This window comes from Photorhabdus heterorhabditis, from assembly GCF_018448905.1.
GTDB classification, from domain to species: Bacteria; Pseudomonadota; Gammaproteobacteria; order Enterobacterales; family Enterobacteriaceae; genus Photorhabdus; species Photorhabdus heterorhabditis.
Genome location: NZ_RCWA01000007.1, coordinates 1 through 178,793, shown reverse-complemented (window position 1 = coordinate 178,793; position 178,793 = coordinate 1). Strand labels below are relative to the sequence as shown.

Sequence of the window (178,793 nt, the reverse complement as noted above, 5' to 3'; positions counted from 1 at the left end):
GTTTCTTTAACAACGGCGAGGTGTTCAATCAGAGTCATCATTGAGCTATCTGAAGAGAAATAAGCGTGATTAGATCATGTCATTACTCTACTTTCAATAGGCGTTAAAAAAGTATGCTCGCGCCCTGTTGGTAACCCAACGATCAGCGACTTAACTATCAATTACGTAAGAACCTGATAATACTCCTGAAAGTCTTTATCAAAAAGGAAGAGCTTGTTGGATATTTCAAACCCTGATTACATTAAATTATTATTTTAAATATAAAGTAGGAAGTAGCGTTAGTTCTCCATGTAGAGTTTTAATATATCATGATGATTTTAGCCCAAGAGTGAAGCCTTGGAAAGGTTTGACTGTGATCTACCAGACAGATAGATCACCAGTAGTAGGTTATGGTTACGTAATAGAATAAAACAAAAATGCTGACAAAGATGGCAGTATATTTATATCTTATTAAACTTAATCTGGATTAAAACTCTGTACTTAATGTTAATGAAATAAAAGTATTAGGATATTTTTAGTACTTTGGTGGACTTCTTGAAAATTTCGTAACAGACGATTTACAACAAAATTTGGCTAGGCCAAGAGTAGCTCTAAGAATATCATCTGATAACTAGACAGATTATAAGAACATAAGATGTCACTATAAATTTCCGTAGAAAACTTTTAAATTACTTTCCATATGAGAAACAGTTAGTGTCTTTTGAGTTTTCTTAATAAAAAAGTGCGCTTATACCCTATGGATTTCAAGATGTATCGCGGCGGCAAGGGAGCGAATCCCCGGGAGCATAGATAACTATGTGACCGGGGTGAGTGAGTGCAGCCAACAAAGAAGCAACTTGAAAGATGACGAGTATATAACTTAACTCGGACTTTGCATCCATACGACGTCAGTTGAATGATTTTGAGCACTATGGTGCATCCGTGCACCATAGTGCTACCTAAGTTCATGTCTTGCTGCTTCCGCTAAAAAGTGGCTTCTATCTCGATATTGTGTTGGGCTTTCTTTAACTCGATTATCAATACGCTGAATGAGTGTATCGGGTATATCGGGTAATGAGATATTAATACGCTGCTAATTTCCGGAAAATTCAGATAAATCAACATCAATAACAAACCAACTGTCAATATATTGATATTCTGCGTTTTTTGTATAGACCAGATAGCCAGGGTCTTGGATTTGTTCAACACCGCTACTGTTCGCAACCATAATCTTCGGTACACAACGCAGGAATAACCAAACCATACGCGGTGTTTTCATCTTTCGGAAATTCAACACCTACTGAGAAAAACATAATCACCTCCAAAGTCGGCGGGGATTAAATCCCCGCCATTTTCTTGATATCAGGTAGATCGGGCGAAAGTTAAAGCGTTATCTGGGGTTTTTCGATACCACAGGCTCGGGCATAACGCGCAAGAGTATCTATGCTGGCTTTGTTAATATTGCTTTCCATGCGAGAAACTGTCGGTGGCTTAACTCCCATACGTTCTGCCACTTGAGCGCGTGTAATACCTGCATTATTACGCCATTCAGCTAGCAACGCTTGTAATTTTTCTTTTCGTTCTTCTGCTTCGTATGCTGCCCGGTATTCCGGATCTTTCATCCATTCAGCATGTAATTCGTCATGGGTTTTTAATTTCATGTTTGATTTCCTCCAGTCTGCGCTTAGCTAGCTCGATTTCGCTTTTTGGCGTCTGTTGGGTTTTCTTAATGAAAATGCGAAGCATATAGATCTTGCTACCCACTTCATAAACCCAAATGCCGCGAGCTATGTCACCGCCCATTGTGCGGATCTCGTAAAGCCCATCACCAAGCGGCTTTGTGTTCGGTTCCCGCAGGAGCCGAGGGTTTTCTTCTAATTTTTTAACTAGCCGATCATACTTCACTTTTATAAGTTTCGGTAAGTTATCGGCTTCCTTGACTGCTTCATCATGATAGATAACTCTAAACACTTTTTTTCCTCCCCCTGAAATTAATATTAGCATTTAAGCTAAATTACCTCAAAGGCTAATTTTGTGAAAAAATGTACAGAAACCATCATGAAATGACCTGCAACAAAAACAGAAGCCGATACCTATTGTTCCAATAGCGTTAATCCTATGAAGTTAAAGCCCATGGGTAGAATTTAGCGAATCAGGAAAGAGTCAATAGTTCTATATCATACTTACCAACTCGATTTGGATCTTGAAGATTTGAGCAAATGAGTCATGCAAACCCGCTAATTTATTAGCCAAAACTTGTTCGCAATCTATTCATAGTGAATGCATTTCTTGCTAAATCTTCATTTTGGTTATTTATTGACACGTAAATCGACCCGATTTTTATCGTATCCGGCTTCGTTTAATGCTTTAAAGCGCTGCCCTGGCAAGAATTGCGGTGAGTTAATCGGTTACAGAAAACATTGGTTTAGTGGAAACGATGAATTTGGCTAAGAACGCGTTTCCAAAATCGGGTGGGATTGTAAACGGGAATGTGGATGCGACTGGATATGTAAAATCCGGAGAAGGCAAAGATGTTGTATCTAGTCAAGACATCTGGGCGAAAAGATACATTTATGAGTCCGGCTTACGTGTTTATAGTCCGAATAATAAACCCAGTGCGGGAGATGTGGGGGCATATACAAAAGATGAAGCAGGTAGCTTGATTGTACCTGTCGGCGTCCCAATGCCATACCCCCACCGCTATACGCCCGTCGGTTACCTTACGTGCAACGGCCAAACATTTAATAAATCTTTATATCCGAAGCTAGCGGAAGCTTATCCTGCCGGTAGGGTACCCGACTTAAGAGGCGAGTTTATTCGAGGTTGGGATGATGGTCGGGGCGTTGATCCTGGGCGTGTGTGTGGAACCTGGCAAGGAGATGCTATTAGAAATATTACTGGTGATGTGTCGTTCGGCGGAAATTATGGATTTGACGCAGTAACAGAAGCCACAGGCGTGTTTTTAGGAAAAAATACAATGTCATGGCGATCAAACACTCGCAGATTTGATTCTGAAACAGCTAATACTAATTTAGTGTTTAACGCATCACGTGCTGTACCTACTGCTAACGAAAATAGACCCCGCAATATCGCATTTAACTACATAGTGAGAGCAGCATAATGACAGAACAGAAATACTCTTTAGAACATGAAACAGCCGTATTGGGTAAAGATGGATTAGCCAATCAAGCAGGTTGGATAAAGGTTTATCACACTAATCAGATGACAAGAGAATTCACCAACGCTGATATGGAATATCTCATGCTGGGTGTCAGTGTATCAGCCGGTGCTTATCCCGATGCGCCCGAACTCCCTCAATCCCATGGTGTGGCTGTTCGTCGCAGTGAAGATAAATGCCGTTGGGAAATCGTGCCTGATTACCGCGGAAAAACAGCTTACAACACACAAACTCGTTTGCCGCAAGAAATTACTGAGCTGGGTGAATTACCCGAAAACCTGACGTTCAAACAGCCCGTTACTCACTTTGACCGATGGGATGGCTCGAAATGGGTAACTGACGAAGCAGCAATAAAAGCCAGTGAGATTGAGCAGGCAGAACAATTGCGAGACACATTGAGCAAACAAGCTAATGAAACCATCACGTTGCTCCAATATGCTGTTGATGCTGAATTGGCATCGGAAGAAGAACAGGCACTGTTGCCTGAATGGAAAAAGTATGTGGTCTTACTGAGTCGGGTTGATGTTTCATTAGCCCCTAATATTAAATGGCCTGAGATACCAGAATGATAACAACAAGGGCTGCTTATGCAGCCCGATGACAATAGTAAGACAGTTTAGTACTAATCTGGAATCATCTTGATTTTTCATTGTTTTCTGATAAAAAAGTTTTAAACATAGGGAACTGAAAAAGTGTTAATTAAGCCCTAGTATTTAAGAAATATTCAGTGCAGATTCAATTCTGCTCAAATAATTATCATCATAGAATTTTTCTATCGTATTTTTTATATCAATACTGTTAGGTAGTGGTTTTCCGTTAACAATATCTTGTAATAGATTTACCAATACATCAGGTTTATCAACAGGATATAGAGTTCCATTCATAGAGTTTTGAATAATATCTGATGGACCTGTTTTGCAGTCAGAACTGACACAATAAATGCCATAGGAATTAGCTTCACCAAGTACCATTGGCAAACCTTCATGTATTGATGTAAGTAATAGCGAGGTTACTTCTTTTATATTATTGATAATGTAGTCCCAAGGATTTACTTGCCAGCCATGCCATAAAATTTTTTGTTCTATATTTAAATCAACTGCTAATGATTGTAGAATACTCACATCATTTCCTGATCCCAAGATATGTAATTCCCAGTCTCCTTTAATTTGTGAAAGAGCATGGAACATACTTTGCAAATTTTTCCCCTTGTTTGCAACGATTCTTCCTACATAGATAAATCTCGATATATTTTTAGGACGAGTAATAGTTATTGGTGTTCTTGATATTGGGTTAAAAATCGTATGTATTTTATTATGAGGAACTCCCATATTAATCAGGTAATTGGTATTACCAGTACTAATAGACAAGTGGTAATCTGCTTTCAGTGTAAATATTGCTTTATACGCGGAATATAGGGAAAGGTGGACCCAAGAGAATATAGGTATTTTTGTGAATGAAATTTTCCTAGCTAAGTTGGATATGTAACAACCTCGTGTAGAAATGGCGATAATCAAATCAGGATTCTCTTGCTTAATGTACCTTGAAAATTGAAACGCAAAATGAATTCGGCGAAGTGTTGGATTCCTGATTTCCGAAAAGATACGTTTAAACTTTATTCCTTTTAGCCAATCGTCATTAGAGGCATTCTTATTTTCTTTGAAAAAGATAAAACTAATATCTACATCTGCATTGTTTTTGGAGAGTAAAGATACACACTTCTGACAAACAGTCTCTGTGCCACCAAAACCACTAAGCTCATAACCTACGATAATTATTTTTTTCATGATGATTTTACCTCCATAAAGAATGAATCATAAATGAGAGCTATACCAAGAATGACAAGAAGAACTCTATAAATTTTATCCGCCTTGTTTAGCAATAGAAAAATAAAGAATACAGCGAGTACATACCCTATTTTTAAACAATAACCCAAAGCTATGTGAGCTAAAAGGCAAAAGATAAAGAGTGCGGCAACTGGTAACAGTTTGGATTAGGTGATTTTTCATAGTTTTCATATTTATATATCAACAATATATCATGTAGTAGTAGAAAGTAGTTTAACTCTCAAAAAAACAAGAAAAACTGAGATTCCATTTTTTCATTCAGCCAAATTTTCTATCGATACTATACTGATTATTTTTCGTCATGTGAATAAGAATAATCTGGTATCTTTATAAACCAGAATACTTCTATCAATATAAAAGAGCTTCAATACACTGTTCTATTAGTTGCTGAAAATCAGGAGAGGATGAGTTAATAAACGTCTTGTTTACTATACCATGTACTATTATCGTGTTTTTTCGTAATTAATACTTAAGTTACTAAGAGAAATTTAGAACTTTCCTGTTTACATTACCCTGCTTTACTGAGATATTAGGTGGTTATAAATACTGTAACAAAAGGATACACCATATAGTACTAATAAGGAACTTGACCAGATCTCAATTTTTTGTTTTTAGAAAACGAAACTAATTTCTACTACTGTTATGACTTCCTATTGATAACAACAAATGAGAAAAATCCATATAATCTATGCACTTACCACATCCCTCGATTTCTTATTGCTAAGTAAGATTACATTTATGGAGTTCTTATTTTATTTCTCCTATAGGGATGATGTATTGCTCTCTGAACTTCAATTCTATCTTAATATCCTTCATATCGGGAATTATCCCGACATAAATCAACGTTAGGTGTAATCTAATGAAAAATATTTCACGCTCTACTTTAAACGATATCATTGAATGGGATATTAGCAGCTGGTCTAAGTGCTTGTGCTTTTGGCTTTTAAAAGGAAATATTGACTTAGAAAATTCTAAGGTTTTAGAAATCGGCAGCCGGAATGGTGGGTTGTCATTATGGGCCGGACTAAATGGCGCGAAAGTAATTTGCTCAGATCTCGGTGGCCCAAATAAAAAAGCCTACCAAAAACACAAAAACCATAATATTAGTAACTTCATTACATATAAAGATATAAATGCGCTAGACATACCATATGAAAATGAATTAGATATTGTGATTTCTAAATCAGTTATCGGCGGTATAGGGCGTAATAATAATGCTGAAAATCAAAAAATTGCCATATCAGAAATCTACAAATCCTTAAGAAAAGGAGGCGAATATTGGTTTACTGAAAATCTATCAGCTTCTCCTGCACATAAGATATTAAGATCTAAGTTTATCCAATGGGGAGATGAATGGAGATATGTAACAATAGACGATATGAATGAGTTTTTGCATCAATTCTCAAGTGTTGAATATATCACTACAGGATTTATTTCCTGTTTTGGAAGAACAGAAAAACAAAGAAAAATATTAAATTTTTTTGACCGATTTCTATTTTCAAAAATAGTTCCTAAAAAATGGAACTACATTATAATTGGCGTAGCCAAAAAATAGAATTCTTTACATATAAGCTCATAGTATGGAATGAGGGGAAACGCCCCTCATTTATTAGCATCCAGTACATGCTGAGTAGTTTATGATGAAAAAAGGGGATTATGTACAATTGCAAATGATAATATTGATTTACAGTTGTAGTATTATCCCCTGAGAAGGAAAGAATAAAGTTTTTCACCCTTTGAAATTCTATTTATTCCTTAAATTCAGTATTGTAATTTCGTTATAGGAACTACACCTTTATCAGTTGGATATTCCGCATTTTAAGGTACAGTTCATGTATGATCCGGAGTTTATTTCGGCTGCTCCGGCCATTCAATATTGGGAGCTTGGGAAATATCAACCCGGCTCAACATCACTCTGTATTTCTTCCATGTCTGTAGAGCTACTTTTTCAGCTTCAGTGGCCATGTCTAAGTCAACGGTGTCTTGCAGCAATGCAACCGTTTCATTCGCATTCTGACTCAATGCCGAACGTTGCTGTTCTGCCTGTTCAATTTGACTGGCTTTTTGGGCTTTAGTATCTGTTACCCATTTTTCTCCATCCCAGGTATCAAAATCAGTGACCGGCTGCTTGAATGTCAATGTTTCTGGCAATTCACCCAGCTCAGTGATTTCACATTTTTGACGGTTTTGTGTGTCATAAGCCATTTTTCCACGGTAGTCAGGCACGATTTCCCAATAATGTTTATCTTCACTGCGACGAACAGCCACATCATGGGATTGAGGGAGTTCGGGCGCATCTGGATAGGCGCCTGCTGATACACTGACACCCAGCATGAGATATTCCATATCAGCATTGGTAAATTCTCTTGTCATCTGATTAGTGTGATAAACCTTTATCCAACCTGCTTGAGTGGCTAATCCATTCTTACCTAATATTGCTGTTTCCGGTTCTAAAGAATATTTTTGTTCTGTCATTATGCTGCTCTCACTATGTAGTTAAATGCGATATTGCGGGGTCTATTTTCGTTAGCTGTTGGGACGACACGTGATGCGTCAAATGTAAATGATAAAGAACCACCTCCTGCGCCCTGCGCACGCCCACCCGGTCGATATGTGTAACTGAATGCACCAGATGCGCTACCACCGCTTTCTGTTGTTGGATTACCAAAATTGCCGGTAATATTACGAATTGAGTCCCCCTGCCATGACCCGCATACACGCCCTAGATCAACACCGCGCCCATCATCCCAACCACGGATAAATTCACCGCGCAAATCAGGTACTCTACCGACAGGATAAACCTCTGCTAATTTTGGGTATAAGGATTTATTAAACGTTTGACCATTGCACGTAAGGTAATCCGATGGAGGATTTGGTTTCGGCCATGGAATGGGGGAGCCGACAGGGTGAGTAGTGACAATACCGCCGTTTACACTCCCGTTGTTATTTAAAAAATATGCATGAAGATTTCCGTTGGGATCAATGTATAACTGACCCACATCGCCACCTACTGTACCAATATTAAGTCCTTTAACCCAGCCAGCGTTCTTAGACCCGCCCCAGACCCCAACATAACCACGTGTCGGGATACTGTTGACAAAAATAAATCCAGAAAACGCTCCCACATCCCCGGCACTTAAACTGACATCCCCACTCAACGCCTTCCCATTAATTTTCCGACTACTCGGCACCGCATTATTAGCTTTTTGCTCAATAGGTGTAATATCGTCCATATAAACACATTCACCGCCATGCTTTGCGCCATTATTGTTTGAAAATTGCGCAAATAGTCTCCCGCTAGAATCAACCCAGATCTGTCCGTAGTCGCTATCACCAACGCTAACTCCTTTTGCATAATTGACAGATGCTCCACCACGGAACGGGCCGTTATATCCCAGTGTTGGTATTTCATCAATTGATCTCAGTCTAGGAAAAGCCCCAACATCCCCGGCACTTAAACTGACATCCCCATTCAACGCCTTGCCATTAATTTTCCGGCTACTCGGCACAGCACTTTTCGCCAGATTCACCGTTTCCACTAAACCAAGGTTTTACAGAATCTATAAACTAGCAATAACTTATGTCGAAGCAGTGTGCTAAAGCATTAAATGGAAATAAAAATGGTAAAAATCGGCTGCATCCATGTATTAATAAATGACCAAAATGACGATTATCGGAGATAGTATCGTGAGTGGTCTAATTGTGAACAATTGTTGGTCGTAAAACAACCCGTTTCTGTTAATAGTCAAAATAGTTCACATATGTTAGTAAGGTACATATCTTCCTCAATCATGATAGAAATAGATTGATTATGAACTAAATCAGTTGTTGTATTTTTCTACCTTGCGTATTTTAATCGTGGAAATTTTTTATAACTAAATAAATTGGAGAGTTATCTGGAATCTTATATAGAATTTGGTAACTATACCCTTCATCTTTCAAGCCGCTGCTTTTTTGGCTGCGTTCACTTACCCCAGCCACAAAGTTCTCTATGCTCCCGGGGATTCCGCTCCCTTGCCGCCGTGATGCAAACTGAAATCTATTGGGTATATAGGATATTAAGCATTCATCTTATTAGAACTATTTTATTTGCTATTGAGCAAGTGTTGTTGAGCGTTATTGATATCATAAGTATAATTCATATTTTTATATGCTGAGTTTTTTTGTAAAAAATTAATTTTATGAGATGTATTTGAATGTAACCTGATGAAATGTTGATAAATATGTCTTGGGCGGATTGATTGTTCTGTAAATAATAACAAGTAGGTTTTGTTTAACTTTAAAGTAATGTAATTAATTAAATAAGAGTGCTATGTATATTTGTTGTTTTAATATTGTTGAAGGTGATGCTAATTACATTAAATTTGAAAAAAACCAAGAGGTTTTAATTGATTTTATATTTATCAGTGAATATAAAAAAGGCCAGCAAATGCTGGCCAATTTTGAAAGATTTATTTCTTATCGCTAAAGTCATTAAAGGATATTGGGCCTTTGTTACCCGCTTGATCTAAGCCATATACACAAAAACGTATTGGGGCATCTTTCTTCATAAGTGAGATCGGTATTCTTCTATAAATAGAGTAACCTGTGTAATCATCACATTTTGTAGATTTCACTGGCCCTGATTTTATACGTAAATCAACAATTTCCCACGGACTAAAAATAGGGTTAACAACCCATCGGTCATCTGCTTCAAAAATTAATCTTATCTCTGGTTTTGTTGATGGAGGAGTATTGTCAATTTCACGTAATTTTATTGATGCATTAGATGTACTCTGCCAGAGTTTATTTGCAGAATGTTGCCCAATAACACACATGGTATAAATCCCTTCATTGGAAGGAACGGCAAGTTTTTCCAGCGGTTGGGTAGTGACTGAAATAGGTTTGCTGTATCCTTTAGGATCTGAACAATCAACATTACTCGCAAGCCCTCCCTTATAGCGAATCTTATCAAACCCCTTTTCCTCAAGACGTAAATTCCAAGTGGTAGGTTTGTTGTCAACTGTGCCCTTCGTAATTAGTGGACCGTTAGCGTTAATAGTGATCCCTTTTCCATCATCAAATTTACTTAAATCCAGTTTTCCATCAGGGGTAAATGCATGTGCAATTTTATCAATAGGAATATAGTAACTGGCGCCAGTACGAGAGAAACTGTGATCGATAATAAATTCACACGGACGATTAAGACCGCAACCCGAGTAACTTCGGTCAACGGTGGTATTTAATACACCAATTATCTTGGATTGATCTTTCAATATAACCGGTGAACCAGAAGTGCCTCCCGCAACCCCGGCGCAATTAACAGAAACAGCCGGAGACCAAGCCCAGATACCTTCATATACAAGCGAGGCTTTTCCAGTAATGTCGCAAGCTGAATAGCGTAGATAACGTTTATCACCATCTACACCATTGACCGGAATGTGAGCCAGTTCAATGGGATGACTTGCTACTGCTTCATAATCTTTGTGTAACGTCACCGGCAGTATTCCGCGATTTGCCAACTCACCATAAGTTGCTTTAAGTCTGAAAACTGCAAGGTCACCGCCTTTCATTGTTGCGTATAAAACTCTATCAACATCAACAGGTTGGTGTTTATTAATTAAGTCAATAAAGTAATTTGGTGTGTATGTCCAACCAGGGCCTACAGGTTGGTCAATCACTACTTCATTAGTATCTAATGAAGAATCAAAACAATGGCCTGCGGAAAGAATAAGTGCTTGTTGATTGGCATCAGGGGTTTCTGAACCGGCAATAAGTGTTGCGGTACACAGGCCGCGACCGCTTAGTTTACCCACATGCTTAAATCGTTCAGCGCCCGGGTCCGTAGATTTTAATAGCGGAGCTTCGTTGCTGGTATTGTCTTGCAGATCAGCAATGTGCTCGTTGTTATTTTCGGGAAGCGCTTGTGCGGAACAACTTGCTGACACAATCCCTGTAATAAGTGTAGCTAAAAAGATTTTTCTCATGTTTTTACCTCATGTTGTTTACATTTTTGATCTTTCCATGTAATGGAAACAGACATTCAATGAAGAAAAAATTATCGCTAAGTATTTTTTAAAGCTTTAATAAATCCTCTATATGAGTATTTAATGTTTACTAATTTATGAATTAATAGACAGTTTTTTTAGCGCATAAAATCATTCTATTGGATGCCTGTTATCCATAGCCAATAATAAATAACATAAAAATCAGTTGAACCGTTTTATATACTGCAATAGAGCTGTAACGATCAATATACCTGTTATCTTTCAAGTTACCTCTTTGTTGGCTGAACTTACTCACCCCAGTCACAGAGTTCTCTATGACATAGTTATCTATGTTATCTATGCTCCCGGGGATTCGCTCCCTTGCCGTCGCGATGCATCTTGAAATCTATTGGGTATATAAGGGTTTTTCTGATATTACAAATGATGGGTTGGTTAAATAGAATTTAAACTCTGGAGGAATGTAAATTTATTAATCGTTACTTAAATTTCCATCCAGAGCATTTATTGAGGAATAATAAAAGTGTTAGTGGAATAATTCTAGTTCTGCTACGGTTAGTTTTAGTTCAGTTTGAAGGGTTTTTAAATAGTCAGTCGCAATGGTGGCTAAAATCCGATAAAAATCATTTTCTAGTTTGGTTGCTTGAACGAGTTTCAAGTAACGGTATACCCATAGTAGCAGGTGCTGTTCCGGTAATGTACGCGCCTCGGGTTTATGTCCTTGTTCCAAAATATAAACTAAAGCAAGTGGCATGAGGCCGGGTTGATCTTCTGGGGAATGAGTAGATTGATTTGTTCTGACTGTGGGCATAATAAAAACAGGCACCAAGCATACGCAGAATCGTGGTATCTAATAATATCGGCAGTTCTTATTGTGATTGGGTTTATACAGTGATGTAAAAAGCAATTTTACGATAAACAGCATCATAAGCTGATGTGATATGGATAGATAGTTGATTATGATCAACGTTTAATCTGGTACTGTGTTGCTACTATCTTTGTTAGCAGGTTAGCGATGATTTTTACTATAAAACGCATAAATTTATCGCCGAAAATAATCATTGTCATCATTTTTTTGATGTGAAAAATATATATTTAATTTGCATTTTAATTAAATAAAGTTAATAAGGTTATTATGATAAAAGTGAATATATCATTAGTTATCTAATAATTTAATAACTTAAAGAGTAGGCCACGTTAAAAATAAATAAGCCGCCGTCGGGTTAATATCGCACCTAATGGTGTGTGGGAAGGAGGTGAAAATCCTCCGCAGCCCCCGCTGCTGTGATGCTGACGACTCTGCTAATGCCACTGGTCGGAACGACTGGGAAGGAAGCGGAGAAGGATGATGCTAAGCCAGAAGACCGACCTGATAGGCAAGAGACATTAACTCCTTCGGTGGGAAGCGGGTTGTCATCCAAGTGGTGTGCGCAAGGCTGGCACGTCTTATCGACGCTCATTTTCCGATCGATATGTCGGGAATTTTTTATGCAATGGTCAGGCAGGAAAGCATTTGTTATCGCGGGTACTGGCAGTGGTTGTGGTAAAACTACCGTTACCCTCGGCATTTTACGCGCGCTGATGCTGCGAGGGTTGGCGGTTCAGCCGTTTAAAGTAGGGCCAGATTATCTGGATAGTGGCTGGCATAGCACCGTATGCGGTGTGGCATCCCATAATCTTGATGCGTTTATGCTGCCAACAGCGACTCTCAATGGTCTTTATAATCAGCATATGCGCTATGCTGATGTGGCGGTCATTGAAGGTGTGATGGGGCTGTATGATGGTTACGGTATTGACCCTAATTATTGCAGTAGTGCTGCAATGGCTAAGCAGTTGGGATGCCCGGTGATTTTGTTGGTAGATGGTAAGGCCGTATCCACTTCTGTAGCTGCAACTGTTTTAGGGTTCTGTCGTTTCGATCCTTCTCTGACGATCGCAGGAGTCATTGTTAATCGCGTCAATTCTGAAAATCATTTCGAACTGATCCGTTATGCCATTGAACATTATTGTGGTGTTCCGGTGCTGGGGCGTTTGCCGGTGATGAAGGATGTATCGTTGCCATCCCGTCATCTTGGCCTTATTCCTGCGCAGGAGCAGGTTGCTGATGATGCTCGTTGGCAGCGGTTGGCTCAACAGGTTGAAACCTATATCAACCTTGATCGTCTGTTAGCGCTTTGTGACTGTCCTATTTTACCGGAAGGTGAGGCCCCTCCATTACCTGATCCCGCGTTGGCTGATGGTTTGACGCTGGCATTAGCGGATGATGAAGCTTTTAACTTTTATTACCCAGACAATCTGGAAATGCTGGAGCAGGCTGGTGTACAGATTCACCGTTTTAGTCCACTGCATGATCGCCGTTTGCCTGATTGCCAGATGATTTATCTTGGTGGCGGCTACCCTGAAATATATGCCGCTGAACTGGCCGCCAATAGTGCTATGCGGGAGGTTTTACAGGATGCTCATCACCGGCAGGTTCCGCTTTATGCTGAATGTGGTGGTCTGATGTACCTTGGTGAGTCATTGACCGACGGAGAAGGGAAACGCCACCAGATGACGGGCATTCTGCCAGGAGAGAGTCGGATGGGAACGCGGCTAATGCGCTTTGGTTACTGTCAGGCTCAAGCTCGTTGTGACACTTTACTGGCCAAAAAAGGCGAAATTTTGCGAGGGCATGAGTTTCACTATTCCGATTTTATCAGTTCGGTACCTTCGGTTTTTGACTGTACTAAATGGCGTGACGACATGGTGATACAGCAATGGGCCGGGGGATATCAGGTACAGCAAACTCTGGCCAGTTATCTTCATATCCATTTTGCTCAGCGTCCCGGTCTGCTGGATCGCTGGTTGGCACTTGCCAGGAGGCTGTTATGACCCTTGCTGCTTGGTTTGCTGCTTTCCTGCTCGATAGTTGGTTAGGTGATCCACCGCATTGGCCCCATCCCGTGCGGTGGATTGGCAAGCTGATCTCACTGGTACAACGGGCTATCCGGCACTGTTGTCACAGTGAACGTGCATTGAAGGTCGGTGGAGCGGGGTTGTGGATAGTGGTTGTCGGGCTGACTTGGCTGGTGAGTTGGGGATGCTTGTGGTTGATGAATTACATTCATCCTTGGATCGGTTGGTTGGCCGAAATATGGATGATTTACACTCTACTGGCTGGTCGTTGTCTGAGTGATGCGGCTATGGCGGTACATCGTGTCTTGCAGCGTGGTTCATTGGATGAAAGTCGCCAACAATTGTCGTGGATTGTTGGGCGGGATACGTCTCAATTGGATGTACCACAAATTACGCGTGCGGCGGTAGAGACGGTGGCGGAAAACAGCGTTGACGGTGTTATTGCCCCACTGTTTTTCCTGATGATTGGCGGAGCGCCGTTGGCAATGGCTTATAAAGCGGTCAATACCCTTGATTCTATGGTGGGATACAAAACGCCGGAATACCGCGCTATCGGGTATGTCTCCGCCCGTATGGATGATCTGGCGAACTGGCTGCCGGCGCGGTTGAGCTGGTTGTTACTGAGTGTAGCAGCTTGGTTTATTCAGGTTGATTTTCGTCAGGCGCTGCGTATTGGTTGGCGCGATCGTTATCAGCATGCCAGTCCTAACTGTGCCTGGCCGGAAGCGACGGTTGCTGGCGCGTTAGGTATCCGCCTTGGTGGTCCGAATTATTACTTTGGTGAACGGGTAGATAAACCTTGGATTGGTGATGAACGCCGTAAAATCGCGCTGACGGATATCCCGCTCAGTATCCATTTGATGATGGTAGCTTCGCAACTGGCTTTACTGTTGTTTGCTCTGTTGCGCTTACTGTTGGTCGGAATAGCTTAGAAAAGGGCAATGTTATGAATTACCTCCAGAAACCTCAGCAAATTGAACAGAATAGCTTCGCAATCATTGGCGACATTATTGCCCGTGAGCATCCTGATTATCGTTTTGTTGATGAGATGCAAGAAGCGGTAATTAAACGGGTGATCCACACTACTGCGGATTTTGATTGGCTGGATATTTTGTGGTTCTCGCCAGATGTGCTGACCCACATGACTGAAGCATTGCGTCGAGGATGCATTTTGTATACCGATACCACGATGGCTCAGTCCGGTATTAACAAAACGTTGTTACATCAGATGGGGTGTGAGAGTCGTTGTTATATCAGTGACCCGCGTGTAGTGGCGATAGCGAAAGCGCGGGGTATCACCCGCTCTATGGCAGCGGTGGATGTCGCACTGGATGAGGAAGGCGACAAAATATTCGTGTTCGGTAATGCGCCAACCGCGTTGTTCCGCTTGCTGGAAAGGCAGGCTTCACCCTTAGCGGTGGTTGGGGTACCCGTCGGATTTGTTGGCGCTGCGGAATCGAAAGCTGCGCTGATGCAAAGTGAATTGCCCTGTATTGCAGCCGCAGGCCGTAAAGGAGGTAGCAACGTCGCAGCGGCAATTATCAATGCCATTTTATACCGATTGCGGGAGGCGCCATGAGCGACACCATGCAATTGGATAGCATCTGGCATAACGGTAAACAGTATCGCAAAGGTTATACCACCGGTTCCTGTGCCACTGCCGCCGCTAAGGTTGCCGCATTGATGGTACTGCGCCAGCAAGTGATTGACCATGTTTCTATTGTTACGCCTTCTGGTGTGACACTGCGTCTTAATGTCGAACAACCCCTGATTGAGGGTCAGCAGGCTACTGCGGCTATTCGTAAAGATGGGGGTGATGATGTGGATGCGACCCACGGTATGTTGATTTTTGCCCGTGTCACCCTGTGCGACCACGGAGAGATCAATTTGCGTGGTGGCGAAGGTGTTGGCACGGTCACTCGCAAAGGTGTTGGGCTGCCAATAGGTAGTGCGGCCATTAACCGTACACCGCGCCAGACCATTGAAGCAGCCGTTCGGGAAGCGATTGGTCCTACGCGGGGGGCGGAAGTCGAAATTTTCGCACCGGAAGGTGAAGAGCGGGCAAAAAAAACTTACAACGGGCGATTAGGGATACTGGGTGGTATTTCCATCATTGGTACCACCGGTATCGTCACACCTATGTCGGAAGAGAGTTGGAAACGCTCATTAGCGCTAGAGCTGGAAATGAAACGTGCGGCGGGCGCTGAAAAGGTCATTCTGGTTCCTGGTAATCACGGTGAGCGTTTTGTACGTGAACAACTGGGGCTTGATGGTCAGCTGGTGGTAACCATGAGTAACTTCGTTGGTTACATGTTGCAGGAAGCAGTACGGCTTGGGTTCCGCCATATCATGTTAGTAGGACATCCCGGCAAGTTGGTGAAAGTAGCAGCCGGCATTTTTCATACCCACAGTCATATTGCTGATGGTCGCATGGAAACCTTAATTGCGTATCTGGCGCTGCTGGGCGCACCGCAGGCACTGCTGTTGGAGGTTAATCGTTGTGATACCACAGAAGCGGCTATGGAACTGATCGCAGAACAGGGTCTGCAAGCAGTTTATAACCGCATTGCTGAACGTATTTGCGAACGGATGAGTGAGATGTTGCGTTTTGCCGTTAACCCACCGCGTTGTGATGCCATTATGTTCTCCTTTGATAATCAGATATTAGGTACTAGCCGTCCATTGCATGACATTTTGGAGGAGATGAGATGATCACCGCAGTCGGTATTGGTCCCGGTGATACTGCGTATCTGTTACCGCAGGCACAACGTTATATCACTGAGGCGGAGGTATTGGTGGGTGGCAGGCGACATCTGGAGATATTTAGCGGCATAACTCATGAAACTCGCGTATTGGATGCGGATCTTGCCAGCTTAATTGTCTGGCTACAGAACAACAGCACTCGTCATATTGTGGTATTAGCGTCTGGTGATCCGCTGTTGTATGGCATCGGCAAACTATTATCTGAATATTTTACCGCAGATGATCTGCGCATTATTCCGGGTATCAGTTCAATTCAGTATCTATGTGCCAAAGCCGCGTTGGATATGAACGATATCTATCTGACCAGCGGTCATGGGCGTACCCCAGATTTTGATTGGCTTCTGCAACACGACAAAGTAGGGATGGTAACTGATGGGCGCGTAGGCCCGTGGGCAATTGCGCAGGCCATTATTCAACGTGGTCTGAATCGTACATTGATTATTGGTGAGAACCTCTCTTTGTCCAATGAGCGTATTCACCGCCTGCGGCCTGAAGCGGTGGCGACTAACTATGACATGAATGTGGTGGTGATCCTAAATGAGAGATGATGAATTTTTACGCGGCCAAAAAGTGCCGATGACTAAAGAGCCGGTACGTGCATTAGCACTGGAGCGGCTGGAGTTGATTAATGTCAAACAGTTGATTGATGTGGGGGCAGGTACAGGCAGTGTGGCGCTGGAGGCGGCTTTGCGATTTCCGGCGCTGACTGTCACTGCCATTGAGCGTAACCCGGCGGCATTAGCTTTGATAGGCGAGAATCGTCAGCGGTTGGGTTGTCATAATGTAGAAATCATTGCCGGAGAAGCGCCATTGGCATTGGAGGTCATGGCAGATGCGGTATTTATTGGTGGTAGTGGTGGACAATTGACGGCACTGATCGACTGGGCGCTGGATCACATGTACCCCGGTGGCCGTTTGGTACTGACTTTTATTTTACTGAATAATCTGAATGATGCATTGGCGCATTTGCGGACATGTCAAATCAGTAACTTGGAATGCATACAGCTACAGGCATCTACTCTGGCATCACTTGGCAGCGGTCACTATTTCAAACCGAATAATCCGGCTTATCTTATTTCCTGTTACAAGGAGGGGGGCTATGTCTGAGCATTTTGATCCCCGGAAAGTCTGGTTTGTGGGGGCCGGACCGGGTGACAAGGAATTGATCACCTTGAAAGGCTACCGTTTGTTGCAACAAGCGCAGGTGGTGATTTATGCCGGTTCGCTGATTAATACCGAACTGTTGGATTATTGTCCACCAGAGGCTGAATGCCATGACAGCGCCGGTCTGACACTGGAACAGATTGTTACATTGATGGTTGATGGCGTCCATGCAGGTAAATTGGTGGTTCGACTGCAAACTGGCGATCTCTCGTTGTATGGTTCTATTCGCGAGCAAGGAGAAGCTTTAACCGATGCGGGCATGGGTTTTGTCTCGGTGCCGGGCGTCAGTGCTTTTCTTGGCGCAGCAGCGCAGTTAGGAGTGGAATACACGGTACCGGAAGTGTCGCAAAGCCTGATCATTACCCGGATTGAGGGGCGTACACCGGTGCCACCGCTCGAACAGTTAGAATCCTTCGCTGCTCATCAAACTTCAATGGCTATCTACCTTTCTGTACAGAAGATGGAACATGTGGCTGCGCGTCTTCAGGCCGGTGGTTACCCTGTCACAACGCCGGTTGCGGTGATATACAAAGCAACTTGGGCTGAAAGCTGTACTGTGCGCGGCACATTAGCAGATATCGCCGAAAAAGTACGCGAAGCAGGTATTCGTAAAACGGCTTTGATTTTGGTAGGGGCTTTCTTGGGAGAGGAATACCACAATTCCAGGCTCTACGATGCGGGGTTTAGCCATGAATATCGCCGGGCATGAGTCGATAGCTGTGTTCTGTTTGACGCCGGGCGGGGTCAGACTGGTACGTCGGTTGAAAACGCATCTCCCTCTGACCTGTTTTACCAGCGAAAAGTTGCTGGAACCGGGGTTTATCCCTTTCAATGGCAGTTTTGGCGATACCTTACGCGAGGCATTTAAAAGCTATTCGGCGCTGGTGGTCGTGGCGGCTCTTGGGATCACGGTACGTATGATTGCGCCGCTGATAAACGACAAAATGCATGATCCCGCCGTGGTGGTGATTGATGAACAAGGTCAGCATGTCATTAGCCTGTTATCCGGTCATGTGGGTGGGGCAAATGCATTGACTTACTCTCTGGCGGAACTACTGGGGGCCGATCCGGTAATTACGACTGCCACGGATGTTAACGGGATGGCGGCACTGGATACCCTTGCCACTCAATTAGATGCCGATATGCAGGATTTTCGCCACGTGGTGAAGGTGATAAACCAAATGCTGGTCAGTGGTCAGAAAGTGGGATTGTGGTGGGATGAACTACTGCTTAGTGAATGCGAGCACTGTGATACCCGAGGTTTTGTCCCGGTAGCCTGTTTGGATATGTTGCCGGAATTGGATGCATTGGTGTGTGTCACATTGCGGGATTTGCTACCAGAATTGCCTTTGCCAGCCTACAAATTAGTGCCGAAACGTGTTGTGGCTGGGATTGGTTGTCGCCGGGATACACCGTTGCAAACACTGGTTGAGCTATTGCGGAAGCATATGTCAGAAAATCATTTTGACCTGATGGCCCTTCGCGCCATCGGTAGTGTGGTCATTAAAAAGGATGAACCAGCGCTGAATCAGCTTGCACAGCGTTGGCGTGTACCGTTTGAGTTATTCAGTGTTAATGAGCTAAGTCGCCATGAACAGCGTTTTCCCGCTTCCGATTTTGTGCGCCAGACGGTGGGAGTTGGCAGTGTTTCACAACCTGTCGCTTGGTTGATGAGTGAAGGAAAACTGGTTGGTCGGACCCTGCGTGAGCAGGGCGTCACTATCACTTTGGGGGTATCACAATCATGTTAACCGTAATTGGTATTGGACCAGGCAATGAATCCATGATGACACAGGAAGCCATTGCCGCGATCCGTGAAGCTGAAATTGTTGTTGGCTATAAAACCTACACCCATTTGGTCAAACATCTGACGATGGATAAAGAAGTGATTAAAACCGGTATGTGTAAGGAGATTGAGCGCTGTCAGACAGCAATTGATCTGGCTTTGTCCGGTCGCAAGGTGGCCTTAATCAGCAGTGGGGATGCGGGGATCTATGGTATGGCTGGTTTAGTGCTGGAGTTAGTTTGCCAGCAACAATGTGATCTTGAAGTTAAGTTAGTCGCGGGGATCACCGCCAGTATTGCCGCCGCATCGTTGTTAGGCGCGCCGTTGATGCATGATTTTTGTCATATCAGTTTAAGTGATCTGCTAACGCCGTGGCCGATGATTGAGAAACGTATTATTGCTGCCGCGCAAGCTGATTTTGTTATTTGTTTTTATAACCCACGCAGCCGTGGCCGTGAAGGGCATCTCGCCAAAGCATTTGAACTTATGCGTCCATGGAAAGCAGCCCAGACCCCAGTGGGGGTAGTGAAGGCTGCCGCACGTAAAAAACAAGATAAATGGATCACCACGTTTAGCGAGATGGATTTTTCACCCGTGGATATGACCAGTCTGGTCATCGTTGGCAATCAAACGACTTATTGCCGTGATGGACTGATGATCACACCACGAGGATATGAATTATGAATCCTCCGGCAGTCCATGTTTTTGGTGGTACCAGTGACGCCCGACTACTCTGTCGGGCATTAGACGCGGCAGGCGTGCGTTACCGTCTTTCGGTTGCTACTGATGCAGGGAGACAACTGGCGGGAGAAATTCGGGGGGATGTGGTGGTGGGGCGAATGGATACTGAGGCAATGATGCATTACTTTGATCAGCATAAAGTACGTTGGGTGATTGATGCTTCTCATCCTTATGCGGAAGCGCTCAGTCAAAACGTGATTACCGCCTGTCGTCGCTTGTCGTTGAAGCTCACCCGTTATCAACGCCCTAGTGAGATTGATTTACTCAATCACCCGTTGTTGCACAAAGCCGATAGTGTGGAAGCGGCTTGTGACATTGCCCGGACACTAGGGCAGCGAATTTTGCTAACCACCGGCAGCAAGCAACTGGCGCTATATCAGCGTTTACTACCGGAAAAAACCTTGTTGGTACGGGTACTGCCAACGGCGGAGGTACTGGTTCAGTGTGAGGCTTTGGGGCTAGGTGTTGATCATATTATTGCCTTGCGCGGCCCGTTTACCGCTGAATTCAATCATGCACTGTATGAATTTTGCCATCCCGATGTGGTGATCACCAAAGAATCCGGTGCAGAAGGGGGATATCAGCAGAAAGTGGCTCCTTGTCTGGCACTTAATATCCCCTGCATTGTGGTATGCCGTCCAGCTTCGTCTTTACAGCATGATGAAGGAGAGCGGGTTAGCTCATTGGATGAATTTGTCCAGCACCTGATTCACTGGCAAGAACAACGAGGGCAATAAAACGAGGGTAATAAAATGAAAAAAGCACTGCTAATTATCAGTTTTGGAACTAGCTATCAGCAAACCCGGCAGAAGAATATTGAGGCTTGTGAACAACAACTGGCGGCTGCTTACAATGATCGTGATTTGTATCGTGCGTTCACCTCTGAAATGATCATTCGTAAATTGCAAAAGCGTGATGGTTTACAGGTAGATAACCCACGTCAGGCGCTGGAGCGTTTAGTCAATGAAGGTTATCAGGATGTGGCTATTCAGTCCCTGCATGTTATCAACGGTGACGAATATGAAAAGATTGTCAGCGAAGTGCGTACCTTTAATGGTCATTTTCAACGTTTAGTTGTTGGTACACCGTTACTTAACAGCTTTGCTGATTATCAACAACTGCTTGTTGCCCTGAAAAATCAAATCCCCCCGCTGGCGGCGGATGAGCGTGTAGTGTTTATGGGGCATGGTGCAACCCATCATGCTTTTTCTGCCTATGCGTGTCTTGATCACCTGATGAGTTCACATAATTTCCCGGCATTAGTTGGTGCGGTGGAAAGCTACCCGGAAATCGATAATATCATCATCCGCTTGCGGCGGCAGGCGGTGCGTAAAGTACATTTGATGCCATTAATGCTGGTGGCTGGCGACCATGCGATTAACGATATGGCATCAGACGAGCCGGATTCATGGCGTTCTCAATTGGAAGCGGTTGGGATCAAAACCCAATCTTGGTTACAGGGATTAGGTGAAAATCCGTTGATTCGCCAGATGTTCGTTCAACACCTGGCCGATGCGTTACAGGTAGATCAACAGGAGGTGGTGTGATGGAAGGAAAACTTTATGCTATGGGCGTTGGCCCTGGTGCCAGTGATTTGATTACTGTTCGGGCTGCCCGGATACTTTCCCGCCTTGATGTGCTTTATGCACCTGCCGGGCGTAAAGGGGGTGACAGTTTGGCGCTTTCCATTGTGCGTGAATACCTCTCATCACACACTGAAATTCGCACTTGTCATTTCCCGATGAGCAGTAATGACGAAGAAAAACAAGTTGTATGGGATGAAGTGGCGCAACAACTGAAAGATGAAGTGATGAAAGGGCGGCAGGTGGGGTTTATCACGCTTGGTGATGCCATGCTGTTCAGTACCTGGGTCTTTTTATTGGCACGCATTGGTCGGCAAGAGTGGTTGGAAATTATCCCAGGTATCACCTCTTTTGCGGCGATTGCAGCGCGTACTGTATTACCGCTGGCAATGGAACAGCAATCAATGGCAGTCATGTCCTGTACTGCGCCGGAAGCCGAGTTGGAACAGGCACTGCAAAACCATGATTGTGTGGTGCTGATGAAAGTTTATGGCCGTTTTGCCATGGTGTGTACGTTGTTGGCTCGTCTGAATTTGTTTGAACATGCCCTGTTGATGGCAGATGCCTCATTGCCAGGTGAACAGTGCTGGCGCCGCTTGGATCAAGTGGCGATTGATCAGAAATTACCTTATTTCTCCACCATCTTAGTGAACAAACAGTGGCGTACTGGGGAGTAAATAATAAGAGAGGTCGCATTATGGGTTTATCTTTAATGTTGCAGGGTACGGCATCTGATGTTGGGAAGAGCGTATTAGTTGCGGGATTATGTCGTATCTTTGTTCAAGATGGTTACCGCTGTGCACCGTTCAAATCACAGAACATGGCGCTGAATTCTGGTATCACTATTAACGGTGAAGAAATGGGAAGGGCGCAGATTTTTCAGGCAGAAGCGGCGGGTATCGAGCCTGATGTACGGATGAACCCGGTATTGCTTAAACCGACCAGCGACCGCAAGGCTCAGGTTGTGCTAATGGGAAAAGTCGCCTGTAGCATGAATGCGGTGGAGTATCACCAATATAAACCCCATTTGCAGCAACAAATCAGAGAAGTTTTTCATAGTCTGGCTCGTGAATATGACGTGATTGTGCTGGAAGGGGCTGGCAGTCCGGCGGAGATCAATTTGCGCGATCGAGACATTGTCAACATGGGAATGGCGGAAATGGTGGATGCGCCTGTGCTATTGGTCGCGGATATCGATCGAGGTGGGGTATTTGCTGCCATCTACGGTACGCTGGCACTGTTGCGCCCAGAGGAAAAAGTGCGGGTAAAAGGGGTAATCATCAACAAATTTCGTGGTGATATTAGCTTACTCCAGCCGGGTCTTGAACAGATTGAAGCCTTAACCGGAGTACCGGTGTTAGGGGTGATGCCTTGGTTGGATATCGATCTGGAAGATGAAGACGGTGTAGCGCTGCAAACCGGCAAATATGCGGATGCCGCAGAAAAGGAGTTGGATATTGCGGTGATTCGTTTACCTCATATTGCCAATTTTACTGATTTTAATGCACTGGCGGTGCAACCGGATGTTCGCTTGCGTTATGTGACTCAATCATCGGCGTTGCAGTTGTCGGATCTGATCATTTTGCCCGGTAGCAAAAACACATTGGGAGATTTGCAATGGTTGCGGCAGAACGGGTTAGCGGATGCTTTGCTGACAGCGCATCAAGCAGGTATCCCTGTTATCGGTATTTGTGGTGGTTATCAAATGTTAGGGAGGTGGATTATCGATGGCGTGGAATCGGGTATTGAACGGATGGATGGCCTTGGATTGCTGGATATGGAAACCCGGTTTGATCATGAAAAAGTGACAACCAGAGTAAACGGTCGTTGTTGGTCTGGGTTATCGGGTTTGCTGTCAGATTGCATTGAGCAGCCTATCCGAGGTTATGAGATTCATATGGGCAGCTCGTTACTGGGGACAGATGCGACACCATTTGCCTGTATTACTGATCGTAACGGCCATTCAGGCAATTGGTTTGATGGTGCCGTTAATCGAGATAGCAGTGTGATGGGAAGTTATATTCATGGCTTGTTTGATAGTGCTAACTTTACCCGTGCTCTGCTTAATGCTTTACGTCAACGTAAAGGGCTGATGGCTTATCAAGGTGATACATTGGATTACGCTCACTACAAACAAACACAGTTTGATCGTTTGGCGAAAGCTATGCGTAAGCACTTGGATATAGAACGGATTTATCAGTGTATGAAAACCCATCAACAAGGTTCGGCGCCGTGATTCTGATTACCGGCGGCGCTCGCAGTGGTAAAAGTTTGCTGGCGGAGAAATTGGCTGCACAAGCGAGTAAGCAAGTATTTTATATTGCGACTTCTGTGGTGACAGACAGTGAAATGGCTGAGCGAATACGTTTGCACCGCGAAAACCGGCCTTCCCATTGGCGCACATGGGAAGGCTATCACGATCTTGGCGCAGTCATCATGACACAAACCCAGCCGGGGGAAACTGTCATTCTTGAATGTATTACCACACTGATTACCAACTTATTATTTGATCTAGCAGGAGAAACACCACCGGAACACATGGATTTTGCGGTATTAGAGATAGGGATTCAGCAGCAAATTAGTGATCTATTAGCGGCTTGTGCCTGCATGACGTCTCCGATATATCTGGTGACTAACGAATTGGGCATGGGCATTGTGCCGGAGAACCGTTTGGCCCGTCATTTCTGCGACATAGCTGGAAGAGTTAACCAGCGGCTGGCGGCGGCGGCCAGTGAGGTATTTCTGACGGTATCGGGGATTGAGGTAAAAATTAAGTGAATCTGCGTCTTTTTCTCGCCACCTTACAGTTTATGACGCGTATCCCAGTACCGTCGCGTTGGACGCAAGGATTGGAAATGGATCAATACGTGCGTGGTATTGTGAGTTTCCCATTGGTTGGATTGATTGTCGGTCTGCTTGCTGCTGCTCTTTTTACCCTGCTTGCACCTTGGTGTGGTACGCCATTGGCGGCATTAGGTTACGTATTAGCCTTGGCATTGCTCACGGGGGCATTTCATCTTGATGGTTTAGCGGATACCTGTGATGGCGTGTTTTCAGCTCGTAAGCGGGAAAGAATGCTGGAAATCATGCGTGATAGCTGTTTAGGAACCAATGGTGGATTGGCGTTGATCTTCCTTATTTTGGCGAAAGTGCTGGTGGTAAGCGAATTAGCATTGCGTGATGCGCCTATGTTAATGACCTTGGCGGCTGCATCAGTGGCAGGTAGGAGCGCAATTGTACTGTTAATGTATCGTCAACGTTGTGCCCGTGAAGGAGCTGGATTGGGAAATCTTTATATTGGCCGGGTTAATGGGAATCAGACATTGTTGACGCTGTTAGTTGGCGTGGTGTTGATTGCCCTGTTGACGCAATGGTCTGGTGTGTTGGCATGGGCAATCACGCTATTGGTTATTGGGTTGCTGGCGGTGTATCTGCACCGCCGTTTAGGCGGTCAGACCGGTGATACCCTTGGCGCGTCTGTAGAAGTTGGGGAGTTGGTGTTTTTACTGGCGTTACTGTGAGTAACTTTCTAACAGAATGCCCAACTCCCTATTCTAGTGCCAGGCATTAGCTAGCCGAGAGAATTACAGTAATAGGCGTGTAATGCTTACGGGCGGAAATCTGACGACTTTCCCAGCGATCATGAGCCGCCTGAAGATTAATCCAAAAGTCCTCGTCCGTTTCAAATAAACCAGCCAATTGTGTCGCTTCTTCAACAGACAGGCGGCGGGAATGATTTACGATCTGACTGATAACCTTACGAGAAATACCCATAGCATTCGCCAATTGTTGCTGTGTTATTCCTAAAGGTTTTAAAAACTCTTCAGTTAACATCTCGCCTACAGTGGTAGGTTCTGCTGTTCTGGTATCCATAAAGCCTCCTTAGTATTTATGCGGGTCAAGGTAAAGATCATAAGCATGGCCATCACGCCAGCGAAAAATGAGCCTCCATTGAATAGATACGCGAATGCTAGACCATCCATCCAAGTTTCCTGAAAGGCGCTCATAGTTATTACTGCGTGGAGAAAACAGAGATTTCTCTGTAGTAGAAGCTTCCAGAAGAGAAAGCTTTCTACGTAAAGGATTAATGATAGTAGCGGGTATGTCTCCCCCTCGAATGCTGTCAAAATAGAACCGTGCCAATGAGCCTGTTTCTCCGTCCTTAAAACTACCAATCATTGGCCTTTCCTCTAGCTTGTTCTCGATAAAAAGAATTGTACCCAAAATAGAGGCATAGTGAAACCAAAAAGGAACGACATATCCCTAAAGAGCACATGATACGCAGGATTTAAAAAAACAAAATAGTATTTCTACACGGGTAAGTAGTGACATTAGTTCATGTCATTTGTGCTGATGAGGTTGTAGAACAAGATCTATATATTCCCCATCTTCATGCGAGAAACCATCAAAGATGGGAATTTTGAAAGATGAAGGGTATATATGTCTCTGAATCAGCTGTTCTTAAACATATCTCAGATTGAGTAACGATAATGAGACTATTTTTGGTTCGGCATGGTCAGACGGCAGCGAATTTGAACGGTGTTTTCTGTGGTATGACGGATATAGCGTTGACTAAAACGGGGATAAATCAGGCCCGGCAAGTTGCTCACTATTTATCGGCAGTAAAATTTTCGCAAGCGACAAGCAGCGCGCTATGGCGGGCGCGTCATACTGCGGAGATTATTCTGGCAGATAGCTCATTATCAGCTAGCATTGATGAGCAACTTAATGAAATGGATTTTGGTGAGTGGGAAATGCGCCATCACCGTAATTTGCAGCATGAAGATGCAGAAGCGTGGGCTGCCTGGTTAGCAGACTGGCAACAGGCATCTCCTACCGGCGGTGAAACTTTTTCGTCGTTTGCCGCACGTATAGAAAATGTGGTGCAACGACTGCTGACACAAGAAAGTCAGGCTAATCAGCTATTAGTTGCCCATCAGGGAGTACTGAGCCTGCTATTGGCACGTTTGTTAACGATGCCGCCTTCTGCCATGTGGCATTTTCATTTTGAACAGGGAACATACAGTGTAGTGGAAATCCATCGTGGATTTGCCACTCTGCGTACATTTAACAACCAGTCTGGTTGGCAACCTGAGATGCGGGAATAACACCATGCAAACATTTTCATCGATCCTGAATGCTATTATGCCGCTGGATAATATTGCTATGGCGCGCACGGCTACCCGATTGGATGGGCTGGTTAAACCAACGGGCAGTTTCGGACGTCTGGAACATTTGGCAATTCAACTTGCGGGCATGCGGGGATTATCGGGCCATCATATTGATCGTAAGCAGATCATTGTGATGGTTGCGGATCATGGGGTGTATGACGAAGGAGTGACGATATCTCCCAAGCCGGTAACCGCTATTCATGCGCAGAATATGATGAAAGGGATCACGGGTGTTTGCGTGTTGGCAGCAAATGCGGGCGCAGAGGTGAAAGTGGTCGATGTGGGCATTGACAGTGATCCGCTGCCGGGACTGGTGAATATGAAGATGGGGCGTGGCAGTGGCAATATTGCTCATGGACCGGCCATGAGCTGCCAGCAAGCCGAAGATCTGTTGTTGGCAGCGGCACGCCTGACGCTGGAACAGGTTGCGACTGGCGTGAAACTGTTTGGTGTGGGTGAATTGGGTATGGCAAACACCACACCGGCGGCGGCTGTAGTCAGCGTTTTTACGGACAGCGATCCACAACAGATCGTAGGAATGGGAGCTAATTTCCCCAGAGAACGCTTGCATCACAAAGTGGCGGTTGTGCGACAGGCGATTGGCGTCAATCGACCTGATGCTAGCAACAGTATTGATGTATTGGCAAAGGTCGGTGGTTATGATTTGGTGGGTATGGCCGGCGTGATACTTGGCGCGGCCTCTGCTGGACTGCCGGTGATTCTGGATGGTTTTCCTTCTTACGCGGCGGCGCTGGCCGCTTGTCGTATTGCTCCTGATGTGCGCCATTACCTGATTCCTTCGCATTTATCGTCAGAGAAAGGTTCAATTATTGCGTTGCAGCACTTGCAATTAGAGCCTTATTTGCATTTGGGAATGCGTTTGGGGGAGGGGAGTGGCGCTGCGTTGGCTATGCATTTGGTGGATGCGGCTTGTGCTATGTATAACAATATGGGACTGCTGGCTGAAAGTAATATTGTGTTGCCGTTTTAATTGTCAGGAGTTTCGCGTGAAAGTCCAGTTCGTTCGGAGACCAGTGACATATCGCCACATGCTTCAACAACATGGCGAAGTGCTAATAAAAAGCCAGTTTCTCCGCCCTCTTCATCAAGTTCTTCAAAAGCAGTGTGAAGGTATATTTCAGCGAACTTAGGGTCTTTACGGAGCATTTCAATGACTGCTTCATCGTGACTGAGTGATCTACTCATGGTTTCCTCTGTTGGTAATCTCGCCAAGACTCAATTGCTTTCTACTCTGTTCACTCGGGTTGTGATGCGGGCTTTAGCTTGAATATCAAAGAATAATTACTTATCCCAATAATACTTTATTGTTAAATAGCCATTTTTATATGAGTTCATTGTTCTTGGGTGATAATTTTAAGAATTCAAGTAAATATATATCGTAATATTTTCTAGCCAATGGTTTCATTATACGTAGCTATCTTTGGTTAAGAAATATCTCAATATTGATTTAAGTTAAATATCTCAAGGTATTAAATTATGCTTATAACCCTAAATGGTTGAATTGATTTTTATTGTCATGAAATTTATCACGTTTTTTGCGAATAAAATCAATATCTGATTATATTTGTCATTAATGTAATATATATTTATGTTTTTGAATATTGACTAATTTAATGGTTTTTTTATGGCGAATATATACCCAATAGATTTCAAGATGCATCGCGACGGCCAGGGAGCGAATCCCCGGGAGCATAGATAACTATGTGACTGGGGTGAGTGAGTGCAGCCAACAAAGAGGCAACTTGAAAGATAACAGGTATAATCTATTTAGAAATTAAGGGTGATAAACAAGGGTTAATATCACAAGGATGTTCAACGGTTGATTCTATTGGTAACACATGTCAGATTGGTCATGAAGATCATATCTTTGTTTATGAATTGACATCGAACATAACCAGAAGTCAGAATGTTAATCATCAGCCGGTTGAAATAAGAAAGCCAATAGATAAATCATCTCCTCTTTTGGGTGCAGCGATAACCAATAAAGAATCGCTACAATGTATTTTTTATTTTTACAGAACATCAAGTAAAGGTGGTTTAGAACTTTATTATAAGATAAAACTCACTGGCGCATATATATGTGGATTGAATGGTTTTTATCCAAATTCATCTACGCATAATGAGTGTCAGCCTCAGGAAAGTTTATCTTTAATGTATCAGTCAATCACGTGGGAACATGTTATGTCTGGCACAAGTGCATATAGCATATGGGAAGATAACGTTTATTGAGGTTTTTATGAAAGGGATATCTCATCTCTCTTATGATTTAAATAATTACGCTTCGTTGTTGAAGCGTAAAGCACATTTGGCTGCTACCTTTTTTATAGAGGATAGCCAATTAAGAATGTCATATTTAAAAGAAATTGATGATTTTGTTAATATAAAAACACGTGAATTTAAAAACACATTTGATGTAAATGAAAAAAAGAGATTGGTTTATGAAGTAAAAGATGAATATGAAATAACGGAAAAAGAATATCAGGTTTTAAGACGTAAGGATTATACCAAATATATTATAACCGATATATTTGAAGATCAGGGCGTGGTTAAATATGCAAAAATAGGGGGTGGCGTTGTTGCTGGTAGTGTTCAAACAGCTGCTGGGGCTGCAGTTTTCAATTCAGGGAGACTAGTAAGATCTAAAAGGGTTCAATCAATGGGAGTTGTTTTGTTGGCGCATGGGCTTAATAATACCTATGAGTCTATAAGTCCCATTCTTTATGGAAATCAAAAAATAGGTAGGGTGAGAAGAGGCTATCGATATATTTCTCATGCTTTAGGTTATGATGATGGTGTGGGTGATATTGCTTATAGTTCTGTTGATTTATTGTCAAGTACATACGGAACGTATGGAATGCTCAAGCTTAAACCGAAGAATGCAAGTGGTTTGCCTGTCAAGCCAGGCTCTGGAAAATTGTTCAGGTATATTAATGAGGATTTTACCAGGAAATGGCAATTAACATCAAAGCCTATGTTAACCGTTCAGGTATCTGGTAGTTTATATAAAGTCAAACTTTTGGCAGATGAAATAAGACATAAATTTCATGATGATTGAAGTTTATTTTTAATTTTAAAACGAATATAGAATATTGTTAATTTCAATCCTGTCACAGGATTACAACTAACAGAGAGACTGTAATAAATTAAAAAAGAAATAAAGAAAAATAAATAAATAGATGACATTAATAGAATGCTTTGTATTTTTTCATCGAAAAACATACTTGATATCATCAATAAACAAACTGAAGTCAACAATATTAACGGTGCAGCGACTTCTGCAGCTATAAACAGTAGGTAATGACAAAAACAATCTGTTTTGCTTTGATATTTATCATAAATGTGTGGATCATCTTTATGCAGGACAAGAAAGCTTCTCTTTATCTTAAGCAATTCTTTTAAGGTGAATCCACTATTTAATATTAATTTTCTTAAGTCAGTTAGGTTCATTTGTTTAAACTCGATTTTATTTGGTTTTATAATTGGTTATTTTAATCCTATTTTATTAATGAGCGCAAGAGTTAAATTTACTTTTTATTTTAAAACGAATATAGAAAATTAACAATTTTGAGCCTGTGATTAAATTACAGCGAACGGAAAGGCTGTAATAAATAAAAGATGAGATTAAAATAAATAAATAAATCGAAAACATTAATGGAATTCCATATGCTTTCTCACTGAAAAACATACCTGAAATTATAAATAAAAAAATCGGAGTGAAAAATAATAATGGCATAGCGACTTCTTCAGCTATAAGTAACAGATAATGACAAAAGCAATCTGTTTTACTTTGGTATTTATCATAAACATCAGGGTCATCTTTATATAGCATAATAAAGTTTCTCTTCATCTTAAGTAATTCTTTTAAGGTGAAGCCACTATTTAATATTGATTTTCTTAAGTCAGTTAGGTTCATTTATTTAGGTTCGATTTCATTTTATAATTAGTTATTTTTATCATGTTTTATTGATGAACTCAAGGGTTAAATTTACTTTTTATTTTAAAACGAATATAGAATATTGCTAATTTTAATCCTGTGATAGGATTGCATTTAACAGAGAAGCTATAATAAATTAAGGAAAAAATTGTAAAGAATAGGTAGATAGATGTCATTAATGGAATTCCATATGCCATATCACTGAAAAACATACCTGTTATCATAAATAAGCAAATTGGAGTCAAATATATCAATGGTATAGCTATGTATTCAGCTATAAGTAATAGATAATGACAAAAACAATCTGTTTTACTTTGGTATTTATCATAAACATCAGGGTCATCTTTATATAGCATAATAAATTTTCTCTTTATCTTAAGCAATTCTTTTAAAGTGAATCCACTATTTAATATTAATTTTCTTAAGTCAGTTAGGTTCATTTATTTAGACTCGATTTTATTGGGTTTTATAATTGGTTGTTTTTATCCTGTTTTATTAATGAACTCAAGGGTTAAATTTACTTTTTATTTTAAAGCGAATGTGGAAAATTAACAGTTTTGAGCCTGTGATTAAATTACAGCCAACAGAGAGACTATAGTAAATAAAAGCAGAAATGGCAAAAAATAAGTAAATTGAAAACATTAATGGAATTCCATATGCTTTCCCACTGAAATACATACCTGATATTATAAATAAACAAATTGGAGTGGAAAATGTTAACGGCAAAGAAACTTCTTCGGCTATAAATATCAGATAATGACAAAAACAATCTGTTTTGCTTTGATATTTATCATAAATATATGGGTCATCTTTATGCAGGACAAGAAAGCTTCTCTTTATCTTAAGCAATTCTTTTAAAGTGAATCCACTATTTAATATTAATTTTCTTAAGTCAGTTAGGTTCATTTATTTAAACTCGATTTTATTTGGTTTTATAATTAGTTATTTTAATCCTATTTTATTGATGAACTAAAGGGTTAAATTTACTTTTTATTTTAAAGCGTATATAGAGTATTGCTAATTTTAATCCTGTGATGAAATTACAGTAAACAGAATAGCTGAAATAAAATAAAGCGAATGTTGTTGTTGATAAGTAAACAAAGGTCATCAATGGAATTCCATATACCATATCACTGAAAAACATTCCTGATATTATAAATAAATGAATTAATGTTGAATATATTAATGGCGTGGCTACTTCTTCACCCATAAGTAACAGGTAATGACAAAAGCAATCTGTTTTACTTTGGTACTTATCATAAACATCAGGATCATCTTTATATAGCATAATAAATTTTCTCTTTATCTTAAGCAATTCTTTTAAAGTGAATCCACTATTTAATATTAATTTTCTTAAGCCAGTTAAATTCATTTTTTTAAACTCGTTTTTATAACTGCTTTAAATTTTCTTTTATTTTTAGGCGAAGATAGAAAATGACTAATTTTATGCATGTGAAAAAATTATAACGATAGCGGTGATAAAAAGATTTATAGCATATGCATATTATTGTTGAAATGATATAAAGAATTGATACTAATGATAAATAGAATATTGAATTCTCGTCATAGAGGAAAATCTCCATTATTATGCAGCCTACATACATGAGAGAAAAAAATAACACGGGATCACCGGCATCTTCAGCAAGCACTATTATAACGTTGTAAATATTATCGCTTTTTGTGTAATACTTTATTACATATCTTCTTTCATCATCGTCAAGATTTTTAAAAGTCCTTTGCATCATAAGAAGTTCTTTAAATGTGAATCCACTACTGAGGGTTAATTTTCTTAATTTTTCCAAATCCATTTATTTAACCTATAATATTTTGTCGATATAATGACTTATTATAACATAACTATTGTTTTGTTATACCTAATAAATGCTGATTTTAACCCTGTATTTCGTAGATTAGCTGGATTTCCATATTAACATTTTTGTGAAAAATATTGATTACAATATAAAAATAAATAATTTCTTGATAAGAACACACAAAATATTGTATTTTTTCGGTTAAAAATTTATATTTTATTACTTTCTATACATTAAATTGTACCAGTCGTATCTATAATTTTTTACCGGCAGCCGCCGCATATTTATTTAGTCTGGTATATAAAGGGCCTTGTTGATGTTAGAACAAGCCGCGCCTGGCGTGAAATTGTTTGGTGTGGGTGAATGAGATATGGCGAATATCACACCAGTGGCGGCTGTGGTCAGCGCTTTATTGTGCTGCTGTTGTAAAGGGAAGATAATCCATAGGGTATAGCTGCCATTCCATCAACGACTAAGAGCAATGCCGGAAGCTTGCTGTTCCAGCATATTTTTCGCTAAATCGACAATAATTGCCGCGGCTTCGATGGGAGGTGTGCCACCTCGGTGAATATTAGAGATACAGGTACGATCAGCCTCAACGGTTTTTTCTACTGTCGGTTGGTAAACTGCATAGCAGGAGAGGCTTTCTGATTGCCCTAATCCGGGGCGTTCTCCAATCAGTAAGACAACCACTTTAGCTTTTAGTAACTCGCCAATTTGATCTTCTATTTTGACGCGACCATAGCGTACAAAAAACGGGGTGCCGATGCATATTCCTGCCTGTTCCAACCCTTTTAACAGTGGTGGCACAAGATCTTCGTAGTTGGTGGTAATGGCATCAGTAGAAAGGCCATCAGAGATTACAACTTGTACATCGGGGCCAGTTTTGCACTGTGTCAGCAAGGTTTCTACCGCATTCGCACTGAGTTTTCTTCCCAAATCCGGGCGAGTTAAATAGAGGTTTTTGTCGCTAACTTGAGATTGCACTTCCAGCAATCCGCGTTTTTCTATCCATTCAACCGGGACTTCTTTTAACACGGTATCTTTAGAACGGGAGTGATCAGCTTGAAAACGCAGTAATGCCTGTGTACGTGGCCGCGGACCGCTGCGGCCGGTACCGACTCTCGCCACCGTGCTGCGGCGTAATTCCTGTAAGACTTCCATGCGGTTCGGGTTTTGGACACCGATCCACTGTTTGGCTTCTAAGGAGCCTAAATCCGGCGTACAGCTCTCAGTTTCGTCGGTGATCTCAGGAGGTGCATGGGGGTTTTGGTCAGATACCATATTGTTTGCATCCTTTTTAATTTGTTCTTGGTTCATGGTCATTTATCTCAGTAAAGAATCAGAAAAAGAACGATGCATCACCCGCACGTGATGTTAAACGGCCATTTGCCATTAATCCCATGTGCTCCAGCCAACGTTCAAATTCTGGAGATGGGCGCAGATTGAGTAAATGACGAATGGTGGCGGTATCGTGGAAAGCGGAAGTCTGGTAGTTGAGCATGATGTCATCACCAAGTGGCATTCCCATGATGAAGTTACATCCTGCGGTTGCTAATAGGATCATTAGGTTTTCATTCTGGTTTTGATCGGAATCGGCGTGATTGGTATAGCAGCAATCACATCCCATTGAAACGCCGCTGAGTTTTCCCATAAAGTGATCTTCCAGTCCGGCGCGGATGATCTGGCGGTCATTGTAGAGATATTCCGGCCCAATGAAACCGACAACGGTATTCACCAGGAATGGATCATAGTGGCACGCTAAGCCGTAGTTTCGTGCTTCCAACGTGACCTGATCAGCGCCAAAGTGAGCGCCGGCAGAGAGGGCTGAACCTTGTCCGGTTTCAAGATACAGGCAGTTGCTGCCGGCAAGACGGCAATATTCCGCGCCAATAGCACGTGCTTCATCCAACATTTCCAGCTCTACCCCAAACTCTTTCAGCCCTTTTTCACTGCCACAAATACTTTGGAAGATTAAACCACCCGGAGCGCCACGCTTAATCGCTTCTATTTGCGTGGTGACATGGGCTAAGACACAGCCTTGTGTTGGGATAGCGAACTTGTCGATTACCTCGTAGAGGGTGTCTAGCACGCGAGTCAGGTTTTCTACGTCATCTGTTACCGGGTTAACGCCGATAACCGCATCACCCACGCCGAAGGATAATCCTTCGTAAATTTGAGCGCGGATACTTTGTACATCGTCACGGGTATCGTTAGGTTGAAGACGAGCACTGAATGTTCCCGGCATCCCAATGGTGGTATTGGCTTTTTTGATCACCGGCATTTTTTTCGCGCCATAGATCAGGTCAGCATTAGAGCTGATTTTTGCCACCGCCGCGACGACTTCAGAACTAATCCCTTTGCGAAGAAAGGCAATATCATCCACGCTGGTTTCATCGTTCAGTATGTATTCACGCAGTTCGCCAATGCGCCAGTTTTTGATGCGGGCATAGGCGATTTCGTTAATGTCGTCCTGAATAATGCGGGTAACGGAATCCTCTTCATAGGGAATAACTGGGTTCATACGGATATCCGCTATCGTCATTTCCGAGAGGACGTGTTTAGCGGCTACGCGTTGTTGAGAATTTTCGGCAGCCACCCCGGCCAATATATCCCCTGAACGCAGTTCGTTGGCCATTGCCAGCACCTGTTTAATATCTTTAAACTGATATGTTTTACCAAAAAGCTGTGTTTTTAGTTTCATATTTACGCTCTCTCAGGAAGGAAAAGCCAATGATTTGATGGTGACGGGAACGACGGTGCCACCAAATAGTGGAATGCCAATGTCGATATAATCTCCGGTGCGAGTAATAACTTCGTCTATAACCGCCAATTGCCGTCCTCCCATCAAGGGATGTAGCAGCATACCCAGTGCCTTGCCGAAATCTTGGCTGGCAACGATCAGCAGCGGATGAGAAGAGGAATAGCGGGCGGAAAAATCTTGTAAAGCCGCGATACAGGTCTGTACGGCGGCGTAATTTACCGGCAAGGTATCGGGCAGAGCCAATGCATACAGATCTTGTTCGGCATTGAGATCCATGTGTGTCAGCGCGTGTAACCAGTCTTCTACCAGTGATTCAGTGGTTTCTGCTTCAGGATGGACGACGGGAATGTTACACAGGGGTAGTGATAGCGTATCAAGCCAGATAGTGCTACCGGATAGTGATAATGTATGAGCGCCAGCGCCAATCACGGTGGCGCGCACAGTTTGTTTTGGTACTTGCAATGGCAGTTTGGCGAAATCATTATCACGATGAATCGCCTGCGCCAATAGCGGCCCCAGATCATGAAAACGGAATGGATCATTGTCTGATGCTTCACGATAACATTCACCTACGCCACCGGAGAGAGTGACAGCATAGAGCTTACCGCAATCTGGTAGTGGTTCTGTCATCAGTAATTGTTTTGCCAATGGTGTGAGATGCCCAACGGCGACCTCCCACAGCAACTGTGACATTCGTTCAGTAATCTGTTGCAATTGCGTGGCTGTCAGATGTTGAACATCTGTGTTTTCACCAAACAGTGAATGAACAATCCGTGTTCCGGGCGGATGTGCTCGTAAAACCTTTCCTTGTGGGTCGGTTTCTAATAAGCGGCCACCGACATTTAAACAAGCAGAGGCAACCAATCGGCCAGCATCGAATAAAGCGTAGTTCGCTGTGCCGCCGCCAATGTCAATGTTGAGCACTTTAACCATTTTCTGTTGTGACAATGCCTGAGCACCAGAACCAAAACCGGCAATCACTGATTCCAGATGCGGCCCTGCGGTTGCTACAACAAAATCTCCCAGTTTCTGTGCCAGTGCCATGATCGCAGGGCGAGCATTGCATGTTTTAGCGGTTTCACCAGTAATGATCACGGCACCGGAGTCGATATTTTCTGGATCGATCCCTGCTGCTTGATACTGTTCCTGAATCAAACCGAGTAGTTCGTTTTCGCGCAGTTGCCCGGCAAAGTCTACGGGCGTAAATAACACTGGGCTTTGCCAGATGATCTCGCGGCGAACAAATTCATAACGTGGTACTTGGGATACCGTTGCACGGTTCACCAGCAACAGACGCGAAAAAATCACCTGTGTGGTGGTGGTACCGATGTCAATACCGACACTGAATAATTCTTTGGCTTCCATAGCTACGCCCTCTGTCTGTAATAAGGCGTATGTTGGCATCTTTTTTTATAAATCAGTATTAAATGCCAGCGATTTGGTCAAAAAGACAACTGCAATCACAAAAACATTAGGTATTATAATGAAAACGATGTAGGTACAAGCTGCGGGGACAGGTTATCAGGAGAAACAAACAGATAAGGTTAGAATGTGCCAGACATATTCTCATTAACAAAAGTGAAGAATTATTGATCTCACACCATATCGTATTGCGGGCTATCGGTAATATATCTTCCAACAGACTTTCGTTACGGGGTAAGAAAAATGATCAATAGCGGAAAAGTTTGGTTGGTAGGTGCGGGGCCGGGTGATGCAGCGCTGATTACTGTCAGAGGATTGCATTGTATCCGTCAGGCTGATGCGCTGGTGTATGATCGGTTAGTCAGCACAGATCTGTTATCGGAAGCACCTGATGGTTGTAAAATGATTAACGTCGGTAAAACACCGAATTATCACCCAGTGCCGCAACAGCAAATTAATCAAATCCTGGTGGAGTGTGCACAACAAGGGTTAAACGTCGTCCGGTTGAAAGGGGGCGATCCTTATGTGTTTGGCCGTGGTGGTGAGGAGGCCGAAGCGTTAGCACTGGCGAAAATCCCTTTTGAAGTTGTACCGGGTATCAGCTCATCAATTGGTGGTCTGGCTTGTGCGGGAATTCCGGTTACCCATCGTGATTATGCTTCGGGTTTTCACGTTATTACGGGTCACCTGCGTCAGGGAAATGAGCCGCAAGATTGGGCGACGCTGGCAAAGCTAGAAGGTACGTTAGTGATTCTGATGGGGATGACTCAACTGGCAAGCATTTGTGAACAACTTATTGCCGGTGGTAAAGCGCCGACAACCCCGGCTGCGGTTGTGATGTATGCCAGCCATCAGCAACAGCAGGTTGCCAGCGCAACGTTAATGACTCTGGCGCAGCAAGTGGCGGCCCAAGGATTGACTGCTCCGGCATTGATTGTTATCGGTGATGTGGTGCGTCTACGGGAAACATTGGCTTTTAGCCGGGATCGTTTGTTATTGGCTTCAGTCCCATCACTGATGGCGCTCTGATTTTCTATTTAACATCTGGATAGGGTATTTGATGAACGAACATGGCGGTAATGTGTTGGAGATGGCGCTGAAAATTGGTGTTACAGCAGAAGAGATAACGGATTTCAGCGCTAATATTAACCCGTTGGGCATGCCGGAATCCCTGAAAACAGCCATTATCGACCAATTACAGCGCGCAGAGCATTATCCTGATACAGAATATCGCCGGTTACATGCAGCGTTGGCACAGGCTCATCATTGCGCTATCGAAAACCTGATCGCAGGTAACGGTGCTACCGAATTAATTTACGCTGTGGTGAATTATCTTAAGCCGCGTCGGGCCATGTTATTAATACCGGGATTTGCTGAATACCGGAGAGCCTTACAGCGGGTTGATTGCCAGATTAATGATTATGTGATGAGTGAAGCTGATGGTTATCAGCCTGATGAGTGTTTGCTGGTGGAATTGGATCGTTGTCGCCCTGATTGTCTGTTTCTTGCTACACCCAATAATCCAACCGGTTTGATGCCAGATACTGCGTTATTGCAGGCGGTATTTGAACGTTGCCGTCAACATAATATTGCGCTGATTGTCGATGAGGCATTTATCGATTTTCTCCCGGATACTGCCGGATTTATTCCTCAGATAGCTGATTTTCCCCGTCTCTATATTCTGCGTTCATTAACCAAGTTTTTTGCCATCCCAGGGCTACGCCTTGGTTATCTGGTTAGTAGTGATGTGAGGGGTATCCGAGAAATGAAACATTGGCGGGAGCCGTGGACCATTAATGCTTTTGCGGCATTGGCCGGTGAAATCATTCTCAATGATAACGCTTACATTCAGGCAACACACTGTTGGCTAGCTCAGCAGCAACGTTGGCTCTATCAAGCACTGGCCGCGTTACCGGAATTGTGCGTTTGGCCTCCCGCAGCGAATTACATTTTCCTGCGCTGTTTGCGCCCGGAAATCGATCTACAGCAAGCATTATTGAAACACCGAATACTCATCCGTCATTGCGCTAACTATCCGGGTTTGAGTGCAGCTCATTACCGGGTCGCCATAAAGAGCGAGCATGATAATCATCGTCTGATATCGGCGTTACATCAGGTATTGGGTTATGGCTAAAGCTCGCTGCCCTGCATCGTGCGGTGAACTGATCCAAGGATGGATTCTGGGTGGTGAAAAGTTAATCTCCTGTCCGGTGAATTGGTTCAGTGAGGTTTCCATTACAGAGGGGGTACCGGAAAAACGTGAGCGTCCTCGTATGCGCCAAATGATGAAAGCGGTATTGGCGTATTTTGACTTGCCGGTGGAGATGGCGCGAGGTTTACGCATCTCCTTGACTTCTACGATTCCGGTAGCAAAAGGGTTGGCAAGTAGTACCGCTGATATTGCCGCTACGGCTTTGGCGACGGCTCGTTATCTGGGGAAAACCCTTGATGAAACGACACTGGCTGGTTTTTGTGTCCAGTTGGAGCCTACTGATAGTACGCTGTTCAGCCAGCTTACTTTGTTTGATCATCAAACGGGCGCCACTCAAATTTCATGTCACTGGCAGCCACCTGTCGATATTCTGTTATTAGAAAGCCCGGAAACATTGATCACAGCTGATTATCACCGTTTAGATCGTCATCTAACATTACTGGAGAATGCCGCAGCGCTAGAGCATGCCTGGAAACTATTCGGTGAGGCCGTTGCTACACGGGATTGCTGGCGACTGGGGGAAGCCACAACGCTCAGTGCACAAGCTAGCCAAAAGCTGTTGGTAAAACCGGCATTTGATAGTTTGCTGGCACTGGTAGAACTGAGTGGTATTTACGGGCTGAATGTTGCTCATAGTGGCAGTGTTGTCGGGTTATTGTGTGATCGCCATCATCATGATGTTGAATACTTATGCTGGTGGTTGAAGCGCCGGGGCATCACCCGTTTTTATCCGCGTCAGCATATGTTGAGTATGATACCCGGTGGTGTGCGTTAACTATAGGAGGAGGGATCATGTTGGATTATTTGCCGATATTTTGTCAGATCCGGGATAAAACCTGTCTGCTGGTTGGCGGCGGTAAGGTGGCCGAGCGTAAAGCGCGTCTGTTATTAGACGCTGGCGCCCATCTACGGGTTAACGCACGGGAATTCACCTCACAATTCCATATCTGGGATGCAGCTGGTCAGGTAACACTGATTTGCGGTGAGTTCGAACCTCATTGGCTTGATCTCTGCTGGTTGGTTATTGCTGCGACCAATGATACCGCCGTTAATCGTTATATTAGTGATTGTGCGACGTCACGGCGCATTTTCTGTAATGTGGTGGATGAGCCACATCGGGCCAGTTTTATTACACCGTCAGTCATTGATCGTTCTCCACTGGTGATTGCTATCTCCTCTGGTGGCAGTGCACCGGTATTGGTCAGGTTATTGCGTGAAAAACTAGAACAACTGCTACCGATACATCTTGGGCATTTGGCTGCTTACGGTGGAGCACTCCGACAACGGGTAAAACAGCATTTTGATAATCTGGCAGCTCGTCGTTATTTTTGGGAGCGGTTTTTTACTAGTGAACCATTAATGCAATCGTTGATCCGTCAAGATCGTCAACAAGTTGATCGTGTGGTAGAAACATTGCTTTCTGAATCATCTCCAGCCAATACAAACAAAACAGATAATTGTTCTTTAGCGGACTAACATGTTGGAGTCATATAAATGAGTGAGGAGCGATATAAACAGAGAAAACAGCGGCAGAAAGAGAGATTTATGGCTCAGGTTGCAGCCGCTCAGGAAAGTAGAGGGATTGTGATCGTCTATACCGGTAATGGCGAAGGGAGAACAACCGCAGCGATAGGGACGATTACGCGAGCATTAGGTCATGGATTAAAGGCGGGGGTTGTCCAGTTTATTAAGGAAGCATGGTCAGCGGGTGAGCGTGCTTTGTTGCAGCTGTATGGAGTTGAATTTCAGCTAATATCGGTGGACTTGGCTGGAGAAGCGCAAAATCGTACCAAGGATATTGCTGCTACTGGGGTCTGGCAGCATGCGTTGCGTATGATGCATGATCCTACATTATCATTGGTGGTGCTTGGTGAACTGACTTATATGATAAGTAATGGTTATTTATCACCGGATGAAGTTATCAAGGCATTAAACCAACGGCCAATTAATCAGACGGTGATCATTACCGGACGAGATTGCCATCTTGCATTGATTGAACTGGCTGATACTGTCAGTGAAATGCGTCCCGTAAAATAAGTTTTTACCGAGGTATAAACGAGATTTGGATTGTTGCATGTTGCAAGGATAACGGTTCGTAAACTATTTGAAAGATAACAGGTATATTTAATCTATAAATTAAGAGGTTTAATATGTCTATTGAAAATACCGATATAGCTGAACAAACAACGGGCAAAGATTCAGTTGTACTTGGACATGCAGAAGCACCGGCAGTACATTCTATTGCAATAGGTGCATCACCCCGAAATTCTAAAACAATCAGTGAAGCGGCCATTGCTATTGGGCAAAATCAACTGGCGGGTAAACAGGGTGATGCAAAGGTAGTTTGGCCAATTGCGATTGGTGCTGATTCCGTATCCAGTGGCTTGGCTTCTATCGCTTTAGGGCAAAAGGTGACTGCGAGTGCAACTCAGGCCGTGGCGATTGGCCAACACTCTTCTGCAACAGAACAAGGCAGCGTTGCATTAGGTGCAGATGCTATTGCTAATAAACCGAATGTTGTTTCTGTAGGAAAAACGGGCCACGAGCGTAAGATTATACATGTTGCTGCTGGGGATATTTCAAATCACAGTACTGAGGCGGTAAATGGTCAGCAATTATATGCTGAATCGACAAGGATTGATATATTATTGGATGCAAAGAATAAAGAACTGGCAGAAAAGATTGAATCGCTGGAAAGTGATATAGCCAATCTTACTCTGTTGGTTCAGAATAGTATAGATGATGTTGCATTATTGAAGAAACGACTTCTTGATGCATTGAGTTATTAATACCCGCTGGTTGTTATTTCATATATTCTTGGCTATTAGGCTGAGAATATATGATATACCTGTTATCTTTCAAGTTGCCTCTTTGTTGGCTGCACTCACTCACCCCGGTCACATAGTTATCTATGCTCCCGGGGATTCGCTCCCTTGCCGTCGCGATGCATCTTGAAATCTATTGGGTATAAGTAATTTATTGGATATCCATTTTTTTATTTCCTGGGGTGTTTTGCCTTTGGCAGGAAAGATACCGACTATAGCAACTGAACACCTTTCTGAAAAATTGCAATTATTAATTGAATCCAACATCCTTAATAATTTATTCTATAAAAATGGAGTATTGATAATCAGTATACTAACTGCATTTACTTGGGTAAATTATATAAATAGTTGTATTGTTAACAATGAAATATATGAAAATAACATAGTGTCGGTTGGTTTATATTAACATTATTGATAAGTCATTGTATTTAATGAAGCTGCGTGATACATTAAATAACTCCATGAAATATATTTCACAGCCTCATAATTTTAATTTATTTACAAATTGAGTTTTACGTATAATACTTTATTTTAACGATGAGTGGATTTAATTTAAGCTCGCGTGAAAAGTGGGGGTTATAATGTGTTTTTAAAGTTAAATCAATTTGATTTAATATTTCATGATGACAAGTATGAAGATGAATTATTATATACCCAATAGATTTCAATTTGCAGCTCGGCGGCAAGTTAAAACAGCCAACAAAGCAGCAACTTGAAGGATGAAGGGTATGGTAATTTAATTTCTGAATTAAGAGGTATATATGTCTACAAAGAATATAAATATAACTGTAACTGATCAAGTTGGTAAAGATTCAGTTATCCTTGGGAATGCAGAAGCACCAGCAATAAATGCTATAGCAGTTGGTGCTTCACCATTAGCTTCTAAGTCAATTAGTGAGGCCGCTATTGCTATTGGGCAAAATCAACTGGCAGGTCGGAAGGAGGATGAGAATAAAGTCGATAAAGTTATATGGCCAATTGCGATTGGTGCTGATTCTGTATCCAATGGTACCGCTTCTATTACTCTGGGGCAAAAGGTTCTTGCCAGTGGGTCTCAGGCAGTAGCAATTAGTCAAAACGCCTCTGCAACAGGAAATTCGAGTGTTGCATTGGGAGCAGACTCTGTATCCAGTGGTTCTGCTGCTGTTGCTCTGGGGCAAAAAGCGATTGCCAGGGGGAATCAGGCAATTGCGATTAGTCAAAACTCTTCTGCGACAGGAAGTGCGAGCGTTGCATTAGGAGAAGGCTCTGTATCCAGCGGCACGTCTTCTATTGCTGTGGGACAAAAGGTTAGTGTTAGTGGGTCTCAGGCAATTGTGATTGGTCAAAACTCTTCTGTAACAGGAAGTAGGAGCATTATATTAGGATCAGACTCTAAATCCGCATCTTCATCTTCTATTGCCGTGGGGCAAAAGGTTAATGTTAGTGCGTCTCAGGGAATTGCGATTGGTCAAAACGCCTCTGTAACAGCAAGTGGAAGTATTGCACTCGGTGCGAATTCTGTTGCCAGCAAATCGAATGTTGTTTCTGTAGGAAAACCGGGTAATCAACGTAAGATTGTGAATGTTGCTGCCGGGGATATTTCAAGGAACAGTGCGGAGGCGGTGAATGGTCAGCAATTATATGCTGAATTGGCAAGAATGAGTGCATTGGATATAAAAAATAAGCAGCTGGAAATGGATATTAAAAAGTTGAAGAGTACTATAGATAATCTTACCCGTTCTATTACTAATCTTACTCTGTTGTGCCAGAAAAATGCGGATGAAGTTGCCTTGTTGAAGAAATGAATTCTTAACGCATTGGATTATTAATAACAAATGGATTCGACTAAATGAATATATTCTATGGATTTCAAGATGCATCGTGACGGCAAAGGAGCGAACCCCCGGGAGCATAGTGAACTATGTGACCGGGGTGAGTGCAGCTAACAAGGAGGCAACTTGAAGAGAGGTGATTAGTGGCAGTATTTCATCACTGCCAGTAAACCGATCAAATAATCACCTCGAAAGACTTGGGATGACAAAATACCCAATGAATTATTTAAAGGAATACGAACCTGTTTACTCTCAATCTAATGATACTGCACTTAACTATGTGACTTAAGAGTGATGGATTGCTGATAATTTTATTTAAAGAAATTTATCAATGATTGTATTCAGCATTGTTAGCATGGGATGATTTTTTAAGGGAGTTAGAGGATATTTTAGCAATATAAAAGCCAGCTTAGAAACTGGCTTTTCACGTATCGGTTAAAAAGAAGGCTTACAGAAAGCGAGGCGTTGACAGGTAGATAACAACGCTATGAACACTTGATATGAAAGATGTAACAGATTTCATGATGAACTCTCTTTATAGGTAAAATGTGATTTGTTTCACGAAAATCTAAATTGTGGCTGTGATTTTAATCAGAAAAACTTCATAGTCAAGCAGTTTTTAAAAAATATTTTAAACATTAAAATATTTTTGTATAAGTATCTTGTATGACGAAGTGAGCGATCTTGTGCATAGGGATGTTGAGTGATCTTGCTGACGATTGTCTTTAGGGTTGTATATTAGTTGATCAATCAACCAATCAATCGTTACATGAAGAAACGATAGTTAAACAGTTGGAGTCAGGCGACTTATTGGTTTTATACATACCCTATGGATTTCAAGATACATCGAGACGGCAAGAGGGCGAATCCCCGGGAGCATATACCCAATAGATTTCAAGTTGCAGTGCAGCGGCAAGTGAATGCAGCCAACAAAGCAGCAACTTGAAAGATAACGGGTATAAAAATGATAATAAAAGCCGGAACCGGTTCTGGCTTAACTTCAAACCTAATATCGATATTTTCTCCATGTTTTTAGCAAAATATCTATTTTAATATTAATATTCGATCTGAAAATCATAGAAATACCTCTACAATTTAATGAGACTATTCTTATTTCATTAGATAGATGAATTAAAATGGAATAAGATTTATGATTGTTATTTTATACCACTTATTTAATTGAACAAGAGGATGTTATAAGAAAATTATAGGGCATAGGCAGAAATATAAATGGAAATAGAAAAAGAGTTATTTTTAGGTATTGAATTATTTATTGCTGCTAATTATATAAAAACAGTTAACGTTCTGAGTTAGAATAAAATTCTATTATTATTATTTTTGAACTAGGCTGTAATATACCCAATAGATTTCAAGTTGCAGTGCGGCGGCAAATGAACGCATCCAACAAAGTAGCAGCTTGAAGGATGAAGGGTATAAAGGTATTTTCCTCATTTCTGATGTTAATTGTCTGAAACAACCAAAGTAAAAAAAAGTTATATGGTCTTGACATATTATTGATAAAGCGCTGTCTAAATAGGTAGCGTTTTTTGAATATTGAAAAATTTAGTCTGTAATTTTAAATATAAAAATAAGTAATGACAAAGTGAAATAATTTTAGATGTTGAATATGAATGGCCTGAGTATATTTCTAGTTGAAATTTGTTGGATTTTTTCTTACTGCTAATTATACAAAAATAATTATTCTTCTGAGTTAGAAGGACATTTTATTATTATTTTTATGAATTAAACTATGGTTGTCCTAAATTATTAATAATTGCCTTTAAACAATGATTTAATATATTTATACCCAATAGATTTCAAATTGCAGCGCGGCGGCAAGAGAACGCATCCCCAGGAGCATAGATAACTATGTGACTGGGGTAAGTGAACGCAGCCAACAAAGCAGCAACTTGAAGGATGAAGGGTATGATGTAAATCATTCTATTTAAACTAAGGGGTGTATATGAGTGCCAAGAATAATTTTAAGGCTTTTTCTATTAGTAATGATGCTAATGTAGTGAGTCAAGATAAATATGAGAAAGACCAGAGCTTGCAGACTGGGTTTCCACCAGATAATATTCCTATTAATCTATTAAACAAAGTATTACGTCAATCATCAACAATATCATCTGTAATAGCTAATTTTATCGCAACACAATCTGGCGATAATGTTCTGGATGATGGTGATATAGCGAAACTTACCGAGCAATTAAATAAAGCTTTAAAACAAAAAATCACAACAGAAGTTCCCAATGCGTCATTAACACAAAAAGGGGTTGTTCAGCTTACGGATGTGTTGGGTAATAGTACCACAGTAGCTGTTACACAAAAGTTGGTTCAGGAAATAGTAAATTCATTACTTGAAAATATTAATGCCAAAATACCTAATACCCGAAAAATTAATGGGAAAGCACTGTCTGAGGATATCACTATTACTTCCCAGGATATTTTGGGTGGGCTGGCGATTAGTTTAGGTGATAAGGCGGATTTAAGTAGCTATAAAACACCAGGAATTTATCACCAAGAGTATGATGCCCATGCCAAAAGTGGCCTTAATTACCCTGAACCGCTCGCGGGTTCTCTTGTTGTGTTGAAAGCGGCTGGGATCGTTCAACGTTATTTTGTTTATAACAGTAGTCGGGTATATACACGTAGCCAGTTTCATGATAATCCATGGACCCCTTGGGCTAGAGAATATAACACTCTGAATAAACCTTCGGCAGAGGAGATTGGCGCATATACAAAAATAGAATCTGATTCTCGATATATTGCCGGAATCCGTAAGGTAAATGGAAAATCTTTATCTACGGATATCACTATTTCTTCTCAGGACATTTTGAGTGGGCAGGCGATTGGTTTAGGTGATAATGTGAATCTGGATTACTACAAAACACCAGGGATTTATTATCAGGAATATAATGCTCATGCTAAAAATGGCGTCAATTATCCTGAACCACTTGCCGGTTCGCTTATTGTATTGAAAGCGGCTGGGGTTATTCAACGTTATTTTGTTTATAACAGCAGTCGGATATATACACGTAGCCAATTCCATGATAATCCATGGACCCCTTGGGCTCAAGAATATAACTCGTTGAATAAACCTGCTGACAAAGTTGTTGGGAAGGATACGGAAATAGAATCTGATAATACTTATGTTCCGACTAAAGAGGAATTAATACAGCAAGCAGAACATGAGAAATTCCAGTCACTGGCTAAAGTTAATAATCTTGTCGGGCCACTACAAGATGCTGTCGATTTAGGTATTGCCACCGAAGAAGAAAAAACAGATCTGTTGGCATGGAAGCAATATAGGGTGATGTTGAGCAGAATTGATGTTTCATTAGCACCCAATATTGAATGGCCGGAGCAGCCGAAATAATGAAAATAGGATACTGAAAGAGATTCAATCTATAACCTGAAATAGAAAAATTATATACCCAATAGATTTCAAATTGCAGTGCGGCGGCAAGTGAACGTATCCTCAGGAGCATAGATAACGATGTGACTGGGGTAAGTGAAAGCAGCCAATAAAGCAGCAACTTGAAAGATAACAGGTATAGTAAGAAATGAAAGAGGGGGATAATAACTTTTTAATATTAAATTACCTATTGTAACCAATTATACAAAAGTGGTTAATATCCTAAATTATAATAATATTTGATTGATTGTTTTTAAATTAGACGTCTGATCAAGACGTCTAATTGACCCGAATGGAGATAAGTCATTCGTATAATAATTTAATATACCCAATAGATTTCAGATTGCAGCGCGGCGGCAAGTGAACGCATCCAACAAAGCAGCAGCTTGAAAGATGAAGGGTATATATTATTTATGAAATAACTAAAGTTAATATGAATACAGCTGGTAAGGATATTAATGGTTGGTGAAAATGTGGGGATACAGGAGTGGTTTATCAGTGGGGAACCGTGAACTGGACAGGACATAATACACCCGTTAATTTTCCTATTCAGTTTCCTAATGTTTGTGTAAATGTTTTATTAACCTTAAGTAATAAAACTGATATAAAATCATCATATAATATTGTTGCGAACAAACTATCTGTAACAGAATTTAATTATTGGGCATACCCGATTGAAATCTCTGCGTTTTGGTTTGCAATAGGATATTGATATATTTTTATAGTGAAAGTGTTAGTGATTTATATTGTTAAATTGAATTTGGGAATCTGGATATTTTAGATTGAAGTTTGAGTTCTGTACTCAACGAAACTTAGACCTTTGAATTTATTTTTAGTCCGATGGTGATATGTCATAGTTAATTTATTCATCCAATGCTACTTTTTGATAATAATATATTGAGATATTTATAAATAAAATTATTTTGATTTTAATAATTATATAAAAGCAATTGGCATTCTAACTCATGAGAATGTTTTATTATTATTTTTATGAACTAGGCTATGACTAACGTGAATTGTTATGGGTTATATTAATAATGGTTTGATGTGTTTTTTGTCAATAAATAATATTATTTAATTTGAGGGTTTTATATGAGTGTAAAAAATGATTTTAAAGCTTTTTCTATTCAGAGTGGTGCTAATGTGGTGAGTCAAAATTTATATGAAAGCAGTCCAGAATTGCAGACTGGATTAGCACCAAATAGTACTATTCATGTTCATTTGTTAAATAAGACATTGCGTCAATCATCAACCATATCATCGGTTTTAGCTGATTTTATTGCAGAACAATCTGGTGAAGATGTTTTGGATGATGGTAATGTAGCGAAACTCACGGCACAATTAAAAAAGGCTTTGGAAAATGTTAGTGCTAAACGTTCAGGTGATATCTATTTATCTGCACATCCAGCATCAGATTTAGCTAAAGGAGAATATATTGCAAATGGTGCTGCTTATGCGATTGATTCAATTGTTGGTCGGGCATTGAATAATTTATCCAATGCATATAAGGCAGCATGGGGAATCAAGTTGCGTGATGGTAAAATTAACCTTCCTAATCTGTTTGTTGATGGACGAGGAGTATTTGTGCGTGCTGGTTTGCAGCCAGGTGTGATACAGGGAGATGCGATTAGAAATATTACAGGTGATGTGGGGTGGTGGACGCATGGGCTTTTTACTCGTACCAGTGGCGCATTTTATGGTGTTACGAGTACCGCAACAGTAGTTGCTGCGGGAACAAATGCTAATAGTAATCATGGATATTCAGCATACGCCGCTTTTGATGCATCAAAGGTAGTGCCAACGGCAAACGAAAATCGCCCGTTAAATGTCAGTATGATACCTGTCATTTATTTAGGTGTATAAGATAATGATAAATTATTATTTTGAGGGTATATTTGGCTGGTGGCTATTTATTGGTTAGCCTGATGCCAATTCAGGTAATAATCTCTTGATGAATACCTTAAGAATATAGCCAGAATTTAAATAAAGATTTTGGCTATATATGAATGATATGGAAAGTGATAAAGAAAAATCTCAGTTAATAGACTTGGGAAAATATAGAGTATTACTGAATTTTTCGATTACAATCTGTCGGGTTGTTTATTATTGATAGTTATATAAAAATAGTTGCTTATTTTGGTTGCAAAAATATTTTATTATCATTTTTTTGAACTAGCCTATGACAGGGTTGAATTATTTAATAGGTTATTTTCATAGTAGTTTAATGTGTTTTTTGTAAATAAATAATATTATTTAACGTGAGGATTGTATATGAGTGTAAAGAATGATTTTAAAGCTTTTTCTATTAATAATAATTCAAATGCATTGAGTCAATATTATTATGAAAGTAGATCAGAGTTGCAGGATGGATTTGATTCAGGCAAACAGCCTGATATTCATGTATTAAATAAGGCATTGCGTCAATCGTCGGTTATATCATCCGCTGTAGCCGATTTTATTGCGACAGAATCAGGCAGTGATGTTTTGGATGATGGTGATGTAACCAAAATAACCACACAATTAAAAAGCGTGATAGATCGAAAAATTGCAAAGTGCTGTAATCTTAATGTGAATACTGCTAATAAGGTTGCAAATGGTTGGTGGAAGTGTGGTGATACAGGGATAATTATTCAGTGGGGACAGGCAAACGGCTCTATGAATATAAGTGATTATAGAAATTTCACAATTCCATTTCCTAATGCTTGTTTCCAGATTGTGGCAACATATGCTGATTTTTATAATTTTGGATCTGGGGTTGCTGCTGTACCTGTTTCTGCAAGTCAGTTTATTGTAACGTGCAGAAATTCTACAAATGCGTTAACGAATAATTATGTGAGATATTTTGCGATCGGATATTAATTACTGCAGCGTGAAAATAAACGCATTTTACTTTATAGAATAGGAATGAAATTATATTGTTTCTGGTTAATTAATAAACTGGTTATTTATATATTGAAAGATCCGATGCGTAATCTTCAATGGGAAAATTTTGGTAAAAAATGAAATAGGATAGGGAATGGAAGTATTTTAATATTGAATTTTCTATTTTAGTCAATTATGTAAAAATAGTTAACATTCTAATTCATAAGAATGTTTCATTGTTATTTTTCTGAACAAGACTATGACTGGTGTGAATTACTATGGGTTATTTGCACAATAGTTTAATATGTTTTTTTAAAATATTATTTAACTTGAGGATTGTATATGAGTATTAAGAATGATTTTAAAGCTTTTGCTATTAAGATTGGTGCTAATGTAGTTGATCAAAATATATATGAAAATAGTCCAGAATTGCAGGATGGATTTTATGAATTAAAACGGTCTGATCTTCATGTGTTAAATAAAGCATTGCGTCAATCGTCAACCATATCATCTGTTGTAGCTGACTTTATTGCGACAGAATCGGGCAGTGATGTTTTGGATGATGGTAATGTAACGAAAATCACTGCACAATTAAATAAAGCATTAGAACAAAAAATCAAAGTAGAATCTGATAATCGATTTGTTCGGTTAAATACGAATACAAAAACATCTGGTTGTATCTTATCTAAGGCAGCAAATTTAGGTGATGACCCATCCCTGCGCGATTTGTCATTGTCGGGTTTCTTACGTCCAAATGGGTGGGCGGACTTAGGTGGTTTAGCTATTCATGTCGCTCACCCTAGTGCAGGGATTCCACACTCAAGAGGAATTTCTTTTGAATACGGCAGTACATCTGGAGGTCAAGAAGGGTTTGGAATACATACATACGCATTTGACAAAAATGGTAAATTTAAAGGAAAAAAAAGAATTTTAATTGAAGATGTAAACAGCGCATTCGATGCTAATGGATTTCTCAAGAGAGTCTCACCGATAGTCAAACTCTACTCTGATGGTGAGTTTTCAACTAATGAAGAATCTGAAGGCGCAAAAGTCACTAAAGAGGGAACGGGTGTATATCGCATTTCAAATATTTCAGGCTGTAATGCTGATGATGTATGGGGAGAGCATGGTGGTATTTCAGCACCAAAAGATAAAAATGGGTTAGAGTTGATTTTTATCGATAACCGTATTCAACCTGATGGTTCTATTATTATCGAAACTTTTCACAGACAACATTCTCATTTACCAGCACGTTTTCAGAATTGGCGACTTAAATGTATCGATGATAACGATGAACGTGTTTTTTATAAAGATGGAGAATCTTGCGATATTCCAGAGAATTGCCGCTTAGATATTCGTGTCCAAATGCCGGAAGATTCGTCTTGGAATTTAAAACAGAACAGGTTGCAGGAAGAGATAGAAGGAATAAGAGAAAAATAGTTTCAAGTATATATCCAATAGATTTCAAGATGGATCGTGATGGCAAGGGAGCGAACCCCCGGGAGCATAGATAACTCTGTGACCGGTGTGAGTGCAGTCAACAAAGAGGCAACTTGAAAGATAACAGGTATATTTTCAGTTCAAAAATGTTGAACTGCTTATTATCGCCAATTATATGGAAATAATTGGCTTTATAAGGAGTAAGAACAACGAATTATTATTTTTATGAACTAGACTATGACCAATGTGAATTATTATGGGTTATTTGCATAATAATTAATGTTTTTTTTGTAAATAAGTGATATTACTTAACGTGAGGATTGTATATGAGTGTCAAGAATGATTTTAAAGCTTTTGCTATTAAGAATGGCGCTAATGTAGTAAGTCAGAGTTTATATGAAAGTAGTTCAGAGTTGCAGACTGGATTAGCACCAGGCCATGATATTGATATTCATTTGTTAAATAAGACATTGCGTCAAGCGTCAACTATATCATCTGTTGTAGCCGATTTTATTGCGACAGAATCGGGCAGTGATGTTTTGGATGATGGAAATATAGCTAAACTCATGGCTCAATTAAACAAAGCGTTAGAACAAAAAATTGCAACAGACATTCCCAGTGCTTCATTAACACAAAAAGGGGCTGTCCAGCTTACAAATGTGATTGGCAATAGTGACACATTAGCGGTGACACAAAAACTTGCTCAGGAAATAGTAAATTCACTGCGTGAATATACAGATAATCGGATTAAAACAGCCAATGAAGTTCCTGTTGGTTCTCCTATTCCGTGGCCATTACTCCATCCACCTATTGGCTATTTTACTTGTAACGGTTCAGCTTTTAATAGATTACAGTATCCGAGGTTGGCGGAAGCTTATCCTGACGGTAGATTACCTGATTTAAGAGGGGAATTTATCCGGGGCTGGGATGATGGTAGAGGGATAGATCCCGGTCGAGTGTGCGGGTCATGGCAGCAAGCAGGGATACAAGATCACACTCATTACAAAGTAGCTTCAAAATATGCAGTGGAAGACATTGTGTTAGCTGGAGGCTCCACTTCGTGGGTTACAACCGTGAACGGTCAATATTTACGTTTTCTTGATCAAGACGCTAAAACGGGCGGAGTAGTGGAAACTACTGCAAACGAAACCCGCCCCCGCAACATCGCATTTAATTACATAGTAAGAGCAGCATAATGACAGAATAGAAATATTCTTTAAGCCCGAAGTAAAGTAAAAGCCGGGTTAATTAACTTATAAAAAACCAACCATAATCGGTTGGTTTTTCTAACTGAATTGTTGTCTTTGAAGCATGAATAACTAAAGTAGGAGAATAATTATTCCTATTTATTTTCCTTGTCTCATTTTTTAATTTTGGCGGTTTATATGTAAATTTCTCATAAATAGAGAGGAAGAATAAAAGGAAAATGGTTTCAATATGTTAAATATGTATTTATGAATATATATTATATTCCAAGGTGTTGAATTTCCTATTGCTGATAATTATACAAAAATAGTTAACATTATAAGCAATAAGAACACTGCATTATTATTTTTATGAACTATACTCTGATTGAAATGAATTGAGTTGGAATTTTTTTACAATAATTCAAATACATTGATTGCGAAATGGTATTATTTAATTTAAGGAAAACACATGAATCCCCAAAATGATTTTAAAGCTTTTTCTATTAGTGATAATGCAAATATAGTAAGTCAAGAAGAATATGAAGAAGATCAAAGTTTGCAGACTGGATTTACACCGGAGAATATTTCTACTCATGTATTAAATAAGGTATTACGACAATCGTCAACAATATCATCAGTTGTAGCTGATTTTATCGCAACACGATCGGGCAATGATGTTCTTGATGATGGGAATATATCCAAAATTACGGCTCAATTAAATAAAGCGTTAGAACAAAAAATTGCAGCAGACATTCCCAATGCTTCATTAACACAAAAAGGTGTTGTCCAGCTTACAGATGCGATTGGCGATAGTAACACATTGGCAGTGACACAAAAGCTTGTTCAAGAAATAGTAAATTCATTACGTAAATATACCCTCGAAGAGATAGATAATCGGATTAAAACGGTCAGTGAAGTTCCTGTCGGTTCTCCTATTCCGTGGCCATTACCTTATCCACCTACAGATCATCTCGTCTGTAACGAGGCATTTTTTAATAAATTACAGTATCCAAAGTTAGCTGAGGCTTATCCTGACGGTAAATTGCCTGATCTAAGGGGTGAATTTATTCGAGGCTGGGACAGTGGTCGAAATGTTGATCCATTTCGTCCAATATTGTCATGGCAGGAGGGGGCTTATTTAGTACAGAATGTTGATCGGGCGAATAATTTTATTATTACCTTCTCACGCAATGAGCTATCAAAATTGCACTGGGATATTCCCCAAAATAAAAATATTTCGGTAAAATCGGTATATTCTGGAACTCAGAAAGATTGGTCAGCGGATTACAGTTTCATAGGGGTGTCAAGACCACGAAATATCGCATTTAATTACATAGTGAGGGCAGCATAATGGGCATATCTTTACTTGAAGAGATTCCGGTAGGAATACCTCTTCCCTGGCCGACTGACGTACCACCAAATGGATGGGTGAAATGTAATGGAGCGATCTTTGATAAATTTTTATATCCAAAATTAGCGGTAGCATATCCATCTGGTGTATTACCCGATTTGCGGGGTGAGTTTATTCGTGGCTGGGATGATGGGCGTGGGGTGGACGGATATCTACTTTCCAATCAACTGGCAGATATCGCTCCGCATAGTCATAGGATTGGCCGGATGTGGTCCAACTCAAATGCTGGAGCTGAAGGTTTAGGTACATACACCAAGCCGTATTCTCAATAGTGTTTACCAAGGAGTTAACTACGGAATTGATTCTCGCGGATTAGGTATTGCTATCGGAATGGGATCTGGTGGCTTCGGTTATATGGATAATGCGGTTGCTGCTTCAACAGGAATAGAAACACGTCCGCGAAACGTAGCACTTAATTATATTGTGAGGATTGCTTGATGAATAAGGCTGTATTGGATCAAGTTCCTGGCATCGAATGGCCGGAAGTGTCGAAGTGATGAAAATGGCCTGTTTATTCAGGCCATTCAGACAGTGATTTTGTTGATGCTGTAATTACAGAACTAAAATATTACTCTGAGATATAAAATATTTCAGTAAGTAATACAATAGCAGAGTGATTTCGGATGTTAAATATAAATAGATTTAGCGTGGTGTCTTTGGTTAAGAAATATTGGTTTTTTACTCTTTTAATTACACAAAAATAATCATATTTCTGAGTTATAAGGATGTTTTATTATTGTTTTATTGAAATACACTGAATTGTGATAAGTCGTCTATAAAATAATATCATTTAATTTAAGGATTATATATGAGCCAGAAGAATGATTTTAAAGCTTTTTCTATTAGTAATAATGCGAATGTCGTGAGTCAGAGATTATATGAAGAAAGTAAGGATTTACTGACTGGGTTTCCACCAAATGATGTTTCCACTCATATGTTAAATAAGGCATTGCGGCAATCATCAACTATATCATCGGTTTTAGCTGATTTTATTGCGGAACAATCTGGTGAGGATGTTTTGGATGATGGTAATGTAGCGAAACTTACTACACAATTAAATAAAGCATTAGAACGAAAAACCACAACAAGAGTTCCTGATGCTTCATTAACACAGAAAGGTGTTGTTCAGCTTACCAATGTGATTGGCAATAGCGACACATTGGCGGTTACACAAAAGCTTGTTCAGGAAATAATAAATTCATTGCGTGAAGATATTAATAATAGTAGAGCCAATGATCTACCCGTAGGTACTCCTATTCCTTGGCCGACAGCCATACCACCTAGCGGGTGGTTGCAGTGTAATGGTGCGACCTTTGATAAATCGAAATTTCCGGAGTTAGCCAAGGCTTATCCCAGTGGTAGATTACCTGATTTACGTGGTGAATTTATCCGTGGATGGGATGATGGGCGTGGTATTGATCAAAACCGTTCATTATTGAAATGGCAAGAAGGGTCTTATTTATTACAGGAAGGCGGTCAAGGTGATTATGTTCTTAATTTCTCACTTAATAATCTAGGGGTATTACAGTGGGATGCCCCTCAAAATAAAACTCTTTCATTAAGAGCCAGGGTTGCTAGGCCAATTTCTACTTGGAATGATATGAAAGCTTCTTATATAGGGGTATCAAGACCCCGAAATGTTGCGTTTAACTACATAGTGAGAGCAATATAATGACAGAACAGAAATACTCTTTAGAACATGAAGCCGCGGTGTTGGGATAGAGTAAATATCGGGTACGGGTATTATTCATTTATGTAGATATCTCACGGGCTCCCGATATTGAATACCTTGGGGCGCTTGGATAATAAAATCAGCTTTATTCTAATTAATTAGATAGTTTTATATTTTTAGGTGGGGGGAAATGATTTATTAATGGCGGTAAATTCCTGGTTTTAAATCGGGATTTTACCAGCGCTAAACCCCAGATATAAAAAACCAACTCTAAGTAGTTGGTTTTTTCCATAGGAATTTGGTCGGCATGAGAGGGGTTTAATTTACGACCTCCGACATTATACTACGTTGGCGATTTTTCCCGAAGACAGGGTAACTATGGGGATTTCATCTGGAAATAACGGATATGCGTATTTGCGATTAGAAAATAATGGCAGAATATTACGGTATGTATATCAAGGGTCTAACGCCAAGGTATCTAAGGTATGGGTTATTTAAATGAGTAATGGCCTGAACAAACAGGCCATATTTAATTTTTAATGTTTTTTTCTAGCCATCTACTTCATTTTTTATAATCTGATGAGCTTTAGAAATGAAATTATGATTACTATGGTGTTTTTTAATATAGTCAATAGCTTGTTTCGCAATTTCTTGTCTTTTGATATCATCTTGCATTAATTCACGGATTGCTGAGACAAATAAATCTACTTTATCAAAACCATCTCCTAAAACATCACCTACATGAATTCCAAATTTAGATGTTAAATCATCAGGATTTCGGTTACTAACAAGTAAAGTTCCGAATGATAATGCTTCAAGGAAAGAAACGGGTAAGGCTTCGTGAATTGAAGTGTTAACTAAGATTTTTGCATCACGTAAAATTGCATCCTTTTGTTCCCCCTCAATATGGCCAGTAAAGTGGAGGTTCTCAATATTTTTATAGCCTGCTATTATTTCGTGATTTTTATCGTCGTCTCTGTATACTCTTCCTAAAACATAAAAATCATATTCAGGCATTTTCTTTGCGATTTCACAGAATAACCAGCCACGTTTTACAGACGCAATTCGTCCTAAGAAGATAATCATATCCTTTTTTCGGTGTGTGGTTACGTCGAATGTTTCGTCAATATCAATAGGGTTTGGAACATACTCAATCTTAACGTTCGGATCTAATTTATATAAATCTTTAGCTTTATCATTCAGGCAATACGCTTGTGATATGAATTTCACTCTGCCTTTCTGGTACCAATCATGAACTAGATCATAAATCTTTTGGTCGTAATATGATGTTTCAGGAAAGAGTTTTACAGTAAAAATCTCATCCCATTCATACATTGGACGGGGATCTTGAATCCATAATATTAGTTTTTTACCTTTATTGGGTTCATTTTCTATAACATGGCTATAGGTTAACTCAACACTAAAGTAAATATCGTAGTTTTTATTTTTTAACCACTGGCGTGCAAACCATTTTCTACGTGGTAGTCGATAAAGAGGAACATTGTCTACAATATATTTCTCTGCAAAAAAATGGCTTTTACCCTTACCTAGTAGTACTTCGAATTCAAACTCCTTGTTTGGTAAGTATTTTGCAATATAATGGCGTGCTAAATAACCATATCCTCCGAACCGAGTATCCGCAGCGCCAAAGAATTCGTCAACAATCAATCCTACTTTAATTTTACTTTTGCTATTCATACTCATTAAAAATTCCTCTATAATTTTTTACTTATCCTAGTAAGATATAGCGTCTTCCAAAATGACTTACAACAATAAGTATACCATTCGATTTCATGTATGCAGCCCAAAATGAAGCTTCTTTCTACTTTCTACCTCTCGATCCCATTAATGGAATCAACAAATTCTTTCTGCTTCAAGTTGGTGTAAAGTGAGGGCTGTATTTAAGAAGAAAGACAATTAAGAGAATGAAGATAAAAAAATAAATTATTCTAATGGATTTCAAATAGACATTACCGAGAAAATCAGCAAGAAAAAAGAAGCTTCACACCTCTTTGACCAACAATAAAACCTATCCCAAAGTTAGCGTGCTTTTACCATTTGTCGTCGGCCATTTTTCCCTCAGCAAATTCCACCCATAAAAAAACCAACCGTAACAGGTTGGTTTTTCCAGGGAAATTTGGTCGGCATGATAGGATTTGAACCTACGACCCCCGACACCCCATGACGGTGCGCTACCAAGCTGCGCTACATGCCGATAATTCGTATTATAGTACTGATTTTTTGCCTAAAAGCAAGTACTGAATTTTGTGACCGATTGATTTTTAAGCATTTAATTAGCTATGAAATGTTTAACCTCTGTTAGTATCTGTAACAGCTGTGCCAGATTGGGTTTAGCATCTTTGACTTCGTTGCCTTCGAGGTCATATAGGTAATAGCCCCCGTTCTTATCCAGAAATAAAGTATTTTCACTGGTTGTAATAATTAGAGAACCATTATCACCAGTAATAATCCATGGATTGTTACGTTGTGCTGCAAACAGGTCTTCACCTTGAGAATAATCATTAGGAGAATTGCTAACATGCAACAAGCGTTGCATTAATGTTGTCATGATGTCCTGATGGCTAGTCAGTTTATCGATTGTCTGTGGTGGCGTTTCGGGCCAATGAATAAGCAGGGGAACATGCATTTGCACACGATTGAATCTATCATTATTTATCCACTTAGGTGGCTGGGTAGCTGCGATTTCGCTATGGTCAGCGGTAATGATAATTACCGTGTTATTCAGAGCGTTTTTGTTTTTCAGTGTCTCTAATACGGTGTTAATTTGGTTATCCAGTGCTGATTTGTCAGCTGGCTCGGCAGCTTTATCTAATCCATTTATCTTCAGTAAAGAAAACCATGGGGTACTGGTATTGGGTAAATTCAGCCATTGTTGCCATTGTTCTACTGTAAGTTGGTTGCTTTGGTTGACCGCAGTGGGTAATGAATAGTCGGAAAGCAATGCCTGACGATAAAGCGGAGTTTTAAACCCTTCCGAGGAGAATAACCCAAATTGGTATCCTTGATGAGTCAGTGCATTGAATAGTGCTGATGATTTACGCCCAGCAAGTATTCCATCTAGGTAGCCGGAAGAAATGCCATAAAATAACCCGAATAAGGCTGTATCATTTTGAATACCAGTACTGAAATGCTGATTGAACTGGATGCCGGTTTCTCTGAAATGGGAAAGAGCGGGCATATTCTTTGTAATATTTTTATTATCCAGCCCGTCAACAACGAGTATCAATAGGTTGTATCCGCTTCCCTGATCCTGATAAGTCAGATTATTAAGTGGGTATTCAACGGACAAAGCAGCAGGATCACCCTGTTGCATAAGGCGATACTGAAATTCTTTCTGATCTAGCAGGCCATGTTTCTCAAGAAATTTACGCGCTGTCATTGGATAAGAGAGCGGTAGGTTAGAACGCTGCATGGTTATCGGGCGGTAAAAATTAGCGTCAGACCAGATATACATCAGATGGGAAGCCAAAAAGGCAGATATGAAAACCGCTGCTAATGGCTTACTGACCCGTTGCCGATTCAGGCTACGTAGTTTCTGCCAACTCCAAGTGCCAAATAACATCTGTACCAGAAAAATGACTGGAATACAGATAAACATCAGTTGCCATTCCCGTGCCAGTTCCCCCTGATCAGGATTGATCACCAGATCCCAAACTAAAGGTGTAAGGTGAAGGTGGAAACGGTCGTATACGGCGCTGTCGAAGATCAACAGCGTTAGCCCGGCTGTGGCGAAAATAGCCGAAAGGAATCTTAGCAGGCGCTGTGACATGACAATAAATGTCAGCGGAAACAGAATTAACAGGTAAGCGGCGAAAACAATAAAACTAAAGTGTCCAAGCCAACTGACCAAAGCATAGACTCGGCCGAACAGTGAGCCCGGCCAGTCGGAAATAAACAAGTAACGGCTGCCTAATCCAAGGCTGAGCAGGATATTAAACAGGGCAAACCAATGCCCCCAGCTAATCATCTGGGAAACTTTTTCACGATAACGCTGACGGCTAGTCACCATATTTTGTTTACGTTTTGGTCTTTAGTTAAAAAATTAATGGGCTTTATCTTCGTTGACTGAAGATTTAAGCGCGTGTGCAAACGAGTCAGCTATATGTCTGCGCTGTGCAGGAGACACACTCGTATTGATTAAATTTGTTACCATATTGCCCAGTACCATTAGAGAAAGGTCTGTCGGCGTATGGTTTCTTTCCAGAACACTGACTAATTCTGTTAATAAACGTTCAACGTGTTCGTCACTGTAACGGGATGATTGTGGCATAAATTTAAACTTCCTGAACTAACAAAGCACACTATCTTACCGTATAGGTGAGTGATTTTCTGCTCTTTTATAGCAAATTAATTCATGGTTAATATTATGTTGCAATAATTAGGGGGTTTTTGGCAATTTTCTGGTATTTGTCGGTGAATAGTAGTGAAGAGTGCATGGTAAACGCGATTTTTTCCCGGTTTTTTTATTGCAGCAGTTTGTTATCAGTGTTTGAATACGCCGTTAAAAGCGAATGAAGTAAGCAGCGAAAGGAGTGGAAAAAATGAGTCTGCAAATAGACCAGATTGCTTTGCATCAATTAATCAAGCGTGATGAACAGACGCTTGATGTCGTGCTGCGTGATTCTCTGCTCGCCACCGATCAAGTGGTGGAAGATATGATGGCTGAATTACACCGTGTATACAGCGCAAAAAGCAAAGCTTATGGCTTATTTAATGAAGAGAGTGAATTAGCAGAAGCTCTCAGACATCAGCGTAAGGGTGATGAAGATTTTCTTGGATTCAGTCGTGCCGCAACAGCACGTTTGAGGGATGAACTGGCTAAATATCCGTTTGCTGAGGGTGGGACGGTCCTATTCTGTCAGTATCGCTATTTGGCGGTAGAGTATTTATTGATTGCTGTGCTTAATAGCTGTAATAGTATGTCTGTTAACGATAATCTGGATTTGAATACCACTCATTATCTAGATATTCCTCATGCTGATATTGTTGCTCGTGTAGATTTAACTGAGTGGGAAACTAATCCTGAATCAAGTCGTTATTTAACTTTCTTGAAGGGGCGGGTAGGGCGTAAAGTTTCAGATTTTTTTATGGACTTTCTCGCTGCCAGTGAAGGTATGAATGCTAAGGTACAGAATAAAGGCTTATTACAGGCAGTTGATGATTATTGTGAGTCGGGGCAGCTTGATAAAAATGAGCGGCAGGCATACCGCCAACAGGTATACAGTTATTGCAATGAACAATTGCAGACGGGAGAAGAAATTGAGATCAAGGAATTGTCTCAGGAATTGCCAACGTTTGGAGAACAGAGTTTCCAGCAATTTTCTCAGGAACAGGGATATGAACTGGAAGAGAGTTTCCCGGCAGATCGTAGTACATTGCGTCAGTTAACTAAATTTGCCGGCAGTGGTGGCGGATTGACGATTAATTTTGATGCGATGTTATTTGGTGAAAGAATTTTTTGGGACCCGGTGACGGATACTTTAACAATTAGAGGGACCCCACCCAATTTACGTGACCAATTACAGCGTCGTAGTGGGGGGCACTGATACCATAAATAAATAACGCCGCAAATGCGGCGTTATTTACTCGGCGTCCCGAAAAGCTCGACTGTGGCTAATTAAGCACGCAGGAAGTCAATGTGCGCCAGTTTTGGCTTAAACGGATGGCGCTGTACAGCCTGCACTTTAACTTTAGTTTCTTTACCATCAATAACCAGAGTCAGAATTTCGCTATAAAATTCTGCTTTGCGTTCCATATTGATAACTTGGTCGTGATCCAGTTCAATAGAAACAGGCTCCTGGTTGCCACCGTATACGATAGCTGGGAACTTGTTGGCTCTGCGCAGGCGGCGGCTCGCACCCTTACCCTGTTCTTTACGTACTTCTGCATTAATAGTAAACATTATTTTTTCTCTTTCTCACATAAGAGGAAAATAAATCCTGCTACAGGCGACCCAGCAGCAGGTTCGAGATTTGGCTTAACGTAGCGTTAAACGGGCGGCATTCTAGCGAAAAATGGCAGTTACAGCAAATGGAATACGTCCATTTGCACATATTAATACAATTCATCTGCTCGTCGGAAACGTCCTTGATAGTCAAAGATCTTTTCACGGATCTGCCAGAATTGGCCTTTTTTACGGGCAATAACGAAGTCTGGGTGGCGTAATAAAGGTTGTTTCTGAACAACTTCTGAGGCGGTTGTCCAGTTAAAAGGGACAGCCGGAGCACGCTGATGCTGGCGGAGAAATTGGTGCTGAAAGGCTAGTCGTTGGGCAGAGGTTGTAAGCCGAAAACGCTCGGAAACATCGGCACCATCTTCATCGTAATAGATGATTTTCAGCCATTCTCCTTTGCTGTCAGTTCCAGGGATGAGTTGCATACCACCACAACGTAGTACCAGCCCATCTTTGAGTTTTAATGCTGTTTTCAGCATATCATCGGGATCGACCAGCACTTTTTGGCAATTATAACAACGCCGTGCCGCAATATCATTTTCGGCGCCACAATGGGGACACAGTTTAAAGCGAAAACGGAAGTTGCATTGGTGGCGTTTGCCATGTTGATCCGCTTCCCAGCCTTGACAGCGACGTCCAAAATGCTCAATAACTTCACCGTCGGAGGAGCACTTTCCCCAGAACATATTGGCAAAGTTGCAGATAGGGCAGAATACTTGAACTGGCTGGCTTTGTTTATTTGGTTTATGGTTACCGACTTCCGGTGTGTAGAGATCGTGGGGATTTCCTGCGTAATCAAGAATAAGGCAATCTTTTTTACCTGGAAATAACCTCAGACCACGGCCAATAATCTGTTGATACAGGCTGACAGATTCAGTAGGGCGCAGGATTGCGATTAAATCGACATGAGGTGCATCAAACCCGGTGGTTAATACGGCAACGTTAACCATGTAACGCAATTGTTGAGTTTTAAAGGCTTCGATAAACAGATCGCGATCGGCGGTTAATGTATCGGCACTGACTAAGGCAGCTTGGCCGGAAGGGAGTAATTGAAGAATCTCTTTGGCATGTTCGACAGTTGCAGCAAAAAGCATGATTCCTTTACGGTCAACTGAATATTCAATAATTTGTCTGATAATATGAGGTGTGATGCGTTTTTGTCGTTTAATTTCGCGATTTAAATCAGTTTCATTAAAAATACCTTGCTGACTGGAACGGACCTGGCTGAAATCATATTGTATAACAGGCATATCCAGCCGCTGTGGAGGTACTAGAAAACCATGTTTAATCATATAACGCAGGGGCAATTCGTATATGCAATCACGGAAAAAACTATTTTCATCACCACGGATCATACCATGATAGTGATATTGATATATCCAACCAATAGCCAGTCTGTAAGGTGTCGCAGTTAATCCAAGAATACGTAGTTGTGGATTATTTTGCCGAAGGTGATGAATAATTTGCTGGTACTGGCTGTTTTCATCGTCACTGATACGATGGCATTCATCGATTATCAGTAAGGAGAATTGATTATCGAAATGTTCAAGATTACGGGCGACAGATTGCACGCTGCCAAATACGACTTTTCCTGAACTTTGTTTCTGTTGTAATCCGGCGGAAAAAATATCTGCTTGTAACCCATAAGCGCAATATTTGCTGTGGTTCTGTGCAACCAGCTCTTTCACATGAGCCAGTACTAATACTTTCCCTCGGGCTAATTTTGCCAGTTCAGCAATAACCAGGCTTTTACCAGCTCCGGTTGGTAGTACTATGACAGCGGGTTCATGATGGTGCCGGAAATGATTAATAGTGGCATTCACGGCTTCTTGCTGATAGGGACGTAAAGTAAATGTCATATTTGCTCTGTAACAGAAAAACACTCGCAAAAGGGTAACATTTTTCCGATGAGTTTACTGTGAGTAGAAGTGAGGTAAGATAATTCTCTAATTGATTGAAATTATAATCAGTTATACCTGTTGTCTTTCAAGTTGCCTCTTGGTTGGCGGCACTCACTCACCCCGGTCACAGAGTTATCTATGCTCCCGGGGATTCGCCCCCTTGCCGTCGCGATCCATCTTGAAATCCATTGGGTATATAACAAATAGATAATTGTTGTTTATAGTAAACATAGTTATGATTAGCATGAAAAGCTTTTACGTTCACCTCACATCTTCTTTTTTGGTGGCTCTGCGTTGTAGTGCCAAGATAGTAGGGCCATATTCATTTTTGAATTAATTTAATATAGGTGTCTTCATCCATGCGATTGGATAAATTTTTGTCACAACAGCTTGGTATCAGCCGGAATGACGTGGGACGTGAGTTGCGCGCGGGGCGTATTACCGTTGATGATGAGATTATAAAAACCGGAGCTTATAAAATAACGCCAGAACAACAAATCATGTTTGATGGCTCGTTACTAGAACAGCAGCAAGGGCCGCGTTATTTTATGTTGAATAAACCATCAGGGTATATTTGCTCCACGGATGATCCTGTGAACCCGACGGTCCTCTATTTTATTGATGAGCCGGCAGCCCATAAATTACACACTGCTGGCCGGTTGGATATGGATACCACAGGTTTGGTCTTGTTGACTGATGATGGTCAATGGTCTCATCGTATCACTTCCCCCAAACACCATTGTGAAAAAACCTATCTAGTAACACTTGAATATCCAGTTGCAGAAGGGACGGCAGGTAAGTTTCTTACTGGTGTTCAACTTAATGGTGAAAAAACGCTGACAAAACCCGCTCAACTGGAAGTTCTGGCGTCTCAATTGGTACGTTTGACGATCAGTGAAGGACGTTACCATCAGGTAAAACGTATGTTTGCAGCCGTAGGGAACCGGGTGATAGAACTCCATCGTGAACGAATCGGTGAAATTATCTTAGATTCCGCCCTAGAACCTGGGGAATACCGACCGTTAACTGAGCAAGAAATTGCCAGTATTACGGTTCCTAAAGCTTAGTTTTAGTTAATCATTTTAAATTATTGGAGTCATACGCGTGCAACAACAACGCTCATCCTATTTGGGGTTGATTTTGATCCTTGGGCTGCTTTCTATGTTAATGCCTCTTGCTATTGACATGTACTTACCCAGTTTTCCGACCGTTGCCAGGGATTTCGGTGTGGATAGTGGGCAGGTTCAAATGACATTGAGTAGTTATATTCTCGGTTTTGCTATCGGTCAGATAGCATATGGTCCGATGGCTGACAGTTTGGGGCGTAAACCGGTCATTCTGGGTGGGGTTATTGTGTTTGCTCTGGCTTCAGCCGCGTGCGCAATGGCTCAAAATATCGATGATTTTATTTATCTGCGCTTTTTACATGGGTTTTCCGCTGCTGCTGCGAGTGTTGTCATTAATGCTTTGATGCGGGATGTGTTCACGAAAGATGAATTCTCACGTAGCATGTCTTTTGTGGTATTGGTGATGACTATTGCGCCATTAATTGCCCCGATTCTTGGGGGAATGATGATGATTTGGTTCACATGGCATGCTATTTTCTGGAGCATTGCGGTGACTTCTGTTATTGCTGCATTTCTTGTTGCTTTCTTTATAAAAGAGACTTTGCCGAAAGAAAAAAGACAAAAGTTTCATCTTCGCACAACCATAAGTCAGTTTATTATGTTATTCCGCCAGAGTCGTGTGTTTTGCTACATGCTTGCCAGTGGTTTTTCGTTTGCGGGAATGTTTTCTTTTCTCAGTGCAGGGCCATTTGTTTATATTGAGTTAAATGGCGTATCGCCGCAGAACTTTGGTTATTACTTTGCGCTGAATATTGTATTTCTGTTTGTGATGACGATGATAAATAGTCGTTATGTTCGGCGCTTTGGTGCGCTGAAAATGATGTATTTTGGCTTAAGTATACAGTTGATGATGGGGATTTGGCTATTATTGTCTACTGCGCTGAATTTGGGCTTCATGTCTCTGGTAATGGGTGTTGCAGCTTATGTTGGTGGGATTTCTATGATTACATCCAATGCAATGGCGGTGATTTTAGATGATTATCCGCATATGGCAGGAACAGTATCTTCATTGGCGGGTACTATCCGTTTTGGTATTAGTGCCTTAATTGGTTCACTGATTGCTCTGGTACCTGCGTGTAACGCTTGGCCAATGGTTGGTTCTATGGCTTTATGTGTTATTTCAGCTACGTTACTTATTACATATGCAAGAAAATGTTGTAAATAAAAATATAAGGCTGCTTTATGTGCAGCCTTTTCCTTACTGCAAGTTACAGGTACTTTTGACTGTGTTATTTGGCTATGATCTTATGTGAGATTATTGCGGAATAATTTTATTCCAATATGTACATTTGTCTCCACTTATATATTCTTGATTGATGACATGGGGTTTTATTCGATTTTTCGTTAAATTTCCAGTTATATCAATAGGTTGTTCATATTGTGTTATTCGAAAATTTGACATTAGATAATGAGATTGTGTTAGCTGTGTGATATTAAAAGCATTTTTTGCATTACTAAAATTATCATTAAAAAAGATAATGTTATTAGGAGAATTATTGGGCTGGTTCCTTAATACTTGGGGATATTTTGGAATTGAGTGACTGGCTTTCTTATGATTAAACCTGTTCTTATACTTGTTTTTGTTGATTGGGCTAAAGGTTTAATCTCTCAATGTAAGGAAATTCCGAACTATCAGTTTGTGATAATGAGTAAATGTCAACACATTGATAACGATTGTGACTTTTGTGTTGCATTTTTGTTAAATTGAAAATATTGAAGCATGTTATCATCAGGTTGTGATTGGATTTTCCTTATAGAACACATTGTTATCTATTTATTTTTATAGTTCTTGTTCGATTTTTATGTTAACGCATTGAGTTGAAAAAATAAAATATGTAAATAATTATTAAATATGAAGTTGTTTTTTTGCATAAAAATAAGTTGAGTTTTCTTCAAAAAAAGTATAAATATATGCAAAATGCGAGACTGATCGCACTTTTTCTAAGGTGAAGTTTGAATTTAATGTAATAATATAAACACAAATTTAACTTTTTGTTTACCTTTCGGGGGAGTTATTCGGTTTTGGCGAGTAGAACACCTGAAGATAGTCGCTAACTTTAACTTTAATATATTTATGTTCTTTCAGGTAGGAATGATTCGTGAATAATATTCAGCTTTCGGTGGTACATCGACTACCGCAAAGTTACAAATGGTCACCCGGCTTTGTGGGTATCAAAGTTGAACCACTCCCGGTTGATGAAGTGAATGTAAAAAGTAGCCTGATGGGGTTGAAACTACTCAGCCACGAAGATGCGGCTGCGTGGAATGTTATGCAAAAATTACAGCAATCACTTGCTGATATGCAAATTGAAAGCACAGTGATTGAATGGGAAGGTCAGGCATGCTTGTTTGTTGATAGTGAAGACGAAAGTGCAGTTATGTGCCGTTTGAAGACTCTTGGTGCGGCGATTGCCGAAAAAATGACGGCGCTTTATCCATTCTGACTGTAAAAAGAAGAGAGGCGCTTCCTTTAGTGGAGGCGCTTTTGTATGGCAAGGGAAAAATTGTTTTTAACCGTTAGGCATACTGATGACCCGGCGACCATCATAATAACGCTTACTCCAGTATGCGCTGCTTAATCTAGAAACAATTACACCATTACTGGTAGAGGCATGAACAAATTGGTCATTGCCAACATAGATGCCAATATGCCTTGTACGCGCGCCAGTCTTAAACAGGACCAAATCACCAGGACGTAATTTTGAGCGGTCGATTTTTTTACCAATGTTTTGCTGTTCAGAAGTTGAACGTGGCAACTCCATACCAAACTGGTCACGGAAAGTACGTTGAACAAAGGCAGAGCAATCTATACCGCGTTTAGTATTGCCACCAAGCCGATAGGCAACACCTTTCCAGCCATTGTATTGACTAAGAATTTTAGATTTTATATCCAGATTGCGAACCAATGCCTCGAATTCATCCTGAGACGCTTGCAGTAAGAAACCGTTCTTACCATTTACTGCATGCGTGTCAGTTTGTGCATTGCGAAACTTTGAAGAATCTGGTGAGCTGCACGCGGATAAAGTTATTGCCACGAACAGCGCGGGTATCAGCCGCTTAATGTATCTCAGTGCCGGTTGAGATTTGACCATTATTTTTGTTTTCCCTTGCTATCCTTACCTTAATTGGTCGCTATTATTGAAAAATATCAAACGCTTCGAAGCCTGGTGTTAGAAAAAACAATAAGTAAACAATGCGCTTAGTGTAAAAACGCGCTGGATGCCACGTTTTATAACGATATTCACAATAAATGTCATTCAAACCGAGATTACAGAAACAATCAGGAAAAGGCGAGTATTTAGTAGCATAATTTACAAAAAATTAGATTACTGAGTACGAGAGAATAGGAATGTTGTTATTTTATGTTATTTATGTGGATCTTGTGAGCGATTGGGAAGGTCGAATACCTTCCCAATATTATTCAGTAAAAAGGAGCTTAATGAGAAAGGTTTTAAACCGGGCGGCCAATTTGTGGTAGATGTTTATCCAGCCAGTCAACCATTATGTCACTCAATGGTGTTAATAATAACCAACTTGTTCCAATCAGGACCAGAGATAAAGAACCGACTGCAATATCAGTAAACCAATGAGCTCCCGCCATAATACGGGGTAGCGCAAATATGACTACGATCAGTAATGCAATGGAGAACGCTTTACCTGAGATATAGCGCAGAATAAAACAGCTAAAGATCAGTAGCATTAATCCATGATCGCCTGGAAAACTATTGCCAGATGCATCTTTTGTCACTAGCTTGGTCATTTCGCTAATACGATTGATATGATCAAATGTTAATGTTGGGCTTGGGCGAATGACAGGGAGTTGATGACCGATTTGATTAAGCGTAATTGCGCTTATTAGCATAGCTAAGCCAATCATGAATAACCTGCGCTTTCCGTGGTAATTCTGCTTACGGAATGCACTGTAATAAAGCAATCCCATACAGAAAAGCGAGATTACATCAAACGCTCTGATATTCACAAATGCTACAAATTCTGTGAATTTTGAACCAGGAATTAATTTTTCGTTAAAGAAGTAAAAGATTGCGGAATCAATGTTGAACCAAAAACCATGGTGTTCTGGCAAATACCAGGAGAGAAATAAAGCGATCCCCAACAGGTTCAGTGTAAATATGGCAAACGGGTGACTGCGTGTCATGGGATACCTATTTGTTAAAAGTAAAATTCAGTGATAACTAAGCTCACAATATGTAGGTTAATATAACAAATATTGGGTAATAATGTCATGAATCTAGTTCTTATCTTAAGTTAGTCTGATGATTTTTTTATCTATTTTTGTGCTTTTTTCTTTCTGTTTACCATTTTCACTTACTTGTTTTGATAAGTTTTCCAGTCCAATTCTATAGGTTCTTATCGAGTTGTATCAGATGATATTTTAAATTATATATTTTTAATTTATTGAAAATTAGTCCTGAAAATTCACATATCGAAAGATATAAATATTTTAATCAGCGTTAAAAGCTAAAAATCATAAATAAACACCGAAAATAGCCGTTACCAATGACATGGCCTCATAAATTTTTCCGATTTCCAGATTGATTTTGCTTTTGGAAATAGAAGCAAATAATGCTGTCTTAATGGCGAGGGTTTTATGCCTATGTTCCGGGTTATGATTGGTTGTTTTTTTCTGATGATTCCTGGCCTTGTCAGTAGTGGGTCAGATGTAATATCAAGCTCAGGGGTTATTCGCTTCTCAGGTGCAATTGTTGAATCACCGTGTCGTTTTGATTGGCATGATAACTGGGCTGATACCACTTGTTGGCGGAAGGGGCATAAAATTACTCAGCGACGAAAACTTGATCTCCAACGTGATGCTTATTTTTATTTACCCCACCAAATTGGTATAACCGAAATTAAGTGGGTAAAAGGAAAAGAAAAAGTTGGAGTTGTTACAATTTTCTATAATTGATGTTATGAAAAATTTTAAATGTTATTTCTTCAATATTTAATTGAAGAAGAGTGGAGATTTTATCTGTCATTGTGCAAATGAATTAGTGACAAATTTATATTGTATATTATTTGAGAATTGAAATTATGCTCAAATGCTTAGAGAAAACAGGCAACTGATTTAATTGATGAAATGGCAAAAGTAAGTTACCCTGTTTTATATAGGGTAACTCAGAATTAGCTAATGTCGTTAATCGCAACGTCCCATATAGCGACGTTCTGCAATATGAATACGTATTTTTTCTCCACTACTGATATATTCAGGTACTTGCACGGTGAGCCCGGTACTCATTTTAGCCGGTTTTGTCCGCGCACTTGCTGAAGCGCCTTTAATTCCAGGAGCCGTTTCTTCAATAATCATATCGACAGTTTGGGGAAGTTCAAGGGCAATAACTTGTCCTTCTATTGTCAGAACTTGCATGCCGGGCAGACCACCTTCAGGAATAAATAACAACTCTTCTTCGATTTGTTCCTTTTTAAAATGGTAAGGTGTGAAATCTTCATCATCCATGAAAACATATTCATCGCCATCAATATAGGAAAAATTAACGCTACGACGAGTTAGGCTGATTGTATCAAGGATATCATCGCCCTTGAAACGTTCTTCCACTTTTTGACCGGTGCGGATATCCGTAAATCGCATTTTATATAATGTACTGGCCCCCCGGGCGCTTGGTGCTTGAATATCAATATCTTTGACCAGCAGTAATTTACTATTATAACTGACGGCACTACCGCGTTTAATTTCGTTGGCTTTAGCCATATGTAACCTTCCATAAAACTGCGAGAGAATAATCGGCGACAAAATTACTCGTAGTCAAGGCATTAGGCAAGTGGGGGATTAAAAAACCCCAGTGTTTTTTACATTGGGGTTTGTAGTAAGAATGATTTATACCCTTCATCCTTCAAGTTGCTGCTTTGTTGGCTGCACTCACTTACCCCGGTTACACCGTTATCTATGCTCCTGGGGATGCGTTCTCTTGCCGTCGCGATCCATCTTGAAATCCATTGGGTATATATATCAACGATACACAGGTAATAAATCAAGAGAGGCCAAAATATGAGCTATAGCATTTATCAAACCAAACAAAATGACGAACCCAATCAGGAAGTTCCCTCCTGGTGCTCGGTAACTGGCTACAGGGAAACGTTGGCGACTGGCTCGTGCCATAAGGGCCGGAATAATAACTGCCCAGATGGTTGCGGCCAATCCGGCAAAACCAATAGCATAGAGAAAACCATTCGGGAATGGCAAAGCTAAGGCTGTAGGTGGAACAAATGTGACTAATGCAGATTTTAACCGGCCAGTGTTGTTATCTTTGAAGTTGAAGAGATCGGCCATGTAATCAAATAACCCTAAAGAGACACCAAGAAATGAACTAGCCAAGGCCATATAAGAAAATGCAGTAAGAAACTGGGTGACTGTTGTGCTGTTTATTGTATGATCCATTTGTTTCAGTAAATCGCCGATATTCCCACCATCAGCAATAATCTGTTTGAATGTTTCTCGGGGAATATTTCCTTGAATGACATATTGCCACAGGATATAAATAACTAACGCAATTAACGCACCAAATAACAGACTGCGAATAACGGCTTTGATATCTTTATTATAATATTTTACTAAACTTGGGATGTTACCGTGATATCCGAATGAGATAAGTAAGTAGGGCAGAGCAGCTAAAGCGTAAGGCATATATCTTTCTGCCGTATCGTTTGGTATGGCATTGCCTTGATTGAATAGGATTACAGATTTAACTTCTGTAAACATACCACCAATGGACATAAAAAAGGTAATAACCATACCACCGATTAAAATTGTGCTCAGACGATCGACAGCTTTAGTTGATAACCAGACAATAAACGCGACGATAAAGGCAAAAATCAAGCCCGCATTCGCCTGTGATATTGGAACAATATTTTTAAAATTGAGGGCAATGATTGAGCCGCCTGCTGAAATGTAGGCGTAGGTCAGTGTATAGAGAACGAATGTAATAGAGATACCGTTTATTGTATTCCATTTTTTGCCGAGTAAGTCTTTAGCAATAGTATGAAAACTCGCCCCTGGTGGGTAGTTCAGGTTGGCTTCCAGAATCATTAAGCTGGAAAAATACATACACGTCCATGTGTAAACCAGTAGAATAATTGAGCCAGTAAACCAAACACCGGAAGTCACCACGGGAATGGAGAACATCCCGGCCCCAACCGTGGTTCCGGCAATTATCATGGTACCACCGAGTATGGAAGGGCGCTTTAAACTCTGAGCTGTCTCAATGGACATATTAACTCCTGCTGGGTATAGTGTCTTTGTACTAGCTTAAAGATACATTTTTGAGTATAGAGTGTAAATAGACGTCATAAAGTATTATTTGAAATTAAACTAATAATATAGGTTAGTTCATTCAATAAGGTAAAATTTATTCTCTTGCCACATTTTTATTGCATTCCAGCTGGCTTCAAAATGAGGTTCAGGAAGATTATCAGGATCGCACCACATAAGTTGTTCGCATTTTTCTGGTTCCATTAATTTTGGTTCTCCACCTGGGTGTTTCGCGAGCAAACACACTGAAATAGTATGTTTCCCTTCTTGTTGATAAGTCTGAAGATTATTACAAATGCCGTAGACTTTTGGTGATTGTATTGTTAGACCTGTTTCTTCTTTAATTTCACGGATTGCACATTGTTCAAAAGTTTCTCCGGCATCAATATGACCACCAAAGATTGACCAGTATGGAGCATGCTTACTGTTGCGTTTTCCAAGTAGTACTTGACCATGCTCATTTACAATAACAACGCCAACACCCACAATTACGGACATTTAATATATTCCTTCATTTAAGTTTCAATAAGTTAAGATCTCTTTTTAAGAAAAAAGAGTTTAGATATTATTCTGACTTGCAAATCAGTTTAAGACAATGAGAAAGAAAATATGGAATTTAACTGAAACGATTCAATTTTAGTGGTATAAAGTGATATATACCGAATAGATTTCAATATGCATCGGGACGGCCAGGGAGCAAATCCCCGGGAGCATAGATAACTATGTCATAGATAACACTGTGACCGGGGTGAGAGAGTGCAGCCAACCAAGAGGCAACTTGAAAGATAACAGGTATAAATAGAACTGAAAATTCAATAGTCATAATAATTATCTACTAAAGGAGACACTGGGCAAAATGAGCCGTAGAGTTGCCACTATTACCTTAAACCCTGCTTATGATTTGGTTGGATTGTGCTCGGAAATTGCCAAAGGGACTATTAATCGTGTGCAAACAGTCGGATTACATGCTGCTGGTAAAGGCAATAATGTTGCTAAGGTTTTGCGTGATTTGGGTATTGACGTTACTGTCAGTGGTTTTCTGGGTAAGGAAAATCAGGAAGGATTTCAGCAATTTTTCAGTGAAAACGGTATGACGAATCGTTTCCATTTAGTACCGGGTAGAACACGAATTAATGTCAAATTGACAGAAAGAAATAGTGAAGTGACGGATTTCAATTTCTCTGGTTTTTGTGTCAGCGAAGGAGAATGGTTTGAATTTTTTAATGATTCACTTTCATGGCTTGGACAATTTGATATGGTTGTTGTGAGTGGTAGCTTACCTACGGGGGTTTCTGCTGAGTCTTTTACAGACTGGATGGCTCGTTTATGTCAGATTTGTCCTTGCATTATTTTTGACAGCAGCCGTGAGGCATTGGTGGCGGGATTACAAGCCACTCCTTGGTTAGTTAAACCGAATCTTTATGAGCTTGAGATATGGGCTGGCCGCCAGTTGCCTGATTTGTCTGATGTTATCATTGCTGCACATCAACTCAGGGATCAGGGAATTGCTCATGTGGTTATATCCTTGGGGGAGCAGGGCGCATTGTGGGTTAATGCATTTGGAGCATGGCTGGCAAAACCACCGCATTGTAAAGTTGTCAGCACTGTTGGCGCGGGTGATTCAATGGTCGGTGGTCTGGTTTATGGTTTGCTGATGCGGGAATCCAGTGAGCACACATTGCGATTGGCGACGGCTGTATCTGCGCTGGCCGTCAGCCAGCCTAATGTGGGGATAAGCAATCGCCTTGAATTAGCCGCAATGATGGCTAGAATTGAGCTGACATCAGTTAAATGATGTTTAATTTAATGAATAGTTAATTTTGTTGTGATTTCAACCAGGCAATTTCTTGCAGCCAAATATCTGGGTTAATCGTTTCAAGGATCAGAGGAATTTTCGTAAAACGGGCATCTTTCATAATGTAACTGAAAGGTGTTTTACCAATATTACCTTCTCCAAGGCTATGATGTCGGTCAACACGGCTGGCAAATTCACTTTTGGCATCATTTAAATGCATTCCACGCAGATACTGAAAGCCAACAATTTTTTCAAATTCCTGAAAAGTCTGTTTACAAGCATGCTCTGTACGTAAATCGTAGCCAGCGGCAAAGGCGTGACAAGTATCAATACAGACACCAACTCTGCTTTTGTCTTCAACTCCGTCAATAATTGCGGCCAGATGTTCAAATTTGAAACCTAGGTTTGTCCCTTGACCTGCTGTATTTTCGATAACTGCAGTAACTCTTTGGGTTTTATTGAGAGCGATATTGATAGATTCTGCAATTCGCGCCAGACACTTATCCACATCTATTTTATTAAGATGACTGCCTGGGTGAAAATTCAGTAGATCAATACCTAGTTGTTCACAACGTTGCATTTCATCAATGAACGCTAGCCGGGATTTCCCCAATGCATCAGTTTCTGGGTGGCCCAGATTAATCAGATAACTATCGTGAGGAAGAATTTGCTGGCTGCCATACCCATAGCGTTCACAATTTTCTTTAAATTTATCGATGATATCAGTGGTCAACGGTGATGCATTCCATTGTCGCTGATTTTTTGTGAACAGAGCAAAGGCGGTAGCTTTTAATTCGTGTGCTCGAATAACGGCCTGATCGACTCCACCTGCCGCGCTGACATGTGCCCCAACAAATTTCATATTCTTCTCCTTCCTAATTATCCTATTATGACATTGTTCAGGTGGTCAATGAACCTTAAGAACAGATAAAGTTATATGTTGATAGGTTCCTCTGAACGAATATTCTGATTAGCCAAGCATATGTTGGATGCCTAGATTTATCAGAAATCCACCGCCCATCAGCCATACAAACAAAATCAGAGCTAACAAGATAGGTTTAAATCCAGCTTGACGGATAGCACTGACATGAGTAGTTAAACCTAATGCAACCATGGCCATAGCGAGCATAATTGTATCGATGTTGATCAAATAATTAACTATTACTGTAGGTAATAAATTAAAAGAGTTAAAACCGGCTATTGCAATAAAGATCACAGCAAACCAAGGGATGGTAATTCGGGTTCTTTCTTGACTGTTTTTGCTATTTTTAGTAGGGGCACTGTTGATATAACTGGATAATAACAACAGAAATGGCGCCAACATCATAACTCTAATCATCTTACTGATAACGGCGGCATTCTCTGTTTGATCGCTAATAGCGTGTCCAACAGCAACAACCTGAGCAACTTCATGAATGGTGGAGCCAGTAAAGATACCGAAGGCTTCCTGCGTGAATGAGAACCATTGATAATGTTCGTTGAGTTGATAAAACCATGGATAAATGAAAATAGCGATAGTGCCAAAGATGACAACGGTTGATACAGCAACAGCAACTTTACTGGCGGGAGCATTTACCACAGGCTCTGTTGCCATAATAGCCGCTGCACCGCAGATACTGCTACCGGCACCAATTAATATTGAGGTTTGTTGGTCTAATCCAAAGAGTGATCTGCCTAGCCAGATTGTAATAAAGAAAGTTGAAGACAACATAATTGCGTCAGTTAAAAGACCAGTAGCACCTACGTCAGCAATTTGCTGAAATGTCAGACGGAATCCATAAAGAATAATGCCTGCTCGTAGGAGATAATGTTTGGAAAAATGAATACCTTCATCACAATAAGGTTTAAGTAAAGGATAAACGGTGTTACCGATAATAATTCCTGCCAGAATCGCCAGTGTCAGTGCTCCCAGCCCCATATTAATAAACCATGGAATATTTCCAGCATAGATTGAAATTGCGGTAAGTATTGCCGCCACTATTAGCCCAGGTATTAATTTCATTCCGGGAATAGATTTTTGTTTACTAAGTTCTTCAGCTTGAATGTTAGACATAGATATTGTTCACTTTGCTTATATATTTTAAACATAAGTATATAGCAGACAGTCTTATCATTAAAATTGATAAAATTTTTATATATAATCTAAAAAACTGGTAATTAAGAGAGGATTTTTGTTAAGTTGTTTATTTCTGTATAAAATTAAAACAATCTATTTGGCTGATATTATATTTTGTGAGGCAATATGCATATTACACTGAGACAATTGGAAGTTTTCACTGAGGTATTGAAAAGCGGTTCAACGACACAAGCCTCTCTGCAATTATCGCTTTCTCAATCTGCGGTGAGTGCTTCACTAACGGATCTGGAAAGCCAGCTTGGCGTGCAGCTTTTTGACAGGGTAGGAAAACGACTGGTAACTAATGAGCACGGGCGTTTACTTTATCCCAAGGCTTTGGCATTACTGGAACAGGCAGGGGAAATTCAGCAGTTATTTAAACAAGAGCTGGGTGCATTACGTATTGCTGCCAGTAGTACCATTGGTAATTATATGTTGCCGGAAATGCTGGCAAATTATCGTCGGGATTTTCCTGATACACCCTTGGAGTTAAACATCAGTAATACTCAGGATGTCATCAATTCTGTGCTGGAATTCCGAGTTGACCTTGGTCTGATAGAGGGTTCTTGTCACAGCCCTGAATTGATAACTCAACTCTGGATGGAGGATGAGTTGGTTATTTTCTCTGCTCCTGAAAACCCGTTAGCTAAACAGGTGCTGAAATTGGATGATTTAGCTAACGCATCGTGGATATTAAGAGAAAGGGGATCGGGTACCAGAGAGGTATTGGATCATCTGTTATTTGCCCGTTTACCTGGGTTCAAGATTTTGATGGAATTGGGGAATTCTGAAGCGATAAAACATGCTGTTAAATTTGGCATGGGAATTAGTTGTTTATCCAGACGAGTCGTTGCAGAACAATTGGAAAATCGCACTTTGCTAGAATTGAAGGTGCCAGAATTGAAGCTTTTTAGGATGTTGTACCTGATTTGTCATCGGCAAAAGCATATGTCTAATGCACTGCAAAAACTGCTGAGTTATTGCCAGTGAATTTTATTTTTTATTTAAACGTTAGTTAAGAATTAGTTATATTACTTATAATTTTTTCTGAATTATGAAGGTATCTTATAATTGTGCTTCCTTGCTATTTTGATAGCGAGGATTTGCTACAATCCGCCATCAGGTTTATTCTCAGATAACAGGAACATAATGTCTCAACAACAAAGTATTCCCCGGAAGCCAATAGCGCAACATTTACGCCGTGAATTAAAAGCGCGGCATTTGGCAATGATTGCTATTGGTGGATCAATAGGCACGGGGCTATTCGTGGCTTCAGGTGTGACGGTTTCACAGGTCGGGCCAGGTGGAGCATTACTTTCCTATGCGTTGATTGGCCTGATGATCTACTTCCTGATGACCAGTCTGGGAGAGCTGGCTGCTTATATGCCTGTTTCTGGTTCTTTTTCAACTTATGGCTCCAAATATGTTGAAGAAGGATTTGGTTTCGCCCTTGGTTGGAATTATTGGTACAACTGGGCGGTGGCTATCGCGGTGGATTTGGTGGCTGCTCAGTTGGTTATGGGTTATTGGTTGCCGGATGTGCCAGGTTGGGTTTGGAGTGCGTTGTTTCTTACATTGGTTTTTTTACTGAATTTTATTTCAGTGAAAGGTTTTGGTGAAGCTGAATACTGGTTTTCTTTGATTAAAGTTACCACGATTATTGTCTTTATTGTGGTCGGAATATTGATGATAACCGGTATTATGAAAGGTACAGAAGGTGCTGGATGGCATAATTGGACTATTGGTGATGCCCCTTTTGCCGGTGGTTTCTCTGCTATGATTGGTGTAGCAATGATAGTTGGATTTTCTTTCCAGGGAGTCGAACTTATTGGCATTACGGCGGGTGAGTCCAAAGATCCCGCGAAGAATGTTCCTCGTGCAGTACGTAAAGTATTCTGGCGTATTCTGTTGTTCTATATTTTTGCTATTCTGATTATTAGCCTGATCATTCCTTATACTGATCCAAATTTGCTACGTAATGATGTCGGGGATATTAGCGTTAGTCCGTTTACGTTGGTATTTGAAAATGCCGGTTTATTATCAGCGGCGGCTGTGATGAATGCCGTTATTTTAACGGCGGTATTATCTGCGGGTAATTCAGGAATGTATGCATCTACTCGTATGCTGTTCACATTGGCAAAAGAGGGCAAAGCGCCAAAGATTTTTGGTAAATTATCTCAAGGTGGTGTGCCGCGCAATGCTTTGTATGCAACAACGGTTGTTGCTGCTTTGTGTTTCCTCAGTTCAATGTACGGTAATCAGACAGTGTATCTGTGGTTGTTGAATACCTCTGGGATGACTGGTTTTATTGCATGGTTAGGGATTGCTATCAGTCATTATCGTTTCCGCCGTGGTTATGTAGCTCAGGGATTGGATCTAAATAAGTTACCTTATCGTTCAGGGTTTTTCCCGGTTGGCCCGATCTTTGCGTTTATTCTCTGTCTGACCATTACATTAGGACAGAATTATCAGGCGTTTCTGCAAGACAAAGTTGACTGGTATGGTGTAACCGCAACTTATGTTGGTATTCCATTATTCCTATTGATTTGGTTTGGTTATAAATTAGCAAAGAAAACCCGTTTTATTAAATATAGCGAGATGGAATTTCCTGATATCCCCAATAAATGAATTTGATCACGTTGAATAATAATTAACAGGCTGGTAGGGTCTTTGGAAAGACGTAAACCGGCCTGATTTTGCAGTATTTCAATGCGATTCATGATCAATTTATTATTATCTTAACGTTTTGTTCTATTATGGTTAAATAGCTATTGACAGGAAACCAGCAGAAAACGCTCATTTTTGTAACTAAATAGACGTTTTTTTATTTTTCATGCAGTTGGTCGTATAACTTAGTCATGTTATTTCCAAAATCTCTGTAAATCACATTGATAATTATTCTCGTTTGCTTTATTGTTAGCGCCATTATTATTAATATGAAAGAGGCTAACAAAGTGAAATTTGTATCTCGATCTATTGCAAAGAGTATCAATATCAGCCTGTTGGCGGGTTCGGCAGTAATGGCAAGCTTCGCATCATGGGCTGAAACGGTTACTGATGTAGTTGGCCGTACTGTTGACGTTCCTGAGAATGTAAACCGTATTTTGTTGGGTGAAGGTCGTTTGTTCCACGCTGTCGCTTTACTTGAAGGGGATAAACCACTGGCTCGTATCGCGGGTTGGCAAGGTGATTTTCGCAAACTGGACCCACAATCCTATGCCATCTATAAAGCTAAATTCCCTGAGATTGACAAAGTTCCTTTGATTGGTGATACCAGTGCTGACAGTGTTAGTTCTGAAAAAGTATTAACTCTCAATCCAGATATTGCTATTTTTGGCTTGTCTGGTCATGGTCCGGGTAAGAACAGTGAATTGGTTGCTCAGCTTGAAAAAGCAGGCGTTCCAGTTGTGTTTGTTGACTTCCGCACCGATCCACTAAAAAATACGCTGCCAAGCATTCGTATGCTGGGTAAAGTATTGCACCGTGAAAAAGAAGCAACAGAATATGCTGATTTCTACGAGAAGAATATAAAACTAGTAACGGAAATCACCAATAAGATCCCGGAAGAGAAAAAGCCAGCTGTATTTATTGACCTAAGAGCGGGTGCTTTTGAAGACTGCTGTGCTACTGCCGGTAATGGTAATATGGGTAATTTTATCGATCTGGCGGGTGGTAAAAACATTGCTAAAGATGTGCTACCAGGTGCACTTGGTAATATGAATCTCGAAAAGATTATTGCAACTGATCCTTATATTTACATTGCCAGTGGTGCAAAAGCGTCAGACAGTAATGAACCTGGTGTAAAACTGGGCGCGCAAGCTACACCTGAGCTGGCAAGAGCTAGCCTGAAAAAAATAACTGATCGCAAAGGTATCAGCTCTTTGACTGCGGTTAAAGAGGGTAGAGACTATGCTATTTGGCATAATTATTATAATTCTCCATATAACGTAATAGTCGCGCAGGTATTTGCTAAGTGGTTCTATCCTGAACAATTTGCAGATTTAGATCCACAAAAAACACTGAATGAATTACACAGTAAATTCCTGGCAGTTGAACCATTAGGTGTTTATTGGATCAGTGAGAAGTAATCAGTAAGACAGGTAACAGAAATAATGAGTGTCACTACCGAGCCTATGCCAACGGTGAAACAACAATCAAATAACAGCGGTGTAAAAGCCCATTACCAATATATTTTACGCCGCCGTATCGTGATGATGGTGTCCATCTTCTTGGTTATCGGTGCTTCCGTGGTATTAGATTTTACTATAGGGCCATCAGGTTTATCTTTGCAGTCTCTCTGGCAGACTTTAGTATCACCAGATAGTGTAGATGCGGGTACACGGGTGATTGTTTGGGATATTCGTTTGCCATACGCTCTGATGGCGGTAGTGATTGGCCTGTCTCTTGGGCTGGCTGGCGCTGAAATGCAGACGATTCTGAATAACCCATTGGCAAGCCCTTTCACGTTAGGGGTTTCTCAGGCGGCTGCATTTGGTGCTGCGTTGGCTATCGTGTCAGGTATTGGTATTCCGGGCGTGCCTGACCAGTGGTTTATCTCTGCGAATGCCTTTATTTTTGCTTTGCTGGCAGCGTTGGTGCTGGATGGCGTTACTCGTTGGACACGGGCTGCCACTTCTTCTGGCGTGGTGTTGTTTGGTATTGCGATATACTTTACTTTTGACGCATTGGTTTCCATGATGCAGTTTATCGCAACTGAAGATACCCTTCAGGGGCTGGTACTCTGGACAATGGGTAGCCTTGCCAGAGCAACCTGGATAAAACTGGGTGTTATGTTGCTGGTATTTGCAGTTATTTTTCCGATTTCAATGATGAATGTTTGGAAATTGACAGCGTTGCGTTTGGGTGAAGATCGGGCCATCAGTTTTGGTATTGATGTTCGTCGCCTGCGCTTGGGTACATTATTGCGTATCAGTATTCTTTCCGCCTTAGCAGTTGCATTTGTCGGACCAATTGCCTTTATCGGTTTGATTGCGCCCCATATTGCTCGTATGATATTTGGTGAAGATCACCGCTTCTATTTGCCTGCCAGTGCATTAATTGGTGCATTAGTACTGTCTTTGACGTCGATTGTCTCGAAGAACTTGATCCCAGGTGTCATTATTCCGGTTGGGATTGTTACTGCATTGGTTGGGGTTCCATTCTTCCTTAGTATAATTTTGCGTTACAGGGGGAATGTATGAAGCAAGGGTTAACTATCAGCAATTTTTCTGCTGGCTATCCGAAAAATCCGGTAATTGAAAATCTAAATGTCGCGCCATTGCCTCGCGGGAAAATTACAGTACTGTTGGGACCAAATGGCAGCGGTAAATCAACACTCCTGCGTTCGCTGGCTGGCTTAAATCGCGCCAGTGGGCAGCTCTGGCTTGATGGTCAGGATTTGATGAAAATGAATTTTGCGAAGAGGGCGGAAAATGTGGTTTATTTGCCACAAAGTTTACCTGCTGGCGTTCATTTACATGTGTTGGAATCGATTATTGTTGCTCAACGTGCATCCGGTGGACATCATTCTGAAACCAGTGAAGAAGAAGTGATGTCTTTATTAGGTCAGCTGGGGATTGAACATCTGGCATTATGTTATTTAGATCAATTATCTGGTGGTCAAAAACAGTTAGTCGGATTGGCACAATCGCTAATTCGTAAGCCGACATTATTATTATTAGATGAACCACTTAGTGCATTGGATTTAAATTATCAATATCACGTAATGGAATTGGTTGCACAAGAAACACGCCACCGTAATATTATTACTGTAGTGGTCGTGCATGATATTAATATTGCTTTGCGTCATGGTAATTATACATTAATGTTGCAAAAAGGTAATTTAATTGCCGAAGGAATTCCTGAACAGGTTATTACGCCGGATAGCTTAGCACAGGTTTATGGTGTTAGAGGCAGGATTGAACACTGTTCTCAGGGTGTTCCACAGGTATTAATTGATGGGTTGGTTTCTCGGTTAGAACCTATTCTATAACCTATAGATTTCAAGATGCATCGAGACGGCAAGGGAGAGAATCCCCGGGAGCATAGATAACACTGTGACCGGGGTGAGAGAGTGCAGCCAACAAAGAGGCAACTTGAAAGATAACAGGTATATAACCTTGTTACAGGATTAAATCATGGACATGGATAGTGCATAGAAACGAGAGCGTACATGGTAATAAGTAAGGAATAGGTTTTTCCGCTCGTAATAAAGTACGTTTAAAGGCTGTCGTTTTTGTCTGAATAATACCCATGTCCACTCTTTATTATTACAAAGAGTGGGTGATAAAATAATTGAATAATATAGATTATTTGAATTAATAGAGAATATTGGCTTATATTTTATAGTAATAATATGTAAGAAAGTCGAATAAAACAAAATAATAAAACCATACAGGGATGAGTGTTTTATCCCTGCTATTTGGGCATATGTTAATTATCCATTTTATAAATTAATAAAACATAATTATACCCAATAGATTTTAAGATGCATCGCGACGGCAAGGGAGCGAATCCCCGGGAGCATAGATAACTATGTGACCGGGGTGAGTGAGTGCAGCCAACAAAGAAGCAACTTGAAAGATGCGGGTATATATTTCTTGGAGAATTGGGAATGAGTGTTTTTAATAAAAGAAAAATCGCGTTAGGGGTTATTGCTGCAATTTCATCTGGCTCTGTTTTTGCGGCCAGTGACAATAATGACACCATTGTTGTGACTACAGCATCAGGCTTCCAACAGAAGATTGAAGATGCACCAGCGTCTATTTCTGTGGTGAGCCGTGAACAATTAGAAACCAAGGCTTATCGTGATGTGACTGATGCCCTGAAAGATGTGCCAGGGGTCGTTGTAACGGGAGGTGGTAGCAGCAGTGATATCAGTATTCGTGGTATGGCGCCTAAATACACCATGATTCTGATTGATGGTAAGCGTATTGATACCCGTAATACCCGCCCAAACAGTGACGGCTCTGGTATTGAGCAGGGGTGGTTGCCACCTCTGGCGGCGATCGAGCGGATCGAAGTGGTGCGTGGGCCGATGTCTTCTCTTTATGGTTCTGATGCAATGGGTGGGGTTATCAATGTCATCACTCGTAAGGCGCAAAAAGAGTGGAAAACTAGCTTGCGCGCTGATACTACTTTGACTGAGCGTAAAAATTCGGGTAACAGTTATCAGAGTAGCATTTATACAGCAGGCCCGATAATTGATGGCCTATTGGGATTAAAAGTGCATGGCCTGTATTCTCACCGTAACGAAGATAAATTCATTGGCGGCTTTAAAGAGCAAGAAATGCGTAACGGTTCAGTCATTTTTTCTCTGACACCTGATGATAAAAATACTTTTGATTTCGAAGCGGGTCGTTATGAGCAGGATCGCAATACTACTAGAGGTAAATCGTCTCGTGGTGACTCAGAGAACAGCGATTATAATCGTAACAATTACTCTATCTTGCATAATGGTATTTATGATTTCGGTACCATGACTTCATACATCCAACATGATGATTCACGTAATCCAGGGCGTGACATGAAGTACCAAGATACAGTATTTAACAACCAAACTGTTTTCCGTTTCGATGATCATACTCTGAGTATGGGGGGGCAATATCGCCATGAAAACTTACATGGTGGTGACAATCTATTAGCGTCCGCTAATGGTATGGATAAATTGACTCGCTGGAGTTGGGCTCTATTTGCTGAAGATGAATGGCAAATGACCAATGATTTTGCCCTGACTAGTGGTATCCGTATGGATAAGGACGAGAATTTTGGGAGTCATTGGACACCTCGTCTGTATGGAGTATGGCATGCCGATGAACAATGGACGATTAAAGGTGGTGTATCTACTGGTTACCGTTCTCCTGATTTACGTCATTCCACATCAGATTGGGGGCAAGTTACAGGAGGAAGCCCTAAAACTATTAATGGATTTAGAGAAAAGCCAGGAATTATTGTTGGCGACCCAGACTTAAAACCAGAAAAGAGTTTTGGCCAAGAGATCGGTGTTATTTGGAATAATCAAGAAAACCTTGATGTCGGTTTGACAATATTTAATACAGAATTTAAAGATAAGATCACTGAAATTAGTCGCTGCGCTGATCCAAGTGGTGGGAAAGATAAAAAGTGTAAAATTGATGATAATGTTTATAAATTTATTAATGACCGCATTAACGTAGATAAAGCCAATATACGCGGTGTAGAAGCGACTATAAACTGGGATATCGTTGAAAACTGGTCATTGTCTGCGAACTATACTTATACAGAGTCAGAACAGAAAAGTGGGAAAAACAAAGGAAAACCTTTGAATAAAATGCCTAAACACATGGCGAATGCGACTCTGAACTGGCAAACTTTACCGGAAATGCAAACCTGGACCCGGATAAACTTCCGTGGCAAAACCTCAGATTATTTAGGGCGTGGTGATAGTATGACGGAAGGAGCTCCGTCCTACGCCTTTGTGGATATCGGAGCCAGCTATAATTTAACCAAGGAATTGCGCGTGTTAGGTGGAGTGTACAACGTATTTGATAAACGCGTTACTCAAGAAAATTATGAAGTGCAACTGGATGGCCGTCGCTATAACATCGGTCTTACTTACGACTTCTGATAAATAATTCTTATTAAATGTGTGTTAACCCCCTTGCCTGTTTTTGGCAGGGGGTTTTGTTTTTTGCTTAACCCTAAAAACTGGATAGTAATTCGTTTTGTGTTGTGCTAAAACTTGGCACATGTCAAAAGAATGTATATGACATGGTTAAATTCCATAGCGTAATCAATATGTGTGGTAAAAAATAATGAACTTTTAGTGCGGCGAGTATTGCTATTTTAGGTCTTCAAGTGCAGAATTCGCCCACTGGAAAATAACTGATGCGTTTATATGTGTCGGTTATTTTTTTTGCTTTGACTTATTTTTTACTATACCCAATAGATTTCAATTTGCAGCGCGGCGGCAAGTGAACGCAGCCAACAAAGCAGTAGCTTGAAAGATGAAGGGTATATACCAAGAGGCCGGACTCTGAGCCGGATAGATAATTGGCCCACGTGCAACCAGAACGAGAATCGGTTGCCGTAATGAGGAACGCTAATATGGAGCAATTATTCTCTATCGCACTTGTGCCAATCGGCGCATGCTGCTGCATCGATGACTATGGAGCATTGCGCTCTATGTACAATCCAGCCTCTAACTCCACTGTCTATTCTGCCTATAGGCAGAAGCGAAGTCTTCCCAGTAACTGTCGATTAAGTAGTGATAAAACACGAATCGGAGTTATGGGAGGTTTCGCTCATGTCGCATAATACTGCAATCTCAATTGGCACCAACCAAACTGGTGCGAACAATCGTGTTCAACTCAGAAAAACACTGACCTTAGTTCAGGTGGTGATGATGGGCCTTGCTTATCTGCAACCTATGACTATCTTTGATACTTTTGGCATTGTTTCTGGTTTGACTGACGGTCATGTAGCAACATCTTATGCTATTGCTTTGATCGCAATTCTGTTTACTGCCTTAAGCTATGGGAAATTAGTAAAACGCTTCCCATCTGCTGGGTCTGCATATACTTATGCACAAAAATCCATAAGCCCACATGTTGGTTTTATGGTAGGTTGGTCGTCGCTACTGGACTATCTGTTCATGCCGATGATTAACATCTTGTTGGCGAAAATTTATCTTCAGGCCATCTTTCCTGGTGTAGAGCCATGGATATTCGTTGTGGGTTTGGCATTATTGATGACAGCCTTTAACCTGCGTGGTATCAACGTTGTTGCTAATCTCAACACCGGCATTGTTATTGTTCAGGTTGCAATAATGGTGGTATTTGTGGGTTTGTTGATCCACGGCGTATACAATGGGGAAGGTACAGGAACTTTATGGAGTGTAAGACCTTTTGCCTCTGAAGATGCCCATTTAATCCCGATGATTACTGGGGCAACGATTTTGTGTTTTTCATTCCTTGGGTTTGATGGCATTAGTTCGTTGTCCGAAGAGACGCCGAATGCAGGCAAAGTGATCCCGAAAGCGATCTTCCTGACAGCATTAATCGGTGGCGTTATCTTTATTATAGTTTCTTATTTCTTACAGCTCTATTTTCCTGATATCTCCCGGTTCAAGAACCCGGATGAATCTCAGCCAGAAATTATGCTGTATGTAGCGGGTACTTTATTCCAGTCCATTATTCTGGTGTTCTCTTGTGTCACTGTTTTGGCCTCTGGTATGGCATCCCACGCAGGTGTTTCGCGTTTGCTCTATGTCATGGGGCGCGATGGCGTATTTCCTGAGAAAATATTTGGCTATGTTCATCCAAAATGGCGGACTCCGGCAATCAACGTATTGTTGGTAGGTATCGTAGCACTGTCTGCTATTACCTTTGATTTGGTGACTGCAACAGCTCTGATTAACTTTGGGGCGCTGATAGCGTTCACCTTTGTAAATTTATCGGTTATCTCTCAGTTCTATATCCGTGAACGTCGTAACCGTACATTGAAAGATACAATCAACTTCTTGGTATTGCCTGTGGTTGGTGCCTGCACTGTTGGGGTGTTGTGGATGAACCTGGAACAAAGCTCTATGGAGTTGGGTTTAACTTGGGGAGCAATTGGTCTGGTTTATATGGTATTCCTGACCCGTCGTTTCCGTCAGCCGATGCCTCAGTGTTCTGAAATGATTTGATATCCGGTTTGAAAAAGAAAACGGTACCAATGGTGCCGTTTTTTTTCATATTTCCAGTTTGTCGTAATAATGCAGAAGAAGGATCTTAGGAAAGAAAACAGCGAGGTAGCTTGCAGATAAGAAAAATTCCGGCGGTAAATAAAGAAAAACAATCTATGCTCTGAGAGGTAATTTACTATTAAGGAAGCGTCTATGAATGATGCACAGACCTCTCAAAATCAGCAATTCATTACTATACTGACTAATATTGTTGGTAAATCTCATATTCTGACTGCCCCCCACAAAACTGAACGCTACCGTAAAGGTTTTCGCTCGGGCCAAGGTGATGCTTTGGCCGTAATATTTCCCGGTTCATTGGTAGAACAGTGGCGCGTGTTTAAAGCCTGTGTTGAAGCAGATAAGATCATCTTGATGCAGGCGGCTAATACCGGTGTGACCGAAGGTTCTACTCCGAGTGGTAATGATTATGACCGTGACATAGTGATCATCAGCACGTTGCGCATGAATAAGATCCAAATCCTGAGACAGTATAACCAGGTAGTCGCACTGCCGGGCAGTACCTTGTGGCAACTTGAACGTGCGTTAAAACCGTTGGGACGTGAACCTCATTCGGTCATCGGTTCTTCCTGCATTGGGGCTTCTGTAATTGGTGGTATCTGTAATAATTCAGGTGGCTCTCTGGTTCATCGTGGTCCAGCCTACACTGAAATGGCCTTATATGGGCGAGTGAACAAGAACGGTAAGCCAGAATTGATTAATCATCTGGGTATCTACTTGGGAGAAACACCGGAAGAGATCCTCTCTTGTCTGGAAGAACAGCGTTATAGTGACCAGGATATAGAACAAGGTCAGCATAAAGCATCTGATTATGAGTATGCCCAACGTGTGCGTGACGTAGATGCCGATACACCATCTCGTTTCAACTCTGATGAACGTCGTTTGTTCGAAGCGTCGGGTTGTGCAGGTAAGTTGGTCGTATTTGCTGTCCGGCTCGATACTTTTCCAGCCGAATCTTTGTCTCAGGTATTTTATATCGGTACCAACCACACTGACGTGTTGACAGAATTACGTCGCCATATATTAGCCAATTTCCGTAATTTGCCGGTGGCGGGTGAATATATGCATCGGGATATTTTCGATATCGCAGAAATTTACGGTAAAGATGCTTTTATCATGATTGATAAGCTTGGTACGGATAAAATGCCGACCTATTTTACGTTGAAAGGGCGAATGGACGCTATTTTCAATAAGGTTCCATTTTTACCTTCCCATCTTATTGATCGCATGATGCAAGAGTTGAGTCGTTTATTTCCGTCGCATTTACCTAACCGTTTGAAAGAGTATCGAAATCGCTTTGAGCACCATTTGATATTAAAGATGTCGGGTGATGGGGTTGAGGAAGCTAGAAATTGGCTAAAGAGTTATTTCAGCCAAGCAGAGGGGGCATTCTTTGCCTGTACGACGGAGGAAGGAGTTAAAGCATTCCTGCATCGTTTTTCCGCTGCCGGCGCAGCGATCCGTTATCAAGCCGTACATAGTAACCAAGTGGAAAATATCCTTTCGCTTGATATTGCTTTGCGTCGGAATGATCGAAAATGGTTTGAGCAGTTACCGCCAGAGGTTGATGATGTATTAGTGCATAAACTTTATTGCGGGCATTTTATGTGCCATGTATTCCATCATGATTACATTGTAAAAAAGGGTGTGGATATACATGCACTAAAAGAAAGAATGATAGAACTCCTTGATCAGCGTGGTGCAGAATATCCCGCAGAACACAATGTGGGCCATCAATATCAAGCTAAGCCTCAGCTGAAGAATTTCTATCGGATGACTGATCCTACTAATACTCTCAATCCAGGAGTTGGGAAAACGTCTAAGCTGAAAAATTGGGGGGAAGAATCTTAATGCCAGTATTCTCAACATCATGGCAGTACTAAGAAGATGTGAGTCTGTAAGCATTACCCCATTTAGGAAGAAGGCGAGCATATATGACTCGCCGTTCTATGATTATTCAGCCAGTTTCACTGCATATTCCATCAGAGCCTTAAGTTGACGGCATTTTTCTTCATTGCTTTGGTATTCAATAAAAAGTTGCTCAATGATAAAGATATATTCACTAAGTTTATCTTGGGTTAATGCATCTTGACGATGGCGTAGCCAGCTCTGTTGTTCATCATCAGTCAGAGTAGAAGGGTAATTTCTGGCACGATAGCGGAATAATAGCGTTTTAATGCGCGGGTCCTGGAAAGTCAGGTCTAAAGCAGATAAATTCTGCGGTTGTGTTTCACGGATAATATTCATTGCTGCTTTATCTGCATCACTAAAGAAACCGTCATACAGCTTAGCGTCAACATTATCTGATTCAGGGAAAGATTCAGCCTGAACAAACAGTTCGACAACTTTTTCTCTGATTTGTGGATTATTGCGTAGAATCGCCAGATTTTTCTCACAATGATCACGATCTAACCCAAGACGTTCAGCGTCTTCTGTTCGTAAAGTATTATCAGGTGCGATTATCGGGCACTTATTAACATGGACCAGCTTAACAGGGACTGGTAGCTGATCTGGCTGCAATTCATCATGGCGGGTATACAGACGTTCACGTAAAGCATCTGCATCCAGTTCCAGCAATGGTGAAATATCTCCAGTCAGATCACACATGATAACGGCATTTCGGTTTATCGGATGCCATGCAAGAGGTGCTACCAGACTGGTATTGCTACGGGCAGCGCCAAACATCCCGGAGACATGAACTAGCGGTTTCATTTGTGGGATATCAATGAGATTGCTGATTTTCTGTTTATTTCTTAGCTGAAAGAAATAATTGAACATCCGTGGTTGTGCTGCTTTAAGCAGTTTTGCCATTGCAATTGTAGCGTAAACATCGGACATAGCATCGTGAGCATGCGAATGCTCAATACCATTTGCCTTGGTCAGATGCTCCAGTTTAAAGCTGGGCAGACCATCGTCATTTTTGGGCCAGATAATACCTTCGGGGCGCAGGGCATAACAGGCACGCAATACATCAAGTAAATCCCAACGGGAATTACCTTTTTGCCAGCTATAAGCGTATGGATCATAAAAATTGCGGTAAAAAATATTCCGGCTGACTTCATCATCAAACCGGATATTGTTATAACCGAGGATACAACTATTAGGCACACTGAATACATTATGAATTTGTCGGGCAAATTCCGCTTCGTTGACACCTTTTTCCAATGCAATCTGAGGCGTAATTCCTGTAATCATGACCGCTTCTGGTTGAGGGAGATAATCATCAGTAGGTGAACAGTAAATCACTAACGGCTCTTCAATAATATTGAAATCCATATCAGTGCGGACACCGGCAAACTGAGCTGGTCTGTCTAATGCGGGATGTTTACCGAAAGTTTCATAGTCATGAATGTAGAAAGTGGGTTGTTCGCTGCTGTTTTTCACTGTTGTTCAATGTCCAATTATGTTAATTAATTATTTGTTTTTTCTGCTTTTTAAATGGATAAATGATCTTTTGTCTGAAAATGTGGATAATCTTTGCTTACTATCTTAGAGAATCCATGCGATTGCAATATTGTATACCTATTTTCTCGCTTTCTGCACCACGATTGGAATGCTATTGGGTATTGATGATATCTGTGATTAAGACTCAATTTAAGGTTAGAGAAGCATTAGAATTATTTCTTGGTTAGAAGGCAACATGGAGTTGTGTGTATCAGAGACCTGTAAGTGTATGATTAAGTTTGGGGTTTATTTAATGAGATATTTAATGAGATATTTAATGAACTCTCCGCAGGACTGGATAAATGATGATGACGAAAATAAGTATATTGATGAGAATCGTAATGCATATAACTCAAGGGATAATTGGTGCGGTGTGTGTATTTTCAGTTATGGGATGAGTTTATTTTACCTTGATGTCAACATTAGAAAATCGGTATCAGTATGCGATAGTTGCAGGTACAGGTATATGCTTGGCATTTTCTGTTTTTTTTTACTATATAACAGAAAAAATAAAAGAAAAATGCCAATTGTTTCAGTAAGTGTTAATAAAGATATATACCCAATAGATTTCAAGTTGCATGGCGGCGGCAAGTGAACGCAGCCAACAAAGCAGCAGCTTGAAAGATGAAGGGTATAAATATTGGGAGGGATTATTACCTACTATATTATATCAGGTCATCTCTTTTACCAACTAATTACAAATGGATTCATCAGTAAATCAACCATTAAACAGAATAAACCGGATATGCAGTACCTTGGTAATTTCCAAGGTACTAAAACAGAAGGATATAACTTCCTGTTATATCTGGTTTTTTAAGGGTAATTAATTTCTTGAAAATGTTCATTAATACGCTCAAGATATTGATCTTTTAAACCAGTTTCATATTGGATTCTTTCAAGTAAATTCACTCTGTTGACACTATAGAATGGCCTAATAGGAATCCCATTTCTGGGATGGGTTATTTTTATAATTGGAATTTTTGTTCTACGGGCGTAGCCATAAGAGATTTCGTAACCATCTAAATCAAAGGGGATTTTTTTCATCACTTGGCCTAATCTAATCTTCGTCATGTTTTTCGTCAATTTTAATACTATTTCAGTAATAAGGAGTTTTTTATTTTATTATTAAGATGAATATCACAAATATAGTTATTTTTGAAAGGGGTTTAACTAATAAACTAATAAACTAATAAACTAATAAACTAATAAACTAATAAACTAATAAACTAATAAACTAATAAACTAATAAACTAATAAACTAATAAACTAATAAACTAATAAACTAATAAACTAATAAACTAATATTTATTTCTGGTTGATATAATTTTTATCTGAATTGTTTTTTTAATGGCTCTGTTATATAACGTTTCAAAATATGATTACATATATACCCAATAGATTTCAAATTGCAGCGCGGCGGCAAGTGAACGCAGCCAACAAAGCAGTAACTTGAAAGATGAAGGGTATAAAATTTTTCTTCCAATAGATTTATAATTTCGGTTTTAAACAGTTGTAGCGATCATCGTATTTTGGTCCTGTCGTGGTAAGGGAAGGGGGAAAAAAGCTTCGGTTTTTATCAGTGACAGATTGACTGTTTGTTATTCATTTGTATCAGGCAGTTTTTTTTAAACAATCAATGTGATGAAATTTTCAGCAAAAAGCCAGGAGCTAACAAGCTTCTGGAACCACTTAAAATCAATAAAGAATAGAAACTGGCTTGTCTATTAATGGCTTTAACCTGTATTGTGTAATCAGATTATAATCTGTATGTCTAGGTTGAATATAAGGTAGGAAAATGGACAACGTAAATAAGCCGTCATTTCAGAATGTGTTGGAGTTTGTGCGTATGTTTCGTCGTAAGAATAAGTTACAGCGCGAAATCGCAGACAATGAAAAGAAAATACGTGACAATCAGAAACGTGTTTTATTGCTTGATAACCTTAGTGAATACATCAAGCCGGGTATGTCAATTGAGGATATCCAGAACATTATTATGAATATGCGTAGTGACTATGAAGACCGTATAGATGATTACATCATTAAAAATGCGGATCTCTCCAAAGAGCGCCGTGAATTGTCCAAAAAGCTTAAGACAATAGGTGAGCTTAAGTAAATATCATTATACCCTTCATCTTTCAAGCTGCTGCTTTATTGGCTGCGCTCACTTGCCGCTGTCCTGCAACTTGAAATCTATTGGGTATAGATAACCACGCATTAATGCGTGGTTATTTTTATCGATTATGCAGTAGCCCAATCAGGCTTAAGTTCTGGATCAACCAAGGCATAAATCTGCTGATATGAAGATTCTTCTTCTGCTATTACTGCCAATTCATGTGCAACATCTTTGCGACTGACCACACCATGAATATCATTTTGATATCGCTGGCAATGGCCTGTTCCTGGTTTATCTGTTAATCCACCTGGGCGAATAATTGTATAATTTAGAGAACTGGTCTGAAGGTAGCTTTCTGCCATTGATTTACGTCTGACAGACTGACCAAATAATGATTTGGCTCTGGGTGACAGGGTTTTCCAGCTTTCACCACAACCTATTGATGTGACGAGTAACATACGTATTATTCCTGCTTTTTCAATAGCATCAATGATAGTCATATTACCCAGGAGATCTGAATCAACTCCACCAATAGTAGAAAATACAATTGCTTTTGAGCCTGCATTTTGCACCGCTTTTTCAACACTTTCTGCATCACAGGCATCGCCTTGTATCACTCTGACACCTAAGTTACTAAGCTCGCAAGCCTGTTGAGAATTGCGGATAAGTGCAATTACGGGGCGTTTTTGTTGCAATGCGATAGCGACTAAATGGCGTCCAATCCCATTACCTGCACCAAAAATAAGCCATGGTTTCATGAAGAGTGTTCTCCAGATTGAAAAGTAATTCATCAATAGGGTGATAACCGTTTAATTTAAACCTTATTGTAGATGGAATGAAATTGATGATAAGTATTTTGTGAGGAAAGTGGCAAAAAAATGGCTCCCGGAAAAAGAGCCATTTTGTTAAATTTTGCTAATGTTAAATAATGTTGTTATTCAAAAAATTGTGGCTTAGCCATCGGAGAAGTAGCTGAGTTAGTCGCTGAATGGCCTCCTGCTCCCCCTTTCCCTTCGAAATGGGAAAAAGGTCGTTGCCATTCACTGATAATAACAAGTTGTTCAATCATCTCTGGGGCTGGTGCTTTGGTCATTGGCGCGTAAGCGTAATGACTTTTAACTATAGCAACAGGTTGTTTAATTGTTTCAGCTTCACACTCTTTAACAACGGCCACTTCCGAAATTTCTTTAGGAACGACAATTTCTTTTATCTGAGGGTATTGTTCGAGTTCAGTAGTCACCGGTGTTATTGCAACAGGTTCAATAACTGATAGTTCTTGTTGTAATGATTTATTTTGCTGCAAGACAGCATCATTTTTTTCTGCAATGGCTGCTTCTGGTTTGATTTCATCCTGATAATCTTCTGGTACCTCTACTCTAGGTAAGTCAGTGATGATTTGTTTAGGTTCTGTCGTAACTATCATTGCAGGTGCTGTTTCTGTCACTATTATTGGCAGGGCCTCATGCGGTTGCTTAACGACTTGTTGTTCAGCTACAGAGGTTTCTTCAGGAGTTTCGCTGGAAATAGGAACCACCGGGTAGCGAACCCAAACTTTCCCAGAAGCCATTTCTGGTGATGCAACAGCCATAGATAATGGTACCGGTGATTGAGGCAGATTTCTCTCATCACGGTAACGGCGGCGGCGCTGACCACTCACACGGAGATGGCGAGGAGAGCGACGAGAGCGACGCGGCATAACATTGTCTTGTTGCTCTTTATTTTCCGTCGGTTGCTGTGGTTGAGCTGTTTCAGCCCGTATTTCAATTGGTGCTGGTAATTGTTCTTCCGTGATTACAGGCGCGGATAGGGAAGTGATGACAGCTGTAGTTTCTTTCACTTCATCTGTAATACGGATTTTTTGCTCAAGCTGACGGCGCTGACGGCGAGGAATAACCGGTAAGCATTCTTCAACCTCATTCTCATTTTCAGCAACTTCTGGTTTATTCGTTTCAAGCTGTTGCTGACGTTTTTCTTCCTGACGACGGCGTTGACGTTCTGCTCGTTGCTCACGACGTTGCTGTTGCTGAGTTTCATGAGCAGCGATATCTATGGTGTTGTTATCCTGAATGCTATTTTTCTGCTGAGTATTACGATTTTTCCGTTGTTCATCCCGATCACGGTTATTACGTTGCTCATCACGCAGGTTACTATCATCACGATCTTTACGTGAATGCTGACGGCGCTGGTTGCGTCGCTCGGAAGGGCGGCGGTTATCATGACCAGATGATTTGTTGTCTTTTCTCTGGACTGTTTTTTCTTCTTCTGCGCTGAACATTTTTTTCAAGGCAGTTAAGAAACGCTTTAAGAGACTAGGTTGTTCTATTTTAGTCTGAGCAGGACGGTTAGGCTTTTTCTCTTTTGCTTTATTTGATGGTTGTTGTGCCGGTGCATCGGTTGGCAAGGCAAAAGCAGAGATAGCTGGTTGCTCAGGACGTTTACGTTCAGGCTGGATATCTTCTTGCGGATTTACTGCGCCAGTTTCATGCAACTGAGGCAACAGATAACTTAAGGTAGAAACTTCTTCACCTTTACGCACGCGCAGAACAGAGAAGTGTGGGGTTTGCATTTGATCGTTAGGAACGATCACTACGCCAACATCTCCCTGACGGCGTTCGATTGCACTGACCGCCTGGCGTTTTTCGTTTAACAGGTATGACGCAATTTGTACCGGCACAATAGCATGTACTTGATGCGTGTTCTCTTTCAGTGCTTCTTCTTCAATCAGACGTAAGATGGACAATGATAGAGATTCGTTATCACGAATAGTGCCGGTGCCGCTACAACGCGGACAAACGTGATGACTGGATTCACCCAGAGATGGACTCAAACGCTGACGAGACATCTCTAGCAAGCCAAAGCGGGAAATACGACCAATTTGAATACGGGCACGATCCTGACGGACAGCATCACGTAGACGGTTTTCTACTTCGCGTTGATGGCGTACTGGTGTCATATCGATAAAGTCGATAACAATCAGGCCACCGAGGTCACGCAGGCGTAACTGACGAGCAATTTCATCGGCTGCTTCAAGGTTAGTGTTAAAAGCTGTCTCTTCAATATCGCCCCCGCGTGTTGCACGGGAAGAGTTAATATCAATCGCTGTTAATGCTTCTGTGGTATCGATAACTACAGCGCCACCTGATGGCAGGCGAACTTCACGTTGAAACGCAGATTCAATCTGTGATTCAATCTGATAATGGCTAAACAGAGGAACTTCACCACTGTACAGCTTAATTTTGCTGGTGAAATCCGGGCGGCCAAGTGCGGTGATATGTTGACGTGCCAGATCGAGAATCTTAGGATTGTCGATTAATATTTCACCAATGTCTGGTCGCAGATAGTCACGGAAAGCACGGACAATAACATTGCTTTCTTGATGGATTAAGAACGGAGCAGAGCGGCTTTCGGCGGCTTTTTTGATGGCTTCCCAGTGCTTGAGACGGAATGATAAATCCCACTGTAGTGCTTCTGCGGATTTACCGACGCCTGCGGTGCGGACAATCAGTCCCATTCCTTCTGGCACTTCTAAAGATGCCAAGGCTTCTTTCAGTTCTGTACGATCATCACCTTCGATACGGCGGGAAATACCGCCAGCGCGGGGATTGTTTGGCATCAATACCAGATAACTACCCGCCAAACTGATAAAAGTGGTTAATGCTGCGCCTTTGTTACCACGCTCTTCTTTATCGACTTGAACAATAACTTCCTGGCCTTCCCTCAAAACATCTTTGATATTAGGGCGACCGTGGGGATGGTAGTTATTAGGAAAGTATTCGCGGGCTATTTCTTTGATAGGAAGGAAACCATGCCTTTCAGCACCATAATCAACAAAAGCGGCTTCCAGGCTAGGTTCAATTCGGGTGATTTTACCTTTGTAGATATTTGCTTTTTTTTGCTCATGTCCTGGGCTTTCGATATCCAAATCATAAAGGCGTTGCCCGTCAACCAGAGCAACACGCAACTCTTCTTGTTGAGTTGCGTTGATTAGCATTCTTTTCATTGTAACTTACTCATTATTTTTACATTAGTTATAGAGCTACGGGCAAATATAGATGAGCTACTAGTAACCGATGGTCTCGTGTCTTTTACAAATCCGCCAACCTCCCGGTTGTCGTTTGTATAGAGACGCATATTTTCGGTGAGCCTGAATTTTCACTTAAAAAACAGCGCTCTTTCCCAGGAATAATCTGCAAATATAAATGAAGCGGATTTGGTCCAATCCCAGTAAGCTGCTACCCGTAGCCCGCTAATTATTTGATTCCCCAGTACGTCTTACGCCATTGCTGCGCTTTTGTGCAATCAAATAAAGAACAAACATTTAACTTCGCCATTCAGAATTAAAAAAACTGACGGTACCTGCGCATTATTCCATTGCTGTTGGGGTGATAGCAAGGTGACTTTATGCCTTTAAGAGCTTTTTCTGATGAAATATGAATAAATAGTTAATATTTGGTCTTTGTCTTAAACAGGGAAAGGTCACTGGCGGAAAGTATGTGTGATTTTTACTCATATTTAAAAATGAGTAGCACTCCGCTTGAGTGATAATTAGAATCGCTGTCATGAAAACGAATAATCAAATTGTACAATTTGTCACTATAGATGACGATGAGGCTGGACAACGCGTTGATAACTTTTTATTAGCGCGTTTGAAGGGTGTTCCTAAAAGCATGATTTACCGGATTGTGCGTAAAGGAGAAGTTCGGGTAAACAAAGGCAGGGTAAAACCCGAGTATAAATTGTCTGCGGGAGATGTGGTTAGAATTCCACCTGTTCGGGTCGCAGAACGGCAAGAGGTATCGGTTTCAGCTAAACTGCATAAAGTCGCGGCACTGGATGACTGTATCTTATATGAAGATGACTATATTCTGGTGATTAATAAGCCTTCAGGTACCGCTGTGCATGGAGGCAGTGGTTTAAGTTTTGGCGTTATTGAAGGGTTGCGGGTTCTACGTCCAGAGGCAAAATTCCTTGAACTAGTGCACCGTTTGGATCGTGATACGTCTGGAATTTTATTAATTGCGAAAAAACGCTCAGCTCTACGGGCCTTGCATGAGCAATTACGGCTCAAACAGATGCAGAAAGATTATTTGGCTTTGGTACGGGGACAATGGCAATCACATTGCAAGGCTGTCCAAGCACCATTGTTGAAAAATATCTTGCAAAGTGGTGAACGGATTGTGAAGGTGAATGGCGAAGGTAAGCCTTCTGAAACACGCTTTAAAGTAGAAGAACGCTTTACCAATGCAACGCTAATGAGAGCCAGCCCAGTAACGGGCCGGACTCATCAAATTCGTGTTCATGCTCAATATGCCGGTCATCCGATTGCTTTTGATGATCGTTATGGCGATAAGGCTTTTGATTCGCAGCTATCAGATACGGGCCTTAATCGTTTATTTTTACATGCTAGTGCGTTGAAATTTACTCATCCATCGACAGGGGAGACATTACGTCTTGAAGCACCGATGGATGGACAATTACACGATTGCATAAAAATGTTGCGTCAAGATACTGTACGTAATTAACGTGTAGCCGTCAGTGGGTTTATCCCCTGACGGATTAATAATTCCGTCAATGTAATTAATGGTAAGCCGATCAGCGTATTCGGATCTTTCCCTTCAAGCCGTTCAAATAAAGTGACTCCTAATCCTTCGCTTTTAAAGCTTCCAGCACAATTAAGCGGTTCTTCTGCTTTCAAATAAGCCCAGATTTCATCATGAGTTAGCTCTCTGAAATGAACATTGAATAATTCACAACGGGTATCTATTTCCCCTGTTTTACTATTAAAGAGAGAAATACCGGTATAAAAGGTGACGCAATGACCACTCGCTTGCTGTAATTGTTTAAAGGCATTTTCGAAACTATGTGGTTTGCCAGTAATCTTGTCGTTAATAACACAAACTTGATCAGAACCAATAATTAAATGTTGAGAATATTTTGCTTGTAATGACTGTGCCTTAGCTTGTGCCAGACGCATAACGAGTTGTTCAGCGTTTTCATTAATTTGAGGTGTTTCATTAGCCTCTGGAGCCGCGCATATAAAGGTCAGACGGAGTTTTTCCATTAACATGCGGCGATAAACTGATGTGGAAGCTAAAATGATTTGTGTCATAATTTTTCCAAAATACATGGCGAAATAATTGTAGGCATTTTAAACTAAGCAATGCTTAATAAGCGAATATTTGGCGGAAAGGTGCAGATGTGTGGCCTTTTTCTTTGACTATATCTCATTACAAAGATAATATGCGCGCCTTATGCAAAAGGTAAAATTACCCCTGACCATTGATGCGCTTCGCGCAGCTCAGAAACGATTAGACTACACAGGTAGTTATTCACCTGAGCAAGTTTTGCGTATCGCGGAATCTGTGGTTAGCGTGGACAAAGATGTAGACAGCGTTTTATCGTTTCAGATAGATAATCAACGTCTGGCAGCTGTACGGGGGCATTCCGATGTGGATGTCACGCTTCAGTGTCAGCGTTGTGGCGGTAATTTCAGTCATCACGTTCACATAACATATTGTTTTAGCCCGGTCGTCAATGATGAACAGGCTGAAGCATTACCGGAAGAGTATGAGCCAATTGGCGTTGACGAATTTGGCGAAATAGATTTGCTGGCGATGATTGAAGATGAAATAATTCTTTCTCTGCCGGTGGTTCCGGTACATGATTCTGAACACTGTGAAGTGTCCGACGCGGACATGGTATTTGGTGAATTACCTCCAGAGGCTGAAAAACCAAACCCATTTGCCGTATTAGCCAGCTTAAAGAAAAGTACTTAAGGAGTAAGGTCAATGGCCGTACAACAGAATAAACCAACTCGTTCTAAACGTGGTATGCGTCGTTCTCATGATGCACTGACTGCACCATTATTATCTGTAGACAAAACTTCTGGTGAAACTCACCTGCGTCACCATGTGACTGCTGATGGTTACTACCGTGGCCGCAAGGTCATCAACAAATAATCTCCGCTAGTCATTAGCAAGTTGATACCTTGACTAATCTGACTTTAGCGTTAGATGCCATGAGCGGGGACTTTGGTCCTCGCGTTACAGTGCCTGCTGCATTGCAGGCACTGGCATCTAATCCTAAACTTAAATTATTGTTGGTCGGACTCCCCGATATCATTTCTCCTTTGCTTGTAAATATCGATGCTGAACTGCTCAGTCGCTTACAAGTGGTACCTGCTGAACAGGTTGTGGCTAATGATGCTAAACCGTCGCAGGCAATTCGAGCCAGCCGCGGAACATCAATGCGAGTTGCACTGGATTTAGTCAAATCTGGTGAAGCGAGGGCGTGTGTCAGTGCAGGAAATACCGGAGTATTGATGGGGTTGTCCAAATTGATGCTAAAATCTATTGATGGCATAGAAAGACCTGCTTTGATGACAGTATTGCCAAACTTGGAACAGCAAAAAACTGTGGTACTGGATCTGGGTGCCAATGTTAATTGCAATAGCCGTATGTTGGTGCAATTCGCCATTATGGGTTCAGTGATGGCAGAGGAAGTCGTCGGTATGGTTAATCCTCGGGTAGCATTACTAAATATTGGTACAGAAGAGAGTAAAGGGCTTGATAATATCCGCGAAGCCGCCACTATTTTAAAAAACATTCCAACAATGAATTACATTGGTTACCTAGAAGGCGATCAATTGTTAACAGGCAAAACGGATGTGTTGGTGTGTGACGGCTTCGCAGGTAACGTAACGTTGAAAACGATGGAAGGGGCGATCAGAGTTATTTTGTCCCTGCTTAAATCATCGGATGGGCAAAAGAGACGATTCTCCTGGTTGTTGAAAATAGTCAAGAAGTGGTTGCAAAAACGGATGACAAAACGCTTCGGTCACCTGAACCCTGACCAATACAATGGCGCATGTCTGTTAGGATTATATGGAATAGTAATCAAAAGCCATGGGGCGGCTAATGAACATGCGTTTAAAGCCGCAATCGAACAGGCTGTTCAGGCCGTTGAAAGGCAGGTTCCTGATAGAATTGCTGCACGCCTGGAAACAGCATTACCCAAGAGTGACTGAACATACATGTATACAAAAATTTTAGGTACAGGTAGTTATTTGCCTGCGCAAGTGCGCACTAATGCTGATTTAGAAAAAATGGTGGATACCTCTGACGAATGGATTGTTACCCGTACAGGTGTCCGTGAACGCCGTATTGCTACTGATGATGAAACTGTTGCAATTATGGGTTTTAGGGCTGCGGAAAAAGCGATTGAAATGTCTGGCATTGATAAAAATCAGATTGATTTAATCATTGTGGCGACGGCTTCATCCAGTCATGCTTTCCCAAGTTCTGCGTGCCAAATTCAGCACATGTTGGGTACCCAAAATTCAGCTGCTTTTGATATTTCTGCGGCTTGTTCTGGTTTTGCTTATGCACTGAGTATTGCTGATAAGTTCATTAAAACCGGTGCTGCAAAACATGCGTTGGTTATCGGCTCTGATTCTATTACCAGAACGCTTAATCCAGAAGATCGCGGAACCCTTATCCTGTTTGGTGATGGAGCGGGTGCGATGGTAGTCGGTGCTTCTGATGAGCCAGGGATTCTTTCAACTCACCTTCATGCAAACGGTAGCTATGGTGAATTGTTAGTGTTGCCTTATCAGGATCGCCAGGATCGGAAAGAACCAGCGTATGCCAGTATGATTGGTAATGAAGTATTTAAAATTGCAGTCCGTGAGTTGGCTAATTTGGTTGATGAGACATTAGAAGCTAATAATTTATCGCATAGTGCGCTGGATTGGCTGGTACCTCATCAGGCCAATTTGCGTATTATCGTAGCGACAGCTAAAAAGTTACATATGACTATGGATAAAGTGGTGGTGACGTTGGATCGTCATGGTAATACTTCCGCGGCATCGGTACCTACTGCATTTGATGAAGCGGTGCGTGATGGCCGGATTAAACGTGGTCAGTTAATTTTGCTTGAAGCTTTTGGTGGTGGTCTTACCTGGGGCTCAGCACTGATACGTTTTTAATTTGACAGGAAAATGAACATGTCTGAATTTGCAATGGTATTTCCTGGCCAAGGTTCTCAATCCCTTGGTATGTTGGCCGATTTGGCCGCAGAGTTCCCGGTTGTGGAACACACTTTTGCTGAAGCAGCTGGTGTGCTGGGATATGATCTTTGGGCACTGGTTCAACAGGGTCCGGCAGAAGGACTGAATAAAACATGGCAAACCCAACCCGCGTTACTGGCAGCTTCAGTTGCTATTTGGCGGGTTTGGCAGGAAAAAGGTGGAAAAGCACCAGCACTAATGGCAGGACATAGCCTGGGTGAATATTCTGCACTGGTTTGCGCAGGTGTCATTGATTTCAAACAAGCGATTAAACTTGTTGAACTGCGTGGCAAATTGATGCAAGAAGCTGTACCTGAAGGCACTGGTGCAATGTATGCAATTATTGGCTTGGATAATGAGTCTATTGACAGAGCCTGTAAAGAAGCAGCTCAGGGGCAAATTGTTTCCCCTGTTAACTTTAACTCACCTGGTCAGGTTGTTATTGCGGGTGAGAAAGAGGCTGTAGAACGTGCTGGCGTTGCATGCAAAGTTGCAGGCGCAAAACGTGCACTGCCTTTGGCAGTTAGTGCGCCGTCCCATTGTGCACTGATGAAACCAGCCGCAGATAAGTTGGCAGTTGTTTTGGACGGAATTGAATTCAGTCATCCTCAGTTCCCAGTGGTAAACAATGTTGATGTGAAAATAGAACAATCTGCTGAAGCTATCCGTGATGCACTGGTACGACAACTCTATAATCCTGTTCGTTGGACAGAAACAGTTGAATTTATTGCTGGACAGAGTGTCGGACAGCTATTAGAAATAGGGCCAGGTAAGGTTTTGACAGGTTTAACTAAAAGAATTGTCGATACTTTAAGCGCAGCAGCGGTTAATGACACAATTTCATTAGCAACCGCATTGGAAAATAATTGAGGATAACATGAGATTAGATGGAAAAATTGCACTGGTAACAGGCGCCAGCCGTGGAATCGGACGTGCAGTTGCTGAGTTATTCACTGAACGTGGAGCCTGTGTTATTGGTACAGCAACGAGTGAAAAAGGTGCTGAGGTCATCAGTGCTTACCTTGGTGAAAAAGGTAAGGGGTTTGTACTGAATGTTACTGATCTGGAATCTATTGAACAGGTTATGTCTACCATTCGTACAGAGTTTGGTGAAATTGACATATTAGTCAATAATGCAGGTATTACTTGTGATAACTTGGTGATGCGCATAAGAGATGATGAGTGGCAAAATGTTATTGACACTAATCTTTCTTCCGTTTTCCGCATGTCAAAAGCGGCAATGCGTCCTATGATAAAAAAACGTTACGGTCGTATCATTTCTATCGGTTCTGTTGTTGGGGCAGTCGGTAACCCTGGTCAAGCGAGTTATGCGGCGGCGAAAGCCGGGCTTATTGGTTTCAGTAAAACATTGGCTCGTGAAGTTGCTTCCCGTGGTATCACGGTCAACGTTGTCGCGCCAGGGTTTATCGAAACTGATATGCTCAGAGCATTACCAGATGAGCAGCTGGAAAGTTTTTCGAAGGACATACCAGTTAAGCGGTTTGGGGATGTGAAAGAAGTTGCCAGTGCTGTGGCTTTCTTAGCTTCTGATGAAGCGGCCTACATCACAGGTGAAACAATACATGTTAATGGCGGCATGTATATGAGCTAAAAAATGAGCGAACCAGTTGCATTTTTTGTGTTAAATAACGCAAAATAGAGCAAGATTGTGGTTCGACCAGCCGGGATTTGGTTGCATCTTTTCCTGTATTTTATAAACTACGAAAACCATCGCGAAAGCGAATTTTGATAGGAAATTTAATAGCATGAGCACTATTGAAGAACGCGTTAAAAAAATCATCGTTGAACAACTTGGTGTTAAAGAGGAAGAAGTTGTTAATTCAGCTTCTTTTGTTGATGACTTGGGCGCTGATTCTCTTGACACAGTTGAACTGGTAATGGCTCTGGAAGAAGAGTTTGATATTGAGATTCCAGACGAAGAAGCAGAAAAAATCACGACAGTTCAGGCAGCTATTGATTACGTCCAGAACGAAAGCAAATAAGTGAACACACCTAGGCGGTCACTCGACCGCCTATGTTTCTGTCCTAAATTCTATTTCCCTCCCTGGAGGATAAGCGTGTCTAAGCGTCGAGTAGTGGTGACCGGACTAGGCATGTTATCTCCTGTCGGTATTACAGCTGAATCTTCTTGGAAAGCTGTTTGTGCCGGACAGAGTGGTATCAGCCTGATTGATCATTTTGACACCAGTCACCATGCAACTAAATTTGCTGGCCTGGTTAAAGATTTTAATCATGAAGATTTTAATATTTCGCGCAAAGATGCACGAAAGATGGATGATTTCATTCAATATGGTATTGCAGCAGGTGTGCAAGCCATTGAAGATTCTGGAATCGAAGTAACAGAAGCCAATGCTAGTCGTTTTGGTGCTGCTATTGGTTCTGGTATTGGTGGTTTGGGTCTTATTGAGGAAAATCATGGAGCATTGGTGGCTAATGGTCCCCGTAAGATCAGTCCATTCTTTGTACCTTCCACAATTGTAAATATGGTGGCAGGTCATCTGAGTATTATTTACGGTTTACGTGGTCCAAGTATTTCTATCGCTACAGCGTGTACGTCAGGTGTGCATAATATCGGTCATGCAGCTCGTATTATTGCTTACAATGATGCTGATATCATGTTGGCAGGGGGTGCAGAAAAAGCTAGCACCCCTCTGGGTGTTGGTGGATTTGGTGCTGCCCGTGCTTTGTCTACCCGTAATGATGCTCCTCAGAGTGCAAGCCGCCCGTGGGATAAAGGCCGTGATGGTTTTGTTCTGGGGGATGGTGCAGGTATCCTGGTACTGGAAGAGTACGAGCATGCGAAGAAACGCGGCGCGAAAATTTATGCGGAAATCGTTGGGTTTGGCATGAGTAGTGATGCCTACCATATGACATCACCACCAGAAAATGGTGCTGGTGCTGCGTTGGCGATGGAAAATGCGCTAAAAGATGCTGGCATCACCACTGAACAAGTGGGATATATCAATGCACATGGCACTTCAACGCCTGCCGGTGACTTAGCGGAAGCCCATGCAGTTGAAGCAGTATTTGGTGAAGGTACTGATGTTTTAGTCAGTTCAACCAAATCAATGACGGGTCATTTACTGGGTGCAGCTGGTGCTGTGGAATCTATTTTCACAATTTTGGCACTGCGTGATCAGATTGTTCCGCCAACTATCAACCTGGAAAACCAGGATGAGAATTGCCGTCTGGATTTTGTTCCTAACAAATCCCGTAAGGTAGAAGGTATGGAATATGCACTGTGTAACTCTTTCGGCTTTGGTGGTACGAACGGTTCACTGATTTTCCGTAAGATCTATACCCAATAGATTTCAAGATGGATCGCGACGGCAAGGGAGCGAATCCCCGGGAGCATAGAGAACTATGTCATAGAGAACTCTGTGACCGGGGTGAGTGAGTGCGGCCAACAAAGAGGCAACTTGAAAGATAACAGGTATAAACTTTATTAACAAGCAAAGCTTGATATTACAAATACATGCTACTGAGAGCCACCTTTTCAGTATGATTTTGTAAATAGTTTAAGGCGCCAGAATAAAAAGCTCCAATAGTTGATCGTTATTGGAGCTTTTTTATGACAATTTCTGCGAGCATTTTTGCACTCATATCAGCTATATACTATGATACCGCTTCTTGATAAGTTGGTTGAAATGCCTTTTTGAGTAATTAAGAACAAAATCATATGCATTGGATTAATGGAGAGCTGTGTGACTACTTACCTGTGAATGATCGTTCAATTCAATTCGGTGATGGTTGTTTCACAACAGTAAGAATAGAGCAAGGACAAGCCGCTTTTTTGCCATTGCATATTAAAAGATTACAAAAAGGTGTTGAAAAGTTATCTCTTCCGCAACTTAATTGGCAACAGCTTGAAAGCCATATAAAGCAGATCGCTTCCACTTCTGAACAAGGCGTACTCAAGATTATCCTCTCCCGTGGAACTGGGGGACGTGGTTACAGCGTTCAAGGACTTACACAACCAAATCAGATCTTGTCTCTCAGTCCTTACCCCGAACACTATCTGAGGCTGCGTGAAAAAGGTCTTTCTTTAGTACTTAGTCCAATACCTATAGGGATAAACCCCTATCTTGCTGGAATTAAACATCTTAACCGATTGGAACAAGTATTGATTAAATCATTTATCGAAAAATTAAATGCCGATGAAGCTTTGGTACTTGATACAAATGGTTTATTGGTCGAGTGTTGTACTGCAAACATTTTCTGGCGCAAAGGGAAGGATGTGTATACTCCTGACTTGCAGAGCTGTGGCGTTGAAGGCGTGATGCGGGAAAGAATAATGCAGTTACTATCAGAAAGTGACTATTACCTTTCCTGTATAAACCATTACCCTGAGACATTGGCTTGTGCAGACGAGGTGATAGTCTGTAATTCGTTAATGCCGGTGATACCTGTCAACGAAATTCAGGTACATGAAAATCGGCCTGCATGGAAATATCAGTCAAGGGAGCTGTATGAATATTTGCTTCCTGAATGTTTGAAGTTGTAATTCATTCTGTGTTTAAGTGATTAATCGATGAAACGGAAAAAACGCCTTTTTACCCTATTGGTTCTGATTGTCATTGTGGTAGTGATATTGTTCTATGCGGGCTATAAAAAAGTTGAAAAATTTGCAGATCAAACACTGGCAATTAAACAAGATCTGATATTTACACTGCCAGCCGGCATTGGTCGCAATAGTTTGGAAACATTACTGGTTCAGGATGGTCTGATTGAAGACAGCCATATTTTCCCTTGGTTATTAAGGCTGGAGCCAAAACTTGCCGAGTTTAAAGCGGGCACTTACCAGTTGACACGAGAAATGACTTTGCGAGAAATGTTGCAATTATTCTCCAGTGGTAAAGAGGCACAATTCACGGTCCGTTTTGTTGAAGGCAGCCGTTTGTCTGATTGGTGGAAAATACTACAACAATCTGAGTATATTAAGCATGAATTGGATGATAAAAATGCTCAGGAATTAGCTAAGATTATGGGTATCAAGGACACAGATACCTTAGAAGGATGGCTCTATCCTGATACTTATCTCTACACGGCGGGTACAAGCGATATAGCGTTACTGAAACGGGCATACCGACAGATGAAAATGACGCTTGAAGAGGAATGGAAAGAACGAGCTAAAGATCTACCTTATAAAAATGCTTATGAAATGTTGATCATGGCGTCGATCATTGAGAAAGAGACAAGTGTTGAAGCGGAGCGGACAAAAGTGGCTTCTGTATTTATTAATCGCTTGCGAATAAATATGCGGCTACAAACTGATCCGACGGTGATCTACGGTTTAGGTGAAAAATATAGAGGCACTATTTTTCGCAAAGATTTAACCACATTGACACCATACAATACTTATATGATTAATGGCTTGCCACCAACACCCATTGCCATGCCCGGTCTGGCTTCAATAAAAGCCGCTGCGCATCCGGCAAAAACCGAATTTCTCTATTTTGTGGCGGATGGTAAAGGTGGTCATACTTTTACGACCAATCTGGCTGCACATAACAGGGCGGTGAATATTTACCGTCAGGGACTAAGACAAGGCAAATGAACAGCAAATTTATTGTTATTGAAGGGCTGGAAGGTGCCGGAAAAACCTCAGCGATGAAAACGGTCGTTGAAATATTGAAGCAGCATGGTATTCAGGATTTAGTGTTCACCCGTGAACCGGGAGGAACACCGTTGGCAGAAAGATTGCGTGAGTTGATTAAGCAAGGTATTGAAGGTGAACTTCTGACTGATAAAGCAGAGGTGTTGATGCTATATGCAGCCAGGGTTCAGTTGGTTGAAAATGTAATTAAACCTGCTTTAGCTCGTGGTTCATGGGTTGTCGGTGATCGTCATGATCTCTCTTCTCAGGCTTATCAAGGAGGAGGGCGTGGTATTGATAAAAACTTGATGACTTCGCTGCGTGATGCTGTCCTTGGTAGTTTTCGCCCTGATCTGACTATTTATCTTGACCTTCCTCCTAAAGTTGGTTTGTTACGTGCCTGTCAGCGTGGGGAATTAGACAGAATTGAAAAGGAATCGATGGATTTCTTTGATCGCACTCGTAGTTGTTATTTGGAATTTGCGGCACAGGATAAGAGTATTGTGACAGTTGATGCTTCCCAACCAATAGAGCGGGTACAAGCGGATATTTGCCAAGTACTTGAGCAATGGTTGAAACAGCAGGAAAATTGCTGATGAACTGGTATCCATGGCTTAATCAGGCATATCGTCAGTTGGTAGAATCTCATCAACAAGGACGTGGTCATCATGCTTTATTGCTTCATGCTAATGCAGGATCAGGGGCTGATGTATTGATATACGGATTAAGCCGCTGGTTGATGTGTCAGAATAAACAGGAAATGAAAAGCTGTGGAGAGTGCCATAGTTGCCGTCTGATGATGGCAGAAACCCACCCAGATTGGCATATTTTGTCACCGGAAAAGGGTAAAACCAGTATCGGTGTTGAGGTGATACGCCAGGTTACGGAAACGCTCTATCGCCGTTCCCAGCAAGGTGGGGTAAAAATTGTTTGGTTACCTTCAGCGGAAGGTTTGACAGACGCGGCGGCTAATGCATTATTGAAGACACTGGAAGAACCGCCGGAATATACCTATTTTTTGTTGGAATGCCAGCAGCCAGTCAGCCTTCTGGCAACTTTACGTAGCCGTTGTTTTTATTATTTTTTACCTGTACCCAAGGTGGAGAGCAGTCTTTATTGGTTACAAAAACAGTTACCCTCAATTTCTTCGAACGATGCAATGACGGCTTTGAAACTGTCTCAAGGCGCTCCTGTTGCGGCAGAGCAATTACTGCAACCGGAGCAATGGCAGGTGCGGAGGCAGTTTTGTCAGGCTATTGAACAGGCGTTGGATAAACGTGATGCTTTGTCACTTTTACCCCAATTAAATCACGAAAATGCGCCGCAACGTCTTCATTGGCTCATCAGCTTGTTACTTGATGCGGTCAAGTGGCAGCAGCAGTCCCCAAATTATTGCATCAATCAGGATCAACAAACGCTGATTTATCAATTGAGTTCCATGCATACTACAATTGTTTTACTACAAAGCGTTAATGACTGGACATATTGTCGTCATCAGCTACTTTCAGTAGTGGGCGTAAATTGGGAGCTGTTACTGACAGAGCAATTGCTTAATTGGGAAAAACAGTTTAATTCATAACCCTGAAATTTTTTTGTATACGAGTTTAATATGTTGTTAGTTGATTCACATTGTCATCTCGATTGCCTTGATTATGAAAAGCTACATAAAAATGTAGATGACGTTGTCGCAAAAGCGGCAGATCGGGAGGTAAAATTTATGCTGGCAGTAGCGACGACGCTACCCGGTTTCCGGCAAATGAAAACTTTAATTGGTGAGCGGGAAAATATCGTTTTTTCCTGTGGTATTCATCCACTTAATTTAGATGAAGGCTATGATTTTGATGAGTTGGCACATTTAGCTGCCGGCAATGAAGTTGTTGCTCTGGGTGAAACTGGGCTGGATTACTATTATCAACAGGATAACGCTGAACTACAGCGAACTTCATTTCGTGAACATATCCGTATTGGCCGCAGACTTAATAAGCCTGTTATCGTTCATACCCGCAGTGCTCGTGATGATACCTTGAGGGTATTGCGTGAAGAGCAGGCACAAGAATGTGGTGGTGTTTTACATTGTTTTACCGAAGATAAAGATACCGCCAGAGAATTACTGGATTTAGGCTTCTATATTTCATTCTCTGGTATTGTGACTTTCCGTAATGCAGAGCAAATTCGTGAAGCGGCAAGATATGTACCGTTGGATCGTATTCTGATTGAAACTGATTCCCCTTATCTTGCACCCGTGCCACATCGTGGCAAAGAAAATCAGCCTGCATACGTGCGTGATGTAGCGGAATATATGGCTGTACTCAAAGGCGTAAGTATTGAAGAAATGGCTAAAGTTACCACGCAGAATTTCTGTGATCTATTTCATGTTGAAGTATACAAAAACTGATTTATTAGCTTGAATTTGTGGTTTATAAGCATTCATATCTCTCTGTATTATTTGGATAAAAGGAAAATGTGATGGCAGAAGAAACTATTTTCAGTAAAATTATTCGTCGTGAAATACCTTCTGATATTATTTATCAGGACGACTTGGTAACGGCATTCCGTGATATTTCTCCGCAGGCACCGATTCATATTCTAATTGTTCCAAACGTTTTGATCCCAACGGTAAACGATGTGAAACCAGAGCATGAATTAGCGTTGGGGCGAATAATGACGGTTGCTGCAAAAATTGCTGAACAAGAAGGTATTGCGGAAGATGGATATCGTTTGATTATGAACTGTAACCGTCATGCAGGGCAGGAAGTATATCATATCCACATGCATCTGGTTGGTGGTTGCCATTTAGGGCCACTACTGGAGAAGTAAACGTGAAGCATCCCCAGGAGCATAGATAACGATGTGACTGGGGTAAGAGAAAGCAGCCAACAAAGAGGCAACTTGAAAGGTGACGGATATAGGCAGATATTCGGAGAGAATACGGGTTTCAGGATCACTCCGGGTATCTTGATTTTTTAAATAAATGCTCCGACTTTGTTACTGGGTTGAACTGATAGTCAATTGCTAGTGTCACAGCAGGAACTTATCTATTTTTTAAAACTCTGTAATTGGAATAGGTTGATGAAAAGAATTATTTTTGTAGCATTATCGGTCATGTTGTTGGCTGGTTGTCCATCCTTGCCACCACAGCAGCCTGAGCCTCCAGCTCCGGTTATACCTGTGCCGCCACCAGAACCGATATCACCACCTGATAAGGTTCCAGAGCCACCTAAAATGCGTATAACTGACTGGGAAGGTAGTGTGCAGCCATTAGTAGAACAAATGGTTAAGACTCATGGGTTGGGAAACGGGAAGTTACTGTTAATTGATACGGTAAAGAATAATACCAATGGGGTGTTGCAAGCCATGCAAGCAACAGATGCTTTGCGTCAAGTCATTAGTAGCAAAAATGTTTTTGAATTAGTTTCCCAAAATCAGGTGCAGAGTGCTCGTCAATCTTTGGGTTTAACTGAAGAAGATAGCTTGGGATTGCGCAGCAAAGCGATTGGCTTGGCTCGCTACTTGAATGCGGATTATGTTCTCTATTCTATCGTTTCAGGTAACACTGATAAACGTGACATCGTCATGCAACTGATGTCGGTACAGACTGGTGAGATTCTCTGGTCAGGGTTCAGTGACGTTAAGTAATTATGATCGTTTGTTGGAGGCAGTGTGTAGACAATGGCCTCATACAATAGCAAGTGATTGGAAGATAAGACCGCTAAGCGGTCTGACACATGAAAGCTATTACGTGACTCATGGTGAATATCATGTTGTCGGTCGCAGGCAGTGGCAGCAAGGGAGTCAGCTCGGTGTTAATCGTCAGCGTGAGCATGCTATTCTGCTCCATCTCAGCCAGACAGAAATTGCTCCGCAAGTGATTGCCATGGATCGCCACTGGTTGTTATTAGAATGGTTGCCTGGCCATGTTATTGGACAAGATGAGTTTTCTCAGCCTGATTTTTTGCAAAAATTGGCGGCACTATTGGTCACTTTGCATCATCAGCCGCTGTTCGGTTATCCGCTTCAACTACGGCATCAGTTAGAAAGCCAGTGGTTGCAAATCGATAAAGCTCGTCTTACTCCGGGCTGGTTGCGGCTACATAAATATTTTATCTCCTCTCCAACGCCTTCAATACTGAAACTGTCACCGGTTCATATGGATGTTCATTGCGGTAATTTAATCAATACGCATCAGGGATTGAAACTCATTGACTGGGAATATGCAGCGGATACAGATATTGGGTTTGCATTAGCGACATTGTTTCGGACTAATCATTGGGATAAACCGCAGCAACAGATGTTTTTGAACTATTATTGTGGTCAACCATCAGGATATCTGGATCGAACGTTATTGGAGCGTCAGATTAAACGTTGGCAACCTTGGGTTGATTATATGATTTTAATGTGGTTTGAAGTGCGTTGGAAACAGAGCCGTGATAGACAATTTTTAGAATTAGCACAACAGTTGCGTCTCTCTTTTGGTCTGGCGTTTTAATCTCTTACGCTGCATCGATTGCAGTACATTTACAAGTGAGGAATGTTATGGGTCCGGTAATGTTAGATGTTGTCAGTTATGAACTGGATAGTGAAGAAAAGGAAATTTTACAACATCCATTAGTGGGCGGTTTAATTCTGTTTACCCGCAATTTTCATGATGTTGAGCAATTACGTGAATTAGTACGCCAGATTCGTAAGGCTTCCCGTCATCGTCTTGTCATTGCTGTTGATCAGGAAGGTGGCAGAGTTCAGCGTTTCCGTGAAGGTTTCACCCGTTTACCTGCGGCCCAGTCTTTTGCTGAATTGAGTGATAATTTTGATGGTATGAAATTGGCGCAAGAAGCAGGGTGGCTAATGGCATCCGAAATGATTGCAATGGATATCGACATCAGTTTTGCTCCCGTTCTGGACTTGGGCCATCAATGTGTGGCTATTGGTGAACGTTCATTCCATGAAAACCCTGAACAGGCCATGATGATGGCAGAACACTTTATTAAAGGTATGCATTCTGCTGGCATGAAATCGACGGGTAAACACTTTCCGGGACATGGTGCTGTTTGTGCCGATTCCCATAAAGAAACGCCTCACGATGATCGTCCTCTGGAACTCATTTGCCGTCATGACATGTCTATTTTTCGTGATTTTATCCAGCGTAACTTGTTGGATGCGATGATGCCGGCTCATGTGATCTATTCTCAGGTAGATAAATATCCTGCCAGCGGATCATCATATTGGTTGAAATCAGTGCTGCGCCAGCAATTGGGCTTTAATGGCGTGATATTTTCGGATGACCTTTCTATGGAAGGTGCGGCGATTATGGGCAGTTACGTTGAGCGCGGACAGGCTGCATTGAATGCTGGATGTGACATGATCCTGGTGTGTAATAATCGTGAGGGGGCGGTCAGTGTGATTGATAATCTACCTCTGACCAAAGCAGAGAAAGTATCAGAATTGTATCATCGGGGCGGTCAATTCAGTCTGAATGAGTTAAAGGATTCAAAACGCTGGCAGCAGGCTAGTAAAGCGTTAATTGCTTTACATGATAAATGGCAAGATTGTGTGAGGTAGTGATAAAAATATTTCAAAGCTTCATTTGTTTATCAAAATGAGACAGTTGCTAATCCCAGGGTAGGGTAGAGAGTCTCTATCCTGGAAGTTCATTCCTATAATTTCCTCAATGTCAGGTTTTTTAGGAATTTCTTCTAAATCGTATTTTACTTTTTATGTAAATAGGAAAATGAGACAAATGAGGGATGAACCGAACCAGCTGAAAATAAATTGACAATTTCTGTGATTGATGTTTATTTATTCAAAAGAATTTAATGTCACTCAATTTTGGTATGACCAACTAACCAGTCGTGATATTCTGTAACTATCACATCAGTTATTTATATAAAAATAAATGTTATTTAAGGGCATTACTTTAATGTCCTTAAATAACATTTTGTTTACATTTTAGTGGAGTAGTCATGACAACACCAAAGAAGAGAATTGTGATCATTGGTGGAGGTGCTGGTGGTTTGGAACTGGCAACCAGTCTGGGGCATAAGCTGGGACGCAAAAAGAAAGCAGAAATTGTGCTGGTGGATCGTAACCAAAGCCATTTGTGGAAGCCGCTATTACATGAAGTTGCGACAGGATCATTGGACGATGGTGTTGATGCATTGAGTTATCTGGCTCATGCCCGTAACCACTGTTTCAATTTCCAATTAGGGACTTTGACCGATATTCACCGTGATACCAAAAAGATTTCTTTGGCTGAGATCCGAGGTGAATATAACGAGATACTGGTTCCTGAGCGTGAATTGAGTTATGACATTCTGGTTATGGCCTTGGGCAGTAAATCTAATGATTTTGGTACGCAGGGTGTGAAAGATAACTGTATCTTCCTGGATAACCCACAACAAGCTCATCGTTTTCATAATGAAATGCTGAATCTGTTTCTTAAGTATTCTGCCAGCGGTAATCAGCAAGATAAAGTTAATATTGCGATTGTTGGTGGTGGTGCGACAGGCGTTGAGCTGTCGGCGGAATTACATAATGCAGTAAAACAGCTTAATAGTTATGGTTTTGAGGGGCTTAATTCAGAAGCGCTAAACGTTACGTTAGTAGAGGCTGGAGAGCGTATTTTGCCGGCATTGCCAGTACGTATTTCTGCTGCGGCACATCAAGAGCTGACAAAACTTGGCGTTCACGTATTAACTAAAACCATGGTGACCAGTGCTGATGAGTATGGGTTGAATACCAAAGAGGGTGAGCTGATTAAAGCTGATCTAATGGTGTGGGCTGCTGGCATCAAGGCACCGGATTTTATGAAAGATATTGCTGGTCTTGAAACTAACCGGATTAATCAACTGGTGGTGAAGCCGACGTTGCAAACGACATTTGATGACCATATTTTTGCAATTGGCGATTGTGCATCATGCTCGAAGAAAGAGGGTGGTTTTGTTCCACCAAGAGCACAGGCGGCTCACCAAATGGCCAGCCGTTGTCATAGCAATATTATTGCGTTGCTGAATGACAAGCCGTTAAAAGAGTATGTTTATAAAGATCATGGTTCTTTGGTTTCATTATCTAAATTCAGTACGGTTGGTAGTCTAATGGGCAATCTGATGCGTGGCTCAATGATGATAGAAGGGCGTGTGGCGCGTGCAGTCTATATTTCTTTATACCGTATGCATCAGGTAGCTTTACATGGTTATGTTAAAACTGGCTTGATGATGTTAGTGGGTGGAATTAACCGTGTAATTCGTCCACGATTAAAATTGCATTAATTATTTATACCCAATAGATTTCAAGTTGCAGTGCGGCGGCAAGTGAACGCAGCCAACAAAGAGGCAACTTGAAAGATAACAGGTATAGTTGATAAGGCTACCTGCGATAGCTGGTAGCCTTTATAGGGCATGACTTTTTTACTTGAAATAATCTACTTAATTAAGAAAATAGACGATCCATTAGTTTGAAAGCATTTTCGACATTCGGACGCGAGCCGATTCCCTGTGGTTCTCCTATTGTAAAACCACTGTTTTTAACCAATGTCGCTATTTGAGAGCAATTAAGATATTTATGATATTTTAATTTTGCATAAGACTGAATGAGTGCTAGTGCGCCTGAAACTAAAGGTGTTGCACTGGATGTCCCATTATAACTACGAGTGTAGTTTCTATTATTTCCGGGTAGGCGTTGTAAGTTTGAATATCCAGTGGTTGTGACATTTTCACCCCAGGAATTTAAACTGGTATAGAGATTATGATTGGAAAAGCCTAACCTGTGTCCATTAATTGATGTACAGGCACCGATCATAATACCACCATGATCTCCATAATTAGGGAAAGTGAAGTCATAGGCTAAATTAATACCACTATTACCAGAAGCAAAAATAATGATTGCCCCTGCGTCGGCACAACTTTTTATTTTTTGCCAATTAGATGCTAGATAGGTAAAAGGATAATATCTATTATTGGCTACAATTTGAATATTTAAACTAATAATATCTCCTGGTAAAAAGCTATATATAATTCTATCAAAATCATCGACGTCATAAAAACGGAATTGACATTCGTGAGCAATACCAGTTACACCGAATTTATTATCCTTTGCGGAAATACAGCCGGTGGCGGCTGTGCCGTGATTACAATCTTGTGTTTCTGGGCGACTATTGATAACTGTAATATTACCAACTAGATCTTCATGGTTTCTGTAAACACCAAAATCAAGGTGGTGTACAGTGATACCTTGACCTTTATAACCTTTATTCCAGGCATTTCGGATATTCATACCATTGTGCTCATTTAAATATCCCTGTAGATATGAAAAATCAGGTGTAGTGATATCAATAGTGAATTCGGAGGGGATCTTTTGTGCTAAAAGCAAAGGAGGTGGGGGCATATTTTTCAGCTCAGGAATGAGAGAGCAAAACTCGACATAATCCAGTTTCTCCAGCTCATTGGCTAACTTGACTAAATCAGAATGACTAATATCTGCGTTTATCTTGTAAAGATAAGTTAATTTACTAAATTCTGGAGTTTTCCATATTTTTTTATCAAAATCTTCTTTATCAAAAACCGGCCTTATGTCTATTTTATGCTTAAATGAATTAAAAATAGGTAATAAATCCGTTCTTTCGGCTTCAAATCTTTTTAATCCATCGGCAGAAAACATGATCTCAAGATGGTACTTCAAATTATCATTTAGAATATGGTTGTTTCCTTTTAGAGAGACAATTCTATCTTTAGATGAAATTTGTTTCGGAGGGATATGGTTGATATTAATATCATTACTTACATTTTTATTTATTTCATCTATTTCTTTATCTATATCAAATAGCAGGTCTGATTCTTTTATTTCTATGTTTTCTGGTGTAAGGTTTTTAATAGTTTTACCATCTTTCATGATAGTAGTTTCTATTATATAATTTGCGGGTTTAAGTGAAGTAAAACAGGCGAGTTGATTATCTTCACTGTAACATTCATATATCTCTTTTTTGGTTAAGTTGGTTAATATATATTTTATTACTGTATGTTTATCCATTTCACCATGACATTTAAGATATAGATTTCCGTCAAATTTTGCAGATTTAAAATACTCAAGAGATATGGACATGGTTATTTTCCTCTTTAGTGTTAATTGCCTCCTTAGTATAACTATAGTTGGTTATTTAAAATTATTATTATTTCTCAGTCCATAGAGAGTGATCGGACCATCTATATTGATTATTGCTGAGTGTGATTTATAAATAAATTTATAATCTATCAGGAAATAAATTTATTATTTCCTGAGATCTGATTGAAAAGGTCAGGTTCTAATATATTCCATTAATAACGCAGGGTAACCTGTATTTTTATCTATTATTTTTTCTTTTTCTGAGAAACCACAGTTAAGATAGAAATGGATGGAGTTTATATTTTGGCAATAAACCTCTAATTCCAGCTTATCCCGTAGATTTTTTGCATAGTTGATAAGTTGTTTACCGATACCTTTTCCTTGCTCTGATGGTGCAACAAAGATCGCAGCAATATTATTTTCATATAGGCTGAAAAAACCTATTACAGAACCTTGATTTTCATATACATAATTTTCTGATAATGGAATATAAATATCACGCATATCATCTACTTTGCTTTTCCAGAAATCAGCATCAATAAATTTGTGGGAAATCAATGATGCTGATAGCCAGATGTGCAGAATAGAATCCATATCCTGTGTGTTAAAAGGGCGGATCATTCTTGACTCCCGGTAGATTGATTTTGGCTGGTATTATATTGCAAAAACAAAAGGCCAGCGTACTACAATGGGAGTTGGGAGTCAAAGTAATAATCTTTCCAGTTCTTCGTCCGTATAAAAATATTATGATCTTAACGCTTGATTATTAAAGACCGGATCAGATTGAATGTGGATTCTCTGTAAATGCCGTTCTGATTTGGAAGTAAATCCTTCACGTCCATGCAGTAGAGAGAAATTATCCACAATCACGAGATCACCTTTTTGCCAGGCATGAGCATATAAGTGACGCTTGTCGTACAGTATATTTATAAAATCTTGCTGGAATTTATCTACCTGATCGGAGTTGATATTATGGTATTCAATAGCATGTTTATTAAGGAATTTTTCACCATCTACTGCTGGCTCGTTATATCTGATAACGAATCCGTTTCCGTCTGGATGCTCTTCTAATAGAGGGGAATGAACTTCTCCACCATAATGAGTGACTTTATTAATACGATAAGTAACAGATATATTTTTCCATTGTTCTAATTGCTGTTGGGTAGCATTAGCAATAACACGACGGGTATTGACAAAGGTTGTCCTGCCTCCTTGGTCACTTTCAGGTGCATGGGCACAATGGAACATAATAAATTCGGGAATTGTCGGTTTATACATACCATCCCAGTGAAGTGGCATATAGGTGTTATCAAAGACATGGTCGGTAGCATCTTGGTGTTCACGGACATCTAAGATGGCACCAAATGGCCACATCATTATTTCTCCCCAACTACGGGCATATTCTTCGTATTTTTCGCGATCGGATAAGTTAGATTTGAAACCACGCAATATAAGCAGATTATGTTTTTTAGTCAGTTCTCTTAGTTGTTCTATTGGTAGAGAATCAATATGTTGATCGGAATATTGCGGTGTGATTTTTAGACCAAAAGGTATGATCTCTTCTGTCTGAAATTTATTTAATTCTGTCATTATCTTTTTCCTTTAAATTACATAATGGCTGGGTTTTCCATGAATATTGACTAATTTTCCGCCCATCATCTGAACTTCTTTGTGTTTCATAAGTATAAATTGCCCATTTACATTGGCTGCGACACCATGCCAAGGGGTTAACCAGTCATCCCGGGTTGGCATCATATGAATACCGAATTTAATACTGTCTGCTGGTTGAGGATGAATAGACAGACGTATAGATTTTGGGAAATGAGTATCTAATAAACTTCCCCATGCCCAGCTTCGTTGAATAACACCGATAGCTCTTTGTTTGGCATCTTTTTGCAAGGCATTGTTTGATCCGGTATAACCAGGTAATAAGCTGTCTTCATATAAAAAGCGGGTGACTGCACGATACAGTTGCAATCCATCATTATTTTGTAACAATTCATCTTTGATGGATTCTTCAGAGCGGGCGTAATGTTTTACTAGCATATCTCTCTGTAAGTTAAAATTATCGCTATGCTCGCAGAGTTCCTTATCATCGTTGAGATTAAATGTACCTAAATTGATAGCACCCATTTCATGGAGTAATTGTTTAATATCTTCATGATATTGGCTGATAACGTCGTCTTTGACACGAATTAGATCACCGAAAACATGTCCGTCAGAACAAATGATAATACGTGCACCAGGAGGATAATAAAGCTGGATACGTTGGCATAGAGAATTAAGAAAACTCAAAGACAAGCGTTCTGCCATATCGGGAGCGGTACCAAGTACTTTATTTTTGTTTGGCGATTTGGTTGGGAATGCGGGTAAAATAAATTCTATAGGCTTTTTATTTTTGATAAAATATTCAATTCTAGGTAATTGTACACCTTTAATGATTTCTTCTTCCAGAGCTAAATCTCTTTCTGAATCGGTTAGGTGTCGGCGATATTGCAACAACTCATGCAGAATTTGCATCGAAATACTTTTAGAGGAAATTTTATCGGAAGTGATATTATTATTAGTGACACTTTGCATAATGACTATTTCTCATATTTGTTATAAATGTCTATTATTTTTTCTTAACAGATAAATAACGGTTTAACTAATTGGTATAGACGAAGTGTAAGATAATGCAATTAAAAGATAATATAATATTTAGGAATATATAATAATTTATTTTCTAATAAACAATATGTTTGAATATGATTTTTATAATTACTCAATATATTTGATTGATTGTTACAATAAGGCACAGTTTCACAATATTATTAGCCTATTAGATAACTGGTACGATCACTATAATAGAATGGTAACTTAAGCTAAATTTAGGTGCGTGGAATGAAATGATTGAACGGTCTTATATCGGTGTTCTAGTAAAATTGCGCTTAAATAATGAGGCTAAGAGGCATCTTTTTTCTAGTTATTATCTTGGGTTATATAATATTACTTATACATAAGTAAAAAAAATAATTATAACAGGATAGAGTTAATATAAATTAAAATGGCCCATTGTTAAATAGGATTGATAATATGGGTTGTTATTACGAGCATGACTATATCTGATTGGTATTTCATGGGAATTAATCTTTTTCTTAATCTAATCAAGGTGATAATTCTGCCTAAGTATGAATATTGCATATAATTTTAATCTCAAAAGATACTGATGGATAAGTTACATCACAATTATCCAATATTCCATAGATCAATATTGGTTTCACTTATTTTACAGAGTTACATGGAACAAATGGGTAGTTTAAGTTTTGCAAAGCGAATTGCCGCACTTCCCCCACAGACTGATAATCAATCATGACGGGGGAAGTGAAAAATGACTTAGGAGTTGACCTGATGCTGTTCAAAAGCATTCAGTAACTGTTGGATAAATTCCAGACGTGATGTCCTTTCGTTCAAGTCCGTAATGAATTTCAGTTTTACAGGGCCATCCAGTCGGTAAATTTCAGGCTGTTTTTGTAATAGACTAATCAGATAAGTTGGATCAACTTTATTTTTTTCACTAAACTCGATGAATCCGCCTTTCTCATGGGCTTCTATTCGCTTAATACCTAATTTCTGAGCTGACAGGCGAGTTGTGGCTGATTGTAATAAGTGGCGTCCTGCATCAGGTAATGTGCCAAATCGGTCTATCAATTCAACTTTTAATTCTGCTAATTCCGATTCGTCTCTGGCACTGGCAATCCGTTTGTAGAAAGACAAGCGCATATTAACATCAGGAATATAATCATCAGGTAACAAGACAGGCATGCGTAATTCAACATCAGTCTGGCTATTTGTTAAGTCTTCAAGTGAAGGTTCACGACCCGCTTTTAGTGCATCGACAGCGCTTTCCAATAGCTCCATATAGAGTGTGAAGCCAATAGTTGTCATCTGGCCGCTTTGTTCTTCACCAAGTAGTTCTCCGGCTCCACGGATTTCAAGGTCATGAGTGGCTAGTGCAAAACCTGCACCTAAATCCTCAAGCGAAGCGATTGCTTCCAGACGTTTATGGGCATCGACTGTCATTGCTTTCGGATGTGGAGTCAGAAGATAAGCATAAGCCTGATGATGAGAACGTCCAACACGTCCACGCAGTTGATGCAATTGAGCAAGGCCGAAATGGTCAGCACGTTCAATAATGATGGTATTGGCACTTGGAATATCAATGCCAGTCTCAATAATCGTAGTACAGATCAGAACATTAAATCGTTGATGATGGAAATCGGTCATTACCCGTTCTAAATCTCGTTCACGCATCTGACCATGGCCAATGGCGATCCGTGCTTCTGGTACCAACTCTTCAAGACGTAGTTTGGTTTTCTCAATATTCTCAACATCATTGTAAAGATAGTAAACTTGACCACCGCGCAAGATTTCACGCAGTATTGCCTCTCGAACGACCAGGCTGTCATATTCACGGACGAATGTTTTGACTGCCAGACGGCGGGCGGGAGGTGTTGAAATGATTGAGAGATCCCGCATGCTACTCATTGCCATATTGAGCGTCCGCGGAATGGGGGTTGCGGTAAGCGTCAAAATGTCGACGTCCGCACGCATGGCTTTAATCTGCTCTTTGTGACGTACACCAAACCGGTGCTCCTCATCGACAATTAACAAACCAAGATCTTTCCAGCGCAGGTTACTTTGCAGTAATTTATGAGTACCGATGATAATGTCTACTTTACCAGCGGCTGCCATTTCAACCACTTGCTGTTGCTCTTTTGCGCTGCGAAAGCGGGATATCATCTCAATACGTATAGGCCAATTAGCAAAACGGTCACGGAAATTGTCAAAATGTTGCTGGGCCAGAAGCGTTGTCGGAACCAGTACAGCCACTTGTTTATCATTATGGACGGCCAGAAATGCGGAGCGCATAGCAACTTCAGTTTTACCAAATCCCACATCACCGCAAATTAGGCGATCCATTGCTATTGGCTGACGCATATCATTTAGAACGGCGTTGATAGCCTGTTCTTGATCTGGCGTAGTTTCAAATGGGAAGCTTTGGCAGAATAATTGGTATTGTTCCTGATCATGCTTAAATGCAAATCCTGGTTTTACGGCACGGTGAGCATAAATATCGAGCAGTTCGGCGGCGACATCACGTACTTTTTCAGCCGCTTTCAGGCGGGCCTTGCTCCATGTCTCTCCACCCAATTTATGTAATGGGGCGTTTTCATCTGCACCACCTGCGTAGCGACTAATCAGATGCAGTGAAGACACAGGGACATAGAGTTTGTCATCACCAGCATAGCTCAATATCAAGTATTCTGCTTTAATGCTACCTGCTTCGAGAGTGGTTAATCCCTGATAACGGCCAACACCATGTTCCAGATGGACGACTGGCTGGCTGGGGCGTAATTCTGCAAGGTTACGGATCAGGGTATCGGTATTAATAGTACGGCGAGTATCCTGATGGCGGCGGACAACACGCTCCCCAAGCATGTCACTTTCACAGATCAGAGTAAGTTCATTCTTGTTATCAATAAAACCATGTTCAGCTGCACCAATCATTAAAAAGTGACCCGGTTCCTGAGCTTCATCCAGTTTGCTGATTTTAATTGGTTTAATCTTTATCCGTGACAACAATTCTTGCAATGTTTCTTTGCGGCCTTCGCTCTCAACGGAGAAAATAACACGGCCACTGAATTGCTCAAGGAAACGGCGAAGTTTATCCAGCGGTGCTTTATTTTGTGCGACAATAGATAGATCAGGTAGTCGTTGATAATCAAGATTTGTATGGCTGGCTTTTTTACTAAGTTCTTCCGTTTTGAGTTGAATACGAGGCCAATTTTTCAGTTCAGAGAACAGCTTATCAGCTGGAAGCCAAAGTTCTTCCGGTGGTAAAAGCGGTCGCATTGGATCAATTTTACGATTCACAAAACGCTGTTGAACATCTTGCCAGAAGCGCTCAGCAGAGCTGTTGACTTCTTGGCTGATAATAATCAAGGTATTATCTGGTAGATAATCAAACAACGAGGGCAAGGGTTGTTTGAAAAACAGCGGTTGCCAATATTCTATCCCGGCTGGTAACGTGCCTTTACTAACTTGCTGATAAATGTGCTCACTATCACGACGGACTTCGAAACGTTCCCGCCACTGGCTGCGAAACAGTTCAATAGTTTCTTTATCTGTTGGAAATTCATGAGCAGGTAATAAGTTGATTTGCTTGACCTCAGTTAGCGTGCGCTGACTGTCAACATCAAAAATTCGCAGGCTATCAATGTCATCATCGAAAAAATCGATACGATAAGGATGCTCGCTTCCCATTGGAAAAAGGTCAAGCAATGCGCCTCGGGTGGCAAATTCACCATGTTCGAGAACCTGTTCAACGCTGCGATAGCCCGCCTGTTCCAGTTCAGCGCGGAGTTTATTCCGTGAGAGCTTTTGTCCTTTATGCATAACCAATGCATGCCCGTGAAGATATTCATGTGGGCAAACCCGCTGCATTAAGGTGTTTACCGGCAGGATTAAAACACCCTTGGTTACCGTTGGCAGACGATAAAGTGTAGACAGGCGGTTGGAAATAATTTCCTGATGAGGAGAAAAACTGTCATAGGGCAGTGTTTCCCAGTCAGAAAGTATATTGATAGGACAGTCGGTAAACTGATGGACTTCATCATGCAGACGTAAAGCGTTTTGCATATCCTTGGTTATCAGTACGACAGGACCTTGATGGCGTTCGACAATTTCAGCACACTCTACAGCATAGGCTGCGCCAGTGAGCCGACCTAACTGGCGGCTATCACCGCAGCGTTCAGGAAGTTCATAACGGTATTTTGAGGACATAAGCGTTAATGTGTTCTCTATGATTCAGCCCATTCCCAACAGATTTTTTGACCTATAATGGTCTTAAAATAAACACGCTGGCAGGTTGAGAAAAAATAAAAAAAACCACAGATTTGGGCGTTGGTGGTTCCATAAAGTATAGCTACCCTTTATTATCCCCGAACACTTTGCTTTGGCAACAGGGGCGTAACAGATTTCATGTTTCAGTCTGTCTCATTATTTATAGGTTTGCGGTATATGCGTGGCCGTGCGGCTGACAAATTTGGTCGGTTTGTTTCATGGCTGTCAACAATCGGTATTACTCTTGGTGTCGCCGCATTAATCACTGTATTGTCAGTGATGAATGGTTTTGAGCGTTCATTGGAAACCAGTATTCTTGGCTTGATGCCGCAGGCTGTTGTGACGTCGGCAAGTGGTTCTCTAGATCCCGTACAACATCCTGCTAGTGAACTTTCGAACCTAGAGCAAGTCAACAGGATTACACCATTGGTTATGGGCGACGTTGTATTGCAAAGCGCCCGTAATGTCGGTGTGGGTGTGATGTTGGGTATTACTTCAGATGAGTATGAACCACTGACTGAATACTTGGTTAACACTGCTCGCTATCAACTTGAACCCGGCAGTTATCATGCTATTTTGGGCGAAAAGTTGGCGGTGGAGCTTGGAGTAAAACGCGGAGATCGAGTTCGCCTGATGGTGCCAGGTGCAAGCCAATTGACACCAATGGGGCGTATTCCGAGTCAACGTTTGTTTATGATTGTGGGTACTTTTGCTTCTAACAGTGAAGTAGATGGCACACAGATTCTGGTGAATCAACAAGATGCTGCCCGTTTGATGCGTTACCCGCAGGATAATATTACTGGCTGGCGTCTCTATCTCAAAGAACCGTTGGCGGTGGATCGCTTGAGCTTGCAAACCATGCCTGAAGGGTTGTTATGGAAAGATTGGCGTGAACGTAAAGGTGAATTTTTCCAGGCTGTAAGGATGGAAAAAAACATGATGGGTTTATTGTTGAGTCTGATTATTGCTGTGGCTGCATTCAATATCATTACTTCTCTTGGTTTACTGGTGATGGAAAAACAGGGTGAAGTGGCGATTTTGCAAACCCAGGGACTGACACGCCGTCAGGTCATGGCGATTTTTATGATCCAAGGAGCGGGTGCCGGGATTATCGGTACATTATTGGGAACTGGGCTTGGTGTTCTGCTTTCGAGCCAGCTTAATAACTTAATGCCACTTATTGGCCTGTTGACTTCAGGTGTTGAGTTACCTGTTGCTATTGAGCCATTGCAAGTCGCTACAATTGCAATTTCAGCGATAGTTATTGCCCTATTATCTACGTTATATCCTTCCTGGCGTGCCGCTGCCACCCAACCTGCTGAGGCTTTGCGTTATGAATAATCAACCATTATTGCTGTGTAATAATCTGTGTAAAAAATATCAAGAAGGGCAAGTACTGACCGAAGTACTGAAAAATGTCACTTTTGCTATCAATCAGGGCGAAATGATGGCGATTGTAGGAAGTTCGGGGTCAGGTAAGAGTACGCTATTGCATTTGCTTGGTGGATTGGATACACCGACTTCCGGTGACGTTTTGTTTAAAGGGGAGTCTCTGAATAAAATGTCTTCCAGAGCCAGAGCAGAATTGCGCAATCATGAATTAGGCTTTATTTATCAGTTTCACCACCTGTTGCCAGATTTTAACGCGATAGAAAATGTGGCTATGCCGCTGCTGATTGGCGGTAAAAATCGGAATCAAGCACAGAAGAAAGCGTTGGAAATGTTGGCGGCGGTTGGTCTGGAGAAGCGTGCTCATCACCGCCAATCAGAATTATCGGGTGGTGAACGTCAGCGTGTGGCGATTGCCAGAGCATTAGTTAATGAACCTTCTTTAGTTTTGGCTGATGAACCCACTGGCAACCTTGATTTACGTAATGCAGATAGTATTTTTGAGTTACTGGGTAAACTTAACTGGCAGCAGGGAACCGGGTTTTTGGTGGTTACCCATGATTTGAAACTTGCCAGCAAATTGGATCGTCAGGTAGAGATGCGTGACGGCTATTTGCAAGATGAATTGACCCTGACGAGGGCATTGTAATGGCAAATTTGCCTCTTTCTCTAGTTACTGCTCTTCGATTCAGCCGGGGGCGCCGTCGTGGTGGAATGGTATCCCTGATTTCGGTGATCTCTACTTTGGGGATTATGCTTGGTGTCGCGGTCTTGATTATTGGCTTGAGTGCCATGAACGGTTTTGAGCGGGAATTGAGGAACAGGATACTTTCCGTTGTTCCTCATGGTGAAATCTATGCGGTTAATCAGCCTCTTGAACGGTGGCAATCTGCATTAGGACGGGTGAAAAACACAGCTGGTGTGGTTGCGGCTTCACCTTATATTACTTTCACTGGATTGATGGAAAAAGGCGCTAGTCTACATGCCGTTCAGGTAAGAGGTGTTGATTTAGTCACAGAGGCTCAGGTTAGTTCATTACCAACGTTTGTGCAGGATAATGCATGGCAACACTTTCAGGCGGGTCATCAGCAGGTCATTTTGGGGCAAGGGGTTGCTAATGCTTTGAAGGTTAAACAGGGTGATTGGCTGACTGTTATGATCCCAAACAACGATCCAGAGATGAAACTGTTGCAACCAAAGCGGATTCGTTTACAGGTCAGCGGGATTTTTCAACTGAGTGGCTTACTTGATCATAGTCTGGCTTTGATTCCCTTGGCTGATGCACAGCAATATCTGGATTATGACCAAGGGATCACTGGAATTGCTATTAAAGTTGATGATGTGTTTGCTGCCAATCAGCGAGTAAGGGTGGCTGGAGAAGCATCACAGGAATATGTCTATATCAGCAGTTGGATAAGAAATTACGGCTATATGTATCAGGATATTCAGATGGTACGCAGCATTATGTATCTGGCTATGATTCTGGTGATTGGTGTGGCGTGTTTCAATATCGTTTCTACCTTGGTTATGGCGGTAAAAGATAAAAGCAGGGATATTGCTATCTTACGAACACTGGGAGCAAAAGATGGACAAATCAGAGCGGTTTTTCTCTGGTATGGATTACTGACGGGGATGACAGGCAGTATCGCAGGTGCTGTAGTCGGAATATTAGCATCACTTAATCTGACTTCACTTATCCATGGGCTGGAAAAGCTGATCGGCCATCAATTCCTTTCCGGTGATGTTTACTTCATCGATTTCTTACCATCAGAGTTACATAGCATGGATGTTTTGTTCGTTTTAGCGACTGCGCTGATTTTGAGTTTGCTGGCAAGTTGGTATCCGGCAAGACGGGCAAGCAGGCTTGATCCGGCACAGATTTTAAGTGGGAGATAATAAACCTATTATTGGCATCAGCTGAACAAAAGCGCTATGGTGTAAAGGAAACAGAAACTTAAGCATTATTGAGAAATCTTAAAGGAAATCAGTATGCGTGTTCGTAGTCGGCTTTGTCGGTTTCGTAAGGTTAAGCGTTTGAGGCATCAGCGATTTCGTAGCCGAATTTTCTATAGGGATAATCGATTGGCATTTGATATGAAAAAACCTTATGTAGTGGTATTGACTGGTGCGGGTATTTCAGCTGAATCGGGCATTCGGACTTTCCGTTCTTCTGATGGGTTGTGGGAAGAACATCGGGTGGAAGATGTTGCTACACCTGAAGGTTTTCAGAAAGATCCAGACTTGGTACAGGCGTTTTATAATGCCCGGCGGCGTCAACTACAACAACCGGACATAAAGCCGAACACAGCGCATTATGCTTTAGCCGCGCTGGAGCACGAACTGGGTGACCATTTTCTGTTGATTACTCAGAATATTGATAATCTTCATGAACGGGCAGGTAGTTGTCGTACGGTACATATGCATGGTGAGTTACTTAAGATCCGTTGCTGCCAATCTGGGCAAGTGTTTGAATGGACAGGTGCATTGGCTACAGATGAGCGTTGTCATTGCTGTCAGTTCCCATCACCGTTGCGTCCACATATTGTTTGGTTTGGTGAAATGCCTTTGGGTATGGAAGAGATCTATTCTGCACTGGCTCAGGCAGATATTTTCATTGCGATCGGCACCTCCGGGCATGTTTATCCTGCGGCTGGATTTGTGCATGAAGCTAAACTATCAGGCGCACATACGGTGGAATTGAATCTGGAACCAAGTCAGGTAGAAAGCCTATTTGATGAAAAGCACTATGGACCAGCCAGTAAAATAGTGGATGAGTATGTCCAAAGGTTAATTGATAAGATAAAAGAATTTAAAGCTGATTTGACGCAATAATTATTGTGTTTCTCTTCCTCATAATGGACAGCTAAAGTCCCGGGGGGAAGAGAACAATGGACAGATTATTAGAGCGTTTTTTTAAATACATTTCTTTTGATACTCAGTCAAAACTGTCAGCGAAAACCATTCCTAGCAGTAATGGTCAGCTTAAACTTGCCAAGGCATTGAAGCAGGAGCTAATAGAGCTGGGTTTCTCTAATGTGGTACAAAGTGAACATGGCTGTGTAATGGCAACATTACCGGCTAATACACCGTGGCCTGTACCGGTTATCGGCTTTATTGCCCATCTTGATACTTCGCCAGATTTTTCTGGAAAAAATGTGAACCCACAAATGTTAGAAAATTATCGGGGGGGTGACATCGCTTTAGGATGCGGTGATGAAGTGTTATCGCCAGTTATGTTTCCTGTATTGCATAGTATGTTAGGAAAAACGCTGATTACCACAGATGGTAGAACACTGCTTGGTGCCGATGATAAAGCGGGTATTGCAGAGATCATTACGGCCATGGTTCGCCTGAAGAATAGCAATATTTTACATGGTGATATTCGAATAGCGTTTACACCTGACGAAGAGATAGGTAAGGGAGCACGTTATTTTGATATTGATTCATTTGATGCTGAGTGGGCGTATACCGTTGATGGTGGTGGTGTGGGTGAATTAGCATTTGAAAATTTTAATGCGGCGGTAGTAACAGTCAAGATTGTTGGCAATAATATTCATTCTGGTAATGCCAAAGGGGTCATGATTAATGCTTTGTCGCTGGCAATCTGCATTCATCAGGAATTGCCATCAGGAGAAACGCCGGAACATACGGATGGATATGAAGGCTTTTATCATCTGCAACGAATTAAAGGTACGGTAGAGCGTGCTGAAATGCATTATATCATTCGTGATTTTGATCGAAATAATTTCGAAGAACGTAAAAAAAAGATGATCAAAGTTGCTGAAAAAGCAGGTAAGGGGTTACATCCTGATTGTTATATCGAACTGACTATCGATGACAATTATTACAATATGCACGATGAAGTTATCAAATATCCACATGTTATTGAGATTGCAAAACAGGCAATGCTGGATTGTGATATTGAACCCATCATTAAGCCTATTCGTGGTGGTACTAATGGAGCACAATTGTCATTTCGTGGTTTGCCTTGTCCGAATATATTTATGGGGGGATATAATTATCATGGTAAACATGAATTTGTTTCGCTGGAAGGAATGGAACAAGCTGTAAGTGTCGTTATGCGTATTGCTGAATTGACCGCTCTGTTGTCTAAAAAAATTGGGAAAAATTCAGGAGTTTTGCAGCATTAGCTAATTTGCCCCAGTATGAATAGACAAAAAAGAAACATGGAAATAATTAATTAAATTTAATATTCATCGGGTTGATATAGAGATAATTAATGCAACCTTTAGGAATTGCCTCTTAATCAGGAGGTTTGATTAAGAGGCAGTGAATTAATAATTGGGTTAGATGTTAAACAGAATTAATGGACTTTTGAACGATTCCGTTTAAATTTACCTCTTGTAGTGATGTATCAATCATTAAAGTACCAGTAACCACTGTTTATTAATGCCGTGAGCAGGCTGATAAAACGAACATCATCTATCGCTTCACCAAGCATTTCGGCATTAATTTCATAGTGGTGGCAAAGAATGTCAGCAGCATTAAGATGAGGTGTATCTATTAATTCTCCGTTAACAAAGCATTGATCACCGATTCTTATAACCCGTAATCCATTAAGACGATGGAGATTTTCGCCTTGTTTCATTAATTCATAAATTTCATCACTTTCATAAGGTGGTTCTGGTGGGGCAATATCAAGCTCATGCCGTGACTGAGAGATAAATTCACCAAACCATTGTTGGAAAGTTTCGGGTTGTGTCAATAATTCACTCATCATTGAGTGTAGTGCGGATAGCTCATCTTTTTGCACCAATGCCGGATTGTCGCGTAAAGTCAGATTGGGATCACTGTAGCGATAGCCACCTAAATCATTAGCCAGTAGGTAATCAGCAAAACTACTGAATAGCTCACGGGTATTGGGTGCACGAAAACCAACTGAATAATTCAATGAATCTTCAGTGGCGTAGCCTTCATGTGGAAATCCGGGTGGAATATAGAGAATATCACCTGGCTCCATCTCTTCATCGATGATGGCATCAAATGAATCGACTTGTAGCAGATCAGGATGAGGGCAGTGTTGCTTCATTGGCACTTTCTCCCCAATGCGCCAGCGACGGCGTCCCATTCCCTGGATGATAAATACATCGTATTGGTCAAGATGTGGGCCAACACCCCCGCCAGGAACGGAGAAAGAGACCATCAGATCGTCCATGCGCCAGTCAGATAGCGCACGGAATGGTTGCATTAATGCAGAGGAGGGATGATGCCAGTGGTTAACTGCCTGTACCAGTAATGACCAATCTTTTTCACCTAAATGATCGTAACTTTCGAATGGACCATGGGAAACATCCCAACGGCCATTTTTCTGACTGACCAAGCGGCAATCAACTTCATTTTCCATAGCCAAGCCGGCCAGTTCATCGGGAGTAAGGGGATCAATGAATTGACGAAAACCTTGTTTAATCAGCAGAGGTCGTTTTTGCCAATGATTTTGTAAAAACGCCTGCCAGTCCAGATTCAACTGATAGTCCATAGTGACATCCTGAGTTGAGGTGAGTTTTAGGATATTATAACGAAATAGTTAAATTGAGTATCAGACTACACAGGCATATTTGGTTAATCGTCATCATTAACTTGCTGGCAACGGAATATAACGCAAATTCTGGCGCCGCCAAGCGGACTGTCACTGATACTGATATCTCCTTTATATTGCTCAATGATTTCAGAAGCAATGGATAATCCAAGCCCCTGACCCGGTTGTAAGGTATCGACACGTTGACCCCGCTGGAAAATCATTTCCCGTTTATTAATATGGACACCAGGTCCATCGTCATCAACAATGATCATTACCGAATTATGATCCATAGTTGCGGAGATCTCGACAAATTCAAGGCAATACTTACAGGCATTTTCCAGGACATTGCCCATGACTTCCATAAAGTCATTTTTTTCACCAAGCCAGGTGATTTCCGGCGATACATCTAACGTGAGACTGACGCCTTTGCGTTGATAGACTTTTGTTAAAGCGCTGCACAAACTATCCAGTAAAGCTGGAACAGAAGAAACTTCCCGCATAATGATGCTATGATCACCGCGCATACTGGCCCGGTGCAAATAGTAACCTATCTGCTGAGAAATACGGCCTATTTGTTCAAGCATGATAGGTTCTGCCTGTTCAATGGTCATCTGCTTACTGCTGCGTAAAGAACGGAGAGTTGATTGTAAAACAGCTAGCGGTGTTTTCAGGCTGTGTGTCAGATCGGCCAGTGTTGTGCGGTATTTTGTATAGCGGTTGCGTTCATTATTGAGCAGAACATTAAGGTTACGAACTAATCCCCGTAGCTCAGTCGGTGGATTCTCATCCAATTTTTCTCGCTCACCTTTTTCTAATGAGCCGACCTGATGAATAAGCGATTTGATTGGCCGTAAACTCCAGTGAGCAGCCAGCCAGATTAATGGAATAACCAGAATAAGGTTGGCAATCAATACATAGCCGAACCATTCCCACACCAGAACTGTTTTCTGTAAGTCCTGTGGAATGGTATCAATCACTACGATAGTCAATTCTGGCAGATGTGTTGTCGAATGATATCTATTAACGGAAACGGAATGGGTTAGCTCGTTATCTTCATTTTCGTTGAGAGTATTAAGTTTGCCTAATTGCCCCTGCATATTGGTCGAGTCTTTTAACAAGTCTCGGCTGCTTTTCAGGTCAGTATCCAGTTCATATAAACCATCTTCCTTCAACCATTCACTCGGGATAGATCTTTCTACTTTTGGGATATGGCGTTGACGCCAAAGGATAGTGCCTTTGTTGTTATAAATCAGAACTAATGACGGGTTATTTAGTGTGAAATTGGGTGGTACTGAAATATCCAGCTTATTGTTGTTCCACTGAGCAAGGCTGAAAAACAAGTTACTCTGACTACGTAATAGTGTATAAGCGGTTTTGTCAAAACTGACCAGGTAACCGACAATAGCAACAATACCATAAGACATTGTCAGAGCCAGAATGACTGCGGCAGTCGCCATTAGAAACCGGGTACGGAGTGAAAAAGGTTGCTTTTTACGTTTAAGCACTTTTTTGCACATTAAAATTTTATACATCAAAGCGATAGCCTTGGCTGCGAACAGTCACGATAGCTTCATAAGGCCAAATATCTTGTATTTTCTTTCTTAACCGTCCGATTAAAACATCAATGGAATGGCCTTCGCGCAGTTCAGCATCGGAATATAATTGACGCATTAATGACTCTTTAGTGACAATTTTGTCGCTATTGCACATCAATATTTCAACAATTTTATATTCAAAAGCCGTCAGTTTGACACTTTCACCATAAATTGTTAATTCTTTGCGTGACAGATCAATTCTGAACGGGGGAAATTCAATAATTTGGGAAACCAGCCCATTATTACGGCGCAGGAGTGCCTGCATACGGGCAATGATTTCCTCAAGATGAAATGGCTTGGTGACATAGTCATCCGCCCCTGCATCAAGAACGGTGACTTTTTCCTGCCAGCTTTCACGAGCGGTCAGAACAAGAATAGGAAGTTTCTCATCTTTCTGGCGCCAGCGACGGATCAGACTCAAACCGTCTTCTCCGGGCAAACCAAGGTCAACGATAGCGATATCGGGTTCGCTCTCTGCCAGATAGTAATCAGCTTCTTTAGCATTTGCGGCAGCATCAACCAGATGACCCGTGTCACGAAGTTGTACCGTTAAATGGTGGCGTAATAACATATTGTCTTCAACAATCAATATCCGCATGGAATATTCCTTCTAAACTCCAGCAAGCAGTATATGATAACAGGTCATTAAGACTGTTATATACCTGTTATCTTTCAAGTTGCCTCTTTGTTGGCTGCACTCACTCACCCCGGTCACAGAGTTATCTCTGCTCCCGGGGATACGCTCCCTTGCCGTCTCGATGCATCTTGAAATCTATTGGGTATTATAGACAAAATTGCTCGCAAAAAATTCAATACAATAGACTTCACCAAACATGTTAGATACATGGATATGTAACAGCAAGACGTCAAGTGGAAATATAGAATATAACTTTAATGTGTGTTTGGGATTGGTTTATATAAGAGTAGTAACAGACGGATGTTTTATCCGTCTGTGGAATATCGATTACTTCAATTCATCAACCAGAGTAATTGCACGGCCAATATAATTTGCCGGTGTCATTGCTTTCAGGCGTGTTTTCTCTTCTTCGGGTAAATCTAGTCCATCGATAAAGGTCTTCATCCCTTCAGCATTGACACGTTTACCGCGGGTGAGTTCTTTGAGTTTCTCATAAGGCTTTTCGATACCATAGCGACGCATAACTGTCTGGATGGGTTCAGCAAGTACTTCCCAATTCTGATCCAACTCATCTAGCAGGTGTTGTTTATTGACTTCCAGCTTATTTAAACCTTTCATCGTCGATTGATAAGCAATCAGAGCGTATCCCAGACCAACACCAAGGTTACGCAAGACGGTTGAATCTGTCAGATCACGCTGCCAGCGGGAAACGGGTAATTTACTGGACAGATGACCCAATACCGCATTTGCCAGCCCCAGATTACCTTCGGAGTTTTCAAAATCAATTGGGTTGACTTTGTGTGGCATAGTGGAAGAACCGATTTCGCCGGCAACTGTTTTCTGTTTGAAATGGTTAAGCGCGATGTAACCCCAAGTGTCACGGTTGAAATCGATTAGAATTGTGTTGAAACGAGCGATAGAATCGAACAATTCAGCAATATAATCATGAGGTTCGATTTGAGTCGTGTATGGATTCCATTTGATGCCAAGTGAAGTCACAAAAGTTTCACTGAACTGATGCCAGTCAACCTGTGGGTAAGCGGCTATATGGGCATTATAGTTACCTACTGCACCATTGATTTTGCCTAATATTTCGATTTGTTCCAGTTGGCGATACTGGCGTTCCATTCGGTGAGCGACGTTTGCAAACTCTTTACCTACAGTGGAAGGAGTAGCCGGTTGGCCGTGAGTACGAGATAACAGAGGTAAGTCTCGATATTCACCCGCCATTTTTTTGATGGTATCAATTATCTGACGCCATTGCGGTAAAAGTACCTCTTCACGGGCTGTTTGCAGCATCAGCGCATAAGACAGGTTGTTGATATCCTCAGAAGTACAAGCAAAGTGAATAAATTCGGAAACTTTATGTAGTGCAGGAATATGTGCAATTTTTTCTTTCAGAAAATATTCCACTGCTTTGACATCGTGGTTAGTGGTGCGTTCGATAGTTTTGATACGCATTGCATCCTGTTCATTGAAATTTTCGATAATTCCATCCAGGTAAGCGTTTGCGTCTGCATCAAAAGCAGGGACTTCTTTAATTTCAGCACATTCTGCCAGTTCTTGCAGCCAACGTACTTCAACCTGCACGCGGAATTTCAATAAGCCAAACTCACTAAAAATGGCACGTAATACGCTGACTTTGTTGCCGTAACGGCCGTCAATTGGAGAAATAGCAGTCAGTGAGGATAATTCCATTGGTAGCAACTCCTGGGTTTTATTTAACAATGAGCAAGAATATCTTTCGCCTGTTGTACCAGGCGTTGACGAGAAAACATTAATTGCAGGCGACCGCCGCCGACCTGCTGCCATAAGACGGCGCAACGGACTCCAGATAGCAGAATAGCCCGGACTTTCGCCTGTACAAGTGGATTACGTAGAACATCAGGGGAACCCGTCACTTGGATACGTGGGCCAAGTGGGCTGACGACATCGACGTAAATACCCGCCAATGCGTTGAACATACCTTCTGACATTGGCTCAAAATATGCCTGCTGACGTTCTAACAGATTAATACGGTTACCAAGTGCATCGGAAGCTTCCTGATGTTTATTCAGACGGCGTTCCAGTGCCATAAGACTTAACATATAGCGGGTAAGATCGGCGGAAACACTATTATTACCGCCATCAAATATCCCCAGCATTGCGTCCAGCCCGATCCGCAGATTGTGTTCATGATTGCCAAATACATCTAAAACAGATGCTGGGTTAGTGTTTAGGATGCTATTCACCATAGTTGCAACAGCATCGGTATCACACTGGTTTTCATGGGCAAGTTGTTGCACCAGACGACTTGACTGGCAAATTCCTGCCAGCGCTAGTGTAATATTGTAATAATTCTTTGCCACAATTACTCCTGCAAACGTTGTTCAATCACGCCACCGCCAAGACAGATTTCACCCTGATAAAAGACCGCTGATTGGCCGGGTGTAACTGCGGCGACGGGGTTAGCAAAGCGTACTTCTATTTTATCTTCGTTTATTGGTGTGACAGTACAAGGAATATCCTGCTGACGATAGCGTGTTTTGACCACACAATGGATTTCTTCAGTCAATGGTTGTCTGTCTACCCAATGAAGCTGTTGGGCAATAAGGCCGGTAGACATCAGGCGAGGATGTTCATGCCCCTGAGCTACGATCAGCATGTTATTCTGAATATCTTTATCTATTACGTACCACGGCTCTTCGTTGCCGTCCTTTGTACCACCGATTCCCAAACCTTTACGTTGACCGAGTGTATGGTACATCAGCCCTTGATGTTCACCGAGGGTTTCACCATCCACAGTAACAATCGGGCCAGGTTTGGCGGGTAAGTAACGGCCGAGGAAATCACGGAATTTGCGTTCACCAATAAAGCAGATACCTGTGGAATCTTTTTTCTTTGCTGTCACCAAACCGATTTGTTCAGCAATACGGCGAACTTCCGGTTTTTCTAATTCACCGACAGGAAACAGACTTTGGGCAATTTGCTGGTGGCTCAAGGTATATAAGAAGTAACTCTGATCTTTATTATTGTCGAGTCCACGTAGTAACTGGCTTTTTCCGTTAATATCCTTGCGACGAACATAATGACCTGTAGCGATGTAATCTGCCCCTAAATCTTCAGCGGCGAATTCCAGAAATGCTTTAAATTTAATTTCTTTGTTGCACAGAATATCTGGATTAGGGGTTCTGCCCGCTTTATATTCAGAAAGGAAATGCTCGAAAACATTATCCCAATATTCGGCAGCAAAATTGACGGTATGAAGTTCAATGCCCAGTTTGTCACAAACAGATTGGGCATCAGCCAGATCAGTCGCGGCTGAACAGTATTCTTCATTATCGTCCTCTTCCCAATTCTTCATGAACAAGCCAGACACTTGATAACCTTGCTGTTGTAATAAGTATGCGGAAACGGAGGAATCTACACCGCCGGACATGCCGACAATGACTTTTTTCTGGCTGTTATCTGACATGGGAATCTCACTGGAGAAAAAAACAAGCGCCGTACTTTAACACGTTGCAAGCGAGGGTGCATCAAGCGCATGACTGTTTTACTGCTAATTGAACGACGCGGCATAATTATCCAGTATCGTAAGAGGGTGTTTTTTGTTTTGCAGATAACAGCGGATACTTTCGGCAACAAGTGGAGAACGAAGACAGGTGCTGTTTAGTATTTGTTCTGCCGTAACCCAGTGGCAACAGTCAATATCACTGTCCTGTGGATTGGTGGCTATTTGTTGTTCCATTTCAACCAGAAATAGAAAACGGATAAATGGTGTGTTGTCTGGTGCAACCCACTGATGAATTTTCAGCAACGCTTGTGGCGTAGCCCGGATACCGGCTTCTTCCCATAATTCACGTTCTGCCGCCTGTAATAGTGTTTCATCGGCTTCAAGATGACCAGCCGGTTGATTCCATAATGCTTTGCCATTAATTGTCTCTTCAACTACCAGGAATTTATTTTGAGCATGGACAATGCAGGCAACTGTGACATGAGGGCTAAACAAAATTGATCTCCTTCCATTCACCGGGTTTCATTTCGCCTAATTGTAAGGTTCCCATACTAAAACGGATCAATCGAAGTGTAGGAAAACCAACATGAGCTGTCATTCTGCGCACTTGACGGTTTCGGCCTTCATAAAGTGTGATTTTTAACCAGCTTACCGGAATGCTTTTACGTTCACGAATTGGCGGATGACGAACCCAGAGCCAGGTTGGTTCACGAACTAACTCAGCACCTGCGGGCAGAGTTAGCCCATCTTTTAGAATGATGCCCTTACGCAGTTTATCGAGTGATTCTTCATCTGGAATCCCTTCAACTTGAACATAATAAACTTTGGCAGTTTTTTCCCCCGGTTGGGTCAGTTGTGCTTGAAGTTTACCGTCATTAGTTAAAATTAATAATCCTTCACTGTCACGATCCAGACGTCCGGCGGCATAAACATCAGGAAACGGGATAAAGTCTTTCAGCGTGGTTCTGCCCATTTCATCAGTGAACTGGGGTAAAACGTCGTAAGGTTTGTTAAATATCAGCACTCGGCGAGGTCCTGTTAGTTTTTTGACAGAATTTGATATTTTTCTTTGGCTGAATCGGTTAAGTTTGTGTTTTTTAACAGAGAAATTTGTCATCATAGGCCACTGAGCAAATAAGGGAGGGATATTATACATTAGTCTGCTATTGATTGGCGTTTGCAGAATATTCAAGTAGTATTGACACGTCCCTTACAAAAAATTAACAAGGTATTACGCTTACTTGAAAGGAGAGGTTAATGGAAAGCAAAGTAGTTATTCCGGCGGAAGGTAAAAAAATAACAGTCGACGCTAAAGGTAAACTGGTTGTTCCGAATAACCCAATCATTCCTTATATCGAAGGGGATGGGATTGGTGTTGATGTTACCCCTGCAATGCTGAAAGTTGTCGATGCAGCGGTTCAGAAAGCCTATCAGGGTGAGCGTAAAATTTCTTGGATGGAAATCTACACAGGTGAAAAATCTACTCATGTGTACGGCAAAGATGTTTGGTTACCGGATGAAACTCTGGATCTGATCCGTGAATACCGCGTTGCCATCAAAGGCCCTCTGACGACGCCGGTTGGTGGTGGTATCCGCTCCTTGAATGTGGCATTGCGTCAACAATTAGATCTGTATGTTTGTCTTCGCCCGGTTCGTTACTACCAGGGAACGCCAAGTCCGGTTAAACAACCTGAGTTGACGGATATGGTGATCTTCCGTGAAAACGCTGAAGATATTTACGCAGGTATCGAATGGAAAGCGGGTTCTGCCGAAGCGGATAAAGTAATTAAATTCCTTCAAGATGAAATGGGGGTGAGTAAAATCCGCTTCCCACAACAGTGTGGTATTGGTGTGAAACCATGCTCTGAAGAAGGTACTAAACGTTTGGTTCGTGCTGCTATTGAATACGCGATTGATAATGACCGTGAATCTGTGACTCTGGTTCATAAAGGCAACATTATGAAATTCACCGAAGGCGCTTTTAAAGACTGGGGTTATCAGTTAGCTCGTGAAGAGTTCGGTGGTGAATTGCTTGATGGCGGCCCTTGGGTGAAAATTAGCAACCCGAAAAATGGTAAAGAGATCATTGTCAAAGATGTGATCGCAGATGCTTTCCTGCAACAGATTCTGCTGCGCCCTGCTGAATATGACGTTATCGCTTGTATGAACCTAAATGGTGACTATATTTCTGATGCGCTGGCTGCTCAGGTAGGTGGTATTGGTATCGCTCCGGGCGCAAACATTGGTGATGAATGCGCTTTGTTTGAAGCCACTCATGGTACTGCGCCTAAATATGCTGGTCAGGATAAAGTGAACCCAGGTTCAGTTATTCTTTCCGCTGAAATGATGTTACGCCATATGGGTTGGATAGAAGCCGCTGATCTGATTGTTAAAGGTATGGAAGGCGCGATTGCTGCGAAGACCGTGACTTATGATTTTGAGCGCCTGATGGAAGGGGCTAAACTGTTGAAATGTAGCGAATTTGGTGACGCTATTATCCAGCATATGTAATCTGAAATCGTCAGACACCTCCACGGTAGTTAATCCTTCTGTGGAGGATGAATGTTTCAAATTTTGCAACTCACATATGGCGGGGTGTATACTAAGGTTAATATTTGTTCTGTCCAATATGGAGGGTAAGATGAGTGATTCAAATGATAAAAAAATAGAATTTAGTACAAGTGATGTTCTGAACGCTCTTTTGCATCGTGGGCAGAATATGCAACATCTTGCGACTCAGGAAAGTGTTGATAATTTGCGCCGTGAGAGTGAGTTTTCCTTTGCGTCACTGAGATCTGATATTGACCAGCGGTTCGAGTCTGTTAACAAACAATTTGAGATTATTAACCGACGATTCGAATCTATTGATAAACGATTCGAGTCTGTTGATAAACGTTTTGACAAACTTGAAGGTAAATTTGACCGTCTTCAATGGTCTATTGTTGCTGCGGCGTTAGCGCTGCTTTTCAAAGAGTATATTTTTAAGGCGGCAACTTTGATCCAGTAACTTGCAAAATTTCGTAAGTTGCGGTTAGTCATTTTCTCACCTATTGTTTTTTTCTCTTCTTTATAACCTTTGTTACGGTATGTTCCAGTTTATGCTGGAACGGTACTGTCGCTGTGTGTATGACGTCATATGGACTGGAAAAAACTGCTGACCTAAATTTCATAGATGCCTCGTTTACTGATTAACGGGCTGTCTAGAGCAATCTTGGTGGTAGAACTCTATTTACTTTAATAGTTTTTTGTGAATTATTTCCAATTGGGTATAGTCATTTTTATTTCAGATTTTCCGATGAGCAATAGACGGGGATCAGAGGTTATAACTAAATAATTAATTTAATGGCTTGTAAAAATCTTTTTTGTGAGCGTGACTAGGTCAAAACCGCTAACGGGAGTGTGTTCTCCCGCTGTTTTTATAACTGTAAATATAATACTTATTGTATAATATTTGAAATTTTATTATTTGGTCATATTTTCCTTATTAAGGATTTTTTCATATTCCTCCCAAACGACAGATAATGGTGAACTTAAACAGCAAATGGATATTGAACCTCCCGATGGAGGGTGATATTCATATTTAGATCTCCCACGATAGACTCTTATAGGTAAATTGTTATCAGTGGGATTCTTCCTTTTTCTTCTTAACATCATTCATAACCTCAACGTATATTGTTTAAATTATGTATTCAGAATAAAAGTGAGATATTTAAGCAATATTAACTTCATAGACATATTTTTTTTGTAAAAGATAACAAATGAAAATATTAGCAGTAGATAATAAAAGATCCAGTCTTATGTTGCATATAAGAGAAGTTTTTTCATATTTTTTCATAAAAATAATTTCAATTGTAAATTATTTTTATTGAAATTAATTTATTTTGTTACAAAATGGTGAATGAGATATTGATTGTAGTTATGTATAATTGAGTTAAGTGTGTGTTTTCATAGGTTAAGAAGCCTGCAATTAATTGTGTAAATATTAGTTTGGGAAAATTTTGATGTTTAAAGGTAAAGCAATTGTTGCAGCAGATGGCAGCTATGATTTTGATGAGGTTATCTTGGTATGGTGAGCTGTTGAACTTCGTGCCTGTATTTATAAAGTACAATTATACCCGTTATCTTTCAAGTTGCCTCTTTGTTGGCTGCACTCACTCACCCCGGTTACAGAGTTCTCTATGCCCCCGGGGATTCGCTCCCTTGCCGTCGCGATGCATCTCGAAATCCGTTGGGTATATGTTAGTGACTCAGCTTTGGGAAAGCTCTAGGTAATGATATTATCGTAATGGTTTTAGTTTGTAATATATCTGGTTTCATTCGACTTCTGTTGTTCATTAGACGAATTCTTGACAAACTTGATAAAGTATTCAGTCTATCTGGTAGGAAATCAAATTTTTACTTATACCCTTCATCTTTCAAGCTGCTGTTTTGTTGGCTGCGTTCACTTGCCGCCGCGATGCAATTTGAAATCTATTGGGTATATACAACCGGAAAATTGTCAGATAAATGTTATTTATTTCTAAGGGCCAGCTAGAAAACAGCGAGTATTCTTTATAAGAAAGATCTTGTTATGTCAATTCTATTGTAATTTGACTTTAATATGTTAGTGGGAATATTGGATAATAATCTTACAGGAAATACCATAGGGGAGATATTGGATATATTTAGAGGTGCTCAGAAAATAGCAAAACAAGCGAGTGTGTATTAATTATAGTCAGATAAAGAGGCGTATTCATTGTGCATTTTTTAATATTAACATTTACTTAACACAAATATTTTAAAAAAAGATAATTTATCCTTGTGCTTTTTAGGTCGATGGATGAAAGATTGATACACATTTACCCTTTTATTAGTTTTTTGAATGTTATGTTATTCATGAGATGATATTTCCTGCGTTAACATTATGGCATTGACATTTCGTTGTAATCTGATAGGGAGTGATGAGTTATATTTTTGATTTTTTAGTGTCTTATATGATGAATCTCATTATGTGAAATTTTTTATAATTAATTACGATTTTTTTCTTAAAGCTGATAATCTGCTCACAAAATTAATCACTATATCTTATTTCTGAATTTTTTTTCTTGATATTGATTGCTTGTTGATTTAATTAAAAGCGATTCATTGGTACAACTCCTTGTTATTGTATGGAGCGAGCAATCAGTTTCATATATGTAGCTTATTGACAACCATCGACAAGAGGCATCACTAATGACTAATGAATGTATAGACGTTACTGACGGACAATAGTGGATTGAATAACGTAATCTATTAACTGGCGGCTAAGAGCAGTACATCAAACATTCATTTAATCTGATGGATAATGTAAAAAGGTCAGTAAACATTACACATCAATTTCAAACTTGTGTTACACTCATAGCGTTTTTCTGACCAGTATCTCTGTGTTCTTTTCACACAGCATTGTGTTACTTGTTAATTATAAAGGCATATTAAGCGCAATGAATTCTGTCGGATACGATTTTATGGTCAGACTGGGTTTGCTAATTATAAGGGGAAAAATATCTTGACGGAACTGATTAACTTTTTTAACAACATCCTTTGGGGCTCCGTGTTGATTTATCTTCTTCTTGGGGCTGGTGCTTACTTCACTATACGTTCAGGCTTTATACAGATCCGCCATTTTGGGCATATGTTTTCAGTATTGAAAAATAGTAAAAAATCTGACAGTGCAGGTATTTCGTCATTTCAGGCTCTATGTACCAGTTTAGCTGCACGAGTGGGTACCGGTAACCTTACTGGTGTGGCGATCGCTTTAACAGCTGGTGGGCCTGGCGCCATTTTTTGGATGTGGGTTGTTGCTCTGATTGGGATGGCGACCTCTTTTATCGAGAGCACACTTGCTCAGCTGTACAAGACAAAAGACGATAAGGGGAATTACCGCGGTGGCCCAGCCTATTATATGGAAAAAGGGCTTGGGGTACGCTGGTTGGGCATTCTGTTCTCCATATTTCTTATTATTGCTTTTGGTCTGGTATTTAATGCTGTTCAGGCAAACTCAATTGTTCAGGCTGCGGTTTTTGCCTTTGATTTTAGCCCATTATATGTCGGTATTGGACTGGTTATCTTGAGCGGGATCATTATTTTTGGTGGTTTGCGTTCGATTGCCAGAGTTGCGGAGTTGGTTGTCCCTTTTATGGCGACGGCTTATCTGATCTTGGCGTTTTGGGTCGTCGGTCATAACTTTGAACGCATGCCAGAAGTTTTTGCATTGATCTTCAAATGTGCGTTTGGCTTACAGGAAGCTGTTGCAGGAACCGTTGGTTATGGTGTTGCGCAGGCGATGACGCAGGGTGTTCAACGTGGGTTGTTTTCAAATGAAGCCGGAATGGGGTCAGCGCCTAATGCGGCAGCATCAGCTTCTCCGTATCCTCCTCATCCAGCATCCCAAGGGTATGTACAAATGCTGGGCGTTTTTATGGATACTATCGTTATCTGTAGTGCTACCGCTGTCATCATCCTTTCATCGGGTGTGCTGGATGGCAATATTTCAGGAATAAGTGGAATAGAGCTGACTCAGCGGGCATTATCTTCAGCAGTAGGCGATTGGGGGTCTGAATTTATCGCTTTAGCTATCTTCTTTTTCGCTTTCACATCAATCATTGCGAATTATGCTTATGCGGAAAGTAATATTGTCTTCCTTGAACGTAATCACACAGCGGGCTTGATAATCCTCCGTTTAGCGGCATTAGGTATGGTAATGTTTGGTGCGTTGGCTGAAGTGCCTTTGGTTTGGAAAATGGCTGATTTATCTATGGCATTGATGGCAATTACTAATCTGACCGCTATTTTGCTGCTTTCCGGTGTCGCATTTAAACTTGCAAGAGACTATAACCAGCAGAGACGTGCTGGGAAGTTACCGATGTTCGATATCAATCAGTATCCTGAAATTCAGCAAAAGGTTGAAGTTGGTATTTGGGAAGAAACTGCAAATCGTGCCCGTTTGGCTCAAATGGCTGACCATAAGTGAAAGACCAGAACAAAAGGTAGTTAATGGTATTTAATGATGTAGAAGCGATTACCTTTCGCGTTTAACTTTTCATTTGTGTGCCTTATTCCCATTTGCCTATGGGAATAAGGCATTTTCCTTAATGTGCCACATCAAGAACAAAATCCATTGTTTATAAAAAAAACATATAAAACATAAATTTTATTTTGTATTAATTTGATTTCTTTGTGTTATTATCTTGTTTTCAATTAAGTAGGTGGAACAGGGAAATTATGAAGAAGCTCATATTAGTTGGCTTATTTATGTTATTAGCCGGGTGTTCTAGCCAGCGTCATCTGGAAGATAGGGGAACTTATAAAGTTGATAGTTCTTTTCCTTCACAAAGTCAGAATGACAGAGTAATGTTTTTAGTGTTTCACTATACTGCCGTCAATGATGAAGATTCTTTACGTATATTAACTCAGGGTGGAGTTAGTGCTCATTATTTGATTCCGTCATTACCGGATTATGTGAAAGGGAAACCCGTCATTTTGCAGCTGGTTCCTGAAGATAAAAGGGCATGGCATGCGGGTGTGAGTGAATGGAATGGCCGAAAGGGTTTGAATGACACCTCTATTGGGATTGAAATTGTCAATAAAGGATTCACGGAAAGATTGCTTGAGAAGGAATGGTATCCATTCAATGAGCAACAGCTCGATCTATTAATGCGTTTGGCAAAGGATATTATCCAGCGTTATGACATTGAACCGAAAAATGTCATCGGTCACAGTGATATTGCTCCGCTGAGAAAGTATGATCCAGGTAAACTTTTCCCTTGGAAGAGGTTGGCCGAACAAGGTATTGGTGCATGGCCTGATGATACAACCGTTGAAAAATACATGGCCGGTAGAAAATGGAATGCAAAAGCTTCTGTTGAGTTAATACAGAAGACATTAGAAAAATATGGCTATACCATTCCACAAACGGGTGTACTTGATGAAGATACCCGTAAAACAATCAGTGCATTCCAGATGCATTTTAGGCCAGATGACATCAGTGGTAATCCTGATGCGCAAACTGAGTCAATAGCTTTGGCGTTGGTTGAGAAGTATAAAAGATAGTTTTTGATATCAGAGTAAGATCATGTCACAGAAGTAACTTTATAAAAGTGGCTTTTGTGGCATGGTTTTTCTGATAATCAGTATTATAAATTTTCATGGCTTATTCTTCGAACTCATCTTCACTTTGTTTCAATCTATTATCACTGTTTACCCCAACAATTCTTAATCGAGAATTATCAGCTCCCGCTGTATTAAATCCAGATCTCTTTCGTTATTTTTAATAGTTAATTATTTCAACAAGGGTGAAAATAAGCAGTTATAAAAATAGGATATTGTTAAATGGTCAGATATTCAGTAGTAATAAGATGATAAGCTTTCTTTATCTAAGTAATAGTCGCTTATTTTATAACGACTATTACCAATAGGTAAAATTAAATAAAATTCATGATATATGGGATCAAGATTACCTTTTATCACTGTTTTTTCTTGCAGGGAGAGTAAACGCAAGAATGATTCCGACAAGGCTGATAAGTGGTGAATACATGATTATTCTGTCAGAAAGATAGTTTGGTAAGACACTGCATAGATAAATAAAAATAGATATTGGCCAGCCATATAACCCCGTACTATTAAACCTGAAAGCTGTTTTTATGATCAAATAATAAACAGTGGCAAAGGAGCACATTGCCCATAAGCCAATAGAAATCATGTACAACCATACTGATAATTCATATTGCATATAGGAGGCATAATTGTTTTCTGCCAGATAACCAGAGAAAAAAATCAGCGCTCCGAGAATAACCGCCGCTGTGATAAAGCTGATAATATAATCCATTCTACTCAGTTTTTGCCTGAAATAGTTTTTTATTGCATCAAACAGAGAATCATCCATAAAGAATAGTCAGGTAAATAAATATTAAATAGATAATAACTGATTTGATGATGGTATGAACAGAAAAATATAAATCCCAAATTGGATAGAAATATCCTAAAGATAATCATACGATTGAATATGTGATAATAAGGTGATGATTGTTAAATTATATGATATATCCGTTATCTTTCAAGTTGCCTCTTTGTTGGCTACACTCGTTCACCACGGTCACATAGTTCGCTATGCTCCCGGGGATTCGCTCCCTTGCCGTCGCGATGCATCTTGAAATCCATAGGGCATAGTTTGTAAACTTTATGATCTTAGTAGTGCTTAAGTTATTCTTATTTTTTGAGGATTCAGCAAATGATTATTCGCTTATCTAAAGTTCTGACTGTCTGTGCAATTGCCTTGTTTGCTACATTGGTCGCTTTTGGCAACATTACGGATTATGGTACTAATTTCGCATTTGTACAGCATGTATTCATGATGGATACTGTTTTCCCTGATACTGCCATTACTTATCGAGCAATCAATTCACCTGTATTACATCATATTGGTTATATTGGAATTATTTTTTTAGAAACGCTTACCGCAGTGCTGTGTTGGATCGGTGGTATTCTCTTACTGGCGAATTTAAAATCTAATGCTGCTGTTTTTAATAAGAAGAAAGCTATTGCGATAGCTGGCCTGACTTTGGGTTTTCTGACCTGGCAGGTGGCATTTATGTCAATTGGAGGTGAATGGTTTGGAATGTGGATGTCTAAACAATGGAATGGTGTATCCAGTGCTTTCCGGTTCTTTGTCACTATCATTCTGGTATTGATTTATTTGGTTCAACGTGACAGAGAATTAGGTGAAGAATAACTGCCTATTGAGATAGATTAAGTGTGAGGATGAGTGTGAAGACAGGGATTGAACAATACAAAGCTACGGTATATGGCGTACTGGCGATTGTGCTGTGGAGCACAATCGTTGGTTTGATAAGAAATGTTAGTGAAAGTTTTGGGCCTGTAGGCGGTGCCGCTCTTATTTATACTGTTGGTTCAATCTTTTTGATTCTGCTAATAGGCTTGCCAAAAATCAGCACCTTTCCTAAAGCCTATTTATGGTTTGGAAGTCTGCTGTTTGTCAGCTATGAAATTTGTTTATCACTCGCATTAGGTTTTGCTGATAATCGTGTCCAGGCAATTGAATTAGGTATGGTTAACTACCTGTGGCCAGGTTTGACTGTCTTATTGTCAGTCATTGTTAATAAGCAGAAAGTGAACTGGTGGTTATATCCCGGCTTATTGTTGTCTGTTCTAGGGATTGGTTGGGTGATGAGTGGTGACAATGGTTGGTCATTTAGTCAAATGATGGAGAATATACAGAGCAATCCATTAAGTTATGGATTGGCTTTTGCTGGGGCAATTATTTGGGCGATGTATTGTAACATTACAAAAATAATGTCAGCGGGTAAAAATGGCATGTCATTGTTTTTTATCCTAACGGCTTTAGCGCTATGGGTTCAATACTTTTTCACCTCTCCCCCTGAAATGGTGATAACTCTTCGTAGTGTCAGTATCTTATTGTTTGCTGGAATTGTTATTGGTGTGGCGAATGCTGCCTGGACAGTGGCAATCATAAGGGGGCATGTTGCATTATTGGCTACGTTATCTTATTTTACGCCAATTATATCTACTGCTTTTTCATCGTTGTTACTTAGCATTACACTCTCTTTTTCATTTTGGCAAGGTGTGCTGATGGTCACAATAGGGTCAATTGCCTGCTGGTTAGCGACCAGAAAGAGGTAATACTTGCTATATCCTTCATCTTTCAAGTTGCTGCTTTGTTGGCTGCGTTCACTTACCTCAGTCACATCGTTATCTATGCTCCTGGGGATGTGTTCACTTGCCGCCGCGCTGCAAATTGAAATCTATTGGGTATAGTTGCAATATTATGTTGTTTGCAAGAAGAAGTATTAGAGGCGGTAATGAGGTAGGGAATTCTTGATGAAGCCCCTACCTCATATATTTCTGAAAATCTAATCTGCTTATTATTCAGTCAGAGAATGCATTCAGACTTCGGGATCTTATTGCTTTGCCCAATAAACAGAGTAAAAATGAAACAAGCATGGTAACAAATTAAAATAAACCACTTTATAGGAACTTATTTATAGCTATTGCTACTCCATCTTGTTCATTTGTTGCGGTAATAAATTGAGCGATATCTTTAACACTTTGTTCGGCATTCCCCATTGCAACACCAATACCGGCGAATTCGATCATAGCCAAGTCATTATTGTGATCACCGATACACATAATTTTATCTCTGGTGATACTCAGATGATCAGCGATGGCTTTGATAGCAGTGCCTTTGTTGACTTCTTTACTGAGAATTTCTAGAAAATAGGGACTGCTCTGCATCAACGTATAGTGTTCATAAGCGTCTACTGGAATGAAATTGATCGCATCACTGAGGATATTTGGATGATCTATCATCATTAATTTAGTGAAACGCATCTCGTTGTCCATTTCATTAATAGGACAATAAATTAGAGGCGTGTCGGTGAGGAACGCTTCTCTGACGGTATATGGACTGATATCACGGTTGGCAGTATATATTTTATTAAATTCTAAAGCATGAAGATGAACGCCAATTTCACGGGAGAGTGATTCAAAAAACAGATAGTCTTCAAAATCCAATAAATTTTCTAGCAAATGTTCACCATCATTTGCCTGATGGACAACACTACCATTGTTACTGATGCAGTAACTGCTAGTTTCGTTCAGCGCTAATTCCTGTAAGTATCGCTGGATGCCAGTAAAAGGCCGACCAGAAGCCAGAACAATATGAATTCCTTGTTTTCTGGCATAATGAATAGCTTGCTTGACTGGGGGAGTGATCTGATGACTTTCGTTCAGTAAAGTGCCATCAAGATCAATGGCGATCAATTTTATTGACATTTTTCTCTCCTGAAAGCCTGATTAGGTACTGTTGCTTTGTTGTGTAATTGCCCGCTTAAAAGGCGTTTCCTTTCCTGATGATAGTGTCATGAACAGCTATTGGCAAAATGAAGAGGTAGTTTTACCTCAAGCTCAATATCTGGGTTCTGCCGGAAATCATAAGGTGTTATGCCATATTCTTTGCGGAACATGTAAGTAAAATGAGACTGTGAACCAAAGCCAAAATCCAGGGCGATATCGAAAATAGACAAAGAGCTGTTTCTTAGAAGGTGAACAGCACCCGCCAGACGTCGTTGGCGGATATATTTGCCAAGAGAAATTCCAGTAATTTCCTTGAATATTTTCTGCATATGCCAAAGCGAATAGCCAGAGTAAGCTGCCAGTTCCTCCAGATGGATTACCCGGCCAAGGTGATTCTCAATCCATTTGCTGAGAGCGTATACAAGTGCTAAGTGATTATCCTGTGGCATTAACAATTTCGTTCTGGTTGAAAGTGAAAAGAAGTATACACAACTTTTTTTAAATATGACAAAGCGTTGGCATCGTGGTTGAGATTGTAACTAAATGTGACAATTGATTTTTTTGTTTTAGTGAATAGAATCCCTAATTCAGTACTTGTTTAATTCGTTTCGGCGCATTTACTGACAGAGGGTACGGTATCAGTGTGATTTCTCCACAACAGAAGCACCGGATGGATATTTTTCTTATTTTCATTACTGTAAAATATAATTTCTTGAATTTATTCTTTATGTATTGAGTGCTGACTAAGCTTAAGGAAATAGAATTGGACATAAAAAAAACCATTGCAATCTTAGTATTACTTGGAATATGTCTGTTCTTGTACCTGTTGGCTTTGGATCGTTACTGTGATCAGGGTGAAAAGTTTGATTCAGGTATCTGTTTTGTGACCCGATATCTTCCTTTCTGATTAGTTGTTGATACTCATCAGTCATTCTCCCTTGCTGTATCTGTGCTAACATATATGTTCAGTATCCACCTTTTAAGGCTAGTATTTTATCTGCTTTGAGCAAAGCAGATATACCCAATAGATTTCAAGATGTATCGCGACGGCAAGGGAGCGAATCCCGGGAGCATATACCCAATAGATTTCAAGTTGCAGCGCGGCGGCAAGTGAATGCATCCCTAGGAGCATAGATAACTATGTGACTGGGGTAAGTGAACGCAGCCAACAAAGCAGCAGCTTGAAAGATGAAGGGTATAGATAACTCTGTGACCGGGGTGAGTGAGTGCAGCCAACAAAGAGGCAACTTGAAAGATAACAGGTATATACCCAATAGATTTCAAGATGCATCGCGACGGCAAGGGAGCGAATCCCCGGGAGCATAGATAACTCTGTGACCGGGGTGAGTGAGTGCAGCCAACAAAGAGGCAACTTGAAAGATAACAGGTATAAATGGGAATCGGTTGTTTCCCCACTCATAACAAAATAAAAGTTGCAGCAAGAGGACAAGATGGCAGGACAATCGCAGCAATCAACACTTAAACGCGGTTTAAAAAACCGACATATTCAGCTTATTGCCTTAGGGGGAGCTGTCGGGACTGGGTTGTTTCTCGGTATTGCACAAACCATAAAAATGGCAGGTCCCTCCGTACTTTTAGGATACTCGGTTGCAGGTTTTATCGCATTTTTGATTATGCGTCAGCTGGGAGAGATGGTTGTTGAAGAACCAGTAGCTGGATCGTTTAGTCATTTTGCATATAAATATTGGGGAGAGTTTCCCGGTTTCTTATCGGGATGGAATTACTGGGTAATGTTTACTCTGGTCGGAATGGCAGAATTAACGGCTGTGGGAATGTATATTCATTACTGGTGGCCTGATATTCCGACCTGGGTATCTGCGATGGTATTCTTTGTTTTAATCAATAGCGTAAATTTAATTAATGTTCGATTATATGGTGAAACAGAATTTTGGTTTGCAATTATTAAAGTTGCTGCAATTATCTGTATGATTATTTTTGGCGCTTATCTATTAGTCAGTGGTAATGGAGGTCCACAGGCCAGTATCACTAATCTTTGGCAATATGGTGGTTTTATGCCTAATGGGGCTTCTGGTCTTATTATGGCAATGGCTGTGCTTATGTTCTCTTTTGGTGGACTGGAATTGGTTGGTGTTACAGCTGCTGAAGCAGAGAACCCACGAATCAGCATTCCTAAAGCAACTAACCAGGTGGTATATAGGATACTGATTTTCTATATCGGTTCTCTGACTGTTCTACTGTCGCTTTATCCGTGGAACTATGTTGTTGAAGGTGAAAGTCCATTTGTGATGATTTTTCATAATCTGGATAGTTTCTGGGTGGCGAATATTCTGAATATTGTTGTTCTGACTGCTGCATTGTCTGTTTATAACAGCGGCGTATATTGTAACAGCCGTATGCTGTATGGTTTAGCAAAGCAAGGTAATGCCCCTAAGATTTTAACGAAAATTAATAGGAATGGAGTTCCGATCAGGGCTATCGTGATATCTGCGTTAGTAACCTCAATTGGTGTATTAATTAACTATGTGATGCCAGGTAAAGCCCTTGAATTGCTAATGGCATTGGTGGTAACAACGCTGGTTATTAACTGGGTCATGATTTGTATGGCTCATTTAAAATTTCGGGCACAGAAAGTTAAAGAGGGTGTAGAACCATCGTTTAAAGCATTCTGGTATCCATTCAGTAATTATTTGTGTTTAGTTTTCCTTGCCTTTATTCTTGTCATTATTTTGATGACAGAAAGTATCCGTATTTCAGTCATTCTGATGCCATTCTGGATTAGTGTTTTATGGATTGGATTCCTGATATCTCGTTCCCATCGGGATAGATTGAAAACAATGAACCAAGGATAATGTAATACCCGGATTGTCACTATCAAACACCAGACTGATATAATAGTCTGGTGTTTTGACGTTACCATTGCCAGCGTAACCAGGCGAAGAATACGTTGCCATTATTATATGTGCCCGGAATGTATGTTCCCTGAAATGATAGTCGATCATATTCGACAGAGAACAGGGGTAATGGGAGTGGAATAGGGACATAGTAATAATCGTGACGAGCTGTAACACTCAGAGTAAAACCAACACCCAGTCGGAACCCATCTAAATCACCCGGTATCCACATTTTCTGAAATCCATAGCCAATAATGGGCTCCAGGCGGTTATGAGAATCCATAAAAGCCATTGCGTAGAGGGAATGCCAATCATTGTCTCTGTCATAGCGGTATTTACCATAACCGAAACCCCAGGGGCGTTCATTATATTTATCGGTCTTCTCTTTATCGTAGGTATATCTGTTATGCCAGGTAATTACTGGAAGATAAAATTCATTGTTGGGCGCATCCCAGGTGAGGGCAACATTATTGTTGAATGTTGCCCACAAGCTATCTGGGTGATTGCTATAACCAGTTGATGTGTTGGCTGTAGTCATCGTTGATGATTTACTGGCGGTATCTGCTGTAGTTGCAAGCACTGTCCCGGATGAGCCTAAAAGGGTTACTGATAGGGTATAAGCTGTGGTCAAATCAAACTTCATTATTTATTGCTCCAATCCCCCCGACGACATAAATTGGGGATTCCTTCGAGTTATATAAAATATGACAAACATCTAAATTCAGGAATTCTACTCTTGCTATTCTTAATAAAAGTTAAACGAAAAATAAATATTAAGATGTTCTATGTATTAAATGGCTATATTTGATACTCATATTTTAGCCGATGGATATTGGAGATGTGTTGATTTTTTTTCACTCAAAAGGGGGAGGTTAGCGTAGATAGACATAGCATAGAGATAAAAATTCTCATAATAAGATCGGCAAAATAAATTAAAATTATTTATGTTATCTGCGGTTTTGTTGAGTGGATAAACTGTAATCTAATTAGGATAACCTTGGATTTTCAAATTTTTGCAGTTATGTTAAACAATAATTGTTGTTAAGAATTTTAAATATGTGCGTTAGCTCCATAGCTGATAAAAAATGGCTTGCCATCATATTAAGAATATGTGATAAATCGTTCGGGTAAACGAGGTACGGTTCTGTTATATAGTTCTGTTATATGGTTCTGTTAATAACAGTAACTCGCTCTGGTTTTTATGTTGCGCCAAAATGGCGAATTAGAATTAAGTGATCCAAAGGAAATTCTTAAAATGGCAAAAATCACTGGTACTGTAAAGTGGTTCAACGAATCTAAAGGTTTTGGTTTTATTACTCCAGCTGATGGTAGCAAAGATGTGTTTGTACATTTTAGCGCTATTCAGAGCGATGGTTTTAAGACCCTGGCGGAAGGTCAAAAGGTTGAGTTTGAAATTCAAGATGGCCAGAAAGGTCCTTCTGCGGCAAATGTCACCACAGCATAACTTCTTTTCGTCGATCGTTTTTGATTGACAGAGTAAATTTTGTTGTTTGATTTATTGTTTATTGGCAACAATGACATACTGATATCACCCTGTTAGTTATCTGATAGGGTGTTTTTGTTTTGACTCGTGGCGCTTTTAACTGAGCTGAGATGAACCCGTAACACCTGATCTGGATAATGCCAGTGTAGGGAAGTCATGGTGCCTTCTTCCTGATACCTGCTTTATCTTTTGCTGGTTGGAAGGAGTAATTATATTGAGAATCAATACGCTGACAATTGCTGGCACTGATCCTAGTTGTGGTGCTGGTATTCAGGCTGATCTGAAAACTTTCTCCGCACTTGGGGCCTATGGCACAACAGTAATGACAGCTCTTGTTGCACAAAATACTTGTGGCGTGCAGTCTGTCTACAACATAGATCCCGCTTTCGTTGCTGCACAACTGGAATCTGTGCTGTCAGATATCAGAATCGATAGCGCCAAAATAGGCATGTTATCTAATGCGGCTAATGTTGCAGTGGTTGCAGATGCAATAAGTCGTTACTCAATCCCTTATATTGTACTGGATACGGTAATGGTTGCGAAAAGTGGAGATCCGCTTCTGGCACCGGAGGCGGTTTCTTCTGTTGTTGAGCAATTATTACCGAAGGTTTCGTTGATTACGCCAAACTTGCCAGAGGCTGCAACTATGCTGAAATGTTCAGTTGCAAAAACTGAAACAGAGATGCAAAAGCAAGGGCGTGCATTGTTATCGTTGGGATGTGAAGCGGTTCTACTTAAAGGCGGTCACCTTATAGACTGTGAAAGTCCTGACTGGTTATTTACGGGTAATGGAGAATGGCGTTTCACTGCTCCTAGAATCAACACACGTCACACTCATGGTACAGGGTGTACTCTCTCCGCTGCATTAGCTGCTTTGCGCCCACGTTATTCAGACTGGCAGACGACGCTTCCTGTAGCGAAATCTTATCTCCAGGCTGCGTTAGAGCGTGCAGATTCCCTTGAAGTAGGAAAGGGAATTGGGCCGGTACATCATTTTCATCAGTGGTGGTGAGAGTAGCTGCTGAATGATGGTTTGGTAAGAAGGTGATAACGAGTAAGACGTCTGGCTTAGAATTTATAGCACCTTGATCATCTTGTTCATTATCACCATCATCGACGACAAGCTGTATTAAGCTATTGTGACTTGATTATCCAGATAAACATCTTGGACGGCATTAATCAGTTCAATGCCATCTTTCATAGATTTTTTGAAAGCCTTACGACCGAGGATTAATCCCATACCGCCCGCGCGTTTGTTGATTACTGCGGTACGAACTGAATCACTTAGATCATTATCACCAGATGCTCCACCTGAATTAATAAGGCCAGCACGACCCATGTAGCAGTTAGCTATCTGATAGCGGACCAGATCGATTGGATGATCGGTAGTCAAATTGGCATAAACACGTTTATCTGTATGACCAAAACCAATAGCAGTATATCCCCCGTTATTTTCAGCCATCTTCTGTTTAACGATATCAGCGCCGATAGTCGCTGCCAGGTGGTTAGCTTGGCCGGTTAAATCTGCACTAGCGTGATAATCTACCCCTTCTTTTTTGAAAGCAGAATTACGCAGGTAGGCCCACAGGACGGTTACCATTCCTAGTTCATGTGCCCGTTCAAAAGCTGCTGAAATTTCCTCAATTTGACGTCGTGATTCGACAGAGCCAAAGTAAATCGTTGCACCAACAGCTACGGCACCCATCTCAAACGCCTGTTCAACACTGGCATATAAAGTCTGATCATATTGAGCAGGATAACTCAATGTTTCATTGTGGTTCAGTTTAACCAAAAACGGGATCTTATGGGCATAACGGCGGGAAACTGAGGATAACACTCCATAAGTAGAGGCCACACAGTTACAACCTGCTTCAATAGCCAATTCAACAATATTCTTCGGATCAAAATAGAGTGGATTAGCGGCAAAAGAAGCGGCAGCAGAATGTTCTACGCCTTGATCCACGGGTAAAATAGATAAATAGCCAGTGCCTGCGAGACGACCATGATTCAACAGTGTTTGCATGGAACGCAAAACCGTATTTGGCCGGTTATTGTCGATCATTACTCGGTCAACAAAATCGGAGCCTGGCAGATAAAGATTTTCACTCGGAATGGTACTACAACGATGTTGCAATAAACTGTCTGCATCTTTGCCTAACAACTTAGCGATATCAGTCATGATTTACTCCAGCTCTTGAAAGATGTTATTGATTGTCATTTATCCTTTTGAAAATAACAAGTTGTATTCAAGGAGAAGGGGGAGTGGATCGCTTCAGGTGGGGGGTTGTGGTGAAATATATTACCTAAAAAGGTAAGAGAGATATTACTATGTTTTCAATCGATATTTAGCGGTTGAAACCTAAAGTATTCACGCATTGGATTATTTGCTTTTGAAAATTTATATGATATTAATTTATCTATTAATGGGTTTTTAAATTTATCATGATTAATTCAACTATGTGATTACTTTTGTATTAGGTGAAAATTACTATGTTTGTGATTCTTATCGCAAGAAATAATTTATAGATATAAAAACATAGTAAATTTGGAAAAATAATGCGATAAAAGATAGGAGGTTTTTTCCTTTAAGTTAATTCTTTTTTATTGATTTTTTTTCGAGATGATAACAATGTATATACCCTATGGATTTCAAGATGCATCGCGGCGGCAAGGGAGCGAATCCCCGGGAGCATAGAGAACTATGTGATCGGGTGTGAGAGAGTGCAGCCAACAAAGAAGCAACTTGAAAGATGACGGGTATATTCTATGAGATTGAGATGTTTAGTGTGGTTAATACAATGGCAATCATTAGGTATGACTACACTTAAGATATTTTCTGCCTGATAAATTGCATAAAGGTGCAATAATTTGGTTTTTCTCATGTATTATTAATTGATTGAAATTTAATATGATATTTCATGAATTATAAAAGGAAGGAATTATTTTGCACAGATTAATTATTTATTAGCTTAATCTTATTAAATAAACACCTCAGTTTTCTTGAGGATAATGTGATTTGGTGATTTTTAATATCAATATTCGATATCCAAAAGGAGTCTAACATGAAAAAATTTTCGGACTATAGGTATTTTCCATCTATAAGAACCAGACAGTCTGAGTTAGAGGGTGTTAGTAATATCGGTGAGTCAACAAAAAGTAAGTTTTTACCGGTTGTGTCTCTGACAAAGCTTAAAGGTAGACAGGATGCTGATTCAGCTATTGATAAATGGTTTGATTCTTTTAATAATGAATCAATTATAGAAATATCAAATGATCCAGTTTTGAAATGTATCGATTCAGATTCATTGTATTTATCTGATAAACATTGTAGTAATTGGATTGATTTTTTAAAAAATCAGAAAGGAAAATATAATAAAATTATTCCCGCAGCGATTTTCCATAAGGATTTGGGGCAACGGGATTATGTCAAGCAGCTTGAGAAGTTAGAATCTTATTTTGGTAGGTTTGTAGTTAAAATTAATCCGTTAAAGTCGCATGAGTTACTGGCTGCGACAATGGCAGCATCAGTAGTTGATGATATAAGTAATGTATTATTTATATTGGATGTTGGGCAAATAGATAGCTCTCGTCAAGATCTATGTTTAGATGCAACTATTAGAGGAATTAATATGCTTAGGAATATTGATCCTAGAATAGAAATCGTTAGTTCTGGTACCAGTTTTCCACGTACATTTGCTGAATATGGTAAAGAAAGTGGAGCTATTAGCATGTTGGAGTGGCAAAACTATCTTGCAGTAGGCGGTGAAAAAATTGCTTTATATGGTGATGCAGCAAGTATTCATGGAGAATTTTATCCAGGAAGTTATGCGAAGTTCGTTGCGCGAATAGATTATCCTACACCAGGAGTTTGGCGTTTTGAGCGTCGATCTGGTAGTGATCAGAGAGATGAACTATATCAATTAGCAGCAAAAGATATTGTTACAGATGAGGGATGGGATGATTCATTGGAGGTTTGGGGTACAGAAATTATTAAATCTGTTAGTGAAGGTAATGTGAATCGCTTTAAGTCGCCATCTAAATGGATTTCGGTACGAGTAAATTTACATATAGAAAGAATGATTAGGTTTATAGAAAATGGTGTATTGTCTCATATCAATGATGATGATACTGATGAATATAATTCTGTTGAATAGTAATATATTGCTATGATTTTTTGCAATTGCCTCTTTAAGAGGCAATTTTCTTTCTTGGAATAATATAGATAGGAGTATGAGATTTAATACCTATAAGTGATAAATTTTTCGATATATCTATAGCATGGGAATTTATGGGTTTTTGATAAACTGAAATATCAATATGTTTAAGTTCTTCATCTTTGTTAACTTTATTAAGATTCCTTTTGATTTTATTATTGCTCAATAATGAAATATTTTCAGCAGAAGTTGAACTAGAATTCTTATTGTTTATGAAATTTTCAAAAGAAATTTTATATTTTATCTTTAAATAATTTATTGTGAAATTTCTTTTCTTCTCAATTGAGATGTTTTTTGTTAAATTATATATATTCTCTCTCATCTCAGAGGGATGACATGTATAACCATTTTTTCTGACAAATTTGACGATTTCTTTTTTTTCGACAAAGGAAAAAATAAACCTATCTTCAGAAATTTTGCATGTACGTCCGCGTCTCTTTTTTATAAAAGTGTTAGTTACTCCACTATTGTTTTTCTTGATTTCTAATATTTCAATATCCATGGGTAGAATTGATAAGGCTTTTTCAGTAAACTTTGGTGCACAAACTAATGTCACTTTATCAAAGTAGAGTCTGTATGTGGATATTTGTCCTTCAAGTCTGGCTAGACTGTCAGAGTCGCTTTTAATTTCATATGCATGGAGTTTACCATTTGCAACCGCGAGATCAACGCGTCTACTGAAGTTTGCAATAGGGAGTTCATTGATTAATACTGCATTATCATTTATTTCGTCTCGTTTTATTAACCAATCAATAAGAGCAGCCTTTATACTATCTTCTTTTTTTATAGATAAACTTGCCATTTTATAGTCCAATGATATTGTAATAAGCTCTATTGATTATATGCGATTTATAATGAAATGCAATATATATTGATTTTATTTTAATGAATTCTGTAGGGTTAGTTGTTATTTTTTTAATATTGATATAAATATATCTGATATTTTTTCTTATATAAATCAAGTTTCTGTTTTATTAATCTATCTATTATTTGGTGTCATTATATATGATAAATAATCGTCTGGGATATCAATGCTTTTAATGCTATATGATTCTGTAGGAGACAGTTTATATAGTTATTTGTTCTTTTTTAAAAATAGCCATAATGGCAAATAGTTATTGTTCTAAATTTTTAACTGTAATCTGTATTTTTCAATAAATTAATTGATTGATAAATGCATAAATGTAGTTTGATTTTGTCACAGATAGAAAATTTCTCGCCATTTTTTTATTGCAAATGTTGATATTAGATTTTATTTTTTTGCCAAAAATAATTTCCTTGTCACATTGCTTCCTTGTTGGCTATTTTGCAAATAGCATTCCATAAAATCATGTCCTGCGGTACTACTCATTGGTGTTTTATTAATTGATTATAACCATTTTTCCCTGTTCAAATTATGGATATATAAGACAGTAAAAATTCTGTGTCAAACTAATCGGGATAGGGTAATGATAGTCAGCTAGCTAATTCATGGACTCTCGTTGTCTGTAAATCAGAACCATGACGAGGGAGTTGATACCCAGAATGGTCAGGTAAATGTTGAACTAATAGTTTTAACAATAAGTAAATTGTAATTATCCTATTTCGTAATTTTCACCCGATCAATTTTATCAAATCGCATAATATTTAGCCTAAATATGATGGATTTTCTGAATTATTGAATAGTGAAAAATTTTAATTACATTTCTTTAGATGGTGTTATATTTCAGTAACTATAAATATTTTCTTATTAATGTATAAGGTATAAGAAACATATTAATACAAAGATTTATTAATTTAATAGTTAAACTAATCTATTTAATTAATCATGTAAATGAACTCTGCAACTTGTTGATTTTATTATTCCGGGGGAAAAAGAAAAGGCCAGCTCAAGGGAGATTGAGCCGGCCAAGGAGGTGGTTCCTAGTCTTACTGTAATACTTTTTTAGTTTTTTATTTTTCGTCAACAATACTACGGTAAATAAAATAGTATTGATGTGATCTGTTTCTAAAAAAAGAAATATACCATCATAAGGAGGGTATATTGATGATTATTTGTCTGAATCTCGGCTCATGTGAAGAGATTGAGAATTAATACCATTTAGATTACGGATTAATAAGGCGTAATTAATATCAATTTGTTTAGGAATTGGTAAATAGACAATATACCCATCACCAGGGGCAACTTCCATTGACTGACCTTTTTTACCCTGCATTGCTTCCAGTGTGAACTGGATATTGCCTGATGGCGTCATTAATTCGAGGCGATCTCCGACCATGAATTTATTTTTGACTGCAACCTCAGCTAATCCGTTGACTCGCTCACCGGTAAATTCACCGACAAATTGCTGTGTATCGGATATCGAATAGCCGTATTCATAAGTTTGATAGGCATCATGGGTATGACGGCGTAAGAATCCTTCGGTATATCCGCGGTGAGCAAGCCCTTCCAGGGTGGTTAGCAAGATTGGATCAAAAGGTTTTCCTGCAACAGCATCATCAATAGCTCTGCGGTAAACTTGTGCTGTGCGGGCGCAGTAATAGAAAGATTTTGTGCGTCCTTCGATTTTTAGCGAGTGAACGCCCATTTTAGTTAATCGTTCAACGTGTTCAATTGCGCGTAAATCCTTAGAATTCATGATGTAAGTACCATGTTCATCCTCAAAAGCAGACATATATTCGCCTGGACGCTTCATCTCTTCGAACGTAAATACTTTATCTGTTGGTGCACCTTTTCCCAATGTTGGCTCGATATTTTTTGCCGGTATAGGCTCATGTATATGCACAATATTACCGATATCGTCTTCTTTGCCTTCTTGAATGTTGTATTCCCAGCGGCAGGCATTAGTACATGTTCCCTGATTTGGATCACGCTTATTAATATAACCGGATAGCAGGCAGCGACCGGAATAGGCCATGCACAGTGCACCATGTACGAACACTTCCAGCTCCATATCAGGAACATGTTGGCGAATCTCGTTAATTTCATCCAGAGAAAGTTCACGGGAAAGAATGACTCTGGTTAGTCCCATTTGTTGCCAGAATTTTACTGTTGCCCAATTGACCGCATTAGCTTGAACGGAAAGGTGGATTTCTATTTCTGGGAAAGCTTCACGAACCATCATAATGAGTCCGGGATCGGACATAATCAAAGCATCAGGTCCCATTTCTACGACGGGTTTCAGATCACGGATAAAGGTTTTCAGTTTGGCATTGTGCGGAGCAATATTGACTACAACGTAAAAGCGTTTGCCAAGCTCATGCGCTTCCTTAATGCCCTGTGCCAGATTTTCGTGATTAAATTCATTATTACGAACACGCAGGCTATAACGTGGTTGGCCGGCATATACGGCATCTGCGCCATAGGCAAAGGCATAACGCATATTTTTCAATGAGCCGGCAGGGGAAAGTAATTCTGGAATAAACATGTTTAAAAAATTCTCGGTCTGAATTCAGGTCAGTTTTCACTACAAAAAGTGAGGATAAGACCACGGATTCTAACGCTTAATCTGTTGGGGATACAAATTTATTAGGTAAATAGATTGAGATGGATTTTTATACTGAAGTTTTAAAATAAAAAATATTGTGTACTATGTCACCAATCGAAACTATATCAATGAGTACAAATAAATGTCAGATTTCATTGGAGGTCAGATTAACGCTGGATTTTCTATCGAAGGTTTTTATGAAGATCAGCAACCCAATCCTCGCTTTGTCGTCGATCATTTTATGCTGACATTCCTGGCAATTAAAGCAATTAAAAGATGAAGATGCACCTTATCAGTTGAATAGTAATTTCAACTGATAAGGTGCAGTTTATTATAAAAAAATATTACTCTGACTTTGTTAGATCACGAACATTCACACTGGAGCCGTTTTTAACCGCCGACTGAATGCCTTTTTTGGCAGCAGTTTCATCATCGTACAACTCGCTGAATCCGATAACTTGATAGTTTCTCGCTTTCAGCACGAAATAAGACTTACCAGCTTTGTTTTCCCTGATTTCGAAGTTCTTTTCTTCAGGGGAATTCGCCTGAATAGAACGAATCCCTTTATTCGCTGCTGCCTTTGTAGTGTACATTTCACTGGTGAGGATAACTTCACCGTTCGATGTTTTTAAGTTGAAATAATACTGCTTGTTTTTTGTCCTTTTGAGATCATAGTGACCTATAGCCATAGATAATTCCTCCAATTAAAGATGAGTATTTTTAATATAGCTGAATTTCTGACCGGTGAGAGGTTGAGAGAAACTTAATTCAATTAAAATGTGACAGTTATAACAAACGGCATATATCGGCCTCCCAGCGGTAACCAAGCCCATAAATGGAACGGATGAATGTTTTACTGCTGTCTAATTGTTCCAATTTACGGCGTAAGTTTTTAATATGGCTATCAATAGTGCGGTCCGTAACGATGCGGTGATCGTCATACAAATTATTCAGTAATTGATCGCGGGAAAACACCCGTCTAGGATGGATTGCCATTGTTTTTAGTAACCGGAATTCAACGGGAGTTAGATCCAGTATTTTGTCGCGGTAACTTGCCTGAAAGCAGGCTTCATCAATTTGTAGGTCACTTTGTTTGACAATATCCTGTGGTCGGTAACAGCGTCGGAGAATAGTTTTCACTCGTGCAACAATTTCACGTGGGCTATAAGGTTTACAGATATAATCATCTGCCCCGATTTCCAGCCCCAGTAATCGGTCAATTTCTTCGGTTTTAGCGGTGACCATAATAATAGGTACATCAGAAAAACGGCGGATTTCACGACAGACAGATAAACCATCACAACCTGGAAGCATCAGATCCAGCAAAATAATATCTGGATTGTGTTGCTGTACGTGAGGAACGACTTCATTACCACGCAGTAGCCACTGAGTCTTGTAATCAGCCGCGTTTAGATAATCAACCAGTAATTGACCGAGTTTTGGCTCATCTTCAACAATTAAAACAGTATAATGTTCAAATTCTGCATTCATGGCATTTCGCAGTCAGGGGATTTAATTAGCGGTAATTCTACGCTAATTCTCAAGCCACCTAAAGGTGAGGGTTCAGCACGTATCGTACCATTATGCGCTTCAACGATGTTATAGCCAATAGCCAACCCAAGCCCTGACCCACCACTGGCACGGTTTCGAGAAGATTCACTGCGGTAGAATCGTTCAAAGACTCGCTGACATTGTTCTGGTAACAGCCCTGGCTCGCTGTCCTGCCAGCTCAGTATAAAGTGGTTATCATCAGAGTTACCTTCAATAATCAGTTTTCCATTGTTAGCGGTATAGCGAAGGCTGTTTTCCAGTAAATTATGAAATAGTTGAGTTAATCTGCCTGGGTCAGCAAACATCATGACAATTTCAGGCAGCTTAACATCCATCTGAATTTGCTTATCAATGAAACGGCCTCGGTAAGATGCTATAGCAGCTTGAAGTAACCCACTGATATTGATAAATTCTTTCCGATATGCCAGTGCTCCGCGATCTGATAGAGATAGTTGATGCAAATCGTTAACTAGTTTGGTCAATGTGGTGATCTCTGCTAATAACGAATTGAGTGTTTCAGGTGTTGCTTTACGAACACCGTCCTGTAAAGCTTCTAATTCACCTCGCAATATAGAAAGAGGTGTGCGAAGTTCATGGGAAATATCTGCCATATAATCACGGCGCATTTGTTCATTTTTTTCCAGCGTACTGGCAAGTTGGTTAAAATTGTGGGCAAGCTGACCGATTTCATCTCTACTTGATGGTGTAACTCGGACACTAAAATCGCCTGCTGCTAGTTTATACGTCCCTTCAACCAAGCGTTTAACGGGTTTTAGCATGCCGCGGGACAACAAGAATGTCGCTATGATTGCCAGTAAGGTAGATAAGCCCGCAATTATCCAACTTGTCAGTTGTTGCTGGTGATCAAAACTGATATCAGCCTGGCGGGTGATTTTGTCAGATGTACTGACAATGACCCAACCGACTATCTGATTATTATAGTTAATTGGTTCGCGATAGGTATCGGATGGAATTTCACCTTCGTGACCGACCAGTAGTTTCATATCACTATCCACGACCCAAAACTGAGTTCGCCAGCCGCGGGGCGGTGGACCCTGGCGGCTTTCACTGGTTTGTTCAATAGAACGGATGATTTGAAAAATGATCCGATTATTCTTCTTTAAGAATTTCCAGCTACCATATTGTTGATATTGTTCAGCTAGTGCTTCAGCTAGCATAGAAGTGCGTAACTGGATGTTTTGTTTTATATAACCAATAAAACCATGCTGAAAACTGCTTCTGATACCCCAGTGCATGGTAATAAGTACCAGCATACAAGTGGCAAAGATAGCCATAAATAGTTTGCCACTGATACCGAGTTTCATGATTGCCCCGCAATTTGTTTGGTGGTGCGTCGTTGTTGCCATTTCTCTCTTAATCGATCAAAACAGAGATAGACCACCGGTGTGGTATATAATGTTAAAAGTTGGCTCATGACCAGACCACCAACAATGGTAATTCCTAATGGTTGGCGCAACTCCGCGCCATCACCATTACTCAAAACCAATGGCAGGGTACCAAACAAGGCGGCAAGTGTAGTCATCAGAATTGGGCGGAAACGTAACAGGCTAGCCTGGAATATCGCATCACGGGCACAGATATTGCCTTTACGTTGGGCTTCAATGGCAAAATCCACCATAATAATGGCATTTTTTTTCACGATACCAATCAACAACATGATGCCTATTAAGGCTATCAGGCTGAATGGAGTGTTAAATAGTTCCAATGCCAACAAAGCACCAATACCGGCAGAAGGCAAAGTAGAGAGAATGGTCAGTGGGTGGATATAACTTTCATACAATATTCCTAACACCAGATAAACGGTGATAATTGCAGCCAGAATCAGGAATAACTGTGATTTCACTGCTTCTTGAAAAATTTGAGCCGTGCCTGCAAAAGTGCTGCGAACAGTTGGAGGCACACCAAGTTCAGTGATGGTCCTTTCAATAGCATTGATAGCATCGGAGAGGGTATAACCTTTTGGTACGTTAAAGGAAATGGTAGAGGCAGCAGAAAGCCCCTGATGATTCACACTTAGCGGCGCATTAGCGGGCTGCCAGTGAGCAAAATAGGAAAGTGGAATTGCCTCTCCTTTATTGTTAATCATAAACATTTTTTCCAATGCGCTGACATCTTGTGTATATTCCGGTGCAACTTCCATTACAACTTTATACTGATTAAGTGGCTGATAAATAGTAGATATTTGTCGCTGGCCAAACGCGTTATTCAGTAAACTATTTGCTTCACTGACATTAATTCCCAGCCGTGACATGGTATCGCGGTCATAAGTTATTGCCATTTCAGCTCCCTTATCTTCTTTATCTGAATTCACATCGGCCAGTTGAGGCAATTGCCCTAATGCCTTACGGATAACGGGTTCCCATTTGCGTAGATCATTGAGGTCATCTGCCAGTAATGTAAACTGGTAGCTTGCATTACTTTGGCGACCACCCGCTCTGATGTCTTGTACTGGAATTAAAAACAGGTTTGCCCCCGGCTCATTAGCAAGTTTGGTTCTCAGGCGTGAAATAACTTGTTCAGCGTTGTCTGAGCGCTCTTTTAGCGGCTTCAAAGAGATAAACATAAAACCGCTGTTTACCTGCCAGCCGCCGGTAAAACCGGTAACGCTATCTACCGCAGGATCGGCATTAATTATCTGCATAAAATTTTTCATTTTTTCACGCATAGACTGGAAAGAGATACTTTGATCTGCCCGGACGAATCCTAACAACCGGCCAGTATCTTGTTCTGGGAAAAAAGTTTTTGGAATATTGATATAGAGCCAGACGTTTAGGGCAATAGTGCCAGCCAGAATTAACAGCACCCAGCGGCTATGATTAAGAACCCATATTAGGGAGCGGCCATAACCTTGCTGAATTTTCAGCAGAACTTTGCCAAACCCGCGAATTTTTTCCTGTGCTTTGGTGCGTTGGGGTTTCAGCAAATGAGCACACATCATTGGGGTCAATGTTAAAGAGACCAACAACGAGATACCGATTGCTGTCGTTAGCGTAATAGCAAATTCACGGAATAGCCGACCAACCAACCCATCCATTAGCAGAAGAGGGATAAAGACTGCGACCAGCGAAATACTCATGGAAAGGACGGTAAAGCCCACTTCTTGAACACCTCGCAGCGCCGCTTGCATAGGTTTAATGCCAGCTTCAAGGTGGCGGGAAATATTTTCCAATACCACAATAGCATCATCTACGACGAATCCTGTTGCAATCGTCAGTGCCATCAGGGAAAGGTTGTTAAGACTAAAACCGCACAAATACATGGCGGTAAAAGTTCCAATGAGTGAAACAGGTACGGCAATCGCTGGGATCAATGTTGCCCGGCCAGAACGTAGGAACAGGAATACCACCAGAATCACCAGTCCGATAGCAATTACCAACGCACGCTCCACCTCTGCTAATGAAGCACGAATAGTTGGTGTGCGATCCTGAGCAACTTTAAGTTGAATAGAGGCGGGGATGGATTCACGTAATGCAGGTAATTGTTCACGGATACGGTTTACCGTGGCGATAATATTTGCGCCAGCTTCACGGCGAATGATAAGCAAAATAGCCGGTTCACCGCCAGACATACCGGCTGCTCTGACATTCTGAACCGAGTCTTTTATATTCGCTACATCTTGTAGCCGCACTGGTGAGCCGTTTTTGTAGTGAACGATTATCGGTCGATAACTTTCAGCGGTTTTCAGCTCATCGTTGGTTTGGATCTGCCAGCGTTGCTGATCTGAATCCACATATCCTTGTGGGAGGCGAACATTTGCGTTGCTGATAGCTTTACGTATGGTATCTAGAGAAACCCCTTGATTAAACAGAGCGTTAGGATTCAATTCAATTCTCACTGCGGGTAGAGAACTTCCTCCAACAGAAACTTCACTGACTCCTTCGACTTGTGCAATTTTCTGGGCGAGTTGAGTAGACGCTAAATCGTAAAGTTGCCCCTGATTATAGGTATCAGAAGTCAGTGTTAGGATCATAATGGGGGCATCGGACGGATTGGCTTTGTGGTAACGTGGTCTACTGTGCATACCGGAAGGTAACATATTTTGAGCGGCATTCAAGGCTGCTTGTACATCCCGGGCGGCGCTATTAATATCGCGGCTCAAATCAAATTCAAGCGTAATATTTGTACTGCCAAGTGAACTACTGGACGTCATCTCATTGACACCGGCAATTCGTCCCAATGCCCGTTCCAGCGGAGTAGCAATAGATGATGCCATTGTTTCCGGTGATGCTCCTGGCAATGAGGCATAAACGGTGATTACCGGGAAATCCACTTGCGGCAAAGGGGAAACCGGCAACAGGGTAAATCCTAATAACCCGCATAGGGTTATAGCTAAACTGAGCAGCGTTGTGGCAACAGGGCGCTGGATAAATAAAGCAAAAAACTTCACCGTAGCTCCTGATTATTAATAGATGAATTATCCTGCTCGCTAGGTTTGCGATTACGACGATAGTGCGCCAGTCTGTCAAACAGTAAATAGACGACCGGAGTTGTAAACAGCGTCAGGATCTGGCTCATAATCAGTCCGCCAACCATACAAATTCCCAATGGTCGGCGTAATTCGGCGCCTACACCGGCGCTGAGCATCAATGGTAAAGCACCAAACAATGCGGCCATGGTGGTCATCAGAATTGGACGGAAACGCAACAAACAAGCCTGATAAATCGCTTCATAAGGGGATAACCCCTGTTCGCGTTCTGCCGCCAGAGCAAAATCGATCATCATGATAGCGTTTTTCTTCACAATACCTATCAGCAGGATAATGCCGATGATTGCAATAACATCCAGTTCTTGACCTGTCATCATCAGTGCTAGCAGTGCACCCACTCCCGCTGTTGGCAGCGTGGAGAGAATTGTTACCGGATGAATAAAACTTTCGTACAGTATTCCCAGCACAATATACATGGCGATAACAGCGGCAGCGATCAGCCATAATGTATTGCCGAGTGCGCTTTCAAATGCCAGCGTTGTTCCCTGGAATTTAATGGTTATATCTTTGGGCATTTCAATTAATTGCGCTGCATTGCGAACAGCATTGACTGACTGCTCAAGAGAAGCATTTCCCGATACGTTGAAAGAAAATGTTGCTGCGGGGAATTGTGCCAGGTGGTTAATTGCTAACGGGCCAAATCTTTGTTCAACAGTAGCGATAGCGCTGAGTGGTACGGTATTACCATCAATTCCGTTGAGACGGATGTTATCAAATGCGGCCAGTCCCGGGGTCGATTTCACATCATGTTCTAGTACGACTCGATACTGATTGGCCTGAGTATAAATTGTTGAAATCAGTCGCTGACCAAATGCATTGTAGAGGGTGTTATCGATAGCCGCCATTGAGATACCTAACCGACTAGCAATGTCTCTGTCTACTTTAACATAGGCGATCAGCCCTTGTGCTTGCCAGTCACTGTTGATATCAACCAGCTCTGATCTCTGTTTCAGTTCAGTCAATAACTTCGGTACCCATATACTCAATTCATCTAGGGAAGTTGCTTGCAATGTGAATTGATATTGGTTACGTGTAACCTGAGTATCAATCGTCAGATCTTGCATGGGTTGCAGATAGAGTTTTACGTCTGGTATGGACGCAATTTTTTCCTGTAAACGAGGAATAATTTCAGCGATTCTGTCGTTACGTTGGTTGAGTGGTTTCAGCGTAATTTGTAGCCGCCCATTATTTAGCGTTGGGTTACTACCGTCAACGCCAACAAATGTAGTGACATTTTCTATTGCGGGATCTTGCAACAATAAGGACGAAACCTGTCTCTGTTTATCTGCCATTGCCGCAAAAGATACTGATGGCGGTGCTTCTAATGTTCCCTGAATCAGCCCGTTATCTTGCAATGGGAAAAAACCTTTTGGAATAATGACATAGAGCATGGCGGTTAGTGCCAGTGTGCTTAGGGCGATACCAAGTGTGATCCACGGGTGGTTTAGTGCTTTTTTCAGCCATACTGTATAACCAGTAATTATCCGTTCGAAAAAGTGTTCACTGGCCTGTTCAAAGCGATTGTGCTTTACCTGTGATTCCGATTTGAGCATTCTGGCGCACATCATGGGTGTTAATGTTAGTGAGACAATGGCAGAAATCAGAATTGCAATGGCTAGAGTAATGGCAAACTCACGGAAAAGGCGGCCAACGATGTCGCCCATGAAAAATAACGGGATCAACACGGCGATTAGAGAGAAAGTTAGAGAGATAATGGTGAAACCGATTTCACCGGCACCTTTCAATGCTGCGGCCATCGGTTTCTCGCCTTGTTCTATATAGCGGGAGATATTCTCGATCACCACAATGGCGTCATCCACCACAAACCCGGTGGCAATGGTGAGGGCCATGAGTGTCAGGTTATTAATGGAGAAGCCGCAGAAATACATTACTGCGAATGTGCCGACCAGTGAAAGGGGAACTGCGATACTTGGAATAAGTGTTGCGATGCCGTTACGTAAAAACAGATAAATCACCATAACAACTAGCACAATTGACAGTAGCAGCTCAAACTGAACATCTTTTACTGAAGCACGAATAGTTGTCGTGCGGTCAGTCAGAATTTTTATATCGACAGATTTTGGCAAACTGCTAATGAGCTCCGGTAACATCTGACGAATGTTATCTGTAGTTTCAATTACGTTGACACCCGGCTGGCGCTGAACATTAATCACAATTGCCGGTTTACCATTTGCCCATGCGCCTAGCTTGATATTTTCAGCCCCTTGCTCAATAGTTGCTACATCTCGTAATCGTACGGGTGCACCATTTTTATAGGCAACGATCAGTTTGCGATAATCATCAACGGATTTCATCTGATCATTGGCTGAAAGCGTGACAGAACGGGTTGGTCCGTCAAGACTACCTTTGGCTGAGTTAACATTGGCACTGTTGATGGCGGTACGGATAGTTTCGCTATCTAATCCCTGAGCAGCGACAGCTTGAGCATTCAGTTTCACTCTGACTGCTGGGCGCTGCCCGCCGGCAAGTGTTACCAATCCAACACCATTTACCTGTGAAATTTTTTGTGCGACGCGGGTTTCCACCATATCCTGAATCTGAGTCATCGGCATGGCATCGGAGGTTATTGCCAGCGTTAAAATTGGTGGATCAGCGGGGTTAACCTTGTTGTAAATAGGTGGATAGGGTAGGTCATTGGGTAATAAGTTGCTGGCAGCGTTAATGGCAGCCTGTACTTCTTGTTCGGCTACATCCAATGGCAATGTCAGTTGAAATTGTAATGTGATAACTGAAGCACCACCGGAGCTTTGGGATGCCATTTGTTTAAGGCCGGACATCTGTCCGAGTTGGCGTTCCAATGGCGCTGTTACCGCAGAGGTCATCACATCAGGGCTTGCGCCAGGGTAGAGTGTGACTACTTGAATTGTGGGATAGTCCACTTCCGGTAAAGCGGACACGGGCAACATGCGATAGCCGATAATTCCTGCCAGTAGGATTGCCACCATAAACAACGTGGTAGCGACGGGACGCAGGATAAACTGGCGGGATGGCCCGCCCCTCGGTATCTGGGCGTTTACCTGCATCAGGAGTTCTCCGCCTTGTTATTATGTGGTTGGATTTTAATTTTATTTACCATCGGAGTAACGATATCTACCTTATCGCCGTCTGTCAGGCGGTCGATACCATCAGTAACCACTTTGTCACCTTCTGTCAGGCCAGAGCTGATAACAACGCGTTGGGCATCCTGTAATTTGACCGTGACCAAATGCTTGCTAACTTTGTTATCTTTATCCAGTATCCAAACAAAATTCCCTTCATGACCCATTTGCAGCGCGGCATTTGGGATCACAACTACGTTTTCCAATGTATCGACTTTGATATGAATATTAACGAACTGATTAGGGAATAGAATTTCATCCTGATTAGAAAAACGGGCTTTGAGCTTAATCGTGCCGGTAGCGGTATCGATTTGATTATCGATACTTAACAGTTTTCCTTCGGCAAGTTGTTGTTGATTACTGCGATCCCATGCGCGGACAACAACGTCATGATTCCTTTTTTGAGCTTGTAAAACCGTGTTGATATCGTTTTCCGGTAGTGAAAAGAGCGCATCGACTGGATCAGTTTGTGTAATAACCACAATAGGGGAATTGTTGCCACTGGAGATAAAATTTCCCACATCGATCTGTTTCAGACCTACTCGACCAGAAATTGGTGCAGTAATACGGCTGTAAGCGAGCTGAAGTTTTGCATTATCAATGATCGCTTGATCAACTTTCAGGCTGGCTTCATGTTGATGGACAAGTGCACGTTGATTATCCATTTCTTGTTGGGAAATTAGTCTGGTGTTTGCCAGCTTCTGATAGCGATTCAGATCTTGACGAGCATTAACCAGTACGGCTTGATCTTTGGCAAGCTGGCCTTCAGCTTGTGCTAATTGAACCTGAAAAGGACGTGGATCAATTTCGGCCAGTAAGTCACCTTGTTTAATTTGTTGACCTTCTTGAAAGTGTAGTGCCATAAGCTGACCTTCTACCCGGCTGGTCACGGTGACTGTATTCGCAGCTTGAATAGTGCCTAGTCCGGTCAGATAACGGGGCACTGCCTGTTTTTTTGCCGTGGCAGCTTGAACTGGGGGTAAAGGAGAACGTCTTGAGACAGAAGATTGAGCAGACACACTGGATTGCGCATTTTTCTTCTGAGGAGTAGAAGATGTTTTAAATTGATGCCAGACAAATATAGCAATAGCAACTGTAACGGTGGCTAATATTGCACGGAAAAGGCGGCGTTTATTATTTTTATTCATTTATTCGACATTCTCTCAAAACTCAAGGTATCACTTGATTTATGTACGGCTGCATTATCGATTTAATCATATGTTATTAGTTTAGCCAGTGAGGATAGACTAAAAAATGGAGGAAATGTGGAAATTATGTCAAGGAAGTGCTTTTTAAGGTAAATTAAGGTGTTTTTTGTCATTTTTTTCGAGGCGGCTCCAAAAATTGTGTAACTGATGATTGGGTCGCTTTAATTTTTTCGCAATTATTAGAACATATATTTATTTTTTGATGAAGATTCAGGCCAATTATAAAACACCGGTGAAGTAGAAAGGATAGAAATAGCTATATCCTTTTTGTCTAATAACTAAGTATAGTTTGGAAGAGATAAATCTAATGAACAACTTTAATTGTTTATGTTAATAGGTTGTTTTTTTGTCATTTTATTTATTGATGATGCATTGTGAAATAGATCACATATTTGCTATATATCTCTGTGCATCTTGCTTCTTTATTGTAGAAAAAGGTCATGTGACTTTTTTTAGAGCAGCTTATAACCTAATGTAAGGGACATTATAAAGAGGAGGATATTATGAGACATTTAATTATTGATACAGATACTGCTTCCGATGATGCAGTTGCCTTGTTGATGGCGTTACGGGAGCCTTCAATTTTTATTGAAGATATCACTATTGTTGCGGGGAATTGTACGGTCTCTCAGTGTAAGAAAAATGCGTTAGTCAGTATTGAAAAAGCGGGGATGTATATTCCTCCGGTATATGAAGGAATGAGTAAACCATTATTTAGAGAGCACTATACCCTTCATCCTTGAAGTTGCGGCTTTGTTGGCTGCGTTCACTTGCCGCCGCTATACTTCATATCACATTCATGGGAAAGATGGTATGGGTGATATGAATTTACCATAATCTCCATGAATAGCAGAAGATAAACATGCGGTTTGCGGTCTGTTTATTTTTCTGATGATGATCCAATGCCACAATAGACGAATAAATAAAGCACCCGAACAAAATTAAAAAACTGATAAGTAAAATTAGTTTGGTAATTTGAGATCGTTTCTTTTTCTTCATAGATTTAGGCTGCTATGCTGATTCTTCTTCTATTTCCAGTTGCCAACCAGTAACATTATGCCAGTAGTCCTGCTCTTTTTCTAAATCAATCTGCATCAGGGTATTTTCTGATAAATAATTGTGAGGTAGATAGAGTGTCCAATGATTATCATCAGTTACCAGTCTGAGTGATTTAGGTATTGTTGTGGATTGGCGCTGATTGTTAAGTAAAGTAGCCAGGCGCAGGATTTGAATTAATGGCAAATATTGTTTTTTCTTGAATAAATTGAATTTTGGTAAATCATCCAGTTTTATTGTTTTGCGATGATAGCGAACCAGTGTCGCCAGTAGTAATTGTTGTTCCTGATTAAAACCTGGCAAATTAGTATGTTGGAGAATGTAGGCAGAATGTCGCTGTAATCCGCTTAAGTTAATATTTAGCCCAACTTCATGTAACATTGCCGCCCAATGTAAGATAGCCTCAAGTTGAGGTTGCACTAGTTTTGAATTCTGGATTGCCCACTGTTTGTAAAGCACTTCTGTCGTATCAAGTACACGCTTTGCCTGTTCTCTGTCGATATTATAGTGTTCAGCCAGGCTTTTTGCGGTTCTCCGGCGAATATCTTGATGGCGAAAGCGACCTTCCATTTCATATAAAACACCTTCGCGCAGAGCGCCATCTGATAACTGTAATTCTTTTATATGTAGGGCATCGAATACACCACATAAGATAGCCAGACCGGGAACAAAAACTTGTTTACGATCATCAGATAATTCGGGCAGACTGAGGGTCTTAAGCTTTTTGAATTTAAGAACTTCTTTGACTAGCATCTCTAGTCGTTCTGGTGTGATTAATCCGTCTTTTTCTCCCATTGCAACCAGTACTTCATAAACCGCTTTAATTGTCCCGGATGCGCCAAGCGCCGAATTCCAGCCTGTAATACGGTACTGCCATGAGAGGTTTTCCAGTTTTTGAGCTGCTTCAAGCCGTGCTCTGCGGAATCTTTCTGCACTGATTTCTTCATCCGGAAAAAATTGGTGAGCGAAATTAATACATCCCATTCGGCGACTTTCTACCAATAAGGGGTCAAAGTTTTCACCGATCACTAATTCTGTGGAACCACCACCAATATCAATCACCAGTTTTCTATCTTGTTCTGGTTGAGTATGCTCCACTCCCATATAGATCAAACGGGCTTCTTCATGGCCGGAAATAATTTCAATCGGGTAGGGGATAACTTCTTTTGCCCGTTTGATAAACTCTTTTGCGTTACTGGCTTCACGTAAGCTGTGGGTCCCTACCAGACAAACGTTGTCAGCCGGAAAACCTTGTAACCGTTCAGCAAACAGGGCAAGGCAAGCCAGGCCGCGTTCTATTGCTTCTTCACTTAATTCATTTTTATGGTTAAGGCCGTAAGCTAGGTAGACACGCTGTTTTAAGCGGCCAAGAATCTGCAAGGCACCGTTAACAATTCGTGCAATGACCATATGGAAACTGTTTGAACCTAAATCGATTGCTGCAATTTCCATTGGTCTTGGCGTGGACTTATCGTGTGTTAGCGGCATAAATTAAGCTCTTGGTCCAGGTTGTTCGAGGGATTTTATATAGTCATAAATAGCCATCTGTGCGCGGATCTTCCGTTTATTGCCTCGTGGCACATAACTGTTGCTCAATTCTTTATCGACATAACGGGCTTTCACCGTATCATTAAATTGCAATTCGAGAATATCCAATACGCGTTGTTTCAATTGGGGATCGAGCACGCAGACAGCAACTTCAATCCTGTAGTCGATATTACGGGTCATCCAGTCGGCAGAGGAGAGAAAGACTTTTTCATCTCCGTTATTGGTAAATACGTAAACTCGATCATGTTCAAGGAAACGGTCAACAATGCTGGTAATCTGAATGTTTTCGCTAAATCCCAGCTGGTTTGGTACTAGCGAACACATACCGCGTATCAGCAGGCGTATTTTTACACCGGCTTCAGAAGCGTCGTACAGACGGTCTACCAGCTCTTTATCAACAAGATTATTGATTTTTAATGTGATACCCGCAGGTTTATCTGCTTTGGCATTTTCTATTTCTTGTGAAATAAGTTGGTTGAGCATTGCACGAGAATTCTGTGGTGAAACCATCAGGTTTTCAAATTTAACCGGACGATAGGGGTTTTCAATAAAGTTGAATACTCGGCGTACTTCGTTGGTGATTTTCGGATTTGCTGTCAGCAGGGAATAGTCTGTATAAAGACGGGCTGTTTTTTCATTAAAGTTACCGGTACCGATATGGGCATAACGAATAATTTCTTCGCCTTCGATACGGGAAATAAAAAATAGTTTTGCGTGAATTTTTAATCCTAGTGCGGAGAAGATAACATGTACTCCCGCTTCAGTCAGCCGTTTGGCCCAGTGAATATTGGCCTCTTCATCAAACCGTGCTTGTAATTCAACAACAACAGTGACCTTTTTACCGTTATGAGCAGCATGAATCATTGAATCAATAATGCGAGAATCTTTTGCAACCCGATAAATATTGATTTTGATGGAAAGTACACTCGGATCGAAAGAAGCTTGGCGCAATAATTCTAATACATGTTCAAAGGTATGATAGGGATAATAGAGTAGAACATCCTGTTCACGGATAGCATCAAAACCATTGCGGAAATAATCAAACCAGATGTGACGTAATCTCGGCAGTGGTTTATTCAGTAAGTTTTTATTCCCCTCATTGGGAAATTTAATAAAATCTTTAAAATTGTGATAGCGCCCACCCGCGATTACAGAGTCATCATTCGATAGACCAAGTTTGTTACGCAGTAATTCCACCATTTCATCTGGCATTTCTCGCTGATAAACGAACCTTACCGGTTCCGCAGTCAGTCGTTGTTTCAATGTGGATGACATCAATTCAAGCAAGCTAGACTCCATTTCTGTTGCCAAATCATATTCAGAATCGCGAGTCATTTTCATTGAATAGGCGTTGAGTGAATCATAATCGAAGAATCCTTTGAAAATTTCATCAAGACAGTAACGTAGGATATTGTCTAATAAAATCATTGACTTGCGTCGTCTTGGCATTTCGGGAGGCAAATTAACAAAACGGGGAACTTTATCTGATGGTAGTTCCAGCAATGCATATTGAGTATTTTGACCATGTATAATTTCGATCGCCAGATAGGTGTAATCATCTTTTAGGAATTCAACCAGATTAGTTTCCGGGTTAATCAAGATGGGCGTGATATGTGGTCGCAAATGTTGACGGAAATATTGCCTCAACCAGATTTGCTGGTTAGGTGAAATCTGCCGTTCATTGATCAGGAAGATTTGATTGCGGGCCATTTCCAGCAATAATTCGTTATAGAGCACATCGAATTCTTGATCGGTTTTGGCCACTTTGGTTTGAATTTTTTTCAGTACGTGCCGGGCGCTGGTAGCTGATCCACGTTCTTCATTAATCAGGATTCGTCGTTTCACATCAGCAAACCGGACTTTGTAGAATTCATCCAGATTATTAGAGTAAATACCCAGGAACCGCATCCTTTCAATTAATGGATTGCTCTTATCCGCCGCTTCCTGAAGCACACGTTCGTTGAATGATAACCAACTAAGTTCTTTCTCGGTATAGAGCCTGTCTTGGGACATCGTTACTCCGGTGTTCAGGTAAAAGTATTGAGATTTACTAGCTTGCCAGTTGCTAAAATCTTGCGTCTAACCGCTGGTTTAGGCTTTTTCACCTGCCTTAGATGCAAAATATTGATGTTGGAAAATACACATGCGAATCGCTGTGCGGTAACGGCCATTAATAAAGAATTCATCTATTAATTCGCCTTCAATACAGAAACCCAGCTTATTATAGATATAAATGGCCTTGGAATTTTCTTTATCAACAATTAGGTAGAGTTTGTATAGATTAAGCACAGAAAATGCGTATTCCATTGCTAATTTTGCCGCTTTAGTCGCATGCCCTTGGCCCTGATAAGCTGGCGCGATAATTATCTGAAATTCTGACCGACGATGGATATAGTCGATTTCGACTAACTCAACCAACCCAACTTTAGAATCAGAACTCTCGATAATAAACCGGCGTTCGCTTTGGTCGTGAATATGTTTGTCATAGAGATCGCACAGTTCAACAAAAGCTTCATAAGGTTCTTCGAACCAGTAACGCATCACGCTGGCGTTGTTATCTAATTGATGGACGAAAGGCAAATCTTCCCGTTCAAGTGGACGTAACCTAACAGGTGGAGTATGAGAGCCACCAGACATTTGACACCTCGGTGTTTTTAATAAAAGGGTATTGTTAATATAGTTCGCAGTGCTGGGTATCTTACCACAGCACTGTAATTAGCGGTTAATAAATAGATTATTCTGCGGCGTAACCTTGTGCGGGAAGAGAATTTCCATCCAGATACGCTTTGCCATTGATCATACTCAGGCGTCCTTCGACAAACCAGTTGATGACTAATGGATAGATATTGTGCTCCTGAGTCTGAACCCGTTTAATAACGTCCTCTTCTTGGTCATCTGCAAAAACAGGAACCTTGGCTTGCAGGATCACTGGACCGCCATCCAGCTCTTCTGTCACAAAATGGACCGAAGTCCCGTGCTCGGTATCACCATTTTCTATCGCTTTATGGTGAGTATGCAGGCCGGGGTATTTTGGCAACAAGGAAGGATGGATATTCAGTAGGCGACCAAGATAGTGTTGAACGAATTCAGGTGTCAAAATGCGCATATAACCCGCGAGAACGACTAAATCTGGCTGATACTGATCAATGGCGTGTTTCAATGCTTCATCATAAGCTTGACGATCTGCATAGTTTTTGGGGCTGACAACATGAGCTGGGATATTGGCTTGTTTAGCTCGCAACAAGCCGTAAGCGTCTGCTTTATTACTGAATACGGCACAAATCCGCCCACTGATTTTATTCAGTTGACAGGCATCAATCACCGCCTGAAGATTGCTGCCGTTGCCAGAGATTAATACAACGATGTTTTTCATTTAATAACAACCTGTTGTTCACCTTCTTTCAGTGTAGCAATGGTGCCGATTTGCCAGGCTTTTTCACCAGCCGCATTGAGTAATTCAACTGCATGTTCTGCTGCTGTTTGTGGTAATGCAATCACCATTCCGACACCACAGTTGAATGTACGATACATTTCATGACGACTGACATTACCGGTCTGTTGCAGCCAGTCAAATATTGCCGGCCATTGCCAGCTGGATTCATTAATCTGTGCCTGGGTATTTTCAGGCAGGACACGTGGAATATTTTCCCAGAAACCGCCACCCGTTAGGTGAGCAATAGCGTGAACGTCAACTTTTTCAATCAAGGATAAAACGGATTTAACATAAATTTTTGTTGGGGCAAGTAGGTGATCTGCCAGCGGTTTGCCTTCAAGCTCCGTTACTTCTGGATTTGTATTGCTGACTGACAGAATTTTGCGTACCAGAGAATAACCGTTTGAGTGTGGGCCACTGGCGGCCAAGGCGATCAGGGTATCACCCGCCTGAACTTTGCTGCCGTTAATGATTTCTGATTTTTCAACGACACCAACACAGAAGCCAGCAACATCATAATCTTCACCATGATACATCCCAGGCATCTCTGCGGTTTCACCGCCCACCAGAGCGCAGCCTGATAATTTACAACCTTCTGCGATACCGGTGATAACACTGGATGCTGTATCAACATCCAGTTTCCCAGTTGCATAATAATCAAGGAAAAATAGAGGTTCTGCGCCCTGGACAACCAGGTCATTAACGCACATTGCAACTAAATCAATGCCGATAGTGTCATGGCGTTTGAGATCCATTGCCAGACGCAATTTAGTACCAACACCGTCGGTACCGGAAACTAGAATGGGTTCGCGGTATTTTTGTGGTAATGCACATAAAGCACCAAACCCCCCTAAACCCCCCATGACTTCTGGACGACGGGTCTGTTTTACAACACCTTTAATACGGTCTACCAAGGCATTACCAGCGTCAATATCTACACCGGCATCTTTATAGCTAAGAGAGGTTTTGTTGGTCACTGCGAAGTCCCCAAGGCGGTTGTATTTGATAAATTAAGATAGAGCATTAGTCATTCTATCAGTCTAAGCAAACGTTTGCGAGACCCTTGTTGAGGATCTCATTATCAGAGAAAAAAGTAACAAAGGGTTTGTGCTTGATTAAAATCAATAGATTGATAGTGGTGTTATGGGTAAAAGAAGGTATAATCCCGCGGTTTTTTTGTCTGCCGGTGACATGACATACAGTAGGAGAAGTCCATGAAGATCGTTGAGGTGAAACACCCCCTTGTTAAACATAAACTCGGCCTGATGCGAGCGAATGATATCAGCACCAAACGCTTTCGTGAACTGGCCGCAGAAGTTGGAAGCCTTTTGACTTATGAAGCAACTGCTGATTTAGAAACGGAGAAAGTCACTATTGATGGCTGGTGTGGCCCGGTAGCAGTTGAACAGATTAAAGGTAAAAAAATAACAGTTGTGCCTATTCTGCGTGCAGGGCTGGGGATGATGGATGGGGTATTAGAGAATGTCCCGAGCGCTCGGATCAGTGTCGTAGGTGTTTACCGCAATGAAGAAACGTTAGAGCCTGTCCCTTATTTTCAAAAACTTGCTTCCAATATTGATGAACGCATGGCTTTGGTGGTTGACCCAATGTTGGCAACCGGTGGCTCCATGATTGCAACTATCGATTTACTGAAAAAAGCAGGTTGCCAGTCAATTAAAGTTTTGGTTCTGGTTGCAGCACCTGAAGGTATTGCAGCGCTAGAAAAAGCCCACCCAGATGTAGAACTGTATACCGCTTCTGTTGATGAGAGACTCAATGAACAGGGATACATTGTCCCCGGCCTGGGAGATGCCGGCGATAAAATATTTGGTACGAAATAAATAAGTTAGATAGCCGACTTTTGAGTCGGCTTTTTTTTGGCTCGTGACGCATTAAGAGGATAAATAAATGACCCGTCGCACTATTGGGGTAGATGAACGGCCTCCATTTTTACAAACCATTCCGCTGAGTTTCCAACATCTTTTTGCTATGTTTGGTGCAACGGTATTGGTGCCGATTCTGTTTAAAGTCAACCCGGCGACGATTTTGCTATTTAACGGTATCGGCACATTATTGTATCTGATTATCTGTAAGGGAAAAATTCCGGCGTATTTGGGATCAAGTTTCGCCTTTATTTCGCCGGTTTTATTGTTGTTACCACTGGGATATGAATTGGCTCTGGGGGGCTTTATTGTCTGCGGGGTGTTGTTTTGTTTGGTTTCGCTGATTGTGAAGGTAGCAGGGCGGGGTTGGATCAATGTGCTGTTTCCACCTGCGGCAATGGGTGCCATTGTTGCCGTTATCGGTTTGGAGCTTGCGGGTGTTGCGGCTGAGATGGCAGGTCTGCATCCGGCGGAAGGTGCTGACATTAATACAACAACGTTGACAATCTCTTTGGTCACATTGGCTGTCACTATTCTTGGTTCAGTTATGTTCCGTGGATTTCTGGCTATCATTCCAATTCTGATTGGCGTATTGGTCGGTTATGCGCTGGCATTCTTGATGGGTGAAGTTGATCTGACACCGGTACGTGAAGCGCCGTGGTTTGCGTTGCCTACTTTCTACACACCACGTTTTGAATGGTTTGCTATTATGACGATTTTGCCGGCGGCACTGGTTGTTATAGCAGAACATGTTGGTCATTTAGCGAAAAACGCCGTAAACCCTTGCCCAGTGCGAGGGTGTCGCAAAAGTTATCCCTTATCAGTTAATATCTTGGTTCCCATTCCAAATTCAGAACTTCTATTATGACCACATTCCTACGACAACTGATGCCTTCCGTTCACACCGGGCGT

Annotated in this window: 150 protein-coding genes, 1 tRNA gene, 5 pseudogenes and 2 riboswitches; of the genes and pseudogenes, 91 read left to right on the top strand and 65 right to left on the bottom strand. The window is 40.9% G+C overall.

The genetic code is table 11. The features are described 5' to 3' along the window. Positions 1-934 precede the first annotated feature (934 nt). The 3 genes and pseudogenes from EAE89_RS06815 to EAE89_RS06805 all read right to left on the bottom strand — a co-directional run bounded on the left by EAE89_RS06815 (position 935) and on the right by EAE89_RS06805 (position 1,950). A pseudogene (locus EAE89_RS06815) lies at positions 935-1,292 on the bottom strand (type II toxin-antitoxin system HicB family antitoxin). A gap of 69 nt (positions 1,293-1,361) precedes the next feature. Next, a complete protein-coding gene (locus tag EAE89_RS06810; RefSeq protein ID WP_188093414.1) occupies positions 1,362-1,640 on the bottom strand; it encodes a helix-turn-helix domain-containing protein in 279 nt (92 codons plus the stop codon). Continuing rightward, complete coding sequence (locus EAE89_RS06805) at positions 1,621-1,950, bottom strand: type II toxin-antitoxin system RelE/ParE family toxin (protein ID WP_149617547.1); 330 nt, start codon at positions 1,948-1,950, stop codon at positions 1,621-1,623. Before EAE89_RS06805 ends, EAE89_RS06810 begins: the two co-directional genes overlap by 20 nt. 472 nt (positions 1,951-2,422) lie before the next feature. On the opposite strand from EAE89_RS06805, the gene EAE89_RS06800 reads away from it, so the two are divergent. Both EAE89_RS06800 and EAE89_RS06795 read left to right on the top strand, forming a co-directional pair. Continuing rightward, complete coding sequence (locus EAE89_RS06800; RefSeq protein WP_244866234.1) at positions 2,423-3,100, top strand: phage tail protein; 678 nt, start codon at positions 2,423-2,425, stop codon at positions 3,098-3,100. Further along, positions 3,100-3,726, top strand: a complete 627-nt coding sequence (locus EAE89_RS06795; protein ID WP_214085587.1) for a tail fiber assembly protein — start codon at positions 3,100-3,102, stop codon at positions 3,724-3,726. Before EAE89_RS06800 ends, EAE89_RS06795 begins: the two co-directional genes overlap by 1 nt. A gap of 144 nt (positions 3,727-3,870) precedes the next feature. Here the strand turns inward: EAE89_RS06795 and EAE89_RS06790 are convergent, their stop codons facing one another. Then, positions 3,871-4,941 carry a glycosyltransferase gene (locus EAE89_RS06790; RefSeq protein WP_149617607.1) on the bottom strand — a complete coding sequence of 357 codons (1,071 nt, stop codon included), beginning with the start codon at positions 4,939-4,941 and terminating at the stop codon, positions 3,871-3,873. Positions 4,942-5,860: 919 nt separating this feature from the next. Between EAE89_RS06790 and EAE89_RS06785 the strand changes: the two genes are divergently transcribed. Beyond that, complete coding sequence (locus tag EAE89_RS06785; RefSeq protein WP_214085586.1) at positions 5,861-6,556, top strand: methyltransferase domain-containing protein; 696 nt, start codon at positions 5,861-5,863, stop codon at positions 6,554-6,556. A gap of 293 nt (positions 6,557-6,849) precedes the next feature. Here EAE89_RS06785 and EAE89_RS06780 read toward each other — a convergent pair whose 3' ends face one another. The 4 genes from EAE89_RS06780 to EAE89_RS06765 form a co-directional block, all read right to left on the bottom strand. Next, positions 6,850-7,476: a tail fiber assembly protein gene (locus EAE89_RS06780; RefSeq protein WP_214085585.1), complete on the bottom strand. Its 627-nt coding sequence runs from the start codon at positions 7,474-7,476 to the stop codon at positions 6,850-6,852. Then, positions 7,476-8,531: a phage tail protein gene (locus EAE89_RS06775; RefSeq protein WP_339423056.1), complete on the bottom strand. Its 1,056-nt coding sequence runs from the start codon at positions 8,529-8,531 to the stop codon at positions 7,476-7,478. The genes EAE89_RS06780 and EAE89_RS06775 overlap by 1 nt, the downstream gene beginning before the upstream one ends. A 921-nt stretch (positions 8,532-9,452) precedes the next feature. Further along, positions 9,453-10,967 carry a trypsin-like serine peptidase gene (locus EAE89_RS06770; RefSeq protein ID WP_054480309.1) on the bottom strand — a complete coding sequence of 505 codons (1,515 nt, stop codon included), beginning with the start codon at positions 10,965-10,967 and terminating at the stop codon, positions 9,453-9,455. Positions 10,968-11,511: 544 nt separating this feature from the next. Continuing rightward, entirely contained in the window at positions 11,512-11,796 is a 285-nt protein-coding gene (locus tag EAE89_RS06765; RefSeq protein WP_214085584.1) for a molecular chaperone TorD family protein, read from the bottom strand. 392 nt (positions 11,797-12,188) lie between these two features. Further along, positions 12,189-12,372, top strand: a riboswitch (cobalamin riboswitch). A 101-nt stretch (positions 12,373-12,473) separates the two neighbouring features. On the opposite strand from EAE89_RS06765, the gene EAE89_RS06760 reads away from it, so the two are divergent. Genes EAE89_RS06760 through cobS form a run of 15 tightly spaced genes read left to right on the top strand, consistent with a single transcriptional unit; the run spans position 12,474 to position 25,438 of the window. Next, on the top strand, positions 12,474-13,856 hold the full coding sequence (locus EAE89_RS06760) for a cobyrinic acid a,c-diamide synthase CobB (protein ID WP_214085583.1): 1,383 nt from the start codon (positions 12,474-12,476) through the stop codon (positions 13,854-13,856). Further along, complete coding sequence (gene cbiB, locus EAE89_RS06755; protein WP_054480310.1) at positions 13,853-14,812, top strand: adenosylcobinamide-phosphate synthase CbiB; 960 nt, start codon at positions 13,853-13,855, stop codon at positions 14,810-14,812. Before EAE89_RS06760 ends, cbiB begins: the two co-directional genes overlap by 4 nt. A gap of 14 nt (positions 14,813-14,826) precedes the next feature. Further along, positions 14,827-15,459, top strand: a complete 633-nt coding sequence (locus EAE89_RS06750) for a cobalt-precorrin-8 methylmutase (RefSeq protein ID WP_214085582.1) — start codon at positions 14,827-14,829, stop codon at positions 15,457-15,459. Next, the gene (gene cbiD, locus EAE89_RS06745; protein ID WP_054480312.1) at positions 15,456-16,592 is read left to right on the top strand and encodes a cobalt-precorrin-5B (C(1))-methyltransferase CbiD; all 1,137 of its coding nucleotides are present in this window, start codon (positions 15,456-15,458) and stop codon (positions 16,590-16,592) included. The genes EAE89_RS06750 and cbiD overlap by 4 nt, the downstream gene beginning before the upstream one ends. Then, positions 16,589-17,191, top strand: a complete 603-nt coding sequence (locus EAE89_RS06740) for a cobalt-precorrin-7 (C(5))-methyltransferase (protein ID WP_054480313.1) — start codon at positions 16,589-16,591, stop codon at positions 17,189-17,191. The genes cbiD and EAE89_RS06740 overlap by 4 nt, the downstream gene beginning before the upstream one ends. After that, entirely contained in the window at positions 17,181-17,750 is a 570-nt protein-coding gene (locus EAE89_RS06735) for a decarboxylating cobalt-precorrin-6B (C(15))-methyltransferase (RefSeq protein WP_214085581.1), read from the top strand. Before EAE89_RS06740 ends, EAE89_RS06735 begins: the two co-directional genes overlap by 11 nt. After that, positions 17,743-18,516, top strand: coding sequence for a cobalt-precorrin-4 methyltransferase (locus tag EAE89_RS06730; RefSeq protein WP_054480315.1), 774 nt, complete (start codon positions 17,743-17,745; stop codon positions 18,514-18,516). Before EAE89_RS06735 ends, EAE89_RS06730 begins: the two co-directional genes overlap by 8 nt. Then, positions 18,497-19,558: a cobalt-precorrin 5A hydrolase gene (gene cbiG, locus EAE89_RS06725; RefSeq protein WP_054480316.1), complete on the top strand. Its 1,062-nt coding sequence runs from the start codon at positions 18,497-18,499 to the stop codon at positions 19,556-19,558. The genes EAE89_RS06730 and cbiG overlap by 20 nt, the downstream gene beginning before the upstream one ends. Continuing rightward, positions 19,552-20,277, top strand: a complete 726-nt coding sequence (locus tag EAE89_RS06720) for a precorrin-3B C(17)-methyltransferase (RefSeq protein ID WP_054480317.1) — start codon at positions 19,552-19,554, stop codon at positions 20,275-20,277. The genes cbiG and EAE89_RS06720 overlap by 7 nt, the downstream gene beginning before the upstream one ends. Next, the gene (locus EAE89_RS06715) at positions 20,274-21,071 is read left to right on the top strand and encodes a cobalt-precorrin-6A reductase (RefSeq protein ID WP_054480318.1); all 798 of its coding nucleotides are present in this window, start codon (positions 20,274-20,276) and stop codon (positions 21,069-21,071) included. Before EAE89_RS06720 ends, EAE89_RS06715 begins: the two co-directional genes overlap by 4 nt. A gap of 15 nt (positions 21,072-21,086) precedes the next feature. Continuing rightward, positions 21,087-21,881: a sirohydrochlorin cobaltochelatase gene (gene cbiK, locus EAE89_RS06710; RefSeq protein ID WP_214085580.1), complete on the top strand. Its 795-nt coding sequence runs from the start codon at positions 21,087-21,089 to the stop codon at positions 21,879-21,881. Beyond that, positions 21,881-22,594 (top strand): cobalt-factor II C(20)-methyltransferase, encoded by a 714-nt coding sequence (locus tag EAE89_RS06705; RefSeq protein WP_149617477.1) that lies wholly within the window; start codon positions 21,881-21,883, stop codon positions 22,592-22,594. Before cbiK ends, EAE89_RS06705 begins: the two co-directional genes overlap by 1 nt. 20 nt (positions 22,595-22,614) lie before the next feature. Beyond that, positions 22,615-24,153 (top strand): cobyric acid synthase, encoded by a 1,539-nt coding sequence (locus EAE89_RS06700; RefSeq protein WP_214085579.1) that lies wholly within the window; start codon positions 22,615-22,617, stop codon positions 24,151-24,153. Further along, entirely contained in the window at positions 24,150-24,695 is a 546-nt protein-coding gene (gene cobU, locus EAE89_RS06695; RefSeq protein ID WP_214085578.1) for a bifunctional adenosylcobinamide kinase/adenosylcobinamide-phosphate guanylyltransferase, read from the top strand. The genes EAE89_RS06700 and cobU overlap by 4 nt, the downstream gene beginning before the upstream one ends. Further along, positions 24,692-25,438 carry an adenosylcobinamide-GDP ribazoletransferase gene (gene cobS, locus EAE89_RS06690; RefSeq protein ID WP_214085577.1) on the top strand — a complete coding sequence of 249 codons (747 nt, stop codon included), beginning with the start codon at positions 24,692-24,694 and terminating at the stop codon, positions 25,436-25,438. Before cobU ends, cobS begins: the two co-directional genes overlap by 4 nt. Positions 25,439-25,484: 46 nt before the next feature. Here cobS and EAE89_RS06685 read toward each other — a convergent pair whose 3' ends face one another. Both EAE89_RS06685 and EAE89_RS06680 read right to left on the bottom strand, forming a co-directional pair. Next, positions 25,485-25,790, bottom strand: a complete 306-nt coding sequence (locus EAE89_RS06685; RefSeq protein ID WP_149617481.1) for a HigA family addiction module antitoxin — start codon at positions 25,788-25,790, stop codon at positions 25,485-25,487. Between the two features lie 9 nt (positions 25,791-25,799). After that, on the bottom strand, positions 25,800-26,096 hold the full coding sequence (locus EAE89_RS06680; protein WP_072161912.1) for a type II toxin-antitoxin system RelE/ParE family toxin: 297 nt from the start codon (positions 26,094-26,096) through the stop codon (positions 25,800-25,802). 311 nt (positions 26,097-26,407) lie between these two features. On the opposite strand from EAE89_RS06680, the gene EAE89_RS06675 reads away from it, so the two are divergent. Then, positions 26,408-27,025 carry an adenosylcobalamin/alpha-ribazole phosphatase gene (locus EAE89_RS06675; protein ID WP_054480325.1) on the top strand — a complete coding sequence of 206 codons (618 nt, stop codon included), beginning with the start codon at positions 26,408-26,410 and terminating at the stop codon, positions 27,023-27,025. 4 nt (positions 27,026-27,029) lie between these two features. After that, positions 27,030-28,079, top strand: coding sequence for a nicotinate-nucleotide--dimethylbenzimidazole phosphoribosyltransferase (gene cobT / locus EAE89_RS06670; protein WP_054480326.1), 1,050 nt, complete (start codon positions 27,030-27,032; stop codon positions 28,077-28,079). Here the strand turns inward: cobT and EAE89_RS06665 are convergent. Then, positions 28,076-28,294 (bottom strand): helix-turn-helix domain-containing transcriptional regulator, encoded by a 219-nt coding sequence (locus EAE89_RS06665; RefSeq protein WP_214085576.1) that lies wholly within the window; start codon positions 28,292-28,294, stop codon positions 28,076-28,078. The genes cobT and EAE89_RS06665 overlap by 4 nt on opposite strands. Before the next feature lie 564 nt (positions 28,295-28,858). Between EAE89_RS06665 and EAE89_RS06660 the strand changes: the two genes are divergently transcribed. Then, positions 28,859-29,338, top strand: a complete 480-nt coding sequence (locus EAE89_RS06660) for an Hcp family type VI secretion system effector (protein WP_065823101.1) — start codon at positions 28,859-28,861, stop codon at positions 29,336-29,338. 7 nt (positions 29,339-29,345) lie between these two features. Next, the gene (locus EAE89_RS06655; RefSeq protein ID WP_214085575.1) at positions 29,346-30,164 is read left to right on the top strand and encodes a DUF4225 domain-containing protein; all 819 of its coding nucleotides are present in this window, start codon (positions 29,346-29,348) and stop codon (positions 30,162-30,164) included. A 447-nt stretch (positions 30,165-30,611) separates the two neighbouring features. On the opposite strand, the gene EAE89_RS06650 is transcribed toward EAE89_RS06655, so the two are convergent. From EAE89_RS06650 to eutA, 6 genes are all read right to left on the bottom strand, one after another. After that, on the bottom strand, positions 30,612-30,938 hold the full coding sequence (locus EAE89_RS06650) for a hypothetical protein (protein WP_422615506.1): 327 nt from the start codon (positions 30,936-30,938) through the stop codon (positions 30,612-30,614). Between the two features lie 609 nt (positions 30,939-31,547). Further along, a complete protein-coding gene (locus tag EAE89_RS06645; RefSeq protein WP_214085573.1) occupies positions 31,548-31,949 on the bottom strand; it encodes a hypothetical protein in 402 nt (133 codons plus the stop codon). A gap of 52 nt (positions 31,950-32,001) precedes the next feature. Further along, entirely contained in the window at positions 32,002-32,415 is a 414-nt protein-coding gene (locus EAE89_RS06640) for a hypothetical protein (protein ID WP_214085572.1), read from the bottom strand. Between the two features lie 904 nt (positions 32,416-33,319). Further along, entirely contained in the window at positions 33,320-34,138 is an 819-nt protein-coding gene (eutC, locus tag EAE89_RS06635; RefSeq protein WP_244866246.1) for an ethanolamine ammonia-lyase subunit EutC, read from the bottom strand. A gap of 58 nt (positions 34,139-34,196) precedes the next feature. Further along, on the bottom strand, positions 34,197-35,558 hold the full coding sequence (locus tag EAE89_RS06630) for an ethanolamine ammonia-lyase subunit EutB (RefSeq protein ID WP_214085571.1): 1,362 nt from the start codon (positions 35,556-35,558) through the stop codon (positions 34,197-34,199). A 12-nt stretch (positions 35,559-35,570) separates the two neighbouring features. Continuing rightward, complete coding sequence (eutA, locus tag EAE89_RS06625; protein ID WP_054481155.1) at positions 35,571-36,983, bottom strand: ethanolamine ammonia-lyase reactivating factor EutA; 1,413 nt, start codon at positions 36,981-36,983, stop codon at positions 35,571-35,573. Between the two features lie 303 nt (positions 36,984-37,286). On the opposite strand from eutA, the gene cobA reads away from it, so the two are divergent. The 16 genes and pseudogenes from cobA to EAE89_RS06550 all read left to right on the top strand — a co-directional run bounded on the left by cobA (position 37,287) and on the right by EAE89_RS06550 (position 55,881). Then, positions 37,287-38,069, top strand: a complete 783-nt coding sequence (cobA, locus tag EAE89_RS06620) for a uroporphyrinogen-III C-methyltransferase (protein WP_054481167.1) — start codon at positions 37,287-37,289, stop codon at positions 38,067-38,069. A 31-nt stretch (positions 38,070-38,100) separates the two neighbouring features. Further along, on the top strand, positions 38,101-39,174 hold the full coding sequence (gene cobD / locus EAE89_RS06615) for a threonine-phosphate decarboxylase CobD (protein ID WP_054481157.1): 1,074 nt from the start codon (positions 38,101-38,103) through the stop codon (positions 39,172-39,174). Then, on the top strand, positions 39,167-40,027 hold the full coding sequence (locus EAE89_RS06610; protein WP_149617072.1) for a GHMP family kinase ATP-binding protein: 861 nt from the start codon (positions 39,167-39,169) through the stop codon (positions 40,025-40,027). The genes cobD and EAE89_RS06610 overlap by 8 nt, the downstream gene beginning before the upstream one ends. Positions 40,028-40,047: 20 nt before the next feature. Beyond that, positions 40,048-40,677 (top strand): annotated as a pseudogene (locus EAE89_RS06605) (NAD(P)-dependent oxidoreductase); the annotation flags it as partial. A 69-nt stretch (positions 40,678-40,746) separates the two neighbouring features. Beyond that, positions 40,747-41,289: a cob(I)yrinic acid a,c-diamide adenosyltransferase gene (cobO, locus tag EAE89_RS06600; protein ID WP_054481163.1), complete on the top strand. Its 543-nt coding sequence runs from the start codon at positions 40,747-40,749 to the stop codon at positions 41,287-41,289. Positions 41,290-41,402: 113 nt separating this feature from the next. Continuing rightward, positions 41,403-42,041 (top strand): hypothetical protein, encoded by a 639-nt coding sequence (locus tag EAE89_RS06595; protein ID WP_214085570.1) that lies wholly within the window; start codon positions 41,403-41,405, stop codon positions 42,039-42,041. A gap of 797 nt (positions 42,042-42,838) precedes the next feature. Further along, positions 42,839-43,864 (top strand): hypothetical protein, encoded by a 1,026-nt coding sequence (locus tag EAE89_RS23505; protein ID WP_072161949.1) that lies wholly within the window; start codon positions 42,839-42,841, stop codon positions 43,862-43,864. A 1,990-nt stretch (positions 43,865-45,854) separates the two neighbouring features. Continuing rightward, complete coding sequence (locus tag EAE89_RS06585) at positions 45,855-47,270, top strand: tail fiber assembly protein (protein ID WP_214085569.1); 1,416 nt, start codon at positions 45,855-45,857, stop codon at positions 47,268-47,270. Positions 47,271-47,790: 520 nt separating this feature from the next. After that, positions 47,791-48,021, top strand: a pseudogene (locus EAE89_RS24345) (gp53-like domain-containing protein); the annotation flags it as partial. Positions 48,022-48,401: 380 nt separating this feature from the next. Beyond that, positions 48,402-49,172, top strand: coding sequence for a hypothetical protein (locus EAE89_RS06580; protein WP_054480300.1), 771 nt, complete (start codon positions 48,402-48,404; stop codon positions 49,170-49,172). Between the two features lie 408 nt (positions 49,173-49,580). Further along, on the top strand, positions 49,581-50,168 hold the full coding sequence (locus EAE89_RS06575) for a gp53-like domain-containing protein (RefSeq protein ID WP_054480299.1): 588 nt from the start codon (positions 49,581-49,583) through the stop codon (positions 50,166-50,168). A gap of 345 nt (positions 50,169-50,513) precedes the next feature. Then, positions 50,514-51,611 carry a phage tail fiber protein gene (locus tag EAE89_RS06570; RefSeq protein WP_072161908.1) on the top strand — a complete coding sequence of 366 codons (1,098 nt, stop codon included), beginning with the start codon at positions 50,514-50,516 and terminating at the stop codon, positions 51,609-51,611. A gap of 326 nt (positions 51,612-51,937) precedes the next feature. Beyond that, positions 51,938-52,807: a phage tail protein gene (locus EAE89_RS06565; RefSeq protein WP_214085568.1), complete on the top strand. Its 870-nt coding sequence runs from the start codon at positions 51,938-51,940 to the stop codon at positions 52,805-52,807. 460 nt (positions 52,808-53,267) lie between these two features. Further along, entirely contained in the window at positions 53,268-54,149 is an 882-nt protein-coding gene (locus EAE89_RS06560; protein ID WP_214085567.1) for a tail fiber protein, read from the top strand. A gap of 20 nt (positions 54,150-54,169) precedes the next feature. Further along, positions 54,170-54,362 (top strand): annotated as a pseudogene (locus EAE89_RS24340) (phage tail protein); the annotation flags it as partial. A 655-nt stretch (positions 54,363-55,017) separates the two neighbouring features. Next, positions 55,018-55,881: a tail fiber protein gene (locus EAE89_RS06550; protein WP_149617081.1), complete on the top strand. Its 864-nt coding sequence runs from the start codon at positions 55,018-55,020 to the stop codon at positions 55,879-55,881. Positions 55,882-56,430: 549 nt separating this feature from the next. Here EAE89_RS06550 and EAE89_RS06545 read toward each other — a convergent pair. From EAE89_RS06545 to EAE89_RS06530, 4 genes are all read right to left on the bottom strand, one after another. Further along, a complete protein-coding gene (locus EAE89_RS06545; protein WP_214085566.1) occupies positions 56,431-57,585 on the bottom strand; it encodes a glycosyltransferase family 4 protein in 1,155 nt (384 codons plus the stop codon). A 434-nt stretch (positions 57,586-58,019) separates the two neighbouring features. Continuing rightward, positions 58,020-58,096: transfer RNA gene (locus EAE89_RS06540), tRNA-Pro, on the bottom strand. 75 nt (positions 58,097-58,171) lie between these two features. After that, the gene (yejM, locus tag EAE89_RS06535; protein ID WP_214085565.1) at positions 58,172-59,911 is read right to left on the bottom strand and encodes an LPS biosynthesis-modulating metalloenzyme YejM; all 1,740 of its coding nucleotides are present in this window, start codon (positions 59,909-59,911) and stop codon (positions 58,172-58,174) included. A 33-nt stretch (positions 59,912-59,944) separates the two neighbouring features. Further along, on the bottom strand, positions 59,945-60,172 hold the full coding sequence (locus EAE89_RS06530) for a YejL family protein (RefSeq protein ID WP_054480295.1): 228 nt from the start codon (positions 60,170-60,172) through the stop codon (positions 59,945-59,947). A gap of 271 nt (positions 60,173-60,443) precedes the next feature. Between EAE89_RS06530 and yejK the strand changes: the two genes are divergently transcribed. Then, positions 60,444-61,448, top strand: coding sequence for a nucleoid-associated protein YejK (gene yejK, locus EAE89_RS06525; RefSeq protein ID WP_054480294.1), 1,005 nt, complete (start codon positions 60,444-60,446; stop codon positions 61,446-61,448). Between the two features lie 71 nt (positions 61,449-61,519). On the opposite strand, the gene rplY is transcribed toward yejK, so the two are convergent. Both rplY and radD read right to left on the bottom strand, forming a co-directional pair. Then, complete coding sequence (gene rplY / locus EAE89_RS06520; protein ID WP_054480293.1) at positions 61,520-61,804, bottom strand: 50S ribosomal protein L25; 285 nt, start codon at positions 61,802-61,804, stop codon at positions 61,520-61,522. A 152-nt stretch (positions 61,805-61,956) separates the two neighbouring features. After that, positions 61,957-63,714, bottom strand: coding sequence for a DNA repair helicase RadD (gene radD / locus EAE89_RS06515; protein ID WP_214085564.1), 1,758 nt, complete (start codon positions 63,712-63,714; stop codon positions 61,957-61,959). 401 nt (positions 63,715-64,115) lie between these two features. Here radD and rsuA point away from each other — a divergent pair, with 401 nt between their 5' ends. From rsuA to EAE89_RS06500, 3 genes are all read left to right on the top strand, one after another. Beyond that, the gene (gene rsuA / locus EAE89_RS06510) at positions 64,116-64,823 is read left to right on the top strand and encodes a 16S rRNA pseudouridine(516) synthase RsuA (protein WP_149617084.1); all 708 of its coding nucleotides are present in this window, start codon (positions 64,116-64,118) and stop codon (positions 64,821-64,823) included. A 37-nt stretch (positions 64,824-64,860) separates the two neighbouring features. Further along, a complete protein-coding gene (locus EAE89_RS06505; RefSeq protein WP_149617085.1) occupies positions 64,861-66,048 on the top strand; it encodes a Bcr/CflA family multidrug efflux MFS transporter in 1,188 nt (395 codons plus the stop codon). A gap of 934 nt (positions 66,049-66,982) precedes the next feature. After that, positions 66,983-67,327 (top strand): YejG family protein, encoded by a 345-nt coding sequence (locus EAE89_RS06500; protein ID WP_054480289.1) that lies wholly within the window; start codon positions 66,983-66,985, stop codon positions 67,325-67,327. 66 nt (positions 67,328-67,393) lie between these two features. On the opposite strand, the gene mepS is transcribed toward EAE89_RS06500, so the two are convergent. From mepS to EAE89_RS06475, 5 genes are all read right to left on the bottom strand, one after another. Continuing rightward, positions 67,394-67,975, bottom strand: coding sequence for a bifunctional murein DD-endopeptidase/murein LD-carboxypeptidase (mepS, locus tag EAE89_RS06495; RefSeq protein ID WP_054480288.1), 582 nt, complete (start codon positions 67,973-67,975; stop codon positions 67,394-67,396). A gap of 359 nt (positions 67,976-68,334) precedes the next feature. Then, on the bottom strand, positions 68,335-69,039 hold the full coding sequence (locus EAE89_RS06490) for a phosphatase PAP2 family protein (RefSeq protein ID WP_149617086.1): 705 nt from the start codon (positions 69,037-69,039) through the stop codon (positions 68,335-68,337). Positions 69,040-70,038: 999 nt separating this feature from the next. Continuing rightward, positions 70,039-70,611, bottom strand: coding sequence for an elongation factor P-like protein YeiP (gene yeiP / locus EAE89_RS06485; protein ID WP_054480285.1), 573 nt, complete (start codon positions 70,609-70,611; stop codon positions 70,039-70,041). A gap of 258 nt (positions 70,612-70,869) precedes the next feature. Continuing rightward, a complete protein-coding gene (mtr, locus tag EAE89_RS06480; protein WP_054480284.1) occupies positions 70,870-72,129 on the bottom strand; it encodes a tryptophan permease in 1,260 nt (419 codons plus the stop codon). A gap of 117 nt (positions 72,130-72,246) precedes the next feature. Continuing rightward, the gene (locus EAE89_RS06475; RefSeq protein WP_054480283.1) at positions 72,247-72,666 is read right to left on the bottom strand and encodes a nucleotide triphosphate diphosphatase NUDT15; all 420 of its coding nucleotides are present in this window, start codon (positions 72,664-72,666) and stop codon (positions 72,247-72,249) included. Between the two features lie 358 nt (positions 72,667-73,024). Between EAE89_RS06475 and fruK the strand changes: the two genes are divergently transcribed. Further along, complete coding sequence (fruK, locus tag EAE89_RS06470; RefSeq protein ID WP_214085563.1) at positions 73,025-73,963, top strand: 1-phosphofructokinase; 939 nt, start codon at positions 73,025-73,027, stop codon at positions 73,961-73,963. 19 nt (positions 73,964-73,982) lie between these two features. Here fruK and nfo read toward each other — a convergent pair whose 3' ends face one another. Together nfo and EAE89_RS06460 are read right to left on the bottom strand one after the other, a co-directional pair. Next, positions 73,983-74,825 (bottom strand): deoxyribonuclease IV, encoded by an 843-nt coding sequence (gene nfo, locus EAE89_RS06465; RefSeq protein WP_214085562.1) that lies wholly within the window; start codon positions 74,823-74,825, stop codon positions 73,983-73,985. Between the two features lie 108 nt (positions 74,826-74,933). Next, positions 74,934-76,016, bottom strand: a complete 1,083-nt coding sequence (locus tag EAE89_RS06460; protein WP_054480280.1) for a YeiH family protein — start codon at positions 76,014-76,016, stop codon at positions 74,934-74,936. Positions 76,017-76,205: 189 nt separating this feature from the next. On the opposite strand from EAE89_RS06460, the gene yieE reads away from it, so the two are divergent. The 8 genes from yieE to dld all read left to right on the top strand — a co-directional run bounded on the left by yieE (position 76,206) and on the right by dld (position 88,653). After that, on the top strand, positions 76,206-77,069 hold the full coding sequence (gene yieE / locus EAE89_RS06455; RefSeq protein ID WP_054480279.1) for a DNA-binding transcriptional regulator YeiE: 864 nt from the start codon (positions 76,206-76,208) through the stop codon (positions 77,067-77,069). A 159-nt stretch (positions 77,070-77,228) separates the two neighbouring features. Then, on the top strand, positions 77,229-78,707 hold the full coding sequence (locus EAE89_RS06450; protein ID WP_054481098.1) for an amino acid permease: 1,479 nt from the start codon (positions 77,229-77,231) through the stop codon (positions 78,705-78,707). Positions 78,708-79,033: 326 nt separating this feature from the next. After that, on the top strand, positions 79,034-80,167 hold the full coding sequence (locus tag EAE89_RS06445; RefSeq protein WP_054481099.1) for an ABC transporter substrate-binding protein: 1,134 nt from the start codon (positions 79,034-79,036) through the stop codon (positions 80,165-80,167). Between the two features lie 24 nt (positions 80,168-80,191). Further along, complete coding sequence (locus EAE89_RS06440) at positions 80,192-81,280, top strand: FecCD family ABC transporter permease (protein ID WP_054481100.1); 1,089 nt, start codon at positions 80,192-80,194, stop codon at positions 81,278-81,280. After that, entirely contained in the window at positions 81,277-82,071 is a 795-nt protein-coding gene (locus tag EAE89_RS06435; RefSeq protein ID WP_054481101.1) for an ABC transporter ATP-binding protein, read from the top strand. Before EAE89_RS06440 ends, EAE89_RS06435 begins: the two co-directional genes overlap by 4 nt. Before the next feature lie 621 nt (positions 82,072-82,692). Then, complete coding sequence (locus EAE89_RS06430; protein WP_214085561.1) at positions 82,693-84,684, top strand: ligand-gated channel protein; 1,992 nt, start codon at positions 82,693-82,695, stop codon at positions 84,682-84,684. A 678-nt stretch (positions 84,685-85,362) separates the two neighbouring features. Next, positions 85,363-86,745 (top strand): APC family permease, encoded by a 1,383-nt coding sequence (locus EAE89_RS06425; RefSeq protein WP_054481105.1) that lies wholly within the window; start codon positions 85,363-85,365, stop codon positions 86,743-86,745. A 192-nt stretch (positions 86,746-86,937) separates the two neighbouring features. Next, on the top strand, positions 86,938-88,653 hold the full coding sequence (gene dld, locus EAE89_RS06420; protein WP_054481107.1) for a D-lactate dehydrogenase: 1,716 nt from the start codon (positions 86,938-86,940) through the stop codon (positions 88,651-88,653). A 102-nt stretch (positions 88,654-88,755) separates the two neighbouring features. On the opposite strand, the gene sbcB is transcribed toward dld, so the two are convergent. Then, the gene (gene sbcB, locus EAE89_RS06415; protein ID WP_214085560.1) at positions 88,756-90,186 is read right to left on the bottom strand and encodes an exodeoxyribonuclease I; all 1,431 of its coding nucleotides are present in this window, start codon (positions 90,184-90,186) and stop codon (positions 88,756-88,758) included. Between the two features lie 873 nt (positions 90,187-91,059). Next, complete coding sequence (locus EAE89_RS06410) at positions 91,060-91,317, bottom strand: hypothetical protein (protein WP_149617092.1); 258 nt, start codon at positions 91,315-91,317, stop codon at positions 91,060-91,062. Between the two features lie 724 nt (positions 91,318-92,041). On the opposite strand from EAE89_RS06410, the gene tmaR reads away from it, so the two are divergent. After that, positions 92,042-92,359: a PTS system regulator TmaR gene (gene tmaR / locus EAE89_RS06405; RefSeq protein WP_054480667.1), complete on the top strand. Its 318-nt coding sequence runs from the start codon at positions 92,042-92,044 to the stop codon at positions 92,357-92,359. Positions 92,360-92,484: 125 nt separating this feature from the next. Here the strand turns inward: tmaR and EAE89_RS06400 are convergent, their stop codons facing one another. Together EAE89_RS06400 and rne are read right to left on the bottom strand one after the other, a co-directional pair. Next, a complete protein-coding gene (locus EAE89_RS06400; protein WP_054480669.1) occupies positions 92,485-93,117 on the bottom strand; it encodes an SDR family oxidoreductase in 633 nt (210 codons plus the stop codon). A 176-nt stretch (positions 93,118-93,293) separates the two neighbouring features. Continuing rightward, positions 93,294-96,359 carry a ribonuclease E gene (rne, locus tag EAE89_RS06395; protein ID WP_054480671.1) on the bottom strand — a complete coding sequence of 1,022 codons (3,066 nt, stop codon included), beginning with the start codon at positions 96,357-96,359 and terminating at the stop codon, positions 93,294-93,296. A gap of 559 nt (positions 96,360-96,918) precedes the next feature. Between rne and rluC the strand changes: the two genes are divergently transcribed. Continuing rightward, positions 96,919-97,881: a 23S rRNA pseudouridine(955/2504/2580) synthase RluC gene (rluC, locus tag EAE89_RS06390; protein WP_054480673.1), complete on the top strand. Its 963-nt coding sequence runs from the start codon at positions 96,919-96,921 to the stop codon at positions 97,879-97,881. Here the strand turns inward: rluC and EAE89_RS06385 are convergent. Continuing rightward, entirely contained in the window at positions 97,878-98,468 is a 591-nt protein-coding gene (locus EAE89_RS06385) for a Maf family protein (protein ID WP_054480675.1), read from the bottom strand. The genes rluC and EAE89_RS06385 overlap by 4 nt on opposite strands. 142 nt (positions 98,469-98,610) lie before the next feature. On the opposite strand from EAE89_RS06385, the gene yceD reads away from it, so the two are divergent. From yceD to EAE89_RS06295, 18 genes are all read left to right on the top strand, one after another. Further along, positions 98,611-99,135 carry a 23S rRNA accumulation protein YceD gene (gene yceD / locus EAE89_RS06380; RefSeq protein ID WP_054480676.1) on the top strand — a complete coding sequence of 175 codons (525 nt, stop codon included), beginning with the start codon at positions 98,611-98,613 and terminating at the stop codon, positions 99,133-99,135. A 12-nt stretch (positions 99,136-99,147) separates the two neighbouring features. After that, positions 99,148-99,318, top strand: coding sequence for a 50S ribosomal protein L32 (gene rpmF / locus EAE89_RS06375; protein WP_011147057.1), 171 nt, complete (start codon positions 99,148-99,150; stop codon positions 99,316-99,318). A 29-nt stretch (positions 99,319-99,347) separates the two neighbouring features. After that, on the top strand, positions 99,348-100,385 hold the full coding sequence (plsX, locus tag EAE89_RS06370; RefSeq protein ID WP_072161927.1) for a phosphate acyltransferase PlsX: 1,038 nt from the start codon (positions 99,348-99,350) through the stop codon (positions 100,383-100,385). A 6-nt stretch (positions 100,386-100,391) separates the two neighbouring features. Further along, entirely contained in the window at positions 100,392-101,345 is a 954-nt protein-coding gene (locus tag EAE89_RS06365) for a beta-ketoacyl-ACP synthase III (protein ID WP_054480678.1), read from the top strand. Between the two features lie 18 nt (positions 101,346-101,363). After that, the gene (gene fabD / locus EAE89_RS06360; protein WP_214085559.1) at positions 101,364-102,296 is read left to right on the top strand and encodes an ACP S-malonyltransferase; all 933 of its coding nucleotides are present in this window, start codon (positions 101,364-101,366) and stop codon (positions 102,294-102,296) included. Positions 102,297-102,303: 7 nt separating this feature from the next. Next, positions 102,304-103,038, top strand: coding sequence for a 3-oxoacyl-ACP reductase FabG (gene fabG, locus EAE89_RS06355; protein ID WP_214085558.1), 735 nt, complete (start codon positions 102,304-102,306; stop codon positions 103,036-103,038). Positions 103,039-103,192: 154 nt separating this feature from the next. Then, positions 103,193-103,429 (top strand): acyl carrier protein, encoded by a 237-nt coding sequence (acpP, locus tag EAE89_RS06350; protein ID WP_015833846.1) that lies wholly within the window; start codon positions 103,193-103,195, stop codon positions 103,427-103,429. 75 nt (positions 103,430-103,504) lie between these two features. Then, positions 103,505-104,755, top strand: coding sequence for a beta-ketoacyl-ACP synthase II (fabF, locus tag EAE89_RS06345; RefSeq protein ID WP_054480684.1), 1,251 nt, complete (start codon positions 103,505-103,507; stop codon positions 104,753-104,755). A gap of 371 nt (positions 104,756-105,126) precedes the next feature. Next, positions 105,127-105,951 carry an aminodeoxychorismate lyase gene (gene pabC, locus EAE89_RS06340; RefSeq protein WP_054480686.1) on the top strand — a complete coding sequence of 275 codons (825 nt, stop codon included), beginning with the start codon at positions 105,127-105,129 and terminating at the stop codon, positions 105,949-105,951. A 27-nt stretch (positions 105,952-105,978) separates the two neighbouring features. Further along, entirely contained in the window at positions 105,979-107,004 is a 1,026-nt protein-coding gene (gene mltG, locus EAE89_RS06335; RefSeq protein WP_054480688.1) for an endolytic transglycosylase MltG, read from the top strand. Beyond that, positions 107,001-107,639 carry a dTMP kinase gene (gene tmk / locus EAE89_RS06330; protein WP_054480689.1) on the top strand — a complete coding sequence of 213 codons (639 nt, stop codon included), beginning with the start codon at positions 107,001-107,003 and terminating at the stop codon, positions 107,637-107,639. Before mltG ends, tmk begins: the two co-directional genes overlap by 4 nt. Further along, a complete protein-coding gene (holB, locus tag EAE89_RS06325) occupies positions 107,639-108,622 on the top strand; it encodes a DNA polymerase III subunit delta' (protein WP_054480691.1) in 984 nt (327 codons plus the stop codon). Before tmk ends, holB begins: the two co-directional genes overlap by 1 nt. Positions 108,623-108,652: 30 nt before the next feature. Next, on the top strand, positions 108,653-109,438 hold the full coding sequence (locus tag EAE89_RS06320) for a metal-dependent hydrolase (protein ID WP_054480693.1): 786 nt from the start codon (positions 108,653-108,655) through the stop codon (positions 109,436-109,438). Positions 109,439-109,509: 71 nt separating this feature from the next. Then, complete coding sequence (gene hinT / locus EAE89_RS06315) at positions 109,510-109,860, top strand: purine nucleoside phosphoramidase (protein ID WP_214085557.1); 351 nt, start codon at positions 109,510-109,512, stop codon at positions 109,858-109,860. A 252-nt stretch (positions 109,861-110,112) separates the two neighbouring features. Beyond that, positions 110,113-110,679 (top strand): penicillin-binding protein activator LpoB, encoded by a 567-nt coding sequence (lpoB, locus tag EAE89_RS06310; RefSeq protein ID WP_054480697.1) that lies wholly within the window; start codon positions 110,113-110,115, stop codon positions 110,677-110,679. Beyond that, positions 110,642-111,529 (top strand): thiamine kinase, encoded by an 888-nt coding sequence (gene thiK / locus EAE89_RS06305; RefSeq protein WP_262499946.1) that lies wholly within the window; start codon positions 110,642-110,644, stop codon positions 111,527-111,529. The genes lpoB and thiK overlap by 38 nt, the downstream gene beginning before the upstream one ends. Positions 111,530-111,576: 47 nt before the next feature. Then, complete coding sequence (gene nagZ / locus EAE89_RS06300) at positions 111,577-112,599, top strand: beta-N-acetylhexosaminidase (protein WP_054480702.1); 1,023 nt, start codon at positions 111,577-111,579, stop codon at positions 112,597-112,599. A 401-nt stretch (positions 112,600-113,000) separates the two neighbouring features. Continuing rightward, positions 113,001-114,305 (top strand): NAD(P)/FAD-dependent oxidoreductase, encoded by a 1,305-nt coding sequence (locus EAE89_RS06295; protein ID WP_054478218.1) that lies wholly within the window; start codon positions 113,001-113,003, stop codon positions 114,303-114,305. Positions 114,306-114,465: 160 nt separating this feature from the next. Here EAE89_RS06295 and EAE89_RS06290 read toward each other — a convergent pair whose 3' ends face one another. From EAE89_RS06290 to mfd, 5 genes are all read right to left on the bottom strand, one after another. Further along, positions 114,466-116,133: a S8 family peptidase gene (locus EAE89_RS06290; protein WP_214085556.1), complete on the bottom strand. Its 1,668-nt coding sequence runs from the start codon at positions 116,131-116,133 to the stop codon at positions 114,466-114,468. Positions 116,134-116,325: 192 nt separating this feature from the next. Further along, the gene (locus EAE89_RS06285) at positions 116,326-116,754 is read right to left on the bottom strand and encodes an N-acetyltransferase (protein ID WP_054478220.1); all 429 of its coding nucleotides are present in this window, start codon (positions 116,752-116,754) and stop codon (positions 116,326-116,328) included. 123 nt (positions 116,755-116,877) lie between these two features. Then, positions 116,878-117,723 (bottom strand): TauD/TfdA family dioxygenase, encoded by an 846-nt coding sequence (locus EAE89_RS06280; protein ID WP_149616783.1) that lies wholly within the window; start codon positions 117,721-117,723, stop codon positions 116,878-116,880. A 12-nt stretch (positions 117,724-117,735) separates the two neighbouring features. Beyond that, a complete protein-coding gene (gene pvcA, locus EAE89_RS06275; RefSeq protein WP_054478225.1) occupies positions 117,736-118,713 on the bottom strand; it encodes an L-tyrosine isonitrile synthase in 978 nt (325 codons plus the stop codon). Between the two features lie 795 nt (positions 118,714-119,508). Next, entirely contained in the window at positions 119,509-122,958 is a 3,450-nt protein-coding gene (mfd, locus tag EAE89_RS06270; protein WP_214085555.1) for a transcription-repair coupling factor, read from the bottom strand. 198 nt (positions 122,959-123,156) lie between these two features. Here mfd and lolC point away from each other — a divergent pair, with 198 nt between their 5' ends. The 5 genes from lolC to pepT all read left to right on the top strand — a co-directional run bounded on the left by lolC (position 123,157) and on the right by pepT (position 128,558). Beyond that, positions 123,157-124,359 carry a lipoprotein-releasing ABC transporter permease subunit LolC gene (lolC, locus tag EAE89_RS06265; RefSeq protein ID WP_054478229.1) on the top strand — a complete coding sequence of 401 codons (1,203 nt, stop codon included), beginning with the start codon at positions 123,157-123,159 and terminating at the stop codon, positions 124,357-124,359. Then, positions 124,352-125,056 (top strand): lipoprotein-releasing ABC transporter ATP-binding protein LolD, encoded by a 705-nt coding sequence (lolD, locus tag EAE89_RS06260; protein ID WP_054478231.1) that lies wholly within the window; start codon positions 124,352-124,354, stop codon positions 125,054-125,056. Before lolC ends, lolD begins: the two co-directional genes overlap by 8 nt. After that, complete coding sequence (gene lolE / locus EAE89_RS06255) at positions 125,056-126,303, top strand: lipoprotein-releasing ABC transporter permease subunit LolE (protein ID WP_149616780.1); 1,248 nt, start codon at positions 125,056-125,058, stop codon at positions 126,301-126,303. The genes lolD and lolE overlap by 1 nt, the downstream gene beginning before the upstream one ends. 93 nt (positions 126,304-126,396) lie before the next feature. After that, the gene (gene cobB, locus EAE89_RS06250; protein WP_054478237.1) at positions 126,397-127,239 is read left to right on the top strand and encodes a Sir2 family NAD+-dependent deacetylase; all 843 of its coding nucleotides are present in this window, start codon (positions 126,397-126,399) and stop codon (positions 127,237-127,239) included. Positions 127,240-127,295: 56 nt separating this feature from the next. Then, positions 127,296-128,558 carry a peptidase T gene (pepT, locus tag EAE89_RS06245; RefSeq protein ID WP_054478238.1) on the top strand — a complete coding sequence of 421 codons (1,263 nt, stop codon included), beginning with the start codon at positions 127,296-127,298 and terminating at the stop codon, positions 128,556-128,558. 224 nt (positions 128,559-128,782) lie between these two features. Here pepT and EAE89_RS06240 read toward each other — a convergent pair whose 3' ends face one another. The 8 genes from EAE89_RS06240 to rluE form a co-directional block, all read right to left on the bottom strand. After that, the gene (locus tag EAE89_RS06240; protein ID WP_149616779.1) at positions 128,783-129,904 is read right to left on the bottom strand and encodes a ribosomal protein uL16 3-hydroxylase; all 1,122 of its coding nucleotides are present in this window, start codon (positions 129,902-129,904) and stop codon (positions 128,783-128,785) included. Between the two features lie 83 nt (positions 129,905-129,987). Continuing rightward, complete coding sequence (gene phoQ / locus EAE89_RS06235; protein WP_083451909.1) at positions 129,988-131,451, bottom strand: two-component system sensor histidine kinase PhoQ; 1,464 nt, start codon at positions 131,449-131,451, stop codon at positions 129,988-129,990. Positions 131,452-131,470: 19 nt separating this feature from the next. Then, positions 131,471-132,139 carry a two-component system response regulator PhoP gene (gene phoP, locus EAE89_RS06230; RefSeq protein ID WP_054478241.1) on the bottom strand — a complete coding sequence of 223 codons (669 nt, stop codon included), beginning with the start codon at positions 132,137-132,139 and terminating at the stop codon, positions 131,471-131,473. A 366-nt stretch (positions 132,140-132,505) separates the two neighbouring features. Then, positions 132,506-133,876: an adenylosuccinate lyase gene (gene purB / locus EAE89_RS06225; RefSeq protein WP_054478243.1), complete on the bottom strand. Its 1,371-nt coding sequence runs from the start codon at positions 133,874-133,876 to the stop codon at positions 132,506-132,508. A 23-nt stretch (positions 133,877-133,899) separates the two neighbouring features. Continuing rightward, positions 133,900-134,526, bottom strand: coding sequence for a high frequency lysogenization protein HflD (hflD, locus tag EAE89_RS06220; protein WP_054478245.1), 627 nt, complete (start codon positions 134,524-134,526; stop codon positions 133,900-133,902). Positions 134,527-134,528: 2 nt separating this feature from the next. Continuing rightward, a complete protein-coding gene (mnmA, locus tag EAE89_RS06215) occupies positions 134,529-135,632 on the bottom strand; it encodes a tRNA 2-thiouridine(34) synthase MnmA (RefSeq protein WP_054478246.1) in 1,104 nt (367 codons plus the stop codon). Positions 135,633-135,716: 84 nt separating this feature from the next. Beyond that, on the bottom strand, positions 135,717-136,166 hold the full coding sequence (locus EAE89_RS06210; RefSeq protein WP_054478252.1) for an NUDIX hydrolase: 450 nt from the start codon (positions 136,164-136,166) through the stop codon (positions 135,717-135,719). Beyond that, positions 136,159-136,788, bottom strand: coding sequence for a 23S rRNA pseudouridine(2457) synthase RluE (gene rluE / locus EAE89_RS06205; RefSeq protein ID WP_054478311.1), 630 nt, complete (start codon positions 136,786-136,788; stop codon positions 136,159-136,161). The genes EAE89_RS06210 and rluE overlap by 8 nt, the downstream gene beginning before the upstream one ends. 140 nt (positions 136,789-136,928) lie before the next feature. Between rluE and icd the strand changes: the two genes are divergently transcribed. From icd to yddG, 6 genes are all read left to right on the top strand, one after another. Then, positions 136,929-138,182 (top strand): NADP-dependent isocitrate dehydrogenase, encoded by a 1,254-nt coding sequence (gene icd, locus EAE89_RS06200; RefSeq protein WP_214085554.1) that lies wholly within the window; start codon positions 136,929-136,931, stop codon positions 138,180-138,182. Positions 138,183-138,312: 130 nt separating this feature from the next. Next, positions 138,313-138,678, top strand: coding sequence for a hypothetical protein (locus tag EAE89_RS06195; protein WP_149616777.1), 366 nt, complete (start codon positions 138,313-138,315; stop codon positions 138,676-138,678). 2,517 nt (positions 138,679-141,195) lie between these two features. Continuing rightward, positions 141,196-142,659: an alanine/glycine:cation symporter family protein gene (locus EAE89_RS06190; protein ID WP_054478257.1), complete on the top strand. Its 1,464-nt coding sequence runs from the start codon at positions 141,196-141,198 to the stop codon at positions 142,657-142,659. A 251-nt stretch (positions 142,660-142,910) separates the two neighbouring features. Continuing rightward, positions 142,911-143,738 (top strand): N-acetylmuramoyl-L-alanine amidase, encoded by an 828-nt coding sequence (locus EAE89_RS06185; RefSeq protein ID WP_054478262.1) that lies wholly within the window; start codon positions 142,911-142,913, stop codon positions 143,736-143,738. A 1,177-nt stretch (positions 143,739-144,915) separates the two neighbouring features. Beyond that, positions 144,916-145,416 (top strand): DUF2165 family protein, encoded by a 501-nt coding sequence (locus tag EAE89_RS06180; protein WP_054478264.1) that lies wholly within the window; start codon positions 144,916-144,918, stop codon positions 145,414-145,416. A gap of 29 nt (positions 145,417-145,445) precedes the next feature. Continuing rightward, positions 145,446-146,345, top strand: coding sequence for an aromatic amino acid DMT transporter YddG (gene yddG, locus EAE89_RS06175; RefSeq protein ID WP_054478265.1), 900 nt, complete (start codon positions 145,446-145,448; stop codon positions 146,343-146,345). A gap of 345 nt (positions 146,346-146,690) precedes the next feature. Here yddG and yidA read toward each other — a convergent pair whose 3' ends face one another. Together yidA and EAE89_RS06165 are read right to left on the bottom strand one after the other, a co-directional pair. Next, on the bottom strand, positions 146,691-147,497 hold the full coding sequence (gene yidA / locus EAE89_RS06170; RefSeq protein WP_214085553.1) for a sugar-phosphatase: 807 nt from the start codon (positions 147,495-147,497) through the stop codon (positions 146,691-146,693). Positions 147,498-147,583: 86 nt separating this feature from the next. Next, entirely contained in the window at positions 147,584-147,967 is a 384-nt protein-coding gene (locus tag EAE89_RS06165; RefSeq protein WP_054478268.1) for a helix-turn-helix domain-containing protein, read from the bottom strand. A gap of 287 nt (positions 147,968-148,254) precedes the next feature. On the opposite strand from EAE89_RS06165, the gene mgrB reads away from it, so the two are divergent. Continuing rightward, positions 148,255-148,425: a PhoP/PhoQ regulatory lipoprotein MgrB gene (mgrB, locus tag EAE89_RS24155; protein ID WP_015833892.1), complete on the top strand. Its 171-nt coding sequence runs from the start codon at positions 148,255-148,257 to the stop codon at positions 148,423-148,425. Between the two features lie 544 nt (positions 148,426-148,969). Beyond that, the gene (locus tag EAE89_RS06155; protein ID WP_054478273.1) at positions 148,970-150,349 is read left to right on the top strand and encodes an amino acid permease; all 1,380 of its coding nucleotides are present in this window, start codon (positions 148,970-148,972) and stop codon (positions 150,347-150,349) included. Between the two features lie 61 nt (positions 150,350-150,410). Here EAE89_RS06155 and pagP read toward each other — a convergent pair whose 3' ends face one another. Next, positions 150,411-151,034 (bottom strand): lipid IV(A) palmitoyltransferase PagP, encoded by a 624-nt coding sequence (pagP, locus tag EAE89_RS06150; RefSeq protein ID WP_188093354.1) that lies wholly within the window; start codon positions 151,032-151,034, stop codon positions 150,411-150,413. Between the two features lie 612 nt (positions 151,035-151,646). Between pagP and cspE the strand changes: the two genes are divergently transcribed. Both cspE and thiD read left to right on the top strand, forming a co-directional pair. After that, complete coding sequence (cspE, locus tag EAE89_RS06145) at positions 151,647-151,856, top strand: transcription antiterminator/RNA stability regulator CspE (protein WP_015833897.1); 210 nt, start codon at positions 151,647-151,649, stop codon at positions 151,854-151,856. Between the two features lie 115 nt (positions 151,857-151,971). Continuing rightward, positions 151,972-152,064, top strand: a riboswitch (TPP riboswitch). A gap of 45 nt (positions 152,065-152,109) precedes the next feature. Continuing rightward, positions 152,110-152,907: a bifunctional hydroxymethylpyrimidine kinase/phosphomethylpyrimidine kinase gene (thiD, locus tag EAE89_RS06140; protein WP_054478275.1), complete on the top strand. Its 798-nt coding sequence runs from the start codon at positions 152,110-152,112 to the stop codon at positions 152,905-152,907. 117 nt (positions 152,908-153,024) lie between these two features. On the opposite strand, the gene fbaB is transcribed toward thiD, so the two are convergent. Then, entirely contained in the window at positions 153,025-154,074 is a 1,050-nt protein-coding gene (fbaB, locus tag EAE89_RS06135; protein WP_054478277.1) for a class I fructose-bisphosphate aldolase, read from the bottom strand. An 883-nt stretch (positions 154,075-154,957) separates the two neighbouring features. Here fbaB and EAE89_RS06130 point away from each other — a divergent pair. Beyond that, on the top strand, positions 154,958-156,049 hold the full coding sequence (locus EAE89_RS06130) for a beta family protein (protein ID WP_214085552.1): 1,092 nt from the start codon (positions 154,958-154,960) through the stop codon (positions 156,047-156,049). 34 nt (positions 156,050-156,083) lie between these two features. Here EAE89_RS06130 and EAE89_RS06125 read toward each other — a convergent pair whose 3' ends face one another. Together EAE89_RS06125 and trhP are read right to left on the bottom strand one after the other, a co-directional pair. Beyond that, positions 156,084-156,911 (bottom strand): sce7726 family protein, encoded by an 828-nt coding sequence (locus EAE89_RS06125; RefSeq protein WP_214085551.1) that lies wholly within the window; start codon positions 156,909-156,911, stop codon positions 156,084-156,086. Between the two features lie 1,228 nt (positions 156,912-158,139). Beyond that, positions 158,140-159,516, bottom strand: a complete 1,377-nt coding sequence (trhP, locus tag EAE89_RS06120; RefSeq protein ID WP_214085550.1) for a prephenate-dependent tRNA uridine(34) hydroxylase TrhP — start codon at positions 159,514-159,516, stop codon at positions 158,140-158,142. Positions 159,517-159,718: 202 nt separating this feature from the next. Here trhP and EAE89_RS06115 point away from each other — a divergent pair, with 202 nt between their 5' ends. Next, a complete protein-coding gene (locus tag EAE89_RS06115; RefSeq protein WP_338049377.1) occupies positions 159,719-159,856 on the top strand; it encodes a hypothetical protein in 138 nt (45 codons plus the stop codon). 64 nt (positions 159,857-159,920) lie between these two features. On the opposite strand, the gene EAE89_RS06110 is transcribed toward EAE89_RS06115, so the two are convergent. From EAE89_RS06110 to EAE89_RS06085, 6 genes are all read right to left on the bottom strand, one after another. Next, positions 159,921-160,265: a YegP family protein gene (locus tag EAE89_RS06110; protein ID WP_054478284.1), complete on the bottom strand. Its 345-nt coding sequence runs from the start codon at positions 160,263-160,265 to the stop codon at positions 159,921-159,923. Positions 160,266-160,362: 97 nt separating this feature from the next. Next, complete coding sequence (baeR, locus tag EAE89_RS06105; protein WP_054478286.1) at positions 160,363-161,067, bottom strand: envelope stress response regulator BaeR; 705 nt, start codon at positions 161,065-161,067, stop codon at positions 160,363-160,365. Further along, complete coding sequence (gene baeS, locus EAE89_RS06100; protein ID WP_054478288.1) at positions 161,064-162,452, bottom strand: envelope stress sensor histidine kinase BaeS; 1,389 nt, start codon at positions 162,450-162,452, stop codon at positions 161,064-161,066. The genes baeR and baeS overlap by 4 nt, the downstream gene beginning before the upstream one ends. Then, on the bottom strand, positions 162,449-165,535 hold the full coding sequence (mdtC, locus tag EAE89_RS06095) for a multidrug efflux RND transporter permease subunit MdtC (protein ID WP_054478289.1): 3,087 nt from the start codon (positions 165,533-165,535) through the stop codon (positions 162,449-162,451). Before mdtC ends, baeS begins: the two co-directional genes overlap by 4 nt. Beyond that, positions 165,532-168,678: an MdtB/MuxB family multidrug efflux RND transporter permease subunit gene (locus EAE89_RS06090; protein ID WP_054478291.1), complete on the bottom strand. Its 3,147-nt coding sequence runs from the start codon at positions 168,676-168,678 to the stop codon at positions 165,532-165,534. Before EAE89_RS06090 ends, mdtC begins: the two co-directional genes overlap by 4 nt. Next, positions 168,678-169,901 (bottom strand): MdtA/MuxA family multidrug efflux RND transporter periplasmic adaptor subunit, encoded by a 1,224-nt coding sequence (locus tag EAE89_RS06085; protein WP_054478293.1) that lies wholly within the window; start codon positions 169,899-169,901, stop codon positions 168,678-168,680. Before EAE89_RS06085 ends, EAE89_RS06090 begins: the two co-directional genes overlap by 1 nt. 563 nt (positions 169,902-170,464) lie before the next feature. Here EAE89_RS06085 and EAE89_RS06080 point away from each other — a divergent pair. Further along, positions 170,465-170,704: a nucleoside hydrolase gene (locus EAE89_RS06080; RefSeq protein ID WP_244866226.1), complete on the top strand. Its 240-nt coding sequence runs from the start codon at positions 170,465-170,467 to the stop codon at positions 170,702-170,704. 268 nt (positions 170,705-170,972) lie between these two features. Here EAE89_RS06080 and ppx read toward each other — a convergent pair whose 3' ends face one another. The 5 genes from ppx to purM all read right to left on the bottom strand — a co-directional run bounded on the left by ppx (position 170,973) and on the right by purM (position 176,975). Next, a complete protein-coding gene (gene ppx, locus EAE89_RS06075) occupies positions 170,973-172,505 on the bottom strand; it encodes an exopolyphosphatase (protein WP_054478298.1) in 1,533 nt (510 codons plus the stop codon). Positions 172,506-172,508: 3 nt separating this feature from the next. After that, complete coding sequence (gene ppk1, locus EAE89_RS06070) at positions 172,509-174,578, bottom strand: polyphosphate kinase 1 (protein WP_054478300.1); 2,070 nt, start codon at positions 174,576-174,578, stop codon at positions 172,509-172,511. A gap of 78 nt (positions 174,579-174,656) precedes the next feature. Further along, complete coding sequence (gene speG, locus EAE89_RS06065; RefSeq protein WP_054478302.1) at positions 174,657-175,202, bottom strand: spermidine N1-acetyltransferase; 546 nt, start codon at positions 175,200-175,202, stop codon at positions 174,657-174,659. Positions 175,203-175,299: 97 nt separating this feature from the next. Next, positions 175,300-175,938: a phosphoribosylglycinamide formyltransferase gene (gene purN / locus EAE89_RS06060; RefSeq protein WP_054478304.1), complete on the bottom strand. Its 639-nt coding sequence runs from the start codon at positions 175,936-175,938 to the stop codon at positions 175,300-175,302. Next, positions 175,935-176,975 carry a phosphoribosylformylglycinamidine cyclo-ligase gene (gene purM, locus EAE89_RS06055; RefSeq protein WP_054478306.1) on the bottom strand — a complete coding sequence of 347 codons (1,041 nt, stop codon included), beginning with the start codon at positions 176,973-176,975 and terminating at the stop codon, positions 175,935-175,937. Before purM ends, purN begins: the two co-directional genes overlap by 4 nt. A gap of 237 nt (positions 176,976-177,212) precedes the next feature. On the opposite strand from purM, the gene upp reads away from it, so the two are divergent. Both upp and EAE89_RS06045 read left to right on the top strand, forming a co-directional pair. After that, positions 177,213-177,839 (top strand): uracil phosphoribosyltransferase, encoded by a 627-nt coding sequence (upp, locus tag EAE89_RS06050; protein ID WP_054478308.1) that lies wholly within the window; start codon positions 177,213-177,215, stop codon positions 177,837-177,839. 67 nt (positions 177,840-177,906) lie between these two features. After that, positions 177,907-178,656, top strand: a pseudogene (locus EAE89_RS06045) (solute carrier family 23 protein); the annotation flags it as partial. Positions 178,657-178,793: the final 137 nt, after the last annotated feature.

Bases quoted from the DNA above. Each gene is read 5' to 3' on its own strand.
- EAE89_RS06810 (WP_188093414.1), bottom strand. From the start codon at position 1,640: ATGAAATTAAAAACCCATGACGAATTACATGCTGAATGGATGAAAGAT.
- EAE89_RS06795 (WP_214085587.1), top strand. From the start codon at position 3,100: ATGACAGAACAGAAATACTCTTTAGAACATGAAACAGCCGTATTGGGT.
- EAE89_RS06790 (WP_149617607.1), bottom strand. From the start codon at position 4,941: ATGAAAAAAATAATTATCGTAGGTTATGAGCTTAGTGGTTTTGGTGGC.
- EAE89_RS06785 (WP_214085586.1), top strand. From the start codon at position 5,861: ATGAAAAATATTTCACGCTCTACTTTAAACGATATCATTGAATGGGAT.
- EAE89_RS06780 (WP_214085585.1), bottom strand. From the start codon at position 7,476: ATGACAGAACAAAAATATTCTTTAGAACCGGAAACAGCAATATTAGGT.
- EAE89_RS06770 (WP_054480309.1), bottom strand. From the start codon at position 10,967: ATGAGAAAAATCTTTTTAGCTACACTTATTACAGGGATTGTGTCAGCA.
- EAE89_RS06765 (WP_214085584.1), bottom strand. From the start codon at position 11,796: ATGCCCACAGTCAGAACAAATCAATCTACTCATTCCCCAGAAGATCAA.
- EAE89_RS06760 (WP_214085583.1), top strand. From the start codon at position 12,474: ATGCAATGGTCAGGCAGGAAAGCATTTGTTATCGCGGGTACTGGCAGT.
- cbiB (WP_054480310.1), top strand. From the start codon at position 13,853: ATGACCCTTGCTGCTTGGTTTGCTGCTTTCCTGCTCGATAGTTGGTTA.
- EAE89_RS06750 (WP_214085582.1), top strand. From the start codon at position 14,827: ATGAATTACCTCCAGAAACCTCAGCAAATTGAACAGAATAGCTTCGCA.
- cbiD (WP_054480312.1), top strand. From the start codon at position 15,456: ATGAGCGACACCATGCAATTGGATAGCATCTGGCATAACGGTAAACAG.
- EAE89_RS06740 (WP_054480313.1), top strand. From the start codon at position 16,589: ATGATCACCGCAGTCGGTATTGGTCCCGGTGATACTGCGTATCTGTTA.
- EAE89_RS06735 (WP_214085581.1), top strand. From the start codon at position 17,181: ATGAGAGATGATGAATTTTTACGCGGCCAAAAAGTGCCGATGACTAAA.
- EAE89_RS06730 (WP_054480315.1), top strand. From the start codon at position 17,743: ATGTCTGAGCATTTTGATCCCCGGAAAGTCTGGTTTGTGGGGGCCGGA.
- cbiG (WP_054480316.1), top strand. From the start codon at position 18,497: ATGAATATCGCCGGGCATGAGTCGATAGCTGTGTTCTGTTTGACGCCG.
- EAE89_RS06720 (WP_054480317.1), top strand. From the start codon at position 19,552: ATGTTAACCGTAATTGGTATTGGACCAGGCAATGAATCCATGATGACA.
- EAE89_RS06715 (WP_054480318.1), top strand. From the start codon at position 20,274: ATGAATCCTCCGGCAGTCCATGTTTTTGGTGGTACCAGTGACGCCCGA.
- cbiK (WP_214085580.1), top strand. From the start codon at position 21,087: ATGAAAAAAGCACTGCTAATTATCAGTTTTGGAACTAGCTATCAGCAA.
- EAE89_RS06705 (WP_149617477.1), top strand. From the start codon at position 21,881: ATGGAAGGAAAACTTTATGCTATGGGCGTTGGCCCTGGTGCCAGTGAT.
- EAE89_RS06700 (WP_214085579.1), top strand. From the start codon at position 22,615: ATGGGTTTATCTTTAATGTTGCAGGGTACGGCATCTGATGTTGGGAAG.
- EAE89_RS06685 (WP_149617481.1), bottom strand. From the start codon at position 25,790: ATGGATACCAGAACAGCAGAACCTACCACTGTAGGCGAGATGTTAACT.
- EAE89_RS06680 (WP_072161912.1), bottom strand. From the start codon at position 26,096: ATGATTGGTAGTTTTAAGGACGGAGAAACAGGCTCATTGGCACGGTTC.
- EAE89_RS06675 (WP_054480325.1), top strand. From the start codon at position 26,408: ATGAGACTATTTTTGGTTCGGCATGGTCAGACGGCAGCGAATTTGAAC.
- cobT (WP_054480326.1), top strand. From the start codon at position 27,030: ATGCAAACATTTTCATCGATCCTGAATGCTATTATGCCGCTGGATAAT.
- EAE89_RS06665 (WP_214085576.1), bottom strand. From the start codon at position 28,294: ATGAGTAGATCACTCAGTCACGATGAAGCAGTCATTGAAATGCTCCGT.
- EAE89_RS06655 (WP_214085575.1), top strand. From the start codon at position 29,346: ATGAAAGGGATATCTCATCTCTCTTATGATTTAAATAATTACGCTTCG.
- EAE89_RS06650 (WP_422615506.1), bottom strand. From the start codon at position 30,938: ATGCTATATAAAGATGACCCTGATGTTTATGATAAATACCAAAGTAAA.
- EAE89_RS06645 (WP_214085573.1), bottom strand. From the start codon at position 31,949: ATGAACCTAACTGACTTAAGAAAATTAATATTAAATAGTGGATTCACT.
- EAE89_RS06640 (WP_214085572.1), bottom strand. From the start codon at position 32,415: ATGAATTTAACTGGCTTAAGAAAATTAATATTAAATAGTGGATTCACT.
- eutC (WP_244866246.1), bottom strand. From the start codon at position 34,138: ATGGTATCTGACCAAAACCCCCATGCACCTCCTGAGATCACCGACGAA.
- EAE89_RS06630 (WP_214085571.1), bottom strand. From the start codon at position 35,558: ATGAAACTAAAAACACAGCTTTTTGGTAAAACATATCAGTTTAAAGAT.
- eutA (WP_054481155.1), bottom strand. From the start codon at position 36,983: ATGGAAGCCAAAGAATTATTCAGTGTCGGTATTGACATCGGTACCACC.
- cobD (WP_054481157.1), top strand. From the start codon at position 38,101: ATGAACGAACATGGCGGTAATGTGTTGGAGATGGCGCTGAAAATTGGT.
- EAE89_RS06610 (WP_149617072.1), top strand. From the start codon at position 39,167: ATGGCTAAAGCTCGCTGCCCTGCATCGTGCGGTGAACTGATCCAAGGA.
- cobO (WP_054481163.1), top strand. From the start codon at position 40,747: ATGAGTGAGGAGCGATATAAACAGAGAAAACAGCGGCAGAAAGAGAGA.
- EAE89_RS06595 (WP_214085570.1), top strand. From the start codon at position 41,403: ATGTCTATTGAAAATACCGATATAGCTGAACAAACAACGGGCAAAGAT.
- EAE89_RS23505 (WP_072161949.1), top strand. From the start codon at position 42,839: ATGTCTACAAAGAATATAAATATAACTGTAACTGATCAAGTTGGTAAA.
- EAE89_RS06585 (WP_214085569.1), top strand. From the start codon at position 45,855: ATGAGTGCCAAGAATAATTTTAAGGCTTTTTCTATTAGTAATGATGCT.
- EAE89_RS06580 (WP_054480300.1), top strand. From the start codon at position 48,402: ATGAGTGTAAAAAATGATTTTAAAGCTTTTTCTATTCAGAGTGGTGCT.
- EAE89_RS06575 (WP_054480299.1), top strand. From the start codon at position 49,581: ATGAGTGTAAAGAATGATTTTAAAGCTTTTTCTATTAATAATAATTCA.
- EAE89_RS06570 (WP_072161908.1), top strand. From the start codon at position 50,514: ATGAGTATTAAGAATGATTTTAAAGCTTTTGCTATTAAGATTGGTGCT.
- EAE89_RS06565 (WP_214085568.1), top strand. From the start codon at position 51,938: ATGAGTGTCAAGAATGATTTTAAAGCTTTTGCTATTAAGAATGGCGCT.
- EAE89_RS06560 (WP_214085567.1), top strand. From the start codon at position 53,268: ATGAATCCCCAAAATGATTTTAAAGCTTTTTCTATTAGTGATAATGCA.
- EAE89_RS06550 (WP_149617081.1), top strand. From the start codon at position 55,018: ATGAGCCAGAAGAATGATTTTAAAGCTTTTTCTATTAGTAATAATGCG.
- EAE89_RS06545 (WP_214085566.1), bottom strand. From the start codon at position 57,585: ATGAGTATGAATAGCAAAAGTAAAATTAAAGTAGGATTGATTGTTGAC.
- yejM (WP_214085565.1), bottom strand. From the start codon at position 59,911: ATGGTGACTAGCCGTCAGCGTTATCGTGAAAAAGTTTCCCAGATGATT.
- EAE89_RS06530 (WP_054480295.1), bottom strand. From the start codon at position 60,172: ATGCCACAATCATCCCGTTACAGTGACGAACACGTTGAACGTTTATTA.
- yejK (WP_054480294.1), top strand. From the start codon at position 60,444: ATGAGTCTGCAAATAGACCAGATTGCTTTGCATCAATTAATCAAGCGT.
- rplY (WP_054480293.1), bottom strand. From the start codon at position 61,804: ATGTTTACTATTAATGCAGAAGTACGTAAAGAACAGGGTAAGGGTGCG.
- radD (WP_214085564.1), bottom strand. From the start codon at position 63,714: ATGACATTTACTTTACGTCCCTATCAGCAAGAAGCCGTGAATGCCACT.
- rsuA (WP_149617084.1), top strand. From the start codon at position 64,116: ATGCGATTGGATAAATTTTTGTCACAACAGCTTGGTATCAGCCGGAAT.
- mepS (WP_054480288.1), bottom strand. From the start codon at position 67,975: ATGGTCAAATCTCAACCGGCACTGAGATACATTAAGCGGCTGATACCC.
- EAE89_RS06490 (WP_149617086.1), bottom strand. From the start codon at position 69,039: ATGACACGCAGTCACCCGTTTGCCATATTTACACTGAACCTGTTGGGG.
- yeiP (WP_054480285.1), bottom strand. From the start codon at position 70,611: ATGGCTAAAGCCAACGAAATTAAACGCGGTAGTGCCGTCAGTTATAAT.
- mtr (WP_054480284.1), bottom strand. From the start codon at position 72,129: ATGTCCATTGAGACAGCTCAGAGTTTAAAGCGCCCTTCCATACTCGGT.
- EAE89_RS06475 (WP_054480283.1), bottom strand. From the start codon at position 72,666: ATGTCCGTAATTGTGGGTGTTGGCGTTGTTATTGTAAATGAGCATGGT.
- fruK (WP_214085563.1), top strand. From the start codon at position 73,025: ATGAGCCGTAGAGTTGCCACTATTACCTTAAACCCTGCTTATGATTTG.
- nfo (WP_214085562.1), bottom strand. From the start codon at position 74,825: ATGAAATTTGTTGGGGCACATGTCAGCGCGGCAGGTGGAGTCGATCAG.
- EAE89_RS06460 (WP_054480280.1), bottom strand. From the start codon at position 76,016: ATGTCTAACATTCAAGCTGAAGAACTTAGTAAACAAAAATCTATTCCC.
- yieE (WP_054480279.1), top strand. From the start codon at position 76,206: ATGCATATTACACTGAGACAATTGGAAGTTTTCACTGAGGTATTGAAA.
- EAE89_RS06450 (WP_054481098.1), top strand. From the start codon at position 77,229: ATGTCTCAACAACAAAGTATTCCCCGGAAGCCAATAGCGCAACATTTA.
- EAE89_RS06440 (WP_054481100.1), top strand. From the start codon at position 80,192: ATGAGTGTCACTACCGAGCCTATGCCAACGGTGAAACAACAATCAAAT.
- EAE89_RS06435 (WP_054481101.1), top strand. From the start codon at position 81,277: ATGAAGCAAGGGTTAACTATCAGCAATTTTTCTGCTGGCTATCCGAAA.
- EAE89_RS06430 (WP_214085561.1), top strand. From the start codon at position 82,693: ATGAGTGTTTTTAATAAAAGAAAAATCGCGTTAGGGGTTATTGCTGCA.
- EAE89_RS06425 (WP_054481105.1), top strand. From the start codon at position 85,363: ATGTCGCATAATACTGCAATCTCAATTGGCACCAACCAAACTGGTGCG.
- dld (WP_054481107.1), top strand. From the start codon at position 86,938: ATGAATGATGCACAGACCTCTCAAAATCAGCAATTCATTACTATACTG.
- EAE89_RS06410 (WP_149617092.1), bottom strand. From the start codon at position 91,317: ATGACGAAGATTAGATTAGGCCAAGTGATGAAAAAAATCCCCTTTGAT.
- tmaR (WP_054480667.1), top strand. From the start codon at position 92,042: ATGGACAACGTAAATAAGCCGTCATTTCAGAATGTGTTGGAGTTTGTG.
- EAE89_RS06400 (WP_054480669.1), bottom strand. From the start codon at position 93,117: ATGAAACCATGGCTTATTTTTGGTGCAGGTAATGGGATTGGACGCCAT.
- rne (WP_054480671.1), bottom strand. From the start codon at position 96,359: ATGAAAAGAATGCTAATCAACGCAACTCAACAAGAAGAGTTGCGTGTT.
- rluC (WP_054480673.1), top strand. From the start codon at position 96,919: ATGAAAACGAATAATCAAATTGTACAATTTGTCACTATAGATGACGAT.
- EAE89_RS06385 (WP_054480675.1), bottom strand. From the start codon at position 98,468: ATGACACAAATCATTTTAGCTTCCACATCAGTTTATCGCCGCATGTTA.
- yceD (WP_054480676.1), top strand. From the start codon at position 98,611: ATGCAAAAGGTAAAATTACCCCTGACCATTGATGCGCTTCGCGCAGCT.
- rpmF (WP_011147057.1), top strand. From the start codon at position 99,148: ATGGCCGTACAACAGAATAAACCAACTCGTTCTAAACGTGGTATGCGT.
- EAE89_RS06365 (WP_054480678.1), top strand. From the start codon at position 100,392: ATGTATACAAAAATTTTAGGTACAGGTAGTTATTTGCCTGCGCAAGTG.
- fabD (WP_214085559.1), top strand. From the start codon at position 101,364: ATGTCTGAATTTGCAATGGTATTTCCTGGCCAAGGTTCTCAATCCCTT.
- fabG (WP_214085558.1), top strand. From the start codon at position 102,304: ATGAGATTAGATGGAAAAATTGCACTGGTAACAGGCGCCAGCCGTGGA.
- acpP (WP_015833846.1), top strand. From the start codon at position 103,193: ATGAGCACTATTGAAGAACGCGTTAAAAAAATCATCGTTGAACAACTT.
- pabC (WP_054480686.1), top strand. From the start codon at position 105,127: ATGCATTGGATTAATGGAGAGCTGTGTGACTACTTACCTGTGAATGAT.
- mltG (WP_054480688.1), top strand. From the start codon at position 105,979: ATGAAACGGAAAAAACGCCTTTTTACCCTATTGGTTCTGATTGTCATT.
- tmk (WP_054480689.1), top strand. From the start codon at position 107,001: ATGAACAGCAAATTTATTGTTATTGAAGGGCTGGAAGGTGCCGGAAAA.
- holB (WP_054480691.1), top strand. From the start codon at position 107,639: ATGAACTGGTATCCATGGCTTAATCAGGCATATCGTCAGTTGGTAGAA.
- EAE89_RS06320 (WP_054480693.1), top strand. From the start codon at position 108,653: ATGTTGTTAGTTGATTCACATTGTCATCTCGATTGCCTTGATTATGAA.
- hinT (WP_214085557.1), top strand. From the start codon at position 109,510: ATGGCAGAAGAAACTATTTTCAGTAAAATTATTCGTCGTGAAATACCT.
- lpoB (WP_054480697.1), top strand. From the start codon at position 110,113: ATGAAAAGAATTATTTTTGTAGCATTATCGGTCATGTTGTTGGCTGGT.
- nagZ (WP_054480702.1), top strand. From the start codon at position 111,577: ATGGGTCCGGTAATGTTAGATGTTGTCAGTTATGAACTGGATAGTGAA.
- EAE89_RS06295 (WP_054478218.1), top strand. From the start codon at position 113,001: ATGACAACACCAAAGAAGAGAATTGTGATCATTGGTGGAGGTGCTGGT.
- EAE89_RS06290 (WP_214085556.1), bottom strand. From the start codon at position 116,133: ATGTCCATATCTCTTGAGTATTTTAAATCTGCAAAATTTGACGGAAAT.
- EAE89_RS06285 (WP_054478220.1), bottom strand. From the start codon at position 116,754: ATGATCCGCCCTTTTAACACACAGGATATGGATTCTATTCTGCACATC.
- EAE89_RS06280 (WP_149616783.1), bottom strand. From the start codon at position 117,723: ATGACAGAATTAAATAAATTTCAGACAGAAGAGATCATACCTTTTGGT.
- pvcA (WP_054478225.1), bottom strand. From the start codon at position 118,713: ATGCAAAGTGTCACTAATAATAATATCACTTCCGATAAAATTTCCTCT.
- mfd (WP_214085555.1), bottom strand. From the start codon at position 122,958: ATGTCCTCAAAATACCGTTATGAACTTCCTGAACGCTGCGGTGATAGC.
- lolC (WP_054478229.1), top strand. From the start codon at position 123,157: ATGTTTCAGTCTGTCTCATTATTTATAGGTTTGCGGTATATGCGTGGC.
- lolD (WP_054478231.1), top strand. From the start codon at position 124,352: ATGAATAATCAACCATTATTGCTGTGTAATAATCTGTGTAAAAAATAT.
- lolE (WP_149616780.1), top strand. From the start codon at position 125,056: ATGGCAAATTTGCCTCTTTCTCTAGTTACTGCTCTTCGATTCAGCCGG.
- cobB (WP_054478237.1), top strand. From the start codon at position 126,397: ATGCGTGTTCGTAGTCGGCTTTGTCGGTTTCGTAAGGTTAAGCGTTTG.
- pepT (WP_054478238.1), top strand. From the start codon at position 127,296: ATGGACAGATTATTAGAGCGTTTTTTTAAATACATTTCTTTTGATACT.
- EAE89_RS06240 (WP_149616779.1), bottom strand. From the start codon at position 129,904: ATGGACTATCAGTTGAATCTGGACTGGCAGGCGTTTTTACAAAATCAT.
- phoP (WP_054478241.1), bottom strand. From the start codon at position 132,139: ATGCGGATATTGATTGTTGAAGACAATATGTTATTACGCCACCATTTA.
- purB (WP_054478243.1), bottom strand. From the start codon at position 133,876: ATGGAATTATCCTCACTGACTGCTATTTCTCCAATTGACGGCCGTTAC.
- mnmA (WP_054478246.1), bottom strand. From the start codon at position 135,632: ATGTCAGATAACAGCCAGAAAAAAGTCATTGTCGGCATGTCCGGCGGT.
- rluE (WP_054478311.1), bottom strand. From the start codon at position 136,788: ATGACAAATTTCTCTGTTAAAAAACACAAACTTAACCGATTCAGCCAA.
- icd (WP_214085554.1), top strand. From the start codon at position 136,929: ATGGAAAGCAAAGTAGTTATTCCGGCGGAAGGTAAAAAAATAACAGTC.
- EAE89_RS06195 (WP_149616777.1), top strand. From the start codon at position 138,313: ATGAGTGATTCAAATGATAAAAAAATAGAATTTAGTACAAGTGATGTT.
- EAE89_RS06185 (WP_054478262.1), top strand. From the start codon at position 142,911: ATGAAGAAGCTCATATTAGTTGGCTTATTTATGTTATTAGCCGGGTGT.
- EAE89_RS06180 (WP_054478264.1), top strand. From the start codon at position 144,916: ATGATTATTCGCTTATCTAAAGTTCTGACTGTCTGTGCAATTGCCTTG.
- yddG (WP_054478265.1), top strand. From the start codon at position 145,446: ATGAGTGTGAAGACAGGGATTGAACAATACAAAGCTACGGTATATGGC.
- yidA (WP_214085553.1), bottom strand. From the start codon at position 147,497: ATGTCAATAAAATTGATCGCCATTGATCTTGATGGCACTTTACTGAAC.
- EAE89_RS06165 (WP_054478268.1), bottom strand. From the start codon at position 147,967: ATGCCACAGGATAATCACTTAGCACTTGTATACGCTCTCAGCAAATGG.
- EAE89_RS06155 (WP_054478273.1), top strand. From the start codon at position 148,970: ATGGCAGGACAATCGCAGCAATCAACACTTAAACGCGGTTTAAAAAAC.
- pagP (WP_188093354.1), bottom strand. From the start codon at position 151,034: ATGAAGTTTGATTTGACCACAGCTTATACCCTATCAGTAACCCTTTTA.
- cspE (WP_015833897.1), top strand. From the start codon at position 151,647: ATGGCAAAAATCACTGGTACTGTAAAGTGGTTCAACGAATCTAAAGGT.
- fbaB (WP_054478277.1), bottom strand. From the start codon at position 154,074: ATGACTGATATCGCTAAGTTGTTAGGCAAAGATGCAGACAGTTTATTG.
- EAE89_RS06130 (WP_214085552.1), top strand. From the start codon at position 154,958: ATGAAAAAATTTTCGGACTATAGGTATTTTCCATCTATAAGAACCAGA.
- EAE89_RS06125 (WP_214085551.1), bottom strand. From the start codon at position 156,911: ATGGCAAGTTTATCTATAAAAAAAGAAGATAGTATAAAGGCTGCTCTT.
- trhP (WP_214085550.1), bottom strand. From the start codon at position 159,516: ATGTTTATTCCAGAATTACTTTCCCCTGCCGGCTCATTGAAAAATATG.
- EAE89_RS06115 (WP_338049377.1), top strand. From the start codon at position 159,719: ATGTCAGATTTCATTGGAGGTCAGATTAACGCTGGATTTTCTATCGAA.
- EAE89_RS06110 (WP_054478284.1), bottom strand. From the start codon at position 160,265: ATGGCTATAGGTCACTATGATCTCAAAAGGACAAAAAACAAGCAGTAT.
- baeR (WP_054478286.1), bottom strand. From the start codon at position 161,067: ATGAATGCAGAATTTGAACATTATACTGTTTTAATTGTTGAAGATGAG.
- baeS (WP_054478288.1), bottom strand. From the start codon at position 162,452: ATGAAACTCGGTATCAGTGGCAAACTATTTATGGCTATCTTTGCCACT.
- EAE89_RS06090 (WP_054478291.1), bottom strand. From the start codon at position 168,678: ATGCAGGTAAACGCCCAGATACCGAGGGGCGGGCCATCCCGCCAGTTT.
- EAE89_RS06085 (WP_054478293.1), bottom strand. From the start codon at position 169,901: ATGAATAAAAATAATAAACGCCGCCTTTTCCGTGCAATATTAGCCACC.
- EAE89_RS06080 (WP_244866226.1), top strand. From the start codon at position 170,465: ATGAGACATTTAATTATTGATACAGATACTGCTTCCGATGATGCAGTT.
- ppx (WP_054478298.1), bottom strand. From the start codon at position 172,505: ATGCCGCTAACACACGATAAGTCCACGCCAAGACCAATGGAAATTGCA.
- ppk1 (WP_054478300.1), bottom strand. From the start codon at position 174,578: ATGTCCCAAGACAGGCTCTATACCGAGAAAGAACTTAGTTGGTTATCA.
- speG (WP_054478302.1), bottom strand. From the start codon at position 175,202: ATGTCTGGTGGCTCTCATACTCCACCTGTTAGGTTACGTCCACTTGAA.
- purN (WP_054478304.1), bottom strand. From the start codon at position 175,938: ATGAAAAACATCGTTGTATTAATCTCTGGCAACGGCAGCAATCTTCAG.
- upp (WP_054478308.1), top strand. From the start codon at position 177,213: ATGAAGATCGTTGAGGTGAAACACCCCCTTGTTAAACATAAACTCGGC.